A 230686-nucleotide genomic window follows, 5' to 3' on the forward strand; every position below is an offset into this window, starting at 1 on the left:
ACACTTGAGAAAATCGGATTGATCCAAAAGCAACCAGGTGTCGCGCGCAGCATCCAACTGCTCGTCCCCCCGCAAGACCTGCCAATTCTGGGCATAGAACAACCCGTCATAATCTCTGAGACGTCACACTAGGGGATCACATCGTCAGCATCAGGCGTCCACGGGAAATGGCGCTTTTTTCCATCAGCCGATGGGCTTCGGCGGCCTCAGAAAGCGGCATGGTGCGCGCGACTTGGGGCTTCAGCACGCTGGCGCCGGCGAGATCCATCACCGACTGCAGCACGGACTTGTCATCGCTCACCATAGCGCGGGTGACAGTGACGCCGAATTCGGCGCTGCGATCCTTGATCGGATCGGCGACCAGCCAGACGAGGTGACCACCCTTCTTCAGGACCTTGTAGGACTTGTCATGGACTTCACCGCCCATAAGGTCGAAGACGAGATCCTGATCTTTCAGAGCCTCGGAAAAATCTTCCAGGTCATAGGCAACGATGCGGTTTGCACCGAGGCCCAGTACGTAGTCTCGATTGGTTGATCGGCAAGTCGCGGTGACGTCCGCACCAAGATGGCGGCAGAGCTGGACAAGCAGGCCACCCACCGCACCGGCGCCGGCGTGAACGAGCACCTTGTCGGCGGATTTGACCTCCGCGGTACGCAGCGCGATCCAGGCACTGAGGCCAGCATTGGTCAGCGCCACGGCTTCGACGGTCGAGAGCTTGTCCGGGATTGCGACGGCATGTTTTTCATCGGCGGCGATCATTTCCGCATAACCACCCTGGGTGAAGACGCCGGCCATGACGGCAACTCGATCGCCAACCTTGAATTCGGTGACGCCATCACCGGCGGCGATCACAGTTCCGCCGGCATCACGGCCAGGCACGCTCGGCATGGGCAGGGTGAAATGATTCTGCAGATACCCGGTACGAAGCTTCCAATCGAAGGGTGTGACGCTGGCGGCTTCGATCTTCACGAGGATCTGACCAGGCGCGGCGACCGGATCCGGAAGGTCGATATAGTGCATCACATCGGCTGGGCCGTGCTCGCTGTATTGGATGGCCTTCATGTCTTATTCCTTGAAATTGACCGGGTATCTCGGCTTTTCGCCCCTCAACACGGCTGCGACATCCGCAAATACCTTGCTGCGGACTTCGGTGTAGCTCTGCGTCGAGTAATGGGCCGCGTGGGGTGAGACGATTACCTGATCCAGTGCGAGCAGTGGGTTGTCCGGTGCGGGGGGCTCCTTTTCGAACGTGTCTATGCCAGCGCCGGCAATGTGGCCGCTCTGAATTGCCTCCGCAAGAGCCGCTTCGTCTACGAGCCCGCCACGCGAGACATTGATCACATATGCGCCCTTCTTCATCTTATTAAGTGCTTCGGCCGAGATGATCTTGCGGGTCTCGGGCGTTGCCGGAATGTGCAACGAGATGAAATCGGCTTGAGCGAATAGTTCATCCAGGGAAACCGGTCGGGCGCCGGTGGCCGAAATTCGTTCGGCCGAGATATATGGATCGTAGGCGATGATTTCATAGCCAAAAGCCCTTGCCTTTGCTGCTGTCAGGCGACCGATCTGTCCGAAGCCGATGAGACCAAGTATCTGCTCGCTCGGTCTCGTAATGCCGGCGCCGTCGTCCATCGCGAGCCAGCGGCCCTGGCGCACGGCGCTGTCATAGACTTTGAGCTTCCGGGCTAGTGACAGGATCAGCGCCAGCGCATGGGTGCTAACCTCATCGATATTGGAATCCGGCACGTAGGTGACCTGGACGCCAGCTTGTGTGGCTGCCTCGACATCGATCGAATCCAGGCCGACGCCGAAACGACCGATAACCTTGAGGTTCTTGAGCTCCGATAAAACGCGGGCGGTGATCGGCTCACGCAGCACCATCAGCGCCTCGGCGTCCTTCGCCTCGGCGATCAATGCCTCCTCGGTCAGCAGGGTCTTTTCGATGAACTCGGCGCCGAGACCTTCGAGATAGGCGAGTTGTTCCGGTTCGACGGCGAGCATGCCATCTGTCTTGATGATCTTCATGGCCAGACCTCATGCGTTGCGGGCGGCAGCGACACCGGCAGCAAGGCTTGCACCGAGAAACATCGTGTCGCTGGCGAGCATGAAGAAGGAAATGCCGGCTTCCGCCCATTTGCCGACATCATCGGCTGAAGGGCGAAAGATACCGACCGCCTTGCCGGCCTCGCGGGCGGCGTTGGTGATGGTGGTGATCGCTGCGTTAAGCTTTTCCGCGCCTGCCGGACCCATCGCGTCGATCGAGACGGAGAGGTCCCCAGGGCCGATGAAGATTATATCGACGCCTTCGACTGCAGCGATTTCCTCGACATTCGCAAGGCCTTCCGCCGTCTCGATCTGTATCGCCAGCACGAGGCTCTCGTTGGCGGCCTTCAGGTAATCGGGAATGCGGTAGCCATAGGCGGAAGCGCGGCCAGGGCCGACCCCACGTTCGCCGATAGGCGGGTAGCGGGTCGCCATCACGGCGGCTTTGGCCTGAGCGGAGGTCGAAACGCGTGGAACCAGCACGCCCGCAGCACCGGCATCGAGCGCCGAGGCGATCCATTCCGATGCGTGGCTCGGAACCCGGACCAGCGCCGGTATGTGATGAGCATCAGAAGCCCGCACGAGATTTTCGATCAGTTCGCGGTCGATCTGCGAGTGTTCGGCATCGATGCACAGGAAGTCGAGCCCGGTCGCGGCGGTTACTTCGATCGCGACGGGATGGGGAATGGCGGCAAAGGTTCCGACCACCCGTTCATAGCTGATGCACTTCTTGCGGAAATCGCTCATGACAATCCTCTGGAAATTTATTCTCTTTATGGGCTGGCGGTGCAGGGCCTCTTGGTGGGCAAAGGAAAGTTTAAGCCTAAAATTATTGAAGCTGCAAGCCGAATAACGGAAATGGTGAAGACTAAATTCACCCGGCTGCGGTGGGTAGATCAGTATACGGAATATGGCGAAATCAATTGATGGATGAGCCATTGTAACAATAATCCTTTGAAACTTGAAATAAACCGTATACGAATAAACACGGAGATTTCGATGGTGAAACCGAGCGACAATCTGGTGGATACGGTTTATTGCGACCTGCGGTCGAAGCTGCAGAGGAGCGCGATTTCCCCATCCGTTAGATTGGTTGACACGGAGATCGCCGCGACAAATGGGATTTCCCGCATGCCGGCCCGCGAGGCGCTGCTACGCCTGGTGGCGGAGGGCTATTTGATCGGCACCACGCGTGGCTTCGCCGTCAGGGAATTGTCGCTCGAAGATATTTCCGGGCTATTCGAGGTGCGGCGCCAGCTCGAGCCTCGGGCAGCCGCGAGTGCGGCCCGCGACATGACATCGGATATCGAGGAAGAACTCACCGCAGCGATGAACCGAGTAGAACAGATGCTCAACAGCAACGATATCTCGGGATTGCTGGCGGCGAATGTGGAATTTCGCAATGCCTGGCTGAAGGCAGTGTCGAACCCGCATATGGCGGCAACCATCTCCCGTTTCATGGATTATTTCCAGTCGGTGCGGCTCGGTACATTCACCGATCCCGCGACGGCTGAGCGATATATCGACGGCCTTTCCCGGATCTATTCGGCTTTTCTCGCCCGTGACCCCCTGATGGTCCAGGACCGCATGACGCTTTTCATGTTCGCGGCGGAGGAGGCCTATCTCTCCGTTCGCCGGCGCCAGTTGCAGGAAGCCGCGGAAACACGCCCCGGCCGAAGAAGAAACACCAGGAGAGGAACAGCATGATCAAGCAGCATCCGCTGAAAGGTCCCAGCAAACTGAAACTCGGCGTGTTTTCCGCCAATGCGGATGGTGGCCTGGCAATCACTGACGTGCCGGAGCGATGGCAGGCCCGCTGGGAGGACAATCTCAATGCAATTCAGATTGCCGATCGCGGCGGGCTCGACTTCTTCTTGCCGATCGCCCGCTGGAAGGGTTTCGGTGGCAAGAACAGGGTGCGGGAATGGTCCTTCGAAACGTTCACCTGGGCGGCAGGACTTGCCTCCGTTACGGAGCGGATCGGCCTCTTCATGACTGTGCATGTGCCGCTCGTGCATCCGCTTTATGCAGCAAAGGCGCTCGCGACCGTCGACCATATCAGCAGCGGTCGCGCCGGGCTCAACATCGTCTGCGGCTGGAATCCGAAGGAATTCGGTATGTTCGGTGTGCCGCTGGTGGAAAAGGGCTATGACCAGGCAGACGAATGGCTGCAGATCATGGAGCGTGCTTATGTCTCCGATGCACCCTTCGATTATGATGGCACTTATTATCAGCTGAAGGATGTCGTCAGTCGTCCTGCTAGTCTTCAGGCGCCTCGGCCGGTCACCATGAATGCGGCCTTCGGCGGGCCGGGCCGGGATTTCGCGGCCAAGAATTGTGACTATCTCTTTACAACCTTCACGGAGATTTCCGAGGCCGGAAAACATGTGGAGGACATCAGAAGGCGAGCGGACAAGCTCGGACGGGACGTTGGCGCCTACACGGTCTGCCACGTCGTCTGCCGTGAGAGCCAACAGGAGGCGGAAGACTATTACGAACGCTACGCTGTGACACTTGCCGACCACGAGGCGGTCGATGCGCATATGGCCGGCAAGAAGGAATTCTCTCAGTCGCATGACAAGGATGCCTACGACCGCTACCGCAAGCGGTTTGCCGGCGGTGCCGGCGGTTATCCGTTGATAGGCACGCCGGAGAAGATCGCCGAGGACATGATTGCAATTTCCGAGCAGGGTTATTCAGGCATCGCCCTGTCATTCGTGAACTATACCTATGAACTACCCTTTTTCTGTGATCGAGTGATGCCATTGCTCAGGCAAGCGGGGCTGCGAGTCGAATGACGATCAATTCCATTCATGATGAGGTCGAGGCAACGCGGCTTGCCTTCCGCGATGGGATGTCGCGGTTGGCCGCAGCAGTCAATATAGTGACAACCGATGGGCCGGGTGGCCTCGCAGGTTTCACAGCGTCTGCCGTCTGCAGCGTAACAGATAGGCCGCCGACGCTCCTCGTCTGCCTTAATCGGTCGAGTTCGGTGGCCGGCATGTTCGAGAGGAATCGGGTGCTTTGCGTCAATACGCTGGCGTCCGGTCACGAAGCAATGTCGAAACTGTTCGGTGGATCGACGCCGCAGGAAGACCGATTTGCTGTCGGCGATTGGATAATGAGCACCACCGGTTCACCGCGGCTGACGGATGCAATCGTATCTTTCGACTGCGAGGTGGAGAGCGCCATCGAAAGCGGGACGCATCACGTTCTGTTCTGCCGAGTCGTTGGTATCGCGCATGGCGCGGATGACGAAGAAGCGCTCATTTATTTCCGCCGGCGCTACCATCACATCAAATGAAAGAGGTCCGGCGGAAGCGCTTCTGCCGGACCTCACGATTTTAGTTCGTGTTGGCGATAATCTCGCCAAGCACCTTGTCGAAGCGGTCGATCTCTTCCACCTTGTTGTAGTGGACCATGGAAACGCGCATGCAGCCTGTCTCCATGGCCAAGCCAAGCCGTTTCATCAGGCGTGGCGCAAACATGTGACCATCGCGGCTGCCGATATTGTTTTTACCCAGTTCTGCGGCGATGTATTGCGGCGTTAGCCCCGGAATGTTGAAGCAGATGGTTGGGACGCGCTTCTCGATCTGACTTTCATCGGAAATCCCATAAATCGCAGCACCATGCTTCTTGAGAACCGCGAGCATCTTTTTTGACAATGTCTGTTCGTAAGCTCGGATTGCGCCCATGGCGGCTGCGATTGCATCACGGCGGGAATGTTGACCTGCGCCCAAGAATTCGTGGCCGATCTCTTCGAGATAACGAACGGCGGCGTCCATGCCGGCGACGTTTTCATAGGTGAAAGTGCCGACCTCGATCTTGTAAGGGGGCACGTTCGGGATGAAATCCTCCTTGAACGTCGGCAGTTTGACGAGCGCGTCGTAGCGGCCCCAGAGGAACCCCATATGAGGGGAGAAGTTCTTGTAGCCGGAGCAGACAAGATAGTCGCAATCCCAGGCCTGCACGTCGATCAATCCATGTGGGCCGTAATGCACACAGTCGAGGAAGACCTCAGCCCCGGCCGCATGGGCAAGCTTGCCGACGGTTGCGACATCGACGATGGTGCCGATCGAATGGGCTGTGACCGTGCAGGCAACGAGGCGTGTCCTGTCGTTCAAAAGCGGGTTCAGATCATCGGTGTGCAGCATGCCGTCATCGCGCATTTTCCACCAGACGATCTTGGCGCCCTCGGCTTCGAGCGCCAGCCAGGTGGCGATGTCGGCGTCATGGTCCATGTCGGTGACGATGATCTCGTTACGCTCCTGCAGCATCTTGGCGATGCCGAGGCTGACGAGCCGGATGAAGGATGTGGCATTGAGGCCGAATGAAATCTCCTCCGGTCGGTAGGCGTTCACAAGAATGCCGACGCTGATACGGGCGTTTGCAACCGTTTGATCGACGCCCTGACTGTGCAGATAGGGCGCCATGCGCTGCACGTTACAATCCACGAGATGATTCGCGACCGCATCGACTACCGCCTGGGGTACCTGGGCGCCGCCGGCATTTTCGAAGAAGATGAAGTCCCGGTATTTCTGTAGTGCCGGAAACTTGGCTCGAATCTTGTCGACTGGAAAAGCCTTGGCGATGTTGTCGCCGGCTGAAACGCGCGTATCCATGGAATTCTCCCGGGTATCGGATTGGAGGAAGGCGGAAGGTGACAAAAACCTCTCCTCGAGTTATCTTCGTCGCCGACACATGAGCATTTGATCAAATCCTAGGTGTTTTATTGTGCCGACAGCATTTGATCAAGGAGAGAATCGCTTCGAGAAGAAGCTTGCGCACACGGGCAATTAGGCTTGAAGAGCAAGGCCTCTTATGCGAGGCCTGGTTGTGATTCGACGGATAGCAGAGGGTAAAAATGGCGGATACCGGGCTTTCGAAGGTGACGTCGCGGGTGACGGTTCAGGACACGGTCTACGAACAGTTGCGCCGTGCGCTGATGTGGGGTTCGTTTGCTCCTTCCCAGGCCATTACCATCTCTTCGCTGGCAACCGAGTTCGGCACCAGCCACATGCCTGTGCGCGAGGCGCTTCGGCGGCTTGCCGCGGAGAACGGGCTGGAGATCGGTCACAATGGCTCGGCGCGAGTGCCGGCCGTTTCACGTCAACGACTTGACGATCTGTGCCAAGCGCGAATCGCGCTTGAGGGATTGGCGACTGAACTCGCGGCGGCGCGTGTGACCAACGAGGACATGGATCGGTTGGAAGCGCTTGCCCGGGAACATGAGGAGACCGGCAAGGCCGGTGACGTCTACGGTATGTTGCGCAAAAACCAAGCCTTCCATTTCAGCATTTACGAAATGTCGGGCTCGGAGGTGCTGCCGCAACATATTGAAATGTTGTGGCTGCGTTTTGGCCCCTATATGCGGATGCTGACCAACTATGTGGAAAGGGAATTCGACAAGGGTGTCGTTCATCCCTTCTCCTCCTATCATTTCCAAATCGTCGCGGCATTGCGCGAGCGAAACGGCGTGCTCGCCCGGGAAATGATGGTGGGCGATATTCTCGCGACGCAAGTGCTGCTGCGAGATATGTGTTCGGAATAATCCCGGCGGTATCGCCGGGATCATGCTCATTCAGTCAGCAGATCACTGACCGAGACCCAGCAAGGCGAGATACTCCACCGAAGCAGGTATCTTCGACTTGTCCTTGATCTCAACGATCAGGCGCGGATTGTTGGTGAGATCGGCAAGCGCGGCGAAGACAGAACGCCAGAGGATATTGCCTTCGCCGAGCGCCCAATGGCGGTCGGCATAACCATCAGCATCCTGCAGGTGGACGTGGTGCAAGCGATCGCCGGCGGCCTTCACGTAATAATCAACCGGTGGCGCGCCTGTGGAGCCGTGGGCATAATGGGCATGGCCGGTATCGATCGAAACGGCGACGGCCGGGGAGTTGAAACTATCAGCGAGCGCAACGCGGGCGTGCTGGTCAATATCCTCGATGTTTTCGAGAACGATCACAACACCTATGTCTTCCGCCTGCTTGACGGCATCGCGCATAGTGAGATGCACGTATTCGAGCACCCGGTCGCGCTCGCCCTTGTTGTTGTCAAGATTGTTGTAGGACCAAGTGGAATAGGGGCTATGGGAAACCATCTGGGTCGCGCCGATGGCAGCGCAGACATCGAGGCCCTGCCTCATGCGTTTGGCGACGACAGCACGGATATCCGGATCCTGTGAAGCGATGGTGAAGCCCCAGAACGGACCGTGGATGCCAAGGCGGCCCTGGTAGCCGTTGAGCAGCTTCCTGGCGCGCTCGGCGAGTGCCGCCCAATCGCCGTTCAGGACGTCCGCGGTAGTGAAGTCCTGGAGCTCGAGATCGCGCTGCTTGTCAAAGAGCCAGTTGCGATGGATTTCGAGTTCGTCGAGCGTCATGGCGGCGCCGATCACGGGAGGGGGAGACATGAAAACTCCATCAAACAGAAGAGATGTCGGGAAGTGGAACTGGAAGAACGCCCGGGGTATCGGGTCCATGACAGGGTTTTGTGTCGCCAATATTACATGTGTAACACGAAACTGCGAAACTCGTATCCGATGTCAATTTCTCATCTCAAGCCGCGGTCGATAAATCGGCCGCGGCTGTTCTTTTGTCCGCTGAAGATGTGACAATGGGCCATCGACCGATTTTCGGGGAGCGGAACTTGGCTCGCAAACTCACCACTTGAGTTTTTGCAGTTGTCCCGCTAAATCTCACGCCACCAGGACCGGGCCCCTCTGGCAGTTCATATCTGAGCTGTGATGTCGGACTGGAATTGTCCAACTTAGGTGCCTGGTGTTCGTGGAGGTCATCCGACAGAAGCGGTGGCGAATTCTACGGCAGGCAGGAATGCCAGCCGTATGCACCCCGTCGAATTGTCTTCACGACATAGGCACGCCCGCGCTTTTAAGAGATTGGGTGCCAAATGATGGAATTTTTCACGCCGGAGGCGTTGTCCGCCCTCCTGCAAGTTATCATGATCGACCTCGTGCTTGCCGGCGACAACGCGATCGTCATCGGCCTTGCCGCCGCCGGCCTTCCGAAAGAACAGAGAACGAAGGCGATCCTAGTCGGCATCATCGCAGCGACCGTTCTGCGCATAGGCTTCGCGCTCGCAACCACGCAACTCCTGCAGATCGTAGGACTATTGCTGGCCGGCGGTATCCTTCTTCTCTGGGTTTGCTGGAAGATGTGGCGCGAACTGCGCACGCCTCACCACCAAGAGGAAGAAGCGAGCGAGGCGCTTGAAGAGACCGATTTCAACAAGGACGGAACGATTGCCGGAGGCGCTCCGCGCAAGACTTTCGCCCAAGCCGCATGGCAGATCGTTATTGCCGACGTTTCCATGTCGCTCGATAACGTGCTTGCGGTTGCTGGTGCCGCTCACGAACATCCCGAGGTTCTCATCTTTGGTCTGATTCTGTCCATCGCGCTGATGGGGGTTGCCGCGAGTTTCATCGCGCGCCTGCTCAACAAGTATCGCTGGATCGCGTATGTCGGTCTTGCCGTCATTCTCTACGTTGCACTTGAGATGATCTGGCGCGGCGGGATCGAGGTCTGGGGTGAGGCGCAGGCCTTCGTGCCGGGTCTCGGTACCTGATCTTTCTGGCGCGGCGGTCCTTTCGCCGCGCCTTTCCCCTGGCGCGTGTTCGTTCCCATCTTCTCCGGCGCCAACCGCTTTTCCCATCTCAACCAAAACTTATGCCGCGGCAGTAGAACCTATTCGTCAGGTCGCCGATCTGCTTCTATGTCTTCACAAAGCCGTGGCGCCTCGGGTGCCGGGCCGCGTCGAGGTGGAGGACGCGGCTGCGATTTTGGAGGAGAATACGCCTCTCCACCGGGCGCTGGTGAACGACCACCTAGGAAAAGCCATGACCGAACCCTGTTATGATGTCGCCCATCTGGGCCATGTAGAACTTTATTCAGACCGGTTTGACGAAACGCTCGATTTCTTCGTCCGGGTCTACGGACTTACCGAAAGCGGCCGTGAGGGAAACAGTGTCTATCTTCGCGCTTATGACGACTATGAATTCCACACGCTGAAGCTCACCAAGCATCATACGACCGGCGTCGGCCATATCGCCTATCGTACTTCTTCTGCGGAAGCGCTGGAGCGACGCGTCAAGGTAATCGACGAAATGGGTTGCGGCGTCGGCTGGATCGATGGCGACCTCGGCCATGGTCGGGCCTATCAGTTCAAGAGTCCGGACGGCCATCTCTTCGAGCTTTATTACGACACCAAGGAATATGTCGCGCCGCCGGAAGAAAAGCCGGCGCTCAAGAACATTGCCCAGCGCTACCACGGCCGCGGCGCATGCCCGCGCCGCCTTGACCACGTCAACTTGCTCGCCGCCGATGTAAGCCTGGTCCGCGAGTTCATGACCAAGGCTCTCGGCAGCCGCGTCACTGAAATGATCCAGCTCGACAACGGCCGTATCGGCGGCTGCTGGTTCACCATCAACAACAAGACCTATGACCTCGCCTGCTCCGAGGACCACACTGGTGCTCATGGCCGTTTCCACCATGTCACATATGCCTGCGACCAGCGCGAGGACATCCTGCGCGCCGCAGATATCTTCCTGGAAAACGGCGTGCATATCGAATCCGGCCCGCACAAGCATGCGATTCAGGGCACATTTTTCCTTTATGTCTGGGAGCCGGCTGGCAACCGAGTCGAACTCGCCAATGCCGGTGCGCGGCTTATCCTGCGTCCGGACTGGAAGCCCGTCGTCTGGACCGAGGCTGACCGCAAGAAGGGACAGGCGTGGGGCATGAAGACGATCGAGACCTTCCATACGCACGGCACCCCGCCAGTCTCCCAAAAGTAAGAGCAAGAGGCATTTCCATGGCAAAGACAGCATTGGTCATCAGCGCCCATTCGGCCGATTTCGTCTGGCGGTGCGGCGGTGCGATCGCCCTTCACGAGGAGAAGGGTTATGAAGTCACCGTCGTTTGCCTTTCCTATGGCGAACGCGGTGAAAGCGCCAAACTCTGGAAGAACCCGGGCATGACGCTGGAAAAGGTGAAGACCGAGCGCCGCAAGGAAGCGGAAAACGCCGCGAAGGCGCTCGAGGTTACCGATATCCAGTTTTTCGATCTTGGTGATTATCCGCTCGTCGTGGATCAGGAAGCCAAGTTCAAGCTAGTCGAAGTGATCCGCAAGGTTCAGCCGGAATTCATGCTCTCCCATTCCAGATGGGATCCCTACAACACCGACCACATGTATGCGACGCAGGTGGCGCTCGACGCGCGCATGATCGCCCAGGCCTGGGGCCATAATCCGGGCGAGAAAATTCTTGGCGCGCCGCAACTCTATCTTTTCGAGCCGCACCAGACCGAACAGATGGAGTGGAAGCCGGACGTCTTCCTCGACATTTCGCCCGTCTGGGAGAAAAAGTGGGCGGCTATCCAGTGCATGGAAGGCCAGGAGCACCTGTGGCATTATTACAAGAATGTCGCCGAGAACCGGGGCAACCATTTCATGCGCAATTCAGGCGGCCAGTCCGGCGGGCGCAAGTCGACCCATGCCGAAGGCTTTCAGTCGGTCTTCCCGCGTACTGTGGATGAACTCTGATGTCGGTCGTCGTCCAGAACATCGAGCGTGCGGATCAGTCGGTCATCGACCGGCTGGCCGGTTGCGGCGTCGCTACAGTGCATGAAGCGCAGGGCCGAAAGGGCCTGCTCGCCAGCTATATGCGGCCGATCTATCCGGGCGCGCGTCTTGCGGCGAGTGCCATCACGATCTCTGCGCCTCCCGGCGACAACTGGATGCTGCATGTGGCGATTGAGCAGATCAAGCCGGGCGATATCCTGCTGCTCGCCCCGACGAGCCCCTGCGAGGATGGTTATTTCGGTGATCTCCTCGCAACGTCCGCCCAGGCGCGCGGCTGCAAGGGCCTGATCATCGATGCGGGCGTCCGTGACGTGGTCGATCTCACCGCCATGAAGTTCCCAGTCTGGTCGAAGGCGGTCTATGCCCAGGGTACCGTCAAGGAGACGCTCGGTTCGGTCAACATCCCGGTTGTCTGCGCCGGCGCCTATGTGCGGCCGGGCGACGTGATCGTTGCCGATGACGACGGCGTCTGCGTGGTTGCCCGCGAGGAAGCCGAAGCGGTTGCCAAGAAGGCGGAAACCCGGGTCGCCGCCGAAGAAGACAAGCGCAAGCGGCTCGCGGCTGGCGAACTCGGCCTCGATATCTATAACATGCGCGGCAAGCTCGCCGAAAAGGGCTTGAAGTACATTTAAGCGTGCGTTTTTGCGTCATCCTCGGGCTTGTCCCGAGGATCTACTGACATCGGCCGTCATCCTCGGGTCAAGCCCGAGGATGACGGCGGAGAAGGTTGAAACCTTTTCCGCCATACGCGGCAGCGAAAGTTGCTTCTCCTTTTCCGACAGGGGAGAAGAGGAGGTTGGAGAATGACTGACACTGAAACCGGCGTCCGCTGCATGTGGATGCGTGGCGGCACCTCCAAGGGCGGATATTTCCTCGCCTCGGACCTGCCGGCCGATCGCGACGACTTCCTGCTGCGGGTCATGGGTTCGCCCGATCCCCGCCAGATCGATGGCATGGGCGGCGCCCATCCGCTGACGTCGAAGGTGGCGGTGGTCCGGAAATCCGAGCGGGAAGGGGTCGATGTCGACTATCTCTTCCTGCAGGTCTTCGTCGATCAGCCGATCGTCACCGACGCGCAGAACTGCGGCAATATTCTCGCCGGCGTCGGGCCTTTCGCCATCGAACGCGAGCTGGTGCCGGTCAAGGGCGACAAGACCGAAGTCTCGATCTTCATGGAAAACACCGGGCAGATCGCCATCGCGACGATCGAAACGCCCGGTGGCCAGGTGACCTACAAGGGCGACGCCCGGATCGACGGCGTGCCGGGCACGTCCGCGCCGGTGCCGATCGTGTTTGCGGATACGGCCGGCTCCTCCTGCGGCGCGCTGCTGCCGACCGGAAATGCGGTCGATGTAATCGATGGCGTTGCCTGCACGCTGATCGACAACGGCATGCCCTGCGTCGTCATGCGCGGCGATGTGCTCGGCATTACGGGCACGGAAAGCCCCAAGGATCTCGAAGCAAACCAGGAATTGCGGGCGAAGCTGGAAGCGATCCGCCTGAAGGCTGGGCCGATGATGAACCTCGGGGACGTCACTAAGAAATCCGTTCCGAAGATGACGATGGTCTCGGCGCCGACAGCGGGCGGGGCGATCTCGACGCGCACCTTCATTCCGCACACCTGCCACGATGCGATCGGCGTGCTCGGCGCGGTCAGCGTTGCGACGGCCTGTCTTCTGCCGGAGGGCCCGGCTTCGGAACTGGCCGTTATTCCTCAAGGTGACGAAAAGCTGCTGTCGATCGAGCATCCGACCGGCGAGATGAGCGTCATCGCCACCATGAAGGACGGCGAAGTCTATCGTGCAGCGGTGCTGCGCACCGCGCGCAAGCTTTTCGACGGTACGGTTTTCGGCGACTGAAGATAGGACACAGATATGAGGATCGCATTTCTGGGTTTTGGCGAAGCGGCACGCGCTTTTCACGACAGCCTGGCGCCGAAGCTCGGAGACGGTGAGTTCCGTGCCTATGACCTCCTGCTCGACAATGCCGACAAAGCGAGCGAAATGCAGGCGGCAATGACGACCCGTGGTGTCCGGCCGGAAGCGTCGCCTGCCGGTCTTGCCGATACCGAATGGATCTTCAGTGCGGTCACCGCCGACCAGAGCCTCAAGGCTGCCCAGTCCATCGCGCCGCATCCCGGCCAGGGCGCCCTCTTGATCGACATCAACTCGGTCTCCCCCGGCCGCAAGCGCGAGACTGCCGCGCTGATCAACGAAACGGGCGCCGACTATCTCGACATGGCCGTGATGGCGCCAGTCCATCCGAAGGGCCATGCGACCCCCGTTCTGATTGCCGGCAAGAGTGCTGCCGGGCTTCTGGAGCGCTTGCGTGATTTGGGCTTCAGCGCCGATGTCGCCGGAGAAGCCGTGGGCTCTGCGACGGCCATCAAGATGGTGCGCTCGGTATTCGTAAAGGGCCTGGAAGCGATTACCGTCGAGGCGCTGCTGGCGGCAGAGGCGTCGGGCTGTTTCGAGGAAATCCTGGCTTCGCTTTCCGGCAGCTTTCCGGGGCTCGACTGGTCTAAATTCCCGGATTACCAGTTTGAGCGCACCACCCGCCACGGTCGCCGCCGGGCTGCGGAGATGCGCGAAAGCGGCGTAACGCTCGACGCGCTGGGGCTGAACGGCGGTCTTGCCCGCGAGATCGCCGCCGTTCAGGACGAGATGGCGGCAAGCGGCGTGAAGCCGGCGGCCGATCTCAGGGACACCGTTGCGCGGGTTCTTTCAGCTCGGCGGCAAGGCAAATAAGCTCGTCTCTTCAGTGCGTTCCTTGTATACGCGCTGATCTTTTCCGCTTGAAATACCGTCCGTCATCCACAGCCTGAACCCCTGTATACATGAGGCTTGGCCAATCCATCAGATGTGGCTAAGATTTGTGATCGGCAGGCGGAAGTTGCGCGCCCTGTCCGGACAAAGGTGCGGATTTGGAAGAGACCTCGAGAACGACCCACACGATGCGCGCGCTGATGGAGCTGCGCAAGAAGATCCTGAGCGGCGATTATCCCGGCGGCACCCGACTTTTCGAGGTGTCGCTGGCCGAAACGCTGCAGATTTCCCGTACACCGGTACGCGAGGTGATGTCGCGCCTTGCTGAAGAGGGACTGCTTGACCGTCTGGCGAATGGCGGTTTCGTGGTGCGAAGCTTCACTTATGCAGACGCGGTCGACGCGATCGAACTGCGTGGCGTATTGGAAGGAACCGCGGCGCGGCTCGCTGCCGAGCGCGGTGTTTCTCAAGCCGGATTGGACCAGCTTCGGGACCTTCTGGCGCGGCTTGAGGAATGTTTCGGCCAAGCATTGGATGAGGTGGATCTGGAAGCTTATTCCGAGGCGAATGCCAAATTTCATGCAGGCCTCGTTGAACTTTCCGGAAGCACGGTGATCCAGCGCGAAGTCGACCGTGCCACGCGGCTTCCCTTCGCTTCGCCTTCGGCGTTTCTCTCCGGCCGGGCACATGTAGTCGCCTTCCGTCAATCCCTTCACATCGCGCAGGACCAGCATCGTTCGCTGGTGTCGGCGATTGCTGGCCGGGAAGGTGCGCGGGCGGAATTCATCGCTCGCGAACATGCGCGCATTGCCCGCAAGAACCTCGAATATGCCGTCTTCGAGGATCCGGAATTGATGCTGACGGTTCCGGGCCTCGTCCTCCTCAATTCCTGACCGGTTCGTCACGAGTTTTCCACTGAACGGAAGCCTTCGGTTTACCAATCCGAGGGCGACTGTCAGCCTGCCGAATATTCCCACTTGCATTTGTGCGTTGATGTCGTCATGTATACATCAGACTTCAAACCACAGGGAGGAATTCCGTGACCCAAGCCAATCTTACTCAAGTTTTGAAGGATGCCGGCAACACTGTAGAGCACCTGCGCAACTCCAAGACCGGCATCTATGTATACCCGGTTGTCGCTCCGGAGTTTTCCAACTGGCGTTCCGAACAGGCTGCATGGCGTGAAGGCGCCGTTCTCTTTGACCAGTCGCATCACATGGATGAATTGGTCGTCGAAGGTCCGGATGCCGCCAAATTCCTCGAAAGCCTGTCGATCAACAGCTTCGCCAATTTTGGCACCAATCGCGCCAAGCACTATGTTCCGGTCACGCCGGCCGGTCATGTCATCGGCGACATGATCATCTTCCGCGAAACCGAGGAGAAGTTCGTCCTCGTCGGCCGTGCTCCGACCGCGAACTGGCTGCTCTACAACGCTTCGCTCGGCAAGTATAACGTCAAGCTCACCCACGACCCGCGCTCCCCGTCGCGTCCGGATGGCAAGCTGGTTACCCGCATCCATTACCGTTTCCAGATCCAGGGTCCGGATGCGCCGAAGGTCTTCGAGAAGATGAACGGCGGCCCGATCCCGGATATCAAGTTCTTCCACGTCGACTGGATCAATGTCGGCGGCCGCAAGGTTCAGGCTCTGCGTCACGGCATGGCCGGCGCTCCAGGTCTCGAAATCTGGGGTCCTTATGCGGAGAAGGACGAAGTCCGCGCCGCCATCATCAAGGCAGCTGAAGACGCCGGCGTCGACCTGCGTCCCGTCGGTAGCCGCGCCTATGCCACCAACACGCTGGAATCCGGCTGGATCCCGTCGCCGCTTCCGGCGATCTATACCGGCGCCGAACTGCAGGCTTATCGCGATTGGCTGTCGGCGCAGAGCTACGAAGCCAGCGGTTCGATCGGCGGCAGCTACGTCTCCGACAATATCGAAGACTACTACCTGAACCCCTACGAGCTGGGTTACGGCGTCTACGTCAAGTTCGATCACGACTTCGTCGGCCGTGCAGCCGTCGAGAAGCAGAAGGAAACGCCGCAGCGCCGCAAGGTCACTTTCGAGTGGAATTCCGACGACGTCGTCAAGGTCATCGCTTCGGCTTTCCAGCCCGGCGAACAGGCCGCCAAGTGGATCGACTTCCCGCTCTCCAACTACGCCTCGTCGAGCTTCGACAAGGTTCTGAAGGACGGCAAGGTCGTCGGTCTCTCCATGTTCAACGGCTATAGCTATAACGAGCGCTCCATGCTGTCGCTCGGCGTCGTCGATGCGGACATCAAAGAGAACGACATCCTGACGTTGATCTGGGGCGAGCCGGATGGCGGTACCTCCAAGACATCGGTTGAGCAGGGCCATAAGCAGGCCGAGATCCGCGTTCGCGTCGCGGCTGTGCCCTATGCCCAGGAAGCACGTGAAAATTACGCCGAAAGCTGGCGCACAAAGAAAGCCCTCTAACTGCATGGCGTGCGAGAACGGGTTTCTCGCACGCCGCTCCGTCCATTTCGGCCGGGCGTTCATCTTGGAGCAGACGGGGGAGGATCAAGGATGGCACTTTTAAATCTATTCAAAGGAAAGCAGGAAGAGAGGTTCGTGGAGCCGGCCAGCTTCAGGGAGCTCATCGAGGGGTATTCGATCGAGGTCATGCCGCGCACGGCGGCGAAGATCGAAGACTTCAAAGCCCTGCTGCCAAAGGGTACACGGGTGTATATCGCCCATATCGACGGCACGCCGATCGAGGAGATGGTCCAGACGGCAAAACGCCTGAGCATGGACGGCTTTCCCGTGATGCCGCATTTCCCGTCGCGCATTATTCCAAGCGCTGCTATCCTTGAAGATTGGATCAAACGCTACCACAACGAAGCGGGGATCGAACAGGCACTGCTGCTCGGAGGTGGCGTCTCGACCCCGGCAGGCGACTTCGACAGCTCGATCCAGCTTATCGAGACTGGCCTTTTTGACCGATATGGCTTCAAGCGCCTGCATGTTGCCGGCCACCCGGAAGGCAACAAGGACATCGACAGGGACGGCGGCACGAAGATCGTCGACGAGGCATTGAAGTTCAAGCAGGCCTATTCAGAACGCACCGATGCTGAAATGGCAATCACCACGCAGTTCGCTTTCGATGCCAAGCCGGTCATTGCCTGGGCCGAACGCATTGCTGCTGCTGGCATCACGTTGCCGATCCATCTCGGCATCGCCGGACCAACCAAGCTGCAGACGCTCATCAAATTTGCGATCGCCTGCGGTGTCGGTCCGTCCCTCAGCGTCCTGCAGAAGCGCGCGCTCGATCTGAGCAAGCTGCTTACACCCTATGAACCGGACGAGTTGCTGAAGAATATCGCCGACTACAAAGCTGTTCATCCGGAAAGCCTGATTCAATCCATCCATGTCTTCCCGCTCGGCGGTATCCGGGCCAGCGCCGAATGGATGAACGAACAACTGGCCGGCGAGCGCAACGTCGCTATGTGATTTTCCTGGGGCGAGGCGTGTGTTGAACTCGCCTCGCATCCGCTGCCGGGAGGAGTAAGGCAGGGGAGGATATCGAGGGATGAACTATCCCAATCTGCGGCATATTCGACTGTTCTGCGCCTGCCTGCGTGCCGGCTCGCTGACGCAGGCTGCCGATATCGTCGGAGTCACTCAACCCGCTGCATCGCAAGCGATTTCCCGCCTTGAAGATCTCTTTGGCGCCCGTCTTCTGGAGCGTGGCCCTGGCCATGCCATGGCAACGCCGGAAGGTCGCGTCGTACAGGCCCGTTCCCAGCGGGCGCTGGAGCTTATTCATGCCGGCTGCAAGGAACTCCAAATCGATTCCGGATCGCGCAGTCTGAGTACCGATACACGGTTGACGATCTCTCATCTCAGGGCACTGCAGGCTTTTTCCCAGGCGGGTGGATTTCCTGGGGCGGCACGCATCCTCGAGCAGTCGGGAGCCGCGGTTCAGCGTACGGCGCGCAACGCGGAAGCGATTTTGGGAATAGGCCTTTTTGAGGCAGACGGAAGGATCACGCGGCTTACCAGCGCCGGTCATGCGGTCGCCCGATGGGCCGGCCTTTCTCTGAAAGAGCTCGGCAATGCCATGGAGCAGGTGCAGGAACTGCGCGGCAACTTCGACGGCTTGATATCGATCGGCGCGCTACCTATGGCGCGTACGACGATCGTACCCGACGCGATCGCGTTACTGGCTTCCACCTATCCGTTGGCGCGTTTCGAGATCCTGGAGGGCAGCTATGAGCAGCTTCTCAGCGACCTCGAAATGGGACATATCGATTTCCTCATCGGCGCTCTCCGCAGCCATGTAGCGCCCGTACTGGTTCAAGAACCGCTTTTCGATTTCCGGCTCGCGGTTGTCGCCGGTGCCGGCCATCCGCTTTCGGACAAGGCGGACGTGTCAATCAACGATCTTGCCGCGTACCCCTGGGTGGTGGCGCGCAAAGGTACGCCGAACCGCAGCACGTTCGACGCACTGGCGGCGACGTTCCCGGAAGGACGGCCGAAACAAGGAACTGTAGAGACAGGTTCGCTGACGGCGCTACGCGGCATTCTCATGCAATCGGATCGATTGGCATTGCTCTCCCGGCATCAGCTCAGGCATGAACTGAAGGCCGGGTTCCTGACGCTCCTGAATTACGAAGTGCCGGCGATGCCGCTTTCCATCGGGATCACCACGCGCTGTAACTGGCATCCGACCGCCCTCCAAGCGGAATATTTGTCGGCGATCCGCCGGGTCGTTGCGGGGGAGGCGACGGCAAATGCCGCAGAAGGAGCACGTCTATCCGCGCTGAGAGCAGCCGAATAGCGCCACTTGCCATTGCGCATTTCGCGTTTATCGTTATTTCCGCTTATGTTCGGCCGTCCGATGTCGCGCCGTTGAAAGAGAGCGGGAGCATCTTGATTAAAAAAGCCGTCAACAGTCTCGAACGCCTGCAGGCTGTGCTTGACGTTTTCACTGAAGACCGTCTGGAATGGACGCCGGAAGAACTGATGGAAGAGCTCGGCTACAGCCGACCGACGCTCTATCGCTATCTGAAAATTCTGAAGGACCGTGGATTCCTCACGTCGATGCCCAATACCGGATTCACGCTCGGGCCGAGAGTGGTGGAGATGGATTATCTCCTCAGGAAATCCGATAATCTTATCCTGTCGGGGGCACCGTATTTGCGGAAGCTCACCGAACGGTATGAGTGCACCGCGCTTCTGGTCCGCTGGTACGGGGAGAAGATTCTCTGTGTCGATTCCTTGAGTTCCAGCCGTGAGGCGATCAGCAGCTATCCCCGCGGCCGGCCGATGCCGCTCAGTCGCGGTGCGATCGGTCGTTCCATCATCGCATTTCTGCCGCGACGCAATCTGGTGCCGCTGATCAAGCGCACGCTTCACGAATGGCAGGCGGCAGGCGTCGGCGACAGCGTAGAGGCCGTCCTGAACGGGCTCAAGTCGGTCCGCAAGAAGGGGTATGCCGTGGCCTATGGCGAAGTGACACCGGGCGTTACCGGTTTTGCCGCGCCAATTTTCGATGCCGGCCAAAGCCCTATCGCGAGTTTTTCCGTGACGATAGCTCAGGATCAAGCCAGTGGTCCCGCCGTAGAGGAGATCGGTCTGGAAGTTCGCCTTGCAGCCGGTGAAATCAGCGCGGCACTCGCTTCTCACAGACATAAAATTCCGAGTCAATAATCTCATATTACAAGAAAATTTATTGACTTTTGGTGAGCGTCTTCGCATCTTGGCGCGACGGAGCGTGGCCGTGACGTTGGCATATCTCCGCTCGCAGATTTTTTGGAAGCGTCGGCGCACTGTACTTTTCGAACTCGCGGTGCCGCACGGAGCAAATCAGGAGGAACCATTCCATGAAGAAGATCGATATTTTCAATCACATCTGGCCGAAGCCGTTCTTCGATCGCCTGATTGGCTATATCGGCACCATGACGGACGTCACCATGCGTAGCGGAGCGGTGCCGATGATGACCGACCTCGACCGTCGTTTTCAGGTCATGGACATGTTTGGCGAAGATTATCAGCAAGTCCTGTCGCTCGCGTCGCCGCCGCTCGAAAAGCTTGCCGGCGCCGAGCGTGCGCTTGACCTCGGTCAGATCGGCAACGACTCCATGGCCGAACTTTGCCAGAAATATCCGGAACGCTTCCCAGCCTTCATCGCCACGGCGCCGATGGAAAATGAAGAATGGATGATGAAGGAAACCAGGCGTTGTATTGAGGATCTCGGTGCCTCCGCCATACAGATCTTCACCAACTACAGCGGCAAGCCGCTCGATCTGCCGCAGTTTGAGCCCTTCTTCGAATATATGGCGAAATCCGGCAAACCGGTCTTCCTGCATCCGTCGCGTGGCGCAAACTTCCCGGATTATCTCACTGAAGACCGTTCGGAATACGAGATCTTCTGGACCTTCGGCTGGCCATACGAGACCTCGGCGGCCATGGCTCGCCTCGTCTTCTCGCGTGTCTTCGACAAGTACAAAGGCTTGAAGGTCGTCACCCACCATGCCGGGGGAATGGTGCCCTTCTTCGAAGGCCGCGTCGGCGCAGGCTGGGACCAGATGGGCAAGCGCACTTCCGATCGTGACCTTTCGGTCGTGCTGAAGGCGCTGGAGCGGCCGCATTTGGAATATTTCAAGGAATTCTACGCCGATACGGCGAGCTTTGGCTCGACCAAGGCCATTGAACACGCGATCGAATTCTTCGGAGAGGACCGTGTCGTGTTCGCATCCGATGCGCCGTTCGACCCGGAAGGCGGCCCGATGTATATCCGCGAGACCATCAAGGTTCTCGACAACATGAACATCTCCGATGCCACCCGGCAGAAGATCTATGAGGGCAATGCCAAGAAGCTGCTTGGCCTGAAGTAAGCGATTACTATTTGTACCTTCCCAAACGCGCGGATCCCAGGGTCTGCGCGTTTTTCATTGTCCCGGCCCTGCAAGCCGGGCGATATAGCGTTCTGCCGACCGGGTGACGATCTCCTGGCCGTTTCTTCGAACATTCTGGTGCGAAAAGGCGCCATAGATGCGTTCGAACGGCCAGGGTGCCAGCCGCTCGGCAACATCGGCGACTTCCACGGCGCTGAGCGGCAGCATGTTGGGATAGCTCCACATGAAGGAAACATAGTCGGCTCCAGGTGTCACCTGCACGATGTCGCCGGCGAACAGCACGCCCTGGCCATCATCGCTTGCCCAATGCAGCATCGTACCGCCGGCGAAATGCCCACCACCGCGGACAAGCGTTATGGCGGAGGATAGGACAAGTGCATCGTCCTCCCACAACCGGATGTAATCCGAAGGGCGGCAGACCCACTCCTTGTCGGCGGCATGCAGATAGATTGGCGCATCGAAGGCCGCAGCCCAATCCTGCATAGTCGTGTAATAATGCGGATGCGAAATGGCGATGGCGCTCAAGCCGCCCAGAGCTTGAACGATCGCCTTTGTGGCGTCATCGAGTAACGCGATGCAATCCCAAAGCACGTTTCCCTCCGGGGTCTGGAGCAGCAATGCACGTTGGTTGATTGCAAAAGCCGGAACCGTCTGGATCGCCATCAGGCCAGACTCAAGCTGGAGCCAGGCGTTGCGATGTGTTCGTGCGAGTTTCTCCGTGGTCGTCCACGCCTGACCGGAAGCTGGAACGTACTGACGTTCATCATTGCAGATCGGGCAGGCTGCTGGCACTTCATTCGTCTCGCCAAAGGACGTGCCGCAAGCGGAGCAGAGAAAAACAGTCATCGAATCCTCCCTCGTTATTGGATCGTGCTGTCATGAAACAGATAAGAAATGATATTCGCGGCAGAAAGGAAAGTGTTGCTTGTCATATGGACAATCGGGAGGTTCACATTCGCACTGATGGATTCATCTTTTCCAAAGGCAGCCGCGGTAAGGTCCGCGCTAATTTTCTTCGCGCACTGAGGATCGGATGACGAGCCCGAAGACGTCACGGCTGCTGAACCTGGATATCCTGCGCCTCATTTCGGCGTTGATGGTGCTGACGTTCCACTACGGTTTCCGGATGGGGATTTTGGGCGAAGGCGGCGGCCTAGGCTTTCCGGAACTGGCACCTGTCGGCATGTGGTTCGATACGGGTCTGCTGATCTTCTTCGCGATTTCCGGCTATGTCATCACCATGTCGGCGGAGGGGCGTTCTGCCTATGATTTTGCCGCGGGGCGTTTCGCCCGGCTGTGGCCGACTTTCATCGTCTGTGCAAGCCTAACGGCCGTCGTGCTTACCATTTGGCCGGTGCCGACGATCGATCCCCCGACCGTCGGACAGTGGCTGGCGCATGCTGTGATCATCTCGCGCGGGTTTGGCCAGCCATTCCTCGACGGCGCCTATTGGACGATCGCCTACGAGATGATCTTTTACGGCTGGATCTTCCTGATGATCGCGACGGGTGTTTTCAACCGCGGCTGGCGCGTTGTCGTGCTGGCTTGGCTGGCAATTTCCGTCATCAACGAGATGATAATCGGCAGCGGTGCGATCCAGAAACTGCTGATCACCGAATATTCCGGATACTTTGCCTTCGGATTGGCGCTTTATAAGACGCAAAAGCAACTCTCGATGGCGAGCCTCCTCGTGTTGACTGCGGCTGCCTGCTGGGCGATCGTGACGCCGTTCCTCACCGAGCCGGATTTCGTCGAAATGTACGGACTGAACCGGAGCACTTTAGGCCTTGCTTCGATCGGGCCACTGGCGCTCGGCGTGATGACCTTGTGCGCGACAGCGCCGTCGCTGCGTATCTCGCCAGCACTGGCGATCGGCCTCGGTGGGCTAACCTACCCGCTCTATCTGCTCCACCAGAACATCGGTTACGCCGTCTTTGCGCATTTCGGCACGGAGCAGAACCGCTGGACTGTGGCCCTCATGCTGATTGCGGTCCTGCTTCTCGTCTCTTGGGGGATCGCCGGAACCGTCGAGCCAAGGGCGCGGCGGGCGATCATCCGTCTCTCCCTCCGCCTCAAGGAAGTATTCCTGCGGTTCAAGTCGCGGGATGCCTTTGAAGCCCAGCAGTCGGTCAAGAAGTAGGCCCGGTTATTGCGGCAAGTGCCCGAGAGGCAACGGGACTATTTCCTTCAGAGTACGGATTGCGAAATTGCTGCGAATATCGCTGACGCCCGGCAGGTTGAGCAGCGTGCCAATCAAAAGCTGCTCATAGGCGGCCAGATCCGGCACCACGACTTGCAACAGGAAATCCGCCTCGCCCGACACGAGATGACAAGCGATCACTTGAGACACATTCTGGATCGCGTCGCGAAATGCATCGGGTGCCGCCCCATGATGGCGCTCGACCTTGATGCCGACGAAGACCGTCAGTCCGAGCCCCAGTTCACCGCGGCTCAGGTTTGCGTGATAGCCGGCAATCACGCCCGCCTCCTCGAGAATCTTCACCCGCCGCAGACAGGGAGACGGTGACAGGCCGACCTCATCGGCAAGTTCCACATTGGTCAGCCTTGCATTGCGCTGCAGGGCGGCAAGGATTTTCCTGTCGATGGCGTCAAGCTTCAAGTTTGGCATGTGTTTGATACATTGAGCTCTGAATTAGCTTCTTATGCCAATTTTCTCTCATTTTCTGGTCATCTTCGCAAGGACATGCCTCGGCTCCCGGCACTAAAATCACAGTGGACTAAAGGAGATCGACATGACCGACCTCTGGATTTTTCTAGGTACGTTGACCGTGGCCTATTTGGTCCCCGGGGCGGATATGGTGCTGGTTCTGCAGACCGGGACGGTGCGGGGGCGATGGCATGCCCTGGCGGCTGCTATCGGGCTCGGTATCTCGCGTGGTGCTCATGTGGTGTTGGCAGCGCTTGGCCTCGCGGCATTGCTGAAGACCTCTCCGATTGCCTACGAGATCGTCAAGATCTTCGGCAGCCTCTACCTTGTGTGGCTCGGGATCAATATCCTGAGGGCGGCCTCTCTCCTGCCCGAGCCGGGAATGATGGCGGGGAAGCAGCCTGCCTCCTATCGCGGCGATATCGGCCGCGGCATGCTCACCAATTTCCTCAATCCCAAGCCGCTGCTGTTCTGCTCTGTGCTGTTGCCGCAGTTCATCCGCCCGGCGGGAGGGGACGTCGCGGCGCAGTTTCTGTTCCTGGGCATCGTTCTGGTTTTCGTGGGGTTTGCCTTCGATACGATGCTGGCCTCCGCAGGCTCGGCGCTAGGTCGCTTCCTGAGGTGCCATCCTCTGGTTCAGGCTATCCAGAAGTGGATGTTTGCATCGCTGCTGATCGGCTTTGGTATACGCTTGGCGCTGTCCGGCCGACCGCAATAGTCAGGCGAAGGCTTTGTGGTTGGTCCTGAGATAATCCATCAAGTCTGCCGCCGGCTTGGAGAGCGGCCGGCGAAGCGAGGCGATCTGGCGCACGTCGAAGGTCAGATCGTCGCCGGCGAAATCAAGTTTTGCGAGTAGGCCGCGTTCGATATCGGCCGCCACGCTTCTTTCCAGCGAGCAGGCGATGCCGACGCCGGCCGCCACGAATTCGCGCAGGAACATGTATTCCGTCGCCTGGGCCGCGACCTTCACATGTGCGACGCCGCCATTGGCAAGCAGTTTCGAGACGCCGCGTCCGAACTGTGAGGATGGCGGTGGGCCGACGAAGTCGTACCGTGCTATATCCTGCGGCCTGATTCGACTGCGGCGGGCGAGCGCGTGGTTCGGGGAGGCGATCAGCACTAGCTTCTCCCGCCCGATGATCTCGGCGTGCATGCCGCGGATATCCTCGTTGCCGAGAAAACAACCGACGTCCGCCAACCCGTCACGTACTTCGGAAAAGACATCCTCCTGCTTGCCGATGCGCAGGACGAGCTGGATATCCGGCCGAGCCAAGGCGAAATCGGTGATTTCCTTCTTCAGCACGTAATTCGCGAGGCTGCGCTGGCAGGACAAAACCACCTGCTGACCTGTCTCTCCGCGAATTTTTATCACCTCGGCCCGCAGGTCGTCGGCTTCCGCTAGCAGTTCGCGCGCATGTTGCAATACGCTTCGACCGATCTCGGTCAACAACGGCTTGCGGCCGCGCCGGCGCACGAAGACCTGGCCGCCGATTTCCTTCTCGATCGCCATGATATGCGCGCTGACGGAAGGTTGAGCGATGCCGAAACGATCCGCGGCGGCCGCGAAGCTTCCCTCCTCGACCACTGCAACCAGGACTTCCATGCGCCGAAGCGTGACATTGAACATGGTGATAACCTATAGCCTATAGGCTATCAAACCTAAAGCCCTCAAACCCGTTGCTAGTTGTCGTTCGAATGGATCAAATGCTGTTCGAGGATGAGGAATGACTTGGAACATTCTGATTTGGGAGCCTGATGGGACCACCGTCAGCCGGAGCGTTCCTGTCGCCTGAGGCCGAGGTTTCGGCCAATCCCTGAAGAGACAGCATTCCGCGCGCCGTGGCGTGCGGATAGGAGGACGCATGAATATTGTCGGAATTGATATTGGCGGTACGTTCACCGATCTTGTCGGTTATGTCGACGGAAAGATCGTGACGTCGAAGACCTCGACGGTGCCGGCCGATCCGACCCAGGGCATCGCCCGCAGCTTGGAACTCGCCGATTGCGACCCGAATGAGCTCAACGAAATCCTGCATGGCTCGACCATCGCCATCAACACCGTGCTGGAGCGCAAGGGCGCCCGCACGGCGCTGATCACGACGAGCGGTTTTCGCGATGTCTACGCGATCGGCCGCTCGAACCGCATCCAGGCCTTCAACCTGTTCTTCAAGCGCCCGCAGCCGCTCGTGCCGCGCAGCCTGACCTTCGAAATTCCGGAACGCGTCCTGGCTTCCGGCGAAGTTCTGCAGGCCCTCGACGAGAGGACGGTCGCGGGCATCATCGCGGAGATCGAGGCCGCCGGCGTCGAATCCGTCGCGGTCTGCCTGCTGCATTCCTGGGCCAATCCTGCTCATGAACGTCGCGTCGGCGATATGCTCCGCGAGGCGCTGCCGAATGTCTTCGTCACGCTGTCGCATGAAATTCTCCGCGAATACCGTGAATACGAACGTTCCTCGACCACCGCGCTCAACGCCTTCGTCGGCCCGCGCGTCGAAGGTTACCTGAAGCGGTTGGAAACCTACCTCCGGTCCGGCGCCTTCGGCGGCAAGATCCATATCATGCGCTCTAACGGCGGCGTCATGTCGATCGGCCAAGCGCAGGAACAGCCAGTATCAATGATGGAATCCGGCCCGGTTGCCGGCATGATCGGCGCGGGGCGTCTTGCGAAATTGCTCGGTCTGAAGCGCTGTATTGGTTTCGACATGGGCGGCACCACCGCCAAGTCGAGCCTGATCACCGATGGAGCGCCTGCTATCGAAACCGGTTATGTCATTGGCGAAGAGGCCGATGGCCAGCCGATGCAGCTGCCGGTCGTCAATATTGTCGAAGTCGGCGCCGGTGGCGGTTCGATCGCCTGGGTCGACAATGCCGGCGGCCTGCATGTCGGTCCGCAGAGCGTCGGCGCCGATCCGGGCCCGGCTTGCTATGGCAAGGGAGCGGATCTGCCCGTTGTGACCGATGCGGATCTGATCCTCGGCCGCATCAACCCGCAGCGCTTCCTGAACGGCGGCATGCCGCTCGACAAGTCCGCGTCCGAAAAGGCGATGATGAGCAAGGTCGGCACGTCGCTGGGGCTCAATGCGGTGGAAGCAGCACTCGGTGTCGCAAAGATTGCTGACACGTCCATGTCGCTTTCGGTGCGCGCCGTCTCGATCCACAAGGGCATTGATCCGCGCGATACGGCGATGATCGCCTTCGGCGGCGCAGGTCCGCTGCATGCGATCGCGATCGCCCGCGAAATCTACATCCCGCAGGTCATCATCCCGAAGCTGCCCGGCACCTTCTCCGCGCTCGGCATGCTGATGGCCTCCTGGCGCCAGGATTTCGTGCAGACCTTTATCGGCCGGGTCGGCGAACTGTCGGAAGACGCGGTCAACAAGGTTTATGCGGAACTTGTCGCCAGCGCCCGCGAGCAGATGAAGCGCGACGGCATTTCCGAGACGGAAGCAGATTACCGCTTCTTCGCCGACCTGCGTTATGTCGGCCAGGAACATGCGATCTCCATCCCGATCGAGAGCACAGCCCAGCTTTCCGGCGATACGAGCGAGGTCCGCAAACGCTTCGACGCCGAGCATGACCGCCGCTACAGCCAGTCGGCGCCGACCGAAGCGCTTGAAATCGTCAGCCTGCGCCTCGTGCTTACCGCCGCCCGCACCGACAACGTGGCCGAGGAATGGCTGTCGCGTCCGTGGGAGCCGGAAGCGGAGGTCGAAGTCGGCAGCCGCGACGTCGTCTTCGACGAGGCGTCGAAGCCGCTCAAGACCGCGATCTACTGGCGCCCGGCTCTGCCGGCCGGCTTCAAGCTCACCGGCCCTGCCGTCATCGAAGAACCGAATTCCACCATCCTGATCCATCCCGGCGACGAGGTTGTCGTCCATGAAGCCGGCCATCTCCTGGTGACGCTCGCCAAGCAGAGCGAGGAATAAGATTATGACTCTCAAGAAGAACGATCCGATCACCGTCGAAGTCGTCCGCAATGCCATCGTTGCCTATGCCGATGAAATGGCCGAGGCGCTCTGCAAGTCCGCGTACAACATGATGATCTATGAGGTCCGCGACTATTGCTGCGGCCTGATCGACACGACCGGCCGGATGATCTCGCAGAACCGCGGCGGCCTGCCGATCTTCCTCGCCGACCTCGGTATCGCGGTCGAGGACGGCATCAAGAAATACGGGCTCCAGGGTTTTGACCAGGGCGACGTCCTTGTCATGAACCACGGCCATATCTGCGGCCAGCACCTCAACAACGTCGTCGTCTACGCGCCCTGCTTCCATGACGGCGAACTGATCGGCTTTGCCGCCAACCGCGCGCATTGGGTGGATATCGGCGGCGGCCGCCAGGGTTTCGGCTCAAATGCGACGACCGATATTTTCTCCGAGGGCCTGCAGATGCGCTCGCTGAAGATCTATAAGGCCGGCGAGCTGAACGACACGCTCTATCAGATCATCCAAGACAATATCCGCTATCCGGATGCGAGCCTCGGCGACCTGCGTGCCCAGATCGCGTCCTGCCAGATCGGCGCGAAGCGTTTTTCCGAACTCGTCGCCCGCTATGGCCGCGATGTGGTGGAAAGTTGCGTCGAGACCATCTGGGACCACGCCGATAAGGCGGTGCGGCAAGTGATCGAGCGTATTCCGGACGGCACGTATTCGGCCGAAAGCTATCTCGACAATGACGGCCGCGATCTGGCGACCCCGCTGAAGATCGCCGTCAGGGTGATCGTGTCCGGCTCGACCATCAGCGTCGATTTCCATGGCATGCATCCGCAGGTCAACGGTCCGCTGAATTCCGGCCGCTCGGGCGGTATCGCGGCGGCCCGCGTTGCCTTCAAGGCGCTCACCTCGCCGGAACTCGACGTCAACGAAGGCTGCTTCCGGGCGCTCAATGTCGACCTGCCGGACGGCACGATCCTGTCAGCCCGTCCGCCGGCGGCGCTCGGCCAATGGAGTATCGCGCTGCCGACCGTCATTGACACCATCCTCAAGGCGCTTGCGCCGGCCGTTCCGGAGCTCATCCCGGCCGCCCACAAGGGCGACATGGGCGGCTGCTCGTTCTTCGGCTTCTACGATGACGGTTCGCGCTTCCTGCTGATGAACATCTTCGGCGGCGGCTGGGGCGGTCGCCCTCATGAGGACGGCGAGTCCGCGGCGGTTTCCGTCTGCCAAGGCGACGTGCGCAACACGCCGGTCGAATTGCAGGAGATCAAGTATCCCTTCATCATCGAAAAGCATGCGCTGAGACCGGATTCCGGCGGCGCCGGCGAACATCGCGGCGGTCTCGGCATCGAGCTGACCTACCGCTGCCTGCGCGCCTGCCGCGGCAATATCAACTTCGACCGCACCGTCACCCCGCCCTGGGGCCTGCATGGCGGCCATACCGGCGAGGTCAGCGTGGCGATCATCGATCGCGCCGACGGCACGCAGCAGCGGGTCAACAAGGCGACCGACGTGCAGTTCAAGCCGGGCGACCGCATCACCTTCCTCACCGCCGGCGGCGGCGGGTATGGCGATCCGCGCAATCGTTCCCGCAGTGATCTGGAAGAGGATATCGCCAACGGCCTCGTTTCGACTGAGGCGGCGGTTCGCGACTATGGTTACGGCGAACCGGCCATGCCGCACCGCATCGCGGTAAACGGCTGAGGAGCGTGGCGATGATCGGCGAAATCCGCAAGAAACGGTTGATCGAGGCGATGGTGGATGCGGGGCTGGATGGCCTCGTGCTCTACGGCAATGCCTGGCAGAACGACTATCTGCGTTATGCCGCCGATTTCGGCATTCTGGAGGGCGAGGGGCTGGCGGTCGTCACCCGCGACGGTGAGGTGACGCTCTATCTCGACGATGAACTTGAAGGCGAGCGTGCTGCGGTCGAATGCCCGGAGGTGAAGACCTCGATTGCCAACGATCTGATCGGCACGGTGTCGGACGTCATCGCCCGGCTGGGCAACAGCCGCATCGCCGCCGGTCCGAAGCGTCATCTGCCTTACGGACTTGCCGCCCGGCGCGGCGACCTGCGCTTCGAGGATGCGACGGCACTGCTCGACCGGCTGCTGATGGTGAAGTCCATCGACGAGCTAAATGCGGTGCGCAGCGCGGCCCGTCTGGCTGACGAGGGTTACGCGGTGTTCCGCAGTGCCGCTGCCGTCGGCAAGAAGGATTACGAGCTGATCGCGGAGATCGAATCCTTCTTTCGCAATGAAGGTGTCGACGACAATTTCATGATCATCGGCGTCGGTGGTCCGGAAGTGCGCGGCATGGCGCCGCCGCTCGGCAAGGTGCTGAAGCCCGGCGACCTGGTGACGACCGAGCTCACTCCTTGCGTCAACGGTTATTACGTGCAGATCTGCCGCACGCTGGTTGTGGGCGAGCCGAACGAAGCGCAGCGCAAGGTCTTCGGTATTTATAACGACGCGCTCGAAGCCGGGCTTGCAGCGGTAAGGCCGGGCGTCACCGCTGCCGATATCGCTCGCGCTGAAAACGACATTTTTCGCGCCCACGGTTTGGGCGAATATGTGACCAGCGAATATACCCGCGTGCGCGGTCACGGTCTCGGCCTCTTCCCGGATACCAAACCGCATATCCTCGAAGACGTGAATACAGTGATCGAAGAAGGCATGTCGTTGATCGTACACCCGAACACTTACAATCCCGAGATCGGCTATTTCGTGCATGGCGACTCGCTGATCGTCCGCGCCGATGGGCCGGAAATCCTGACGACAACGCCGCGCCAGCTGTTCTCCGTCGATGCGAAGAGGGTTGCGGCATGAGACATGGTCTGATCCTCTGGCGCGAAGACGAACTCTCGCTTTCCGACGTGAAGGCGCGGCAGGTCCGCCTGCAGCAGGCGATCATCGCAGCCGGCCTGGATGGCGTCCTGATCTACACCAACCATGTACGTTCGGCTGGCGTCACCTGGGTTTCCGGCTTCACGCCCTACTGGTCGGACGGGCTGGTTCTGGTGCTGCGCGAAGGTCTGCCGATCTTCCTGACGGCGCTTTCGAAGCGCGTCGGCGAATGGGTGAAATCCGTCGCTCCGACTTTCGAAGTGGCGCACTCGCCATTCCCGGGCAAGCTCGCCGGCGAGCGGCTGGCCAGGGTGGGCGCCAAACGCCTCGGCGTCGTCGAACTGGACCGCATGCCGGGTGGTGTTGTGGAAGAGATTGCCTCGGTCCTGCCGGTCGAGCTTTCCGATGCGACTGACCTCTTCACCAAAGTGCGTGGTCAGGTCGATGGGGCGGAACTCAATCTCGTGCGCCTGACGGATGGGATCGCCCGCGAGGCCTTCAAGGCCGGTGATGCAGCTTCGAAATTTGCCGGCGATTTCACCGGTCCCGTCGAACGGGCGGTGCGTCTAGCCGGCGCCGAGGAATGTTATGTGGCTGTTGCGCCCGATCTTTCGAAGGATCGCTGCTTCATCCGCACTGGCAAGGCGGAACTCGGCCGCACCTTCGCGGTGCGCCTTTCGGTCGCCTATAACGGCATCTGGGTCCGCCGCATAGAAACCTTCTCAGCCGTTTCCGAAATCGCGGCGCGCCTTGCCTCCGTGAGCGTGGAGATGGACCGGGCTTCTTCCGCCCATCCGGCCGACGGTTCGATATCGGCTTTCTATGTGCCTGATGGGGCCAAGCTCATCGACTGGCATCTCGAAGCGCCCTACGGCACGCGGCCGCTCAAGATCATCGCAGATGCCGAGAAGCCGCTCGCCGCACCGGTGCCGTACGGCATCCTGACGACGGCCTTTACCCTGGACGGCGAGACGATCGTTGCCGCGCGGCCGGTCGGGATTGGTGATACATGGCGACGAGAGGCGGCCGAATGAACGCACGTGATCTCGTTTCCATTCTTTCGGTGATCGATGGCGGGGGCCAGAAGCTCCGCGATCTCGTGAGCCTGCATACCGTCGACGCGCTCGCATGTCTGGCGGCCGGCGCCGGTTCGAGGGAAGGTTCCTCACTTCTCGCCTTCTATCGCGAAACCGGTGCGGGCGACGCAGTCTCCTCTGCTGCGGGCGCGTCGGCGGTTATCCGTTTCACGGAATGGGATGCGATCCATGTGCCCTCCTGTGCGACGCCCGATCCCATGGCGGTACCGGCAGCGCTGATTTTTGCGGGGGACTATGAGACCTATGTGAAGGCCGTTGCCGCCGGCCACGCGGTCGGCCTAGCCCTTTCGGAAGCCGTCGGCGGCGTGTCGGCGCTGCCGGAAACCTGGCCCGGCCTGTTCGCGGCGCCGGCTGTAGCGGCGGTCAGCGCGGCCATCGCGCTCGGCTTGCCAGATGAACAGGTCGCGCAGGCGCTGGTGCTCTCCATGGCCGGCAGTTCGGGTCGCAACGGCCGCCCGTCCGGCAATCCTTCGGCCCGCTGGCTGGTGATCGGTGAAGCGACGCTGAAGGGCATTCGTTCGGCGCTTGCCGCGAAGGCAGGCATCAAGGGGGATCTCGATCTCCTCTCATCCGGCTGGATGAAGGGACAGGCGGCTTCGGCCGGTGCGCTCGAATCCCGGCATGTCGATCCGGCCGCGATTGCGCGGGTAGCCGCCAAACCCTTCGTTTCGGCCCGTCAGGGCATCAATGCCATCCAGGCGTTTGCGAGCCTTCTGCAAAAAGGCGTCGATCCGGCTGCCATCGAGGGCGTGCATGTCTTTCTGCCGCCCGTGGCCGTGCCGGTGGTCAGCCGGCCCCTCCTTGCGGAGGATCGCCTTTCGACCATCGCTCATCTCGGCCTGCAGCTTGGCATTGCGGCATTCGAGCCGGCCCGCCAGATGGATGTGGATCGCAGCCGACCGTTCGGTGCGGAAGCACTCTCATTTGCAAAGCGTGTGACGGTTTTCGCCGATGACGGCCTGACGGGCGAAGGTTGGCCGGCGCGGGTTGTCGTCTCGGAGAGGGGACAGGCGCGCGAAGCCATCTGGCCGCAGAGTTCCAGTGAAAACCCAAAGAAGGTGCTCGACCGCAAGATCGAAAGCCTGTCGCCGGCTACGGCGCGGTCGTTGAAGCGGGTCGAAACGGCTTTCGTGGACGGTGATCCTTCGGTGGTCGCCGAAGCGCGCAAACTGATGCTGGGCCTGACCGATTTCCCGGCCTCGAAAAGCGAGGCCGCCTAAGGGCAAGAGATCAAACATAACAGATGCCGCAGAGGAGTGCCGGCATTGAACAAGGAGGAGAAAATGCTGAAATTTCTGAAAATTATAGCGACGGCGGCGGCTCTGACCGCGCTGTCTTGGAGCGGGGCAAGCGCGCAGGCGATCGAGAAAAAGGACATCACGATCGGCTTGCCGCTCAACACTTCGACATTGCTGCCGATCTACGTCGGCGATGCCAAGGGCTTCTTCACGGAAGAGGGTGTCAACGTAAAGGTCGTCGCCTTCAAGGGCGGTACGGAACTGGTGCGCGGCATGGTTGCCGGTGCGGTGGATATCGGCGTCGGCGCCTTTTCCGAAGCGCTGGTCGGCGTCGAGACTGGCCAGGGCGTGAAGGTCTTTTATGGCGGCTTCAACATGGCGGTCTTCGATTGGTATGCCGTGCCGTCGATCAAGACGCTCGAGGAAGCCAAGGGCAAGCGTTTCGGCATCTCGACCTTCGGTTCCTCCACCGACTTCCTGACCCGATATGCGCTTTCGACCAAGGGCATCAATCCGAAGACGGACGTGCAGATCGTGCAGGGGGGCGGCTCGGTTCCGCGCCTTGCCGCGATGGAAGCCGGTCAGCTCGAAGTCAATATCTTTGCGACGCCGGAAAAGTTCATGGCGGCGGATCGTGGTTTCAACCTGGTTCTGCAGCAGAAGTCGATCGCGCCGGACTTCCCTTTCCACGTCTTCTACGCGCGCGAGGACTTCATCAAGAACGATCCGAACGCCATCAAGGCCGTGCTGCGCGGCTTTGCCAAGGCGGTCCGCTGGGCCAAAGCGAATAAGGACGAGTCGGTCAAGCTTCTGGCTTCCAAGCTCGGCCTTGAAGAGAAGTATCTGAACCGCGGCTATGACGATTTCATCGATGAGATCTTCGAAGACGGCCGTATGCCGAGCGAGGCCGGCATGAAAACCTTCTGGGACATCGGCATCATGAACGGCACCTACAAGGAGCCCATGCCGGTCGAGAAATACTTGGTCGGGACATTCCACGACACCTACAACGAATGGAAGCCGTAAATCTTTTGTATGATAGTATGGCAAGAGCAGGCGAAAGCCTGCTCCAGGAGGAGGCAGGAAGTGGCGCAGATTGAAATCCGCGATCTCGGGATCGATTACCGGAAACCAAAAAGCAACGAGGTGTTTTCCGCGGTCGATGATGTAGCGCTGTCGATCGAGAAGGGCGAATTTGTCACCATCGTCGGCTCCAGTGGTTGCGGCAAGAGCACGCTCCTGATGGCGGCGGCCGGGCTTGTGAATCTGTCGCGCGGTTCGATCCGGATCGATGGCAAGGAGGTTACCGGGCCTGGTCCCGATCGTGCCGTTGTGTTTCAGGAAGCGTCACTTCTGCCCTGGCGTTCGGTCCGCGGTAATGTCAAGTTCGGGCTCGAGATGCAGCGCTGGAATGGCGGAGACCTGAACGAACGGGCCATGCAGATGATCCGCCTCGTGGGTCTCGGTCGTTTCTCCGACTATCATCCGCACCAGCTTTCGGGCGGCATGCGCCAACGCGTCAACATTGCCCGCGCGCTTGCCGTCGATCCCGAAGTTCTTCTTATGGACGAGCCGTTTGGGGCGCTCGACGCCCAGACCCGCGAGATCATGGGCACCGAACTCCTGCGCATCTGGGAGCGGGACAAGAAGACGGCGCTGTTCGTCACCCACGATATCGACGAGGCGATCTTCCTTGCCGACAAGATCGTGGTGATGGGCCGCAACCCCGGACATATCAAGGAAGTCATCAAGGTGGATCTGCCACGTCCGCGCGATGAGGCCGTGCTCGACAGCGAGGACTTCAACAATCTCCGCAGGCGGCTGCGTGCCCATCTTGCGGAGGATATGTCCAGCATGCAGCTGGTACAGGAGGTCGCATGAGATCGGCAGAAATGACCGCCGCACCGGCGGAAACCCGGCAGATTTCCCTTTCCTTCTTGCGGCCGTCACGCTCGACGGTGGTTGGCCTCGTTGCGGTTCTCCTGTTCCTCATCCTGTGGCAGATAGCGCCCTCGATGGGGTGGGTGAACGGTCGCTTCACCAGCAGGCCAACGGAAGTTTTCTTCGCGGCGCTCGATATCTTCCGGAACGATAGTTTTCTTTATCATGCCCGCATCAGCCTGACTGAGTTCGTTGCCGGTTTCGCGCTGGCGATCGTCGTCTCTATCCCGCTCGGCGTGCTTCTCGGCACGTCGAAAACCGCCCGTTATCTGATCGATCCGCCGCTGATGGCACTTTATATCGCGCCGACGCTGGTGCTGCTGCCGATCCTTGTCATCTGGCTCGGCATCGACATGGCGCCGAAGATCGCCGTGGTTTTCCTGGGCGCAGTCTTTCCGATCGTGCTGAACACCATGGCGGGCATGAGCGAAGCCGATTCGCGGCTCCTTCGTATGGCGCGTTCGTTCGGGGCGTCCAGGTTCGACATTTTCACCCGCGTTCTGGTGCCTGGTTCGTTGCCGGCGCTGCTGACGGGCATCCGGCTGGCAGTCGGTCGCGCCGTACTTGGCGTTGTCGTCGGCGAGCTTTTCGTGTCGCAGGCCGGCATCGGCTATCAGCTCAATCTCTACGGCCAGGCTATGCGCATCGACCGCCTGCTGGTCTATGCGCTGATCGTCAGCGCCTTCGGCTACACGCTGACCATCATGGTCCGTTCGGTGGAAAACAAGATTCGCGACTGGAGGTCGAAATGATCGAGCTCTTTTATCGCCGCCAGGCGTTGTTCCTCGGAACTCTGTCCATGATCGGCATCGTTGTCCTGTGGCAGATCGCTGTTGACGGAGGGTTCATCAATCCGTTCTTCATCTCGACGCCGAGCCAGGTTTGGGCGGAGTTCATCGTTCAGTTCGAGGACGGTCAGGTCGCCGCTAATGTCGGCGCAACGCTCTATTGCTTCGCGTGGTCGATGGGGCTTGCGACTGTGGCAGGCATCGTGCTCGGCATGCTGGCCGGCTGGTTCCCGGATGTAGAGGCAGCACTCGAACCCTTCATCTGGTTCAAATATTCAGCTCCCACCGTCGCCTTCTATCCGCTTTTCGTGGCTTGGCTTGGCTACGGCACGCCGACGATCATTGCGATCGCCTTTCTCTTCGCGCTGACGCCGATCTATGCCAACACCCTGTCGGGTATCAAGAATACCGACCGCGATCTTGCCAAGGCCGCCCGTTCCTTCGGGGCGAAACCGTTCGACATCTTCCTGCAGGTCGCGTTGCCGGGTTCCGTGCCGGTGATGATGGCCGGTCTTCGCCTCGGCGTCGGCCGCGCGCTGACGGGCGTTGTGGTGGCCGAGCTCTTCGGTGCCAATGCCGGGCTCGGCTACGCGATCACCTATTACGGCCAGCTCATGCAGACGACCAAGATGATGGTGTCGATCGTCATCGTCATCCTGCTCGGCGTCATCCTGACCCAGATCCTGTCGTTCCTGGAATCCAGGACCGACTCCTGGCGTATCGATACCGCCCGCTGAACATCCGAGGATAAGCCCATGAAGATCATCGATTCCCATTTCCACTGGTGGCCGCGGTCGATTTTCGAGCCGCTTCTTAAGCGCGAAGGCTATCCGAAGGCCGTCGTGAATGCGCGTGGTGGTTATACCTACCAGGGTGCCAACGGCCGGCGCGGGACGGTGGCGAGCTGGAAAGAGTGGTTCGACCTCGATGAAGAGCTCGGCTATATGGACAGCCTCGGCCACGACATTTCCGTCGTCTGCTCGATCGGCCCGCTATCGGTCTATTTTTCCGAGCTGTCGGTTGAGGAGGGGCGTGATGCTGCGCTCGCCTGGAACGAGGAAATGGCCTGGGCGCAACGGCGCTATCCGGGTCGTGTCTGGGCGTCCGCTGCCGTGCCGCTGGTCGATACCAGGGTAGCGATCGACGTGCTGGACGATGCCGTCAACCGGCTCGGACTGATGGGCGTCAACCTGCCGGGAAGCGTCGGCAAGGAAGGCATGATCGATGACGAGCGGCTGGAGCCGTTCTACAGCAGGGTCGAGGAACTCGGCCTGCCGATGTTCCTGCATCCGACCGATGCGGTCTTCGCCGATCTCCTGCAGGGGTATAACGATGCGCTGCATCTGAGCCTCGGCCGCGTGATGGAGGTGAGCGCTGCGGCCTCGCGTCTCATCCTCTCCGGCATGATGGAACGGCATCCGGGCCTCAGGATCGTCATGTCGCACACGGGCGGTGCGTTGCCCTATCAGTCAGGCCGCATGGACAAGAATTCCGGGACCGCCGGCCTGCCCAAGCCTGTCAGCCATTATCTGCACCGCATGTTCACCGATACCGTCTCGCCGCACTCGGCGGGCATGAAGTTTGCGATCGAATATTTCGGCGCGGATAACGTCATGTACGGCACCGATTATCCCTGCTGGGATCCGGCCGTCTGCCTGAAGCTGCTCGAGGAGATAGAAATGACGCCGGCGGTGAAGCAAAAAATTTTTCACGACAACGCCGTGCGTATCCTCGGACTGAAGATGCCGGCTGCGGCTGCCGCCTGATTGCATTTCTGCACATGATCTGTTCGTCATTGAACATGGACCGGATGGCGAGCTCATCGTAAGTTGCCGCAGACCGCCGGGAGGGCGGTCTGGAGGAGCATTTATGGATCGCATGAAGAATAAGGTCGTTCTCGCGTTCGGCGCCGGCTCGGCCGGTCCAGGTTTCGGGAACGGCAAGGCTGCGGCCGTCGCCTATGCCCGCGAGGGCGGCAGCGTCGTCTGCGTCGACGTCAATCTCGATGCTGCGAAGAATACGCTCGATGTCATCGAATCCGAAGGTGGAACGGGTCTGGCACTGGCCGCCGATGTCACCAAATCCGCCGACATCGCGGCTGTCGTCGAGAAGACCATGGAACGCTTCGGGCGTATCGACGTGCTGCACAACAATGTCGGCATCAATGCGCCGGGCGGTGCTGCGGAGGCCACCGAAGAGAGCTGGCGGCGGGTGATGGACGTCAATCTCACCAGCGCATTTCTCACCTGCAAGGCAGTTCTGCCGATCATGGAGCGCCAGGGAAACGGCGCGATCATCAATATTTCGTCGCTCGCTTCCATCCGGTGGACCGGTTATCCATACGTTTCATATTATGCATCGAAAGCTGCGCTCAATCATTTCACCCGCGCGGTCGCGGTCGAATATGCCGCCAAGGGCATCCGAGCCAATGCCGTCCTGCCGGGGGTTATGGATACGCCGCATATCCAGAAGCAGATCAGCGGCTACTATGGTTCGGCTGAGGAGATGAAAGCGAAACGGGATGCGCTTTCACCGATGAAGCGGCAGGGAGACGGCTGGGACATCGCTTGGGCATCGGTTTTCCTGGCTTCCGATGAAGCGAAATATATTACCGGCATCGAGCTGCCGGTTGATGGCGGGTTGCATATCACGGTTTCCGGGAGTGTAAATTCCTGAGAGTCATTGGCTATTCCACAATGTGGATCGATTCGGCAATTTTTTCATTGTTCGGGCGTTTTTGGACTTGCCTAAACTCGATGGGTTACGCAAACTCCCATAATCCGAAGAGGATTGTGATCCATAGTATGGATCAGGGCGGATGGCTGGAGGAGCCTGCCGTCGGGAGGAAAGGGGCGAATCATCGGGGAGGATGCATTCGTCTATTGCGGTAGAGACTGCGATCATTCCGGAGCTAAGTCCTTCAGCCTGCGCGATCAGCGCGCAGCAGAGGAGGATGATGCGTGACAGCAGCCCATAACACGATCGAGCCCATAGACGAGGCGTCGTTGCTCGCGGGCCTCGAAGGCGTGGCGCCTCAACAGACCGGTTCCGCCTGGATGCGGCCCGTCGAGGCGATTGCTGCGGTTTTGCTCGTCGTGATCATCGCGCTGCTTCTGGCCGGCGTTATTTCTCGTTACATTTTCTCCTTTCCCATTATCTGGATCGATGAGGTTGCGTCGATCTCCTTCCTCTGGCTTGCGATGCTGGGTGCGGCGATGGCCGTCGATCGCAGCGAACATCTGAGGCTGACGCTTTTTGTCGGCATGCTGCCGGAGAAGGTGCAGGCTTTGGCAGGGACTTTCACCATGCTGCTGGTGGCTGTTTTTCTGGGTGCCATGCTGCGACCGGCCTATGAATATGCGATCGAGGAATCCTTCATCACCTCGGCAGCGCTCAACATTCCGATGAGCTATCGCGCCGCCGCGCTGCCGGTTGGCGTGGCGCTTATGCTGGTTCTGGCGCTCGCCAGTGCGTTCAAAGGCTCCAGCATCAGGCAGATCGCCATCTCCCTCGTGGTCATTGCCGCCGTGACCGGTCTGCTCTGGCTGATCGGTCCTGGTCTCAGAGAGATCGGCAACTGGAACATCCCGATCTTCCTTGTCGGGTTGGTGGCGCTGTTCCTGGTGCTCGGCGTACCGATCGCCTTCTGCTTTGGGCTCGGGACGTTGGCCTTCCTCGCATTCACCACCTCCGTGCCGGTTTTCGTGATGATCGGTCGTATGGACGAGGGTATGTCGAGCATCATCCTGTTGTCGGTGCCGATCTTCGTGCTGCTCGGCTGCATTCTCGATGCGACGGGCATGGGCAAAGCGATCGTCGAATTCCTGGCCTCATTGCTCGGCCATGTGCGAGCCGGCATGTCCTATGTGCTGCTCGGTTCGCTCTTTCTGGTTTCCGGTATTTCCGGCTCGAAGGTATCCGACATGGCGACCGTCGCACCGGCACTCTTTCCGGAAATGAAACGCCGTGGCCACAAGCCCCCGGAAATGATAGCGCTTCTGGCGACGGGCGCTGCGATGGCGGAAACCGTGCCGCCTTCGATCGTGCTGATCGTGCTGGGGTCTGCAGCCGGCGTCTCGATTGCCGGGCTCTTCACCTCCGGTTTCGCGATCGCCATGGTGCTGTTGCTGGTGCTTGCGGTGCTGGCACGTTGGAAATCCAGACATGAAGCCATGGAAGGCGTGCGCCGGGCGCCGTTTACCATCATCAAGAAGACGCTGATGGTTGCTGCGCCGGCACTTGTCCTGCCCTTCCTGATCCGCACCGCCGTCGGCGAGGGTATCGCGACCGCGACCGAAGTTTCGACGATAGCGGTGCTCTATGCGATGATCATCGGCATGGTGCTTTACGGCGGTATCAGCCGGAAGCGGCTCTATGGAATGCTGGTGGAAACGGCGGCACTTTCCGGCGCGATCCTGATGATCCTGGGCGCTGCTTCCGCCATGGCCTGGGCTCTGACCCAGACGGGTTTTGCCGCGCAGCTGGTGGAAGCCGTTCAGGGACTTCCGGGCGGCTGGATGACATTCATGGGTGTTTCCATCCTGATCTTCATGGTGCTCGGCTGTGTGCTGGAAGGTCTTCCGGCGATTGTGCTGATGGCGCCCATCATGTTCCCGGTCGCCCGCTCGCTCGGGATCAACGATATCCATTATTCCATGGTGGTCGTGACGGCGATGAATATCGGCCTTATGACCCCGCCGATCGGCATTGGTTTCTATATCGCCTGCAAGATCGGCAATGTTTCGCCGGATGAGGCCATGAAGGCCATCTGGCCCTATATCGGCGCACTGATGATCGGCCTCCTGGTGATCGCAGCCGTGCCCACCTTCTCGACGGTTTTCCTCTGAAGGCCGTGAGACCATAAACCCGGGAACTGAAATCGGAGGAGGATTTCATGAACGTCAACCGCAGAACGCTTCTTCTAGGCGCCGCCACGACCGGCCTCGCCACGACATTTTCGATCCGCACGCGTCCGGCCAATGCAGCCGAATTCACTTATAAATTCGCCAACAACCAGGCGCTGACCCATCCGATGAATATCCGCGCCAAGGAGGCGGTCGCGAAGATCCAGGAGGAGAGCGGCGGTCGTATGGCGATCAATATCTTCCCGTCGAGCCAGCTCGGTGCGGATACGGACATGTTGAACCAGGTTCGGTCCGGCGGCGTCGAAATGTTCAGCCTTTCGCCGATCATCCTCTCTACACTCGTTCCGAATGCATCGCTCAACGGCGTCGGCTTCGCTTTCCCCAGCTACGATCAGGTCTGGCCCGCCATGGACGGAGAGCTCGGCAAGTATGTACGTGGCGAGATCGAAAAGAAGGGCCTGCTGACGCTCGAAAAAATCTGGGACAACGGCTTCCGCCAGATCACCTCATCCAAGGGGCCGATCGAAACGCCGAAGGATCTCGAAGGCTTCAAGATTCGCGTGCCGGTGAGCCCTCTCTGGACTTCGATGTTCACGGCCTTCGGCTCGGCGCCCGCGTCCATCAACTTCGCCGAAACCTATACCGCACTGCAGACCGGCATCGTCGACGGCCAGGAAAACCCGCTCGCGATTCTGACGACGGCAAAGCTCTACGAAGTGCAGAAATACGTCTCGATGACGAACCATATGTGGGACGGTTTCTGGATCCTGCTGAATCGTCGTGCATGGCAATCCTTGCCTGAAGACCTACAAGATATTGTTGCCAAACATTTCAACGCCGCCGCCGAGTTGCAGCGCAAGGATGTCATGGGCCTCAACGCCACGGTCCAGGCGGAATTGGAAGGCAAGGGCATGAAGTTCAACAAGCCGGACGGCGCTCTCTTCCAGGAAAAACTGCGCAGCGCCAACTTCTACAAGGACTGGAAGGCTAAATACGGCGATGAAGCCTGGGCAATCCTCGAAAAGGCTATCGGCAAGTCGTTGAGCTGATTGGCATTCGCCGCGATATGGGAGAGAAGCGGTCGATGGAGGAAATGATCGAAAACCTACCCGGTCTTCGGCATGAAGTCGCTTCCGGTTCCGGCGCGCAGGCGGTGGAGCGGGCATTACAGCTTCTTTCCATCGTCGGGCGCGGGGCAGAAAAGGGAGTCGCCTTAAGTGACGTCGTTGCCGACAGCGGTCTCAACAAACCAACTGCCCGGCGCCTTCTCATGGCGTTGATGCGGTCCCGCCTCCTTGAACAGGATGAGCTCAGCCGCCGTTATTATCTCGGCGGGGAACTCTATGTGCTCGGCATGCTGGCCTCACGCCGGCATGGTCTGCTGGAAATGGCAGGCGAAAGCCTGAAACGGCTTTCCGGACTGTCTGCGGATACGAGCTTTGTGTCGATGCGCCGGGACGACTATGCCGTCTGCCTGCATCGCGAAGAGGGCACGCATCCGGTACGTACCCACGCGTTGCTGACCGGCGACCAGAACCCGCTTGGGATCGGTGCCGGCTCGCTCGCCATGCTGGCGGCTCTGCCGGATTCGGAAGTGGAGGCGATCGTCGGTAGGATCGAAAGCGTTATCGCGGTCCAGTATCCGGGATACTCGCCGGAGACCATACGCGAAGACGTCGCCCGCACACGGGAAGCTGGCTATGCATTGAACCCGGGTCGGGTGATCGCCAATTCCTGGGGTATCGGCATGGCGATCCTGCTGCCGGACGGGCGGCTTGCCGGCGCGTTGTCGATTGCGGCGATCGACAGCCGCATGGGTGAGGAGCGCCAGAAGGAACTTGCCGGGTTGCTGCGGCAGGAGGTGGAACGGGTGCAGAGCAAGCTGCGGGCGCTCTTCAGTTCCCAGAAGCCCGTGACGCAAACCATACGGCAGCCGGCGCGGCCCCGAACGCCCGAACGTGTTTGAAACGAAGGAGAAGGTCATGTCAGGAGCACAGATTGTCGGTTGGGCGCATTCGAAATTCGGCAAGTCAGAGGCCGGCTCGACCCGGGAACTGATGGCCGAGGTGATCAATCCGGCTTTGGAGCATGCCGGCATCACGGCAAGCGATATCGACGGGATTTTTGTCGGCGTTTTCAACAACGGCTTTTCGAAGCAGGATTTCCAGGGCGCGCTGGTGGCGATGGCAGCCGACGGCCTCGATCACGTTCCAGCCGTACGCATGGAAAACGCCTGCGCGACGGGCTCGGCCGCGCTTTATTCGGCGCTTGATTTCATCGCTTCCGGGCGCGGCAAGATCGCGCTCGTCGTCGGCGCTGAGAAGATGACGGCGCTACCGACAAAAGAGACAGGCGATATCCTGCTTTCAGCATCCTACCGCGAGGAGGAGGCAGATGTCGAAGGCGGTTTCGCAGGGCTCTTTGGCCGCATCGCCAGCCACTATTTCCAGCGATACGGCGACCGCTCGGAAGAACTTGCAATGATTGCGGCGAAGAACCATGCCAATGGCATGAAGAATCCCTATGCCCATATGCAGAAGGACTTTGGCTTTGATTTCTGCAACACGGTTTCCGACAAAAACCCCTATGTCGCGGCTCCACTCCGCCGGACCGACTGCTCGCTTGTGTCCGACGGCGCAGCAGCATTGGTGATCGCAGCACCGGAGGTCGCCGCCGGCATGAGGCGTGCGGTGGCCTTCAAGGCACGCAACCATGTGAACGACATCCTCGCCATGTCGCGGCGCGATCCGATCGCCTTCGAGGGCGCTCGCATGGCCTGGAAAAAATCGCTCGCCGAAGCAGGCCTCTCTCTCGACGATCTCAGTTTTGTCGAGACCCATGACTGCTTTACCATTGCCGAGCTCATTGAGTACGAGGCGATGGGGCTCGCCAAACCCGGAGAGGGTTACCGCGTCATTCGCGAAGGCATCACCCGCAAGGGCGGCCGCCTGCCCGTCAATCCGTCCGGTGGGCTCAAATCGAAGGGGCATCCGATTGGAGCGACGGGTGTTTCCATGCACGTCATGGCGGCGATGCAGCTTTGCGGCGAGGCGGGCGACATGCAGATACCGGGTGCGGCGCTCGCCGGCGTCTTCAACATGGGCGGCGCTGCGGTCGCCAATTATGTTTCCATCTTGGAGCGGACGAAATGAATGCGATCGCCTCGGTTGCCGCCGGTGGTCATGCCGATCCGAGGGGTGGGCTTAGCCCGCGCTCGACGCGGGTGATGAACCTTGCCCGCTTCGTGACACAGGCCATGCGCCGCGAACCGGAAGGCGTCGCACTCGTCTGGGCGGACAAGACCTGGACCTGGGCGGAGTTGGAGTCGCGTATCGATGCAACGGCAACGGCGCTGCAGGAGCGTTTCGGGGTCGTCAAGGGCGACCGCATTCTGATCCAGTCGCAGAACTGCAACCAGATGTTCGAATCCATGTTCGCCTGCTTCCGGATCGGAGCAGTCTGGGTGCCGACCAATTTCCGACAGACACCGGAGGAAGTGGCGTACCTCGCCAGGGCAAGCGGCGCGACCGGAATGATCTGCAACGCGTCCTTTCCCGATCATGCCCGGGTGACACGCGAAACGAATGCTGAGATCGGCTTTGTCCTCAGCATCGGCGAGACCGATTTCGGCCCCTCCTACGATGCGATCGTAGAGGAGTTTTATGGGGAAAAGCCAGTCGAGGCGCGCATCGAGCGGGATGATCCCTGCTGGTTCTTCTTCACCTCCGGCACGACTGGACGGCCGAAAGCTGCGGTGCTGACTCATGGCCAGATGGCGTTCGTTATCAACAATCATCTCTGCGATCTGATGCCGGGTGTGACCTCCGCCGATGCGGCGCTGGTCGTCGCGCCGCTTTCTCATGGTGCGGGCGTGCACCAACTCACGCAGGTGGCGCATGGGGTGAAGACCATCCTGTTGCCGACGGAGAAATTCGATATCGATGCTGCCTGGGCGCTGATCGAGACGTGGCGCGTCTCGACGATGTTCACCGTGCCGACAATCCTGAAGCTCCTGGTCGAGCATCCGGCGGCTGAGAAATACGACCATTCCTCGCTGCGCTACGTCATCTATGCCGGCGCGCCCATGTATCGCGAGGACCAGAAACGGGCTTTGAGAAGCCTCGGCCCGGTCATCGTGCAATATTTCGGGCTCGGCGAGGTGACCGGCGCGATCACGGTGTTGCCTCCGGCGCTGCATTCGGCGGAAGACGGCGCGGGCGTGAAGATCGGTACATGCGGCATCGAACGCACCGGCATGCAGGTCTCGATCCAGAACGACACGGGCGAGGAGGTCGCTCCCTTCGAGACAGGCGAAATCTGCGTCATCGGCCCGGCGGTCTTTGCCGGCTACTACGACAATCCGGAAGCCAATGAAAAGGCGTTCCGCAACGGCTGGTTCCGCACCGGCGACCTCGGCCATATGGACGACCAGGGCTTTCTCTACATCACCGGGCGCGCGTCCGACATGTATATTTCCGGCGGTTCGAATGTCTATCCGCGAGAGATCGAGGAGAAGCTTCTTACGCATCCCGCGATCAGCGAAGTGGCAGTCCTCGGCGTACCGGACCCGCTCTGGGGCGAGGTCGGTTATGCGATTTGTGTTGCCAAGCCGGGCGTTTCGGCCAGCGAAGAGGAGATGTTCGCTTTCATCGACGGCAAGATGTCCCGTTACAAGATGCCAAAACGCTTCATCTTCTGGGACGCGTTGCCGAAATCCGCTTATGGCAAGATCACCAAGAAGATGATCCGCGAGGAACTGCAGGCGCGGGGTGACCTAGATCTGAAGCCGGCTAATGAGAAGCCGGCGCTGCGGCAGCTTAAGCATCCGGGACCGATCGCGCCGGTGCGGCGAGAGGCAGTGCGGACTGTGCTGCAGCCTATCGAAGGCGTGTTACGGCCCGGCGAAACCTTTATGGCCGGCGTGGCGCGTGTTTTTTCCGAGGCCGGCTGCAAAGGCGGTTTCGTCAACATCGAAGGCGGTGCCTGCGATCCGTTCCGCTATGTGCTGCCGGCTTTCTCTCCCGATAAAGAGCATGCCGCCTGGTACAGCGCGACCTTCGCGCCGGAAGCGGGTGGCAAATTCCGGGCTGCGACGGCGATCTTCGGCGAACGTGAAGGCTCGCCTTTCCTGCATTGTCACGGCATCTGGGACACGGGCGGGGGCATGCTGCGCATGGGGCATGTTCTGCCGTTCGATAGTGTGGTGAGCCGGCCGATCCCCGTCAGAGGTTATGGAAGTGCGACCGCGACCTTCGATTCCGTTTCCGACCCGGAGACGAATTTCACGCTCTTTTCAGCCAAGGGGGAAAGCGGCGCGGGGAACGGTATCCTGCTTCGGGTGCGGCCCAACGAGGACGTGGGTATGGCGATCGAGGAGGTTTGCCGGGAACACGGCATCGAGAGCGCCCATATTTACGGTATCGGCAGCATCAATGAACCGGTCTTCGAGGATGGACACCGGGTCGCTTGCATTGCCACCGAGATCGCTATCGAAAACGGCTCGCTTGAAAATACGGCGGATGGGCTTCGGGCCTCCGTCGACGCCGCAGTCGTCGATACGGAGGGCGTGATCTATCACGGCAGGCTTGCGCGAGGCGATAATCCCGTCGGCGTCACATTCGAACTGGTCATCATCGAAAAACGAGGAAGCTGAACATGCGGAGCGTCGTCGTCACGGGTGCGGGATCGGGGATCGGCCTTTCGACGACGGAGCTTCTGGTCGATGCCGGCTGGCATGTGGTTGCCGCCGATCGCGACGCTGACGCATTGGCGCGTCTCGATGAGAAGATGGGGAACCGCACTGCAATGCTCACGCCCGTCGCACTCGACGTGACCGACGAGGCGGCTGTGGCGCGGCTTGCGGATCAATGCCATTCGCTCGCCGCTCCGCTTGCCGCGCTCGTCAACAGCGCGGGAATCGCAGCCAATGTTCGTTTTGCCGACACGACCACGGACATGCTGAGGCGAATCTACGAGGTGAACGTTGTCGGAGCCTTTGCCCTCTCGCAGGCGCTGGCACCGGTCCTGCATGAAAACGGCGGCGGTTCGATCGTCCATATCGCATCGGTTTCCGGCATCAAGGGCAATCTCGGTCGTTCGGCTTATGGCGCCTCCAAAGGTGCACTGATCACGCTCACGAAAATCATGGCCGTTGAACTCGCCGATGACCTGATCCGCGTCAACGCCATCGCGCCGGGGCCAATCGAGACACCGATGGTCAAGGAAAACCATACGGCCACTACCCGCGAGGAATGGCATCGCACCGTTCCAATGCGGCGCTACGGGCGGCCGGAAGAGATTGCTTCGGCTGTCGCTTTTCTCATCGATGATCGGCAGTCTTCCTATATAACCGGACAAATTCTAGCGGTCGATGGAGGCTTCACGGCGGCGGGCCTGATGGCCTGATCCGTTCCGGCACAGATCCTCTTTTGTGACAGCATCTTCACGAAATTCGGCAGCATCAGGTGCCGAGGTTCGTTGACAAGTCCTTGCATAAATTAGAAAACTGGCTCATCCGATGGCAGCCACGGGGGGACGTATCATGTCTAGGCGCGCATTTTTCGGCTTTTCCGCTCTTCTTTTCTCCTCGCTTGCTCTGGCCTCGCCCCTGGCTGCGGCTGAGCGCCGCGTCGAGACGACGCAGGACGGCGATTATCTCGGCTTTGATCTGAGAACCGTCAAGAATGTCAGCCAGGCCCAATGCGAGGCGGCTTGTATCGGCGACAATGGCTGCAAGGCCTTCACCTACAATACCAAAGCTAAATGGTGCTTCCTGAAGTCGGATTACGGCCAGCTCAACTCTTTCCAGGGTGCCGTTGCCGGCAAGATCGTGGAGATAGCGGCAGAGCCGGATCTCGGTGCGCCACCGAAGCTCACCTTCCTTTCGCAAGACCTGCTGCAACAGGCGCGTGAACAGAAGGACGGATTGACGCTCGGCGACAACCAGCAGGGTTACGGGGTCGAGAACCTGAAGACCATCGCCCAGAGCGAACTTCTCCGCGGTAACGTCGATACCGCAATCTATAACTTCAAGGGCGCCCTTTCCCTCACACCGGATGATGGTGCGCTCTGGATTGAGCTTGCCCGCGCTGCAGGCACGGCAAAGGACAACAGCAGCGCCGATAGCGAAGGGTCGCTTGCCGCGATCAACGGTTATGAGCTCTCCCGCACGACGCAAAGCCGCGCCGATGCGCTGGCGGTTCTCGCCGCAGCGCTGGCCAAACAGCAGAACTACCGATCAGCGCTCAACGCCTATAAGGCAAGCCTTGCCCTGGTGAATGCCCGCACCGTCGAGGCCGCTTACAACGATTTGCGTGATCGCCAGGGTTTTCGCGTGACCGGCAATACGGTTGATGCCGACAGTGCAAATCCACGTGCCTGCGTACAGTTCTCGGAGCCTCTGGTGAAGACCGGCGTGGACTACGCACCGTTTGTGGTGCTTGACGGCCAGGCGCCGAAAGCGATGGAAGCCAAGGACAACCAGATCTGCGTCGAAGGCCTGACACACGGTCAGCGCTACAAGCTGTCGCTTCGTCGTGGCCTGCCTTCCTCCGTGGACGAGCCGCTCGTCGCACAGGTCGATATCGACATTTACGTCAAGGACCGCTCGCCGATGGTGCGTTTCACCGGCGACAGCTTTGTGTTGCCTTCGACCGCCCGCCGCGGCATTCCGATCATTTCGGTCAACACGGAAAAGGCGGATCTGAAACTTTACCGCATTGGTGACCGGAACATCGCATCGTTGCTCGCCAATTCGCAGTTCCTGACCCAAATGGACGGCTACAATGCCAACCAGATCGAAGAGCAGAACGGCGAACTCGTTTGGCAAGGCACGATCGACACCGGCCAGGAACTCAACAAGGACGTGGTGACGAGCCTTCCGGTCGACGAAGTGCTGCCAACCCGCAAGCCGGGCGTCTATGTGCTGACCGCCGCTGCCTCGAATGCCGTGACCCAGGAATGGGATAACAAGGCGACGCAGTGGTTCGTGGTGTCCGATATCGGTCTTACGACCTATGCCGGTACAGACGGCCTGCATGTCTTCGCCCGCTCGCTCGGCACTGCGAAACCCATTGCCGGCGTCGATCTGCAGCTCCTTGCGAAAAACAATGAAATTCTCGGCACCGCCAGGACTGATGTGGATGGCCGCGCCGTCTTCACTGCGGGTCTGATGCGTGGCACCGCGGGAATGGTGCCGGCGGTTCTGACCGCTCAGAATAGCGGCCAGGATTACGTCTTCCTAGACATGACGCGTGCCGGTTTTGACCTTTCAGACCGTGGGGTGACGGGCCGGCCGGCGCCCGGCGCAATCGACATCCTGCCCTGGACCGAACGCGGCATCTATCGACCCGGCGAGACAGTTCATGCGAGCGCGCTTGCCCGCAACATCGATGCGACGGCGATCGAAAATCTGCCGCTCACCTTCGTGTTTCTGCGTCCGGACGGCGTCGAGGATAGGCGCATGGTCAACAATGGCTCGCTCGGTGGCTATGCGCTCGACCTACCGCTGCTCGAGACCGCCATGCGTGGCACCTGGACCATGCAGATTTTCACCGATCCGAAAGGCTCGGCGATCGGCGAGAAGACTTTCCTGGTCGACGATTTCGTGCCGGACCGCGTCGAGTTCGACATGACGAGCGAGGCAAAGGAAATCGAAATCGGCCAGCCGGTATCGGTCAATGTCGATGGTCGCTTTCTCTATGGTGCACCAGCCGCCGGCCTCGATCTCGAAGGCGAAATCACACTGAAACCAACGCGTGAGAATGCCGCCTTTCCTGGTTTCCAATTCGGCCTCGCTGATGAGGAAGAAACGGAAGCCGTGCGCATTCCGCTTGATGCGCTGGAACCTACCGACGAAGATGGCAAGGCGACTTTCGATGCTGCCGTCAGCGACGTGCCCTCGACGACGCAACTTGTCAATGCGGACATCGTGGTGCGTATGCAGGAGGCCGGCGGCCGCGCCGTCGAGCGCTCGCTCGCTCTGCCGGTCAAACCGGATGGCGCGCGGATCGGCATCAAGCCGGAATTTACAGGTGACCTTGCCGAAAACTCGGTCGGCAACTTCACCGTGATCGTCGTTGATGCGGATGGCCGGAAGCAGCCGATACAGGGCTTGCCCTGGAAACTGATCAAGGTCGAGCGCGATTATCAGTGGTATCGCGATGGCTCCTCCTGGCGTTTCGAGCCGGTAACCCGCACCAGTCAGATCGCCAATGGAACCGTGAACGTAACGGCTGACGGTGGCAGGATTTCGGTTCCGGTCAACTGGGGCCGTTATCGTCTGGAAATCGAGGCCACCGAAGTCGGCGGTCCGGTTTCCAGTGTGGAGTTCGATGCCGGTTGGTTCGTGACCGCTACCTCGACCGAAACCCCCGATGCGCTGGAAATCGCGCTCGACAAGCCAAGCTACAAGGTCGGCGAAACCGCCAGGCTCAAGGTTTCGTCGCGTTATGCCGGTGAACTGATGGTCACCTCTGGTTCCGAGGACCTGATCTCGGTGCAAAATGTCAGCGTTGGTCAGAGTGGCGGCGAGGTGGAGGTTCCCGTCACGGCCGATTGGGGTGCCGGGTCTTACGTCACCGCGACACTTTATCGTCCCGGCGAGGCACAGGAGAGCCGTATGCCGATGCGTGCCATCGGCGTTACCTGGCTGAAGGTCGATCCCGAAAGCCGCGATCTGCAGGTGTCGATCGATGCGCCGGAAAAGACGTTGCCGCGCCAACCGCTCGATATTTCCGTGCAGGTGGCAGGAGCAGGTGCCAATGAGAATGCCTATGTCACGGTTGCTGCGGTGGATGTCGGCATCCTCAATCTCACACGTTATGAGCCGCCGGCGCCGGATGATTGGTATTTCGGCCAGCGTCGTCTCGGCCTTGAAATCCGCGACATCTACGGCAGACTGATCGACGGCTCGCTGGGTGCGACCGGGCGGTTGCGCACCGGCGGCGACGTCGGCAGCGTTGCGTTGCAGGGCAGTCCGCCGAAGGAAAAGCTGGTCGCCTTCTTTTCGGGACCGGCGAAGCTCGACGCTGAAGGCAAGGCCAATGTCTCCTTCGACATCCCGCAGTTCAATGGCACGGCGCGTGTCATGGTGGTCGCCTGGTCGAAGACCGGCGTTGGGCATAGCGTGAAGGATGTGGTGATCCGCGATCCGGTCGTGATCACCGCAAGTCTGCCGCGATTCCTGGCGCCCGGCGACGACAGCAATTTGAGGCTCGATCTTGCCAATGCCGATGGACCTGCCGGCATTTACGACCTCAGTGTCACGACGAGCGATGCGGTCGCCGTCGGTCAGAGCGGGATCAAGCCGGTGGAACTCGCCGCAGGAGCCAAGACCAGTGTCACACTGCCGTTGGTCGGTATCGAGCCGGGTGACGGGACTGTGTCCATCCGCCTGTCGAATGCGTCCGGCCTGTCATTAGAACAGGTGCTCAATATTCCGGTACGGCCGGCTGCGATGCCGGTGACCGAGCGACGGCTGGTCGATCTCCGGCCCGGCGCCAGTGTCACGGTCGATTCCAACCTGCTCGCCGATAGCGTACTTCAGGGCGCTTCGGTTAGCATCAATGTCAGTCGCTCGAACGCCTTCGACATTCCGGCATTGCTGATGAGCCTCAGCCGCTACCCTTACGGCTGTGCCGAGCAGACGACCAGCCGGGCGTTGCCACTTCTCTATCTCAGCGAGATGGCGGTACAGAACGGTCTGGCCGACGATGCGGAGGTCAAGAAGCGGGTGAAGGATGCGATCGATCGCGTGCTCTCCTACCAGTCCTCGGCGGGCAGTTTCGGCCTGTGGGGACCCGGCGGCGGCGACCTCTGGCTCGATTCCTATGTGACGGACTTTCTTTCCCGCGCCCGGGAGCAGGGGTATGACGTCCCGGAACAGGCGTTGGTTCAGGCTCTCGAAAGCCTGCAGAACTCGCTGGGCTACACCAACAACGTCCGCGATCAGGGCAACGAGATCGCTTATGCACTCTATGTGCTCGCCCGCAATCGCAAGGCAGCGATCAGCGACCTTCGCTATTACGCGGACACGGCATTGAACGACTTTCCGACACCGCTGGCCAAAGCGCATATCGCTGCTGCCCTCTCGCTTTATGGCGATGCCCAGCGGTCGAAGAGCATCTTTGCGGACTCCCTGCAGATGTCGGAACAGGCGCAGATTCACAAGGTGAGCCTGGTGCGCTCCGACTACGGCTCGTCGTTGCGCGACGGCGCTGCAGTGTTGGCGCTTGCCGCCGAAAGCAAGCCGGTGCCGCCGATCGTCCCGGCATTGGCGGACATTGTTGCCAGGGAGTGGAGTGCCAAGAAGTACACAAGTACCCAGGAACAGACCTGGATGCTGCTCGCCGCTCGTGCTTTGCAGAAGGGTGATGACAACCTGCGGCTCAATGTGAATGGTGCGGACCATCGGGGCACACTGATGTCGCAGATGACGGGAGATGCGCTCATCGATCATCCGGTGACGATCCGCAACGATAGCGGCGATCCGTTGTCTGCGGCGATCACAACGGTGGCTGCGCCGGCCCAGCCGCTGCCGGCCGGCGGTGACGGCTTCGAGATCACCCGCACCTACTACAATATGGCCGGTGAGGAGGTGAATGTCAGCGAGGCGCAGCAGAACGAGCGTTACGTCGTTGTTCTGAGCATCACCGAAACCAATGAATGGCCATCGCGTATCGTCGTCAGCGATCTGTTGCCGGCAGGTTTCGAAATCGACAATCCGAGCATTGTCAACAGTGCCAGCCTCACCAACTTTGATTGGATCGAGGAAGTACAGGCCGCTCATACCGAATTCCGCAATGATCGTTTCGTTGCGGCCTTCGACCGGAGCGCCGGCGACAATCGGCAGATCACGCTGGCCTATGTCGTCCGCGCCGTAACACCGGGCGTCTACGATCACCCGGCCGCGCAGGTGGAGGACATGTATCGTCCGCAATTCTCGGCGCGCACCGCGACGGGCAAGATGGAGGTCGTCGTCAAGCAATAAGCGGCGGCTCAATCAATGAAGCGCAGATGGAAATTCTCGATCGGTCTAGCCATCAGCCTTGTCGCTGCGGCGGGGCTGATCGTCGGCCTTGACGCAGCCGACAGGGCCTTTCCGCCGCCGCTTGAAAAGACGCATGTCTTCTCGGCAGAAGTGCTGGACGCTGACGGCGAGCTGTTGCGGGCCTTCGCGACGCCGGAAGGGCGCTGGCGGCTGAAGACGACGACTGAAGATGTCGATCCGCGCTTCCTGAAGATGCTGATTGCCTATGAGGACCAGCGTTTCCGCAGCCATTCGGGCATCGATCCTCTGGCGCTCGGCCGTGCAGCACTGCAACTCGTCACTAACGGCCGGGTCGTCTCCGGCGCTTCCACGCTTTCCATGCAGGTGGCGCGGCTGATCGAGCCGCGCGAGACCCGTTCCGTCTCCGCCAAGCTGCTGCAGCTTGTCCGCGCCCTTCAGATCGAGAGGCGACTGAGCAAGGAGCAAATCCTCGAGCTTTATCTCACGCATGCGCCCTATGGCGGCAATCTGGAAGGTGCGCGCGCAGCCAGCCTTGCCTATTTCGGCAAAGAGCCACGCCGCCTGTCGGTGGCAGAGGCGGCGCTTCTGGTAGCACTGCCGCAATCGCCGGAAGGCCGGCGGCCGGACCGGCATCTCAACGCCGCCAAAGTGGCGCGCGAGCGGGTGCTGATGAGATCTGCCGTCGTGGATTTGTTGGGAGATGGCGAGGCAGAACGGGCCGCGGGTGATGCGATCCCGACGCGGCGCCTGCAGTTGCCGGCCTATGCCGCGCATCTCGCCGAAGCGGCGATCCGCAGGCAGCCGAAGGCCCAGGAATACAGGACGACGCTCAAGCGCAGCATTCAGCAGGGGCTGGAACAGGTCGCCCGCGAGGCGGCGACAAAGCTCGCGCCAAAAATTTCGCTCGCGATGGTGATGGCCGATGTGACGACCGGCGCGATCGTCGGCGAAGTGGGATCGGCCGATTATTTCGATGCCAGCCGCTCCGGCTGGATCGATATGACGCGCGTCTACCGCTCGCCAGGCTCGACGCTGAAGCCTTTCATTTATGGCCTTGCCTTCGAACAGGGCCTTGTCAGCCAGGAGACGATCATCGAAGACAGGCCAGCGGATTTCTTCGGCTACAGGCCAAAGAACTTCGATATGAGTTATCAGGGCGATGTGAGTGTCCGGCAGGCATTGCAATTGTCGCTCAACGTGCCGGCGGTGCGACTGCTCGATGCGGTCGGGCCATCGCGGTTGATGATCCGCTTCCGTCGTGCCGAGGTGCGCCCGGTTCTGCCGCCCAACGAGGCGCCAGGGTTAGCAATTGGTTTGGGTGGAGTGGGCATTACGCTGAAGGATCTGGTGCAGGCCTATGCAGCGCTTGCCAATCGGGGCATTCCGGTCAGGGTCGGCAACGGAATCAAGGATCAGCCTAGCGCGATCGAAGGTGAGCCGCTGCTGGAGCCGCAGGCGGTCTGGAATGTCGCGGATATCCTCTCGGACGTCCTGCCGCCGCAAGGAAGCCGCAGGCTTGGCATCGCCTACAAGACCGGTACGAGCTACGGCTATCGCGATGCCTGGTCGGTCGGATTCGATGGGCGATATGTGCTGGGCGTGTGGGTCGGTCGACCGGACAATGGTGCGGTACCAGGCATTGCCGGTTATCAGACGGCGGCACCGATCCTCTTTGAAGCATTCTCGAAATCCGGCGTGCCGATCACGCCTTTGCCTCCAGCACCTGCGGGCGCCATACGGCTTGCGCAGTCCGACTTGCCAATCAGCCAGCGGCGTTTCTCGATGACGGCGAATGGTCTCATTTCCGCATCCGCGCGGGAACCGGCGCCACAGATCGTTTATCCGCCCGAAGGTGCGCGGGTCGACCTAGGCGCCCAAACCGGGGAAATCTCGCCACTGGTGTTGAAGCTGCAAGGCGGGCGGGCGCCTTTCCGCTGGCTCGCCAACGGCAGGCCGCTTAGCGACATTTCCCGCCGCCGTACCAACGAATGGACGCCCGACGGCGCCGGCTATTCAACGCTGACGGTGATCGACGCTGCCGGTCGGGCCGCCAGCGTCAGAGTGTTTGTGGAGTAGTCAGGCGACGGCTTTTGCCGCGTTCTTCCTGGCGATACGGGCGCGGATGGATTCGATATCCGCGCGGGGCGTCGCGGCGAAAAGCGTGCGTGTATATTCGTGCTTCGGGTCGGAGAAGACCTCGTCGCGGGTGCCATACTCCACCGCCTCGCCGAAATACATCACCATCAACTCGTCGGCGATATAGCGCACCACCGAAAGGTCGTGGCTGATGAACACGTAGGTGAGGTTGAACTCGTCCTGAAGATCGGCAAGCAGATTCAGCACCTGGGCCTGTACCGAGAGGTCGAGTGCCGAAACCGGCTCGTCCAGCACCAGCAGCTTCGGGTTCATCATCAGCGCACGGGCAATGGCGATGCGCTGGCGCTGGCCGCCCGAGAACATGTGCGGATAGCGGTTGTAGTGCTCCGGGCCGAGACCGACCTTCTTCAGCATTTCGTTGGCGCGATGCCGCCGTTCCTCCGCCGACATGCCGGTATTGATCGCCAGCGGTTCGCCGAGCACATCGCCGATCTTCTGGCGCGGGTTGAGCGAGCCATAGGGGTTCTGAAAGACGATCTGCACCTTCTGGCGCATCTCCTGAGTCAGGTGGCCGGGACGGGTATCGACCTTCTTGCCGTCGATCAGCAGATCACCGGAGGTCGGCTCGTCGATGAAAGTGATCATTCGGGCGAGTGTCGACTTGCCGCAGCCGGATTCGCCGACGATCGCAAGTGTCTTGCCGCGTTCGAGCTTGAAAGAAACGCCTTTTACCGCATGGATGATCTTCTTCGGCTTGAAGAGGCCACCCGGCAATTCGTAATCGCGCTTGATATTGCGCACATCGAGCATGGTGTTTTCAGTCATGCGCTTACTCCCGGAGCTGGTTCCGGATTGCCGTCAAAGAAGGCGGAAACGGTGGTGAGGCGGTCGCCGGTGGCATTTTCCGGCAAGGCCGCCAGCAACGCCTTCGTATAGTTGCTCTTCGGGCTCTCGAAGAGGGAAAGCACGTCGGCCTCCTCCATCTTGCGGCCCTTGTACTGCACGACGACGCGGTCGGCGGTCTCGGCTACGACGCCCATGTCATGGGTGATCATGATCAGGCCCATGCCGTTCTTGGCCTGCAGCGACATGATGAGATCGAGGATCTGCTTCTGGATCGTCACGTCGAGCGCGGTGGTCGGCTCGTCGGCGATCAGGAGCTTGGGATTGCAGGCGATCGCGATCGCGATCATCACGCGCTGGCACTGGCCGCCGGACATCTGGTGCGGAAAGTGGTTCAGCCGCTCTTCCGGATTGGGCAGGCCCACCTGCTTGAACAGTTCGATTGCACGAGCGCGGCGTTCCTTTTTGCCGAGGCCGAGATGGATGCGCAATACTTCCTCGATCTGGAAGCCGACCGTGAAGCACGGGTTCAGGCTGGCGATCGGCTCCTGAAAGATCATCGCGATATCCTTGCCGATCAGCTTGCGGCGCTCAGCCGGGCTGATCTTCTGAATGTCGCGACCTTCGAAAAGCATCCGGTCCGCTGTAATCTTCGCGGTCCAGGGGAGAAGCCCCATGACGGCAAGCATGGCGACGGATTTCCCCGAGCCGGATTCGCCGACGATGGCGAGAACTTCGCCCTTTTCGACGGACATGGAAACGCCGTCAACGGCCTTGAACCAGCCGGTTGCGGTTTCGAACTCGACGGTGAGATTGTCGATTTGCAGAAGCGCCATGTTCAGGACCTCTTCAGTTTCGGGTCGAGCGCATCGCGCAGACCGTCGCCCATCAGGTTGATGGCAAGCACGGTAACGAGGATTGCAAGGCCGGGGAAGGTGACGACCCACCAGGCGCGCAGAATGAATTCCCGTGCCTCGGCGAGCATCGTGCCCCATTCCGGGGCCGGCGGCTGAGCGCCCATTCCGAGGAAGCCGAGAGCGGCTGCATCGAGGATGGCGTTCGAGAAGGAAAGCGTCGCCTGGACGATCAGCGGCGCCGTGCAGTTCGGCAGGATGGTGCGGAACATCAGCCTGAGCGGGCCGGCACCGGCAAGGCGCGCCGCCGTCACGTAATCGCGAGTCTTCTCGGCCATGACCGCTGCACGGGTCAGGCGCACGAAATGCGGCTGGAGGGTGAGCGCAATCGCAATCATGCCGTTCGTCAGGCTGGGGCCGAGGATCGCGACGAGCACGAGTGCCAGCAGCAGCGACGGGAAGGCGAGGATGATGTCCATCAGGCGCATGATGACGGTATCCACCCAGCCGCGGTAATATCCGGCAATGAGGCCGACCAGAATGCCGCCGGTCAGCGACAGCGTCGTCACGAAGACGCCGATGAAAAGCGAATATTGCGCGCCGTAGATCAGGCGCGAGAGGATGTCGCGGCCAACCGGATCGGTGCCGAGCAGGTAGCTGGCGCGTCCGCCTTCGGTCCAGATCGGCGGCACAAGAACCGCGTCGCGATACTGTTCGAAAGGCGAATGGGGCGCGATGAGAGGCGCAAGAACAGCGACAACAACGAGCAGAAGGAAAACGAAGAGGCCAATGACGGCGCCACGATTTTCCGAGAAATAGAACCAGAATTCCTTTAGCATCTGGCGGCGCAGCGCAGCGCTGGAGACTGGTTCAGGCGCCTTGTCGACCATGATATCGGCCATGGGATTTTCTCCTTCTTAATGCCGGATACGGGGATTGATCAGGCCGTAGAGTAGATCAACGATGAGGTTGACGAGCATGATGATGCCCGCGATCAGCAGCAACCCGCCTTGGATAACCGGATAGTCCCGACGGAAGACACTGTCGACCATCCACTTGCCGATACCCGGCCACGAGAAGATCGTTTCCGTGAGAATGGCACCAGCAAGCATGACGCCAATCTGCAGGCCAATCGTGGTGATGACCGGGATCATGGCGTTGCGCAATGCATGAATGCCGACGACACGGAAGGGCGATAGGCCTTTCGCGCGGGCGGTGCGAACGTAATCTTCCGACAGGACTTCCAGCATGGCCGAACGCGTCTGGCGGGCGATGACCGCGAGAGGAATGGTCGCCAGTACGATCGAGGGAAGTGCGAGATGGCTCAGCGCAGAGGCGAAGGCGCCTTTCTGGCCGGAGAGCAGCGAGTCGATCAGCATGAAGCCGGTGACCGGCGGGAAGAAGAACATCAGTGAGATCCGGCCGGAGACCGGAAACCACTGCAGGATACCGGAGAAGAAGATGATGAGCAGGAGGCCCCACCAGAAGATCGGCATCGAATAGCCCACGAGGGCCACGCCCATCAGCGCCTGATCGAAAAACGATCCACGCTTGATCGCCGCTATCACACCTGCCGGGATACCGAGTGCGACAGCGATGATGATCGCACAGAGCGAAAGCTCGACAGTGGCGGGAAAGAGCGCGAGGAACTGGTCGAGAATCGGTTTCTTCGAAACGATGGAAGAGCCGAAGTCCCCGGTCAGAACGCCTCCGAGATAATCCAGGTATTGAATTACCATTGGCCGGTCGAGGCCGAGCTGCTGACTGATCAACGCGTGGCGCTCCGGCGACATGACGCGTTCGCCCGAGAGCAATGCGACAGGATCGCCTGGCAGCAATCGGATAAACGAAAAGGCGATAATCGAGACCCCGATGAAGGTCGGGATCAACACGGCAAGACGCCGCAACAGGAAGCCAAACATTCTAAACCTTCGATGGTTTTTCGGTCTTGGCCGATTCATGGGCTTGTCAAGCCATGGAAACGGCAATTGAGGCGTCATCGCCACATTTTTCGGCGTCTCATAAGAAAATGCCGCGGGAAACGCAACGCGTCCCGCGGCAAAAATATCGTGAGTGTCTAATTATTCGGCGATATCGACGGCTTCGAAGGTAAAGTCGCCAAGCGGGCTCTGGGTAAAGCCGGTGACACCCTTGCGCATCGGGACGACGGAAAGGGAGTGATCGAGTGTCGCCCAGGGAGCTTCCTTCTTGAAGACGGTCTGAGCCTGTTCGTAGAGTTTGGTGCGCTCGGACTGATCAGACGTGACCTTGGCCTTCTTCACCAGATCGTCGAACTCCTTGTTGCACCACTGAGCACGGTTGTTGCCGCCGACGGCATTGCAGCCCAGCAAAGTGTCGAGGAAGTTGTCCGGATCGCCGTTGTCGCCGGTCCAGCCGAGGATAACGGCACCGTCACGATCCTTGGCCTTGGAGCGATCCAGGTATTCAGCCCATTCGTAGGACACGATCTCGACCTTGACGCCGATCTTGGCAAAATCGTCCTGGATGATCTCGGCGGCGCGGCGAGCATTCAGCATGTAAGGACGCGAAACCGGCATCGCCCAGACCTTCATGGAGAGGTCCTTGACGCCGGCATCAGCCAGCATCTTCTTGGCTGCGTCGAGGTCATACGCATCATCCTGAGTGGATTCATTGTAGGACCACATGGTCGGCGGGATCGGGTTTTTAGCGGGCGTTGCCATGCCCTGGAAGACGGCGTCGACGATGGCCTTCTTGTTGATCGCCTTGTTGAGCGCCTTGCGGACTTCGACCTTGTCGAAGGGAGCCTGGGTGGTGTTGTAGGCGAAATAAGCTACGTTCAGGCCTTCCTGTTCCAGCACGGTCAGGTTGGGGTTGGACTTCATGGACTGGACGTCGGCGGCGTTCGGATACGGCATCAGGTGGCATTCGCCGGCCTGCAGCTTCTGGTACCGAACGGCTGCATCAGTCGTGATCGCGAAAACGAGATCGTCGATCTTCGGCGCCGGACCCCAATAGTCGGCGTTCTTTTTGTAGCGGATGACCGCATCCTGTTGATAACCGACGAAGATGAACGGACCAGTGCCGACCGGCATCTGGTTGAGCTGCTCCTTCTTGCCGGTCTTGTCGAGGCTGTCGGCATATTCCTTCGACATGATCGAAGCAAAGGGCATGGCAAGGTTGGCGAGGAACGGAGCTTCCGGCTTGTTCAGCGTGAACTTCACCGTGAGGTCGTCAACTTTCTCGACGGACTTGATGAGCTCCGGGAAACCCATGCCGGCAGCATATTCCCAGGCTGCGCCGGGGATATACTGATTCCACGCATTCTTCGCATCAATCTGACGACCAATGGAGAAGACGACGTCATCGGCATTCAGGGTGCGGGAGGGCGTGAAGAAGTCGGTCGTCTGGAACTTCACGTTCTGCCGCAGCTTGAAGGTGTAGACAGTGCCATCCTGCGAAATTTCCCAGCTTTCCGCGAGACCCGGCTCCGGCTGCGTCGTGCCCGGCTTGAACTCGAGCAGACGGTTGTAGATGGGATGAGCGGAAGCGTCGAAGGTCGTGCCGGCGGTGTAAAGGCCGGGATCGAAACCTTCCGGAGAACCTTCGGAGCAGTAAACGAAGGTCTTGGCGCTGGCTGCACTGGCAAAGAACGTTGCCGACAGAAGTGCTGCGGCAAGGGTGAGCTTGTATTTCATAATGGTCTCCCTGTGACCTCTGGCCGGTTGCCCGACCCGGTTGATTTGTGTCGTTAGGATGATGCGCCGCAGGGCGCTTCAAGCTTGATATTCTTGTTATTCACCTCCCGGTCGGCGAAACTTGCCGTCGCCCATTACAGTAATTTCTCCTGACGACCTGCCCCAGCTTGCGCCGCGCATCTCCACCTTGGTCGCCTTTGGCATCGATCGGGATCGCCCGTATCGAATTCCGCTTGCATTTCATTTTTTAGAAAAATTTCCACAAATTTGGCAAAATCCCCGTATGTTCTTATTATTTTAGATCCATTCCTTGGATTTTCGGCGGGCTGCGGCGCGAGAGCATAGCGATTATGATCTCGTTGTCGAGATGCTAAAATTCGCATGCCGATCACATCCGCTTTTCCAATGCCTCATCTTTCCGTAGCGTCAATTTTGCTGCGTCGCCGCATTGTCATCGAGCCAAAATGGAGTACGGTTCGGGCCTCCCAGAGGCATAGGCGTATCGAGGCAACGATTTTTATGACGACAGGCAATTCCAATCTCCCGCTCGTTTGGGATTTCATAGACCGCAAGACGGAAGTGTTCACCGATCTTGCGGACCGTGTCTGGGAGACGCCGGAAACTTGCTACATGGAGAAGCTTTCCGCCGCCGCGCACCGCGAAATGCTGGAGGCGCAAGGTTTTCGGATCACGGAAAATGTGGCCGGCATCCCGACCGCTCTCATCGGCGAAGCGGGCGAGGGCGGGCCGGTGATCGCGTTCCTCGGCGAGTACGATGCCCTGGCCGGCCTCAGTCAAAAGGCGGGTGCGGTTCACCAAGAGCCGCTGATCCCCGGCGCCAATGGTCACGGCTGCGGCCATAACCTCCTCGGCTCGGCTTCGCTGCTTGCGGCGACCGCGCTCAAGGATTGGCTGGAAATGACTGGCACGCCCGGCCGCGTGCGCTATTACGGCTGCCCGGCGGAAGAAGGCGGCGCCGCAAAGGCGTTCATGGTGCGGGCCGGCGCCTTCGAGGATGTCGACATCGCCATCAGCTGGCATCCGAGCAATTTCGCCGGCGTGCAGCGGGAGACCTCGCTTGCCAACTGCCGGATCGATTTCACTTTCACAGGTAGGGCAGCGCATGCTTCGGCCGTGCCGGAGCTTGGCCGCAGCGCGCTCGATGCCGTTGAATTGATGAATGTCGGTGTCAATTATATGCGGGAGCACATGCCTTCCGATTGCCGCATCCACTATGCGGTCCTCGATACCGGCGGCATTTCGCCGAACGTGGTGCAGGCGCATGCCAAGGTTCGTTATGTCGTCCGTGCGCCTGAACTGCCTGGCCTTCTGGCGTTGATCGAACGTGTGAAGAAGATCGCCGAGGGGGCGGCGCTGATGACCGAGACCAAGGTCGAAAGCACGATCCTTGCAGGCGTTTCCAACCTCATCGTCAACAAGCCGCTGATGGATGCGATGCAGGACATCTGGGACAGCATGGGACCGCCGCCTTTCGATGAAGCCGATGTTGCGTTCGCCGAGAAGATACGTGCGACTCTGACGCCGGAAGATATTGCCGCGAGCTGGAATCAGGAACGCCTCGAGCCAAGGGACATCCCGCTGGCGGATTTCGTCCTACCAGCTCACAACGAGGTGAGGCAAATGGGCGGGTCGACGGATGTCGGCGATGTGAGCTGGGTCGTGCCGACCGTGCAGGCCTATGGTGCGACGCTCGCCGTCGGCACCCAGCTTCATACCTGGCAGGTGGTGGCGCAGGGGCAGAGCGCGCTTGCCCACAAGGGCATGGTTTCCGCCGCCAAGGCGATGGCTGCGACCGGCCTTGCGGCAATCGAAAGCGAGCAGCTTCGTGAAGCCGCCTGGGGGGATCTCAAGAAGCGTCGCAAGGGCCAGGAATACACCAGTCCCATTCCGCCCGGAGCCGAGCCGCCCGTCGCGGCGATGACGGTCAAATGACCAAATGCGCTGATTGACGCGTCAATTATTTTGAACGGTGTTCGGCTTGAGCGCGGCGATTTGGGCTGTCCAATCTCGCCGTTTCCGCCTATGAAATTTTTATGCGTTCCGCATGTTTCACAGGAGGTCCGTCGTGACTATTCAGCCCAATTCCATCGAAGCCCGCGACAAGGCTTACCAGCTTCATTCCTACACCAATGCCCGGGCGCTGGAGCGTGACGGTTCACTGGTGATCGATCGCGGCGAGGGCGTCTATGTCTATGACAACAATGGCAAGAAGTATATCGAGGCCATGGCCGGGCTGTGGAGCGTTGCGGTCGGCTTTGGCGAGAACCGTCTCGTCGAAGCGGCCGCCAGGCAGATGGCGAAGCTCCCATACTACCACACCTTCACGGCTCGCAGTCACGGTCCCTCCGTCGAACTGGCCGAGAAGCTGATACAGATGGCACCTGTGCCGATGTCCAAGGCCTATTTCACCAATTCCGGTTCCGAGGCCAATGACACGGCGATGAAGATGGTCTGGTATCGCTCGAATGCCTTGGGCAAGCCGGAGAAGAAGAAAATCATCTCCCGTATCAAGGGCTATCATGGTGTGACGATCGCCAGTGCCAGCCTGACCGGCCTGCCGAACAACCATCGTTCCTTCGACCTGCCGCTACCGGGCATCTTCCATACGACCTGCCCGCACTACCGCGTCTTCAAGCAGGAAGGTGAAACCGAATCGGCCTTCGTCGAGCGTTGCGCGAAGGACCTTGAGGATCTGGTTCTGCGGGAAGGTCCGGAGACGGTTGCGGCCTTCATCGGCGAACCGGTCATGGGGGCCGGCGGCGTCATCGTGCCGCCCGCGGGCTATTGGGAAGCAATCCAGAAGGTACTGAAGAAATATGACATCCTCTTCATCGCCGACGAAGTGATCTGCGGCTTCGGCCGCACCGGTAAGATGTTCGCCACCGAGACTTTTTCGCTGGAACCGGACATCATCACCGTCTCCAAACAGATTTCGTCGTCCTACCAGCCGATCTCAGCGCTGCTGATCAACGAGAAGGTTTACCAGCCACTTGCCGACGAATCGGCGAATATCGGCACATTCGGCCATGGGGTGACGGCAGCCGGCCATCCGGTTGCAGCGGCCGTGGCTCTGGAGAACATCGCGATCATCGAGGAGCGCGATCTTGTCGGCAACGTGCGGGCGTTGGCACCGAAATTCCAGAGCCGGCTGAAGGCAATGGAAAGCCATCCTCTGGCGATCGAGGCCCGTGGCACCGGTCTGATCGGTGCCTTGGAACTCAAGCCGCGCGACGGGTTCGCTGCCGGCGAACTCGGCCCGAAGCTGCTTGCAGTCATGCTGGAAAAAGGGCTCATCTCGCGCGCCATCGGTGATTCACTGGCGCTTTGCCCGCCAATGATAATTAGTGAGAGCCAAGTGGATGCGGTCTTCGACCTGTTCGAAGACTCGCTCAACGCTTTCCAGAAGCAGCTTTCTGCCTGACAGTCTTTCGGAGCCGGACTTAATAAGGTCACCGTTCGGCTCCGATTGCGCAAAATGCGCGCGCGCCTATATTTCGCGTCATGCTTGAGCTCGCTGAGACCTATTGGCCGCATATCCTCTTCACCATTTCGGTCCTGGCGGGAACGGCAGCGGCGATTCATGCCGCCATGACGAAAGAGGAGGTGCGTTCTGCGGTCGGTTGGGTCGGCATCATCGTCCTTTCCCCGATTGTCGGGGCGCTACTCTATCTGATCGCCGGTATCAATCGCATACGCCGTACCGTCATCAGCGATCGTCGAGCGCTGCTCCAGGGAGATATCCGCGCTCATTTTGCTTCCTATGACGCTACCGATGATCTGGTGACCGGGCAATTCGGTTACAGGTTCCGAGCAATGAAAACACTTGGCGATCGTGTGACGCATCATCGCCTGACGACCGGCAACACGATCCTGGCGCTCGATACTGGCGACGAAGCTTATGGCGCGATGCTGGAGGCGATCGGCCAGGCGCAACGCAGCATCATCCTCGAGACCTATATCTTCGATCGCGACCGGATCGGTCAGCGATTTGTCGACGCGCTGATCGCGGCCGTAAAACGCGGTGCCGAAGTGCGCATTCTGATCGACGCCGTCGGCGCCCGGTATTCGGTGCCGAGTGTGCTCGGCATACTCCGAGATGGCGGCGTCACGGTCGATGTCTTTAACGGCAACGTCATTATGGGGCTGCGATTGCCCTATGCGAATCTCAGGACCCACCGGAAAATCCTGGTCATCGACGGCAGGGTGGCTTTTACCGGCGGCATGAATATCCGCGAGGGCTTTTCGCGCGAATTCAGCCGCGAGAAATGTTCCCTCGATACGCATTTCAAGATCACGGGGCCGGTCGTGGCCGATCTCTTTGCAATTGCCGCGGCTGATTGGCGATTTGCGACTGAGGAAATGCTGACAGGGGAACCCTGGGCGCTCGATCCGTCCGAAACGGAGCCAGGGAATCCGGTTTTCATTCGGGCGGTTTCCTCCGGTCCCGACCGGAGCGTCGAGACGAACCACAAGATGCTGATGGGTGCTTTTTCCGTGGCGCGCTCCTCAATCCGGATCGTCTCGCCCTATTTCCTGCCGGACCGGGAACTGATCACCGCACTGATTACTGCAGCACGGCGCGGTGTGGCAGTCGATATCGTCGTGCCCACCGCCAATAATCTCGTTCTGGTCGACCGTGCGATGACGGCGCAGTTTGACCAGATGCTGAAGAACTATTGCCGTATATGGCGTGCTTCGGGGCCTTTCGACCATTCCAAGCTGATGGCAATCGACGGATGTTGGGCCTATATCGGTTCCTCAAATCTCGATCCACGGTCGCTGCGGCTCAATTTCGAGGTGGATCTTGAAGTTCTCGATCGCCATTTTGCCGAAGCGCTGGAACGAAGGATCGATCTGGCGATTTCTTCGGCGACCGAAGTGACGCTTGATGGATTACAGTCCAGGCCCTTCCTCGTGCGGCTCATCGAGCGGGTGCTTTGGCTGGGTTCGCCTTATCTCTAGTGATGATGGGAAAAGCTGGATCAGCAAGCGGATTATCGTATAGTTTGTGTGTATGCGAATAGCCTTTCAGATCATGCGGGAAAAACGCCCAAATCTCTCAGCAAGCATTCTGGCATCCATCCGAGCGCACAAGACTCGGGGCGTGGGGGGCCATGAGCCCCATGATCGCAGCAAGGGCATGCTGATCGCCTCCTACAATGTCCATAAATGCGTTGGCGTCGACGGCAAGTTCGATCCTGCTCGAACCAGCCATGTGATCCGCGAGATCGGAGCCGATGTGCTCGCCCTCCAGGAAGCCGATACCCGGTTCGGCGAACGGCGGGGGTTGTTGGATCTTGCGTGGATGGAGCGGGAGACCGGGCTTTTTCCGGTCCCTGTCAATGGAGTCACCAAGGCTCATGGCTGGCATGGCAACGCGGTCTTCCTTCGCGAGGGCCTGGTCCGCGATGTGCACCAGGTGAAGTTACCCGGGCTTGAGCCGCGTGGTGCGCTTATCACGGAACTCGAACTCAAGGACGGCAGCATGTTCCGTATCATTGCGGCGCATCTCGGCCTGCTCAACCGCTCGCGGCATCAGCAGGCGCGCGTCATTCTCGATATCCTGAGTTCGCGCGAAGAGCAGCCGACCGTATTGATGGGCGATCTCAACGAATGGCGGCTGGGCGACCGGTCCTCGCTCAACACGCTTGCCTCCGTCTTCGGCTTGCCTGCAGCCGTACCGAGCTTTCCCTCTCGCTTGCCGGTTCTGGCGCTCGACCGGATCATGGCGAACCGCCCGGGGCTCATCGACGCCGTGAAGACCCATGATACGCCGCTTGCCCGGCTTGCCTCCGACCACCTGCCAATCAAGGCCGTGCTGAAGCTCGGCAAGCTGCCATTTGCCGAGGCGGTAGAGACCGGCTGATGCTGTTGCTTCAATCTTTACGGCGGCCAAAGGCATCGTTAGGGTTGCCAGCCGGCCCATCCCCTCTCCCCTCGACTGGATTTTCGCATGACTGATATCGCCATGATCGAAGCCGCCCGTGTCCGCCTCGCTGGTCACGTGCGCCGAACACCGCTGCTTTCTTCTCCATTCCTGGACGAGATCGCCGGTCGGCGCATCTTTGTAAAGCCGGAATGCCTGCAGCATACGGGCTCTTTCAAATTTCGGGGGGCCTGGTCTGCGATTTCGGCTCTACCGACAGAGGTGCGCGCCAAAGGGGTGATTGCCTTTTCCTCCGGCAACCATGCACAGGGTGTCGCGCTAGCGGCCAGAATGCACGGTATTCCGAGCGTCATTGTCATGCCGTCCGACGCTCCCCGCATCAAGATCGAGAACACTCGCGCCTATGGCGCCGAGGTTGTGCTTTACGACCGAGCCAACGAGGATCGCGATGCAATCGGCGAGAGGCTATCGCGGGAGCGCGGTCTGACGCTGATCAAGCCTTTCGATGAGCCGCTGGTTATTGCCGGTCAGGGAACGACCGGTCTTGAAATTGCAAAGCAGGCCAAGGAAGAGGGGATCGGGAAGGCGGATGTTCTCGTGCCGACAGGTGGCGGCGGTTTCATTTCCGGCGTTGCACTGGCACTCGAAGCCAAGGCACCGCAGTTCCGTGTCCATCCTTGCGAACCGCAGGACTTCGATGATGTGACGCGTTCTCTTGCATCCGGAAAGATCGAGCGGAATGCGGCGCAATCCGGTTCACTCTGCGATGCAATCATTACGCCTCAGCCGGGCGACATCACATTTCCGATCATGTCGCGGCTCTGCGGCCCAGGTCTGGTCGTTACCGAGGACGAGGCGCTTCATGCGGTGGTGCTTGCCTTCAGCCGCCTGAAGATCGTGGTCGAGCCGGGTGGTGCGGTGGCGTTGGCGGCTGCTCTTTTTCATGGTGAGACACTGGGCGACACGGTGATTGCTGTGTGCTCCGGCGGCAATATCGACGTCGATGTCTTCCGCCTGGCGCTCGACAAGTTTCCTGCCTAATTGGCGGCCGGCATGGCCGGGGTATAATAAACTGTTAACTCGTCAAAGCCGCCGTTAAGAAAAAAGGATTTTCTACCGCACGCGTATCGGGTGAAACATTATCTCTATCGAGTTAATCGTGATAAGTTAACATAGGAGTGCTCTGAAAGGGCAAACCAGAACCCGGGAGATATCCATGCAGCGAGCTCAGCATCAGACACGGTCCTTCCCAGTTCGCAACGTCGCCTTCACAAGCAAATGGCAGTGGGTTACCAATACCGCTCTGGTGATCGCAGCCTTCATCTTCCTTGGGGCAGTGACGCTCGGCCTGTTCCCTTAAGCTTCCGATCCTTTCCAGGATCGCACCATACACCTTCCGCGCTCTACCGGCTCGGGAGGTGTTGCAATTTTCAGGCTATTTCATCGGCAGATAGGCTTCGGCAAGTTCCACCCAGAAGCTCGTGCCGATCGGTAACGCGTCATCGTTGAAATCGAAGCGCGGATGATGCAGCGGCGGGTCGTTGTCACTGCGCTTGGTGCCGAGGAGAAAATAGGTCCCTGGCCGCTCTGCCAGCATATAGGCAAAATCCTCGCTGCCCATCGATGGACGCGGCAAATCGACGACCTTTTCCTCGCCGAAGACCCGCTTGGCCAGATTGCGAACGAACGCCGTTTCCGTCTGGTGGTTGATCGTCGCCTCATAGCCGCGTTTATAGTCTATCGTCACAGTCATGCCGTAGCTTGCCGCCTGACCTTCGGCGATCATGCGAATGCGATTTTCCAGTTCATTGCGGACGATCGGATCGAAGGAGCGGATCGTCAGAACCATCTCCGCCCGCTCTGGAATCACGTTGCTGGCCGTGCCGGCATGAAAGGCTCCGACGGTAACGACCGTCGGATCGAGCGGATGAACGTTTCGCGAGGCGATTGTCTGCAGCGCCATGATGATGCTTGCGCCGCAGACGATCGGATCGGCGGTGTCCTGAGGCTCGGCACCATGGCCGCCGCGGCCGTTGACGACGATGCGGCATTCGTCAACTGCCGCCATCATGGCGCCGTCCTTCACGCCGATCTGCCCGAAAGCCAGGCTTGGATCGTTATGCAGGCCGAAGACGGCGTCACAGGGAAAGCGCTCGAAAAGGCCGTCGTCGATCATCAGCTTTGCCCCGCCGAAATTTTCCTCGGCTGGTTGGAAGATCAGGTGCATCGTGCCGTCGAAATTCTTCCGCTCCGCAAGGATCCTGGCGGCTCCCAGTAGCATGGCGGTGTGGCCGTCATGACCGCAGGCATGCATCAAGCCTTTGTTCCTGCTGGCATATTCGACGCCGGTCTCCTCCTCGATCGGCAGTGCGTCGATATCGGCACGGATAGCGAGGGCGCGATTACTGACGCCATTCCTGAGTGTCGCGACGAGCCCGGTCCGGCCAAGGCCACGAGTGACTTCGTACCCGAACTCGATGAGCTGCCTGGCGATGAAATCAGCCGTGTTGAACTCCGAAAGTCCGAGCTCGGGATATTGATGAAGGTAGCGGCGGGTCGCTATCAGTTCGGCCATGTAATTGGAAAACTGGATCGTCATTTCTCAAAGTACCGGAATTTCGATTGGATTGTTTGCGGGCGAACCGAGGCCATATCTTTCCGCTCGACATATGAATAGCAGCGTGAGCCGCCGGAGGTAACCTGCCGGCGATCAAATTTCACGCCATGCAGGAGTATCAAAGAGGAGAAATGCGTACATTGCATCTGTGGGGAAATTCCGCGCATTATCCATAGCCCACTTCCGTTCAGCCTCTATTCAGGCTGCCCCGGCTAGAGGCGGAAGATGTGTCAATCCGCGAAAAGCGGGCAATAGATTTCGGTCAATCATTTGCAATATCGAGGCCGCCCTCTATTTCCCTTCTTCGCGGATTTGCGTCAGATGGTCACCATAATCAAAATGATAACTGGCGCTTCTGATGCAGGCCGAGTAAGGCGAGGCCGACAAACCCCCAAGAGTTTTCACCCAGAAGCCGTATCCATGTCCCTTCACAATACGTCGCCAGTTTCCTCACGCGAAATCGAAGCCAAGCAGATAGACCACAACGATTCCATCCGCTCGACTTACTTCAACATCGACGGTTTGAGGGAATGTGGCGAGAAACTCGGGCGGGAGGGGACGTCCGGCCTGCCCGGCTTCGCGGGATTCGATTTCTTTCAACGTCTCAAGGAGAATGAGAAGGAGATCTTCCGGGTCTATCGGGCGGCCGCTGTCGATGTGGATGCCGGCGCGACAATTACGCCGGCTGCGGAATGGCTGCTCGACAACTACTACATCGTCGAGGAAGCGATTCAGGAAGTCCGCCGCGATTTTCCGCGCAAATTCTACCGCCAGCTTCCGACGATGACGGTTGCCGGCGAGGAAATGCCGCGTGTTCTGGCGCTTGCCTGGCTGTATGTCGCCCACACGCACAGCAGCTTGTCCCATGACGGGCTCGGGGCGATGGTCGAAGGCTTCCAGCTCAACGAGCCGCTTCAGATCGGCGAGCTCTGGGCGTTGCCCTCTTTCACACGTTTTGTCCTGATCGAGAACCTTCGCCGCATCGCTACGCGCGTCGACCGCTCTCGCAACATGCGCCGTCGCGCGAATGAAGTTGCCGACGAGATTATCCGTCTCAACGACGAGACCGCGAGCGCCGGGTTGCTCAAGGGCGTTGAAGATCTGACGAACGACAACACCTTCACTACTCAGTTTCTCTATCGCTTGCGCAACGCATCTCAGACGTCCGGCTTCGCGATCGCCTGGCTGGAGCAGCGGCTGGAGCAGGCCGGCACCGATACCGAAGAAGTGATGCTCGCCGAGCAGAATCGCCTTTCGTCCGGCAACGTGACGATGGGTAACATCATCAAGAGCTTGCGCGAGATCGACGATACGGAATGGAGCGTATGGTTCGAGGAAGTCTCGCAGATCGACAGGATCTTCCGCGAGCGCACGGACTATCAAGCTCTCGATTTCGGATCGCGCAACGCTTATCGAAACCGCATCGAACAGGTCGCCCGCCGCTCTCGTAGAAGCGAAGCGGAAGTGGCGGAAGTGGCGATCCGTTTGGCTGAAGAGGCGGCTGCCCAGGAAAATGCCGATCCGCGCGAAACCAATATCGGCGCTTTCGTCGTGGGCCGCCGGCTGAAGGAACTGGAAGCGGCGGTCGGTTACAAACCGCTCTTGGTCCAGCAGATCGTGCGTCTCGTCCGTCGCCTCAACTGGTTCGCCATCGCCGGGCCTGTCATTTTCCTGACGGTATTGGCAATGGCGATCGCCGGCTGGTTCCTCGTGCAGGCGGACATGCCGCTGCCGGTCGTTTTCTTCTTCTTGCTGATGTTTGCATTGCCGGCTTCCGAAGGTGTGACGGGCCTTTTCAATACACTCGTCACTTACGTGGTAAGGCCGGCGCGGCTCGTTGGTTACGAATTCAAGGAAGGCATTCCGGAGGAGGCGAAGACGCTTGTCGTGGTGCCCTGCCTGATTTCGGACCGCGATACGGTCGACGAACTCGTTCGCAACCTTGAAGTCCACTATCTCGCCAATCCGCACGGCGAGATCTATTTCGCGCTCTTGAGCGACTGGCGCGACGGCAAGTTTGAGGAAACAGACGCTGACCTGGAAATTCTCGATTATGCCAAGCGCGAGGTCGCTGCGCTTGCCGCCAAATATGCCCGTGACGGTAAAACACGCTTCTACCTCTTGCACCGCCGCCGCCTTTTCAACCCAAACGAGGGCGCCTGGATGGGGTGGGAGCGCAAGCGCGGCAAGCTGCACGAACTGAACCTTCTGCTCCGCGGCGATCGCGATACCACCTATCTTCCGGGCGCCAACATCGTGCCGGAAGGCATCCAGTATGTCATGACGCTCGATGCCGACACGCGCCTGATGCGCGACGCGGTGACGAAACTCGTCGGCAAGATGCATCATCCAATCAATCGACCAGTGCTCGATCCGAAGTCGAACCGCGTGATCCACGGCTATGGTCTCATGCAGCCACGCGTGACGCCTTCGCTAACGACCGGCAAGGAAGCCTCGGTCTTCCAGCGTGTCTTTTCGGTCGGACGCGGTCTCGATCCTTATGTCTTCACCGTCTCCGATGTCTATCAGGACCTCACCGGCGAGGGTAGCTTCACCGGCAAGGGCCTGTACCATGTCGATGCTTTCGAGGCTTCGCTCAAGGGACGGATCGACGAGAACTCGGTGCTTTCGCACGACCTCCTCGAAGGTTCCTTTGCACGTTGCGCGCTGGTGACTGACGTGGAACTGGTCGAGGACTTCCCGATCCGTTACGAGGTCGAAGTCTCCCGCCAGCATCGCTGGGCCCGTGGCGATTGGCAGCTTCTACCGTATATTCTTGATCCGAAGCGCGGCGTCACGGCGCTTGGCCGCTGGAAGATGATCGATAACCTGCGCCGCTCGCTCACGCCAATTGCCTGGTTCTTCGCTTCCGTACTTGGTTGGTATTTCATGGATCCGCTTGGCGCGCTGATCTGGCAGATCCTGCTGATCTTCTCGCTGTTCGTCGCTCCGACCTTGTCACTGGTTACCGGCCTTCTGCCGCATTCCACAGACATCGTCCCCAGAGCGCATTTCTACTCCGTCTGGTCAGATATCCGCTCCGCCAATGCGCAGGTTGCGCTTCGCGTCGTCTTCATTGCGGATGCCGCCTGCATCATGACGGATGCGATCACCCGCTCTCTCTATCGCCTGTTCTTCAGCCGCAAGCTGATGCTGGAATGGCGAACCGCTGCTTCAATCCAGTCGAGTGCGCAAGGCAGCCCGCAGGACTACTACAAAGCGATGTGGCATGCTCCGGCGATTGCGGTCCTCAGCATCATCCTCTCGGCAATTCCCGGCGACAATGCTTTCCTCGTCGGCATCCCGTTTGCCGTACTCTGGATCTTCTCGCCGCTCGTCGCCTGGTATGTGAGCCAATCGGCGGAAACGGAAGACCGTCTCTTTGTGCCGGAACCGGTGTCGGTTGAACTGCGCAAGATCGCCCGCCGCACCTGGCGCTACTTCGAAGCGTTCGTCACGCTCGAGCAGAACTATCTGCCGCCGGACAATTTCCAGGAGAAACCGGATCCGATCATCGCCAAGCGCACGTCGCCTACCAATATCGGCGTCTATCTGCTGTCGACGATTTCGGCGCGGAATTTCGGCTGGATCAGCTTTACCGACACGATCGAGCGCATCGAGCAGACTATTTCCAGCATAGAGAGAATGGACAAGTTCCGCGGCCATCTCTTCAACTGGTATCACACCGACACGCTGAAACCGCTCGGCCCCCGCTACGTCTCGTCGGTCGACAGCGGCAACCTCGCCGGTCATCTGATTGCAATCTCGTCGGCTTGCCGTATCTGGTCTGAGGCGCCGTCTGCGCACCTTCAGGGCAATCTCGACGGTATCGGGGATGTCGCGGGCATTCTCGCCGAAACGCTGAAGGCACTGCCGGACGACCGCAAAACCGTTCGTCCGTTGCGTCGTCGCCTCGAGGAGCGCATTGCCGGCTTCGGCAATGCGCTTGCCGCCGTTAAGCGTGAACACGAATTTGCCTCGATTCGCATCATCAATCTGGCAGTGCTCGCGCGCGATATCCAGAAGCTTGCGACCAATCTCGACCATGAAGTGCGTTCGACGCAAAGCGAGGAGGTCACCCGCTGGGCTGCATCGCTCGTCAATATCTGCGAGGTGCATATCGCCGATAGTGTCTTCGACAATGCCAATATCGAATCGTTGCGCGAGCGGTTGATCGCCTTGCGGGACCGCACCCGCAATCTTGCCTTCTCGATGGACTTCAGCTTCCTGTTCCGTAAGGAACGCCGGCTGCTGTCGATCGGTTATCGTGTCGAAACCAACGAGCTGGACGAAGCCTGCTACGACTTGCTGGCATCTGAATGCCGCCTCACCAGCCTTTTTGCGATCGCCAAGGGCGACATCCCGACCGAACACTGGTATCGCCTCGGCCGCCAGGTCGTGCCGATCGGCGCACAGGGTGCGCTCGTTTCGTGGTCCGGCTCGATGTTCGAATATCTGATGCCGCCGCTCGTCATGCAGGAGCGTCAGGGCGGCATTCTGAACCAGACGAACAATCTGGTGGTCAAGGAGCAGATGAATCACGGCAAGCGTCTCGGAACGCCCTGGGGTATTTCCGAAGCGGCTTTTAATGCCCGCGACCATCAGTTCAACTACCAGTACACGAATTTCGGGGTCCCGACCCTTGGTCTCAAGCGCGGTCTTGGGCAGAATGCGGTGATCGCGCCTTACGCGTCGATCCTTGCTAGCCAATATGATCCCATCGCGGCCGCGGAAAATCTGGAAGAGCTGCGCTCGCTCGGCGCACTTGGCATGTTCGGCTTCCACGATGCGGTCGATTTCACCCCGACCCGGGTGCCGGAAGGCCAGCGTTGCGCAGTGGTCTACAACTACTATGCCCATCATCACGGCATGTCGATCGCAGCGATTGCCAACGTCGTCATGAACGGTCTGTTGCGCGAGCTCTTCCATTCCGATCCGGTGATCGAAGCGGCCGAACTGCTTCTGCAGGAAAAGGCGCCGCGTGACATACCGGTCATGAGCGCCAAGCATGAGGAGACCCCCGGAAAGGGCCAGGGCGAACTGCTGCGCCCGGAAATCCGCACCATCAACAATCCGGCCTCCAAGGAGCGTGAACTGGTGCTTCTGTCGAACGGCCATTACTCGGTCATGCTCACGGCCACCGGCTCCGGTTATTCCCGCTGGAACGGCATGTCGGTCGCCCGCTGGAAACCCGACCCGACGGAAGACCGCTGGGGGCAGTTCCTGTTCCTGCGCGATACCACGACCGGTGACTGGTGGTCCGCGACCACCGAGCCGCGACGTGCGGAAGGCGAGCAGACGAAAGTCATCTTCAGCGATGAACGCGCCGAGTTCCACAAGACGATCGGCGACCTGACGAGCATCGTCGAATGTATCGTCGCAACGGAACACGATGCGGAGGGGCGCCGCTTGACGCTGCTCAACATGGGGACCGAGGATCGTTTCATCGAGGTAACCTCCTACCTCGAGCCCGTACTGGCGGCAGAAGATGACGACAATGCTCATCCGGTCTTCTCGCGCATGTTCGTCCGCACCGAGATCGGCAAGCGTGGCGACGTGATCCGCGCCTGGCGCAACAAGCGCAACCCGAATGATCCGGATATGATCATCGCGCATCTGGCGGCCGACAATGCAGGCTCGGCGCGTCCCACCGAATTCGAAACGGATCGCCGGAAGTTCCTGGGCCGCGGTCGTACGCTTTCGGAGGCTGCCGCATTCGATGACGGTGCGACACTCTCCGGCACCGACGGTTTCACGCTCGATCCGATCCTCTCGTTGCGCCGGGTCGTTCGCGTACCAGCCGGAAAGAAGGTAAGCGTCATATTCTGGACGATCGCCGCACCGAAGCGCGACGAACTCGACCAGGCAATCGAACGTTACCGTCATCCGGATGCGTTTCAGACCGAACTCACCCAGGCCTGGACACGCACGCAGGTACAGATGCGCCATCTCGGCGTATCGTCCCAGGATGCTGCGGCCTTCCAGCATCTGGCGCGCTATCTCATCTATCCGGACATGCAGCTTCGCGCTGATCAGTCAACGATCCAGGCCGGCATGCAACCGCAGTCGTCGCTCTGGCCGTCCTCCGTCTCGGGTGATTTCCCGATCTTCACGCTACGCATCAATGACGACAACGACATGGCGGTCGCCAAGGAAGCGATGAGCGCACAGGAATACCTGCGGTCACGCGGCGTGGTCTCGGACCTCGTGATCTTCAATGAGCGTGCCGCGTCCTACGCGCAGGAAATGCAGCATGCGATCGAATATCTCTCCGAAACCGCCCGTCGGCTCGGTCAGCAGGAAGGCCAGCGTCAGCACGTCTTTTCGCTTCGACGCGACATCATGGAGGAGGAGGGATCGGAGAGCCTGATCGCCGCTTCTCGCGTAGTCCTTCATGCACGCAACGGCAAAATCAGCGACCAGCTCAATCGCGCTGCCTCTATCTTTGCGCCGCCGAAGGATCAAGAGGTCGAGATCGATCGTCGCCCGCTGTCGAAGGGCGAGATCTTCCAGGCTCCGGCAGAGATCGGGACAGCCGCCGATCTGGACTTCTGGAACGGCTACGGCGGCTTCTCGAAGGATGGCAGCGAATATGTCGTCCGCCTGTACGGTGGTCAGGCTACGCCTCAGCCGTGGATCAACGTTATCTCCAACGAGAAGTTCGGTTTCCATATCTCGGCGGAAGGAGCAGGCTTCACCTGGGCGCAGAATTCCCGCGACTACCAGTTGACGCCGTGGTCGAACGACATGGTCATCAATCGGCCCGGCGAAGCGTTCTACGTTGCCGACCGGGACAGCGGTGCCATCCTCACGCCATTTGCCGCTCTGTCGCGCAAGCCGGAAGTCAAGTTTGAGGCTCGCCATGGTCTCGGCTATTCGGTCTTCACCTCCGAGGATGACGGCCTGAGGCTGGAACTGATGCAGACGGTCGATCGCACACGTCCGGCCAAGCTGTCGTCGTTCTTCCTGCGCAATATTGGCTCCGAGACCCGTAAGCTGCGAGTTTACGGTTATGCGGAATGGCTGCTCGGCAGTAATCCGGCGCGATCGATTCCGTTCATCCTGTCGAGCCGCGACGAGGAAACAGGAGCGCTCTTCGCGACCAATCCCTACAGCATCGATTATCGCCGTTTTGCTTTCATGGCGATGAAGGAGATGCCGTCCGGCTTCACGGCCAGCCGCCGTGAATTCATCGGCAGGTTCGGTTCGGTGCAGTTGCCGGCGGCGGTTACGTCCGCTTCAGCGCTCAACGGCTCGCTTGATCTAGACGGCGATCCGTGCGCGGCGCTTTGCTGCGATATAGAGCTCGCGCCGGGCGAGGAAAAGAAGCTCACCTTCTTCCTCGGGGACGCGGATACGAAAGAGGATGCACAGGCGCTTGTCGCTGAACTGCGCAACGAAGAGTTCGATGCGGCTCTCAAGACAAATCGCGACTTCTGGAAGGGGTTCACCGGGCGTCTCAAGATATCGACGCCGGATAAGTCGCTCGACAACATGGTCAATCACTGGCTGCCCTATCAGGCATTCGGTTGCCGCATCCTGGCTCGTACGGCCTTCTATCAGGCATCTGGAGCCTTCGGTTTCCGTGATCAATTGCAGGATACGCTGGCCTTCTTGGTGCATGAGCCGTCGCTTGCCCGCCGCCAGATCGTCAATGCGGCCTCGCGGCAGTTCAAGGAAGGCGATGTGCAGCACTGGTGGCTGCCAAATTCCGGCGCCGGTGTCCGCACGATGATTTCCGACGACGTGGTCTGGCTGGCTTATGCGGCGCATCAGTATGTCGCGGCGACGGGCGACAAGTCGCTGCTGGAGGAAGAACTGGCTTATCTTGAAGGTCCGCTTCTGGAAAAGCACAAGCATGATGCTTTCTTCAAACCGGAGATTTCGTCCGAGACGGCGAGCCTCTACGAACATGCAGCGAGAGGGCTTGACCTTGCGATCGCCCGCACTGGCGACAACGGCCTGCCTCTGATCCTCGGAGGCGACTGGAACGACGGTATGAACAGAGTTGGGGTCGGCGGCCGTGGCGTGAGTGTCTGGCTTGGCTGGTTCCTTGCAAGTGCTCTGCGGAACTTCCTGCCCTACGCGCAGGAGCGGAACGACCGTCAGCGTGTCGAGCGATGGACGGCCCATCTTGGAGGCCTGAGGCAAGCTCTGGAGAAGGCCGGCTGGGACGGTAGCTATTATCGTCGCGGCTATTTCGACGATGGGTCTCCGCTCGGTTCCGGCTCCAGCGATGAATGCCGTATCGATTCACTCGCCCAGTCCTGGAGTGTCCTTTCCGGCGAGGGCGATCCGGATCGTGCCCGCCAAGCCATGAATGCGGTGCTCGACAAGCTGGTCGACGAGGAAGCGGGCATCATCCGCCTCTTCACGCCGCCGTTTCAGGATACCCGCAAGGATCCAGGCTATATCCGCGCATATCCGCCGGGCGTCCGGGAGAATGGCGGCCAGTATACCCATGCGGCAATCTGGGTTGTGCTTGCTCTGGCGGCGCAGAAGCGTGGCGACGATGCCTGGAAGTGCTTCCAGATCCTCAATCCGATCAACCATGCGCTCGACCGCTCCGCAGCAGAGACCTACCGCGTGGAGCCTTATGTGATATCGGCCGATGTCTATGGTCATGGGCCGTACACCGGGCGAGGCGGCTGGAGCTGGTACACAGGCTCGGCCGGCTGGCTCTATCGCGCGGCGGTTGAAGGTATTCTTGGCCTTCGGCGCCAAGGAGATAGGCTCTTTGTCGACCCGGTCCTGCCGACCGGCTGGAACGGCTTTACCGCCGAACTTACGATCGACGACGTGGTTCACAAGATTGAGGTCGAAAACGGCAAGGTGACTGTCGACGGCAAGGCGGTGAACGAAACGGAAGGTTTTCTCTTGGGCACATCCGCTGCCAGGAAATTGTCAGAGCCGGCTCATAGCTAATACCTGCCGGTAAGAATCAACCAAAGAAAACCCGCCGCCAAACAAATGGCGGCGGGTTTTCTCTTGGTAGTCGGGAAGATCAGATCAGGCGGGTTGCGCGACTGCTCCGGCCTCATTCCTGGTATCGTCGTCAGTCAGGATGCCGCTGGCTTTGAGCAGCGAAGCGAAACGCCCGCCACTCTGGCTGAGCTCATCGTAGCTGCCCATCTCGATGATGCGACCATTGTCGAGGAAGATCACCTTGTTGGCATCCCGGATGGTCGACAGCCTGTGGGCAATGATAAAGGTCGTCCGGTCCTTGCGCAGCCGATCGATCGCTGCCTTTACACGGGCCTCGGTTTCCACATCGAGCGCGCTGGTCGCTTCGTCAAGGACCAGGATCGGTGCGTTCTTGAGGATGGCACGTGCAATAGCGATGCGCTGACGCTCGCCACCGGAGAGACGGTTGCCGCGCTCGCCGACCGATGTGTCGTAACCGCTGAGCCGGCTTTCGATGAAGTCGGTTGCGGCTGCTGCCTCGGCCGCCTTGGCAATTTCCTCCTCGGTCGCACCCTCGCGGCCGAGACGGATATTCTCACTGATCGAACGGTTCAGGAGGCCGGCATCCTGAAAGACGGTAGCGATCGATTGACGCAGCGATTTGCGCGTCACGGTGCCGATATCCGTGCTGTCGATGAGGATCTTGCCCTCCTGAGGATCGTAGACCCGTTGCAGGAGATTGATGAGAGTCGTTTTGCCGGCGCCGGTTGGGCCGACAATCGCAACTGTTTCTCCGGCCTTGGCAATAAAGGAGATATCATGCACCCCCTGCTTCGTGTTTGAAAAGCCGAAGGAGACATTGCGGAATTCCACTTCGCCCCGCACCGCGTCGAGTTCGCGGGCATCGGCCGGCTCGGCGCGTTCTTCGACCGAATCTTCAAGGGCGAAGAAGTCTTCGAGCTTGGCACGCGCCTCGAAAATCTGGGTGGCAAACTGGCGCAGCAGATCGAGGCGACCGATCAGGAGGTTCGCAAAACCGATAAAGGCCACGACATCGCCAACCCGCAATTCGCCCCGCTGTACCAGGAGAGTCCCTATGACGAGGATAACGCCCATGGATACGGTCGAAGCCGTGCGGTTCAGCGCGCTCGCAAGCGCCCACCAATCGAGCACCGGATATTGGGCGGCGAGCAGATCCTTGGTGTAGCCTCTGAGAGCCTTGGTCTCAGCCTCGATGCGATTGTAGCTATGCAGTACCGAAACATTGCTGATCGAATCGCTCACATGCGAAAAGACTGTGTGATAATGGTTTTCGACGGAAGCTTGTCCTTCCTTGGTGCGGTTCATCACCGTCACGCCGATGATCCAGTAGAGCACGCTCAGGACCAGCAATACGATGCTGAGCCGCCAATCCATCGAGATCGCCGTAGGGACGAGGAGGATAAGTGCTACCGCCGTCGCGAGATGGGTGCGCATGAATTCGAGCCAGAGGCCGAACAGGCTCTCTGCTGCCCGAAGAAGAGTGTGTAGTGCGTTGGATGTACCGCGCTGATGATGCCAGGAAAGCGGCATGGATATGATTCGCCCGAAGGCTTCCGTCAGCAGTGACGCCCTGCGGCCATGGGCAAGCCTGTCCGCCTCCCGGGCGACCAAGACGTAGGCAACGGTGTTGAAGACGCCGAATCCCGCCCAAAGCGTGAGCACCGGCGCCACCGGACCGCCGGATGAAATGGCATCGATGATCCGGCCGAAGAGAATTGGTTCGGCAATGGTGATGACGGCAAGCACGATGTTTGCGATGACGACCGCGGTTACCCGCCACCGGTTCTTCGCCAGATATTTGAGAGCTCGTGCATAAACCTGGAACAGCGTCAAATGGCGAAACCTCTTGATATGAAGCCGCCATCGCGGCCGGCACTTGAAACTTAAAGATCGGAAAAGGCAATTCCGCGACGGAGATAATGTCCTTCTGCCAGAAATGTTTCATAAAGAGCAAGGCTTCGCGTCATCGACGGCCCCGTCGGGTTGCCGGCTTCCCTCACGAAACCGTCAAGGGCTAGATTTCGCGGTGTACCTTCAATGAATGATAACTATGCTAATCGATTATGTACGAGGGAATTTATAGAAATTTAACGTGAACCAAAAGACGCCAAGAATGGGCATATCAGGGGGCGGTTTTGAATATTCAACTGATTGTGCAACTCTTGGTACTTGTTGGGGAAGTCAAGACAGAGGCGGAATTAACGGCTGAACTCGAATCCCTGCTGAAGGCTTATGGCTTTGAATATTACAGCGTGCTCGTCCAGCCTCGACCCAATCAGGACCCTGCGCGTGTGGCGCTGGCCAGCCGCTGGCCAGCGGGCTGGCCGGAAATCTATGCTGGTCGCAAATACGTTCTCGTGGATCCGGCGATCCGAATGCTCAGCATCGCGCAGAGGTCCATCCGCTGGCGTGACGCCGTCTTCGCGCTCAGGAACGACCCCCATAAGCAGCGCATGCAGCGGATGATGCAGGAAGGGATCCGTTACGGTCTGCAGGATGGCTACATCTTTCCCGTATATGGCCGCAATGGATTGCTTGGCTATATGACGGTCGGAGGTCGGCCCGTCGATCTTTCGCCGGCCGAAATGGCACTTTTTGATGCGGCCGCCAAAAAGGTGTTCTGGCGTTTTATGGAGCTGCGCGGCCAGGCCGAAGAACTGGAAACCGTTGCAAATGTGGATACGCAGCTCACGCGACGCGAAATGGAAGTCATCGGTCTGCTTGCAGATGGCCTGACTTCCAACGAGATTGCTAGGTCGCTCGATATTTCAAGCCATACGGTAGACTGGTACATCAACGGTCTGCAGGAGAAATTGAGGGCGAAGAATCGGCAGCATGTGGTCGCTTCCGCCTTTCGTTTGGGCCTTGTCATCTGAGCGCACCAGCGCCTTGAAACCATCTGGCACAAATTTGACATCCGGCATCCGTTCAAATTGCGCTTGCCTGATTAAGGCGATATGACTTTCTTTGCAGTGCAGCATTTTTCTCGATGGCACGTGGGAGGTCCGTTTTGCCGATTTCGAAAATTCTCGTTGCCAACCGCTCTGAAATTGCCATCCGCGTCTTCCGGGCCGCTAATGAGTTGGGCATCAAAACGGTTGCGATCTGGGCGGAGGAGGACAAGCTCTCGCTGCATCGCTTCAAGGCTGATGAAAGTTACCAGGTCGGCCGCGGCCCACATCTTGACCGCGATCTGGGGCCAATCGAGAGCTACCTATCGATTCCTGAGATTATCCGCGTCGCGAAGCTTTCCGGTGCCGATGCCATTCACCCAGGTTATGGCCTGCTGTCCGAAAGCCCTGAATTCGTCGAGGCCTGCAATGCTGCGGGCATCACGTTCATAGGGCCAACCGCCGAGACGATGCGGCAGCTCGGCAACAAGGTTGCCGCCCGCAATCTTGCGATTTCCGTTGGCGTGCCGGTGGTTCCGGCAACCGAGCCGCTGCCCGACGACATGGCCGAAGTGGCGAAGATGGCCGCGCAGATCGGCTATCCGGTGATGCTGAAGGCGTCCTGGGGTGGTGGCGGGCGCGGCATGCGCGTCATCCGCTCCGAAGCGGATCTCGCCAAAGAAGTAACGGAAGCCAAGCGCGAGGCCAAGGCTGCCTTCGGCAAGGACGAGGTCTATCTCGAAAAACTCGTCGAACATGCCCGCCATGTCGAGAGCCAGATACTCGGCGATACACATGGCAATGCCGTGCATCTCTTCGAGCGTGACTGTTCGATCCAGCGCCGTAATCAGAAGGTCGTGGAGCGGGCTCCGGCGCCTTATCTCACGGATGCCCAGCGCCGGGAGCTGGCGGACTATTCACTGAAGATTGCCAGGGCGACGAATTATATCGGCGCCGGCACGGTCGAGTATCTGATGGATGCCGATACCGGCAAATTCTACTTCATCGAAGTGAATCCCCGCATCCAGGTGGAACATACGGTGACTGAGGTCGTCACCGGCATAGATATCGTCAAGGCCCAGATCCACATCCTCGAAGGGGCGGCGATCGGCACGCCTGAATCGGGTGTCCCGTCACAAGAAAACATCCGTCTCAATGGCCATGCGCTGCAATGCCGTATCACCACGGAGGATCCGGAGCACAACTTCATTCCGGATTACGGCCGCATCACCGCCTATCGCTCGGCAGCCGGCTTCGGCATTCGCCTCGATGGCGGGACGGCCTATTCCGGCGCGATCATCACCCGCTACTATGATCCGCTGCTCGTCAAGGTGACGGCATGGGGCGCTTCGCCCGGAGAGGCGATCAGCCGTATGGATCGGGCGCTGCGCGAATTCCGTATCCGCGGGGTTGCGACCAATCTGACCTTCCTCGAAGCGATCATCGGCCATCCGAAGTTCCGCGACAATTCCTATACGACACGCTTCATCGACACGACGCCGGAGCTCTTTGAGCAGGTGAGGCGGGCCGATCGCGCCACCAAACTGCTCACCTATCTTGCCGACGTCACCGTCAACGGCCACCCCGAGACCAAGGGTCGGCCCATGCCTTCTGAGCAGGCCGCAAAGCCGATCGTGCCTTACATTAACGGGCCTGTTCCCGACGGAACCAAGCAGCTTCTCGACAATCTCGGTCCAAAGAAATTCGCCGAATGGATGCGCAATGAAAAGCGCGCCCTTGTGACGGACACAACCATGCGCGACGGACACCAGTCGCTGCTTGCCACCCGCATGCGGACCTATGACATCGCGCATATTGCCGGTGTCTATGCACGCGCGCTGCCGAACCTCTTTTCGCTGGAATGCTGGGGTGGTGCGACCTTCGATGTTTCCATGCGCTTCCTGACGGAAGATCCATGGGAGCGCCTGGCGCTCATACGTGAGGGAGCGCCGAACCTGTTGCTGCAGATGCTGCTGCGTGGGGCCAACGGCGTCGGCTACAAGAACTATCCGGACAATGTCGTGAAATATTTCGTCCGGCAGGCCGCGAAGGGCGGAATCGATCTCTTCCGCGTCTTCGACTGCCTGAATTGGGTCGAGAACATGCGCGTTTCCATGGACGCGGTCCAGGAAGAGAACAAGCTGTGCGAGGCGGCGATCTGCTATACCGGGGACCTCCTGAACTCTGCACGCCCGAAATACGATCTCAAGTATTATGTCGCGTTGGCTGAGGAACTGGAGAAGGCCGGTGCCCATATCATCGCGCTCAAGGACATGGCTGGTCTCCTGAAACCCGCTGCGGCACGTGTGCTCTTCAAGGCGCTGCGCGAGGCGACTTCTCTGCCGATCCATTTCCATACGCATGACACGTCCGGCATATCGGCGGCGACGGTTCTTGCCGCAGTGGAGGCAGGCGTCGATGCGGTCGATGCGGCCATGGATGCCTTGTCCGGAAACACGTCGCAGCCCTGCCTCGGCTCGATCGTCGAGGCGCTTGCCGGGTCCGAGCGCGATCCGGGTCTTGATCCGGAATGGATCCGCCGCATCTCCTTCTATTGGGAGGCGGTGCGGGCCCAGTATGCCGCCTTCGAGAGCGACCTCAAGGGGCCGGCTTCCGAAGTCTATCTGCACGAGATGCCGGGTGGCCAGTTCACCAATCTCAAGGAACAGGCCCGTTCGCTCGGCCTCGACACCAAGTGGCACAGGGTGGCGCAGGCATACGCGGACGCCAACCGGATGTTCGGCGATATTGTCAAGGTAACACCGTCTTCCAAGGTGGTGGGCGACATGGCGCTGATGATGGTCAGCCAGGACCTCACTGTTGCAGATGTCGAGAACCCGGACAGGGACATAGCCTTCCCGGACTCGGTCGTTTCGATGCTGAAGGGTGACCTCGGTCAGCCGCCGGGCGGTTGGCCGAAGGCATTGCAGAAGAAGGCGCTCAAGGGAGAGAAGCCCTATACGGTGCGGCCGGGCTCTCTGCTGCCGGACGCCGATCTTGATGCCGAGCGCAAGACGATCGAGGATAAGCTCGGACGCGAAATTGATGATTTCGAGTTCTCATCCTATCTCATGTATCCCAAGGTCTTCACCGACTTCGCCATGGCGGTTGAGACATACGGCCCCGTCTCGGTTCTGCCGACGCCCGCCTACTTTTATGGTCTGAAGGACGGAGAGGAACTGTTCGCGGATATTGAAAGGGGCAAGACACTGGTCGTCGTCAATCAGGCAATCAGCCAGACCGACGCACAGGGCATGGTGACGGTGTTCTTCGAACTCAACGGGCAACCGCGCCGCATCAAGGTGCCGGACCGGGCGCATGGTGCTTCAGGGGCCGCGGTTCGTCGCAAGGCCGAGGTCGGCAATGCCACCCATCTCGGTGCGCCCATGCCGGGTGTACTCTCCCGCGTCTTCGTGTCGGCCGGTCAGGCTGTGAAGGCGGGCGATGTTTTGCTTTCCATCGAAGCAATGAAGATGGAAACCGCCTTGCATGCGGAAAAGGACGGCACAATCGCCGAGGTGCTGGTAAAGGCCGGCGACCAGATCGACGCCAAGGACCTCCTGATCGTCTACGGCGGCTGATCTCCAGTCGTCTCCGTGGCTTCTTAGTCAAGGCCACGAACCGCTCGCGCAATCAACCGTGGGGGGCGACGAGTTGCGGGTTTCTTTCCGATACAATTTGTGAGAGGGAAGTGGCCGCTGCAATATTGCAAGTCTAATCGATTTAAATATGGTCGCGGCAGCTGCAAGGAATGATCTCATGGATAGCCGCGCTCCCCTGACCAAGTCCGTTCACCATCGTGCCTTCATCACTCGGGAAAGAGCTGGCGTTTCGCTGCTCTTCCTGATGAATGGCTTCATGATTGGTGCGTGGGCGCCGAAGATTCCGGAGTTTGCAGGCCGGTTGGGCCTCAGCGAGAGTATGCTCGGGGTGATGATCCTGATCTTCGGCCTCGGTTCGCTGGTGATGATGCCGCTTGCCGGAAGCCAGATTGCCCGGTTCGGCTCGAGCCAGGTTGCGAAATGGACGTCGGTGCTGCTTACGCCGACGCTGCTGCTTCTCACCTGGGTTGGCAACATCTGGACCGGTGCGGTAGCGATCTTTCTGTTCGGGGGACTGATCGGTGCGATGGACGTAGCGATGAACGCCAACGCGGTCTCGGTCGAGAAACACATGCGTAGGGCCATCATGTCCTCCTGCCATGCGTTCTGGAGCCTCGGCGGCCTTATCGGTTCGTCGACTGGCGGCTTCCTCATCGAGCATATCGGCGTCTCCGCGCATGCGATCCTCGTTACCGTGCTGGCCGCGGTGATGATCGGCGCCGCCTGGCCGACCGTGCTCCACGACGCGCCGCATCCGGAAGAAGGCAGGCATGGAAGTCGCCTTCCGCTTTCGCCGCTTCCCTGGCTGATTGGCATCATGGCACTTTTCTGCATGATCCCCGAAGGGGCGATCCTCGACTGGGGGGCCCTCTATCTTCGCAACGAACTTGCGGCTTCCGTGTCGCTGTCGGGCTTCGCCTTCGCCGCCTTTTCGCTCACCATGGCGGTGATGCGATTTGCAGGAGATTTGATCCGCGACCGCTTCGGCGCGGTCACGACGTTGCGCGTCTGCGCCGTTATCTCCATCCTCGGTCTGCTGGTGATCGGCTTTGCACAAAGCACTCCGATGGCGATCGCCGGCTTTGCGCTGACTGGCATCGGGATCTCCAACATCGTGCCCATCGCCTTTTCCGCTGCCGGCAACCTGCCGGGCATGGCCGCTGGCGTTGGCCTCTCGGTCGTGACGACCATGGGGTATTCAGGAATCCTTGTGGCGCCGTCGGCGATCGGATTCATCGCCGAGCATACCGGTCTAGCCGTAATCTTCGTTGGTCTCTCTGCGTTGATCGTCGTGGTCCTCCTGCTGTCGCCGCTTGCCCGGCATGCGGACAACGCGCATCACTGAAGGCAGGATGCCGGGAGGTTGGCCAAGCCGAGCTGCACGAGATAAAGTGAGCGCTGTGCCGGTTGACAAGCCGCAAGCCATACGCCACCTGAAAGGCGCTCCAACTGCTGAAGGCGACGAGAAGCTCCATGTCCTCACCCGTCGATTATGATCCGAAGCCGCGCCGCGCCACCGTTGCCGTCGATGTCGGCGGCGTCATCGTCGGCGGCGGTGCGCCGGTCGTAGTCCAATCCATGACCAATACGGATACGGCGGATGTGGATGCGACGGTAGCGCAGGTTGCCGCGCTTTACAGAGCGGGTTCCGAAATTGTCCGCATCACCGTTGACCGTGACGAAAGCGCCGCTGCCGTGCCAAAGATCCGCGAGCGCCTGTTGCGTCTCGGGATGGATGTGCCGCTGGTCGGCGACTTCCACTATATCGGCCACAAGCTGCTTGCCGATCATCCGGCCTGCGCCGAGGCGCTTGCGAAATACCGCATCAATCCGGGCAATGTCGGCTTCAAGGATAAGAAGGACAAGCAGTTCGGCGACATTGTCGAGATGGCGATCCGCCATGACAAGCCGGTGCGGATCGGCGTCAATTGGGGTTCGCTCGATCAGGATCTCCTGACCACGCTGATGGACCGCAATGCGGCTGAAGGTTCACCGCTCTCGGCCCGCCAGGTCATGCATGAGGCGATCGTCCAATCGGCGCTGATCTCCGCCGAACTTGCCGAACAGATCGGCCTGCCGCGTAACCGGATCATCCTGTCGGCCAAGGTCAGTCAGGTGCAGGATCTGATCGCTGTCTATTCCATGCTTGCCGAGCGCTCCAATCACGCGCTTCATCTCGGCCTTACCGAAGCCGGCATGGGCTCGAAGGGCATCGTCGCATCGTCTGCTGCCATGGGTTATGTCCTGCAACAGGGGATTGGCGACACGATCCGCGTCTCGCTGACGCCGGAGCCAAACGGCGACCGCACTCGCGAAGTGCAGGTGGCGCAGGAGCTTCTGCAGGTCATGGGTTTCCGGCAGTTCGTGCCGGTCGTCGCGGCCTGTCCGGGCTGCGGCCGCACCACGTCGACGGTCTTCCAGGAACTCGCCCAGAACATCCAGAACGACATCCGCAAGAACATGCCGGTCTGGCGTGAGAAATATCCGGGTGTCGAGGCGCTCAATGTCGCTGTCATGGGATGCATCGTCAATGGTCCCGGCGAGAGCAAGCACGCGGATATCGGCATTTCGCTGCCGGGCACGGGGGAAACGCCGGCCGCGCCCGTCTTCATCGACGGAAAGAAGGCGATGACGTTGCGCGGGCCGAACATCGCGGCCGATTTCGAAAAGCTCGTCATCGACTATATCGAGAACCGTTTCGGCCAGAAGACGGCCGCTGAATAAAGCATGAGCCGGTACTGGTCTCCGATCGTCGATACACTGAAGCCCTACGTCGCCGGCGAACAGCCGCGCATCCGGAATCTCGTCAAGCTCAACACCAACGAAAACCCCTACGGCCCTTCGCCGAAGGTGCTTGCCGCCATCCGTGCGGCTGCCGACGACGGTCTGCGGCTTTATCCCGATCCCTCGGCGACGGTGCTTCGCGAGGCGATCGCCGCGCGTTTCGGCGTGCAACCGGACGAGGTTTTCGCAGGCAATGGTTCCGATGAGGTGCTGGCTCATACGTTCCAGGCGCTGCTGAAGCACGACAAGCCGCTGCTCTATCCGGATATAACCTATAGCTTCTATCCGACCTATAGCCGGCTCTACGATATCGAGGCGGTCGAGATCCCGCTCGACGAGGCCTTCCGCATCCGGCTTGCAGACTACGATCGATCCTGCGGCGCGATCATCATTCCCAACCCCAATGCGCCGACTGGGGTCGGTCTGTCGCTTGCGGAAATCGAGACGCTGGTGGCCGGGCATGCGGATGCGCCGGTGGTGATTGATGAGGCCTATATCGACTTCGGCGGCGAGACCGCAGTGGGTCTGATCTCCCGCTATCCAAATCTGCTGGTCGTTCAGACGCTGTCGAAATCCCGATCGCTGGCTGGTATGCGTGTCGGTTTCGCGCTCGGTCAGCGGCCGCTGATCGACGCTCTCGAGCGGGTGAAGGACAGTTTCAACTCCTACCCGCTCGATCGGCTTGCGCAGGTCGCCGCCACCGCGGCCGTCGAAGATGTGGATTGGTTCGAGACCTGCCGGCAGAAGATTATCGCCACGCGCGAGCGGCTGACCGGCGAACTTGAAAGGCTTGGCTTCGAGGTGCTGCCATCGCAGGCGAATTTCGTCTTTGCCAGACATCCAGACCTGCCGGGTGTGGAAGTCTATGCCGGGCTGCGTGCCGAAGGCGTGCTGGTGCGGCACTGGAACAAGCCGCGAATCGCCGACCATCTGCGCATCAGCATCGGCACGGATGCTGAATGCGAGCGGCTGATCGAAGTCCTGAAAAGCCTTCCGCCGGCTGCGAAATGATGCAGCAAAACGTCAGGCTTTTTCCCAGTCGATCATGAGCGGCGAGGACATGTGGTCTCTCCTCGCTATTGCCGCAATTCATGGTAAATCAGGTGTCTTCACAGACGACGGGGACTTCGATTTACAATGCTCAAGAAAATTGCAATCGTCGCGCTTTCCGCGACCTATCTTTCTGCCTGCACCACGACCGATCCATATACGGGTGAACAGAAGGTTTCCAACACCGCTGGCGGCGCGGCGATCGGCGCCGGCGTCGGTGCTCTCGCAGGCCTTGCCATTGGCGGCACAGGCAAGAACGGTGCCCGCAACGCGCTGATCGGCGCCGGCATCGGCGCGCTCGCAGGCGGCGGGATCGGCGCCTATATGGACAATCAGGAAGCGGAACTGCGTGCCCAGCTTCAAGGCACCGGCGTTTCGGTGACCCGCATGGGCGATCGCATCATCCTCAACATGCCGTCCAATATCACTTTCGCCACGGACCAGGATCAGGTGATTCCGCCCTTCTACCGGACGCTCGATTCAGTCGCGATCGTGTTGAACAAGTTCAACAAGACCTTCATCGACGTGAACGGCCATACGGATTCGACCGGCAGCCTGCAGCATAACCAGGGCCTGTCCGAACGCCGTGCTGCCTCCGTGGCGAATTATCTGGCAGGCCGCGGCGTCGACCAACGCCGTATGTCGACCATGGGCTTCGGCCCATCGCAGCCGGTTGCTTCCAATGCGACGCCGGACGGACGCGCGCAGAATCGGCGCGTCGAAGTGCAGATCGCGCCGATCACGCAGGGCTGACAAAAACCGTTTTCAGATGCGGCTTGTCCGAAGGTTCAAAGCCGGCAACGTATCGAACCAGCGTTGCCGGCTTTTTATTTTTCCCGACTGGCAATGAAGCGGGCCGTTTCCTGCAGGACTACAGCCTTCTCACCAAAAGGCACCAGTAGATCAATGGCTTCCTTGGTCAAAGCGCCAAGCCGGTCTTCTGCCCAGGCCATGCCATGCAGCGCCACGAGCGTGCCCTTTCCGCGTGCGGCGTCCTTACCCGTTGCCTTACCCATGGTGACGGCGTCCGAGGTCAGATCGAGCAGATCGTCAGCAAGCTGGAAAGCCAGCCCTATCTTGCGACCAAATGCACGCATTCTTTCGCGATGTCCCGGCTCCGAACCCGCGACGATAGCGCCCGCTTCGCAAGCAAAACGCAGAAGTGCGCCCGTTTTCATCGACTGGAGCGTCGTGATGCCCACCTCGTCCGGAGGAGACTTCTCTGCCGCGAGGTCGAGCGCCTGACCGCCGACCATCCCACCAAGTCCGGCGGCGCGAGCAAGCGCCAGCACAAGTTCTGTCTTCAATCGGTCGGCAAGTATAGTCTCCGGAGCGGCGATGATATCGAAAGCATAGGTAAGCAGGCTATCTCCGGCCAGGATTGCCGTTGCTTCGTCAAAGGCCTTGTGCACCGTCGGCCGGCCGCGACGCAGGTCGTCGTTATCCATGGCTGGCAGATCGTCGTGGATCAGCGAATAGCAGTGCAGGCACTCCAGCGCCACGCCTACCCGAAGCGCAGCATCCGGCGGTCCGCCGAGCAGGATCGCGCTTTCGCGGACCAGGAAGGGCCGGAGCCTTTTTCCACCATTCAGCGATCCATGCCGCATGGCTGCCATGAGATGCGGGGGGCGGACAATCTCTTCGGGAAGAGTGGCATCGGACAGCAGCGACGCAAGCAGAGCTTCCGTCTCGGCGGCGCTCTGCCGCAAGCGCTCTTCGAATACCGTCTTCGTGTCCGTCATGGCCGCTGTTTGGCATGCCGATGGCTGACTGGCAACGGCGATTTACCGGGTTATGGGAAGTTTTCGGCATCAGACTCGCCTTGGCTCCATTCAGAGTCTATGAAATCCAAAACAAGGAATGAGCGGGACATTGGACATCACGCCGGAACAGCACGTGCAGGAGGAAGAGCCCGTGAGGGATAGACGGCGCTCGTTTTTCCCTAAACTTGTCCGGCGGCTCGTACTGATCGGGATCACTCTCGTGGTGCTGCCTTATCTTCTTATCTTTGTTTATGCCCTGCCTTTCATTCATCCCGTCTCGACCCTGATGCTGTCGGAACTGGTGCTGTTGCGCGGTTACGACAGGCGCTGGGTGGATCTCGATGATATCTCGCCCAATCTCGTCCGTGCAGTCATGATGTCGGAAGACGGCCAGTTCTGTTTCCATGGTGGGGTTGACTGGACGCAGATGCGCGACGTGGTCGAGGATGCGCTGGACGGCGAGGCGACGCGTGGCGCCAGCACCATTTCCATGCAGACGGTCAAGAACCTGTTTCTCTGGAACGGCCGCTCCTTCATTCGCAAGGGGCTCGAATTGCCGCTTGCCATTGGGGCAGATTTCGTCTGGTCGAAGCGGAGGATGATGGAAATCTACCTTAACGTCGCCGAATGGGGGCCTGGCATTTATGGAGCGGAAGCCGCAGCCCGGCATCATTTCAAGATTCCGGCCTCGAAGCTCAGCTCCCGGCAGGCGGCGCTTCTCGCCGTCTCGTTACCCAACCCGATCACGCGGGTCGCCGGCAAGCCCGGTCGCGGCATGCAGCGGCTGGCCGGCATTGTTGAGCGCCGCGCGCGCAACTCCGGCGACTATATCAAATGCATTTATGATTGAGTTCTAGCGATTTCATTGGTCGCGCTCGGCTGTTGCGATTATAGGCTGAATGAACCAACCGGAGGCGTGGCCCATGGGAAAACTCACCCTTTACATCGGCAACAAGAACTATTCCTCGTGGTCCTTGCGTCCCTGGATTGCGATGACTGCGGCGGGCATTGATTTCCAGGAAGTGTTGATCCCCTTCGATTTTCCGGCCGGCAATCCGAAGTTCAAGCCTATTTCGCCGACAGGCAGGGTGCCCGTCCTGCACCACGGCAATATCCGCGTTTGGGAATCGCTGTCGATCATCGAATACGTAGCCGAGCTTTTTCCAGAGAAAGGCATTTGGCCGAAGGCGGCTGCGGACCGGGCCGTTGCCCGCTCGATCTCCATGGAAATGCTCTCCGGCTTCCGGGCGCTCAGAAATGCCTGCCCGATGAATATGCGGCGCCCGAAGCGCAAGCTCGATCTGCCGGAAGGCGTGATGGACGATGTGACGCGGATTGAGACGATCTGGCGTGAACTGCGGGCAAAGTCCGGCGGGCCGTTCCTGTTCGGCGCCTTTACCGGGGCGGACGCCATGTTTGCGCCCGTCGTCAACCGTTTCGACGTTTATGACCTCGTGACCGATGCCGGTACGCTTGCCTATATGGCGGCGATGAAATCCCATCCGGCCTGGGTCAAATGGCAGGAGGCGGCGCTTGCCGAGCCCTGGATAGTGCCGGAAGACGAAGCCTAACACGGCAATGTCGAAAAAATCCCGGCGGGGACTGGTCAAAGCCCTGCCGGACATGTATAAGCCCGGCAAATTTCCGAGATCGAGACGTGATGAGTTCGGCCTCAGTTCCGGCCGGGGATCATGTTTTGCACGAAGTGGAGTAACGAAATGGCTGTACCGAAGAGAAAAACGAGCCCGTCGAAGCGCGGTATGCGCCGCTCCGCCGACGCACTCAAGGCTCCGACCTATATCGAAGACAAGAACTCCGGCGAACTGCGCCGCCCGCATCACATCGACCTGAAGACCGGCATGTATCGCGGCCGTCAGGTTCTGACGCCGAAGGAAAACGCATAAGCGTTGCCACGGAAGTTCGCTTGAAGGGCCGGCCTTGCCGGCCTTTTTTGTTTCTGCCAAGCCTTGCGCAAAATGCAGGCCGGCATCACAGTTCGGCCCGTCCATTTCTCGTGCTCCGGAGCCGCTCATGCTCGCTGCATTGCCGCTGATGATCTTCCCGTTTGTTCTCTACAACCTTGCCATGTTCGGCATTCTGGGTGGCGGCGGAGTTGTTGCGCTTGGCAATATCGTCAGTTCTCTCCAGATGCTTTCCGGTGCCGTCTGGACGATGACGGTGGGCGACGCACTGATTGTCGTCGCACTCGTTTTTCTCTTTGTCGAAATCCTCAAGGCGAGCCGCAACGGTCGTGGCTCGCTTCTCAATCACATGCTGTCGATGCTGGTCTTCGTGGCCTACCTGGTTGAATTCCTGCTGGTCAGGGATGCCGCAACGCAGATTTTCTTCATCCTGATGACGATCACTTTCGTCGATGTCATCGGTGGTTTTGCCGTCGCAATCCGTTCGGCTGGTCGCGACGTTTCGATCGGACTCTGATCCAGGTTCTATAGATCAGAGATTATCGAGACGGTTCTGAAGATTGCGAAGCTGTTCCTTCAATTCGTCGATATCCTTCGAATCGGTCTTCTTGGCAGCCGAGGTAGGCGGCTGTGCCGTAAAAGGCGAAAACATCTGCAGAGCCTGGCGAAACATTTCCGTGTTGCGGCGCACCTGCTCTTCCATCATCTGCATGGGCGCCTGCAGGTTCTTGCTAAGCGGTGTATCGCCAAAAGCACGGGTCATCTGTTCGCGCATCTGCACCTGTTGATCGGTAAACGCCTTCATCGAATGTTCCAGGAAGGTCGGTACGACCATCTGCATCTGGTCGCCGTAATAGGAAATCAACTGCCGCAGGAAGGAAATCGGCAGCAGCGTATTGCCGGTCTTGGTTCCTGTTCAAAGATGATCTGCGTCAGCACCGAGTGGGTGATGTCCTCGCCGGTCTTGGCATCCTGGACGAGGAATTCTTCGCCTTTCTTTACCATCTTCGCAAGGTCTTCCAGCGTCACGTAAGTGCTGGTGCCTGTATTGTAGAGGCGCCGGTTGGCATATTTTTTGATTATGATTTCGCCTTCGGTCTTTGCCATGATTGCCTCCTGCTCCCGTCAATATGGTTTGGTTATATCGATTGGCTGCTTCTCCCGACAGGAATGTAAGCCTAAATGAAGCGGACTTACAATCGATTTGTGCGATGCGGCGGTTGACTTGTTGCGCAGCAAACCCGCGAAAACTGAGGAGCATTTTTAGGGAAGGATCGTCGGCCTGCAGGATGTTTGACTCTGCGGTCAAGCTTTGTCAGTCTCGGAAATAAATATCTTAATAAGAGGAGACGTCCCATGACCAATCCATCCATCGTGATCGCGTCCGCCGCCCGTACGGCGGTCGGCTCATTCAACGGTGCTTTTGCCAATGTCCCGGCCCATGAACTGGGTGCTGCGGTGATCAAGGGCGCGCTTGCGCGTGCCGGTGTCGATGCGTCCGAGGTGGATGAGGTCATCCTCGGTCAGGTTCTGCCAGCGGGCGAGGGGCAGAATCCTGCCCGGCAGGCGGCGATGAAAGCCGGAGTGCCCAAGGAGAAGACCGCCTGGGGCGTCAACCAACTCTGCGGTTCAGGCCTTCGCGCCGTCGCGCTCGGCATGCAGCAGATTGCGCTGGGCGATGCGAAGATCATCGTGGCCGGCGGCCAGGAGTCCATGTCCATGGCGCCCCATTGCGCGCATCTGCGCGGCGGCGTGAAGATGGGTGATTTCAAGATGATCGATACCATGATCAAGGACGGCCTGACGGACGCCTTCTATGGGTACCACATGGGGATCACGGCAGAGAATGTCGCTCGTCAGTGGCAACTCTCCCGCGATGAGCAGGACCAGTTCGCCGTGTCCTCCCAGAACAAGGCGGAGGCCGCGCAGCTCGCCGGCCGCTTCAAGGATGAGGTTATCCCGTATGTCATCCAGACGAGGAAGGGTGACGTGATCGTGGAAAACGACGAATTTATCCGCCCCGGCACGACGCTCGATGCGCTGGCGAAGCTTCGCCCTGCCTTCGACAAAGAAGGGTCGGTGACGGCCGGCAACGCTTCCGGTCTGAATGACGGAGCGGCGGCGGCTGTTCTGATGACGGAGGAGGAAGCTGTCCGCCGAGGTATCACGCCGATGGTTCGCATCGTTTCCTGGGCAACGGCGGGCGTCGATCCGCAGATCATGGGCACCGGCCCGATCCCTGCCTCCCGCAAGGCGCTGGAAAAGGCCGGCTGGAAAATCGGCGACCTCGACCTCGTCGAAGCCAACGAAGCCTTCGCGGCCCAGTCCTGCGCCGTCACCAAGGATCTCGGTCTCGACCCGTCGATCGTCAACGTCAACGGCGGCGCAATTGCCATCGGTCACCCGATTGGCGCTTCCGGTGCGCGCATCCTCAATACGCTCCTCTTCGAGATGAAGCGCCGCGGCGCGAAGAAGGGTCTCGCGACGCTGTGCATCGGCGGCGGCATGGGCGTCGCCATGTGCCTCGAAGCCATGTGATGGTCGTGGATGGCCCGCCAGCGTTGAAAAAATGCGTGGCGGGCTGTCGCCCTGACGAAAGCCTGTCAAAATAAGTAAGTATCCGGTCACGCAGAAGGGCAGGATCAATCCGAGAAGGGGAAGGCAAAATGGACAGAGTGGCGTTGGTTTCGGGAGGGACGCGGGGAATCGGTGCTGCGATCTCTGTGGCGTTGAAGGCTGCAGGTTATCGGGTGGCTGCCAATTTTGCCGGCAATGAGGAAAAGGCGAAAGCCTTTCATGACGAAACCGGAATTCCCGTCTTCAAATGGGATGTGTCCGATTATCATGCCTGTGTTGAAGGTATAGCCGAGATCGAGACAGCGCTTGGTCCGGTCGAGATCCTTGTCAACAATGCGGGTATCACCCGCGACGGCATGTTTCACAAGTTGACACCGGAACAATGGAACGAGGTGATCGGCACAAACCTCACCGGTCTCTTCAACATGACACATCCCGTCTGGAGCGGCATGCGGGACCGCAGTTTTGGCCGCGTCATCAACATTTCCTCCATCAATGGCCAGAAGGGCCAGATGGGGCAGGTGAACTATTCCGCAGCCAAGGCTGGTGATCTCGGCTTCACCAAGGCCCTTGCTCAGGAGGGGGCGGCGAAGAACATCACCGTCAATGCGATCTGCCCCGGTTACATTGCCACGGAAATGGTTCGGGCCGTACCGGAGAAAGTGCTGAATGAGCGGATCATTCCGCAAATCCCGGTTGGTCGCCTGGGTGAGCCGGAAGAGATAGCCCGATGTGTTGTTTTCCTCGCTTCGGATGAAGCGGGCTTCATCACTGGCTCGACGCTCACGGCAAATGGCGGCCAGTTCATGGCCGGTTGAACTTTTCGCGCGTTAACCTTTACGTGGATTCTGTCGCGGAAATGTGCGTGAAACCATCTGTGACTATGGCTAACGCGCTGTTTTTCCACCAAATGTTGCGGTGAACAAACCGGGAAAAGGACAATGTCGCCGATTCGTCAGCGTTTCGTTCCGGCTTTGGTCAGAAGTTAACATAGGGCCGGTCAGGCAAAATAAAGCCGGCGTTGATTGCAACGCCGGCTTTCGAGAAATCCAGAATATACCAGCGCTAGCGGCAGCGCGCTTCGTAGGTGCGGCCGTACCGATCCCGATAGACACAGTAGCCGCGACGCTTCTCGGATTCGCCAATTGCAGCACCGACAAGACCGCCGGCCACAGCGCCTACCGCTGCACCACCCCAGCTATTGGTGACGGCACCGCCGATGACTGCACCGGTGCCCGCGCCGATCGCGGTGCCCTTCTCCGTAGAGGTGCACGAGGCGAGCGCGCCGATCATGCAGCCCACAATCAGAATCTTTTTCATGTTTATTCCCTTCCCTTGGTGACATACGGCTGCGCCGCTCTTAAATCCTGCCCATCAGCAACAGGATAATGATAATCAGGACGACGAGGCCCAATCCGCCCGACGGACCGTAACCCCAACCTCGGCTATAGCCCCAATTCGGCAGCGCGCCAATCAGGAGCAGGATGAGGATGATGAGCAATACCGTTCCGAGCATGATTTTCCACTCCGCTAGATAATCCGGTATGGATTTGGCGAGGAAACGCGCCTTCGCAAATTTTGTTCCAGGGGATCGACGCGGTGTCCATGTCACATGTGGTTAAAGACCGTTAGTCAACGTTAACGAGGGGCATTCGTGATTCGTGTCCGAGCCCTCCGAGGGTCGTTCTTATTGAGCTTCCAATCGGCAGATACCCACAACATCTTGTACGAACGAAACGAGAATATGGAAATGTCGGCGATTCGTCGATGATTCGTTCCGCCTTTGACCTGAATCTTAACATGGGCGGTTCAAACGGCTGAAGCCTTTGAACTCGTTGAAGAAAGGTTAACCATATCAAGGGATTGACTCCGTCGTCTCTCTGTGGGTGCGCAGCTTCCGGGTGAATCTCCAGGTTGTAGACACCCAAATTGAATGCAGATTCAGGATGTCGTGGCGGGAAATGGAGTCTTGTCAACATATAGCCGTGAACAAAGGCTGAATCCCCTCGAGTCTTCGATTCGTCTCCGATTCGTTCGCATCTGTTCCCGCAAGGGTGAAATCTGAACGGCTGAATGTTGGTTTGAGCGGGCCAAACCGAGATTCTGCGGCTGCAAAACCATTCTTCAGGCTTGCGTTTGTCGGCTGGGATCGCCATGTGTGGCATGGCTTCAGGTTTTCGCAAAGGCGAAGCCGAAGCCGTAAGTGATGCGCGGAACTTGGCTTTGAATTTCCAGCCCATGATGCCCACGGGGCGCGGCGTCACCGCCGTCCTCGGCCCCACCAATACAGGCAAGACGCATTATGCCATCGAGCGCATGGTTGCGCATGGCACCGGCGTGATCGGCCTGCCGCTTCGGCTGCTGGCGCGCGAGGTCTATACGCGCCTTGTCGAAAAGGTCGGGGTTTCCTGGGTGGCGCTCATCACCGGCGAAGAAAAGATCACTCCGCCGAACGCCCGCTTTTCAGTTTGCACCGTCGAGGCCATGCCGCGGGAGACGAGAGCCTCCTTCGTCGCGATCGATGAAGTGCAGCTTGCCGGAGACCTGGAACGCGGCCATATCTTCACGGATAGAATTCTGCATCTGCGCGGCCGCGACGAGACCCTGCTTCTGGGAGCCGCCACGATGCGGCCGATCCTTGAAAAGCTGCTGCCGGGTATTACCGTTGTCGAACGTCCGCGTTTGTCCCAGCTGTTCTACGCAGGTCAAAAGAAGATCACCCGACTGCCGCAACGGTCGGCGATCGTGGCGTTTTCCGCTGATGAGGTTTATGCGATTGCGGAGCTGATCCGTCGCCAGCGGGGCGGGGCTGCGGTTGTTCTTGGTGCGCTCAGTCCGCGGACGCGCAATGCACAGGTCGGGCTCTACCAATCGGGCGACGTCGAATATCTGGTTGCTACAGATGCAATCGGCATGGGTCTTAATCTTGATGTCGATCACGTTGCTTTTGCACAGGACCGGAAGTTTGACGGTTATCAGTTCCGCAATCTCAATCCCGCCGAACTCGGCCAGATCGCCGGTCGTGCGGGCCGGCATCTGAGAGACGGGACGTTTGGTGTCACCGGACAGGTCGCGCCGTTCGATGACGAGCTGGTGGAGCGAATCGAAAGCCATCAGTTCGATCAGGTGAAAGTGCTGCAATGGCGCTCGAAGAATCTCGATTTTTCCACACTGCGTGCGCTACGCGAAAGCCTGGATGTTTCGCCGACGATTACGGGACTCACTCGGGCGCTGCCTGCGACCGATAGCCAAGCCCTTGATCATCTTTCGCGTTATCCCGAAATCCAGGATGCCGCGACGACACCGGAACGGGTCGAAAAGCTCTGGGAGGCCTGTGCGCTGCCGGATTACCGCCGGATTGCGCCTGCACAGCACGCGGACCTTATTTCGACTCTTTTTTCCGATCTTGTGCGCTACGGAACAGTAAACGAGGATTTCATGGCGGAGCAGGTCCGCCGCGCGGACCGGACGGATGGCGAGATCGACACGCTGTCTGCCCGCATCGCGCAGATCAGGACCTGGACCTACGTCTCCAACCGTCCCGGCTGGCTTGCCGATCCGACACACTGGCAAGAAAAGACACGGGAAATAGAGGATAGGTTGTCGGACGCGCTACATGAAAGGTTGACGAAACGCTTCGTTGATCGCAGGACATCTGTGCTCATGAAGCGCCTGAGAGAGAATGCGATGCTGGAAGCTGAAATCAGTGTGAATGGCGATGTCTTCGTGGAGGGACATCACGTCGGGCAATTGGCCGGATTCCGGTTCACGCCCGTCACGGGGACCGAAGGACCTGACGCCAAGGCGGTGCAGGCGGCCGCCCAAAAGGCGTTGGCGCTGGAATTCGAGGCGCGAGCGGCGAGACTTTATGCATCCGGCAACAGCGATTTTGCTGTCGGCTCCGATGGTTTCGTGCGCTGGCTCGGCGAACCTATCGCCCGTCTTTCGGCAAGCGACCATGTGATGCGTCCGCGTGTCATCCTGTTGTCCGATGAGCAGCTCACCGGCAACGCCCGCGAACACGTGCTCGCTCGCATCGAGCGCTTCGTGAACCATCATATCGCGACGGTTCTAAAGCCGCTTGACGACCTATCGCGTGCCGAGGATCTGCAGGGTCTTGCCAAGGGGCTTGCCTTTCAGCTCGTCGAAAATCTTGGCGTACTCTTCCGTCGCGACGTCGCCGAAGAGGTGAAGTCGCTCGATCAGGATGCGCGTGCCTCGATGCGGCGCTATGGTATTCGGTTCGGCGCCTATCACGTCTTCATGCCGGCGCTTCTGAAGCCGGCCCCGGCCGAACTCATCACGCTTCTCTGGGCGTTGAAGAACGACGGCCTCGACAAGCCCGGTTACGGCGATCTCATCCCGGCGCTTGCTGCTGGCCGCACCTCGGTCGTTGCGGATCCGAGCTTCGAGCGAATGTTCTACAAGCTCGCGGGCTTCCGCTTCCTCGGCAAGCGCGCAGTGCGTATCGACATTCTCGAGCGCCTGGCGGATATCATCCGTCCGCTCCTTCAGTGGAAGCCCGGCACGACGCCGCGTCCGGAAGGCGCCTATGACGGTCGTCGTTTCACGACCACGACTGCGATGCTCTCCATTCTCGGCGCGACGCCGGATGACATGGAGGAGATTCTGAAAGGGCTTGGCTATCGTGCTGATGCCGTGATGGCGGAAGAAGCGCAGGCCTTCCTTGAGACTCAGAATGTGGGCGCTGCCGGTGCTGCGACTCCCGCTGCAGCCGAAGAGGTCGCGGTGAGCGATGGTGCTGACCCAACCGACGCCTCGGGTGGCGAAGCCTCGGGGGGAGTGATTGAGGGAAGTGTTGAACTTGCCCCTGTGGAGGCTGTAGCGGAAGCCGCAACCGAACGGGCGTCTGCCGCTGTTTCGACAGATGGAGATGAAGCAAAACCTGCCGAAGCCGAGGAGCCGAAGCCGGTCCTGCTCTGGCGTCCAGGTGGTGGCCGAGACAACCAGCGGAGCGGGCGTCAGCAAAATGGAGATCGCCGGGGTCACGGCGGACAGCGGAATGCCGGCGGGGAACGGCCCCAGGGATCCCAAGGTCATCGTGATGATCGTCGTGATGCACGTCAGAACGGCGATCGAGACCGACGGGACGGCGGAAGGCCGAATCGCGACAAAAACCGGGGGGATCGCCCGAATCGTGGGGAACGCCCCGAAGGCGGCCAGCGGCCTGAGCGAAACGACCGCGGCAAAGGGCCGCAGCCGGCCCGTTTCGAAGCTAAGCCGCCACGCAAAGAGAAACCGATCGATCCGGATTCGCCCTTTGCAAAACTTGCAGCTCTCAAGGAGCAGATGAAGAAGTGAGGCCATGACGGAAAAAGAGCTACCGGACGGTTCGCGACAGCGCATCGACAAGTGGCTTTTTTTCGCCCGCATCGTGAAATCGCGTTCGCTTGCCCAATCGCTGGTCGCCGCGGGTGCAGTGACGGTGAATGGAGAGATCTGCAGTCAGTCCAGCCGTACGATAAAACCTGGAGACCGCATTGAGCTTGTCCTGGAGCGGCGGGATGTCATCCTTGTCGTTCGTGCCGACGGCCATCGCCGAGGTCCGTTTGAGGAGGCTAAGCTTCTCTATGACGACCTGACGCCGTCTCCGGACAAGCAGACGCGGCTCACGCCTTTCGAGCGGGCGCAACGTGGCCTTGGCGCGGGCAGATTCGGTGGCCCCGATCGCTGAAAGAACCGGAAACCGATAAAGGGTCATGCTGAGGAATAAAGCTTCTCCAATTTGGCCTCGGCAGGATTGTTTAACCTTGCTAAGCAAGGCCAAAGGCTTTACCTGACAGTCGAAAAGCCGGATTGCCTGCCTCCTGTCCTCTTTTGCAGTAAGGGTTTCGCCTCTCCCGGCTTTCCGGTGTGCCGGCGCTTTCCTGCCGTCGACACGACCGTTGTCCGCGATAGTCTTGGAGTGCCGCATGACGTATGTCGTGACCGACAATTGTATCCGCTGCAAGTACACCGACTGTGTTGAGGTTTGCCCGGTCGATTGTTTCTATGAAGGCGAAAATTTCCTGGTCATCCATCCGGATGAATGTATCGACTGCGGCGTCTGCGAACCGGAATGTCCCGCCGAAGCGATCAAGCCGGATACCGAGCCGGGTCTCGACAAGTGGCTGAAGCTGAATGCCGAGTTCGCCCAGGTCTGGCCGAACATCACTGTCAAGCGCGACCCCTTGCCGAATGCCAAGGAGATGGACGGCGTCGAAAACAAGTACGATCAGTTCTTCTCTACGGAACCCGGAAAAGGGGATTGAGCTTTGCCGAAATGGCATGGCTCGACAGAGGCCTCGAATCACTCTGCCTTTTTGATGGGCAGAGGGTTGGCCGTGCCCTCTGAGCACATGCGAAAGCAAATTATTGATTTCCGCACTTTTTTGTGGTACACATGGCGAACTGTTCCACAAGGTGGCACTGGCGTGCCCAAAAAACATCACGAAAGCAACAGATCATCCAAAACGCGGTATCCGTGACATTGCAACGCTCGAATGTTGTCGATCGCAATTCGCGGTGGGATCTGTTTTTCGCGCGCGTTGGTCGGACCAGTATGGAGTGACCCGACGGTATCCCCCGTCTCATCCGGGCCTGACCGACCCGGTTTCCCCGACCCGAAAAACGGGTGAGTAACAGGGAGTTTGTGAAACGAATGACGACCCAGCAGAAGAAGAATTCTCCCGCCCGCCAAGGCTTCAAGACCGGCGAATCGATTGTCTATCCTGCTCATGGTGTAGGTATGATCACTGCCATTGAAGAGCAAGAAGTCGCGGGCATGAAGCTCGAACTTTTCGTTATCGATTTCGAAAAGGACAAGATGCGCCTCAAGGTGCCGGTCGCAAAGGCCGTGAGCATCGGCATGCGCAAGCTGTCCGAAACGGATTTTGTCGAACGCGCCCTCAAAGTTGTTCAGGGCAAGGCACGTGTGAAGCGCACCATGTGGTCGCGCCGTGCCCAGGAATATGACGCCAAGATCAATTCCGGCGATCTGATCTCGATTGCTGAAGTGGTCCGCGACCTTTATCGCGCAGAGAACCAGCCGGAGCAGTCCTATTCGGAACGGCAGCTCTATGAAGCTGCCCTCGATCGCATGGCTCGTGAAATTGCTGCGGTGAACAAGATGTCCGAAACGGAGGCCGTTCGCCTCGTCGAGGTCAATCTTGCCAAGGGGCCGAAACGCGGCAAGACCATCGAAGAGGATGAGGCTCAGGAAGAGGCAGCCTGATCTTTTTCATCATCGCATTCTCTAAAAAACCCGGCCTTGGAGCCGGGTTTTTTATTGGAACTTTTTCCACTGCCACGCGTTAACCCGCCGGTACGGCGAACTGACACTGCATCGATGCAGTTTTGTTTCGCCCCCGGAATACGTATCGCGGGCGGATATTCAGGCTCTCGGGCCGATGTGAACTCCCGCGAAGCTCAAACGAGGGGAGCAAAGGCAGCAGGTCTCCAGATACGCATCACGGGTCCCGTGAATCGTGTCGGAATTCCCCCTTGCTGTTTTTGTCGGATCAGACCGTTCACGGAGAACACGATGACAGCCATGTCCGCAGACCGAACCATGATCAAGATAGCGATGTCCGCTCCCTATCTCGCCCGAGAGGAAGAGCGCGATCTGGCGGTCCGCTGGAAGGACGATCGCGATCAGGAGGCACGCAACCAGATCGCCCTTGCGCATATGCGTCTCGTGATCGCCATGGCTTCCAAGTTCCGCGGGTTCGGATTGCCGATGAGCGACCTTGTTCAGGAGGGCTATGTAGGGCTGCTGGAGGCGGCGGCAAGGTTTGAACCGGCACGGGAGTTCGTTTTTCCACTTATGCCAGCTGGTGGATCCGTGCTTCCATGCAGGATTATATTCTTCGTAACTGGTCGATCGTTCGTGGCGGCACCAGTTCTGCCCAAAAGGCGCTGTTCTTCAATCTCCGCCGGCTACGCGCCAAGCTTGCCCGCGGTGACAGCAATCTGACTGCCCGCGCCATCCATGAGGAGATCGCTGTCGCTCTTGGCGTCAGCGTAGCCGACGTCCAGACGATGGATGCACGTCTTTCCGGCAATGACGCTTCCCTGCAGGCTCCGTCGATAGCCGGCGATGCGGATAGCGGCGAGCGATTGGACCTGCTTGCGAGCGCCGAGCCACTGCCGGATGAACAGGTTTCCGGCATGATAGATGGCGAACGGCGCCTGAAATGGCTGCAAGGCGCCCTGACCAAGCTCAATGACCGGGAAAAGAAGATCATCCGTGCACGCCGCCTGACAGACGAAGGGGCGACGCTCGAAGCTCTCGGCGCTGAGCTGGGCATCTCGAAGGAGCGTGTCCGACAGATCGAGAGCCGCGCCATCGAGAAACTCAAGCTGGCATTGGTTTCCGCCAATCCGCAGATGGCTGCCGTCTGCTAAGCGAGTTTCGGCTATTCCGAAATGATCTTGACCTTCTGGCCGGGCGACACAACGGCACCGGCCGGGAGTGCATTGATCAGTTTGAAGAGATCGAGTTTTCGATCCGTGCCCATCATGCGGACGGCGAGCGAGGCGACGGTGTCACCCTGGGCGACCGTGACGATGCGTACCCGCAGCGGCTTCAAGGAGGCAATCTCTTCCCTCGTCATGCGCCGGAAGCTTGCCCGCAAGACGTCGGCCGTCGTCTGCAGGGTGGCACTTCCCTTGGGTACGGCGGTAAGGAACCGGAAAATCTTGTTGTCGACGCGGATGACCGTTACGTCGAAATCCCAGCGGTCGGCGGAAGCGCGCGCGTTTGCGCCAGGCAATCCATTCACTTCGATCTGACGTACCGTATCGGGTTGCAGGCCAGCCACCCAGCCGCTTGTCAGGTAATTGGTCAAGCTGTTGTTGTCGTCGGCGGCAACACCATCGAAACGGATGGCCGTTTCACCCGGGCCTGTTGCCAGAACAGCTTCCACCTTGTTGTCGATGCGGAAATCCCGTGGAACGTCGAAGCGGATGCCGAGCCCGCCATGGAGGAAAGTCTCGCCGCGGACATAGCCCTCCTGAGGGCTATCGCCGTAAAGCAGCCCGTCGATGCCCGCAAGATAATAGTCGCGCCCCTTGTCGCCGACTGTCCCCTCCTGGCCGAAATTGCGGGCATGGCGGCGTGCCAGATCGACGCGCTGAGTGGAATTCGGGTGGCTCGAGAGGAAGTCGAGGCTCTGGTCGCTGTCCGGATCCACAGCCGAATAACGGGCATAGGCGGCCATGGAATCGAGAAAACGGGCAGCAGCGTAAGGATCGTAGCCGGCTTCTCCGAGCATCCGCACGCCGATTACGTCGGCTTGCAGTTCCTGCTGGCGCGAGAAGGCTGCAAGTCTAAGCTTGCCGCGGGCGAGCGCCTGTTTGCCGGCGAGGTCGCTGGAAAGCACTTCCGTCACGACGCGGCTTGCAATGACCTCCGCTTCCTCCCGGCGCTGGCGTTCGATACCGTGGTTGGCGGTTACGTGGCCCATTTCATGGGAAAGGACCGCTGCAACTTCTGAGGCATCGTTGGCGAGCGCCAGCAGGCCGCGCGTTACGTAAAGATAGCCGCCCGGCAATGCGAAGGCATTGATTGCCGGCGAATTCAGAATGGTGATCCGGAAAGACTGGTTCGGGTTCTCGGAGACTGCCGTCAGCGCGCCGGCAATGCGGGCGACCAGTCGCTCCGTCTTGGCGTCGCGATATTCTCCGCCATAGCTTGCGACGATACGGGGATGCTCCCTTGCACCCATCTGCGCCCGGGGATCGTTCTTTTGTACTTCATCGACGATCTGCGGTGAATTCGAGGGCGAAACGTTTGGTGTATAGGCCTGTTCGAAGAGCGACTGGCAGCCGGCCAGCACGACGCCGCTCAGCAGGAGGGCGCCCAGAACTCGAAGGCCCGCCATGAAGCGGGCTCTCTGCAAGATAGCCGGGCCCGCCGTATCGCGCCTCATCGTCCTCGTGTTTTGCACCATCATTCCCACGGCCCGCCTTCCGGCTTCGAAAGGTTCCCTTCAACCCAAACCGGTTCATTCTCCATCTCCGCTTAGCGATTTTCGCGTCGCATGCACAGATAGTTATTGAGATATGTCTTACCGGCGCGTTTGCAAAGAAAAACCCCCGTCGCTTTGTGGCGATGCCATTGCGTCACGTCCAAATTGTGGCGAGCCGGATAACGGACGGTTCGTCACGGTTTCGAAACGTGATCCGGAAAAAGGGCGACCAGACGACCTGATCAGCCGGAGAGGAATTCAGCGAGTGCCGGGATATCACGCCTGGCAAGGAATTCCGTTGTGGGTGCCTGGAGTAAAATTTGCCCGTGATCGATGAAGATGGCATGGTCGGCAAGCCGCCCGACCTCGTCCGGATCATGAGTGACGATCAACACGGTATTGCCTACCTCGCGGTGCAGTTCGAGCAGCAGCTTCGCCATCGAAAGGCGAAGACCCGGGTCGAGCGCCGCAAAGGGCTCGTCCATCAGCAGAACAGGCTTTTTGCGCACCAGTGCCCGGGCGAAGGCGGCCCTCTGCCTCTCGCCACCCGAAAGCGTGCCCGGCATGCGCTTCTCGAAGCCATCGAGGCCAACCCGTTGCAGCGCCTTGGAGATCGCTCTTCGATCGTCTGCGGAAAGCCGCAGCGATGGGTTGATGCCGAGGCCGATATTGGTGAACAGATCGAGGTGCGTGAAAAGATTGTTGTCCTGGAAGATCAGCGAAACCGGGCGTCCGGAAGGATGCTCGTGCGTCACGTCCTCGCCGCCGACCAGTACATGGCCCCGATCCGGCGTTTCAAAGCCGGCCACAAGGTTCAGCAAAGTCGATTTGCCGGAGCCCGACGGGCCGGTCACTGCCGTCACAGCGCCGGCAGGCAGGCTACAATTGAAACGAAAGTCCTTTGTGCCAAGCCGGAGTTCGACCTTGTCCAGCACGACGCCATCAGTCATGTCTCGCCTCCTTTTGGCCGACCGTGCCGAGCATGGTCAGCAACAGGCAGATGATGCCGAGGAGGAGTGCCAGCCCGTCAGCGTCGTTGGTGCGATAGCTGGATAGCCGGCTGTAGACAAGCCAGGGAAGCGTCGTGAGATCGTTGGAGCCGAATAGTGCTACCGCGCCGAGATCGCCGAGCGACAGGGCCATCGCAAAGGAGAGGGCCGTCAAAAGGGGTCTTATCAGGACGGGCAGGTCGATTCGTTGAAGCTTTGCCAAGCCGGAAATCCCGAGACTTGCCGATAGCCTGCCCGATTGCTGACGATGGGTCTCGATTGCCGGCGCGAGCACGCGCATGACGAAGGGTAACGCCATCAGCATGTTGATCAACGCCAGCAAAGCCGGCGCAAAACGGGTCACATCGCCGATCGGGCGCAGCGTGAGGAACCAGCCGGTCCCAAGCACGACAGGCGGGACCAGGAGTACCAGGGAGGACATGCCGCCAAGCAGGGCGGAGAATCCTCCGGCGACTTTTCCAGGTCGCTTCATATCGGCCACAGACCCTCGAGCGGCAATGATTGCCAGCGATGTAAGGACGGCGAGCAAGCCGGCGGTAAGTGCGATGGCAAAACTCGTCCATGCGGCGCGAAGGAAGGCGATGCTGGTCGCAAGGTTCCAGAGATTGGCCTTCAGCCCGGCAGAGACAATCGATGCCAACGGCAGAACCAGAAAGGCGGTGGCGACCGAAATGGCGAACGCATCCCAAAGTCGCGCGGGCACGGTCCGACCGTCGAAACGACGGGTCGCCTGACCTGCTGTCATGCCCGCATCGTCCGGTATGGGAAACCGCGCCATGGCGATCAGGATCAGCGCGGTAACGCCGATCTGCAGGAGCGCGAGCACGACGGCGCGCGGCGGGTCGAAATCGAAACGCAGCGATTGATAGATCGCAACTTCGAGCGTCGTTGCCGAAGGTCCGCCGCCGAGCACGAGCACGAGCGTGAAACTGGTGGCGCAGAGCATGAAGATCAGGCCGGCAATGCCGGGAATGACGCGTTGCACAGCCGGCCACTCGATGAACCGAAAGACCGAAAATGGTCGCATGCCGAGGCTGGAGGCGAGCTGCCAGTATTCCGCCGGAAGCCGCTCCAGCGCGGCGAGCAGCAGCCGGGCGGCGAGCGGCAGGTTGAAGAAGACATGGGCCAGCAGAATGCCGGTAAGTCCGTAGATGCTGACTGGCTGGTCGAGGCCGAGTTTCAACAGCAGGCTGTTGATCACACCTTGCCGGCCCCAGATGCCGATAAGACCCAATGCGCCGATCAGCACCGGCAGGCCCATGGGAACCGCCATCAACCGGATAATCCAGACACGTCCTGGAAAACGGGGGCGGCGCGCAAGCGCCAGCGTAACGGGTATGGCAAAGGCGATGGAGAGCAGTGTCGAAAGCACAGCCTGCCATAGGGTGAAGCGCAGGATCCGCCAGGTATAGGCCGTGAAGAGCCGGGCTCCTGTGTCCCCAGCATCCCATGAAAGCAGCGCGGTGACAGCAATGCCGACGAAGAGGGTGATGCCAAGGAGGCTCAGCAGGCCCCAGGCAATCCCCCGTCGTCGTTGGGCGCGGGTCAGCAAGGCGGAGGTCTTAGTTCATGCTCATGGCGGTCAGCCATTCGTCGATCCAGGCCTGCCGGTTCTTCGCCACCTCGTCCGAGCCCATCAGGAAGGTCGTTTTCGGCTGCACGAGCTTGTCGAAGGCGTCCGGCAACGGCTCGGATGTCTTCGAAATCGGCATCATCCAGTTGGTGGTGGGGATAATGTCCTGAAAGGCTGGCGAGACCATGAACCTGAGGAACTGTTTGGCCAGATCCTTGTCGGACGCGTTTGTCAACATGCCGGCCACCTCGATCTGGATGTAGTGGCCTTCCGAGAAGGATGCGGCCTGGTAGCGTTCGGTCTTTTCCTCAACCATGTGATAGGCGGGCGAAGTGGTGTAGGAGAAGACCATCGGCACCTCGCCCTTTGTGAGAAGACCATAGGCTTCCGACCAGCCGGGGGTGACTGTCAGCACACGCTTCCTGAGTTTCGCCCAGGCTTCCGGCGCCTTGTCGCCGTAGACCGACCTCACCCAGAGCAGCAGGCCTAGTCCCGGCGTCGAGGTGCGCGGATCTTCGATCGCGATTTTCTGCGAAGGGTCGCCTTCCACCAGTTCCTTCAGGCTCTTGGGCGGATTCTTCATCACCTGCGTATCGTAGACGACGGCAAAATGACCGTAGTCATAGGGGATGAAAGTATCGTCGGTATAATTTCCGGGCACACTGACAGCGGATGTATCGAGGCCGTGCGGTTCGAAAAGGCCGGTTGCCTTGGCTTCCGAAATCAGGTTGGTGTCCAGGCCGAGCGCGATATCGGCATCCGTCTTCTCGCCTTCGAGCTTGAGGCGGGTGAGGAGCGCCACACCATCGGCAACGCCGACGAAGTTGAGCCTGCAGGTGCAGCTCTTTTCGAAGGCTTCCTTGACCTTCGGGCCGGGCCCCCAGTCGGAGACGAAGCTTTCATACGTATAGACAGTCAGTGTCTTTTCCTGCGCCTGAGCGGACAGTGAAAAGGAAAGGGCGGCTGCGGCCGCGAACATCGAAAGAACGATCTTGCGCATCAGCGCCTCCTCTTTTGATTGTGGGAATAGGCGCTGATGGGAAGCCGTCTAATCCCTCCGCCGGTCTTAACCGGATCAGGTTCCGCGGGTTGGCAAAGCCTCTCAGCCACACTGGCGTGGCACCCCGTTAGAGCGAATCAGGTGTAGCGGCGGTGGGATCGGCTGGCAAGAGGCTGCGCCGCGATCAGGCAGCGCTCATATCCATCTACATGATTTCCCAGACGTGGCCGTCCGGATCCCGGAAGCTGCAGCCGTACATGTTTTTTCCTCTTTGTCCCCATCCAACGCACATGGGCGCGTTCGCCCCAAGGATGAGTAAGAGAATGTAAAACCGACATCGCAGCCAGGGTTTTTCTCTAGTGGTGCGGGTTCCGGCGGAACACCTTGAGTTCGCGCGGAACGACTGCCATGCCGTGAAGCCGGTTGGCAATGGCATAATCGATCGTCCTTTCCATGACTTCCGGCATGACGGGCTTCGTGAGAACACCGAGAGAACCTTCCACGCCATCTTCGAGATCATCAGGGGTCGCGGTCATGAAGATGACCGTCACGCCATATCGTTCGGCAAGCCGCCGTCCAATCTCGGGACCGGTCCTTCCATCGGTCAGATTGACGTCCACGATCGCGATATCGGCGCGCGGCGCCAGTTCCAGGGCATGTTTTCGGGCATTGGCAAAGCCCGCCACCTTCAGTCCCATATTTTCGACAGTTTCGGCGATATCGAGAGCGATCAGGAACTCATCCTCCACGATCAGCACCCGTTGACTCGTCACCTCACTGGGTGGCCGACGACGCGTTACATTTGTCAGCATTGGACGTCCCCGCACGGTTTCCGGTCCTTAATTCGGATCGAGGGCGACGACCGGCGCCTCGACCATGAACGCAGGCAGAACGAGCAGGATGGTGGATTGTTCCGTTTTGCGACAGACGCCCCTGCCGAAACGGTTATTAGAGTTAATAATTCGTTAGTTCAGCTCTCCAGCTCTTCCCGCAGCATCTCGAGCTCGAGCCATTCTTCTTCCATTTTCGTCAGTCTTTCGCGCAGGCTTTCCATTTCCGCCGCAAGCTTGTGGAAGGCGGCAGGGTCTTTGGAAAAGAGGTTCGGGTCCGCCATCTTCTTCTCGCGGACTGCAATTTCTTCCTCCGCCTTGGCAATTTCCTTCGGCAGGTTTTCGAGTGCGAATTTTTGCTTATAGGAGAGCTTTCCCTTGGCCTTGGAGGCTTCAGCCACCGGCGCGGCGGCCTCTGTCTTCTGCCGTTCCGTTCGCTCTGTCTTGCGCTTCTCCTCGATCGCGCCTCTCCGTTGGGCCAGCATGTCCGTATAGCCGCCGGCATATTCGATCCAGCGTCCGTCCGGCGCCTCCGGATTGGCCGGGGCGATCGTCGAGGTCACGGTGCGGTCCAGGAAATCGCGATCGTGGCTGACGAGGATCACCGTGCCGTTGTAGCCGGCGACAATTTCCTGCAGCAGATCCAGCGTTTCGATGTCGAGGTCGTTGGTGGGTTCGTCGAGAATCAAGAGGTTCGAGGGCTTCGCCATGATGCGGGCGAGCATCAGGCGGGCACGTTCACCACCGGAAAGGCTCCTGATCGGTGTCCTGATCTGTTCCGGCTGGAACAGGAAGTCCTTCATGTAGCCTGCGACATGCCGCTGCTCGCCATTGACCAGCAACGTCTCCCCGCGGCCGTCTGTCAGGTAGTGGGAGAGCGTCTCCTCCGGATTCAGGTTCTCGCGCTTCTGGTCGAGCGTTGCGATCTCAAGATTGGTGCCGAGCTTGACGGTACCGCTATCTGGTGCGAGCTGCCCGGTCAGCATCTTGAGCAATGTCGTCTTGCCCGCGCCGTTAGGCCCTACGAGGCCGATCCGGTCGCCGCGATGAACCCGGATCGAAAAAGGTGCGACGATCTGCCGGTCATAGGCTTTGGTGATGTTCTCCGCCTCGATCACAAGCTTGCCCGATTCACGACCTTCGGTGACCTGCGCCTGGACGGTCCCTTGGGGCCCTTTGTGGCCGCGATAGGCTGCTCGCATGGATTGCAGATCGCCGAGGCGCCGCATGTTGCGCTTGCGGCGCGCGGTCACGCCATAACGCAGCCAATGCTCCTCGCGCTCGATCGCCTTGCCGAGCTTGTGCTGTTCCAGCTCCTCAGCCTCCAGCACTTCGTCACGCCATGCTTCAAAATGAGCGAACCCCTTGTCGAGACGGCGGGAGATGCCGCGGTCGAGCCAGACGGTCGCGGTCGAAACCCGTTCGAGGAAGCGCCTATCGTGGGAAATCAGTACCAGTGCGCTCCTTGTTTTCCGCAACTCGTCTTCCAGCCATTCGATGGTCGGCAGGTCGAGATGGTTGGTCGGCTCATCCAGCATCAGGATGTCCGGCTCGGGTGCCATCACACGGGCGAGCGCGGCGCGGCGGGATTCGCCGCCCGAAAGCGTCTTTGGGTCTTCCTGGCCGGTGAGGCCGAGATGTTCGAGCAGGTAGGTAACGCGATAGGGATCATCGCCCGGGCCGAGGCCCGTTTCTGCATAGGCTTGCACGGTTGCATAGTCGGCAAAATCCGGCGCCTGTTCGAGGTAGCGGATCGTCGAGGCCGGATGGCGGAAGACTTCGCCTGACTGCGGCTCGACCATGCCGGCGGCGATCTTCATCAGCGTCGACTTGCCGGAACCGTTGCGACCGACGAGGCAGATGCGGTCGCCTGGCTCCACCTGCAGGCCCGCCCCAGCGAGCAGCGGCGCGCCGCCAAAGCTCAGGAAGATATCGTCCAGTTTCAAGATGGGGGGTGCCAAAAGTCAGGCTCCTGTCATGTCGTAGGGGCGAGCAAGGATCATCGCTCTGCCGGCCTTCAGATGGAATTCCACCGGTCCTTCTGCAATGTTCGAGACCGTACGAGAAGAGCCGAAGGGAAGCCCAAAATTGTGGAGCGGATAACGCGCACCAATGATGTCCAGGCCTTCCAGTGCCGAAAAACCGATGATCGAAAAGAGCGAGCCTTTCGGCAAGTCGAGCTTTTTATCCCCCGGCAGCAGCGGCACCGCCTCCTCCTCGCCGGACGTGAGCAAAATGTCGAAGCCGCGTTCGGCAAGGCTCATGGCATGGAAGAGATGCTGGAGCGCGTGATCGCTCCGTTCCCCGCCGAGTGCACCGACGAAAATCAGCCGTGCGGCGCCGCGGTCGATCGCTTCCGTAGTGGCGATCTCACCGTCTGTCTCGGTCTTGGCGGGCGGATAGGTTTGCTGTTTCACGCCCGGCCATTGTCTTGCAAGTTCGGCATCGGTGGAATCGAAATCGCCGACCCACAGTTCGGGCTCGACGCCGAGTGTCGCTGCATGTCGCATGCCGCTGTCAGCCGCGATGAAGCGGCTGGTACTGGTCGCTTCCAGCAGTCGGTCGGTGACGGTGAGATCGCCGCCAAGCAGGATGGTAAAGGTCGAATGGCTCATGGTCACTGCCCTTAGCGTAAAGGGACCTCATTGGGAAAGCTGTTGCACCGCCGAAGCCAAGCTTTTAGTTTGCGGCTCGCTTTTCAATCGGGATATCAGGATGCAGTTTCAGGGTACAGCGGACTATATCGCGGACAAGGATCTGATGGTGGCGGTGAATGCCGCGATCCGGCTCGAGCGCCCGCTGCTGGTGAAAGGCGAGCCGGGTACCGGCAAGACTGAACTTGCCCGGCAGGTGGCAGCAGCCCTTGGTCTCGATCTCATCGAGTGGAACATCAAGTCCACCACAAAGGCACAGCAGGGCCTCTACGAATATGATGCGGTCTCGCGCCTGCGCGACAGCCAGCTCGGCGACGAGCGGGTCCACGATGTCGCGAATTATATCCGACGCGGCAAGCTTTGGCAGGCCTTTGCGGCGGACAGGAAGGTCGTCCTGCTGATCGACGAGATCGACAAGGCGGATATCGAATTCCCGAACGACCTTCTGCAGGAACTCGATCGGATGGAATTTCACGTCTACGAGACCGGCAAAACGGTCAAGGCTAGAGTCCGGCCCATCGTCATCATCACTTCGAACAATGAGAAGGAGCTTCCAGACGCTTTCCTGCGCCGCTGCTTCTTCCACTACATTCGTTTCCCGAATGTCGAGACGCTGTCACGCATCGTCGAGGTGCATTATCCGGGTATCAAGCAGACCCTCGTGCGCAACGCATTGATGCAGTTCTATGAAATCCGCGAGATGCCGGGGCTCAAGAAGAAGCCGTCGACGTCAGAGGCGCTCGACTGGATACGTCTCCTCGTTGCAGACGATGTCGACCCGGCCGATTTGCGCGGGGACGTGAAGAACGCGCTGCCGAAGCTGCATGGTGCGTTGCTCAAGAACGAGCAGGATGTCCATCTTTTCGAGCGGATCGCCTTCATGGCGCGGCGCGAGCGGTAAGCGGAAGATTTTGCTCCCATTGACGACAGGCATAGCAAGGCGTATTTGAAAGTCCGTAGTTTCGTGGTGATTTGGCCGGCCGGCTTGCAGCCACGTAAAAAAAGTCGCTAAAGGGCCGCGAGAAGATGACTTCCCCAGATCATGCTTCCCCGGGCCGGCTGCGATTTTTCGTCGCCGGTTTTTTATTTCGTGGGTTTAGACATGCCGATCAAGATTCCCGATACGCTGCCTGCCTTCAGCACCCTCGTTTCCGAGGGCGTGCGGGTGATGACCGAAACTGCGGCGGTGCGGCAGGACATTCGTCCGCTCCAGATCGGACTTCTCAATCTCATGCCCAACAAGATCAAGACAGAGCTGCAGATGGCGCGTCTCGTCGGCGCGACGCCGCTGCAGGTGGAGCTGTCGCTGGTGCGAATCGGCAACCACAGGGCCAAGAACACGCCGGAAGAGCATCTGCTGGCTTTCTACGAAACATGGGAAGAGGTGAAGCACCGCAAGTTCGATGGCTTCATCATCACCGGTGCACCGATCGAGACACTGCCTTACGAAGAGGTCACCTACTGGGACGAGATGGAGAAGATTCTCGACTGGACAACCACCAATGTCCATTCGACCATGAATGTCTGCTGGGGTGCGATGGCGGCCATCTACCATTTTCACGGCGTGCCGAAATACGAGTTGAAGGAGAAGGCCTTCGGTGTCTACCGGCACCGCAATCTTGCTTCCTCCTCCGTTTATCTCAACGGCTTCTCGGATGACTTCCAGGTGCCGGTATCGCGCTGGACGGAGGTGCGCCGCGCGGATATCGAAAAGGTACCAAGCCTTGAAATCCTGATGGAATCAGACGATATGGGCATCTGCCTCGTGCATGAGAAAAGGGGAAAGCGTCTCTACATGTTCAATCATGTGGAATACGACTCCACCTCGCTGGCGGATGAGTATTTCCGGGATGTGAATGCCGGTGTCCCCATCAAGTTGCCGCATGACTATTTCCCGCACAACGACGATACTCTGACGCCCCTGAACCGCTGGCGCAGCCATGCGCATCTTCTCTTCGGCAACTGGATCAACGAGATCTACCAGACGACGCCCTACGATCTGGAGAAAATCGGCGAGCCGGAGAAGACCGGCGCGGAATAGGTCAGCATGTTCATTCCCTTCTTCCTGCACCTAAAGGAGGCGAAGGTCCCGGTAACGCTCCGGGAATTCCTGGCGCTTCTCGAAGGCATGGAAGAGGGGCTGGCCGATTTCGACGTCGAGGCTTTCTACTTCCTCGCCCGCACGGCGTTGGTGAAGGATGAACGCCACATCGATAAATTCGACCAGGTCTTTTCCTCCTATTTTCGCGGCCTGGAGATGGTCTCCGGCAAGCCGGGCCTCGATACCCAGAACATTCCCGAAGAATGGCTGCGCAAGCTCATCGAAAAACACCTGACCGAGGAAGAGAAGAAACTCGTCCAGTCGCTCGGCGGTTTCGAAAAGCTGATGGAGACGCTGCGACAGCGGCTCGAAGAGCAGAAAGGGCGCCATCAGGGCGGGTCGAAATGGATCGGCACCGGCGGCACTTCGCCCTTCGGCGCCTATGGCTATAACCCGGAAGGCGTGCGCATCGGGCAGGACGAATCCCGCCATCGCAGTGCAGTGAAGGTCTGGGACAGGCGCGAATTCAGGGATTTCGACGACAAGGTCGAACTCGGCACGCGCAATATCAAGCTGGCACTGAAACGGCTTCGGCGCTGGGTGCGGGAGGGCGCGGCCGAGGAATTCGACCTGCCCGGCACGATCCGTTCCACCGCCGAGCACGGCTACCTCGACGTGCAGACAAGGCCGGAGCGGCATAATGCCGTGAAGCTTTTGATGTTCTTCGATGTGGGCGGGTCGATGGATGACCATATCCGCATCGTTGAGGAACTGTTTTCCGCCGCGCGGGCAGAGTTCAAGCATATGGAGCATTTCTACTTCCACAATTGCCTCTACGAAGGCGTTTGGAAGGAGAACCTCCGTCGCGCCGAGCGAATGGCAACGCTGGATCTCATCCGCAGCTATGGTTCGGACTACAAGGTGATCTTTGTCGGTGACGCTTCGATGAGCCCCTATGAGATCACCCATGCGGGCGGTTCCGTCGAGCACTGGAACCAGGAGCCCGGCGAGGCCTGGATCAGGCGTATCACCGATCATTTCCACCGCTGCGTCTGGCTCAATCCGGTGCCCGAAAATCAGTGGCGCTACACGGCCTCGATCGGGTTGATGCGGCAGTTCATGACCGAACGGATGTTTCCAATGACGCTCGGCGGGCTTGAACAGGCGACGCGCACACTCGCCCGCTGACGGATTTTGCTTCCCGTGACATTGCAGCTTGCCGCCAAATCACGCAGGTTGCCGCCAAATGTCCGGTGGAGGAAAAGGTCATGACGGATCAGAATTTCGAAGTCTTCGGCACGACGGAAAATGGCGAGCCCGTTTATCGCGTGAGAATTGCCGGCGGCGGATTGACCGCGAGTATCATTACATGGGGCGCCGTGATCCAGGATCTCAGGCTGGAGGGCCATCGGCCGCCACTCGTGCTGGGGTTCGAGGCTTTCGATCCATATCCGATCCATTCGCCGTATTTCGGGGCAACGCCCGGCCGTTGCGCAAACCGCATCTCCGCCGGCCGTTTCACGCTCGACGGAAGACAATACCAGCTTGAAATGAACCAACCGGGGATCGGCCACCTTCACGGGGGTACGGATGGTCTTGGCCGCAGCAACTGGTCGATCGTCGATCACGCGGCTGACAAGGTCGTACTTCAGATCACCGATCCCGATGGCCGCGCGGGCTATCCCGGCAATTGCACCGTGACCGCCACCTATCAGCTCAAGGACCACGGCGTGCTGTCGGTGATCTACGAATCCACGACTGACCAGCCGACACTCGCCAACATCTGCCAGCATTCCTATTTCAATCTTGACGGCCGTGAAGACGCCCTTGGTCACGACATTATGATCGCCGCCGATCAGTTGGTCGAAGTGGATGAGAAGCAGTTGCCGACCGGCAGACTGACGTCAGTCGCCGATACGCCTTTCGACCTGCGGGAGATGGGGCCGATGAAGCGGTTCGACGACGGCAAACAGGTCCTGTTCGATCACAACTTCTGTCTGTCGCCGGAAAGGACACGGAAACGTTCCGTGGCGCTGGCGCGCAGCGTTTATTCCGGCGTTTCGATGGAAGTGCGTACCACCGAGCCCGGTGTGCAATTTTATGCCGCCTTCAAGCTTCAGGAAATCCCGGTGCCGGGCCTCGAAGGTCGCCGTTACGGCCCCTTTGCCGGGTTTTGCCTGGAAACGCAGGTATGGCCGGATGCCATCAATCATCCGGATTTCCCCAACGTCGTGCTGCGGCCGGGCGAAGTGCTGCGGCAGGAGACAGACTATGTCTTTTCGAAGCAGTGAGCGGGGATAAGCTTGCGTCAACTATGTTGCAGGCGGAGCGCGAAATAGATTCGATAATGGGAAGTCGAACCGCCTCGACATAAGACTTTGTCCGTCGACAGGAAAGTCGGCGGCAAAACCCGGGTTTGCACTATATAATTCAAACAGCGACGCTTCCGGCTTCATGCACTATGATCTGGGATATATCGACTTGGAGCAGCGAACTTTGCAAACCATCGACAATCCGTTCGGCACGAGATTGTCACCCATGTCTTAGGGACGATCTGTTACCTATGTCTCCGGTATGGACAGAGAAAAACTGGAGCGGGCGAAGGGATTCGAACCCTCGACCCCAACCTTGGCAAGGTTGTGCTCTACCCCTGAGCTACACCCGCTCATCAAGCCACCGGTCCGGGGTAGATCGCTTGGACCGTGGGTCGCGGCTGTTGCCGACGACGGGCGCTATATGGCCCAGACTTTTTTCAAATGCAACAGGGAAATGACGATTGGCGGCAAGAAAAATTACGATCCGCCCAAACTCCTGACAAACCGCCGGTTCCGCACGTGAACCGGCGGCCGCTTTGTGCCTCAGGAGGCGGGACAGGCCGCGCCGGTTTTCACCCAGGCATCGATGAGCTCGCCGAATTCAGCCTGCGTGCCCGGCACCGGTTCGCGGCCGGCGCCGGGTGCCCAGCCCCAGCCGACGAGTTCGTCATGCGCCATGTGCTCGACCAGTTCGTCCATGGTCATCTCGCCATTGCGTGCCGGATCCTTGATCTGCTGACAGATCTGGCCCAGCGTCTTGCCTTCCCAGGCCATCTCGATCGGCGCAAGGTGCCAGGCAGGATTGCCCGGGATGCTCTTGATCGTGTCTGCCTGGCCCACGACCGGAATATTCTCGGCGCCGTGGCAGGTCGTGCACTGCATGCCGGGCAGACCCATCCCGCCGTCGCCGCGTAAGACCGGCGGTTGATGCGGGCGCATCGACGCGCCCTGCAGCGGCCGGTCGGTGGCAGGATGACAGTTTACGCAGCGCGGGTGCTGGATGACCTTGCCCGCTTCCTGGAAGAGCGCCACCGAGCGTTCCTGCTCGTTGGCGATCGACTGGAAGGAGGCGGCTGGCTTCAGCGTCCTGGCATCGGCCTGGGCGTCCTGCGCCACCGAGACGGGTGACAGCACCGTGCCGACACCCACGAAAAGACAGGCGGCGGCAACGCCGGTGAATGCGAGTTTCCAATTCATCGGGCGTTGATCCTCAAGCCGAAACGATATTGACGATCGGGAGCTTTCTGACAGGTGCTCCCGTGAGGCGCCGCCAGGCATTGGCAACCGCCGGGCCGACGGGCGGCACGCCGGGTTCGCCGACGCCGCTCGGCTTCTCGGTCGACTTGATGATCTCCACCTCCACGTCCGGCATCTCGTTGATCCGGATGGACCGGTAGTCGTGGAAGTTCGACTGGATAATCTTGCCGCCCTTGCCGAGGGTCACCGCATCGAAGAGGACTGCCCCGAGGCCGTAGCCGATGCCACCCTCCATCTGTGCCTTGATGACGTTCGGGTTGACGGCCACTCCGCAATCGACCGCACACCAGACCTTATGGACATGCGGAGCGCCATCGGTCCCGACCGAGACTTCGACGACCTGACCCACATAGGTGCTGAAGCTTTCGACCACCGCGACGCCGCGAGCGCGGCCTTTCGGCACTTGTCCGCCCCAGTTCGCCATCTCGGCAGCCTTCCGGAGCACACCCGCGTGGCGAGGTTCCTCTTTCAGGAGGGCAAGTCGCCCTTCGACGGGATCCCTGCCGATCTTCTCGAAGAGTTCGTCCACGAAAGTCTCGACCGCAAAGCCCGTATGCGTGTGGCCGACCGAACGCCACCAGAGCGGCGGCACGGCGAGCGGAACGTTGTGCGAGGTTACCTTCAGGTTGGGGATCGCATAGGGCAGGTTCGAAGCGCCTTCGACCGATGTCTGATCGAGATCGGCCTTGCCCATGATCGACTGACCGACGATCACCTGTTCCCAGGCCATGATCTCGCCATCGGCATTGATCGCGCCGCGCATCCTGTGAGCATACATCGGGCGATAGAAGCCGCCGCGAATGTCGTCCTCGCGGGTCCACATATGCTTCAAGGAACGACTGCGGTCGCTGGCGGCGTAAACCGACGCTGCTTCCTGCATATAGGGCGAGCCAAACTGCGCCCTGCGGCCGAAGCTGCCGCCGGCGAGCTGGGTGTTGACCCGCACTTTCGATTCGTCGAGTCCGAGAATTTGGGCGGCCGTCGCCTGGTCCATGCCCGGGAACTGCGCGCCGTTGTAGATATCCACCGAGCCGTCATCCGCCTTGATGAAGACCGCGTCCAGCGGTTCCATCGGTGCGTGCGCCAGGAAGGGGAAGACGATCTCGGCTTCCACCGTCTGCAGACCCGATGCGTTGAAGGCTTCCTCCACATTGCCTTTGCCGGCTGCTTCAAGCCCCTTCTCGCCGAAGAGCTTGACATAGTCGGCGGACAGTTCCTCCGAGGAGCGGGTCTCGGCCTTGGAGAGATCCCATTCGATGCTCAGCGCATCGCGGCCCTTCAAGGCGGCGAAGGTGTTTTCCGCATAGACAGCGACGCCTTGAGGCACCTGCTTCACGTCGACGACGCCCTGCACCTTGCGGGCTTCGGTATCGTCGAAGCTCTTCACCGTCGCACCGAAATGCTCCGGATGGGCGACCACCGCGATCAGAAGGTTGTCCGGGGTGATATCGAGCGTGAAGATCGCCGAACCATTCGTCTTGCCATGCGTGTCGAGCTTCGGCAGATCGGTGCCGATCAGCACGAAATCCTTCGGGTCCTTGAGCTTCGGCTCCGCAGGGGGAGTTTGTAGGGCCGCCTTTTCGGCGAATGCCCCGAAACCGCTCTCCCTGTTGGATGCGGCATGTCTGATGCGGCCCTTTTCGACAGTGATCTCGGAAGCGGGGACCTTCCAGTCTTCGGCCGCGGCGGCAATCAGCATGGCACGCGCGGTCGCGCCGGCTTTTCGCATCTGCTCATAGGCATTGGCGATCGAACTCGAGCCGCCGGTGCCCTGCAGGCCGAAGAGCAGGTTTGCATAGATCTTGTTGTCCGTCGGCGAGTGAACGGCGCGCATCTGGCCCCAGTCGGCGTCGAGCTCTTCGGCAACCAGCGTTGCGAGGCCGGTGAATGGGCCCTGGCCGAATTCGATATGCTTCGACAGGACCGTCACCGTGTCGTCGGTGCCGATTTTAACGAAGGCGTTCATCGGGGTCAGTGCGGAACCTCCGCCCGCCTGCACGCCGGTCGGGGCCGCGGCAAGAAACTTGGGCGCGATCGCCACGCCGATGAGAAGGCCCGAGCCGGCCAGGAAGCCGCGGCGGGTGGCAGCGATATCATGCAGTGTCATGGCTCAGCCCTCCATCGAATTGGCGGCATTGTGGATCGCCGCCCGGATGCGATGATAGGTGGCGCATCGACAGATGTTGCCGGTCATCGCCCCGTCGATATCCGCATCCGTCGGCTTCGGCACCATCTGGAGCAGGGCGACCGCCGACATGATCTGCCCGGATTGACAGTAACCGCATTGGGGCACGTCCAGGCCAGCCCAGGCGGTCTTGATGGCTTCGGCTTCTTTTCCGGAAACGCCTTCGATCGTGATGACCTCGGAGCCTTCGACCACCGAGATCGGCAAGATGCAGGAGCGATGCGGCATGCCGTCGAGATGCACGGTGCAGGCGCCGCATTGGGCTATTCCGCAGCCATACTTCGTTCCGGTGAGTTTTTCGAAATCACGAATAACCCAGAGGAGGGGCGTGTCGGGGTCGCCGTCGAACGTTCGTTCCTGTCCGTTGAGCGTGAAGGTGACCATGAGCGGACCTTTCTTGTGAGAAGCCGGCATACTGCGCCGGGCGATGGATGAAAGCGGCTGCTATCGGCCGAAAGCCGATATTCGGGACGCGGAAAACGATGCGCCGGAATCAAATGAAAAATTGAGGCTTCTTATTTTTATGATGTTTGCGGGGGGCCGCTCCAATCGGATGACCCTCCGGTTAGATTAGGTTGGTCGACCAGCTTGGCAAGATCAAGCGTCTCACGAAATCGTGTGCACTTGCTTGGCCGGCGGCAACATTGGGGTTATAGTTCGCCTGCCCACCAACAGAGCCCATCCCTCAAGAATGACCGACACTGCTCCGAAAACCGCCGAGGACCTGTTCCGTTTCCTCGGCAGCCTCAACATTCCCCATTCCACCAAGACCCACCCGCCGGTCTTTACCGTGGCGGAATCGGAAAGCCTGCGTGACGAGATTCCCGGTGGCCATACCAAGAACCTCTTCATAAAAGACAAGAAGGACCGGTATTTTGTCCTGACGGTGGAGGAGAACGCCACGGTCGATCTGAAGACGGTTCACAAGGTGATCGGCGCCGCAGGCCGCGTCTCTTTCGGCAGGCCGGAAAAGCTGATGGAATATCTCGGCGTCATTCCGGGTTCGGTGACGATATTCGGTGCCTTCAACGATACCGGACGACATGTTACCTTCGTGCTGGATGAAGATCTTATGAGGCACGACATCATCAATGGTCATCCGCTATCGAATGACGCCACGACATCGATCGGCCGCGACGATCTCATCCGCTTTCTGGAGGCAACCGGCCACACGCCGCTTGTCTTGAAAGTGACAGACTGACATACGATCTTTGTGGCCAAGATAGAACCATAAAGCGTTCCCTGGAGAGCATTCATGAGCGGCACAGACAACCCCTATGGCGGTTCCTTCGGCGCCAGCGGCTATGGCGGGCAGATGACCGCTTCGGCGAAGTACGGCGCGGAGCCTGCCGTGACCTCAGCTGGCGGTTCCCCTATCAAAGATACGACGACGGCCGGCTTCGCCAAGGATGTCATCGAGGAATCGCGCGGTCAGCCGGTCCTTGTGGATTTTTGGGCGCCCTGGTGCGGCCCCTGCAAGCAGCTCACGCCCATTCTCGAAAAGGTGGTCAATGAAGGCAAGGGTCGGGTCAAGCTCGTCAAGATGAACATCGACGACCATCCGTCGATCCCTGGCCAGCTCGGCATCCAGTCGATTCCGGCTGTCATCGCTTTTGTCGATGGCCGTCCCGTCGATGGGTTCATGGGTGCAGTTCCGGAAAGCCAGGTACGCCAGTTCATCGACCGGATTGCGGGGCCTGCCGGCGCCGATCAGGCGGCCGAGATTGACGCGGCGCTTGCCGAAGCCGAAACGATGCTCGCCGGCGGTGACGTCCAGGGGGCAGCCCAGCTCTATGGAGCGGTACTCCAGGCCGATCCGGAAAATGCAAAGGCCGCGGCGGGCATGATGCAGTGCCTGATCGCCATGGGCGATACGGCCCGCGCAAGCCAGATGCTCGCATCGCTTCCGGAGACCCTTTCCAAGGACCCGGCAATCCAGGCGGTCGCCAGGAAGCTCGAACAGATCGAGGAGGCTCGCAAGCTCGGCGATCCGGCCTCGCTGGAGCATCGGCTCTCGCTGAACCCGGACGATCACGAGGCACGTTTGATGCTTTCGAAGATCCTGAATGTTCAAGGCAAGCGCGAGGAGGCTGCCGAGCACCTGCTGATGATCATGCGCAAGGATCGCAGCTTCGATGACGACGGTGCGCGCCGCCAGCTTCTGGAGTTCTTCGAAGTCTGGGGACCGAAGGATCCGGCCACGATTTCCGCCCGCCGCCGCCTGTCTTCGATCCTCTTTTCGTAAGCGGGGATCGATTCGGCCAGGGAACGGTCTTGCGTTCTTCTGCCGGTGCCCCACATTATTTCGAGGGGCGACGGATTTGGACCTGTCGTCTGGGAGGTGTCGGTCCCATGCATGTGGGAAATGCGCGATATGTAAAGCGAGAGGATCTGCCGGGAACGGTTCCTGTTTTTCCGTTGACGGGTGCTCTGCTTTTGCCTGGCGGCCAGCTGCCCCTCAACATCTTCGAGCCGCGCTATCTTGCAATGTTCGATGCGGCGCTTGCATCCGACCGGCTGGTCGGTATTGTCCAGCCGTCACTTCTGGAGACCGGCGATCCTGCGGAAAGCCCTCGGCCCGCACTGTCGAGCGTCGGCTGCATCGGTCGCATCACGTCTTTTGCAGAGACAGGTGATGGCCGCTATATTACCTCGATCAGCGGTGTGTGCCGTTTCCGGCTGCTTGAGGAAGTGGGGGAGGGTCATCCCTATCGCACCTTCAAGATCGCGCCGTTCATGACCGATCTTTCGGCAGAAGATGATGAGAGCACCGTCGACCGCGGCGAACTTCTGCGCGTCTTCCGGGCCTATCTCGATGCCAATAAGCTGGAAGCGGACTGGGAAAGCGTCGAGCGCGCCGGCAACCGCACGCTCGTCAATTCGCTTTCCATGATGTCGCCTTTCGGTCCGGCCGAGAAGCAAGCCCTGCTCGAAGCCCCCGACCTCAAGACCCGCGCCGAAACCCTGATCGCCATCACGGAAATCTTCCTGGCGCGGGAGTTGAGCGATACCGACACGATACTCCAGTAAGGCTGTCATGGACGAGAAGCTCAGCAAGGTTGATCCCAAACTCCTCGACCTGCTCGTCTGTCCGCTGACCAAGGGGCGGCTGTCCTTCAACCGCGAAACCAATGAACTGATCTCGCAGGCGGCGCAGTTGGCCTATCCGATCCGCGACGGCATCCCGATCATGCTGGTTTCCGAGGCTCGCCGGATCGAGGACTGACGCCTGTCCTTATCCCCTAAATGCCCCTAACCTCTCCCCGCAGGCGGGAGGGGGGCTGGGGAACCGGATAAGGGGCAATGCTTTGAACGGCGCCTCAGATCGCCTGCCCGGCAAGCAACTTCGGTCCGCCCTCGCCGGTTTTACCCGCTGCCTGATCGACAAAGTAGCCCTTGAGCCTTGGCAGGCGGTCGACGATGCCGAGACCGAAGTCGCGGGCGATGCGGATCGGGGTTATATCGTTCGAGAACAGGCGGTTCAGGACGTCGGTCGTGACCCCCATGCGGAACGTGTCGAAGCGCCGCCAGGACTGGTAGCGCTCCAGCACATTCAGCGCTCCGATATCGAGGCCGAGCCGGTCGGCTTCCACGACCGTTTCGGCGAGTGCCGCGACATCCTTGAAGCCAAGATTGAGGCCCTGGCCGGAGATCGGGTGGATTCCATGTGCAGCATCGCCGGCAAGAGCGAAGCGCGGCGCGACAAAGGCGCGTGCCAGCGTCAGGCCGAGCGGGAAGGCGCGCCGTCCGCCGACCAGCCGCAATTCGCCGAGCTTATGCCCGAAGCGTCGTTGCAGTTCCTCCTCGAACACCAGGTCGTCGGAGGCAACCAGGCGTTCTGCTTCCGGCGTCCGCTCGGTCCAGACGAGAGACGAACGGTTGTCGGTGAGCGGCAGGATGGCGAAGGGGCCGGAGGGCAGGAAATGCTCTTCCGCCACGCCCTCGTGCGGCCGTTCATGGGCAACCGTCGCAACGATACCGGATTGGCCGTAGTCCCAGGTGACGGTCCTGATGCCGGCCATGTCCCGGAGTTTGGAGCGCACGCCGTCGCAGGCGACGAGCAGGCGGGTTTCAATGACGGAGCCATCCGAAAGGGAAACGGTGCAACGGGTGCTTTCCGTCACAAAGCCGGTGACGGAAAAGCCATGCCGGATGGATATGCCGAGCCTTTCTGCCACTCCGCGCAGCGCCCTGACGATCGTGACATTCGGGATCATGTGGGCGAAGGGCCGGCCTTCGTCGGCTTCTCCCTCAAATGTCAGGAAGACCGGTCTCACGGGGTCGGACGTGCGGCTGTCGGTCACGATCATCCTGTTGATCGGCTGGGCGTCGGGCGCGATTTCGTCCCAGACGCCGAATACTTCGAGCATGCGTGTCGCCGCGGCGATGATGGCGGAAGCACGCTCGTCTTTCTCCCAGGCGCCCGCCGGAGCGGCCTCGACCACTTCGACCTTCAGATGCGGGGCCGCCTGCTTGACTGCGACCGCGACCGCGAGGCCCACATAACCACCGCCTGCAACCAGCATATCCAGCATTGGCTTAAGCTCCCGTGAGACTTGAGAATATCATGCCATCCATATAGACCATCGGTCAGCCGCTTCCTATCGCCGGAGTTCGTCATAATGTCGCGTCAGGCCGAATCTTCGTCCCCCATGGAGCAGTTGATCGCGACGCTCGACCTCGAGAAGCTCGAGGAGAATCTCTATCGCGGCCTCAGCCCGGACGTCGGCTGGCAAAGGGTCTTTGGCGGCCAGGTCATCGCCCAGGCATTGATGGCCGCCCAGCGCACTGTGCAAGTTGATCGTTTCGTTCACTCACTGCATGCCTATTTCATGCGCCCGGGCGATCCTTCCGTGCCGATCCTCTATCAGGTGGAGCGCATCCGGGACGGATCAAGCTTTACGACGAGGCGGGTGGTGGCCATACAGCATGGCAAGGCGATCTTCTCCATGTCAGCGTCCTTTCAGATCGAGGAGGGAGGGTACGAGCACCAGATCGACATGCCTTCCGTCACTCAGCCGGAGGATCTGATGGGGGAGAAAGAGTTCAAGGCGCTTTTCCTCGAGCACGCTCCGGAAGCAGTTCGGCGGTATTGGAACCGGGAACGACCGATCGAAGTGCGGCCGACCTCGCTTCTCCACTATCTGACCAGGGACAAGCTCGAACCACGTCAGGACATCTGGGTGCGAACGGTCGGCGAGGTGCCGGCCGACCGCCACTATCAGGCTGCCGTGCTTGCCTACCTTTCCGATATGACGCTGCTCGATGCCTCCCTCTATCCGCACGGCACGTCGATCTTCGATCCGGCGCTTCAGGCCGCGAGCCTTGACCATGCCATGTGGTTTCATCGGCCTGTCACATTCGACGACTGGCTGCTCTATACGCAGGATAGCCCGAGTGCGTCTGGTGCCCGCGGCATGACCCGCGGCAGCCTCTACACGCGTTCCGGCGCGCTGATCGCTTCCGTGGCGCAGGAAGGATTGATTCGGAAAAAGGCAAATGAATAATAATTGTGCAAATTTTGAAATTTGCACAAGTTTTGGCCGCCTTTGCGCCATCCAGATGCCCGTTTCTTGGAACTGTTTCCAGAAATCTTTACTTTTCAATAAGTTATAGCTGCATTCGAATCTGGCACGCCCTTTGAATGTATCCTCCCAGTCGCTGTCATGATCTGCCGGCGATGAGGAGAGTCGGCCTGCATGCCGAGGACAAACAAAGGATGGGAAGCCAGATGAAAATCGTGATGGCCATAATCAAGCCGTTCAAGCTGGATGAGGTGCGCGAAGCCCTCACGGCTGTCGGTATCCAGGGCCTGACCGTCACCGAAGTCAAAGGTTACGGACGCCAGAAGGGACATACCGAAATCTATCGCGGCACCGAATATGCCGTAAGTTTTCTGCCGAAACTGAAGATCGAAATCGCCGTCCCCTCCGACCTCGTCGACAAGGCCGTGGAAGCGATCGCCTCGGCCGCCAAGACCGGCCAGATCGGTGATGGCAAGATCTTCGTTTATTCGATCGAGCAGGCCGTGCGCATCCGTACCGGCGAAACCAACACAGAAGCGCTTTGAAGCACGGGCTGACAGGGGAGTTCTCAAGCTATGCAATTTAACAAGATTTCTATGATCGGGCGCATGGGTGCGGCCGTTGGCGCTCTGTTTGCGCCGGTGGTTGCCTTCGCACAGGAAGCTGCGCCGGCGGCTGCCGAGGCTGCCGCGGCCGCTCCGGTTCCGGACAAGGGCGACACCGCCTTCATGTTCATCTCCACCCTTCTCGTGTTGTTCATGCTGATGCCGGGCATTGCGCTTTTCTACGGCGGCCTGGTGCGTGCCAAGAACATGTTGTCCGTGCTCATGCAATGCACGGTCGCCGGTTCGGCCATCATGCTGGCCTGGGTCATCTACGGCTATTCCTTCGCCTTCGGCGGCGGGACCTCCCCCTTCTGGGGCGGCACGGCCAAGATGTTCCTTTCCGGCGTGACCATGGACTCCACGGCTGCGACCTTCTCCGATGGCGTCGTCATTCCGGAGTTCATTTTCGTGATGTTCCAGATGACCTTCGCAGCGCTGACGCCTGCCCTGATCGTCGGCGCTTTCGCAGAGCGCATCAAGTTCTCCGCCTCCATTCTGTTCTGCCTGCTTTGGGTCACCTTCGTTTATTTCCCGATCGCCCATATGGTCTGGGATGCAAACGGCCTTCTGTTCGGCTGGGGCGCGCTTGACTTCGCCGGCGGCACGGTCGTCCACATCAACGCCGGTCTTGCCGGTTTGATCGGCGCGATCATGATCGGCAAGCGTACCGGTTACGGCAAGGACATGATGGCACCGCACTCCATGACGCTTACGCTTGTGGGCGCTGCAATGCTTTGGGTCGGCTGGTTCGGTTTCAATGCCGGTTCCAACCTCGAAGCTTCCGGTGGCGCTATGCTGGCAACCGTAAACACCTTCATTGCCACAGCTGCGGCCGTCATCTCCTGGTGCATCGTTGAAACCTTCACTCGCGGCAAGGCTTCCCTCCTGGGTGCTGTCTCCGGCATGATCGCCGGTCTGGTTGCCATTACCCCGGCAGCCGGCATTGCCGGTCCGATGGGGGCGATCATCATGGGTCTGATCGTATCGCCGCTTTGCTATTTCTTCGTTTCGGTCATCAAGAACAAGTTCGGTTATGACGACACGGCAGACGTGTTCGGCATCCATGGCGTGGGCGGTTTCTTTGGCGCGCTTGCCACCGGCATCTTCGCTTCGTCGTCGCTGGGCGGCATCGGTTACGCCGACGGCGTGACCATGGGCGGCCAGTTCATGACGCAGCTCTATGCCGTCATCATCACCATCGCCTGGTGCGGTGTCGGTTCGGTCATCCTTTACAAGATCACCGATGTCATCGTCGGCCTGCGCGTCACCGTGGAAGCCGAGCGCGAAGGCCTCGACCTCGCCACCCACGGCGAAGCCGCCTACCACTCCTGATCCGGAACTGGCGGTGGCGGTTATCGCCGCCGCTCTTGGTCCCGTCGCAGCTTCCCCCCGAAGCTGCATTCGCCCGGACTTCGGTCCGGGCCTTTTTATTCGTATTTTCAGGTCTTCCGCCGCTCATCTTGGTTAAAGCCGCATTAACTATCGCTGCGCTAATCTTCGACGGAACTGTGTGAATTGGCCGGCGTCTGCCGATTCGCGCGAAGGGTTGCGTTCCAAGGATAGCGGACAGACACGATGGGCAGAAGCAGTTCGGCGGCTATGGCAAACCGGTCTACCCGCTTGGCGCTCACCGCCTTCGTCTGGAGGCAGGCGCTTGCGCTCGCCGGTTTCGGCATCTTCATTGCGCTGGCGCTTGCGGTCGCGGCTTTGGCCACCTGGAATGTCGCAGATCCGAGCTTTTCCTACGCGACCGATAACGACCCCACCAATATCCTCGGCTTTCCCGGCGCTGCCTTTGCCGACCTGATGATGCAGTTCCTGGGGCTTGCCAGCCTTGTGTCGCTTTTGCCGGTGCTTGCCTTCGCGCTGGCGTTGATATCCGGCCGCACCTATCATCGCATCCCGGCCCGGCTTGCGGCGTGGGGGGGCGGCACATTGCTCGCGTCGGCCACGCTCGGATGTTTTCCCGCCCCGCCCACCTGGCCGATCCCGAATGGCATCGGCGGCGTCATCGGCGACATGATCTTGCGGTTTCCCGCGCTTTTCGTCGGTGCCTATCCGACCGGCATGGTCGCAATCGTGCTCGGCTGCATCTTCACGATTCCCTGCGTCTGGCTGATGCTCTTTGCGGCCGGCCTGGTAGGCACAGCTTTCGATGAAAACGCCGAAGACGACGATCAGCCGGTGGCAGCCGCAAAGGCCCGTTCGAAGCGCGAGGAAATGGATGATGAGGACGATGAAGAGGGCGGCTTTGCCGGTTTCCTGGCATTCGGCGCGCTCACTCATTACTGGTACATAGCCCAGGCGCGGCTCCGTCGCCTTGCCGGCATCAAGCCGCGGGCCCGCACGGGTTTCGACCAGCCCTACGATTTCAACGAGGATGAGTTCGGCACGTTGAACGAGCCGGTCCGCGCCAAGACGTCTGCCGTGGCTGGCGGACGCCGTCTGGAACCCTCTCTTGACGGTCCTGCGGAGCGGGTCGCCGGTTCGCGCCGGATCGTGGCGTCGCCGCCGATTGCCGCTCATGATGACGATGACTACGATGACGATCCGCCATTCGACATGGATGACATGCCGACGCGTCCAGCCGGCATCCTGTCGGACGACGACGATGACGCGCCATTCGTCTCCTCCCGCGCACCTCTGGCCGGTCGCGTGCAACCGCGTATAGCGCCGGCTGCCGCGCCGCCGAAGCCCAGCGCTCGCGTCGCCCGTGAAGCTCAAGCCTCGTTCATTTCCCCGGATGGCTTCCAGCTTCCTTCCGTTCATCTTCTCAATGAGCCGAAGGCCGTTGCCCGCGATGCATCACTCTCGGCAGACGCACTGGAGCAGAATGCCCGCCTGCTGGAAGGCGTGCTTGAAGATTTCGGCGTCAAGGGCGAGATCATCCACGTGCGCCCCGGTCCGGTCGTCACGCTCTACGAACTTGAACCCGCCCCGGGCATCAAATCCTCGCGCGTGATCGGTCTGGCGGATGATATCGCCCGTTCGATGAGCGCGATCGCCGCCCGCGTCGCGGTCGTTCCCGGCCGCAATGCGATCGGCATCGAATTGCCGAACCGCACCCGCGAGACGGTCTATCTCAGGGAGATGATCGGCAGCAAGGATTTCGAGGGCAGCAAGGCGAAGCTTGCCATGGCGCTCGGCAAGACGATCGGTGGCGAACCGGTCGTGGCCGATCTTGCCAAGATGCCGCATCTTCTCGTCGCCGGCACGACCGGTTCGGGTAAGTCGGTCGCCATTAACACCATGATCCTTTCGCTTCTCTACCGTTACACGCCGGAGAAGTGCCGCCTGATCATGATCGACCCGAAGATGCTCGAACTTTCCGTCTATGACGGCATTCCGCATCTGCTTTCGCCGGTTGTCACTGACCCGAAGAAGGCGGTCGTTGCGCTCAAATGGACCGTCCGCGAGATGGAAGAGCGCTACAAGAAGATGTCGAAGATCGGCGTGCGCAATATCGACGGTTTCAACAGCCGCGTCGAGCAGGCGATGGAAAAGGGCGAGATCCTGACCCGTACCGTGCAGACCGGCTTCGACCGGCAGACGGGCGAGGCGGTCTACGAGACGGAGGAATTCGATCTCGAGCCGATGCCTTATATCGTCGTGATTATCGATGAGATGGCCGACCTGATGATGGTCGCGGGCAAGGATATCGAAGGGGCCGTGCAGCGTCTGGCGCAAATGGCGCGTGCGGCCGGCATCCACGTCATCATGGCGACGCAGCGTCCCTCGGTCGACGTCATCACCGGTACGATCAAGGCGAACTTCCCGACCCGCATCTCCTTCCAGGTGACGTCAAAGATCGACAGCCGCACCATTCTCGGTGAACAGGGCGCCGAACAGCTTCTCGGCATGGGCGACATGCTCTACATGGCCGGTGGCGGCCGTATCCAGCGCGTCCATGGTCCTTTCGTTTCCGATACGGAAGTGGAGGACATCGTCGCCTACTTGAAAACCCAGGGCGCGCCCCAATATCTTGACGCGATCACGGCCGACGACGACGAGGACGAAGATGGCGGAGGCCCCGCAGGCACTTCCAACCTGTCCGATTCGGATGATCCGTACGATCAGGCGGTGGCGATCGTGCTGCGCGACGGCAAGGCTTCCACCTCTTATATCCAGCGCCGTCTCGGCATCGGCTACAATCGGGCGGCTTCGCTCATCGAGCGGATGGAGCAGGAGGGGCTTATCGGGCCGGCCAACCATGCCGGCAAGCGCGAAATCCTCGTGCCGACCGAAGGCGATATTCTCGACCGGTAAGGCTTTCGTGATAAAGGAAAGTTGGCCATCAAGCCGCCGCCTTTCGCACGGAGGAATATACGGAAGGAGACCTGAATGAAGAACGAAAAAACCATCCTTTCAAATTTCCGTTCAAATGCGATCGGCCGCAGGCAGTTTTCTCTCGGGCTTGCGGGATTGGCGGCGGCGGCATTTGCGCCGGGCCTGGGCTTTGCCCAGGGCGCTCCCGGCTCAGTTGCGGCGCAGAAGATCGCCGATCATTTCTCGTCAGTCAAAACCATGATGGGCGAATTCGTCCAGTTCGGTCCGCGCGGCGAGCAAACCGGCGGTAAGTTCTATATCGAGCGGCCGGGCAAGCTGCGCTTCAATTTTGAAGATCCCTCACCGATCCGGGTGATCGCCGATGGCAAGAACGTCGTGATCGGCAACCTCAAGCTCAAGACGTGGGACATCTACCCGCTCTCCAAGACGCCGCTGAGCCTGCTGCTTGCCAGCCGCATCGATCTCGGCAACCAGATGGTCCGCGATGTGCAAGAAGAGTCCGATCTCACCACCATCGTTCTCGGCAACAAGACAGTCTTCGGCGATTCGACCATTACCATGATGTTCGATTCGAAGACTTATGACCTGCGCCAGTGGACGATCACCGACGCGCAGAACAAGGACACATCGGTGATGATCTACAATGTCCAGAACGGCGTGAAATTCGACGATAAGGTCTTCACCATTCCCTATGCGGAAGTCAGGAAGATGTAGCGCCGAGCGCTGCTCGAAACGAAGGGCCATGTGGAAAGCGTTGCCCTTTTCGCTTCTCACGGCATGAAAAATTTCCTAAACCTCGGCAATACGTCGGGGTTCAATCATGACATTTTCCATCACCACCTGGAACATCAATTCCGTTCGGCTGCGCATGCCGATCGTCGAGCAGTTCCTCGTCCGTCATAAGCCGGATATCCTCTGCCTGCAGGAAATCAAATGCCGGGAGGCGGAATTTCCGCTGCAGCCGCTCAAGGATCTGGGCTACCGGCACATCATTATTCACGGCCAGAAGGGATATCACGGCGTCGCCATCGCCTCGAAAGTGCCGCTCCTTGAAGATCACCGGCAGGATTATTGCGGCGTCGGCGACGCCCGGCATATTTCGGCGATCTTCGAGCGCGGTTCGCGGCGAATCCGGCTCCATAATTTCTATGTGCCGGCCGGCGGCGATGAGCCCGATCGGTCGATCAACCCGAAGTTCGGCCACAAGCTCGACTTCGTCGAGGAGATGAAGGCGCTGAAGGCGGGTGCGGTGCCCGGCATTTCCTCCATCCTCGTCGGCGATCTCAACATCGCGCCGCTGGAACACGACGTCTGGTCGCACAAGCAGCTCCTGAAGATCGTCAGCCATACGCCGGTCGAAACCGAGGGTATGAAGGAGGTCATCCGGCAGGGCGGCTGGCTCGATCTCATGCGCCATCACACACCGGAACCGACAAAGATCTACACGTGGTGGAGTTATCGTGCCAAGGACTGGGAGGCGGCCGACAAGGGCCGCCGGCTCGACCACATCTGGTCATCGCCCGACCTCGGACCGTTCCTCGATCGCATCGAGGTGCTGAAGGAAGCGCGCGGCTGGAACCAGCCTTCCGACCACGTTCCGGTGACGGCGGTGTTCAAGTTCTGAAATTCAAGGTGATGCCCGCCACTTATCCGCCTGCTGGCATCTTCTCCCCGCTTGCGGGTAGAGGGTCGGGGGGAGGGGCACTCGGTTGCAGGCTCAAGCGAACCTGTGTCCCATCGCCGCCGCTGCCTTGGCGAGGCTGGCGATATTGTCGCGAATGCGGCTCTCGATCACCCTGCCGACTTCAGGATATTCTTCCAGAAGACGGTGGAACAGCGTCCGGCTGATTTTCAGCGCTTCGGACTCCGTGATCGCCAGGGCTGTGAACTTCCGCTCCACCATGGTGACGAGCGCGAGTTCTGACAATAGCGTGCCGGGACCGACCGTCGCCTCCACCTTCATCTCGCCGTTGCGGTCCGACATCAGCAGTTCGAAGCGTCCCTTTGCTACGATGAACGCTGATTCCGCCGGTGACTTCTCCCGGAAGAGTTCCTGGCCGGGCGCCACCTGCCGTCGCTCCGCACCGAATGCGACAAGGCGAAGCTGGTCGTTGTTCATGTCCTTGAACAGCGGAACCTGGGACAACAGGCGGATATCTTCGGCGAGAGACATGGTCAGGTCCTGCCTGTCAGGGGACGATCTTGTAGCCGCCGTTTTCGGTAACCAGGATTTCGGCGCTGGAGGGGTCGCGCTCGATCTTCTGGCGCAGGCGATAGACATGGGTTTCCAGCGTGTGGGTGGTGACGCCGGAATTGTAGCCCCAGACTTCCTCGAGCAGCACGTCGCGGGTCACGACCTTCTGGCCGGCGCGGTAGAGATAGCGGATGATTGCCGCTTCCTTTTCGGTGAGCCGGATCTTCTTGCCGTCCTCGGTGGTGAGCAGTTTCTGGCTCGGCTTGAAGAGATAGGGGCCGACCGTGAACGTTGCGTCCTCGCTCTGCTCGTACTGCCGAAGCTGAGCGCGGATACGCGCCAACAGGACCGCGAAGCGGAAGGGCTTGGTGACATAGTCGTTGGCGCCGGCTTCGAGCCCGAGGATCGTATCGGAATCGGTATCATGGCCGGTCAGCATAATGATCGGCGCCTTGAAACCGTTCTTGCGCAGGAGTTTTACCGCCTCGCGCCCGTCCATGTCCGGCAGGCCGACATCCATGATCAGGAGATCGATCTGGGCGCTCTTGGCCGTTTGCAGCGCCTTGGCGGCATTCGGCTCCTGAAGGATCGAGAATTCATCGTAAAACGACAGTTGCTCGACCAGGGTCTCGCGCAGATCGTCGTCGTCATCCACCAGGAGTATCGTGCGGGCTGCCATGCTTCCTGCCTTTCGTCTTGTTCGCCTCGGCGCCTGCAATTTCCGCGTGCCGAACGCGATCAGAGTCCTCGATCTAAATCCCTACAGCATCGACCTGAAAATCGAAATCGATTTTCGGAAGGCAAGATGCCTGGAGTCAAATATGTTGGAGCGTCCCTTGTGCGTCCATAAGGACGCGCGACGCTCTCATGTGCTATGAATTCAAACGAAATCATATTCAAAGCAAAAACTTGTGAGAAAAATACAGCGTTTTCGCGGCCCGGGCCGCAAGCCGAATGTGATCGCCGTCAGGACGGCGCCGCGCGATCGCCGGCGAGCGATCGTATCCTTCGGCGGTATCGCATTGCCGGCAGCGATCGGCCGCTCCGGCACGAGCGCCTTCAAGCGGGAAGGAGACGGTGCGACGCCGATTGCCGCGATGCCTCTTCTTTATGGTTTCGTGCGTGGCGAGCGGGTGCGTCTGTCGCCGACGGCCTTGCCAATCAAGCGCATTCGAAAGGACATGCTTTGGTGCGACCTGCCGTATCATCCTTCCTACAATCGCCTCGTCAAGGCGCCCTTCAGGCCGAGCCATGAAGAGATGATGCGTGCCGACGGGCTTTACGATATTTGTCTCGTGCTCGACTGGAACATCACTTCGCGACGCCGCCATCGCGGTTCGGCGATCTTCTTCCACCTGATCAAGCCCGGCTACCAGCCGACCGCCGGCTGCATTGCCGTCAGCTTCCGGGACATGCAGCGGCTCATCCGGTTCATGAGGAAGGGAACGGTCGTGCAGGTGATCGGCTGATTCCGGGGCTCCGTCGCTCACTCAAGGGAACGTGGCGTGACAAAGCGCTCCAGGCGGCCGGACCCCTTGCCGATGCTTTGCCAGTCTGCCGCGTCGAAATCGATCACGGCAAGGCCGGCGGTCGGATATTTCTCCGCCATCGCCTGTCGGGCGTCTGCGTTGCCCGTCCCGACCAGGGTGAGCGCAAGTTGCTCGATGCCGGGATTGTGCCCGATGATCAGAACGCTGCGGCAACCGGGTTCGACTTGCGCCAGGATATCCAGAATCGTCGTTGCAGGTGCGGCATAGAGTCCGGCGAAATTGCGCGCTTCCACGTCCCTGGGCAACTTCTCGCGAACCAGCGCCCACGTCTCCTCTGTCCGCCGCGCCGTGGATATGAGGGCAAGATCAGGGACGAGTCCCTCGCGGGCCATATAGTCGCCCATCAGCGAAGCCGCTTTGCTGCCGCGCGTCGCGAGAGGCCGTTCCTTGTCCGTCACGCCTTCCGGCCATGCCGATTTCGCATGCCGCAGGAAGATCAGCCTGCGGTCCGTTTCATTCGACTGTTTTTGCGGTCGCTTGGACATGGTGGCCATTATGAGGGCAAAGCGGGCGCTTGTCTGCCTTTCAGGCCAGCATCAACAAAAATGCCGCCCGCGGAACGGGCGGCATGCGTCTGACCTCATGCGGCGAATGATTACTTCCACTCGCGGATATCGACGAAGTGGCCGGCGATCGCGGCTGCGGCGGCCATGGCCGGCGAGACGAGATGGGTGCGGCCCTTGTAGCCCTGGCGGCCCTCGAAATTGCGGTTCGAGGTGGAGGCGCAGCGTTCGCCTGGCTTCAGACGGTCGTCGTTCATGGCAAGGCACATGGAGCAGCCCGGCTCACGCCATTCGAAACCGGCTTCCTTGAAGATCTTGTCGAGGCCTTCGGCTTCCGCCTGTTCCTTGACGATGCCCGAGCCCGGGACGATCATGGCATTGACCGTGGAGGCCACCTTCCTGCCTTCGACGACCTTCGCCGCGGCGCGCAGGTCCTCGATGCGGCCGTTGGTGCAGGAGCCGATGAAGACGCGATCGACCGCGATATCGGTGATCTTGGTACCGGGCTTCAGGCCCATGTAGTCGAGCGCACGCCACTTGGAGGTACGCTTCGTCTCGTCCCGGATGTCGTCCGGGTTCGGCACCACGCCTTGAACCGAGACGACGTCTTCGGGGGAGGAGCCCCAGGAGACGATTGGCGGCAGGTTGGCGGCATCGAGAACGACGACCTTGTCGAAATGCGCGCCTTCATCCGTCTTCAGCGTCTTCCAGTAGTCGAGGGCCATGTCCCAGGCCTTTCCCTTCGGGGCGCGGGGCTTGTCCTTGATATAGGCGAAGGTCGTTTCATCCGGCGCGATCAGGCCGGCACGGGCGCCGCCTTCGATCGTCATGTTGCAGACCGTCATGCGGCCTTCCATGGAGAGCGAGCGGATCGCTTCGCCGGCGAATTCGATGACGTGGCCGGTGCCGCCGGCAGTGCCGATCTCGCCGATGATGGCGAGGATGACGTCCTTGGCGGTGACGCCCGGCGGAAGCTGGCCGTCGACGCGCACCAGCATGTTCTTCGCCTTCTTCTGCACCAGCGTCTGGGTAGCGAGCACATGCTCGACTTCGGAGGTGCCGATACCGTGCGCCAGCGCGCCGAAAGCACCATGCGTCGAAGTGTGGCTGTCACCGCAGACGATCGTCATGCCGGGCAAGGTGAAACCCTGTTCAGGGCCGACGATATGGACGATGCCCTGGCGGACGTCCTTTTCGGAATAATACTCGACGCCGAAATCCTTGGCGTTCTGGGCGAGCGCCTCCACCTGGATGCGGCTTTCTTCATTCTTGATGCCTTCGTGGCGGTCCGCGGTGGTCGGCACGTTGTGGTCGACGACCGCGAGGGTCTTTTCAGGCGCGCGGACCTTGCGGCCGGCCATGCGCAGGCCTTCGAAAGCCTGCGGCGACGTCACTTCGTGCACGAGGTGACGGTCGATGTAGAGAAGACAGGTGCCGTTTTCGTCTTCGGAGACGACGTGGTCGTCCCAGATCTTGTCGTAAAGGGTGCGGGGTGCGCTCATGGCTGTGCTGTCCGTAAAGCTGAATGGAACGAGGGATGTGGGTGTGGCAGCCGCAGGCTGCCTTCAAGCTGAGAAAGATCAGCTAAGTCGGTCGCAAAGCGCCCCGGAAACGCGCGCGAAGAAGCGTGCCGGCAGGCGTTTGTGGTCCTGCAGCACGATGAACTGGTTCGCGAGGCATCCGAATTTCGATCCCATAGCGGCTTCCATATCAGTTTCCAACGAAATCGGCAACGGGATTGCGTTGCGGACGACCTGTCGCATCGCTGTCATAAAGTTTTCGCCGAAACGTGCTTGATCTGGGCTTCCAAAACAGAGGGATGCTCAATGTCCGAACCCATTCACGAACAGCTCAGCCGCATCAAGGAAGAGATTGCCGACAGCTTCGATGAAGAGCTGGAAATGCAGATGGAGGAAGATCAGCTTGATGAGCTGGTCGTCGAGGGCATGTCAGGCCCCGCCGAGCAGACGCTGGACCGCAGGATCTATTTCCGCGAGCTCTTCCGTCTCCAGCATGAGCTTGTCCGCCTGCAGGATTGGGTCCAGTACAAGAAGCTGAAGATGGTGGTGATCTTCGAGGGCCGCGATTCCGCCGGCAAGGGCGGGGCGATCAAACGCGTCACCCAGCGCCTCAATCCGCGCGTCTGCCGCGTCGTAGCGCTCCCGGCCCCGACCGAGCGCGAGCAGAACCAGTGGTATTTCCAGCGCTATGTGCCGCACCTGCCGACGGCCGGCGAAATGGTGATGTTCGACCGCTCCTGGTATAACCGCGCCGGCGTCGAGCGGGTCATGGGCTTCTGCACGCCGGACGAGCTGGAGGAATTCTTCCGCTCTGTGCCGGAATTCGAGCGCATGCTTGTCCGCTCCGGCATCATTCTCGTGAAATACTGGTTCTCGATCACCGATGAGGAGCAGGAATTCCGCTTCAAGATGCGCATCCACGATCCGCTGAAGCAGTGGAAGCTCTCCCCGATGGACCTCGAAAGCCGCGTTCACTGGGAGGAATATACCAAGGCCAAGGAGGAGATGATGGAGCGCACCCACATTCCGGAAGCGCCATGGTGGGTCGTGCAGGCCGTCGACAAGAAGAGGGCGCGGCTCAACATGATTGCCCACCTTCTTGCGCAGGTTCCTTACGAGACGGCGCCGAAAGAGACGGTCATGCTTCCCGAACGCGTCCGCCATCCGGACTATATCCGCCATCCGGTGCCGCCGGACATGTACGTTCCGGAAGTCTATTGATGTAGATCGCGCCTCGCGGCCGTTGACGCTGCGGAGCGCGGACTTTACCTTGGTCCGATCATGATGATGAACACTCGCCATATCGCTTCGGTCTTCTTCATAGCCGCCTGAGCTGCAGGCCATGAAGAACACGAGCCAAGCCGCGACCCTTCGGGCCGGCGATGGTTCATGACCGAAACGCTCCGTCCCGAGCATCGTGCGTGCCGATGAAGCGGAGCATCAGCTGAGAGTTTTTAACATGACCGATCATCATCCTGCCCAGGCGCGGGCGCTGTCTGCTGCCGAGATCACTGCCTTCATCCGTGACGGCTTCGTGCGGATCGACGATGCCTTTTCCAAAGAGATCGCTGCGGAAGCTCGCAACATCATGTGGCGCGACATTCCTTTCGATCGTGACGATCCGAAAACCTGGACGCTGCCCGTCGTCCGGCTACCCGGCTATGGCGGCGGACCGTTCGAGATCGCTGCCAGCACAGCGGTTCTCCATCAGGCTTTCGACCAGCTCGTCGGCAAGGGCCGCTGGCTGGCGCGCAAAGGGCTCGGCAGTTTCCCGGTGCGCTTTCCGCATCCGGACAGTGCCGGCGACGACGGATGGCATATCGACCTCAGCTTCCCCGGGCTCCTGTCGAACCCGAGCGAACAGCATGACTTTTCCAACTGGCGGGCGAACTATACCTCGCGCGATCGGGCGCTGCTGATGCTCTTCCTGTTCTCCGATGTCGGGGAGAACGATGCACCGACCCGCATCCGGCCGGGTTCGCACATGGACATGGCGCGGCTGCTCGAACCGGCTGGCGAAGCGGGCATGCCGCCGATGAGGCTGGAGCATGTCGGCACCGGCCGCCCGGAGGTGCTGGCGACCGGGGAGGCCGGTACCGTCTATCTTTGCCACCCCTTGCTCATCCATGCGGCGCAGAAGCATCGCGGCACGGAGCCGCGTTTCATGGCGCAACCGCCGCTCGGTCTTGCGGAGCAATATCGATTGGAGCGTGAGAATGGCGGCTACTCGCCCGTCGAAATCTCGCTGCGTTTGGCGCTCGGAAGAGCTTGAGATGGAACGTGAGGCGGCCTCCGGGCCGCCGCCTAGGCTTTGTTTGACAAACGCTGCTCCGCCCTCGACGTCATCCTCGGCCTCGTGCCGAGGATCTGCTGCACCTCACGGGATAAAATGGTTGCAGATGCTCGGGACGGGCCCGGGCATGACGGAATATAGTTTGCAGTCTTCGCGCCTTCACCGCTCTGTCCGTCTGCGCATCCGACCCTCGATGCTGCGCAGCATGAGCGACAGGCCGATCGTCAGGATGAGGTAGATATAGGTGACGATGGAATAGGTCTCGAAGAAGCGGAAGGAACCGGCCGCATAAACCTTGGCCATCTGGGTGATGTCGGCGACGCCAAGCACCGAGACGAGCGATGAATCCTTGACCATCGAGACGAAATCGTTGGAAAGCGGAGGGAAGATCACCCGCATCGCCTGCGGAAAGACAATCAAGCGGAAGCGCTGGAAGCGCGTGAGACCAAGCGCCTTGGCCGCCTCGATCTGCCCTTCATTCACCGATTGAAAGCCGGCGCGAAAAATCTCGGCAATGAAGGCGGCATAGCCGATCGTCAGGGCAATCACCGCCCGCCACAGCAGCGAAACGTCGCGCACGAGAAGCGCTTCCGCCCATCCCCGCGCGATCAGCGGCGCCAGCGCCCAGTTATAGAGCGCCACGAAACCCGGTGCGCCGACGAAGGCAATATAGAAGAGCAGGACGAGGATCGGGATGCCGCGGATCAGTTCGACATAGAAGCGAGCGATCTGCCTCAGCACGACGTTGCCGGAAAGTCCGGCTAGCGCGATCGCCAGACCCAATGCCGTCGCAAGCGCGAAGGCGGCCAGCGTCACGCCGATCGTGATGCCGATGCCTTTGACGACGACACCGAAGACCTGCGCGTAGAGATCGCTGGCGGCTATGACAATTGCGAGGCCGAGGCAGAGAGCTCCGAATGCCACCAGCCACCAGGGGAAATCCTCAGGCCCGGCTTTCCAGCGCGGAGGCGCCATGCCCTTATTCGCCCATCTTGTAGTCGAGGAACCATTTCCTGTTGAGCATATCCAGCGTGCCGTCGGCCTTCAGCGCTGCGATCGCCGCGTTGACCGGCGCGACGAGGTCGGACCCCTTGTTGAAGATGAAGCCAAAATCCTCCGTGCCGAGCGGTTCACCGATGATCTTCAAGGAGCCGCCGGAGGCCTTGACATAACCTTCGCCGGCAGTGCTGTCCGTCAGCACCAGGTCAACGTCGCCCGCCTTCAGGGCCTGTACGGTCGCGCCGAAAGTCTCGAAGAGCTTGATCCGCGGGTTTTGCTCATTACCATCCAGAATCTCATAGACCGCAGTGTAGAATGGACTCGTTCCCGGCTGCGCGCCGATCAGTCCGTTGTCCAGGGCGGCAAAGCTCTTGGCATCGGTAAACCGCTTCTCGTCGCCGCGCACCAGCATGAGCTGCTGCGAGCGCATGTAGGGATCGGAGAAATCGACCTTCTCCTTGCGGTCGTCCTTGATCGTGATGCCGGTCATGCCGATGTCGTATTGGCCGTCGGAAACCGCCTGGATCATCGCGTCCCAACTGGTGTTCTGGTACTCGACCTTGAAATTCAACCGTTTGGCGATTTCGTTCATAGCGTCATATTCCCAGCCGATCGCCTGGCCGTTCTTGGGATCCACGAACTGCAGCGGCGGATAGGCGTTTTCGGTCACGATGACGACGGTCCGACCCTTCAGGTCCGGCAATTCGGCGGCAATACTCAGGGCCGGGGCGAGAGCGAGTGCAACAAAGCCGGCGAGAACGGTGCGTCGGGCGAGCATCGAAAAACTCCTAGAAGATCAGTCGTCCGAAATTCTCACATTTCAAAAGCGGATGGCAAGGCGCGTCATTGCGTCGACTGCGCCACAAACAAAAAAGGCGGCACGCCGGCCGCCTTTTCCGAAATGATTGTCCGAAGCTTATTCGGCAGAAGCTTCCGCAGCCTTGGCTGCTTCGGCAGCTTCTGCTGCGGCCTTTGCTTCTGCGGCTTCGGCTGCTGCCTTTTCCGCGGCAAGCGCCTGGGCGGCTGCGACCTTCTCGGCCTCGATACGTGCACGCTCCTCGGCGGCTGCGGCGCGCTCTGCTTCGTTCAGCTTGCGGGCGCGGGTATTGGTGTTCTCGACGATACGGGCCGACTTGCCGCGACGATCGCGCAGGTAGTAGAGCTTGGCGCGGCGGACCTTACCGCGGCGGACCACTTCCACGCTCTCGACCATCGGCGAGCAGATCGGGAAGACGCGCTCGACGCCTTCGCCGTAGGAGATCTTGCGGACGGTGAAGCTTTCGTTGAGGCCACCGCCGGAGCGGGCGATGCAGACGCCTTCATAGGCCTGCACGCGGGTACGGTTGCCTTCCGTGACGCGCACGTTGACGCGGACGGTATCGCCGGGGGAGAATTCGGGAAGCGTGCGCTTGGCTTCGATCTTGGCGACCTGTTCGGCCTCAAGCTGCTGAATGATGTTCATCGTTTCAAACCTTTGGTTCTTCTGAAACAGCCAGAGCGCTCGATGATCCCTGGGTCAAAGCCTCGGGATTTGCCTTGTCGGCAGAGCGGGTTCGCCATTCTTTGTTGCCGGTCGATGGGACAGATCCCATTTCCGCGTGGGCCAATACACGAAACGAACCCGCTTGTCATCCCTTGCATCGCGATTTTGTGACGAATGTGCCGGCCGTTGCCGCCTGGTTCCGAAGCAGCTATGTCACGCGTAAGGGATGAGGAAACACCATGACAATCACGATGATAGCGTTGCTCGCCGCCGCGGGCTTTCTGTCCGGTGCTGTGAATGCGATCGCGGGCGGAGGCACGTTCCTGACATTCGGAGCCATGACGCTTGCGGGCGTTCCGCCGATTTCCGCCAACGCCACGTCATCAATCGTACAGTTTCCTGGTTATATCACCTCGACGATCGCCTATCGGGATGAGATCGCCCACCGCTGGCGCAGTGCCCTCCTCCTGGCCATCGTCTCGGTCGTCGGCGCGTTTGCCGGCGCTTTTCTGCTCCTGTCGCTCGACAATCCTTCCTTCCGCCAGATCGTTCCCTGGCTGCTCGCTGCCGCGACGGCTGTATTTGCCGCCGGCCCCTGGCTGAAGCCGAAATCCTCCGCCGAACGGTCGGCGAATTCGCCTGCCTGCATCATCGGCCAGTTTCTGACATCCATCTATGGCGGCTTCTTCGGCGCCGGCATGGGCATCATGATGCTCGCGGTGCTGGGCATCACCACCGGCGGGACGTATCATCATCTCAACGCGCTGAAGAACCTGCTGGCGGTGCTGATCGCGGCAGTCGCCATCGTGGTTTTCGTGGGCGGCGGGGTGATCGCCTGGGCCGAGGCCATTGTCATGATTCCGGCCGGCGCACTCGGCGGATATGCGGGTGTGTGGATGGCGCGGCGCGTGCCGCAGGCCGTCATGCGCTGGTGCGTCGTTGCCGTCGGGATCGGCCTCACGGTCTACTATTTCGTGACCGGGTGATCGGAAAGAAGGTCCGGCCTGCGTTCGGCCGTCAGCTTCCTCGCTTCTTCGAGCCGCCATTTCTCGATCGCCGCGTGGTTGCCGGAGGTAAGCACCGCCGGAATTTCCTGCCCCTCGAAGACCTGTGGCCGCGTGTATTGCGGATATTCGAGGAGGCCGTCCTCGAAGCTCTCGTGGGTGCCGGAAAGCGCATTGCCCATGACGCCCGGCAGGATGCGGATAACGGCGTCGAGCAGCGTCAGTGCAGCCGGCTCGCCGCCCGAGAGGATGTAGTCGCCGATCGACACCTCTTCGAGGTTGCGCGCATCGATCACCCGCTGGTCGATCCCTTCGAACCGGCCGCAGACGATCACCACGCCATCGCTTGCGGCGAGCTCACGCACTCGTGCCTGCGTCAGCGGTCGCCCGCGCGGGCTCATCAGCAGGCGAGGCCGGCCGTCATCTTCGGAAACACGGTCGATCGCCTTCGCCAGAATATCCGGCTTCAGCACCATGCCGGCGCCGCCGCCGGCCGGCGTATCGTCCACCGTGCGGTGCCTGTCCTCCGCGAAATCGCGGATCTGCACCGTATCGAGCGACCACTGGCCACGCTCCAGCGCCTTGCCGGCGAGCGAAAAGGCCAGATGCCCCGGGAACATTTCCGGGTAGAGCGTCAGGATTGTCGCGCGGAAGGTCATCACTTGCCTTTGCGGGGAGGGGTCGTCCGACCGTCATCCGGATTCTCGATCAGCCCCGCTGCCTGCGGGTCGATGAGGATCTTGCCGTTTTCGAGGTCGATCTCCAGCACAGCCGCTTCCGAAAAGGGGATCAGCGCCGGTCGGCGGCCGGGACCCTTGAGCTCCAGCAGGTCGCCGGCGCCGAAATCATAGACGGCACTCACGGTGCCGTAGCTCTTGCCTGCCTCGTCGACGGCTTCGAGGCCTTCGAGATCAGCATAATAGAATTCGTCTTCTTCCAATTCCTCGTCCGGGAGGTTGTCCCGTTCGATGAAGAGTTCGAGACCGTTCAGAGCTTCGGCAGCGTTGCGGTCGTTGATGCCTCGGAAGCGGACGATCGCCATATTCTTCGCCTCGCGGATTTCGAGGATCTCGAAAACCCGCCCGTCCTCGCTGTGCAGGTGACCGTAATCGCCGAGCGCCGTCGGGTCGGCCGTATAGGAACGCACGCGTACCTCGCCCCTCAGGCCCTGAGCAGCGCCGATCGTTGCCATCAAAACGGGGTTTTCAAGCTTCGCCATGCGGGTCGTTCCGGTTGTATTGCGCCTCATTTAAGCTTTGTGCAATCAAAAGCAAACAGCAAAACGGGCAGCACAAAGATGTGCCACCCGTCAAAAGCGATCCGAACGGAGAGAGAATTATTCCGCTGCGGCTTCGGTGGCTGCGGCTGCTGCGTCGGCAACCTTCTGAGCCTTCTCGGCTGCACGCTCCTGGGCCTTCTTGCCCGGCTTTGCCTTTTCCGGGTTGCTGCGGGCTTCGCGCTGGGCAACGCCGGCTTCGGCGAGGAAACGCAGGACGCGGTCGGTCGGCTGGGCGCCGTTGTCGATCCAGTGCTTGATGCGCTCGGCATTCAGTTCGATGCGCTTGGCGTCATCCTTGGCGAGCATCGGGTTCCAGGCGCCGAGCTTTTCGAGGAAACGGCCGTCGCGGGGCGAGCGGGCGTCGGCAACGACGATATGATAGTACGGACGCTTCTTGGAACCGCCGCGGGCGAGACGAATTTTCAGGGACATTGATTTACTCCTTGGGTTTTTCTTGAGGCCGCCATCAGGCGGGCTGGTCTTCGATATGTTCTAAGCGGTTTCTTTCGTGCCGCCATGTTCGGCGGCGATGGCTTCATGATGCCGGATGACTTCCTTGATGACGAAGTTCAGAAACTTCTCGGCGAAATCCGGGTCCAGATGTGCTTCCTTCGCCAGACGGCGAAGGCGTTGGATCTGGTATTCCTCGCGCGCCGGGTCAGCCGGCGGCAGATCGTACTGGGCTTTCAGGACGCCCACTTCCTTGGTGCAGCGGAAACGTTCCGCCAGCATATGCACGAGCGCCGCGTCGATGTTGTCGATCGACTGGCGGTAGCTTGAAAGTCTTGCTTTGACTTCGGGGTCAACCACGAACGTCCTCCCTCATCACTTCTTCTTGGGCAGGCCGGGAAGCCCCGGGAAGCCGCCGCCCAAACCCGGCAAACCACCGGGCAGCTTGCCAGCGCCAAGGCCGGGAAGTCCGCCCATGCCGCCGCCGGGCAGGCCCGGCATCGAGCCCGGCTTCAAGCCTGCGGCCTCGGCCTGCTTCTGCAGCGCTTCGATCTGCTTCGGGTCGAGCTTGGAAAGGTCGGGCATGCCGTCCATCCCGCCCATTCCGCCGAGACCCATCTTCGAGGCAAGGCCGCCCATCATCTGCTTCATCATGCCGCCCTTGCCCTTGCCGCCCATCATTTTCATCATGTCGGCCATCTGGCGGTGCATTTTCAGAAGCTTGTTGATGTCGGAGGCATCGGTGCCGGAACCGGCAGCGATGCGCTTCTTGCGGGAATGCTTCAGGATATCGGGATTGGCGCGCTCAGCCTTGGTCATCGACTGGATAATGGCGATCTGGCGGTCGAACATCTTGTCGTTCATGCCTGAGGCGGCGAGCTTGTCCTTCATGCCGGCCATGCCCGGCATCATGCCCATGATGCCGCCCATGCCGCCGAGCGACTTCATCTGTTTCAGCTGTTCGGCGAGGTCGTTCAGGTCGAACTTGCCCGATTGCATCTTCTTCGCCATCGCCGCGGCTTTTTCCGCATCGATGTTTTCCGCAGCCTTCTCGACCAGCGAGACGATGTCGCCCATGCCCAAGATGCGGTCGGCGATGCGGCGGGGATGGAATTCCTCCATCTCCGTCATCTTCTCGCCGGTGCCGATCAGCTTGATCGGCTTGCCGGTGACGGCGCGCATCGAAAGAGCAGCACCGCCGCGGCCGTCGCCGTCCATGCGGGTCAGGACGAGGCCTGTGATGCCGACGCGTTCATCGAAATTGCGGGCCAGGTTGACGGCATCCTGACCGGTCAGGCTATCGGCGACGAGCAGGATCTCATGCGGATTGGACTTCCGCTTGATCTCCGCCATTTCCTGCATCAACGGTTCGTCGATATGGGTGCGGCCGGCAGTGTCGAGGATGACCACGTCATGGCCGCCGAGTTTTGCCGCCTGCACGGCGCGCGCAGCGATATCGGTCGGCGACTGGCCGGCGATGATCGGCAGCGTGTCGACGCCGGTCTGGACGCCGAGCTGACGGAGCTGCTCCTGGGCTGCCGGGCGGCGCGTGTCAAGCGACGCCATCAGCACTTTCTTCTTTTCGCGATCGGTCAGCCGCTTGGCGATCTTTCCGGTCGTGGTCGTCTTGCCCGAGCCCTGAAGGCCGACCATCATGATGACGACGGGAGCCACAGCATGCAGGTCGATGCCCACACCCTCCGAGCCCAGCATCTCGACGAGCTCGTCATGGACGATCTTGACGACCATCTGGCCGGGCTTGATCGATTTGAGGACTTCCGCGCCGACGGCCTTTTCACGAACCTTGTCGGTGAAGGACCGGACGACTTCCAGCGCCACGTCCGCTTCCAGAAGCGCACGGCGAACCTCGCGCAGGGCGGCGGAAACATCCGCTTCGCTCAATGCGCCACGGCCGGTCAGTCCACTCAAGATGGAGCCAAGACGGTCCTGGAGGCTTTCGAACATCGTTTCTTCCTTCTCGCGTTTCGGGGATTTCCAGAAACGTCGGGTCTCTCCGCGACAAAAACAAGACACAAAGCCAAAAAGCACCCGAGGGCGCAACGCGCTGTCGGGTGTTGACCTCCGGGCTCAGTCTATCGGCCCCGGTCGGCGGCTCCAAGTTCTCGACTTGTCAGCAGATCGCCGGGCTTAAACAGGAAAGGGGCGGGAAAGTCAAGGCTTGCCAGTGCACGTCCCTAAACGTCCCGCCCGAAGTAAACCTCGATCGAAGCGATCCGGTCACCCTGGAAGGTCATCAGTTCGAGATTGCGGAAAGCGCCGCCGGCGACCTTTTCTCCCTTGTATCCGACGACAACCTCATCGCCACTGACGAACAGCCGTTCCACGACGATATGGCTGAAGATCGGCGGTTGCGGCCAGCAGCGCTCGAAATACATGGCCTTGTCAATATGGTCGTCGCGTGGGCTCGAAAAAGTAAAATCATCCGTCAGCAGCGGATCGGTCAGGTCTTTTCGGTTGGCCAGGTAATTGGCGAAGAGCTTCCGAACGGTTTCCGCCTTATCCATATCCGTCTCCTTATCTGATTGCATTATGCAATCAGTTTGAGGCAAAGATATGGCGGCGTTGGTTGTTTGAGGAGGTCAGTGCGCCGATCCGATCTCCCCTTGAGGGGGAGATGCCCGGCAGGGCAGAGGGGGGTATGGTGAGGTAAATCAAAGCCTTGGCAAAAATCGACAGGAAAAACGTCTCTGTTCATCCCCGCCCTCTCACCTTGTACCTACAATCTCCCCGTCCCGCATCGGATACACCGGAAGGCGTTCCGGCGAGGCGGGGCTGGCGCGGGCGGTGAGGGTAAGACGCAGAACCTCATCGTCCGGGTCCGCGGAAAATGGTCTCCCTCCGGCGACACGGGGGAAGCGAAAAGGTTGCGGACCGGCCTTTCGCTTCTGATGCCCGAACAGCGCGCCGGGCGTGGCGAGCATGTCCCGCCCGGCTTTGCCGGGCGAAAGGTACATGCTCCACTTAAAGAGCCAAAGCCGGCTATCCGCGATCTCTGATCGCGGGCGGCTTTGGGGCGGCACACATGGTGGCCCGACGGATGGTTTCGCCGGATTTCTTGTCCGTCGATCCAATCGAAAGCCCGGCGGCAGAAAACCGTCCGGAAGGGCCAAGGCAGAGGGATCGGAGTCGCGGGCATAAACCGCCGAACGGGGCGCTGAGAGGTGCTACCCAAAACTAAAACTCAAGAGGCAGCTTTCAGCGCCCCGTCCGAAACGAAGTACCGACCATCACCAAGGGGTGAGTCTATCCATCTGCGCCCACTGGTAATTTCCCCGCATTTCCGCCATATACGCCCCAAGAGACCGGCATTTTGCCCGGAATGGATTGAGCGTCATGGCAGATATGGTCGAATTCGCGAAGATGAACGGGCTTGGAAACGAGATCCTGGTCATCGACATGCGCGGCCGCACCGACAAGGTGACGCCGGAGGCCGCCATTGCTCTGAACGCCGATCCTGCCTCCCGGTTCGATCAGATCATGGCGATCCACGATCCGAAGGCGGAAGGCACCGATGCCTTTATCGACATCCTCAACTCCGACGGTTCCAAGGCGCAGGCCTGTGGCAACGGTACGCGCTGCGTCGTCCAGGCGCTTGCCGCCGAGACCGGCCGCAAGGCCTTCACCTTCCAGACGGTCGCGGGCATTTTGAACGCTCGGGAGCACGAAGACGGCACGATCTCGGTCGACATGGGCAAGCCGGTGTTCGAATGGAACCGCATTCCACTCGCGGAAGAATTCTTCGATACGAGCCGTATCGAACTGCAGATCGGGCCGATCGATCGGCCGGTGCTGCATTCGCCGTCGGTCATGTCGATGGGCAATCCGCATGCGATCTTCTGGGTCGATCGCGACCCGATGAGCTTCGATCTCGAACGTTTCGGCCCGCTCCTCGAAAACCACCCGATGTTTCCGGAAAAGGCCAATATCACGCTGGCGCAGGTCTCATCCCCCTCGTCGCTCCGCACCCGCACCTGGGAGCGCGCTGCCGGGCTGACGCTCGCCTGTGGTTCGGCGGCTTGCGCCTCTGCTGTGTCCGCCGCGCGCACCGGCCGCACGGGCCGCAAGGTGACGATCGATGTCGCTTCCAGCCCGGTCCGCCAGCCGCTCGTCATCGAATGGCGGGAAGACGACCATGTCGTGATGACCGGCCCGGCCGAATGGGAATGGTCCGGCAAGGTCGATCCGCAAACAGGCCGCTTCACGCGAGACCAGGAGCGGGAGGCCGGGGTCAATTGAGCGGCGTCGATGTCATCACCTTCGGCTGTCGGCTCAACACCTATGAATCGGAAGTGATGCGGGCCGAAGCCGAAAAGGCGGGGCTCAACAATGCGATCCTCGTCAATACCTGCGCCGTCACCGGCGAAGCCGTCCGCCAGGCCCGCCAGGCGATCCGCCGCGCCCGGCGTGAAAATCCGCATGCCCGCATCATCGTCACCGGCTGCGCCGCCCAGACGGAAAAGCAGACCTTTGCCGACATGGCGGAAGTCGATGCCGTGCTCGGCAACGAGGAGAAGCTGAAAAGCGTGTCCTACCGTGCGCTTCCGGATTTCGGCGTCTCGGCGGAAGAGAAGCTGCGCGTCAACGACATCATGAGCGTCAGGGCCACGGCGCCGCAGATGGTCAGACATATCGACGGGCATGTGCGCGCCTTCATCCAGGTGCAGAACGGCTGCGACCACCGCTGCACTTTCTGCATCATCCCCTATGGCCGCGGCAATTCCCGGTCCGTGCCGATGGGCGCCGTGGTCGATCAGGCCCGCAAACTCACCGAAAGCGGCTATCGCGAGATCGTTTTGACCGGCGTCGATGCCACCAGCTACGGCGCCGATCTTCCCGGTCAGCCGTCACTTGGCTACCTGGCGAAGACATTGCTGAAACAGGTGCCGGAGATTCTTCGCCTGCGTCTCTCCTCTATCGACAGCATCGAGGCGGACAAGCACCTCTGGGACCTGATCGCCGACGAGCCGCGTTTCATGCCGCATCTGCATCTTTCCCTGCAGCACGGCGACGACCTGATCCTGAAGCGGATGAAGCGCCGCCATTCGCGCGCCGATGCACTCGCCTTCACCGAACAGGCGCGGCGGCTCCGACCCGATATTGCTTTCGGGGCCGACATGATCGCGGGTTTCCCGACCGAAACGGAAGAAATGTTCGGGAATGCCGCGACGCTTGCGGAAGAGGCCGGTATCTCCTTCCTGCACGTCTTCCCCTACAGCCCGCGGCCCGGCACGCCGGCGGCACGCATGCCGCAGCTCGACCGGGCGCTGGTCAAGGATCGCGCAGCAAGGCTGCGTGCCCGTGGCGAGGTGCTGCATCGGGCACACCTTGATCGCATGGTCGGCACCGAGCAGTCGGTCATCATCGAGAACAATGGCATGGCCCATACTGAAAACTTTTCGCTGGTTGCGGCACCCGGCCTTGTTCCCCGCGACTTCAAGCGCGTTATCATTACCGGCCATGACGGCAGACATCTGGACATGCAGGTGATGCCTGCCCTGGCGGCATAACCGGAACGGATTGATCTCTCATGGCATTGGGCTTCATCAAACGCGTCTTCACCTTCGGCAAGCCCGCCGAAGAGCAGGCACCTGAGGCTGAAAGGCCGGAAGACGTTGCAGCCGTAGAAGCGGAGCTCGAACCGAAATCCCGCGACGAAGACCTGCCGGTTTCGCCCGTCGATCCGGTGGCGCCAACGGAGATCGAGACAGCGGGTGGACCTGCGGCGGATAGCGTCGGCGAGGATGAGGCCCGGTCGGCTGCGCCTTCCGAACCGGAAGCGGCCGACGACGAGGATGTTTCTCCGCTCCTTCCCGCTGCGGAAGCCAATACCGATATCGGCGTGGTGCCGTTGTCGCTTCTTCAAGCGGAAGCCGAGGCTGAGGAAGAAGAGGTTGCATCTGCGGAAGCACCCCCCTCTGCCCTGCCGGGCATCTCCCCTTCAAGGGGGGAGATCACGGATGAGCCGCCTCATCCGGCATTGGACGAAACTGCCGCAGATTCGAAGCCTGCTTTAGGGCAGGGAGCGAGCCGCGACTCGATCTCCCCCCTTGAGGGGGAGATGCCCGGCAGGGCAGAGGGGGGTGCTTCCTCGGAAGATGAGGCTAGAGAAGCCCCCGTCCTCCCCAAAGGTTTTTCCGCTTCCCGCCCGGAACCCCCGCCCGCGCCGGTTGCTCTTCAACCAAAACTCACCTGGTTCCAGCGCCTGCGGGCAGGTCTTGCCCGCACCTCATCGCAGCTTACCGGCCAGATCACGGCGCTGTTCACCAAGCGCAAGCTGGATGAGGACACGCTGGAGGAGCTGGAAGACCTGCTGATCCAGGCGGATCTCGGCGTCGAGACGGCCATGCGCATCACCGGTGCGCTGTCCTCGGAGCGCTATGGCAAGGACGTCACCGGCGAGGACGTCTCGCGCATCATGGCTGGCGAGATCACCAAGGTCCTGTCTCCGGTCGCCAAGCCGCTACAGCTCGATCTCAATCACAAGCCGCATGTCATTCTCGTCGTCGGCGTCAACGGCACGGGCAAGACGACGACGATCGGCAAGCTCGCAGCAAAGCTCTCCGGTGCCGGCCTCAAGGTCATGCTTGCCGCCGGCGACACCTTTCGCGCGGCCGCAATCGAGCAGTTGAAGATCTGGGCGGACCGCACCGGATCGGAATTCATCGGCACCAGGCTCGGTGCGGATGCGGCAGGGCTTGCCTATGACGCCTACGAACAGGCGCGCGCCAACAAATCGGATGTTCTCATCATCGATACGGCCGGCCGGCTGCAGAACCGCACCGAGCTGATGGCCGAACTCGAAAAGATCGTCCGGGTGCTGGGCAAGCTCGATCCGGATGCGCCGCACACGGTTCTCCAGACGCTGGACGCCACGACCGGCCAGAACGCCATGCAGCAGGTGGAGATCTTCCGCAACGTGGCGGGCGTCAGCGGTCTCATCATGACCAAGCTCGACGGCACGGCGCGTGGGGGCATCTTGGTCGCCATCGCCGCCAAGCACAAGCTGCCGGTCTATTTCATCGGCGTCGGCGAGGGCGTCGACGACCTCGAACCGTTCGAGGCGCAGGATTTTGCCAGCGCTATTGCCGGTTTGACGCATTGATGACACAGAAAGACGATTTGGCTTTGCCGGTACGAGTTAAAGTTGGAACCCATGCAGACGATTGAAAGCGACATCACGCCGACCAAGGAAGAAAAGCAGCATCCCATGCTGAAGCTGGCGCTCGAAATCGGCCCGCTTCTCGTCTTCTTTTTCGGCAACCTGCGCGGTGAATGGCTCGTCGCGAAATTCCCGGCGCTTTCGGCGATCGGCGGGCCGCTTCTCATCGCGACGGCCCTCTTCATGGTCGCGACCGTCGTTTCGCTGGTCATATCGAAGATCGTCTTCCATCATCTGCCGGTCATGCCCTTCGTTTCCGGCATCGTGGTCATGATTTTCGGCTCGCTGTCGATCTGGCTGCAGGACGAGACCTTCATCAAGATGAAGCCGACCATCGTCAATTCGCTGTTCGGGGTGACGCTGCTTGTGGGGCTGATGTTCGGCAAATCGTTGCTCGGCTATGTCTTCAACGCCGCATTCCAGCTTGACGAAACAGGCTGGAAGAAGCTGACGCTCCGCTGGGGCATCTTCTTCCTGTTCCTCGCCGTGCTGAACGAGGTGGTCTGGCGCAATTTCTCCGATGCGGTCTGGGTCAACTTCAAGGTCTGGGGCACGATGCCGATCACCATCGCCTTCACACTCGCCCAGATGCCGCTCATCATGCGGCACACAATTGCCGAGCCCGCTGTGGAAACCGAAAAGTGACGGCATTCGACCTTTCCTCCTCCGGCTCCTCGTCAAAGCGCTGGCTGCTTGCCGCGCTTGCCCTCTTCTTGGGCCAGATTGCCATTCTCTACTGGATGGGCCGTATTCCGATTTGCGAGTGCGGGTTCGTGAAGCTCTGGGAAGGCGGGGTGAACACCAGCGGCAACTCGCAGCACCTGTCCGACTGGTACACGCCGTCCCACATCATCCACGGCTTCCTTTTCTACGGTCTCGGCTGGCTGATCCTGCGCCGCGCGCCACTCACCGGGCGGCTTTCGCTGGCGATCCTGATCGAGGCGGCCTGGGAGATTGCGGAAAACTCGCCGATCATCATCGATCGCTATCGTACCGCGACCATGGCGCTCGGCTATACCGGCGACAGCATCATCAATTCGGCGATGGACACCGTCTTCATGGTGATCGGTTTCTTCGCCGCCGCGCGCCTGCCGGTCTGGCTGACGGTCGTGATCGCGATCTTCTTCGAGCTGCTGACCGGCTTCATCATCCGCGACAACCTGACCCTCAACGTGCTGATGCTCATTTGGCCGGTCGATGCGATCCGCGAATGGCAGGCGGCGCTGCCCTGATCAGCTCTTGGCGGCTGTCGCCTTTTCGATCGCCGGCATGAGTTCCTGGGTCAGGCTGCGCTCGTCGAAAGGCCCGACGCGTTTGTAGAGGATCGTGCCGTCCGGCCCCACCAGATAGCTCTCCGGAATGCCGTAGACGCCCCAGTCGATCGCCGCCTTGCCGTTCGGATCGACGCCGATTGCCTTATAAGGATTGCCGAGTTCACCGAGGAAACGCAATGCGTTGTCATTGCGGTCCTTGTAGTTGATGCCGACGATATTCAGCCGGCTGTCATCGGCCAGGGCCTTGAGGATCGGATGTTCCTGCCGGCAGGGCACGCACCACGAGGCGAAGACGTTGACGAGCGTCAGCTTGCCGGTGATCGCAGCGTCGGTCAGAGCGGCCGTGTTCGAACCTTCGAGCGGTGGGAGCGAAAGTGACGGGTTTTTTTTGCCGATCAGCGCCGAGGGGATGGCGGAAATGTCGCGGCCGTTGACGTCCTGGTCGTAGAGCATCTTGCCGGCAACGCCTGCAAAGCCGAGGAAAACAATGAGCGGGATCAGCGCCAGCGCGTAGCGTGCGAAGCCTTTGCGCTGTACCGGCTGGTTTTCGGTCTCGACGCTCATGATGCGTCACCCTTCGCCAGGTCACCCTTGGGCTGTGCTGAACGGCGGCGGATACCGGAGGCTTCGAGTTCCGCCAGTTCCTTCTGCCGGGCGCGGCCGTCAAGCCATACCCAGCCGATCAGACAGAGGGTAATCAAGGCGGTGACCGCATAGGACATGGAGATGTAGAACGTATGCGTCATCATCCTTAAGCCTCCCGTCCGGCCATGCGCGCCGCCATGCGGCGCTGGGCGGCAATGCGCCTGCGCCAGATCTCGTTGCGCATCGCCATCACATGCAGGGTGAAGAAGAGCAGCGTAAAGGCAATGGCCATGATCAGCAGGGGCCACAGAAACTCCGGATCGATGGTCGGGCCATCCATGCGGACGACGCTCGCCGGCTGGTGCAGCGTGTTCCACCAGTCGACCGAAAACTTGATGATCGGAATGTTGACGAAGCCGACGAGGATGAGAACGGCGGAGACGCGCGCGGCCCTGGAGGGATCGTCCATGGCGCGGTTCAGCGCGATCAGGCCGAGATACATGAGGAAGAGCACGAAGACGGAGGTCAGCCGCGCATCCCAGACCCACCAGGTGCCCCACATGGGCTTGCCCCAGAGCGAGCCGGTGGCGAGCGCAATCAGCGTGAAGGCGGCGCCGAGCGGGGCGGCCGCCTTGTGGCTGACGTCGGCGAGCGGATGGCGCCAGACCAGCGTGCCGATCGCCGAAGCGGCCATAACCGTGTAGCACATCATCGACAGCCAGGCGGCCGGCACGTGGATGTACATGATGCGAACCGTCTGGCCCTGCTGGTAATCGCCTTCCGTCGTGAAGCTCAGATAAAGCCCTATGGCAAAAAGGATCGCCGTGATCGACGCCATCCAGGGCAATATCCGGGCCGCAAGTGCCAGGAAGTGTGTCGGATTGGCGAGATCGCTGAACTTGGTGATGGCGAGGCTTTCTGACATGGAATCTTTCTAAACTGCCATAGCGCTGGATGTCTTGATTCTAGTCAATCGCCGGCATTCTTCAACGCCAGTGCCGCACCGAGCGGGCCGAGAACGGCAAAAAACATCGTGATCGCCACTAATATCAGGAAAGGCGGCATAAACGGGGCAGGATCCTCGACCGCCGCGTAGGAGGCGCTGACACCGAAGATCAGCACCGGAATTGCAAGCGGCAGCACGAGGATCGAGACCAGAAGGCCGCCGCGAGGCAGCGCCACCGCGACCGCCGCGCCGACCGCGCCGATGAACGTGAGTGCTGGCGTGCCGACCAGCAGCGTCAGCATGGTGGCGCCGATCGCAACCTCGTTCATGTTCATGAAGAGGCCGAGAAGCGGTGAGGCGATGACGAGCGGCAGGCCGTTGCCGAGCCAATGCGCCAGGCACTTGACGAGCACCGTCAGGACCAGCGGATGTTCCTGCATCAGCAGGAGGTCGAGAGACCCATCTTCTCGATCGGTCTGGAACATACGGTCGAGGCCTAAAAGGGCGGAAAGCAGTGCGCCGATCCAGACGATCGCCGGGCCGATGCGCGACAAGAGATTGAGGTCCGGGCCGACGCCGAAGGGGATGACGGCGACCACCGTCATGAAGAACAAGACGCCGATCAGCGCCCCTCCGCCGGCGCGCACCGAAAGTTTCAGGTCGCGGAGAAGGAGGGAGATCATGGAAAGCGCTCCGCCATTGCTCCTGGCCCTTCGCTTCGTCTCATGGCGTTCGGCGCTGCAATCGATTCACTGGATCGATTGCTCTGCACCGCAGATCGCGTCTCACTCCCCTCTGCCCTGCCGGGCATCTCCCCCTCATGGGGGGAGATCGGCAAGACGCACAGGCTTCCCAAAATGTCGATCGTATTCAACACCGCTTCGGCAGCCGAAAGCCTGTGTTTGGGCCGAGACTTCGCCGCTATTCGATCTCCCCCCTTGAGGGGGAGATGCCCGGCAGGGCAGAGGGGGGTAACGAGGATATGAAGAGGGAAGTAAAAGGCCATCACCACATCCCCTCCATCACACCCGTAAATCCCGTCATCGGCAGTTCTTTCGCATTCTCCAGCCCTAGCGGCTGGTGGGTCGCGGCGAGCACGATGCCGCCATCGGCCAGGTGCGCCTTGATCAGGTTCGTGAAGACGCTTTCGGCGTTCACATCGAGTGCCGCGGTCGGCTCGTCGAGGATCCAGACCGGCCGATGAGCGACAAGCAGCTTGGCGAAGGCCATGCGGCGCTGCTGTCCCGCCGAGAGGTAACCGAAGGGAAGATGGGTGATGTCGCCGAGGCCGACGGCTTCCGCCGCTTCACTGATGGAGACCCCCTGGCCGCCCTCGAAATCGCCGAGGAACTCCTTCCAGAAGGAGAGGTTTTCAAAGACCGAGAGTTCCGCCTTCATGGCGTTGCGATGGCCGAGATAGTGGCAGGCCTCGGCCGCGCGCATCCCTGATTCGGCTGCGTCGGAATGCCATGTCACCCGACCGGTTTCGGGATGCAGCAATCCCGCCACCACCCGCAGCAGGGTTGATTTTCCGGACCCGTTCCGCCCTGTCAGAACAAGGCTTTCACCGGTCCCCAGGTTAAAAGAGATGCCCTTGAAAATCAGGTCCTGCCCGCGTCTGGCGCTCAAATTTTCGGCCGTCAGCCGCATGTCGGAGACCTTCGTTCGGGTTTCGCTCGCCCCTATCCAAAAAATTGTTCGAGATGGGGCTTCAAGTGTCTGGAACCCTTCTTAGAAATTATCTATAAGCACTGCAACCACGCCAGCGGCCGGCGTGATTTCCATCTTGCGCCGAACCTGAAGACCCACAAATCTTCTCGTGCGGACAGCGGAAATGGTCGCACCCGCATCCTGATGTGCATGAAGTGCATAGGCGTCCGCACGCGCGTGTTGGCTCTATATCAGCGGGGTTGTTTTCCGTGACCAAATCTCTCGACAGCTTCAATTGTCGTTCCGTCCTGACCGTGGGCGGCAAGGACTACGTCTATTACAGCCTGCCCAAGGCAGAGCAGAACGGTCTTCCGGGCGTCTCGAAGCTTCCCTTCTCCATGAAGGTCCTTCTCGAGAACCTGCTCCGCTTCGAAGACGGCCAGTCCGTCACCAAGGAACAGATCCTTGCTGTTGCCGAATGGCTGAACAACAAGGGGCAGACCGAAGCCGAAATCGCATATCGCCCGGCCCGCGTGCTGATGCAGGATTTCACCGGCGTTCCGGCGGTGGTCGACCTTGCCGCGATGCGCGACGGCATCAAGGCGCTTGGCGGTGATCCGGAAAAGATCAATCCGCTCGTTCCGGTCGATCTCGTCATCGACCACTCGGTCATTGTCGATGAATTCGGCACGCCGCAGGCCTTTGCCCGCAACGTCGAGCTGGAATACCAGCGCAACGGCGAACGCTACCGCTTCCTGAAATGGGGCCAGCAGGCGTTCAAGAATTTCCGCGTCGTTCCGCCCGGCACCGGCATCTGTCACCAGGTCAACCTCGAATATCTCGGCCAGACCGTCTGGACCAAGGAAGAGGATGGCGAAACGGTCGCCTATCCTGACACCTGCGTCGGCACCGATTCGCATACCACGATGATCAACGGCCTCGGCGTTCTCGGCTGGGGTGTGGGTGGTATCGAAGCAGAAGCCGCCATGCTCGGCCAGCCGGTCTCGATGCTGCTGCCGGAAGTCATCGGCTTCAAGCTGACCGGCAAGCTGAAGGAAGGCGTCACCGCGACCGACCTCGTGCTGACCGTCGTGCAGATGCTGCGCAAGAAGGGCGTGGTTTCGAAGTTCGTCGAATTCTTCGGCCCGGGCATGGACAACATGCCGCTCGCCGACCGCGCCACGATCGGCAACATGGGTCCGGAATACGGCGCGACCTGCGGCTTCTTCCCGGTCGACGGCGAAACGATCAACTATCTCAACATGTCCGGCCGCACGAAGGAGCGCATCGCGCTCGTCGAGGCCTATTCGAAGGCGCAGGGCATGTGGCGCGAGGGCGACGGTTCCGACCTCGTCTTCACCGATACGCTGGAACTCGACCTCGGCGACGTCGTGCCGTCGATGGCCGGCCCGAAGCGCCCGGAAGGCCGCATCGCGCTCGAAAACATCGCGTCCGGCTTTGCCGGTTCGATGGACACCGACTACAAGAAGCCCGGCCAGCTCAATAACCGCTATGCGGTCGAAGGCACCGACTTCGATCTCGGGCATGGCGATGTGGCGATTGCCGCCATTACGTCCTGCACCAACACCTCCAACCCGTCGGTGCTGATCGCTGCCGGCCTTCTCGCCCGCAATGCGGTCGCCAAGGGCCTCAAGACCAAGCCCTGGGTCAAGACTTCGCTGGCGCCCGGATCCCAGGTCGTCGGCGAATATCTCGCAAAGTCCGGCCTGCAGGCTGATCTCGACAAGCTCGGTTTCAACCTCGTCGGGTTCGGCTGCACCACCTGCATCGGCAATTCCGGTCCGCTGCCGGCGCCGATCTCCAAGACGATCAACGACAAGGGCCTCATCGTTTCGGGCGTGCTCTCGGGCAACCGCAACTTCGAAGGCCGCATCTCGCCGGACGTCCAGGCGAACTACCTTGCCTCGCCGCCGCTCGTCGTCGCCTATGCGCTCGCCGGCACGGTGCAGAAGGACCTGACTTCCGAGCCGCTCGGCGAAGACCAGAACGGCAAGCCGGTCTACCTCAAGGATATCTGGCCGACCTCGAAGGAAGTGCAGGAATTCATCCTGAAATACGTCACCCGCGAACTTTACGAAACCAAGTATGCCGACGTCTTCAAGGGCGATGCAAATTGGCAGGCGGTCAACGTTCCTCCGGGGCAGACCTATGCCTGGGACGACGACTCGACCTATGTCCAGAACCCGCCCTACTTCGTCGGCATGGGCAAGAAGGGCAGCGGCATCAAGGACATCAAGGGCGCCCGCGTCCTCGGTCTCTTCGGCGACAAGATCACCACCGACCACATTTCTCCGGCCGGTTCGATCAAGGCCGCTTCGCCCGCCGGTGCCTACCTTACCGAGCACGGCGTCGCGGTTGCCGACTTCAACCAGTACGGCACACGGCGTGGCAACCATGAAGTGATGATGCGCGGCACGTTTGCCAATATCCGCATCCGCAACCACATGCTCGGCCCGAACGGCAAGGAAGGTGGCTACACCATCCACTATCCGTCGAAGGAAGAGATGTCGATCTATGACGCGGCCATGAAGTACAAGGCTGAGGGCGTTCCGCTCGTCATCTTCGCCGGCGTCGAATACGGCAACGGGTCGTCGCGCGACTGGGCGGCCAAGGGCACCAACCTGCTCGGCGTCAAAGCGGTCATCGCCCAATCCTTCGAGCGCATCCACCGTTCGAACCTGGTCGGCATGGGCGTCGTACCCTTCGTTTTCGAGGAAGGTACGACCTGGGCAAGCCTTGGTCTCAAGGGCGACGAGACGGTCACCATCGAGGGCCTGGAAGGCGACATCAAGCCGCGCGAGTGGAAGACCGCCAAGATCACCTACGGCGACGGTACGGTGAAGGAGATCAACATCCTTTGCCGCATCGATACGCTCGACGAGGTCATCTACATGAACAACGGCGGCATCCTGCAGACCGTTCTTCGCGATCTTGCCGCCTGATCTTGTCGGATGGTCACCCGCCGGCGAAGGTCGGCGGGTGAATTGCGGAAGAGTGTAGATTCCCACTCAAATCCCCTCACCTGCGATATCCAGCACTTAGCTTTCAGCTAAGATGTTGAAATCGCTTTCTCTCCCCAAGGGGAGAGATCGGGATGCCGCGCTGCCACGAGTCTACCTCTCCCTTGGTGGGAGAGGTTACAAAATCAAGAGCTTAGCGTAGCTAAGTCTTAGATTTTGTTGATGAGGGGGTAAGCCCTACCTCCAATACATGTGTCGCCTCTCATCCAGGTGAGACTCGCTAACTTAAGGTTCCGCCCTTGACCGTCGTCATCCTCATTGGAATGGCCGTCATCGTTTTCCTGACATCGCTGCTTTCGGGGATTTTCGGAATGGCGGGCGGGCTGATCCTGCTTTGGGTGCTGCTCTTCCTGTTTCCCGTCGGGACCGCAATCGCCATCCATGGCGTCATCCAGATGGTGTCCAACGGCTCGCGCGCCTGGTTCTCCCGCGCCTATATCGACTACAGGATCCTCGGTATCCTCGGCCTGGGCCTCGTCATATCGAGTATCATCCTTTTGATCGTCGACTATCAGCCGGATATCATCGTCGTATCGATCGCGATCGGCCTGATGCCGATCCTCGTCTGGCTGCCGGTCTCGAAGCTGCAACTCGATGCGTCCAAGCCTCACCACGCCCTCATCTGCGGGTTGATCGCCGGAGCATTGACCGTGGGCGTTGGCGTTTCCGGTCCGACGATCGACATCTTCTTCATCCGAACGATGATGGACCGGCGCAAGGTAATCGCCACCAAAGCCGCGGTGCAGGTCGCCTCGCATGCAACAAAGGTGGCGTTCTACTGGAACGCGGCAACCGCACTGCCGCCGACCGACTGGATCTCGATCCTGATCGCCGCGCCAATCGCCATCCTCGGCACGCGCGCTGGCAACGACATCCTGCAGAGAATGACGGATCAGAATTTCCGCGCCTGGACGCGCTGGATCGTCACCGGCATCGGAGCCGTCTATTTCACCCAAGGGCTGCTGAAACTGATCTGACTTTGCCGGGACCTGTGGAGGAAGGTGTGGCATGCCCACAATCGCCGCTGACAAAGCCGATCAATTATCCGGTCCTCACCCCTTCGTGACTTTCTCTTGAGGGGGCGGGACGGTTACCTTCCGCCATCCGATCCTCCAGGCCATTCGATTGTTCTTGATCACCAGGGGCAATCGTGGATAACAGTTGCCCTGATAAAAAGGTCTGCCACCCATGCTGTTCCGTCTCCGCTCCATTATCGTGCTTGCGGGCCTGCTTTATGCGGGCGTCGCTCCGGCGGGGGAGGTAAGGGCGCCGAAGGGCGTGGTCGAACTTTTCACGTCTCAAGGTTGTTCCTCGTGCCCTCCGGCGGACGCCACTTTAGGTGAGCTGGTGGCGCAGGGCGATATCATCGCGCTCTCCTATCACGTGGACTATTGGAACTATCTCGGCTGGACCGACACGCTGAGCTCGAAGGAAAACACCGAGCGGCAATACGGCTATGCCAAGACATTCGGCCGCAGCGGCGTTTATACGCCGCAGGCGGTCATCAACGGTCGGGATCACGTCAAGGGCAAGGATCTCTCCATCATAAACGGCAAGGTGAAGGAACTCCGCGAGACGGACAAAGGGCTCATCGTACCGGTCACGGCTGCCATGCGCGGCGACGAGATCGAGATCGAGATCGGCGGAGGCAAGGGGCAGGCCGATGTCGTCGTCGCCTATTTCACAAAACGTCAGCAGGTGGAAATCACAAAGGGCGAGAACAGCGGCAAGACCATGGACTACTGGCACAGCGTCTATGACGTGCAGTCGGTCGGGACGTGGAACGGCCAGAGCATGAAACTCACGCTGCCGGGCAAGCTGATGGGCAAGTCCAAGAAAGACGGCTGCGCAATCCTGTTACAGACGTCCGGTCCGGGTGGTGAGCCGGCGGCAATCCTCGGCGCAACGATCCTGATGGCCGGCCGCAAGAAATACTGACCGCGAAGCGGTTCGTCGGCTCACTGTGCTTTTCGGAATAAGGTGTCGGCGGCCCGGTCCAGGAACATTGGGGGGCTGGGGGTAAGGGTCAATGCACCAGACCGGGCCATATGGCGCTGAAATCGCGCCAACCAACGCGGAGCAATCTCGCTTCGAAATCGGGCACTGTTTTGTTCGAAATGGGGCAAGAATAAAAACGTATGAACGCGCATGAGGCTGGCTTCGGCCCGGGGTTGATTTTTTAAGGCTCTCGGGCACACTGTCACATCTCCGACATCTAGTGATTTGGGAGCCTTGATGACCGATCAGCCGGAATTGCCCGGGGGAGAAAGATCCCAGGATGCAGCCGTCGTCGTCAATCTCAGCGAATACCGGCAGAGCCGCGATCCAGCTCCGGTGACGTTTCACCGGCGCGAGCTTGACGCGATCTTAAAAATCTACGGCCGCATGGTCGGAGAAGGGGAGTGGAAGGATTACGCGATCGACCACCTCAAGGATCGGGCGGTCTTTTCCATCTTTAAACGGTCGGGCGAGACGCCGCTCTTCCGGATCGAGAAGAATCCCAAACTGGCCAACAAGCAGGGCGCCTACTGTGTGCTCAATACGCACGGTATGACCCTGAAGCGCGGCCACGAACTGCCGCAGGTCCTCAGGGTCTTCGACAAGATGCTGAAGCTCATCGACTGATCTATTCGGTGAAGAGCGTCCCGGGATAAACAGCCGGGTCGGGGCTGGTCGTGGTACCTTCGCCCAGTGCAATCTGCATCATTACCGTGTCCAACCATCTGCCGTGCTTGAAGCCGGTGCCCTTGAGCGTGCCGGTCAGTTCGAAGCCGAGGCTTTGATGCAGTGCTACGGAAGCCGGGCTCGCGCCACCGATGACGGCCACCATCTGCCGGAAGCCGAGAGCGGTGCAACGGGCGAGCAGTTCTCGCAGAAGCGCCTTTCCCACGCCCCGGCCACGGGCTGCCGGAGCGAGGTAGATCGAATCCTCCACCAGCCAGCGATAGGCGGGGCGGGTCCGGAAGGCCGAAGCGTAGGCATAGCCGAGAAGCGTGCCTTCCTCATCTTCGGCGGCGATATAGGGATAGGCCCTGGCCCTGATCGCCTCGTAACGGCTCGTCATCTCGGCCTGGTCGGGCGGGATGATCTCGTAACTCGCGATGCCGTTCAGCACGCTGTCGCGATAGATTTCGGTGATGGCGGGAAGATCGGCTTCTGTAGCGTCGCGGAGGCGGAAGGTCATTGGCGGGCGGGTTTGTGGAAGGTGACGATCGAACCTATGCCGAGGCGCGCGAGCGGGCAATAAAAAAGCGGCCCGCAGGCCGCTTTTTCAGTTCTTGTTCCACGCCGTTATTCTTCGCGATTGCCGAGGAACTGCAGCATGAACATGAAGAGGTTGATAAAGTCGAGGTAGAGCGTCAGGGCGCCCATGATCGCCTTGCGGCCCATGACTGCGACCTCGTCACCATCATAATACATTTCCTTGATCTTCTGCGTATCGTAGGCGGTAAGACCTGCGAAGATCAGGACGCCGATCACCGAGATGGCAAAGCCCATCGCAGAGGACTGCAGGAAGATGTTCACGATCGAGGCGATGATCAGACCGAAGAGGCCCATGATCAGGAACGAGCCGAAGCCGGACAAACTCTTCTTGGTCGTGTAGCCGTAGAGCGACAGGGCGCCGAACGAGGCCGCGGTGACGAAGAAGGTCTGGACGATGCTCTGGCCGGTGAAGACTAGGAAGATCGAGGACAGCGACAGGCCCATCAGCGCGGCATAGATCCAGAAGGTCATCTGCGCAGCCGGGACGCTCATCTTATGGACGCGGAAGCTCAGGAAGAAGACCATCGCCAGCGGAGCCAGCATGACCACCCACTTGAGCGGAGAAGCATAGAGAAGCTGGGCGAAGGCCGGATTGGAAACCGCCAGAGCGTAGGTGCCATAGGCAGCTACACCGGTGATCGCCAGACCGAGAGCCATCAGGTTATAAACCCTGAGCATGTAGGCGCGAAGGCCTTCGTCGATCATGGCACCGGATTGGGCGCGGGTCTGCGCCATTCGGTTCTGGTAGTTGTTGAAGTCAGCCATTGTTTCCTCTTTAAGCTCCGGAATTATTCACGGTGTCGGGCCCCCTTTTTCAACAGACCCAGGCGCCGCTGCGGAGCTCCAGCAAGCCTGCTGTCAATATGATGTGAGATCGATTTACATACAAGAGGCGTGAGAAGCGAAAACGCAAACCAAAGCGGCGATTTAGCAACCTATGGGACGCTTTGACAGTAATTTGATCCGAGAGTTAACGGAAAATGCTACCGATGCTTGAATCAGAGCTCCCGAAGGACCGGCGCGGCCTTTTGGCCGAGGATGCGCCAGGTGCCTGCAAGCCCGATTCCGACCGTCAGGACCAGTGAGACAACGAGCGTGACGACTGCGACATCGGGCAGGAAGGCCGACGGTATCTTCATGATGCGGCTCACGACGAACCAGGCAGAGATGCCGCCGGCGAAAAGGGCGAAGACGGCGGTCGCGGCGCCCAGGATCATGTATTCGTAGCTGAAGGCGCGCATCAGCATGTTACGGGTGCCGCCGAGGGTCTTGAGGATGACGGCATCATGGGTGCGGGCCCGGTTGCCCGCGGCGAGGGCGCCGGACAGAACCAGGACCGAGGCGATGAGCGCGACAGCCGCTGCGGCGCGGATCGCCGTCGCCAGCTGACCGACGAGCCGGTCGACAATGTCGATCGCGTCCTTCACCCTGACGCTGGTGATGGTCGGATAGGCATTGGTCACGGCCCGGAGGATAGAGGCCTCCTGCTGAGCCGTGGCGGAGGGATCGGTCAGCGTGGCGAGCCAGGCATGCGGAGCGCCACGGAAGGTATTGGGCGAGAAGACCATCACGAAGTTGATGGAGAGCGATTCCCATTCCACCTGGCGTAAATTGGCGATGCGAGCCGTGATGTTGCGGCCGAGTACATTGACAGTGACGGTGTCGCCGAGCTTCAGGCCGAGTTCGCCGGCTTCTTCCGCCGAGAAGGAGACGAGCGGCTCGCCGGAGTAATCGGCCGGCCACCACTCGCCTGCCGTCAACGTCGAATTATCGGGCAGCTTTTCCTCGTAGGTGATGCCGCGGTCACCGCGCAGCACCCAGCGCCCGGCGGGCGGCACATTCATCTGCGTCACGTCCTGACCGTTGAAGGCAAGAATGCGGCCGCGCAGCATCGGCACCTGGGTCACTTCTCCTTCAGGCATCTGCTGTTTCAGGATATTCAGGAAACCATCCCGTTCGGCCCCCTGAATATCGACGAAGAAGAAGTTCGGCGCCTGCCGGGCGATCTGGCCTGTGAGCTGCCGGCGCATGTTGCCGTCGATCAGCGCCAGCGTCACGAGGAGGGCAAGACCGAGACCCAGCGACAGGACGACGGAGGGCGTGAGAGCGCCGGGCCGATGGATATTGCCGATCGCAAGCCTCAGGGCCGGCGAGTTCACGCGCGGGCTTCTTCTCGCGAGGGTGGCAATGAGGACGGCGACGAGACGAAGCAGAATGAAAGCGCCTGCCACCGCGGCCAGGAAGACCGAGGCGATGAACCTATCCTCGGCCGAGGCGATCGAAAGCGCGGCGAGGGCAGCCAGCGCCAGACCCGCGGCGATAATATAGGGCCAGGAGGGCAGGCGTGTGTTGTCGAATGTCTGTTCGCGGAAGAGCGCTGTTGCGGGCACTTCACGCGCATGACCAAGCGGCAGTATCGCGAAGGCGAAGGTGATCAGAAGGCCGAAGAGAGCGGCGAGCGCCAGCGCCGACGGATAGAAGGTCGTCTCCTTCGGTACGGGCAGAACGCCTTCCAGGAATTGCAGCGCAACAAAAGGCGCAACTGCACCGATGACAAGCCCGATGACGATGCCGATCCCGGCAAGAGCCAGGATCTGGATGAGATAGATCAGCGTGACAACCGGAGCCGGTGCGCCCAGGCACTTGAACGTCGCGATCGTCGTGCGCTTCGCATCGAGGAAGGCCCGCACGGCATTGGCCACACCCACGCCTCCGACGATCAGGGCGGTCAGGCCGACGAGCGTCAGGAATTGCGAGAAACGGTCGACATTCTCGGTCAGCGACGGCGCCGCACGATCGCTTACACGTATCGACCAGCCAGCGCTTGGGAACTCCTGGTTGGCACGAGCCTGAAGCGTCGAACGCGTGGATGGATCGTCGAGCCGCACCTTATAGGCATGTTCGACAAGGCTGCCGGTGGTGATCAGGCCAGACGCAACGAGCGCATCGCGGCTGACGAGCAGGCGCGGCGCAAAACCGAAGCCGTCGGAAAGAGCATCGGGCTCAGCGGTGATGGTGCCGCGCAAGGTCAGCCTGGTATTGCCGAGCAGGATCTGGTCGCCGTCCTTGATGCCGAGGCGCTCCAAAAGCAAAGGAGCGGCCAGCGCGCCGAACGCGTCACCGTTCTTTGCAAGGAGATCGACAAGCGGCGCCGACGGTTCGGAACCGAAGGTGCCGTATAGCGGATAGGCGTTGTCGACAGCTTTCACCTCCACCAGAGCCTGATCCGAACCGTCCGGCTTGCGTGCCATGGAGCGCAGGCTGGTGGAAACGGAGACCTGGCCGAGGCTATCGAGGAAGGCGCGCTCCTCGCCCGTCGCTTCCCGATTGTTGAGTTCGAAGCGGACGTCTCCTGCCAAAATCTCCTGGCCCTGGCTTGCGATGGCGTCCGTAATGGCGCGCGAGACGGAATTCACCGCGGCAATCGCGCCAGTGCCAAGCGCGATGCAGGCGAGGAAGATATAGAAACCCGCCAGGCCGCCGCGCATTTCCCTGAGCGCCAGGCGGAAGGAAATGGCAATGCGGGGGAGTGTGCGTCTCATGCGGAAACCGCCTGCACCGGAACCTGAGGCACCGTATCTGCGACGATCTCGCCGGAACGGACACGGATCTGCCGCGAGCAGCGGGCCGCAAGCGCATTGTCGTGGGTGACGAGCAGCATGGTCATGCCGCGTTCGGCCTGCTTTGCAAAGAGGAGATCGGCGATCTGCCGCCCGGTCTCGGTGTCGAGATTTCCGGTCGGTTCGTCGGCGATCAATACGGCAGGCGAAGGCGCCAGCGCCCTGGCGATCGCCACGCGCTGCTGTTCGCCGCCCGAAAGCTGGCCCGGATAGTGGGTCAGCCGCTCGCCGAGGCCTACGGCGGTCAGCTCCCTTTTGGCGGTATCGAATGGGTTCTTCACATTGGCGAGTTCGAGCGGCACGGCGACATTTTCCAACGCCGTCATGTTGGCGATCAGATGAAAGGACTGGAAGACGATGCCGATATTGCGGCCACGAAAGTCGGCCAGAGCATCCTCGGACAGCCTGTGGAGAGCAACGTCGTCGATGAATATTTCACCACTGTCCAGGCGCTCCAGGCCGGCCAGAACCATCAGAAGCGTCGACTTGCCGGAGCCTGAAGGGCCGACAATTCCCACCGCTTCGCCGGCACGGATTTCAAGGTCGATCTTCTTCAATACATGCACGGAGGCTGCCGCACTACCCAATGTCAGGTCAGCCTTCTTCAGCGTGATGATTGTTTTAGTCAAAGCGAACCGTCCTATATTAGCCGTGAAGCTGAACCCGAATGCCGCGTTGCGGTAGCGTCCAATCTAGGAGACGGATCGTGAGTTTTAAAGCAAGCCTCCTTCACTTCATCGTCATGTTCACGCTCTGCTTTGCCGTAATTCCGGCGGCCGCACAGGATACTGGAGGTCGGAGCGAGCCGATCCAGCTTGTCGGCTTCGGGGACAGTCTGATGGCCGGATATCAGCTTGCTCCTCCCGAATCCTACACGGCGCAGCTCGAGGCAGCGCTGAAAGCGAAAGGCCATGATGTCGCCGTCACCAATGCCGGCGTTTCCGGCGATACGACGTCCGGCGGACTTTCCCGTATCGACTGGTCGGTGCCGGACGGGACGGATGGCGTGATCCTGGAGCTCGGCGCCAATGACGCCTTGCGCGGGATTTCCCCGGAGCAGTCGGAGAAGAATCTCGATGCGATCCTCGCGCGCCTCAAGGAGCGGAACATTCCGGTTTTCCTGGTCGGCATCCTCGCTCCACCGAACATGGGTGGTGATTATGCGGAACGCTTCAATCCGATCTACAAGCGGCTTGCCGACAAATATGAAACTCCGCTTTATCCCTTTTTCCTCGATGGTGTGACCACGGTGGAGGGCATGCAGCTTGACGATGGCATGCATCCGAACGCCAAAGGGGTTTCGGTGATGGTCGAGAAGACGATCCAACCGGTCGAAAGCTTCCTGGGGGAGATCAAGGCTAAACGAAAATAATATCTTGCACGGAACCCTGTTGCGTGATTCGCTGTTAGCATCTGCAAGAGATTCGAGGAGGTCCCCATGCCGAGACTTTTCACCGCCCTCGAAATTCCGCGCAATGTGGCCATGAGCCTCTCACTTCTGCGCGGGGGGCTTCCCGGGGCCCGATGGATCGATGTCGAGAATTACCACATCACGCTACGCTTTATCGGCGATGTCGATGGACGCACGGCCGACGAGATTGTTGACCGGCTGGATCGGATCGACAGGCCGGAATTCCAGGCGACGCTGACGGGGATCGGTTCCTTCGGTTCCAAGAAGCCGCATTCGATCTGGGCCGGCGTTGCTCCTTCGCCGGAAATGTATGCGCTCCAGGCGGAAATAGAGCGGATCTGCCAGCGGATCGGCCTGCCTCCCGATCCGCGCAAGTTCATGCCGCATGTGACGCTGGCGCGGCTCAAGAATTGCCGTCTGGACGATGTGGTGCATTACCTCTCCGGCCGCGGTAATTTTTATACGGCGCCCTTCACCGTGGGGCGTTTTGTGCTGCTCTCATCGAAAGAATCAGTCGGTGGCGGCCCCTACCTCACGGAAGAGGTTTTCCCGCTGCGGGAGGTTGGCTACAGTCACGCCTATAGTGCCGATCTGGAGCCGGTGAAAGGCCTCCTTTAATTTGAACCGGAATGGCTCAACAGCCACTCGAAGGTGGACGCGCTCCTGACCGCACACGCGGCGGGAAGCCTGCCCGATCGCGATCGCAAACTTGCCTGCGCGATGGACAATGCATCCTTCCGTCGCAATTGAACTTCACCGTCCAGCTCCCATATTGAGGCATGCGTTGAGCGAACGGAGCAGGTATGGACGACGTGAAGATCGGCGAGATCCTCTTGCCGGGCGACGAGGATACGCAGAACCGCCAGGAGCGGCAGGTGCGCGCCAAATTCTGGCCAACCCTCAAGCGGGCTGTCCGGCAAATACCGCTCAGCCGCGACCTGATTGCCGCGTACTATTGCGCGATCGATCCCCGGACACCGGTACGCGTGCGTGGCGTGCTGCTCGCCGCACTCGCCTATTTCGTTCTGCCGGTCGATTTTCTGCCCGACTTTTTCGCCGTGGTAGGATTCACCGACGACCTCGCGGTGCTGGCCGCAGCCTTCCGGATGATTCAGGGGCACATCGCCGACCGGCACTATGAGGCCGCCGATCTGGCCCTCACGGATGATCCGGATGTAACTGCCGGACCTGCGGCGGATGGTCGCAGGTAGCCTTGTATTTTCTATGACGGCTCTTCCAGCGCCCTTCGAAGGCGTTCGAAGGCGAGCCTGATTCGCGATTTCACGGTGCCGAGCGGCAGGCCGGTGGAAGATGCGATTTCCGAATGGGACTGGCCGAGGAAGAAGGCCGCTCGCACAAGTTCCATCTGCTCGTCGGGAATTTTGGAGAGTGCTGCGCGCACGCGCGCATCCCGCTCCTCCCTTTCAAAAAGGGTATCAACACCCGGCGCCTCGGTGACGAGAAACAAGGGTTCATAGGCGTCCATCCGCTGATGTCTGGCGCGGCGTTCCGTATCGATGCGGCGATTGCGTGCGATACGGAAAAGCCACGTAGACAAGGAGGATTGGGCCGGATCGTAGAGGTGGGCACGGTGCCAGAGGATGGTCATCACTTCCTGCACCAGTTCTTCCGCTTCATCCGGCTTCATCGCGCGTTTGACGAGCCAGGACTTCAGACGCGGCGCAAAGTAATCAAACAGCGCCGCGAAAGCCATCTGATCGCGCTCACAGGCCACTGCCTTTGCCAAGCTGACGAAGTGGTCTTTCTTGTCCAGGTCCATTTATTCTGCGCAAACTTTCTGATGAGATTCGCGTCATATTCGACCATTCTAATGTCATTGGAACAATTAGGAAAAGGACAAACTCTTGCCCCAATCCTTGTGTCACTGGCATCGACGAAACGCACGAAATTCCCCGCCGGGTAAGGGGTCGGGGGCCATTGCGAGGAGAGAGAAACCGCGCATGGGTAAAGGGGCGGATTGGGACATTCATCGAATTCCGACGGCGCGATTGACGGTTTGGTAACCAGAAACAAGTCAAAATGGGCCGAATCAGGATCATGCCTGGCAAGGCTTGCCCGCTCGGGCCGTTGTAAGAAGACAAAACCGGCAGGAGACCATGTCTGTAAGAATAATTGTAACCGCATTGGCACTGACGCTGGCTAGCGCCGGCATCGCTTCAGCCCAGACGCCCACCCGCATACAGCAGTTCAAGGCATGGGGTGCCTATTCCTACAAGTCGGGCAGCAGCACCGTCTGCTACGTGCTTTCGGTTCCGACCACCAAGGAACCGGCTGCGGTCGATCATGGCGATATCTTCTTCATCGTGTCGCAGCGCCCTGGCCAGAACATTTCCTACGAGCCGCAGGCGATGATGGGGTATCCGCTGCAGGCGAATTCGAAGGTCAACGTGACGATCGACGGCAAGAATTTCGTGATGTTTACCAAGGACAAGGCTGCCTGGGTCGAGAATGCGGCGGAAGAGCCGGCGCTGGTTGCGGCGATGAAGACAGGTCACAACATGAGCGTGAGTGCGGTCTCCGGCCGCGGCACCAAGACCTCCTATGCCTATTCGCTGTCGGGCATTTCCGCCGCGCTGAAGCAGATCGAATCCTGCAAGTAAGTCCGCTTCCGTGCTATTCCATGAAGGCCGGTCATCGACCGGCCTTTCGTATTTCTCAAGAATAGTGACGCGGCGGCAATTTGATGATAAAGCCCCGCCTCAAAATGGTGCGGCGCTTGAATTGCCTTCCGGACCAATCCAGATTTCACAGACAGACATGCCTTTCCTCTTCCTGCAGGAGCGCGGGACGGGGTGATGTATTCGATGGGATAACAAGATGTCGGTTTCCGAGGCCGTGATGGCCCCCCTCAAGACGCCGCTCGTGCCGCGTCCGGACCTGATGAGCGGCAAGCCCTCGCTGATCGGGCTGACGCGCGAGGCGATGGCGGACGCGTTGAAGGAAAAGGGCGTGCCGGAAAAGCAGGTGCGCATGCGGGTCAGCCAGCTCTGGCACTGGCTTTATATCCGCGGCGTATCTGACTTCGATGCGATGACCAATGTCGCGAAAGACATGCGCGAAATGCTGAAGGCACATTTCACCATCGCGCGTCCGGAAATCGTCGAGGAACAGGTCTCCAACGACGGCACCCGCAAATGGCTCCTACGTTTTCCGCCACGGGGGGCAGGCCGCCCGGTGGAGGTCGAGACCGTCTACATCCCGGAAGAAGGCCGGGGCACGCTCTGCATATCGAGCCAGGTCGGCTGTTCGCTGACCTGTTCCTTCTGCCATACCGGCACGCAGCGTCTGGTGCGCAACCTGACGGCGGAGGAAATCCTTGCCCAGCTTCTGCTCGCGCGCGACCGGCTCGGCGATTTCCCGGGTACGGATACGCCGCCTGGCGCATTCGTGCCGACCGGCGAGCGCAAGATCACCAATATCGTCATGATGGGCATGGGCGAGCCGCTCTACAATTTCGAGAACGTCAAGACGGCGCTGCTGATCGCGACGGATGGCGACGGGCTGTCGCTGTCGAAGCGGCGCGTCACGCTCTCGACCTCCGGCGTCGTGCCGGAAATCTACCGGACCGGCGAGGAGATCGGCGTGATGCTGGCGATCTCGCTGCACGCCGTGCGCGACGAACTGCGCGACATGCTGGTGCCGATCAACAAGAAGTATCCGCTGAAAGAGCTCATCGAAGCCTGCCGCAGGTATCCGAGCCTGTCGAACGCCCGCCGCATCACTTTCGAATACGTGATGCTGAAGGATGTCAACGACAGCCTGGAGGACGCCAAGCTGCTGGTGCAACTGCTCAAGGGCATTCCGGCCAAGATCAACCTCATTCCGTTCAATCCCTGGCCGGGCACGAACTATCAGTGTTCCGACTGGGCGCAGATCGAGAAATTCGCCGACTTCATCAACCAGGCGGGGTACGCCTCGCCGATCCGCACGCCGCGTGGCCGGGATATCCTCGCCGCCTGCGGCCAGTTGAAGTCGGAATCGGAACGCATGCGCAAGACCGAGAGGCTTGCCTTCGAGGCGATGATGATCGCCGGCCATGGCGAGGATGAAGAATAAGCCGGATTGACGGTTACTTGGGCCCCGTCGATTGATTTTGGCGCTTCCTTTTCCTAAAAGCGCTGAAATCTAAACGGAGGACATCCCATGCGTTCGGTTCTGCTTGCCTTTGCCGCCACTCTGGCGGTCTCTCTGCCGGTTCGGGCGGAAAATGTTACGGTTGCGGTGACGGCGATCGTGGAACATCCAGCACTTGACGCGACGCGCGATGGCGTGCGGGATGCACTGGCCGCAGCCGGCTACAAGGACGGCGAAAACCTCAAGTTCATGTATGAATCGGCGCAGGGCAATCCGGCTACGGCTGCGCAGATCGCCCGCCAGTTCGTCGGCGAAGATCCGAACGTGATCGTTCCGATCTCCACCCCCTCTGCGCAGGCGGTTGTATCCGCCACCCGCGATATCCCCGTGGTCTTCACGGCTGTTTCCGATCCGCTGGCTGCGCAGCTCGTGAAGGACATGGAAAAGCCGAGCGGCAATGTGACCGGCCTTTCGGACATGTCTCCCGTAGGAGAGCATGTCGCCCTGATCAAGGAGATCCTGCCCGAAGCGAAGACCATCGGCTATCTCTACAATTCCGGCGAGGCCAATTCGGTGGCACTTCTCGCCGTGATGAAGGTGGAAGCCGAAAAGGCGGGTCTGAAGATTGTCGAATCCGCGGCCACCAAGTCGGCCGAGGTGCAGGGTGCTGCCCGCGCTCTGGTCGGCCGCGCCGATGCGATCTACATTCCGACCGACAACACGATCATCTCCGCGCTGGAAGGCGCAGTCGCCGTTGCCCAGGAAAGCAAGCTGCCGCTTTTCACGGCGGATACGGATTCCGTCTCGCGCGGCTCGCTGGCGGCGCTCGGCTTCAACTACTACGATGTCGGCAAGCAGACCGGCGAACTGGTCGTGCGCGTCCTCAAGGGCGAAAACCCGGGCGATATCCCGGTTAAGGTCGCCAGCGGCAGTGATCTGGTCGTCAACAAAAGCGCCGCGGCAAAGATGGGCGTCACGTTGCCGGAAAGCGTTCTTAACCGGGCGAGCCGTGTGATCGAGTAAGTTCGCGCCGGAGATAGTCAGGCAGGACCGCTCCCATCCCGGTGGGAGCGGTTCGTGCAATTTTAAACGAAATTGCTGCCGCTCCGGCATGTCGGGGCGCAGAGACGCGAAACAAAGGGCTGGCAACGTGAGTCAGATCGCTTTCTGGGGAGCCGTGGAGCTGGGGCTGGTCTATGCCTTTGTCGCTATCGGCGTTTTCCTCGCCTTCCGGGTCCTGGATTTCCCCGATCTGACCGTCGACGGGTCCTTTCCCCTCGGCGCGGCCGTAACGGCGGTTTTGATCATTGCCGGCGTCAACCCCTGGCTTGCCGCGGCTGTGGCAATGGTCGCGGGGGCCATCGCCGGGATGGTCACGGCGCTTCTCAACGTCCGTTTCCGCATCCTCAACCTGCTGGCCTCGATCCTGACGATGATCGCGCTTTTTTCCGTGAACCTGCGCGTCATGGGAAAGCCGAATGTCGCGCTGATCAACGCGGATACGATGCTCAGCCCGTTTTTTGGACTGGGGCTCAGGGACTTCTATGTGCGGCCGCTTTTCGTCGGCGTGCTCGTCCTCTTCGCGGTCATTCTCGTCTGGCGTTTCCTTGAAAGCGATATGGGCCTTTCGATGCGGGCGACGGGCGCCAATTCCCGCATGGCCCGCGCTCAGGGTATCGATACGAGCCGGCAAATCTATCTTGGCATGGCGCTTTCGAATGCGCTCGTCGCACTGGGAGGCGCGCTTTTCGCTCAGACGAACGGCTTTGCGGACGTGACCTCCGGCGTGGGCACGATCGTTGTCGGTCTCGCCGCCGTCATCATCGGAGAGACGCTGCTCGGCACCCGCGGCATCCTCGTCGCGTTGATCGGATGCGTGCTCGGCTCGATCCTCTATCGCATTGCCATCCAGCTCGCGCTTTCGACCGATATGCTCGGACTGCAGGCGTCAGACCTCAATTTCGTGACGGCGGTGCTTGTCACCGTGGCGCTTGTTCTGCCGCGCCTTCGCCGTGGAGGGACTGCCTCGTGATTTCGCTCAGGGATATCAAGGTTGTTTTCGGGCGTGGCACGCCGCTGCAGAAGCAGGCGCTGAACGGTGTCAACCTTACGATCGAGGAAGGCTCCTTCGTAACGGTGATCGGCTCCAATGGTGCCGGGAAATCGACGATGCTCGGGGTTCTCGCGGGCGATGTCATCGCCACCGAAGGTCAGGTGATGATCGGCAGCAGCGACGTCACGCGGAAGGGAACCGCTGCGAGGGCCGGTCTGGTCGCACGCGTCTTCCAGGACCCTCTGGCGGGTAGCTGCGGATCGCTCTCGATCGAGGAGAATCTTGCCCTTGCCGCCCGACGCGGCGAGAGGCGCGGTCTGGCCGCCGCACTCGGTCCACGCCGCCGCGAACTTTTCCGGGAACGGGTCGCCGACCTCGGCCTCGGCCTCGAAAATCGCATGAGCGACCGGATGGACCTGCTCTCCGGCGGCCAACGCCAGGCGGTCTCGCTGGTCATGGCGACACTTGCCGGCTCGGAGGTACTGCTCCTCGATGAGCATACCGCAGCACTCGATCCCGGCATGGCGGAATTCATCATGAACCTCACCCAGAAGATCGTCTCCGAACGCAGGCTGACGACGCTGATGGTGACCCATTCCATGCGCCAGGCGCTGGATTTCGGCCATCGCACGGTCATGTTGCATGGTGGCGAGATCGTCCTCGATGTAGCGGGAGACAGCCGCAAGAACCTTCAGGTGGAGGATCTGATCGCAATGTTCCGCAAGATGCGCGGGCAAACCCTGGATGATGACGCGCTGCTGATCGGCTGATCGGCTCAGCGCGCCTGGGTAAAGAAGATCTTTGCCGCGAAGATCGAGAAAACGCCGGCGAAGGTGTAATCGATGCCGCGCAAAACCTTCGGATTGGCCTGCAGCCAGCCGGCCAGCCCGTCGGCCGCGAGCACGACGATCAGGTTCACCGGCATGCCGATCACGATGAAATAGAAGCCGAGGAAGATCAGCTTCTCGGTGACCGCCGGATCGCCGGCGGTGACGAATTGCGGCAGGAAGGTCATGAAGAAGATGATGACCTTCGGGTTGAGGATATTGACCCAGAAGCCGGTCGAAATGTTGGCAAGCGCGCTGCTCTTCGTTCGTTCCATCTTTTCTACCGAAAAGCTGGAACCGAAGCGGATTGCCTGGATGGCCAGCCAGAGAAGATAGGCCGCACCGCCGGTCTTCAGGATGAAGAAGGCGGTTGGTGATGCGGTGATCAGAGCCGAGATGCCGAAGGCGACGAGCAGCGTATGGCAGACGACGCCAAGACTTGTGCCGAGCACGACGAAAAGCGCCGGGCGGCGCCCCTGCGCAAGTGCACGGCTGATCGACAATGTCATGTCCGGTCCCGGCGTCAGCGCCAGAAGCAGGCCGGCGGCCGTGAAGGCGAGAAGGGTGGCAAGGCTTGGCAGGAAATCCATAGGCGTTCTCGAATAGCCGGTAATGAGATGCACCATTACCCGGCTTTCGAGGCCATGTGAATTCGTCCGTCAGCGTTTGGAAATGAATTCCTTCGATATTTCGGCGAAATCCGGATGCCAGCGCGACAGCGGCGGGCGGTTCTCGATGATGTCGCCGGTTGCCCAGAGCATACGGCGCTCGTCGGTTGCGCGGTCGACATCGTTGTCGGGGCAGAGGATATAGAAGTCGCCGCGTTCAAGGCTCGTCAACATGAATTCGACCGTCTGCTCCGGCGTCCACGCGCCGGCCGGTTTTTCCGCGCGGTCTCCCTTGGTGAGGCCGGTGAAGACGAAGCCGGGGATCAAGAGATGCGCCGAGACCCGGCAGTTCGGCGTGTTGCGCAGCTCATGCTGCAGGGCTTCCGTGAAGGCTTTGACGCCCGCCTTCGCGACGTTGTAGGCCGGATTGCCCGGTGGCGTGGTAATGCCCTGTTTCGAGCCCGTATTGATGATCAGCGCCGGTTCGCCATGCGCGATCATGGCCGGCCCGAATGTCTGCGTTCCGTGGATCACACCAAGCAGGTTGACGGCAAACGTGCTGTCCCAGCTTGACTGCGGTCCGAATATCGAGCTCCCCGGGCTGATGCCGGCATTGTTCATCAGCACATGTACGCGGCCGAAGCGCTGAAGCACTGCGCGTTCGAGAGCGGCAATCTCATCCGGCCTGGAGACATCGGTGCCGATCGCGACGACATCCGTTTCACCATCTTCGTGAAGGGCTGCGACTTCGCGGCACGCATCCGAAAGCCGGTCGCCTTCGAGATCGGCGAGCACGACGGACAATCCCATGCGGGCGAATTCTCGTGCTGCAGCAAGACCGATGCCGGACGCGGCACCGGTGATGACGGCGACATTTTCCTTCTTCAGAGCGGGATGAGTAACGGCCATGAAAGTCTCCTCTATGACGCTGCTGTTCAAAGGTAGGCGCGGATATGGAGCCTATAGCAGAACGCGTCAACATGACATGACGGTTACGCTTCCCCCGGTTTTTCTTGCGCGTCCCAATAAACTCGCTAAAAGTGCCGCAATTCCCCGATCCGACGGTTTTAAACCGCCGCCACCCGCAGACGGACTAAATCGACATGGCACTCCCGAAAGACGTAAAGAAGGTCGTCCTCGCCTATTCCGGCGGTCTCGACACCTCGATCATCCTGAAATGGCTGCAGACCGAACTCGGCGCCGAAGTGGTGACCTTCACCGCCGACCTCGGCCAGGGCGAAGAACTGGAGCCGGCGCGCAAGAAGGCCGAGATGCTCGGCATCAAGGAAATCTTCATCGAGGACGTGCGCGAGGAATTTGTGCGCGATTTCGTCTTCCCGATGTTCCGCGCCAATGCCGTCTATGAAGGCGTCTATCTGCTCGGCACGTCGATTGCCCGCCCCTTGATCTCCAAGCATCTGATCGAGATCGCCAGGAAGACCGGTGCCGATGCGATCGCACACGGCGCGACCGGCAAGGGCAACGACCAGGTCCGCTTCGAGCTTTCGGCCTATGCGCTGAACCCGGACATCAAGATCATCGCTCCATGGCGCGACTGGGCCTTCAAGAGCCGCACTCAGCTACTTGAATTTGCCGAACAGCACCAGATTCCGGTTGCCAAGGACAAGAAGGGGGAAGCCCCCTTCTCCGTCGACGCCAATCTTCTGCATTCGTCCTCTGAAGGCAAGGTGCTGGAGGACCCGGCACAGGAAGCGCCGGAATACGTGCATATGCGCACCATTTCGCCGGAAACGGCTCCAGACAAGGCGACCGTCATCAAGGTTGGTTTCAGAAAAGGCGACGCCGTCTCCGTCAATGGTGTGGCGATGTCGCCCGCCACGCTGCTCGCAACGCTCAATGACTATGGCCGCGATAACGGCATCGGTCGGCTCGATCTCGTCGAGAACCGGTTTGTCGGGATGAAGTCGCGCGGCGTCTACGAGACCCCCGGCGGCACTATCCTGCTTGCCGCTCATCGCGCGATCGAGAGCATCACGCTCGACCGTGGTGCAGCCCATCTCAAGGACGAGCTGATGCCGCGCTATGCAGAGCTCATCTACTACGGCTTCTGGTTCTCGCCGGAGCGCGAAATGCTGCAGGCCGCTATCGACAGGAGCCAGGAGCATGTGGAAGGCGAAGTGACGTTGAAGCTCTACAAGGGCAATGTCATGGTCATCGGCCGCGAGAGCGAAAAATCGCTTTACTCAGACAAGCTGGTCACCTTCGAGGACGACCAGGGCGCTTACGACCAGAAGGATGCAGCGGGCTTCATCAAGCTCAATGCGCTGCGCCTCAGAACGCTCGCCAAGCGCAATCTCGCGAAATAGCCGTAGAATTCGGATTGTTGATGCCCGCTTCCTCAAAAGGAGGCGGGCTTTTTCATGCCTTGCTGCTGGCGCTGCGGAAGCCGATGTAACCGAATACCGCCATGATATGCATGGCTGGAATGATGATGCCGAAGGCGGGCAGCGGCGAGCCGATCGAGGCGGCGGCGACCCCGCCGACAAAGCCCGCTCCCATCTGGATGAAGCCCATCATCGCCGAGGCGGAGCCGGCAATGTGCGGAAAGGGAATGAGGCCCGCCGCGGTGATATAGGGTACGATAAACGCGATGCCGAATGCGCAGAGCGCCACCGGGATCATGATGGATGCAAACGAAGGTGGCAGAAAGTGAACGGAAAGCGCCATGGCAATGGCGCCGGAGCCGCTGAACAAAAGGCCCACAGCCGGAGCGCGCTCAGCCGGCAGCCATCTTGAGACAATCCGCAGGCATATGGACCCTGTCAGGTAAAAGCCGGACTGCATCAGCATGCTCATGCCGAACTCAGTCGGCGTGAGCCCTACCTTCTCGATCATGATGAACGGCAGGACGGCTGCCTGAGCATACATGGAGCCGACGGCGCCTGCGAGAACGAGCGCGGTAAACAGGAAGCGGGGAAGCCTGATGATTTCCGCATAGGCCTCGATAAGGCGAAGCGGTTTCAACCGGCTGCGATCCGGCACCGTCGTTTCCCTAAGACAGACGGTGGAGAGGAAGACCAGGAGTGCGCCGAAACCGACCATCAGCAGAAACACGGACCGCCAGCCGAAGGCGGCCAGTGCGAGACCGCCGATCGTCGGTCCGAGGGACGGACCTACCGCCAGGATGATGCCCATCGTATTGATGATCCGCGCCGCGTCACCGCCATTGAACTGGTCGCGAACGATGGCGCGCGACACGGTGATGCCGACGGAGGCGCCGATCCCCTGGACAAGCCGGCCGGTGAGAACCCATTCGACCGACGGGGCGAAGGCGGCGAGCAAAGAGCCCATAAGGTAGATGATAAGGAAGCTCAGCGAGGCAGTTTTGCGGCCGAAGGCGTCCGAAACCGGTCCCGCGACCAGTTGAGCCAATGCAAATCCAGCAAAATAGAGAGACAGCGACATCTTGATCGCCGCTTCCGTCGTGGCGAAGGCGCGCACCAGTTCCGGCATGGCCGGCGTGTAGATCGCCATGGAGATCGGCCCGATCGCCGTCAGCAGGGCGCCAATGATCGTGGTGCGGCGCTCGCTCATCGGCGCGGGGATGGGCGGCATATTATCGGTTTTCATCGGATGCTGTCTGGGACCCATGGGAAGGATTGGCGGCCTGAAGATTAGCGTTGAAGACGGCGAGCGTCTCGCGCAGGATACGATTGCTTTCCTCGCTCAGACCTTCGGTCGCTTGTGCCAGAATGATGTCCAGCTCCTTGCGGATCGCTTTGATCATCTCCTCGGAAGCCGGTTTCAGCGTTATGCGTTTGGCGCGCCGGTCCACGGAACATTGCTGCCTCTCTATCAGCCCCAGTGACTGCAGCTTGTCGAGATAGGCGCAGAGCGTCATCGGCTCGACGCCCATGCGGGCCGCGATATCGAGCTGCCGACTGCCGCCGGCCGCGGCGATATTCATCAGTGCGCGCGCCTCACCCGGCGTCAGGCCAAGACCCGCCTGCGCAATGCGGCGCTCGAAGGCGGCGCGCAGAAGGCGTGCACTGTCGACGATCAGAAAACCCAATGTGTCCATTTTCCAGCCCCTCCATTCTTCGGAGGATTTCGTAAGGTTCCCTTACTATCTTTCGCGTGCAAGGCAAACGGAAAACCCAGGTTCGATCTGCATTGACACGGACAAAACCGGCGGCAAAACTGTCGCAGTCTTCCGTCGGAGCCCATCCATGTCCTCTTCCTTGCTTGCAGGCACCTTTCTTGCGGCGCTCGCCTATACGCTCATTCCCGGCCCCGCGTTTCTCGCGCTCCTTGGTATCGGGGCGGGGCAGGGGCGTCAGGCGGGCGCTTTTTTCATGGGTGGGCATCTGGCTGGAGACATTCTCTGGTCGGCGCTGGCGCTGGTGGCGATCATCGGTGCGAAGACGATCGGCACGACCTTTTTCGACGTGCTCGGCGTCATCTGCGGGCTTTATCTCGGCTGGATCGGCTGGAGCGCGCTCAATGCGAAGCCGAAGGATGGAGGCGGTGCGCTGATGGCGGTCGAAAGACCGTTGCGGCGCGGCCTGATCTTCGGGCTCACCAACCCAAAAGGTTATCCGGTGGCGCTTGCGACTTTCACGGCATTGCTTGCCGGTTCATCGGACGCGCTGGAATTTTCCGGCCTGCCCATGCTGCTTGCCGTTTCCCTGCTCGGCTTTCTCACGGCCGACATCGTGCTCATCGGGATTATCGGCGCAGGTGTCGTGCGGCGCTTCTACCGTCGGCATGAGACGGTGATCGTCAGGCTTTCCGGACTGCTGTTCATCGGCTTTGCAGTGCAGGCGCTCTGGCATTCGGCGCCCAGTCTTTTCGGATACCGCCGCGCCTGAGCGCGACTGGCCTGTCATACATCCAGGAAGGCCATCACCGAGCGCAGCACGTCGGCGCGGCGCGTATCACCGAGCGACATGGCGATTTCGAGCTGGTTGCGGTAATAATCGTGAAAATCGAAACCGGTCTCGTCGGTCACCTGCGACAGGTCGATCAACTGCCCCTGAGCATCGATGGCGTGGGTTGGGAGTTCTTCGGAGAGCGTGGCATAAGTCTCCTGGTCAATCTTGCCGGCCTGATAGTTCTGCCAGGCCAGTTCACGAAGATCCCGCGGCGTGATCGCCGAAAAATCCACCGGCGAATCGACCGTCTCGGGCACCTGAAAGGCAATCTGGCCGTGCCGGCTTTCCTGCTGCGAAGACTTTTCGATCTTGCCGTTGCGGGAATTGTCCCGTTGCAGAAAATGGGTGGACCAGCGCAAGGAACTGATTTCCATGGCCATATCCTTGATCATCGGATACCGCCCAAAAAGGTACCTGCGAATACTGCACTGCGTCAAATAGTTAATAACCGTTAATTATCAGGTATGATTTTTTGTCCGAGACTGAAAAGGAGGGCACGGATACCTATTCTCGCCGCCTTCTCCTATATGAATGATGACGCATCGTTTTTGAGGGATATTTCATGTCTTCCGATCTTCCGCTGAACCCCGCCCTTGTGGAATGGAATGGTCATCACGGACTGCCGCGTTTCGACGAAGTGAAGGACGCGGATTTCTCGCCGGGTTTCAATGCGGCGCTTGCCAGCCACGAAGCGGAGATCGATGCGATCGCCAATAACCCGGCGGAGGCGACATTTGCGAATACGGTCGTGGCACTGGAGATTGCCGGTGACGAGCTTTCGCGCATCTCGGCGCTGTTCTGGGGCAAGGCCGGGGCGCATACGAACGAGACCATCCAGGCGCTGGAACGCGAGATTGCGCCGAAATTGTCCCGCCACTATTCGAAGATCGGAATGAATGCCGCGCTCTTCGCGCGCATCGACAGGCTTTGGGAAACCCGCAAGGAACTCGGCTTGACTGTCGAGCAGGAACGGGTGCTCGAACGGCACTGGAAGGGCTTCGTCCGTGCCGGGGCGAAGCTGCCGAAGATCGAGCAGGAGCGGCTTGCGGATATCAATGAGAAGCTTGCCGGCCTCGGCGCCCGTTTCGGGCAGAATGTGCTGGGCGACGAAAAGAGCTGGTCGCTGAAGCTTTCCGACGAGGCCGAACTCGACGGCCTGCCGGGATTCCTGCGTGATGCCATGGCGGCCGCAGCTCGCGAGCGGGGCGAGCAGGACGGATATGTCGTGACGTTGTCGCGGTCGATCATCGAGCCCTTCCTGACCTTTTCCACCCGCCGCGACCTGCGGGAGCAGGCTTTCAAAGCCTGGGTTGCAAGAGGAGAAAATCCCGGAGAGACCAACAATCTCGGCATCGTGCGCGAGACGCTGGCGTTGAGAGCCGAAAAGGCGAAGCTGCTCGGATATGAGAATTTCGCGGCCTTCAAGCTCGACAACACGATGGCGAAGACACCGGAGGCGGTGAATACGCTTCTGAGCCAGGTCTGGGAGAAGGCACGCGCCAAGGCGCTGGAGGAAGAGGCAAGCCTCGGCGGCCTGATCGCCGAGGAGGGCAAGAACCATGAGGTCATGCCATGGGATTGGCGCCACTATGCGGAAAAACTCCGCCAGCGGATGTTCGATTTCTCCGAGTCGGAGCTGAAGCCCTATCTGCAGCTCGAAAAGGTGATCGAGGCCTGTTTCGACGTCGCGGAGCGGCTTTTCGGCATCAAGGCGGTCGAGGTGAAGGGTGTTGCCACCTATCACCCTGACGTGCGGGTGTTCGAAGTCTACGACAAGGATGGTTCGCTGAAGGCTCTGTTCCTTGGCGATTATTTCGCCCGTTCCTCCAAGCGTTCCGGCGCCTGGATGAGCTCGTTCCAGTCGCAGCACAAGCTGATGCTGAAGAACGGCAGGAAGGGTGAGCTGCCGATCATCTACAATGTCTGCAACTTCGCCAAGCCCGCCGAAGGCAAGCCGGCCCTGTTGTCGCTTGATGACGCCAAGACGCTGTTCCACGAATTTGGCCACGCGCTGCACGGCATGCTGTCGGACGTCACCTATCCGTCGGTTTCCGGCACCGGTGTCGCCCGCGATTTCGTCGAACTACCTTCACAGCTTTATGAGCATTGGCTGACCGTGCCGGAAATCCTCGAAAAATACGCTGTGCATTACGAGACCGGCGCGCCGATGCCGAAGGCCTTGCTGGACAAGGTGCTGGCGGCCCGCACCTTCAATGCCGGATTCGCGACCGTGGAATTCACCTCGTCCGCGCTGGTCGACATGGCTTTCCATGCGGACGGGCCGGTCGGTGATCCGATGGCGGTGCAGAAGCAAGTCCTTGATGGGATCGGCATGCCGTCCTCGATCGTCATGCGTCATGCGACGCCGCATTTCCAGCACGTGTTTTCCGGCGATGGCTATTCCGCCGGCTATTATTCCTACATGTGGTCGGAAGTGCTGGATGCCGACGCCTTCTCGGCTTTCGAGGAAACCGGCAACGCGTTCGATCCGGTGATGGCCCGCAAGCTCAAGAACAATATTTATTCCGTCGGCGGGTCGATCGATCCGGAGGAGACCTACAAGGCTTTTCGCGGCAAGCTGCCCGACCCGCAGGCCATGCTCAAGAAGAAGGGGTTGGCCATGGTCGAGGAACTTACCGGCAGCGACGCCTAGCTGAGGCTTTTCCCGGATCATTGCTCTAGCGCCGGGTGTGACAGGTTGGCGGCGCACTTTGGAGTATCTGGCTACCTGTCACATGACTGTTATGGAACCTTAATATGCAACCGGCATCGCCCTCATTGATGCCGGCCCCCCATGACGTCTCATCTCTCAGCGACCGATGCTGCCGTCTCGACGGCCGCGCTGGAATTGCATTATGGCGTGACGCCGGTGCTGAAAGGCATCGACATTTCGCTTTCCAAGGGGAAAACGCTGGCACTGCTTGGCCCTTCCGGTTGCGGCAAGACGACCTTGCTGCGGCTGGTCGCCGGATTGCTGGCACCAACCAAGGGCTCTGTCGCGATTGCCGGCCAGGTGGTCGCGGATGCCGCGACCGGCAGTTTCGCGCCGCCCGAGAAGCGCAATCTCGGCATGGTCTTCCAGGATTATGCGCTCTGGCCGCATCTGACGGTCGGCGGCAATGTCTCTTTTCCGCTCGAAATGCGTGGCATCGGCCGGGCGGAGCGACAAAGCCGGACGATGCGGGCGCTCGAACGCGTGGGCCTTGCCGCCTATGCCGACCGCCGGCCAAGCGATCTTTCGGGCGGCCAGCAGCAGCGGGTGGCGATCGCCCGCGCCATCGTCGCCGAACCGCAGCTCATTCTTTTCGATGAGCCTCTTTCAAACCTCGATCGCGAACTGCGAGAGAACATGGTCGGCGAGCTTGCCGAACTGATCGCGACTCTCGGATTGACGGCCATCTATGTCACGCATGACCACAGCGAAGCGTTGACGCTTGCAGATGACGTTGCCGTCATGCGCGGTGGCCTGATCGAGCAGCTCGCCTCTCCGGATGAACTGGTCGAGCGGCCGGCATCGCCGGAAGTGGCGGACTTCCTGCGGCTCGGCGGCATTGCCGATCTCGAATACCGGGACGGGCTCTGGTTCTTCAAAGGCAGTGATGTGGCATTGCTCCGGGATGCCGGCCGCGCCGGCGCGGCCTCTCGTGTCCTGATCCCCATTGCCTCCATCACGCCGGGAGAGATAGCGCCGGGCCGTCTGGCGGCGACCGTGTTGCGTTCGCAATTTCGCGGCGACGGACACCTCGCGACCGTTTCGCTCGCCGGGCTCGCTAAAGTCGAATTGCAGCTGTTGAGCCGTGTCAAGCTGAGGCCGGGAGACGGTATCGGCCTTTCGATCGATCCGGATCAGCTCCGCTGGTTCGGCAATAAAGTTCATTCATCCAAAGAGGAGAATTTGGAACATGCTTAAGTTATTGAAGAGCATTACTTTCGGCGTCGTCGCCGCGGCGTTGGCGGCGGGCGTCGCCCATGCCGACATCACAGTCTACACCGCGGGTCCGCAGAGCCTCATCGACAAGCTGTCGGCCGGCTTCACCAAAGAGACCGGCATCAAGGTCAACGTCTTCCAGGCCACGACCGGCAAAGTGATGGCGCGTATCGAGGCGGAAGCTTCCAACCCGGTCGTCGACGTTCTGATTTCCGCGTCCTGGGACACGGCCACCGACTTCGCCAAGCGCGGCTGGCTGCTTGCCTATACCAGCCCGAACGCCGCGAAGGTGCCAGACTTCCTGAAGACCGACACGGCCGTTGCCCAGGGCATCTCGGCGCTCGGTATCGCCTGGAACACCAAGAGCGGTACGCCGAAGCCGTCCGAATGGGCGGACCTTACCAAGTCGGAATACAAGGATCTCGTCAACATTCCGGACCCCGCTCAATCCGGTTCCGCCTTCGAACTCGACGCGGCTCTCGCAAACCAGGACGAATTCAAACTCTTCAAGGACCTGAAGGCCAATGGCGCGATTATCGCCGGCGCCAATGCTGAAGCCCTGAACCCCGTCCTGCAGGGCGCCAAAGCCGCCGTCTTCGGTGCCGTCGACTACATCACTTTTGCCGCGAAGGCCAAAGGCGAGAGCGTCGATGTGATCTTTCCGGCTTCCGGCACGGTCATCGCGCCACGTCCGGCTATGATCCTCAACTGGTCCAAGCATCAGGACGAGGCCAGGAAGTTCATCGACTACATGCTCTCCGACGAGGGGCAGAAGATGATTGCCGACACGAAGCTCATGCCGGCCCGCACCGATATTCCTGCCGACAGGCCGCTGATCAGCGACCTGAAGCTGCTGAAGTATGATACCGCCGACGTCTACGGCAAGCGCAAGGAAACGCTGGCTGAAATCACCAAGATCTACGGCGGCAAGTAAGGAACGGTCGGATGAAGGTGAACGGCGGCATCGGCGGTGCGGCTCCGGCTGCCTGGCTCGCAATCGCGGGACTGATCGTTATCGTCGCCATTCCCTTCATTGCCGTGGTGCTGCAGGGCATTTTCCCCGATCTCGGACAGGGTTCGTTCGCGGGCCCTTTCTCCTCCTTCATCGCGACGCTAGGTGATGGTGCGCTGATCGGCATGGCCGCAAATACCGTGCTGCTCGGTGGCTGCGTGGTGCTTGCTTCGGCACTGATTGCCGTTCCGCTCGGGGTTTTCCGGGCACTCTACCGCATCCCCTTGGCGCCGGTCTGGGATGTGCTGCTGCTCGTGCCCTTCATGATCCCGCCCTATATCGCGACGCTTGGCTGGATCATGACCTTGCAGCCGCGGGGATACCTGCAGCAGCTTGCAGGCTTCAATCTCGCGCCTTTCCTATTCTCGCTGTTCGGCATGACGCTGGTCATGACGTTCAACACGTTTCCGGTCGTCTATTTCGCGGTGTCGCGCACGGTCGAGGCGGTAGGAGCTCGCTATGCGGATGTTGGCCGGGTGTTCGGCGCAACGCCGGCTCGCGCCTTCTGGCGGATCACGCTGCCGCTTTCGGCGCCCGGTCTCGCCGCGAGTCTCATGCTCGTTTTCGCCGCGGCCATCGAGGAATACGGCACGCCGGCGGCGCTCGGTCGGCGCGCCGGTTTCCAGGTGCTCGTGACAGGCATCGATCTCAGGATCACCGATTGGCCGATCGATTTGCCGGGCGCGGCGCTCCTGTCGATCCTACTTGTCGCCATGTCGCTGGTGACGTTCCTGGCGCAGCGCTGGATTCTCGCGCGGCGCTCGTACCAGACGGTCGGCGGCAAGCCGACGGCGAAGGACAAGCGCCCGCTTGGGGCGCTGAAAATCCCCGTCATGATCGCATTTGCTGTCGTAGCGTTCCTGGCGACGGGCGTGCCGCTTCTCGCAATCCTGTCAACGGCGCTGTCACGGACCATTTCCGGCGGACTGGCGCTGGACAATATCAGCTTCGCCAACTTCCAATCCGTCTTCGCCAACAGCGCCGGTGCGCTGGTGGCTCTCGCCAACAGCTTCTCGCTCGGCATCGGCACGGCGCTGATCACCGGCCTTATCGGCGTGATGGCCGCCTATACTGTGGTGAAGACGAAGATTCCAGGCCGCATGACCATCGACGTGATGACCATCCTGCCGAATGCCCTGCCGGGCATCGTCGTGGCTGTGGGCCTGATCCTCGCCTGGAACATGCCCTGGCTGCCGGTGACGCCCTACAACACCGCCTTCATCCTGCTGCTTGCCTATTGCTGCATCCTACTGCCACAGCCGGTGCGCTATACGACGGCGGCATTCCAGCAGATCGGCGACAATCTGGAGGCGGCGGCGCGCGTCTTCGGCGCGAGCAGTTTTACGGCCTTCCGCCGCATCCTTCTGCCGCTCGTCTTCCCGAGCCTCGCTTCCGCAATGCTGCTCGTCTTTGCGCTCGCCTCGCGCGAACTGGTCGCCTCGGTGGTCGTCGCCCCGGTCGGCATGCAGACGATTGCGACCTTCATCTGGCGGCAATTCGAGCAGGGTTCGATCGGGCTCGGGATGGCCATGGCCTTCATTGCCATCCTGATCACCACGCTTCTGCCGCTTCTTCTGCTGACGCTCCTGAGGCGCAGCGGCCTCGTGGCGGAGTAACCGTGTTCGCCGCCCTTGATTGCAATTGTAACCGCATCCCCTTTCGCGAATGCGAAAAAAAGGATATGAGCCCGCCAACGAAATTTGGCGCGTCCTCCCGTTCATCGCGCCGCAGCCTCAGAGATCTTGAATATGGCACTTCGCAACATCGCGATCATCGCGCACGTTGACCATGGGAAAACGACCCTCGTCGACGAACTTCTGAAACAATCCGGTTCGTTCCGTGAAAACCAGCGCGTCGCCGAACGCGTCATGGATTCGAACGATCTGGAAAAGGAACGCGGCATCACCATTCTCGCCAAGGCAACTTCGGTTGAATGGAAGGGAGTTCGCATCAATATCGTCGACACGCCCGGCCACGCCGACTTCGGCGGTGAGGTCGAGCGCATCCTCTCGATGGTGGATGGAGCGATCGTGCTCGTCGATGCGTCCGAAGGCCCGATGCCGCAGACCAAGTTCGTGGTTGGCAAGGCACTGAAGGTTGGCCTTCGCCCGATCGTCGCGATCAACAAGATCGACCGTCCGGATGGCCGCCATGAAGAAGTCATCAACGAGGTCTTCGACCTGTTCGCTAATCTCGATGCGACCGACGAGCAGCTCGATTTCCCGATCCTCTACGGTTCCGGTCGCGACGGCTGGATGAACTTCAATCCGGAAGGCCCGAAGGACGAAGGTCTCGCGCCGCTGCTGGACCTCGTTCTCAGCCACGTTCCGGAGCCGACGGTCGAAGAAGGTCCGTTCCGGATGATCGGCACCATCCTCGAAGCCAATCCTTTCCTCGGCCGCATCATTACAGGCCGCATCGCTTCCGGGTCGATCAAGCCGAACCAGAGCGTCAAGGTCCTCGGCCAGGACGGCAAATTGATCGAAACCGGCCGGATTTCCAAGATTCTTGCCTTCCGCGGGATCGAACGCCAGCCGATCGAGGAGGCACAGGCAGGCGACATCGTCGCGATCGCCGGCCTCTCAAAGGGCACTGTGGCCGATACTTTCTGTGATCCCTCGGTCACAGAGGCCATGAAGGCCCAGCCGATCGATCCGCCGACCGTTACGATGTCCTTCATCGTCAATGACTCGCCGCTCGCCGGTACCGAAGGCGACAAGGTCACCTCGCGCGTCATCCGCGACCGCCTTTTCAAGGAGGCGGAAGGCAATGTCGCGCTGAAGATCGAAGAAGCCGAAGGCAAGGATTCGTTCTTCGTCTCCGGTCGTGGCGAATTGCAGCTTGCCGTCTTGATCGAGACCATGCGCCGGGAAGGGTTCGAGCTGGCCGTATCGCGTCCGCGCGTCGTCATGCACAAGGACGAGTCCGGCAACCTCATGGAGCCGATCGAGGAAGTCGTCATCGACGTGGATGAGGAGCATTCGGGCGTCGTCGTGCAGAAGATGTCCGAGCGCAAGGCCGAGATGGTCGAGCTGCGGCCTTCGGGCGGCAATCGTCTGCGCCTGCGTTTTTATGCTCCCACCCGCGGCCTGATCGGCTACCAGTCGGAATTGCTGACCGATACGCGCGGCACGGCAATCATGAACCGTTTGTTCCATGATTATCAGCCTTACAAGGGACCGATCGGCGGTCGCGTCAATGGCGTGCTTCTGTCGAACGGTTCCGGCGAAGCCGTGGCCTATGCCATGTTCAATCTGGAAGATCGCGGTCCGATGATCATCGAGCCGGGCGAAAAGGTCTACCAGGGCATGATCATCGGCATCCACAGCCGCGACAACGACCTGGAAGTGAACGTGCTGAAGGGCAAGCAGCTCACCAACATCCGCGCCGCCGGCAAGGACGAGGCAGTGAAGCTTACCCCGCCGATCCGCATGACCCTCGACCGCGCGCTCTCCTGGATCCAGGACGACGAGCTGATGGAAGTGACCCCGAACTCGATCCGTCTGCGCAAGATGTATCTCGATCCGAATGATCGCAAGCGCTACGAAAAGTCCAAGATCGCTTGATTTCATAGCTGTTTGAACCTTCCCGAGCCCCGGCAGCGATGCCGGGGTTTTTTCTGTGTCTTCGCAGCGGCGAGACTTGTGACAAAGGTTAAAAACACGTTAACGTCTTCTCGTCGTCCACATGAAAGGTCTGTGGGCAAATCCTCCTACACCCAATGGTGAAATGGCGGATTGACCACGACAGGGCTTAAAGTAGCGTTATGAAAACGTTGTCGATCGATGTCCGCCGGGCGGAACCGGAAGACGCAAGAGCCATCTCGGAGGCGCACCGTGAGGCATGGACCCAGGCTTATGCCGGGCTCATTCCTTACAAGCCGCTGACGCAGATGCTGGAGCGCCGGGGCGAAGCCTGGTGGCGCAAGGCGACACGTGGTCCCGCAACGCTGCTGGTTCTTGATGTCGCCGGTGCCATTGCCGGTTATGCGACAATCGGGCTGAACCGGGCACGCGCCCTGCCCTATGACGGTGAGGTTTACGAAATCTATCTGCGGCCTGAATTCCAGGGGATCGGGCTTGGGAGACGTCTGTTTGGCGAGAGCCGGCGGTTGCTGAGATCGCTTGGCTGCGAAGGCCTTGTCGTCTGGTGCCTCGAAGACAGCGAGCATGCGGCGAGTTTCTTCCGCCGGCATGGCGGAGCGGATGTCGCTGAAGGCATGGAGGATTTCGGCGGCACGCAGCTTCGCAAGATCGGCTTCGTCTGGCCCTGATCGGCCGTACTGCTGCCACTTTCTTAATTTTAGCGTTTTCTAATTTTATAGCTGACGCTGGGAGTTAACAATCCTCCCAAAGCCTTGTTGCTTTGCAGCATGATTCCCGCTATCGACGGATACCTTTGTCGAACCTGACCCGAGGAAAAGAATGCGTATCGATGCGATTTCCGTTGGCAAGAATCCGCCAGACGACGTCAACGTCATTGTCGAGGTGCCGGTAGGCGGCCATCCGATCAAATACGAGATGGACAAGGAAGCCGGTGCGCTGATCGTCGACCGCTTCCTCTACACGCCCATGACCTATCCGGGCAACTACGGCTTCGTGCCGCACACGCTGTCGGAAGACGGTGATCCGATCGACGTCCTCATCTGCAATACCCGCCCGCTGGTTCCGGGCTGCGTCATCAACGTCCGGCCGATCGGTGTCATGGTCATGGAAGACGATGGCGGCAAGGACGAGAAGATTCTGGCCGTGCCGGTGCCGAAGCTGACGCGCCGCTACGACAAGATCGCCAACTACTCCGACCTGCCGGAAATCACGCTGAAGCAGATCGAGCACTTTTTCGAGCACTACAAGGATCTCGAGCCCGGCAAGTGGGTGAAGATCGGCGGCTGGCAGGATGTAGGCGTCGCGAAGAAGCTGATCCTCGAGGCCGTCGATCGTTTCAATGCGCAGAAGAAGTAAGCTGGCAGGCTTATAGAAGCTTCTTGAGTTTCTCTTCCAGATCCTCCGGGTCGCCGTCGATCCGGAGGATTTTTTTACGCGCAGTTTCGCCGGAAATGATCGAAATGGAGGATTTGGGAAGCCGGAACGTGTCGGCGATCAGCAGGATCAGCGCCTTGTTGGCCTTGCCGTCTTCGGGAACCGCCGTGACGCGCGCCTTCAGGAAAGCCTCGCCGTCGGCCGCGATCTCAACGCCTTCGACAACATTGCGACCTGCATTCGGCGTCAGCCGGATTGCAAGCCTCAGGTGATCGGGATGCCTGCTGTAAGGGGTGTTGTTCACGCGACCAGCGGATAGATCGACGTCCACATCAGCGAACGGATGAAGAAGATGATCAGGAGCAGGATCACCGGGGAAATATCGATGCCGCCGAGATCGGGCATGAAGCGGCGGATCGGGCGGAGCGCCGGCTCAGTCACGTTGTAGAGGAAGCGGCCGATCGCGTCCACGAATTGGTTTCGTGAATTAATGACATTGAAGGCATAGAGCCACGAGAAGATGGCGCTGGCGATCAGCACCCAGGTGTAAAGGTTCAAGGCCAAATCGATGGTCTGAAACAGGGCGAGCATTCACGTCTCCATTTCGTTATTGACAGACATGTAGACATTGGCGAACTAACGGGCAAGTGCCGCACTTGGGCCTCATCCAAATCATGTTTAACGGGGGACGGGGACGATGCTGGTTCCGGCTCCGCTGAAAGTGCTATTAAATGTCGATTTCCGCCTCGGGCGATCGTTTCGCCGCCTTCCGGCATTCATCCTATACGCGGTTTTTCTTCGCCCGCTTTCTTTCCGCCTTTTCGATCCAGATCGTCAGCGTCGCAGTTGGATGGCAAATGTACGACGAGACGCGCAATGCGCTCTATCTCGGCCTGATCGGGCTTTTCCAGTTCCTGCCGTCTCTGCTCCTGATCCTTGTTACCGGCTCGGTGGCCGACCGCTATAACCGCCGCGCCATCGTCGCCATCTGCATGGTGGTCGGAGCGCTCTGCGCCGGCGCTTTGTTGGCGCTGACCGTCACGCACACTTTTACACCCTGGCTGGTTTTCGCAATTCTGATCGTTTTCGGTATCGAACGCGCCTTCATGGGACCGGCGGTGCAGTCGCTCGGGCCGAATCTCGTGCCGGAAGAGGATCTGCCGAATGCGGTTGCCTGGAACTCCTCTTCCTGGCAGACGGCAGCGATCCTCGGCCCCGTGGTTGGCGGCCTGCTTTACGGCGTCAGTGCAGTCGTGGCTTACACCGTTGCCTTCGCCTTCCTGGTGCTGGCAGGCCTTTTCGTTTTCCTGATACCGAAACCGGCACAGAGGCGTGCCGCCAACAAGGTGAGCTGGGAGGAGATTCTTGCCGGCTTCCGCTTCATTTCCAGCGAAAAGATCGTGCTCGGTGCGATCTCGCTCGATCTCTTTGCGGTCCTGCTCGGCGGCGCGGTGGCGCTGATGCCGATCTTCGCGCGCGATATCCTGGAGCTCGGCCCTTGGGGTCTCGGCATGCTGCGGGCAGCTCCGGGAGTTGGGGCGATTGCGGTGGCAATATACCTCGCCTTCCATCCGATCCGCCATAAGGCGGGCCTTGCCATGTTCATCGGCGTCGGGCTTTTTGGCGTCGGCACGCTGATGTTCGGCCTGTCGGTAACGCCCTGGCTTTCCATCTCGGCGCTCATGCTGATGGGGGCGTCCGACATGATCTCGGTCTATGTTCGCGAGACCCTGATCGCTCTTTGGACGCCGGACGAGGTCCGAGGCCGCGTCAACGCCGTCAACATGGTTTTCGTCGGTGCGTCGAACGAGCTCGGGGAATTCCGCGCAGGCACCATGGCCTCGATCTTCGGCGCCGTGCCGGCCGTCGTCATCGGCGGCGTCGGCACGCTCGCGGTTGCGATCATCTGGTCGCTCGGTTTCCCGAGACTCCGCAGGATCGACAGCCTGGAAGCACCGATGCGATAACGTTGCCAGCGGATTCAGCCGGTCTGCAGGGCCGGCTTGCGCACCGGCTTGCTCTTCCCCTCCGATGCAGCCGGACGATCGAAGACGATATCGAGGAAATTCCAGAGCCATTCCTTCAGCGGCGCGTCGAAGATCATCCGGCCCTCGAGATGTTCGCGGCCCTGCTGGGCGTTCGGCATGATGAAGCGATGTTCGCCATGCACGACCCAGCGCTGCATCATGGCGCGCGTCAGTTCCGCATGGAACTGCAGGCCCCAGGCGTTCTCGCCGTAGCGGATTGCCTGGTTCGGATAGGCATCGCCTTCGGCCAAAAGCTGGACGCCGTGCGGAACGTCGAAACCTTCGCGGTGGAAATGGTAGACCATTTTAGGCCAGTGCGTCAGCAGACGACCGTGCTCCGTCGGGCGCAAGGGGTACCAGCCGATCTCGGTGAGACCGTCCTTGTCCGGCCCGACGCTGCCGCCCAGATGCCGGATCATCATTTGAGCGCCGAGACAGATACCGAGATAGGGTTTGTTTTCCTTGAGCGGCACGCCGATCCAGTCGATTTCGGCTTTCACGAAGGGGTCTGGATCGTTGGCACTCATCGGCCCGCCGAAGATCACGGCACCGGAATGGCCTGCCATGGTTTCGGGCAGGAGATCGCCCAGGACGGGGCGGCGGATATCGAGCGGAAAACCCTTGTCGATCAGCATCTGGCCCACGCGGCCTGAGGAGGAGCGCTCCTGGTGCAGCACGATCAGCACGGGGAGCTTTCCGGTACGACGGGAAGGAAGCATCAGCATCTTGTATACCCTCAGTCTCCTCCCTGATCTCCTCCCGTTGCGCGCATCGCCGCCTGCTGGCGCTGCAGAACCCTGTCCCGCGCCGAGACGCCCAGAAGATCGGCGATCCTCCAGATCACGTGATCTTCGATCTCGCTTCGCTGACCGTCCGCGTAGACGATATCCCAAAGAATGCCGAGGAGCTCGACGCGATCGTTCTCGTCGACGAGATATCGTCTAAGATCGGAAGTAAAACGATAATAGTCAACCGCCTCGCTGCCGGCCTGATGACCAATCTCGATCAGCGCCTTCAATCGTTCCTCGCTGAGGTCGTAGCGCTCGCGCAGCAGGTTGCGGAACTTCTGCTGTTCCTCCTCCGAGACGTTGCCATCAGCTTCCATGACCTGGAAACAGAGCGCGACGAAAGCGACCCGAGGATCGTCCGGCGCGAATTCCTGTGAGTGGTGCGGTGATGTGAGAGTGTGGAGAAAGGCCTGAATGCGGTCCAACATCTATATTCAGGCCCTCGCTTTCTAAAAGAGCCGGAGCCTTGTCGGAGGCTGCGCGGCATCGGGATCTTTCACACCCGGATCATCTGGCGGACGGCCGAAAAAGGGAACCGGCTCCTCCTCACTTTCCGGCGATTTTCCAGTCTTTGAGGTCACATTCCCGGGAGCCGGTGTTTTTGCTGCAACAGCTATTTCTGTCTGCGGGGGCTTCGCAGGTTCCGAGGACGGGGAAACCGGTACGATGATCGGCTTGGACGGCTGTTCCACTCTTGTTTCCGGCCTGATTGCGGAAACAGGCGGCAGGCTGGCTATGGCTTCCTCGGCGGCGAGCGATCCTTCCTCGATCGGTCCTTCGAGCTGGCCGAACGGCGCCTTCCATTCGAATGCATCAAGCCGGCCTGTCACCGGCGAAAGCGGCAGCCACTTTTCCGAAACGAAGCCATCCGCAACCCAGGCGGGATCCCGCGGCGCACGCAGCGCCTGCGCCATCCAGTGGCGTACACGTCCCTGATCTCCGGTCTCCGCCTCCTCGATATCGGCCAGCAGCAGATAGGCGGCCTCGCGGGAATCCATGCGAGCGGCGGCCTCTGCCTTGGCGCGCGCCTTCCGGAATTCATGCGCGTCGAGCGCGGCCTGGGCGACGGCCAGCAGGGACTCGACGTTGTTCGGGCGGAGCGCTTCCAGCTTCTCGGCACGCTTCAGGCGATCGGTCGTGCTGTCACCGCTGCGGGCGCGGACATAGGCGCGGGCAATGTCCGGATGCGGCCCGAGCTTCCAGACGCCTTCGAGAACGGTGGCTGCCTTGCGGACATTATCCTCACGCAGCCAGGCCTTTGCGGCAATGACGGCGGCGGGCACGAGATCCTTGGCAAGCTTCAGGGCCGCCATGGCGTCGTCGCGGGCGCCTTTCGGGTCGCCCTCCAGCCGGTCGTCGGCCTTGGCGGTCAGCAGCACGGCCTTCCAGCGGTCGGCCTGGTTCTTGTCGATGACGCTTGCTGCGCGTTGCTGATCCAGCAGGCGGATCGCATCCTCCCACCGGCCGGCCTGGCTGCGGGATTCCAGCGTCGCCTGCGCCGCCCAGGGCAGGTAGGGGGCATGTTCCACGGCCTTTTCGGCATATTGCCGTGCGGCCTCGTTGGCTCCCAGCCTGCGGGCTTCCATGTAGAGGCCCCGCAAGCCCAGCTCGCGGGTCTCCGGATCCTCGGCCATCTGCTCGAATTTCTGGCGCGCTTCGTCATGCTTGCCCTCGATGAGGGCGGTCTGGGCTTCGAGGAGGTGGATCAGCGGCTCCTGGTCGGCGCGCAGAAGGCCGCGGGTGCGGACACTCATCTTGCGGGCTAGCAACGCGTTGCCCGCGCCGGCGGCGATCAATCCCGTCGAAAGCGCCTGATAGCCGCGGTCGCGCTTGCGGGCCCGGAAATAGCGGCGGACGGAATAGGGCGAGGTCCAGATCACGCCGACGATCCACCAGAGAATCATCGCGGCTGCGACAAGCGCAACGACCATGGTGGCGGCAACCATGATGCTCGTCTCGATCAGGTGGTCCTGCCAAGTGATGGAGATGAGACCCGGGCGATCGGCAAGCCAGGAGAAACCCCAGCCAAGGGCCAGCACGACAACGAGGAAAATGAGAAGTCTGATCATCTAGGGCCTCAGCCTTGAGTGCCGGCGACGGCACGCGTCAACGTTCCGCCCACGAGATTTTCCACCTGAATGCGAGCATCGAGTTTCTGCTTGAAATCGCGAGAGACCACCTTTGCCGGCTCCGGCAGCGCATCCCATTCGCGGGCGGAGGCCTGGAGGTTGCCGTTGCGCAGCCCTTCTTCCAGGCGGGCGACAATCGCCTCCGGCGTATCTCCCTGGACATCTCCGACGCGCCGCACCTTGACCACGGATATTGCCGAAGACAGAAGCCGGTCGACGATGCCCTGGTTCGGGTCCGGCTGGACGACGGCTTCCAGCATGGCATCGGCCATGCGCGGAAACTCGCGTTGCAGGTCGGCGCGGGAGGGGATCCCGCCTGCTGCAAATTTCTGGAGATCGGCAACCGCCGGATCATCGCCGGCAACGCTCGCAAAGGTCTGGAGTTCGGTCTCGAACGACCCGCCGCGATCGATGGCCGCCTTCAAAGCCGCGGCGGCAATGGCGCGGGCAATTTGTTGTTCCGGGCCACGGTCATTGAGCCGGGTTTCAATTTCCTTGACCCGGTCTTCGACAGCCAGTCCGTTGCTTGCCGTCGATTCGATCGCCGAGCGCAGTGTGTCGACATCCGTCTTCATCGCGGCAAGCGCCTGTTCGGACACGCCGCCGACTGGAGCATTTGCCGAAGCTTCAAGGGCCGCGACGCGATCGGCAAGCGCCGTATCCGCAGCCGGCGAGGCCGGCCTGTCGCGAAGTGCCGCAACTTCCTGCCGCAGTTCTGCAAGCTCCGACGAGACGGGGGTTATGTCGACGGCCGGCGCACGCGTTGCTGCGGGCAGATAGCCTGCGTATTGCATGCTGCCGGCAAGGGCGAGTGCCACGATGCCGCCGAAAACTCCGGCCGCGACGAGGGTCGATGTGGCGGGGCTGGTGCGGGGATGCGGTGCAGGCGTCGGTTCCGGTTCCGGGGTTACGGTTGCGGATTTCGGCTCTTCCGGAATTTCGTCATCCTCGACGATCGGGGAACTCTCGGTGGTGGAGGGGGGCGCGACGGGTTCGTCCGTAATGTCGCCCTTTGCTTCCTGGGGCTCCACGGATGTCTCCGAAGCTTCCGCGACCTGTTCAGCGGACGTCACCGGTTCGTCGGTATCGTTACTGCGGACCGGCTCCGCGACTACATCCGATTCCTCGGCCGTCAGATCGATCGTGACCGGTTCTTTTTCTGCCTTCGACCGGCGGGGTGGTTTTTCCGATACCATCTCGACCTCTTTTTGCATGCGCTCACAGGAAATTAGTCGGTGGGTGAGTGGAAGGAAAGGGGCGGGCGGGATTTTGCCGCGGGCCGCGACTAAAGAAGGGCAAGAAGCCCGTCTTCGTCAGGGTGTTCAGCGATCTTGATGTTTCTGTGAAATTCATATGGCACGACCCCGGCGACGTTATCGCTGAGGCAGAGCATCCGCATGGCTGCCAGAGCCGCAGCGTGCGGCACTGCGAAATCAAAGAAGAGGCGCGCATTCTCGCGGGAATAAAGAAGCACTGCGTTGGCCGGCGGATCGAGCAATGCATGCCGGATAATGTCCTCATCATAAGCTATGGGTGACATCTCGTAGATTTCCGCCGTCACAAAAGGCACCTTCTTCGCATGCAATCCCTCCTCGAATTTCGGCGAGCGCGGTTTTCCAGCCAGATAGAGGAGGGGAGCGGCGAACTCCGGCGTGCGGCTTGCAATCAGTTCGGCGAGTGCGGCTCCGGTGCCAGGCCCGACGCAGATGTTTTGGAAGCCCGCTTCTCCCGCCGCCCTGGCGGTGGCATCGCCCACGACATAGAGCGTTTCTTCGAGATAGGGTTTAAGGCGATCCGCCAGGGCCGAAAGGACCCGGACGGCTTCGGCACTGGTCACGGCAAGCGCGGCATGTGGTTTATCGAAGGCATCTTCCGCCAAGTCCGCGCGGTGCCGTGCTTTCGTCAGCGGCAGAAGAACCGGCTCATGGCCGAGGCTCCGCAGCCGTTCGGCCGACCGGCGGGCGGAGTTTTCCGGACGGGTGACGACGACCCGCACAGGCTCAACTCCAGCCTTCGAAGAAATCGGTGCCTGCGGCTACGCGCACCGCTTCGCCCGCCTTGCGGCCCAGTGTCTCGGCGTGCTCGCGGTGACCTTCCACCTCGATCGAGTGCTCCTTCCCGCCGTCCGGCGTCAGGATAAGGCCGGAGAATTTCATGTGATCTCCCTCGCAGACCGCGTAACCGGCAATCGGCGTGCGACAGGATCCGTCCAGAGCTGCAAGGAATGCGCGTTCGCAGGAGACCGCGTCGTAGGTCGCCCGGTCGTTGATCGCCTCCAGCAGAGTATCGATGCGGGCATCGCCGATGCGGTTTTCGACGCAGATCGCGCCTTGCGCCGGGGCAGGGGGAAAGTCGGCCGGGTCCAGCAGTTCGGTGACGACGTCTTCCTTGGCAAGGCGTTTCAGGCCGGCATAGGCGAGAAGGGTTGCATCGACCTCCCCCTCGCTCAGCTTACGCAAGCGCGTGTCGACGAGGCCGCGGAAGGTGATGACGTCGATGTCCGGCCGGATGCGACGGATCAGCGCCTGGCGGCGGAGGGATGATGATCCCACCGTGGCGCCGTCGGGCAATGCAGTCAAAGTTGGTGCGGTGCGGCCGATGAAGGCGTCGCGGAAATCCTCTCGCGGCAGATAGGCGGCGAGCCGCAGACCGTCAGGCAGTTTGGTGGGCATGTCCTTGGAGGAGTGCACCGCGAAATCGAGATCGCCGGAAAGAAGTTGCTCCTCCAGTTCCTGGGTGAAGAGGCCTTTGCCGCCGAGCTCCGTCAGCGGCCGGTCGTTGATCCGATCGCCGGTCGTTGACAGCACGACGATCTCGAACATCTCTTCCGGCAGGCCATGCGCGGCCATGAGCCGGGCGCGTGTTTCGGAGGCCTGGGCGAGCGCCAGCGGGCTGCCTCGCGTACCGATCCGAAAAGGTTTTGTTTGCATCCGCGTCATTCCGTTGTTACCGGAAGCTCTCGTAAACCTCTTTCTTCCAGCTCGCAATCAACGATGGGCAGTCAACGATAGGGCATGGCGACCTTTCTTCGCATCCTGGGCATCGAAACTAGCTGCGACGAGACCGCCGCAGCGGTGGTCGCGCGTCATGAGGACGGCCGCGGCGAAATCCTTTCCGATGTCGTGCTATCCCAACTCGACGAGCACAGCGTCTATGGCGGAGTGGTGCCGGAGATCGCGGCACGTGCCCATGTGGAGGCGTTGGACGGACTGGTCGAGGAGGCTCTTCACCGCGCCGATGTATCGCTCGACGAGATCGATGCGGTTGCCGCGACCTCCGGGCCGGGCCTGATCGGCGGACTGATCGTCGGGCTGATGACGGCCAAGGCGATTGCACGCGCCGCCGGCAAGCCATTGCTCGCCATCAATCATCTCGAAGGCCATGCGCTGACGGCGCGGCTGACGGATGGCCTTTCGTTCCCCTACCTCATGCTGCTGGTATCCGGCGGTCATACGCAGCTCGTGCTGGTGCGCGGCGTCGGCGAATACGAGCGCTGGGGCACGACGATCGATGACGCGCTCGGAGAAGCCTTCGACAAGACGGCAAAGCTGCTCGGTCTGCCCTATCCCGGCGGGCCGGCCGTGGAAAAAGCCGCACAGAGCGGCGATCCGGACCGTTTCTCCCTTCCACGTCCGTTGGTCGGCGAGGCGCGGCTCGATTTTTCCTTCTCCGGCCTTAAGACTGCCGTGCGGCAGGCGGCGACCGAAATCGCTCCGCTTTCCGAACAGGATGTCGCCGATATCTGCGCCTCATTTCAGAAGGCGGTTTCCCGCACGCTGCGCGACCGTATCGGCCGCGGGCTGGCGCGTTTCAAGGAAGAGTTCGCCAATCTCGACGTCGATCCGGCTCTTGTAGTGGCTGGAGGCGTCGCGGCCAATCAGGAAATCCGCCGCACGCTGCAGGCGCTCTGCCTGGAGCATGGCTTCCGCTTCATCGCCCCGCCGCTTCGGCTTTGCACGGACAATGCGGCGATGATCGCCTGGGCGGGCCTCGAGCGGCTGGCGGAGGATTTTCCGGCTGATCCGCTCGATGTCGCGCCGCGCTCGCGCTGGCCGCTGGACAGCCAAGCCCAGACCCTGCTCGGCTCCGGCAAGCGGGGTGCCAAGGCATGAAGGGCCAGGAACGTGTCGTCGTCATCGGCGCGGGAGCTTTCGGGACTGCGCTTGCCGCCGTGATCTCGCTGGAGGGCCGATATCCGGTGACGTTGATCGGCCGCGACCCTGAGCTGATGAGCGACCTGCGTGAGGATCGCGTGCATGACGCAGCGCTTCCCGGTGTGCCGCTGCCGGATGCGCTGGAGTTTTCCGTCGAGCCGGATGCGATCAGCGAGGCGAGCCTTGTACTTTTCGCCATGCCTTCCCAGGCGCAGGCGGATGCGGCACGGCATTACGGTCCCTATCTCGCCAGGGATGCGGTGGTGGTCATCTGCGCCAAGGGAATAGACAAGTCTTCGGGCAAGCTGCTGACGGAGGTGCTGGAGGCGGAATTGCCGCATCATCCGATCGCCGTTTTGTCCGGCCCCGGTTTCGCTGCCGATATCGCGCGCGGCCTGCCGACCGCCATGGTGATTGCTGCGGAGGACAAGGCTCTCTCGGAACGACTTGCAAACATGCTCTCGGGCCGCACGTTCCGGCTCTACGCCTCGACCGACCGGATCGGGGTGCAGCTCGGCGGTGCGCTCAAGAACGTGCTGGCGATCGCCTGTGGCATCATCGAAGGCGCGGGCCTCGGGGATTCGGCGCGTGCTGCGCTGATCTCGCGCGGGCTTGCGGAGATGTCGCGGCTCGTCCAGGCGATGGGCGGCAGGGCGGATACGGTTCGTGGGCTTTCGGGGCTCGGCGATCTGGTGCTGACCGGCACGAGCCATCAATCCCGCAACCTTCGCTTCGGCATCGCGCTCGGCAAGGGCGAGCCCGCGGAGACTGCCGGCGGTCCGCTGGTCGAGGGCTTTCATGCGGCTTCGGTCGCGGCCCGGCTGGGGGAAAAGTTCTCGGTCGAGCTTCCGGTGACCGAGGCGGTGGCGGCGATCATCGACGGGAAGCTCGATATCATGTCGGCCATGGAGCAACTCATGACACGGCCGATCAAAACCGAATAACAATTCTTTCGTGACCGCGCATATTGCCCGAAAACCGCTTCCAACTTTTCGGGATGCGCTCTTAGGAGAAGACCCGATGCTGTTTGCCTTTCTCTGCACCGACAAGCCCGGCCATCTGAACGTCCGGATGGAGACCCGTCCCGCTCATCTCGAACATCTGAACAAGCTCAATGCGGAAGGTACGCTGAAGATGGCAGGCCCCTTCCTCGATGACGAAGGCAAGCCGAACGGCAGCCTGGTGATTGTCGAGGCCGCCGACATGGAGGCTGCCCGGACGATCGCGGAAGCCGATCCCTATTATCTCGCCGGTCTCTTCGAGAAGGTCGAAGTCAAACCGTACAACTGGGTCTTCAACAAGCCGGCGGAGTGAAGCGAGAGATGGCGTACTGGCTTTATAAATCCGAACCTTCTTCCTGGTCCTGGGAACAGCAGAAGGCCGCTGGCGCCAAGGGTACCGAATGGACCGGGGTGCGCAATTACCAGGCACGCAACAACATGCGTGCGATGAAGATCGGCGACAAGGGCTTCTTCTATCATTCCAATGAGGGGCTTGAGATCGTCGGCATCGTCGAGGTCTCAGCGCTGTCGCACCCCGATTCGACCGCCAAGGACGATCCCCGCTGGGACTGCGTCGATGTCCGCGCGGTCACGGATATGCCGAAGCCGGTGACGCTGAAGGACATCAAGGCGAACCCGAAGTTCGAGAAGATGTCGCTCGTCACCTCCATGCGGCTTTCCGTGCAGCCGGTGACGGAAGAGGAATATTTCGAAATCTGCAGGCTCGGCGGTCTCGACAATCCGCCGCGCTCGCCGGACTGAGCGATTTGAAGACCGATCCCAGGACCTTCATCCTCGAAAACACCGATCTCATGCCGCCGCCGCATGTGCCGGAAATCCGGCTGCATCTTGCGACCGAAGCGCATGAGCTCTGGCTGAAGACAGAAGAGGATCTGGACAAGATCGGCCTGCCGCCGCCCTTCTGGGCCTTCGCTTGGGCGGGCGGGCAGGGGCTGGCGCGCTTCATTCTCGACCATCCGGAAACGGTAGCCGGCAAAAGAGTTCTGGATTTCGCCAGCGGTTCTGGGCTGGTGGCGATTGCCGCGAAGCTTGCCGGCGCCCTTGATGTGCTGGCGGCGGATATCGATCCCTGGACGGAAACTGCAGTCAGCCTGAATGCGGCGGAGAACGGGGTCGAACTTCGGTTCACGCGCGAGGACCAGGTTGGCAAGGCGGTCGATGCGGACGTGATCCTTGCCGGTGACGTCTTCTACGACAGAGATTTCGCCGGGGCGCTGATCCCCTGGTTTACGCGGCTTGCAGGCGGGGGGAGGCTGGTTCTGGTGGGCGATCCGGGGCGGAGTTATTGTCCCAAGGACCGCCTGGAGCAGCTCGCGGTGTATGACGTGCCGGTGACGCGGGTGCTGGAAGACAGCGAGGTAAAGCGGACGACGGTCTGGCGATTCCGGTAGGCACACCAGGACCATTCCCGCGCAGTCTCCTGCCGTGGTTTTCAAAGAACAGTCCGGAGAAGCGCACGCGAATGCGGAACCTCGGATTATAGTAATAAAAGTGGCTCCACATTCGCGTGGCCTTCGGCGTTCTTTCGGGGCTTCCGGCCCCTACAGGTGATCCTCTCGCCTCGCTGCGTGGCTTCATTCGCGGTCTCCTTTCGGGAAACCTTGCCACTTGCACGGCTATACCGAACCGGACATGGCTGTCCGGGGGAGGCTTGATAGGAGCAACCGCCTTTCGGCACGCGCTCCATGGTTTTCACCTCTTCCACCTTTCCCGCACGTTACGGTTCCGATGGAAGCGCCGGCTCCCGCCTGCCCGCGAACGTCTCGCGAAACACTCCGGCAACGGAAGCGGGGCAATTCTAGGCATGACGCAAGAGGGCGGGGATGAAAGGGAGTGATTTTTTCTGCCGATTTCTCCCAAGGCCTTGATTTGCCTCACCGCACCCCCCTCTGCCCTGCCGGGCATCTCCCCCTCAAGGGGGAGATCGGATGGGCGCACCGGCTTCCCCTTGCGTGGAGGGCTGACACGGCACGCCGGCCAGTAGAACGTGCCCGGTCAGCTCGTCCGTAACTGAAGGATCACGCCAGTCCTTCCTCGGCGAATGCCTGGATGACCGAGGATCGTACCCTCATACGGTCGAAGCAGGCCTGCAGGTTTTCCGGCAGTTCGACCCCGCTTTTCGGTGCGACCATCAGCACCCAGAACAGGTAGCAGTCGGCGATCGTCATCTCGTCGGCGATCAGGAATTGCTTTTGGCCCATCTGGTCGGCGAGGATGGCGAAGGCCTTCTTGAGTTTTTCGCGGGCGCGGACTTTTTCGGGCTCCGGAAAATCCCTGAAGAAGGGGGCATAGTTCGTGTGAATCTCGGACGACATGAAGGCGAGAGCTTCCAGCGTCCGCCACCGTGCGATGCCTCCCTCGGGAAGAAGCTTGCCGCTCCGTTCGGCGATATAGTTCAGGATGATCTGGTTTTCCGTCAGGATCGTACCGTCCTCGAGTTCGAGGGCGGGAATGTAGCCTTTCGGGTTGATCGACAGGAAGTCGCGGCCGTCTTCGGTTTTCTTTTCGCGATCGATGCCGGATAGCCCGTAGGGAAGGCCGGTCTCGATGAGGGCGATATGATCGGCCAGGCTGCAGGCTGCCGGGTAATAAAAGAGCTTCACGGTGGTCTCCTTGCGATAGACCCGCCTGAGGGCTTCTTCCCGTCGGGATGGTCCATATTGTTGACCACAGCCATTTATGTGACCTAAAAATGCCCGTCAAAAGCATATTTTTAGGAGCAGGTCAGATGGATGTGACCGCCAAACCGGCACATGCTGGCTGCAAGGCCGTCAGCGAGATCCTGAGCCGCGTGGGCGACAAATGGACGATACAGGTCGTTGTGGCCTTGAGCCTGGGTTCGCGGCGTTTCAACGGGATCAAGCGGCATGTCGGCGGTATCTCGCAGCAGATGCTGACACGCACGCTGAAGACACTGGAACGTGACGGTATGGTCGAGCGAATCGTTCACCACAGCTCTCCGCCACAGGTCGAATATTCGCTGACGCCGCTCGGCTATTCCCTGGCCGAGACTGCGCATCAGCTTGCCCAATGGGCGGCCGCCCATCAGTTGGAGATAGAGGGCAATCGCCTTCAATACGACGCGCGTTCACCGTGAGACGGGCTGCGGCCGCTCATATTGCGATAGCGGTATTCAGCTTGCCTTCCGGTCTCAATTCCCGCCGCGGATGACGCAGGCACCGGCCTCGTAGATGCAGGCGTTGACGGGCGCGAAAGCATCCTCCGTTTCGCCGGCGACATCGATGATCTTCACGGAAGGCGAAACCGAGCCGCTCCCTGTCATTGATATAACGGGGCTCGTGAAGGGCGTGTCCCGATAGCTCCGCAGGATATAGACGCTACGGCTTGCGGTGCGGGCTATGTCGAACGTGCCGCTGAAAATGCCGGGCTTGCTGACAAAGGCGGCGAGGTCGCTATTGGAGACAAATGCACCGGCGGGCGCGGATAGATAGTGCCAGTGGCCGTAGTCGCGGTCGCCCGCCTGCGATGGGGACGACAATGTCGCTGCCAGCACCAGGCCGGCAACGAAAACAGGCTTCATGCGATTCGCGATCATGGCGAACTCCGGCAAAATCGTTAACGAAACGTTAACATGAAACGGCCTCGCTCGTCGCGCCGGCAATGAGTTCTTTGCAAATCGTGGTTAATGTGAGCGCCGGGTTCGAGCCGATGTCGCCTTGAGAAAGACACAATCGATTAAATTTGAAATCCGTTTGAATTGTTCTTGTCGTCCGTGATTTCGAAGATTAAACCACGCCGATGATGCAATGCACATTTCTTCGGCATCGTGCATTGTTGGGCGCCCGCCCTTAAATACCGCATACGACGCCGCGAGGTTCTGATGGCGAATGTGACAAATAACCGGCCTCTGTCGCCGCATCTGCAAATCTATAAATTCATTCCCACCATGGCGATGTCGATCGTCCACCGCATTACCGGCGGAGCGCTCTACTTCGGCACGCTGCTTGTTGCCGCCTGGCTGATCTCGGCCGCTTCCGGCGAGGAATATTTCAACTGGGTCAACTGGCTGTTCGGCTCGCTCATCGGACAGCTCGTGCTTTTCGGCTATACCTGGGCCCTCATCCACCATCTGCTCGGTGGTCTGCGCCACATCATGTGGGATCTCGGCTATGGCTTCGAGAAGGAATTCTCGACCATGCTCGCCAAGGCCAATCTTGTCGCTTCCATCGTCCTGACTATCCTGGTCTGGGCGGTCGTGCTTATCGTTCGCTGAGGAGACAGGATCATGGATATGCGCACTCCTCTCGGAAAAGTCCGCGGCCTTGGTTCGGCCAAGAGCGGTACGGAGCATTTCTGGCGCGTCAGGACCACGTCCGTCGCGCTCGTTCCGCTCCTCGTTTTCTACATCGTCTTCCTGATCATCTATGCCGGCAGGCCCTATGCCGAAGTGGTCGGCGCACTCGCCAATCCCTTCGTTGCCACGATCAATGCGCTGACCATCGTCGCCAGTATCGTGCATATGCGTCTCGGCATGGAAGAAATCATCCAGGATTACATCCATTCCGAAGGCATGAAGATCGCTCTTCTCATCCTCAATGCCTTCTTTTCCTTCCTGATCGGCGGCCTCTGTCTTCTCGCCGTCCTGAAAATCGCGTTTGCAGGATAATCCCGTTATGGCATCGATCACACCCATCGCCCAGACCGGCAAGGCCTATATCTATGTCGACCATTCCTATGACGTGATCGTCGTGGGCGCCGGTGGCGCTGGCCTGCGCGCCACGCTCGGAATGGCCGAGCAGGGCTTCAAGACCGCCTGCATCACCAAGGTTTTCCCGACCCGCTCGCATACCGTCGCGGCACAGGGCGGCATCGCCGCCTCGCTGCAGAACATGACGCCGGACAGCTGGCAGTGGCACCTCTACGACACCGTCAAGGGCTCCGACTGGCTCGGTGACGTCGATGCCATGCAGTACATGGTCATGGAAGCGCCGAAGGCCGTCTATGAACTCGAGCATTACGGCGTGCCCTTCTCGCGCAATGAGGAAGGCAAGATCTATCAGCGTCCGTTCGGCGGCCATATGCAGAACTATGGCGAAGGCCCGCCGGTGCAGCGCACCTGCGCTGCCGCCGACCGCACCGGTCACGCGATCCTGCACACGCTTTATGGCCAGTCGCTCAGGAACAATGCGGAATTCTTCGTCGAATATTTCGCGCTCGACCTGATCATGTCGGACGACGGCCGCTGCACCGGCGTTGTCGCCTGGTGCCTGGACGACGGCACGATCCATCGCTTCGCTGCCAAGATGGTGGTGCTGGCGACCGGCGGTTACGGCCGCGCCTATTTCTCGGCAACGTCCGCCCATACCTGCACCGGCGACGGCGGCGGTATGATCGCCCGCGCCGGCCTGCCCCTGCAGGACATGGAGTTCGTGCAGTTCCATCCGACCGGCATCTATGGTTCGGGCTGTCTCATCACCGAAGGCGCACGCGGCGAAGGCGGCTACCTCGTCAATTCCGAGGGCGAGCGCTTCATGGAACGCTATGCGCCTTCGGCCAAAGACCTCGCCTCCCGCGACGTTGTTTCCCGTTGCATGACGCTGGAAATCCGCGAAGGCCGCGGCGTCGGCAAAAACAAGGACCACATCTTTCTGCATCTCGACCATCTCGATCCGGCCGTCCTGCACGAGCGTCTGCCAGGCATTTCCGAGAGCGCCAAGATCTTCGCGGGCGTCGACGTGACCCGTGAGCCCATTCCGGTCCTGCCGACCGTGCATTACAACATGGGCGGCATCCCGACCAATTTCTGGGGCGAAGTCCTGAATGCCAATGCTTCCAACCCGGAACGGATCGCACCCGGACTGATGGCTGTCGGCGAAGCGGGCTGCGCCTCGGTGCACGGCGCGAACCGTCTCGGTTCCAACTCGCTGATCGACCTCGTGGTTTTCGGCCGCGCCGCTGCGATCCGCGCCGGCCAGGTCATCGACAGGGCCGCGCCGGTGCCGGCCCTCAACAAGGCCGCCTGCGACAGGATCATGGAGCGTTTCGACGGCCTGCGCCATGCCAGCGGCTCCACGCCGACCGCCGTGCTGCGCGACAAGATGCAGCGCGCCATGCAGGAAGACGCGGCCGTGTTCCGCACCCAGGAATCGCTCGAATCCGGCTGCCGCCGGCTTTCGGAAATCTGGGGCGAGCTCAAGGACATCAAGGTCACCGACCGTTCGATGATCTGGAACTCCGACCTCGTCGAGACGCTCGAACTGCAGAATCTGATGGCAAATGCGATCACCACGGTCTACGGCGCGGAAGCGCGCAAGGAAAGCCGCGGCTCTCACGCCCGCGAGGATTATGCCTCCGGCCCGTTTGCCGGTCGCGACGACGTAAACTGGCGCAAGCATACGCTCGCCTGGGTGAGCGAGGCCGGCGAGGTGAAGCTCGACTACCGCCCGGTCCATACCGAACTCATCGCAGAAGGTATCGATCCGCACAAGATCGAGCCCAAGGCACGCGTGTACTGAGGCCATGACAGCCATGCCGTCCATCGCGAATTCTGCCGAGAAAGTGCCCTTCGGGCGTCTTCTCGGCATATTCGCGATCAATCTCGATCGCTCGCCTGACCGGTGGGCCGAGATCGAACGGCATTTCGGCCATCTCGAATGGCCGCTTGAGAGGATTGCGGCCGTCGATGCACGGAACAATCCTCAAGCCGTTCTGTCCGTTCGCGGGCAGTCGCTGCGGTTTCCACCGGACGGCGTGGCCTGGAACGGCCACCGCAACCGGCTCTTCATGCTGACGGAAGAAGCCTGTCTCGCCGGTCATGTGCTGACTTGGCGGCGGTTTCTTGCCTCCGATTTCACCTATGCACTCGTGCTGGAGGACGACGCAGAGCCGCAGCCCGGTTTCGCCGAGGCGGTTTCCGAATTGCTCAGTTCGGATCTCGGCGTCGATATCGTCAAGCTTGAGGGCGTTTTCCGCCCGGGTGGCCGCAAGGTGATAACGATACGTCAACTTGGTGAACACAGGCTGGTTCGTTCGCTGCGCCCTGCATCGGGTTCGGCCGCGTATCTGGTGACGCGCCGAGGTGCGGAGCACCTGCTTGCGGGTGTCGACCAGAACTGCGTGCCGGCCGACGACTTCCTCTGGAGCGGTGCCTACCACGATTGCGACGTGGCGCATCTTGCCCCCTGGGTCATCATGCAGTCGGGCTCGGCGAGCGTGATCGCCACCGACAAGACGTCGAAACGGGCGCATGTCCGCGCGCCGTTCGGCCGGGCCGCACGGATGCCGCTGCTCCGGGCGCTGGAGCGGCTGAAGCTTGTCTGGGCGGCGATCAAAGGCCGGCCCCTGAAACTTTTGAACACGACGGTCGCCCCGTGGGCGCCAAATGGTTATAACCTGAAAGACAGTATGGCGCTTGCCGCCAAGGATCGGAAGTCTAGCAATGGTTGAACTCGCTCTCCCCAAGAACTCCCAGATGACCGAAGGCAAGGTCTGGCCGAAGCCGGAAGGCGCCAAGAACGTTCGCGAGTACCGCGTGTATCGCTGGAATCCGGACGACGGCCAGAACCCGCGTATCGACACCTATTATATCGATGTCGATGATTGCGGGCCGATGGTTCTCGACGGTCTGCTCTATATCAAGAACAATATCGACCCGACCCTGACGCTGCGCCGCTCCTGCCGCGAAGGCATCTGCGGTTCCTGCGCGATGAATATCGACGGTACCAACACGCTCGCCTGCACCAAGGGCATGGACGACATCAAGGGCACCGTGAAGGTCTATCCGCTGCCCCACATGCCGGTGGTGAAGGACCTTGTTCCGGACCTCACCAATTTCTATGCCCAGCACCGTTCGATCGAGCCCTGGCTGAAGACGGTTTCGCCGCCGCCGGCCAAGGAGTGGAAGCAGAGCCACGAGGATCGCCTGAAGCTCGACGGTCTCTACGAATGCATCCTCTGCGCCTGCTGCTCGACCTCCTGTCCGAGCTACTGGTGGAACGGCGACCGCTATCTCGGGCCGGCCGTCCTGTTGCAGGCCTATCGCTGGCTGATCGATAGCCGCGACGAAGCCAAGGGAGAGCGCCTCGACAATCTCGAGGATCCTTTCCGGCTCTATCGCTGCCACACGATCATGAACTGCGCCCAGACCTGCCCCAAGGGTCTGAACCCGGCCAAGGCGATCGCCGAAATCAAGAAGATGATGGTCGAGCGCCGCGTCTGAGGCGCTCGGGCGTCTGTTCTTCCTTGCGGCCCGCTCCCGTATTTCGGGGGCGGGCCGATTTCTTCCTCGCCGGCGAATGATCGTCCAAAACAGCGCCGGCGCCCTGTTGCTTGCCGAAACCGATCGAAGCGTTCTGCAGGCCCGAACTCGCAACAGGCGGTCAAATTGTTCCAGTCACACTTGATTAACCAAGGGGCTTTACGGTAATTCGGTCTCAATTCAGTGGCATTAGCGGCGGATACCGACTGAAAGCGGGAGTTAGATGATGCAGTTCAGATATGTGGCGACGGGCCTTGTTCTTGCGATAGCACTTGCCGGTTGCCAGCGTACTTCATACAGTCCCTACAGCGACTTGCCTTCTCAACCCGCTCCTCTTCAGGCCCAGCCCGTTCCGTCGGTGCAGGGCGGGCAGCTTCCGCCTCCGGGCGGCGCATCGCAGTTCCCCACCGCTCCGGCTGCCAACCCGAACATGGCTGCGGTTGACCCGAATGCGGCGGCGCCGGCGAGTGCTCTCGACGTCAAGAAGGAAGCCATGGTCGGCAACTGGCGTGTCTCGAATGCCGGCGCCTCCTGCGACATGTTCCTGACGCTCACCAATCTCGGGGGCGGTTCGCGCGGCGGAACCCGCGGTTGTGTCGGGGAACTGACGACGATGGGATCCTGGGACGTGTCGGGCAAGATGGTCCAGTTCAAGAACCGGGCCGGCGACGTCATCGGACGGGTCTACAAGAGTGCCGACAACCGTTTCGACGGTACGATGAATTCCGGACAGCCGGTCAGCCTGAGCCGCTGAGCGGCTCCACACATTTGAGAGCGTCCGGTTGGAACCCATCCCCGAATACACGGCGAGCGTCGGCGAAGAGCTGAAGGCGCTGACGTTGTCGGGTGCGTTGACGGCCGATGCCGCCCAGCTCGATGTGGCGGCGAGGCTCGACCATGTCCTGACGTGCCTTAGGGAAACGAAGCCGGCGAAGAAGAAGAGCGCACTCGGCTGGCTATTCGCCAGGGGCGGCGGGCGGCCGCGGGAAATCCGCGGTCTTTACGTCCATGGCAGCGTCGGGCGCGGCAAGACCATGCTGATGGACATGTTCTTCAAGAAGGCGCCGACGGAGAAGAAGCGCCGCGCGCATTTCCACGAGTTCATGGCGGATGTGCACAACCGCATCCATGAGCATCGGATGAGGGTGAAGCGCGGTGAGACGCGGCAGGCCGATCCGGTGCCGCCGGTCGCCGCAGCGCTTTATGCGGAGGCTGAGCTTCTCTGCTTCGATGAATTCTCCGTGACCGACATTACGGATGCAATGATCCTGGCGCGCCTTTTCACCGAGCTTTTCAATCTCGGTTGCGTATTGATCGCGACCTCCAATGTGGCACCGGAAAACCTCTACAAGGACGGGCTCAACCGCGGGCTCTTCCTGCCGTTCATCGCGCTGCTCAACAAGTATGTCGACGTGGTGACGCTCGACTCGCCCAACGATTATCGCATGCAGAAGCTTGCGAGCCTGCCGGTCTATGTGACGCCGCTCGATGGGCGCGCCGACGCGGCGATGGAGGCCGCCTGGCATCAGGTGACGGAAGGCAAGAGGGCCGAACCGGCCGAGATCCCGAGGAAAGGCCGCAGTATTCACGTTCCCGCCGCCGCCGGACGCGCCGCGCGCTTCGATTTTTCGGATATCTGCGGCAAGCCGCTGGGTGCTTCCGATTATCTGGCCATCGCCGGTCGTTTTGATACCGTTTTCGTCGAACATATTCCGCAGCTCGGACCGGACAGGCGGAACGAGGCAAAGCGGCTGATCAACCTGGTCGATGCGTTTTATGACCATGCGGTCAGACTCTACGTTTCCGCAGCGACGCCGCCGGAGGATATTCTCCTGGAGCGGAAGGGGACGGAAGGCTTCGAATTCGACCGAACCGTCTCGCGCCTCTTCGAGATGCGCAGCCCCGACTATCTTGCACTGCATCAGGAAAAACGCCGCCGAGTTTGAAGTTTCGGTGACATTATATCTTACGTTTACGTAAGAATTTTATTATCTAACCGATTGAAAAATATACTCACAAAATAATCGATTGCCATTTTTCCCGTATGGCTGTATGCGATCGTCCACATTGGCGGATCTGCCCTGGTCTGCTGTGGATTCAGATCTCGAAAGGAAGCTTTTCGATGGCGCGCAAGAAGATCGCACTTATTGGTTCTGGCATGATCGGTGGCACGCTGGCGCATCTCGCCAGCCTGAAAGAGCTGGGCGACGTCGTCCTCTTCGACATCGCCGACGGTATTCCGCAGGGCAAGGGCCTCGACATCGCCCAGTCCGGTCCGGTCGAAGGTTTCAATGCGAAGCTCTCCGGCGCCAGCGATTATTCGGCCATCGAAGGCGCCGACGTCTGCATCGTCACCGCCGGTGTTGCCCGCAAGCCGGGCATGAGCCGCGACGACCTGCTCGGCATCAACCTCAAGGTCATGGAGCAGGTCGGCGCCGGCATCAAGAAATATGCCCCGAACGCCTTCGTGATCTGCATCACCAATCCGCTCGACGCGATGGTCTGGGCGCTCCAGAAATTCTCGGGCCTGCCGAAGAACATGGTCGTCGGCATGGCCGGCGTGCTCGACTCGGCCCGTTTCCGCCTCTTCATCTCCGAAGAATTCAACGTTTCCGTTCAGGACGTCACCGCATTCGTTCTTGGCGGCCATGGCGATACGATGGTGCCGCTGGCACGCTATTCCACCGTTGGCGGCATTCCGTTGACCGACCTTGTGAAGATGGGCTGGACCACCAAGGAGCGCCTCGAAGAGATCATCCAGCGCACCCGTGACGGCGGCGCCGAAATCGTTGGTCTGCTCAAGACCGGTTCGGCTTACTACGCTCCGGCCGCATCCGCGATCGAGATGGCCGAATCCTACCTCAAGGACAAGAAGCGCGTGCTGCCTTGCGCAGCCTACCTTTCCGGTCAGTACGGCGTGAAGGACATGTATGTCGGCGTTCCGGTGGTTCTCGGCGCCGGTGGTGTCGAGCGCGTCATCGAAGTCGAATTCAACAAGGATGAAGAGGCGGCTTTCCAGAAATCCGTCGGCGCAGTCGCCGGTCTTTGCGAGGCCTGCATCAACATCGCCCCCGCTCTGAAGTAATGGGCGCGCTGAAATAATCGAAACAGGGATTGACCCATGAATATCCATGAATATCAGGCCAAGGCTCTGCTGAAGAGCTACGGTGCGCCGGTGGCCCAGGGCGTGGCCATCCTGAAGGTCGAAGAGGCGGAGGCGGCTGCGAAGTCGCTTCCCGGCCCGCTCTACGTCGTGAAGAGCCAGATCCATGCCGGCGGCCGCGGCAAGGGCAAGTTCAAGGAACTGCCTCCGGAAGCCAAGGGCGGCGTTCGCCTCGCCAAGTCGATCGAAGAGGTCGTCGCCAACGTCAAGGACATGCTCGGCAACACGCTGGTGACCGCGCAGACCGGCGAAGCCGGCAAGCAAGTCAACCGCCTCTATATCGAAGACGGCGCCGATATCTCCCGTGAGCTCTATTGCTCGCTGCTGGTCGATCGCTCGGTCGGCCGCGTGGCCTTCGTCGTCTCGACCGAAGGCGGCATGGACATCGAGGCCGTCGCCCACGATACGCCCGAGAAGATCCACACGATCGCCATCGATCCGGAAGCCGGGGTGACGGCTGCCGACGTCGCTGCGATCTCCAAGGCTCTCGAGCTTACCGGTGCTGCCGCAGAGGACGCCAAGTCGCTCTTCCCGATTCTCTACAAGGCCTTCGACGAGAAGGACATGTCGCTTCTCGAAATCAACCCGCTGATCGTCATGCAGAACGGCCACCTGCGCGTCCTCGACGCCAAGGTTTCGTTCGATGGCAATGCGCTGTTCCGTCACGATGACATCAAGGCGCTGCGCGACGAGACCGAGGAAGACAGCAAGGAAATCGAGGCCTCCAAGTGGGACCTCGCCTATGTAGCGCTCGACGGTAATATCGGCTGCATGGTCAATGGCGCCGGCCTCGCCATGGCGACGATGGACATCATCAAGCTTTACGGCAAGGAGCCGGCGAACTTCTGCGACGTCGGCGGCGGCGCCGGCAAGGAGAAGGTCGCTGCAGCCTTCAAGATCATCACCGCGGACCCCAAGGTCGAAGGCATTCTCGTCAATATCTTCGGCGGCATCATGCGCTGCGACGTTATCGCCGAGGGCGTTGTCGCAGCCGTGCAGGAAGTCGGCCTGAAGGTTCCGCTCGTCGTGCGCCTGGAAGGCACCAATGTCGAGCTCGGCAAGAAAATCCTGAATGAGTCCGGTCTCGCGATCACTGCGGCTGACGACCTTGACGACGCGGCGAAGAAGATCGTCGCGGCGATCGAAGCCTAACCTGGAAGGACCGCAACCAATGTCTATTCTCGTCAACAAAGACACGAAGGTCATCGTCCAGGGCCTGACCGGCAAGACCGGCACCTTCCATACGGAACAGGCGCTCGCCTATTACGGCACCAAGATGGTGGGCGGTGTTCATCCCAAAAAGGGCGGCGAAGCGTGGTCATCGGGCGTCGACGGCACGTCGCTGCCGATCTTCACGTCCGTTGCTGAAGCCAAGGAAAAGACCGGCGCCGACGCGTCCGTCATCTATGTCCCGCCGGCGGGCGCCGCCGACGCGATCATCGAGGCGATCGAAGCCGAGATCCCGTTCATCACCTGCATCACCGAAGGTATCCCGGTGATGGACATGGTTCGCGTCAAGGCTCGCCTCGACCGATCCAAGTCCCGCCTGCTCGGCCCGAACTGCCCTGGCATCCTGACGCCGGAAGAGTGCAAGATCGGCATCATGCCGGGCTCCATCTTCCGCAAGGGTTCGGTCGGTATTGTTTCGCGTTCCGGCACGCTGACCTACGAAGCGGTCTTCCAGACCTCGAACGAAGGCCTCGGCCAGACCACGGCCGTTGGCATCGGTGGCGACCCGGTCAAGGGCACCGAGTTCATCGATGTGCTGGAAATGTTCCTGGCCGATGACGCTACGCAGTCGATCATCATGATCGGCGAAATCGGCGGCTCGGCGGAAGAAGATGCGGCGCAGTTCCTCAAGGACGAAGCCAAGAAGGGCCGCAAGAAGCCGATGGCTGGCTTTATCGCCGGCCGCACGGCTCCGAAGGGCCGCACGATGGGCCATGCCGGCGCTGTCGTTTCCGGTGGCAAGGGCGATGCGGAATCGAAAATCGCGGCCATGGAATCGGCGGGTATCAAGGTGTCGCCGTCTCCGGCCCGCCTGGGTAAGACGCTGGTTGAAGTCCTCAAGGGCTGACGCCACATAAGAGCAAGCTTCGGGCAGGCGAAAAGGAACATGGTTCGCCTGCCCGTATTTCGCGTAAAGCGCGCGTGACATTCCGCATCTGCGGTCTATGTCACACCATGAATGAAAGCGGCGGCCGACGCTCTTCGGCCTCAATTACGGCAGGAGGCGGGCGCGGCGCCCGCAAGAAACCATGGCACGGCAAGAAGCCAACGAGCAATTTCTCATCACCTCTTTCCTGGACGGTCAGAATGCAACCTATATCGAGCAGCTCCATGCCCGGTATGAGGACGATCCGAATTCGGTTGCACCGGAATGGCAGGCTTTCTTCAAGGCGCTAGCCGACAATCCGGACGATGTGAAGAAAGCGGCAAACGGAGCTTCCTGGCAGCGCAAGAACTGGCCGATCGCCGCCAATGGTGAATTGGTCTCAGCGCTCGACGGCAACTGGCCCGTTGTCGAAAAGGCGATCGAAAAGAAGGTCCAGGCGAAGGCCGAAGCCTCTGCCGCTGCCTCCGGCAAGCCGATCGATCCCGCCGCTGTCCTGCAGGCAACCCGCGACAGCGTGCGTGCCATCATGATGATCCGCGCCTACCGCATGCGTGGCCACCTGCATGCCAAGCTCGATCCGCTCGGTCTTGCAGCTCCGGTCGAGGATTATAACGAGCTTTCGCCGACGGCCTACGGCTTCACGGAAGCCGATTACGACCGCAAGATCTTCATCGACAACGTGCTCGGCCTCGAATACGCGAGCATTCGCGAGATGATCGAGATTCTGGAGCGCACCTATTGCTCGACGATCGGCGTGGAGTTCATGCACATCTCCAACCCGGAGGAGAAGCAGTGGATCCAGGAGCGCATCGAGGGCCCGGACAAGGGCGTTGAATTTACTCAAAACGGCAAGAAGGCGATCCTGCAGAAGCTGGTCGAGGCGGAAGGCTACGAGCAGTTCCTCGACGTCAGGTTCAAGGGTACGAAGCGTTTCGGTCTCGATGGCGGTGAATCGCTCATCCCGGCGCTGGAGCAGATCATCAAGCGCGGTGGCCAGGAAGGACTCGAGGAAGTCGTTCTCGGCATGGCGCATCGCGGCCGCCTCAACGTGCTGACCAATGTCATGGGCAAGCCGCACCGCGCCGTCTTCCACGAGTTCAAGGGCGGTTCCTTCAAGCCGGACGAAGTCGAAGGCTCGGGCGACGTGAAGTACCACCTCGGCGCATCCTCGGACCGTGAGTTCGACGGCAACAAGGTGCACCTGTCGCTGACGGCCAATCCGTCGCATCTCGAAATCGTCAACCCGGTCGTCATGGGCAAGGCCCGCGCCAAGCAGGACATGCTCGCCAAGGTCTGGGAAGGCGATATCATCCCGCTGCGCGAGCGCGCCAAGGTGCTGCCGCTGCTGTTGCACGGCGATGCGGCCTTTGCCGGCCAGGGCGTGGTTGCCGAAGTGCTCGGCCTTTCCGGCCTGCGCGGTCATCGCGTCGCCGGCACGATGCATTTCATCATCAACAACCAGATCGGCTTCACCACCAATCCGGCCTTCTCGCGCTCGTCGCCCTATCCGTCCGATGTTGCCAAGATGATCGAGGCGCCGATCTTCCACGTCAACGGCGACGATCCGGAGGCGGTCGTCTATGCAGCAAAGATCGCGACCGAATTCCGGATGAAGTTCCACAAGCCGGTTGTTATCGACATGTTCTGCTACCGCCGCTTCGGCCATAACGAAGGCGACGAGCCGGCGTTCACGCAGCCGAAGATGTACAAGGTCATTCGCGGCCACAAGACGGTGTCCCAGCTTTATGCCGACCGCCTGATTGCCGAAGGCCTCGTGACCGAGGGCGAATTCGAGAAGATGAAGGCTGATTGGCGCGCGCATCTGGAGGCCGAGTTCGAGGCCGGCCAGAGCTACAAGCCGAACAAGGCCGACTGGCTGGATGGCCAATGGTCCGGCCTGCGCTCGGCCGACAATGCCGACGAGCAGCGTCGCGGCAAGACGGCCGTGCCGATGAAGCAGTTGAAGGAGATCGGCCGCAAGCTTTCGACGATCCCGGAAGGCTTCAGCGCGCATCGCACCATCCGCCGCTTCATGGAAAACCGTGCGCAGATGGTCGAAACCGGTGAAGGGATCGACTGGGCGATGGCCGAGGCTTTGGCGTTCGGTTCGCTTGCAACGGAAGGTACGAAGATCCGCCTCTCCGGCCAGGATTGCGAACGCGGCACGTTCTCGCAGCGCCATTCGGTCCTCTACGATCAGGATACCGAAGACCGCTATATTCCGCTTGCCAACCTGTCGCCCACACAGGCCCGTTACGAAGTCATCAACTCCATGCTCTCGGAAGAGGCAGTGCTGGGCTTCGAATACGGTTATTCGCTGGCCCGTCCGAACGCATTGACGCTCTGGGAAGCCCAGTTCGGCGACTTCGCCAATGGTGCGCAGGTCGTGTTCGACCAGTTCATCTCGTCGGGCGAACGCAAGTGGCTGCGCATGTCCGGTCTCGTTTGCCTGCTGCCGCACGGTTACGAAGGCCAGGGGCCTGAACACTCGTCGGCCCGCCTCGAACGCTGGCTGCAGATGTGCGCGGAAGACAACATGCAGGTCGCCAACTGCACCACGCCGGCCAACTACTTCCATATCCTGCGCCGGCAGGTGAAGCGCGACTTCCGCAAGCCGTTGATCCTGATGACGCCGAAGTCTCTCCTGCGGCACAAGCGGGCGACCTCGGCGCTTGCCGAAATGGCGGGTGAATCCTCCTTCCATCGCCTGCTTTGGGATGATGCGGAGGTCATCAAGGACGGTCCGATCAAGCTGCAGAAGGATTCGAAGATCCGTCGCGTCGTTCTCTGCACCGGCAAGGTCTATTATGATCTTCTGGAAGAGCGCGAAAAGCGCGGCATCGACGACATCTACCTGCTGCGCATCGAACAGCTCTATCCATTCCCGGCCAAGGCGCTCATCAACGAGCTTTCCCGCTTCCGCAATGCGGAAATGGTCTGGTGCCAGGAAGAGCCGAAGAACATGGGCGCCTGGGCCTTCATCGATCCCTACCTGGAATGGGTGCTCGCCCATATCGATGCGAAGTATCAGCGGGTCCGCTATACCGGCCGGCCGGCTGCGGCTTCGCCCGCGACAGGCCAGATGTCCAAGCATCTGGCGCAGCTCGAGGCCTTCCTCGAAGACGCGCTCGGCGGCTGAGACATCAGCCGCCTTCCCATCCTTTCAAAAACACATCTGACAAACACGGAAACAGATCATGGCCACCGAAATCCGCGTCCCCACCCTCGGCGAATCCGTCAGCGAGGCGACCGTCGGCACCTGGTTCAAGAAAGTCGGCGATACGGTCAAGGCCGATGAACCGCTCCTTGAGCTCGAAACGGACAAGGTGACCGTAGAAGTGCCGTCGCCGGCAGCCGGCGTGCTCTCCGAGATCGTTGCCAACAATGGCGAGACCGTCGGTCTCGGCGCGCTGCTCGGCCAGATTGCCGAAGGTGGTGCAGGCGTTGCGGCTGCCGCACCGGCCGCCAAGCCCACTGAGGCCGCTCCGGCCAAGGTTGCCGAGGCTGCTGCGGCTGCTCCCGCAGCAGCCTCGGCACCGGCTGCCGCCGCGTCCTCCATGCCGCCGGCTCCGGCTGCCGCCAAGATCGCCGCGGACAACAACATTTCCACCGCCGATATCGAAGGCTCGGGCAAGCGTGGCCAGGTGTTGAAGGGTGATGTGATCGCTGCCGTCGCCAAGGGCATTTCCGCACCGGCGCAGGCGCCTGCCGCACCGGCTGCGCCGCGTCCGGTTTCCTCGGCCGATGATGCTGCCCGCGAAGAGCGCGTGAAGATGACGCGCCTGCGCCAGACGATCGCCCGCCGCCTCAAGGACGCGCAGAACACCGCCGCCATGCTGACCACCTATAACGAGGTGGACATGAAGGCCGTCATGGATCTGCGCAACAAGTACAAGGACATCTTCGAGAAGAAGCACGGCGTGAAGCTCGGCTTCATGGGTTTCTTCACCAAGGCGGTCACCCATGCGCTGAAGGAACTGCCGGCCGTCAACGCCGAGATCGACGGGACCGACATCATCTACAAGAACTACTGCCATATCGGCGTCGCCGTCGGCACCGACAAGGGCCTCGTCGTTCCGGTCGTGCGCGATGCCGACCAGATGTCGATCGCCGAGATCGAAAAGGATATCGGCCGCCTCGGCAAGCTTGCCCGTGACGGCGCGTTGTCCATGGCCGACATGCAGGGCGGCACGTTCACGATCTCCAACGGCGGTGTCTACGGCTCGCTGATGTCCTCGCCGATCCTCAATGCGCCTCAGTCCGGCATCCTCGGCATGCACAAGATCCAGGAGCGTCCGGTCGTCATCGGCGGCCAGATCGTCATCCGTCCGATGATGTATCTGGCGCTTTCCTACGATCACCGCATGGTAGATGGCAAGGAAGCCGTGACCTTCCTGGTCCGTGTGAAGGAGAGCCTGGAAGATCCGGAACGCCTGGTTCTCGATCTCTAAGACGGGATTGCAATGATGGAAGCGCTCGGGGTTACCGCAACGCCTTACATGACGCTGCTGGCCCTGAGCGTGATCCTGCTCGTTGTCCACATCTCGGTTCAGGCCGTGCTATCGACCCGCGAACTCGGCCGCGACTGGAACGCAGGGCCGCGGGATGAAGGACTGGAGCCGAAAGGCAAGTTGGTTGGCCGCGCCGCGCGGGCGTCGAAGAATTTTCAGGAGACCTATCCGGCCTTTATCGGGCTTCTGCTCGGAGTCGCCTTTGCGGGTGACGATGCCTCGGGTTTGGGACTGATCGGTGGCTGGATCTGGTTCATCGCCCGCCTCATCTATCTGCCGCTCTATCTGGCAGGCATCCCGTATTTCCGGTCGTTCGTCTGGCTGATCGGTCTCGCCGGGCTTGGCGCCATGATGATCGCACTATTCCGGTGAATGCGATGAAAGCACCCTTCAAGACATGGCTTGTTTCGCTCTGCCTGCTGCCGGGAATGGCGGAGGCCCAAGAACGATGCGCACTCGAGAAGGCGGTGTTCACCGAGGCGGAAGCCGGGACGACACTTTCGTTCAGGCCGGTGGGCTCGGATGCGGCGGTCGTCAGCCATCTGTTCACGATCATCGGGGGCAAGCTGAAACTCGACGGCCACATCATGTATGACGAGGAAACGCGCCGCCCGGGCGGCATGGTGATGAACAACTGCCCTGAGGGCGATGCGACGGGAGCGGAGCTCAGGGCTTGTACGATCTGGACAGGCGTCCCCTATATCCTCGATGTGGCAACCGGCCATATCGACATATTGGGACCGGAAGGAAGCGAGGCTCCGGACGCGATCCTGATGCCGGGGTTCGGCCCTGCGATCCGCCATTCGGCGCTCTGGGACAAGAGCGGTCTCAGGCAGGTTCCCTGGGATCTTTATGAATTCAAGGAATGCAAGGCGGCGTGAGCTCAGCTCCTCCGCAGGTTATCAAGAGAAGGATTTGTCATGGCTTATGATCTCGTCGTAATCGGAAGCGGCCCGGGCGGTTATGTTTGCGCCATAAAGGCAGCCCAGCTCGGCCTCAAGGTCGCGGTGGTGGAAAAGCGCGCCACTTACGGCGGGACATGCCTCAACATTGGCTGCATTCCTTCCAAGGCGCTGCTGCACGCTTCCGAGATGTTCCATCATGCAGTCCATGGCATGGATGCGCTCGGCGTTGAGGTTTCTGCTCCCAAGCTGAACCTTGAGAAGATGATGGCGCACAAGGATGCGACGGTGAAGTCGAATGTCGACGGCGTTGCTTTCCTCTTCAAGAAGAACAAGATCGACGGCTTCCAGGGTACCGGCAAGATCGTCTCAGCGGGCAAGGTTTCGGTGACCGGCGAGGATGGCAAGGTTCAGGAGATCCAAACAAAGAACATCGTCATCGCCACCGGCTCCGACGTTGCCGGCATTCCGGGCGTCAATGTCGAGATCGATGAAAAGGTGATCATCTCCTCGACCGGCGGCATCGCGCTTGAAAAGGTGCCGGAGCAGCTGATCGTCGTCGGCGGCGGCGTCATCGGGATGGAACTCGGTTCGGTCTGGTCGCGCCTTGGTGCCAAGGTCACTGTCGTGGAATATCTCGACAAGCTGCTCGGCGGCATGGACGGCGAAGCGGCAAAGCAGTTCCAGCGCATGATGGTCAAACAGGGCATGGATATCCGCACCGAGGCCAAGGTTACCGGTGTCGAAAAGACCGCCAAAGGTGCCAAGGTCACCTACGAGCCGGTCAAGGGCGGCGAAGCCCAGACGCTTGAGGCGGACGTCGTGCTGATCGCTACCGGCCGCAAGCCTTATACCGAGGGCCTTGGCCTGGAAGCCGCCGGAGTCAAGCTCGACAACCGCGGCCGCGTCGAGATCGACGGTCATTTCAAGACCAATGTCGACGGCATCTATGCCATTGGTGACGTCGTTCGCGGCCCGATGCTGGCCCACAAGGCGGAAGACGAGGGCGTGGCGCTTGCCGAAATCCTTGCCGGCCAGCACGGCCATGTGAACTACGACGTCATTCCGGGCGTCGTCTATACCCAGCCGGAAGTGGCTTCCGTCGGCAAGACGGAAGAGGAATTGAAGGCGGCGGGCATCGCCTACAAGGTCGGCAAGTTCCCGTTCACGGCGAACGGCCGCGCCCGCGCCATGCTGGCAACCGATGGTTTCGTGAAGATCCTGGCCGAGAAGGAGACCGATCGGGTCCTCGGCGGTCATATCGTCGGCTTCGGCGCCGGCGAGATGATCCACGAAATCGCCGTGCTGATGGAATTCGGCGGGTCGTCGGAAGATCTCGGCCGCACCTGCCACGCACACCCGACCATGTCGGAAGCGGTCAAGGAAGCGGCGCTCGCCACCTTCTTCAAGCCGATCCACATGTAGAAAATGCCAGAGATAGAACGTTGAGAAGCCGCGGGATGGAAGCATCCCGCGGCTTCTGCTTTTTGGCTTGGCTTGCTTGTGCATATTGCCGCAGGGCCTGCTCACCTCATCCTGATCTGCATCAAAGAGTTAGCAGGATTTTAGCCGAAAACGGCTCACGCTTTCAGACATCCCACTCTGGTTTCATCGATGCTGGCCGATATGGGAAACCGGCTGTCTTGCTCCGGCATTCGTTCGTAGAGACCGGCCTTTTTGCGGAACAGCAAATCCAGGATTAAATCTCTGTCATCTTGCGGATCGTTGCTTGTGGACAGAGCTGCGGCTTCTATAGTTTCCATCGATAAGATATTGAAAAGGTAGAAAAAATGGAAAGCGTTACTCCAGTTTCCTTCTCGCTTCCGCAGCGTGCGGTGCATTGGGCCACCGCATTGCTCGTCTTCTTCAACCTCTTGTTCACGGAAGGCATGGAAGAATGGAATCGCGCCGTTCGTCGCACCGGCAGTGCGACAGCGGAACAGGTCGCCAGCGCCAACATCCATGCTTATGTCGGTATTGCGATCCTCATTCTTCTCGCTCTCCGTATCATCCTCCGTTTCACGTCCGGGGCACCGGCGGCACCGCCGGAAGAACCCGCTCTCTTCAGGTTCGGGGCCAAGCTGGTGCATGCAGCGCTCTACGTCTTGTTGATCGCGATACCATTGACAGGCATCGGCGCCTATTATCTCGGCAACAGCCAGGCGGGCGAAGTGCATGCGGAGGTTCTGAAGACCCTGCTCTGGATCGTCATCGCCGCCCATGTCCTGGGCGCACTGATGCATCAGTTCTACTGGAAGACCAATGTCCTGCGGCGCATGACGGTTGGCTGAGGCTCAATCGGCCCGCGTGACCGCGAATCCCTGCCGGCGCAGGAGTTTCACGAGCCCTTCCTCGCCCGGCAGGTGAAGGGCGCCGACGGCGATGAATGCTCCGCCTTCCGCGAGAATGGGGGCGGCACGATCTGCCATCACGTGGTTGCGCTTGGTCACGACCAGTTTCTCGAATTCGGCGTAACCCGCATCGTCGTCGCCTTCGGGAGCGATGGTCTTGAGCAATGGCATGATGAGGCCGATGTCGCCGGAGAGATAGAGTTCGGTCATGGTCTCGAAGACATCGTCCATCTTCGGGCCAAGCCTGACAGTTTCGACCAGCGATTTCAGGTGGAACTCGACCGGGATGGCGGCCATGGCCGAGAGCTGCTCGACAAATGTCTCAAGGCCCTTCACCGGCTTGCCGGCGGCAACGGCATCGAGAGCGATCCGCTTGTCCAGAAAATCGGGGTTTGCAGCCTTCCGTGCCATCTCGCATGCGGGAAGCGATACGAATGCCATCAGCATCCAGGGCTTCATGCGCGAGACGGCAGCAAGCGGAATGCCGCGCTGCTTCAAGCCCGCTTCGAGCAGGGCGACGTCCTCCTTCGGCAGCAGCTTTTCGATGGAGCTGCCGTCCGTGAACATGGTGAGTTCGGGCTTCGCCAAAATGCCCGCCATCGCCTTCTTCTCGTCGAGGATCTCGTCGGATTCGATGACGATCGTGCTGCTCTTCGCCTGGGCATCCGCCGCTCCGGGCGGCATTTTCAGGACCCGCGGATCGGAGACATGCATGGTTCCGAGAAGATACGAGGTAGCGACGCCCTCTTTTCCGATCTTCCAGAAGATGCCCCTGCCGTTCGGCACCTTGTCAGTCTCCGTCACGAGTTGCTGATAGGCGGTGGGATTTTCAATCTTCATTTCGTCAAGGAGATTTACGCCGTGACATACGGGCGTTTGCGCTTGCGCAGGCGACAGCGAGCCAAGGACGAGAAGAAGGGAAGCAAGCGCAATCAGATGCGCAGCCGCAATCAGCCACAGGGTGAGACTTTGAGCGCGCCTGAAAAAGGCGCCAGCGGGAGAGGCGAAGGCGGGAGTCGTCATGTCATCCGTCCGGAAAGGCTGCCGGCATATTAGCCATAGGCTCTAGATAAGCACTTAATGCAGGTAGTTAATGAGATATTTACGCTCGCGGGTGGGCGCGGTCGTAGACTTCCAGCAGCCGGGACGAATCGACGCCGGTATAGACCTGGGTCGTCGAAAGGCTGGCATGGCCCAGGAGTTCCTGGATGGTGCGCAGATCGCCGCCACCGGCCAGAAGATGCGTGGCGAAGGAATGGCGCAGCGCATGCGGCGTTGCCGTTTCCGGCAGGCCGAGGGCGCTCCTGAGCTTCTGCATCTCGCGCTGGATGATCGCCGGCTGCAGCGGCCCGCCGCGCGCGCCGCGGAAAAGCGGCTCGTCCGCGGCGATATGGAACGGACAAAGCTTCCTGTAGGTCGCCACCGCATCGAACACGATCGGCAGCAATGGCACGATGCGCGTTTTGCCACCCTTGCCGGTGATACGCAGCGTTGTCGAACCGGGGGCGAGGTCGGCGGGCTTGAGGCCTAGCGCTTCCGAGATGCGCAGTCCGCAGCCATAGAGCAGGGTGAGCACCGCGGCATCGCGCGCGGCGATCCAGGGTTCCTCCTGCAATTGGGCGTCCGTAGTGACGAGGTTCAGCGCCTGGCGATCGGTGAGCGGCTTCGGCAGGGATTTCGGCTGCTTCGGCGCGCGGATTGCGCCGGCGGCTGCGGCGTTCACCAGGCCCTTGCGCTCCAGATAGCGCAAGAAGGAGCGAAGTCCTGCCAGATGGCGGCCTAGCGAACGTGCGCCGGACCCTTCCCGACGGCGCGCGGCCAGGAAGGCGCGCAGATCCGCGGGACGCAGGGTATGGATATCGGCAAGCCTGGCCGGACCTCCCAGGTGAGCGGTCAGGAATGTCAGGAATTGCCGCGTGTCGCGCTCATAGGCATCCAGGGTGTTGTCGGAAAGGCGACGTTCGTTCGCCAGGCTCTGAAGCCATTCGCGGCGTTTTGCGACCAGATCGGGTGCGGCAATAATCAGCAGTTCGTTCATTCCCGGACCCGGTTGAATTCTGAGAAAAGCCGCCCCAGATTGCTACCGACGGCGTTACGAAATTCCTAAGCCCTATTTTAGTCCATGTAACAATGTCATCGTTCGATCATACAGGCTGCGATATAATGGCGGCCTGCCAGCGGGAGTTTCTATGGCGCGCCGTGATTCCACCACCACGTTCGGACAGTTCGCGGAGACAATCGCTCTCGTTTCTCAAGGCAAGCCCGGCCATATCGTTGACACGCTGATCGCCGAGCGCGGCGAGCGCATCGTGAAGAATCCGCTTTGGCCAGTGATGCGACCGTTTCTCTATGCGCTGCTGCGCTACGGCAAGGCAATCGAATTCGCGGACGATGTTGCCAGCATGCCCGGCTTTCAGTCCTTCGAATATCTGAGCAATGTGCTGCAGCTGGATATTGCGATCGCCAATGCCGAGCGCATTCCTGCCGCGGGCGGTTTCATCCTTGTCAGCAATCATCCGACCGGTATTGCCGATGGCGTCGCTATCTTCGACCTGCTGAAAGAGCGCAGGCCTGACATGATGATCTTCGCCAATCGCGATGCGATTCGCGTAAACCCGCGCTTTGCCGAAATGATCATTCCGGTCGAATGGCGGGAAGAATACAAGAGCAAGCTGAAGGCCCGCGAAACTTTGGTTCTGACCAACAAGACGGTAGAGGACGGCAAGGTGATGGTGCTCTTCCCGTCGGGCCGCATCGCCTATTGGGCGGACGGGAAGCTCAATGAACGCCCCTGGAAGACGTCGGCCGTGGGGCTGGCGCGCAAATACAACATGCCCATACTGCCGATCCATATGCGGGCACGCAATTCCGGCCTGTTCTACTGGTTCGCCAAGTGGTCGACCGAACTGCGCGACATGACGGTATTCTACGAACTTTTGAACAAGAAGGGCGACCGTTTCGATTTCACCATCGGCCAGATGATCCAGCCGGATCAGCTTGAAGGTGATGCGGCCGAGGTCACCAAGGCACTGGAGCATCATACCGTCTTCGAACTTGCCGCCAATGGTGATGCGAAGTTCATGCCTCGCTTCTAACTTGCGCGGGATCGTGTAGAAGTCGGACATGCTGCTTCGCTCGATGTTCGCCCAGAACTACCGCTCGCTCCGGTCAATTCGCATGGATCTTTCCGGTGTCAACCTGTTCATCGGCGAGAACGGCGTCGGAAAGTCCAACCTCTACCGCGCTCTTCAACTCGTTCAGGCGGCTGTGCGGGGCAATCTGGCTTACGAGATCGCGGCCGAAGGCGGCATGGCGTCTGCGCTCTGGTCCGGCCCGAGGCGGGAGGAGAAGAATTTTCGGATCAAGTTCGAGGCGGAGGTGCTGGACGAGGAGCGGGCCATCACCTTTCGCTATCGGGTCGAGGCGGGGCTTCGCCCGCCCATCGACGCAGCGGGCTTTGTCTTCGAGCCGCAGGTGAAAGCGGAAGAGCTGTCGGTCGAGACGGGTTCGCGGCCGGTGACGATGATGAAGCGCGCCGGGCCGGGCATCATGGTGCGGGGAACAAGCGGGCGGATGGAGGAATATCCCGAACAGGCGATGACGTCCGAGACGGCGATCGCGCTGCTTGGCGATGCCGGGCACTACCCGGAAGTCGGCGCCTTTCGCCGCCTGGTCGATGGATGGCGGTTCTTTCACGGGTTTCGCACGGACCGGGACTCACCTTTGCGGCAGCCCTGTCTCGCTGTGACCTCTCCTCTCCTGGATCAGGACGGCAGCAACATGGCCGCGGTCTTTGCGACGCTGGTGCACACGCGCGGGGATACGGTGGAGCTCGACCGGGCGGTTGCGGCCGCTTTCGGCGGGGCGAAGCTCTCTGTGCCGGAGCCCGGCGAACATGCGGAATTCGGTCTCGTCTTTCCGGATTTTCCGCGGCGGGTGTTTCAACCGCGCGAGCTTTCCGACGGTCAGATCCGTTTTCTGGGACTCGCGGCCGCGCTGATGTCCTATCGCCAGCCGCCACTGATTGCGCTCAACGAACCGGAAACCAGCCTGCACCCGGACATGCTGCCGCCGCTTGCCGACATGATTGCGGAAGCCTCCCGCTCCAGCCAGATCTGGATTGTCACGCATTCGGAAGTGCTGGCTGCGGCGGTCGAGGCGCGTTGCGGCAGCCGGCCACGCAGAGTGATCAGACAAGGGGGCGCCACCTGGATCGAAGGCATGAGGCTGACGGGGGTCATCGACACACAGGATGAGTAGCCCTCTTCAGGGTTCACTTTTGTTCCGCGTCGGGGCATGTTCGCCGCCCATGGGCAAAGATTCGTCCGATCTCTTCGGTTCGCTGTTTAAAACACCGCCATTGGTTAAAGTGGTGCCGGTCCTGGTGCCGCTGCCGGTGCCGGGCGCCTATAGCTATGCGGTTCCGGAAGGCTTGGCAGTGGAGCCCGGCTCGGTCGTGCAGGTACCAGTCGGGCCGCGGCAATTGATCGGCGTCGTCTGGGACGGCGAGAACGACGACAGGCTCGATCCGAAGAAGCTCCGACCGATAACGCTCGCCTTCGATTGCCCGCCGCTTTCAAAAGAAATGCGCGATTTCATCGACTGGGTTGCGAACTATACGCTCTCGCCGCCCGGGTTGGTGGCACGCATGGCTATCCGGGCGCCGGCGGCCCTCGAACCAGAGCCGATGGTGGAGGGCCTGCGTTACCTCGGCGGCCGGCCGGAGCGTCTGACGCCTGCGCGGACCCGGGTGCTCGATCTGGCCAATCAGGAAGACATCCCCTGGACCCGCAGCGGGCTGGCGCATGCGGCCGGCGTCTCATTAAGCGTCATCGACGGGCTCACCGCACAGGGCATATTCGAAACGGTCTTCCTGGCCCCCCCTCCCGTCGTCGCCAGGCCCGATCCGGACTATATCGCGCCGCGCATCGAGGGACCGCAGAAGGAGGCCGCCGCGGAGATCGTCGACTCGATCCGGACCGGCGGCTTTTCCACGTCGCTGATCGACGGCGTTACCGGCTCCGGCAAGACGGAAGTGTATTTCGAGGCAATCGCGGAGACCTTGCGGCGCGGCAAGCAGGTCCTGATCCTGCTGCCGGAAATTGCGCTGACGGCGAGCTTTCTCGAACGTTTCCAGGACCGGTTCGGCGCCAAGCCGGGCGAATGGCATTCCGATCTTTCGCCGCGCATGCGTGAAAAGGTCTGGCGCGGTGTTGTGACGGGCGAGGTGCAGGTCGTGGCCGGCGCCCGCTCCGCGCTCTTTCTGCCTTTCGAGAACCTCGGGCTCATTATCGTCGATGAAGAGCACGATCCCGCCTACAAGCAGGAAGACCGCGTTTTCTATAATGCCCGCGACATGGCCGTGGTTCGCGCCCGGATCGGTGATTTTCCGATCGTGCTCGTCTCGGCGACGCCATCGGTCGAAAGCCAGGTCAACGGGCTTTCCGGTCGTTACAACACCGTGCATCTGCCGACCCGTTTCGGCGATGCGGCGATGCCAGACCTGCATCTCATCGACATGCGACGCCACCCGCCGGAGCGCGGCGGCTTTTTGTCGCCCCTGCTGATCCGGGCAATTGCCAAGACGATCGGGCGTGGTGAGCAGGCGCTGCTCTTCCTCAACCGCCGGGGCTACGCGCCGCTGACGCTCTGCCGCGTCTGCGGCCATCGTTTCCAGTGCCCGCAATGTTCGAGCTGGCTCGTGGAACACCGTTTCAAGAACCAGATCCAATGCCATCAATGCGGTTACTCCGAGCCGACGCCCGAAGCCTGCCCGGAATGCGGGACGCTCGATCATCTCGTCGCCTGCGGGCCGGGCGTGGAGCGGATTGCCGAGGAAGTGGAGAAACATTTCCCCGATGCGCGGACGATCGTCATGTCCTCAGACCTGCTCGGCGGCGTCAAGCGCATGCGGCTGGAGCTGGAGGCGATCGCCAAGGGCGATGCCGATATCGTCATCGGCACGCAGCTCGTCGCCAAGGGGCACAATTTCCCGCTGATGACGCTGGTCGGCATCGTCGACTCCGACCTTGGACTGTCGAACGGCGATCCGCGGGCGGCGGAGCGCACCTTTCAGCTCCTTTCCCAGGTGACCGGCCGAGCGGGCCGGACGGGTCGCAAGAGCCACGGCCTGCTACAGACCTTCCAGCCGCAGCATCCGGTCATGCAGGCGATCGTTTCGGGCGACGCCAGCGCTTTCTACGAGCGCGAGATTGCCGAGAGAGAAAAGGCGATACTCCCTCCCTTCGGTCGACTCGCCTCGCTGATCGTATCGGCCGATACGCGGGCGGATGCGGAAAGCCATGCCCGCGGGCTCAGAGCTGCTGCGCCTAAGGTTAGCGGCATTTCCGTGCTCGGACCGGCGGAAGCGCCGCTTGCGCTGGTGCGGGGCCGGCACCGTTTTCGGCTGCTCGTACATGGGCGGCGCAATTCCGACATGCAGGCCTTCCTCCGGGCGATGCTGGCAAACGGGCCGAAGCAGCGTGGGTCGGTGCAGATCCAGCTCGATATCGACCCGCAGAGCTTTCTCTAAGTCGCCACTCTTAGCGAGTTGTTTACCGCTTGCGCTAAAATCAGACGATTCGAATAAGGGCGAGAACCGGATGGAACTCTATTTTCCCACTGAACTCGGCGAACAACTCGCTTTCGTGTGCGCCGCGGCAACTGCTGTTCTCGGCCTCGTCGCTTTCCTGTTCCCGGCTTTCGTCCTGCGCCTGACGGCATTCCAGATCGGCGAAGTGCGGCCGGAGGGGTACGCTTCCGTTCGCGCCGCGGGAGCGCATCATCTTGGGCTGGGGCTGACGGCCATCATGCTGGCCCAGGACTGGATCTATATGGTGCTCGGTATCGCACTCGGATTCGCAGCCACCGGACGTCTCGTCTCCTGCGCCTTCGACCGGGCCTTCACCCTTCGAAATATCGCATTTTTCTTACTTCAGGTTGTGCTGGCGGCCGGGCCGCTCGCCTATGTCTTCGGGACGATTTGACGCCTCAATTTGAGGCCGCGGACCACAATTGCCTGAAAATCCCTCCGCTTGCGGGATAAAATGCGGTTCAAGCCCTTGCATCCAAGGCTTTTTCCTCTATCAGGCGTGTTGCGGTGGCCTACATCCTATGCTAGACGAACCGCGAAAGTCGGAAAGGGTAGGGCGCCCGCCCTGCAGGTTCTGAGAAATAATCAAACGATTTCAAGGTCTTGCTGCACCTTTTACGGAAGGTTTGGCGCTTGGATGGCAATACAGGGAAACTGTGCCCGTGGCAGACACGTCCCAGCTTATTTCCGGTGTAGCGGAGCGTTACGCTTCCTCGCTTTTCGAACTGGCTCTGGAGGCTGGTTCGGTCGACAAGGTCGGTGCCGATCTTGATCGTTTTCAGGTGCTGTTGGACGAAAGCGAAGACCTGCGACGCCTGGTCGCAAGCCCGGTTTTTTCCGCCGAGGAGCAGCAGAAAGCCATCGTCGCCGTTGCCGACAAGGTTGGCATCACGGGCCTCGTCGGCAATTTTTTGAAGGTCGTTGCCGGCAATCGCCGCCTCTTCGCGCTCCCCGGCATGATCCGCGCCTATCGCGAGATCGCTGCGGCGCATCGCGGAGAAATCACCGCCGAGGTCACTTCGGCATATGCGCTTTCCACGGCGCAGGAAACTGAGCTCAAGTCGGCGCTGAAGGGCGTTACCGGCAAGGATGTGGCAATCGCCGTGACGGTCGATCCGTCGCTTCTCGGCGGTCTCATCGTCAAGGTCGGCTCTCGTCAGATCGACACCTCCCTTCGCACCAAACTTTCCACCCTTAAGCTTGCACTGAAAGAGGTTGGCTGATGGATATCCGCGCCGCGGAAATTTCCGCAATTCTGAAAGATCAAATCAAAAACTTCGGCCAGGAGGCTGAGGTTTCCGAAGTCGGCCAGGTTCTTTCCGTTGGCGATGGTATCGCCCGCGTTTATGGTCTGGACAATGTCCAGGCCGGTGAAATGGTCGAGTTCCCGGGCGGCATCCGCGGCATGGCGCTGAACCTCGAAGCCGACAACGTCGGCGTGGTTATCTTCGGCTCCGACCGTGCCATCAAGGAAGGCGACACCGTCAAGCGGACCGGCGCCATCGTTGACGTTCCGGTTGGTCCGGAACTGCTCGGCCGCGTCGTCGACGCGCTTGGCAATCCGATCGACGGCAAAGGCCCGATCAATGCAACCCGCCGTTCGCGCGTCGACGTGAAGGCTCCGGGCATTATTCCGCGCAAGTCGGTTCATGAGCCGATGTCGACCGGTCTCAAGGCCATCGACGCCCTCATCCCGGTCGGCCGTGGCCAGCGCGAACTCGTCATCGGCGACCGCCAGACCGGCAAGACCGCCATCATTCTCGATACGATCCTGAACCAGAAGGCCATTCACGACAACGGCCCTGATTCGGAAAAGCTGTACTGCGTCTACGTCGCCATCGGCCAGAAGCGTTCGACCGTTGCCCAGTTCGTCAAGGTTCTCGAAGAGCGCGGCGCCCTGCAGTATTCGATCATCGTTGCCGCTACGGCTTCCGACCCGGCCCCGATGCAGTATCTGGCGCCGTTTGCCGGTTGCGCCATGGGCGAATACTTCCGTGACAACGGCCAGCACGCCCTGATCGGTTACGACGACCTTTCCAAGCAGGCCGTCGCCTATCGTCAGATGTCGTTGCTGTTGCGCCGTCCGCCAGGCCGTGAAGCCTACCCGGGTGACGTCTTCTACCTGCATTCCCGCCTTCTGGAGCGCGCCGCAAAGCTCAACGACGACCGCGGTGCCGGTTCGCTGACTGCTCTGCCGGTCATTGAAACCCAGGGCAACGACGTTTCGGCCTTCATTCCGACCAACGTGATCTCGATCACCGACGGCCAGATCTTCCTCGAAACTGACCTCTTCTACCAGGGTATCCGCCCGGCCGTTAACGTCGGTCTGTCGGTTTCCCGTGTCGGTTCTGCCGCACAGATCAAGGCGATGAAGCAGGTTGCCGGTTCGATCAAGGGTGAACTCGCCCAGTATCGCGAAATGGCTGCCTTCGCCCAGTTCGGTTCGGATCTCGATGCCGCGACACAGCGCCTTCTGAACCGCGGTGCCCGCCTGACCGAGCTCCTGAAGCAGCCGCAGTTCTCGCCGCTCAAGACGGAAGAGCAGGTTGTGGTGATCTTCGCCGGCGTCAACGGCTATCTCGACAAGATTTCCGTCGCGGAGGTCGGCAAGTTCGAGCAGGGCCTGCTGTCCTACCTGCGTACCGAAGGCAAGGCTATCCTCGATACGATCCGTAGCGAGAAGCAGATTTCGGACGACACGCGCGCGAAACTCAAGGCGGCTCTCGACAGCTTTGCCAAGTCTTTCGCCTGAGAACGGATCAAGCCCAACTAACCCCCAGGGGACCGATAACGGATGCCTTCACTTAAGGATCTGAAAAACCGGATCGCCTCCGTCAAGGCGACGCAGAAGATCACCAAGGCGATGAAGATGGTCGCCGCGGCGAAGCTGCGCCGTGCCCAGGAGGCGGCCGAGGCCGCCCGTCCTTATGCGGAGCGGATGAACAAGGTGCTGGCCGGCCTTTCGGCCGCCAACGCCGGCAATGCCGAAGCGCCGTTGCTGCTGTCGGGAACGGGCAAGGATCAGGTTCATCTCCTGATCGTCGCGACCGGCGAACGCGGTCTGGCCGGGGGCTTCAACTCCTCGATCATCCGTCTTGCCCGCGATCATGCGCAGAAATTGCTCTCCCAGGGCAAGACGGTGAAGATCTTGACCGTCGGCCGCAAGGGCAACGACGTCCTGCGCCGCAGCTTCAAGGAAAATATCGTCCACTACATCACCTTCCGCGAAGTCAAGCAGCTTGGTTTCGTGCAGGCGGATGAAGTGGCGCACAAGGTATTGGACCTATTCAATGCCGGCGAGTTCGACGTTGCGACTTTGTTCTTCGCGCGCTTTCAGTCGGTGATTTCGCAGGTGGCAACTGCTCAGCAGATCATTCCGGCAAAGTTCGAAGCGAGCGAGGCAGCGAATAACGGGTCTTCGGCGCTCTACGAATATGAGCCCGGCGAACAGGAAATTCTCGAAGACCTGCTGCCGAAAAACATCGCGGTGCAGATTTTCCGGGCGCTGCTTGAAAACAACGCTTCCTTCTATGGCGCGCAGATGTCCGCGATGGACAGCGCGACGCGCAATGCCGGTGAGATGATCAACAAGCTGACGCTTTCCTACAACCGCCAGCGTCAGGCGCAGATCACCAAGGAACTCATTGAAATCATTTCGGGCGCGGAAGCGCTCTGAGGTAAAGAAAGAGGGTAAGAATCATGGCTACCGCAACGGGCTCGTCCCTCGGCAAAGTGACCCAGGTTATCGGCGCTGTCGTTGACGTCGCTTTCGACGGCGACCTTCCGGCGATCCTGAACGCGCTTGAGACCGACAACAACGGCAACCGCCTCGTTCTCGAAGTCGCGCAGCACCTCGGTGAAAACTCTGTTCGCACGATCGCGATGGACTCGACGGAAGGTCTTGTCCGCGGTCAGCAGGTCACTGATACCGGCGCTCCGATCTCGGTTCCGGTCGGCCCGGAAACGCTTGGCCGCATCATGAACGTCATCGGCGAGCCGGTCGACGAAGCTGGCCCGCTCAACACCGAGCACAAGCGCGCCATCCACCAGGATGCTCCGGCCTACGTAGAACAGTCCACGGAAGCCCAGATCCTCGTCACGGGCATCAAGGTCGTCGACCTTCTCGCCCCTTACGCGAAGGGCGGCAAGATCGGCCTCTTCGGCGGCGCAGGCGTCGGCAAGACGGTTCTCATCATGGAACTGATCAACAACGTCGCGAAGGCGCACGGCGGCTACTCCGTTTTCGCCGGCGTCGGCGAGCGGACCCGTGAAGGCAACGATCTCTATCACGAAATGATCGAGTCGGGCGTCAACAAGCATGGCGGCGGCGAGGGTTCCAAGGCAGCCCTGGTTTACGGCCAGATGAACGAGCCGCCGGGCGCCCGCGCTCGCGTCGCTCTGACTGGCCTGACGGTCGCCGAAGATTTCCGCGACAGGGGCCAGGACGTTCTGTTCTTCGTCGACAACATCTTCCGCTTCACCCAGGCAGGTTCGGAAGTGTCGGCTCTGCTCGGCCGTATTCCTTCGGCCGTCGGTTATCAGCCGACGCTTGCAACCGACATGGGCCAGATGCAGGAGCGCATCACCACCACGACCAAAGGCTCGATCACCTCGG

203 protein-coding genes, 1 tRNA gene, 5 pseudogenes and 2 riboswitches (1 of these 211 cut by a window edge) are annotated in these 230686 nt (G+C 60.5%); of the genes and pseudogenes, 137 read left to right on the top strand and 72 right to left on the bottom strand.

Going from position 1 to position 230686, the window contains the following annotated elements:
* Positions 1 to 136: 136 nt before the first annotated feature.
* The 3 genes from ABK249_RS06205 to ABK249_RS06215 are packed head-to-tail and all read right to left on the bottom strand — an operon-like array spanning position 137 to position 2791.
* Entirely contained in the window at positions 137 to 1063 is a 927-nt protein-coding gene (locus ABK249_RS06205) for an NADP-dependent oxidoreductase (protein ID WP_348862453.1), read from the bottom strand.
* 3 nt (positions 1064 to 1066) lie between these two features.
* Complete coding sequence (locus ABK249_RS06210) at positions 1067 to 2026, bottom strand: C-terminal binding protein (RefSeq protein ID WP_227704471.1); 960 nt, start codon at positions 2024 to 2026, stop codon at positions 1067 to 1069.
* A 9-nt stretch (positions 2027 to 2035) separates the two neighbouring features.
* Positions 2036 to 2791: an HpcH/HpaI aldolase family protein gene (locus ABK249_RS06215; protein ID WP_348862455.1), complete on the bottom strand. Its 756-nt coding sequence runs from the start codon at positions 2789 to 2791 to the stop codon at positions 2036 to 2038.
* A gap of 252 nt (positions 2792 to 3043) precedes the next feature.
* On the opposite strand from ABK249_RS06215, the gene ABK249_RS06220 reads away from it, so the two are divergent.
* Genes ABK249_RS06220 through ABK249_RS06230 form a run of 3 tightly spaced genes read left to right on the top strand, consistent with a single transcriptional unit; the run spans position 3044 to position 5348 of the window.
* Positions 3044 to 3751 (top strand): GntR family transcriptional regulator, encoded by a 708-nt coding sequence (locus ABK249_RS06220; protein WP_052183080.1) that lies wholly within the window; start codon positions 3044 to 3046, stop codon positions 3749 to 3751.
* The gene (locus tag ABK249_RS06225) at positions 3748 to 4842 is read left to right on the top strand and encodes an LLM class flavin-dependent oxidoreductase (RefSeq protein ID WP_037156467.1); all 1095 of its coding nucleotides are present in this window, start codon (positions 3748 to 3750) and stop codon (positions 4840 to 4842) included. Before ABK249_RS06220 ends, ABK249_RS06225 begins: the two co-directional genes overlap by 4 nt.
* Positions 4839 to 5348, top strand: a complete 510-nt coding sequence (locus ABK249_RS06230; RefSeq protein ID WP_052183081.1) for a flavin reductase — start codon at positions 4839 to 4841, stop codon at positions 5346 to 5348. Before ABK249_RS06225 ends, ABK249_RS06230 begins: the two co-directional genes overlap by 4 nt.
* A 40-nt stretch (positions 5349 to 5388) precedes the next feature.
* Here ABK249_RS06230 and ABK249_RS06235 read toward each other — a convergent pair whose 3' ends face one another.
* On the bottom strand, positions 5389 to 6666 hold the full coding sequence (locus ABK249_RS06235) for a cysteine desulfurase-like protein (protein ID WP_348862457.1): 1278 nt from the start codon (positions 6664 to 6666) through the stop codon (positions 5389 to 5391).
* 242 nt (positions 6667 to 6908) lie between these two features.
* Between ABK249_RS06235 and ABK249_RS06240 the strand changes: the two genes are divergently transcribed.
* Complete coding sequence (locus ABK249_RS06240) at positions 6909 to 7595, top strand: GntR family transcriptional regulator (protein WP_227704468.1); 687 nt, start codon at positions 6909 to 6911, stop codon at positions 7593 to 7595.
* 42 nt (positions 7596 to 7637) lie between these two features.
* On the opposite strand, the gene ABK249_RS06245 is transcribed toward ABK249_RS06240, so the two are convergent.
* Positions 7638 to 8456, bottom strand: a complete 819-nt coding sequence (locus ABK249_RS06245; protein WP_227704467.1) for a sugar phosphate isomerase/epimerase family protein — start codon at positions 8454 to 8456, stop codon at positions 7638 to 7640.
* Positions 8457 to 8953: 497 nt separating this feature from the next.
* On the opposite strand from ABK249_RS06245, the gene ABK249_RS06250 reads away from it, so the two are divergent.
* The 12 genes from ABK249_RS06250 to ABK249_RS06305 all read left to right on the top strand — a co-directional run bounded on the left by ABK249_RS06250 (position 8954) and on the right by ABK249_RS06305 (position 21261).
* Positions 8954 to 9628, top strand: a complete 675-nt coding sequence (locus ABK249_RS06250) for a TerC family protein (RefSeq protein ID WP_227704466.1) — start codon at positions 8954 to 8956, stop codon at positions 9626 to 9628.
* A 271-nt stretch (positions 9629 to 9899) separates the two neighbouring features.
* A complete protein-coding gene (locus ABK249_RS06255) occupies positions 9900 to 10856 on the top strand; it encodes a VOC family protein (protein ID WP_227704465.1) in 957 nt (318 codons plus the stop codon).
* A 17-nt stretch (positions 10857 to 10873) separates the two neighbouring features.
* Positions 10874 to 11602: a PIG-L deacetylase family protein gene (locus ABK249_RS06260; RefSeq protein ID WP_037156479.1), complete on the top strand. Its 729-nt coding sequence runs from the start codon at positions 10874 to 10876 to the stop codon at positions 11600 to 11602.
* Complete coding sequence (locus tag ABK249_RS06265; RefSeq protein ID WP_227704463.1) at positions 11602 to 12273, top strand: 4-carboxy-4-hydroxy-2-oxoadipate aldolase/oxaloacetate decarboxylase; 672 nt, start codon at positions 11602 to 11604, stop codon at positions 12271 to 12273. Before ABK249_RS06260 ends, ABK249_RS06265 begins: the two co-directional genes overlap by 1 nt.
* 171 nt (positions 12274 to 12444) lie before the next feature.
* Positions 12445 to 13500 carry a 4-oxalomesaconate tautomerase gene (locus ABK249_RS06270; protein ID WP_227704462.1) on the top strand — a complete coding sequence of 352 codons (1056 nt, stop codon included), beginning with the start codon at positions 12445 to 12447 and terminating at the stop codon, positions 13498 to 13500.
* A 15-nt stretch (positions 13501 to 13515) separates the two neighbouring features.
* A complete protein-coding gene (locus tag ABK249_RS06275) occupies positions 13516 to 14388 on the top strand; it encodes an NAD(P)-dependent oxidoreductase (RefSeq protein WP_348862458.1) in 873 nt (290 codons plus the stop codon).
* Positions 14389 to 14564: 176 nt separating this feature from the next.
* Positions 14565 to 15299: a GntR family transcriptional regulator gene (locus tag ABK249_RS06280; protein WP_407721752.1), complete on the top strand. Its 735-nt coding sequence runs from the start codon at positions 14565 to 14567 to the stop codon at positions 15297 to 15299.
* A gap of 146 nt (positions 15300 to 15445) precedes the next feature.
* A complete protein-coding gene (ligM, locus tag ABK249_RS06285) occupies positions 15446 to 16858 on the top strand; it encodes a vanillate/3-O-methylgallate O-demethylase (RefSeq protein ID WP_227704460.1) in 1413 nt (470 codons plus the stop codon).
* Between the two features lie 90 nt (positions 16859 to 16948).
* The gene (locus ABK249_RS06290) at positions 16949 to 17872 is read left to right on the top strand and encodes a methylenetetrahydrofolate reductase (RefSeq protein WP_348862459.1); all 924 of its coding nucleotides are present in this window, start codon (positions 16949 to 16951) and stop codon (positions 17870 to 17872) included.
* A gap of 79 nt (positions 17873 to 17951) precedes the next feature.
* Positions 17952 to 19202 carry a LysR substrate-binding domain-containing protein gene (locus tag ABK249_RS06295; protein WP_227704458.1) on the top strand — a complete coding sequence of 417 codons (1251 nt, stop codon included), beginning with the start codon at positions 17952 to 17954 and terminating at the stop codon, positions 19200 to 19202.
* Positions 19203 to 19294: 92 nt separating this feature from the next.
* Positions 19295 to 20074: an IclR family transcriptional regulator gene (locus ABK249_RS06300; RefSeq protein WP_227704457.1), complete on the top strand. Its 780-nt coding sequence runs from the start codon at positions 19295 to 19297 to the stop codon at positions 20072 to 20074.
* Positions 20075 to 20247: 173 nt separating this feature from the next.
* Complete coding sequence (locus ABK249_RS06305) at positions 20248 to 21261, top strand: amidohydrolase family protein (RefSeq protein ID WP_227704456.1); 1014 nt, start codon at positions 20248 to 20250, stop codon at positions 21259 to 21261.
* Between the two features lie 54 nt (positions 21262 to 21315).
* On the opposite strand, the gene ABK249_RS06310 is transcribed toward ABK249_RS06305, so the two are convergent.
* Positions 21316 to 22128, bottom strand: a complete 813-nt coding sequence (locus ABK249_RS06310; protein WP_227704455.1) for an MBL fold metallo-hydrolase — start codon at positions 22126 to 22128, stop codon at positions 21316 to 21318.
* Positions 22129 to 22315: 187 nt separating this feature from the next.
* On the opposite strand from ABK249_RS06310, the gene ABK249_RS06315 reads away from it, so the two are divergent.
* On the top strand, positions 22316 to 23422 hold the full coding sequence (locus ABK249_RS06315; protein ID WP_227704453.1) for an acyltransferase family protein: 1107 nt from the start codon (positions 22316 to 22318) through the stop codon (positions 23420 to 23422).
* A 6-nt stretch (positions 23423 to 23428) separates the two neighbouring features.
* On the opposite strand, the gene ABK249_RS06320 is transcribed toward ABK249_RS06315, so the two are convergent.
* A complete protein-coding gene (locus tag ABK249_RS06320) occupies positions 23429 to 23911 on the bottom strand; it encodes an Lrp/AsnC family transcriptional regulator (protein ID WP_227704452.1) in 483 nt (160 codons plus the stop codon).
* 124 nt (positions 23912 to 24035) lie between these two features.
* Here ABK249_RS06320 and ABK249_RS06325 point away from each other — a divergent pair, with 124 nt between their 5' ends.
* The gene (locus ABK249_RS06325) at positions 24036 to 24668 is read left to right on the top strand and encodes a LysE family translocator (protein ID WP_227704451.1); all 633 of its coding nucleotides are present in this window, start codon (positions 24036 to 24038) and stop codon (positions 24666 to 24668) included.
* Here ABK249_RS06325 and ABK249_RS06330 read toward each other — a convergent pair whose 3' ends face one another.
* On the bottom strand, positions 24669 to 25577 hold the full coding sequence (locus ABK249_RS06330) for a LysR family transcriptional regulator (RefSeq protein ID WP_348862460.1): 909 nt from the start codon (positions 25575 to 25577) through the stop codon (positions 24669 to 24671). It lies immediately after the preceding gene.
* A gap of 235 nt (positions 25578 to 25812) precedes the next feature.
* Between ABK249_RS06330 and ABK249_RS06335 the strand changes: the two genes are divergently transcribed.
* The 20 genes and pseudogenes from ABK249_RS06335 to pbpC all read left to right on the top strand — a co-directional run bounded on the left by ABK249_RS06335 (position 25813) and on the right by pbpC (position 54747).
* The gene (locus tag ABK249_RS06335) at positions 25813 to 27876 is read left to right on the top strand and encodes a hydantoinase/oxoprolinase family protein (protein ID WP_348862461.1); all 2064 of its coding nucleotides are present in this window, start codon (positions 25813 to 25815) and stop codon (positions 27874 to 27876) included.
* Between the two features lie 4 nt (positions 27877 to 27880).
* Positions 27881 to 29590: a hydantoinase B/oxoprolinase family protein gene (locus ABK249_RS06340; protein WP_227704448.1), complete on the top strand. Its 1710-nt coding sequence runs from the start codon at positions 27881 to 27883 to the stop codon at positions 29588 to 29590.
* Positions 29591 to 29601: 11 nt separating this feature from the next.
* A complete protein-coding gene (locus tag ABK249_RS06345; protein ID WP_227704446.1) occupies positions 29602 to 30714 on the top strand; it encodes a M24 family metallopeptidase in 1113 nt (370 codons plus the stop codon).
* Entirely contained in the window at positions 30711 to 31766 is a 1056-nt protein-coding gene (locus ABK249_RS06350; RefSeq protein ID WP_227704445.1) for an aminopeptidase P family N-terminal domain-containing protein, read from the top strand. The genes ABK249_RS06345 and ABK249_RS06350 overlap by 4 nt, the downstream gene beginning before the upstream one ends.
* Positions 31763 to 33049 (top strand): MmgE/PrpD family protein, encoded by a 1287-nt coding sequence (locus tag ABK249_RS06355; RefSeq protein WP_348862463.1) that lies wholly within the window; start codon positions 31763 to 31765, stop codon positions 33047 to 33049. The genes ABK249_RS06350 and ABK249_RS06355 overlap by 4 nt, the downstream gene beginning before the upstream one ends.
* Before the next feature lie 63 nt (positions 33050 to 33112).
* The gene (locus tag ABK249_RS06360; RefSeq protein WP_348862465.1) at positions 33113 to 34093 is read left to right on the top strand and encodes an ABC transporter substrate-binding protein; all 981 of its coding nucleotides are present in this window, start codon (positions 33113 to 33115) and stop codon (positions 34091 to 34093) included.
* A 60-nt stretch (positions 34094 to 34153) separates the two neighbouring features.
* Entirely contained in the window at positions 34154 to 34948 is a 795-nt protein-coding gene (locus ABK249_RS06365) for an ABC transporter ATP-binding protein (RefSeq protein ID WP_037156518.1), read from the top strand.
* A complete protein-coding gene (locus ABK249_RS06370; protein ID WP_037156520.1) occupies positions 34945 to 35760 on the top strand; it encodes an ABC transporter permease in 816 nt (271 codons plus the stop codon). Before ABK249_RS06365 ends, ABK249_RS06370 begins: the two co-directional genes overlap by 4 nt.
* Positions 35757 to 36533, top strand: a complete 777-nt coding sequence (locus tag ABK249_RS06375; RefSeq protein ID WP_037156522.1) for an ABC transporter permease — start codon at positions 35757 to 35759, stop codon at positions 36531 to 36533. Before ABK249_RS06370 ends, ABK249_RS06375 begins: the two co-directional genes overlap by 4 nt.
* A gap of 18 nt (positions 36534 to 36551) precedes the next feature.
* On the top strand, positions 36552 to 37562 hold the full coding sequence (locus ABK249_RS06380; protein ID WP_348862466.1) for an amidohydrolase family protein: 1011 nt from the start codon (positions 36552 to 36554) through the stop codon (positions 37560 to 37562).
* 103 nt (positions 37563 to 37665) lie between these two features.
* A complete protein-coding gene (locus ABK249_RS06385) occupies positions 37666 to 38472 on the top strand; it encodes an SDR family NAD(P)-dependent oxidoreductase (protein ID WP_037156527.1) in 807 nt (268 codons plus the stop codon).
* A 305-nt stretch (positions 38473 to 38777) separates the two neighbouring features.
* Positions 38778 to 40643, top strand: coding sequence for a TRAP transporter large permease subunit (locus ABK249_RS06390; protein WP_415926428.1), 1866 nt, complete (start codon positions 38778 to 38780; stop codon positions 40641 to 40643).
* 47 nt (positions 40644 to 40690) lie between these two features.
* Entirely contained in the window at positions 40691 to 41710 is a 1020-nt protein-coding gene (locus ABK249_RS06395) for a TRAP transporter substrate-binding protein (RefSeq protein WP_037156530.1), read from the top strand.
* Positions 41711 to 41745: 35 nt separating this feature from the next.
* Positions 41746 to 42627 carry an IclR family transcriptional regulator gene (locus ABK249_RS06400; protein WP_348862467.1) on the top strand — a complete coding sequence of 294 codons (882 nt, stop codon included), beginning with the start codon at positions 41746 to 41748 and terminating at the stop codon, positions 42625 to 42627.
* 16 nt (positions 42628 to 42643) lie between these two features.
* Positions 42644 to 43813: an acetyl-CoA acetyltransferase gene (locus ABK249_RS06405; protein ID WP_348862468.1), complete on the top strand. Its 1170-nt coding sequence runs from the start codon at positions 42644 to 42646 to the stop codon at positions 43811 to 43813.
* Positions 43810 to 45441, top strand: a pseudogene (locus tag ABK249_RS06410) (acyl-CoA synthetase); the annotation flags it as partial. The gene ABK249_RS06405 and the pseudogene ABK249_RS06410, both read left to right, overlap by 4 nt.
* Positions 45442 to 45834: 393 nt before the next feature.
* Positions 45835 to 46314, top strand: a complete 480-nt coding sequence (locus ABK249_RS06415) for a PCC domain-containing protein (protein ID WP_348862555.1) — start codon at positions 45835 to 45837, stop codon at positions 46312 to 46314.
* A 2-nt stretch (positions 46315 to 46316) separates the two neighbouring features.
* A complete protein-coding gene (locus ABK249_RS06420) occupies positions 46317 to 47066 on the top strand; it encodes an SDR family NAD(P)-dependent oxidoreductase (RefSeq protein ID WP_227704435.1) in 750 nt (249 codons plus the stop codon).
* A 136-nt stretch (positions 47067 to 47202) separates the two neighbouring features.
* Positions 47203 to 52650, top strand: a complete 5448-nt coding sequence (locus ABK249_RS06425; RefSeq protein WP_348862469.1) for an alpha-2-macroglobulin family protein — start codon at positions 47203 to 47205, stop codon at positions 52648 to 52650.
* A gap of 15 nt (positions 52651 to 52665) precedes the next feature.
* Positions 52666 to 54747, top strand: a complete 2082-nt coding sequence (pbpC, locus tag ABK249_RS06430) for a penicillin-binding protein 1C (RefSeq protein WP_348862470.1) — start codon at positions 52666 to 52668, stop codon at positions 54745 to 54747.
* Here the strand turns inward: pbpC and ABK249_RS06435 are convergent, their stop codons facing one another.
* The 5 genes from ABK249_RS06435 to ABK249_RS06455 form a co-directional block, all read right to left on the bottom strand.
* Positions 54748 to 55593 carry a dipeptide ABC transporter ATP-binding protein gene (locus tag ABK249_RS06435; protein WP_348862471.1) on the bottom strand — a complete coding sequence of 282 codons (846 nt, stop codon included), beginning with the start codon at positions 55591 to 55593 and terminating at the stop codon, positions 54748 to 54750. It lies immediately after the preceding gene.
* Positions 55590 to 56447, bottom strand: coding sequence for an ABC transporter ATP-binding protein (locus ABK249_RS06440; RefSeq protein ID WP_052183085.1), 858 nt, complete (start codon positions 56445 to 56447; stop codon positions 55590 to 55592). Before ABK249_RS06440 ends, ABK249_RS06435 begins: the two co-directional genes overlap by 4 nt.
* 2 nt (positions 56448 to 56449) lie before the next feature.
* Positions 56450 to 57355: an ABC transporter permease subunit gene (locus ABK249_RS06445; RefSeq protein ID WP_152601265.1), complete on the bottom strand. Its 906-nt coding sequence runs from the start codon at positions 57353 to 57355 to the stop codon at positions 56450 to 56452.
* Positions 57356 to 57382: 27 nt separating this feature from the next.
* On the bottom strand, positions 57383 to 58387 hold the full coding sequence (locus tag ABK249_RS06450) for an ABC transporter permease subunit (protein WP_037156546.1): 1005 nt from the start codon (positions 58385 to 58387) through the stop codon (positions 57383 to 57385).
* 159 nt (positions 58388 to 58546) lie between these two features.
* Complete coding sequence (locus tag ABK249_RS06455) at positions 58547 to 60142, bottom strand: ABC transporter substrate-binding protein (protein WP_227704431.1); 1596 nt, start codon at positions 60140 to 60142, stop codon at positions 58547 to 58549.
* A gap of 519 nt (positions 60143 to 60661) precedes the next feature.
* Here ABK249_RS06455 and ABK249_RS06460 point away from each other — a divergent pair.
* From ABK249_RS06460 to ABK249_RS06485, 6 genes are all read left to right on the top strand, one after another.
* Positions 60662 to 62095, top strand: coding sequence for a M20 family metallopeptidase (locus tag ABK249_RS06460; protein WP_152601249.1), 1434 nt, complete (start codon positions 60662 to 60664; stop codon positions 62093 to 62095).
* Between the two features lie 133 nt (positions 62096 to 62228).
* Positions 62229 to 63584 (top strand): aspartate aminotransferase family protein, encoded by a 1356-nt coding sequence (locus tag ABK249_RS06465; protein WP_037156550.1) that lies wholly within the window; start codon positions 62229 to 62231, stop codon positions 63582 to 63584.
* Between the two features lie 80 nt (positions 63585 to 63664).
* Entirely contained in the window at positions 63665 to 65125 is a 1461-nt protein-coding gene (locus ABK249_RS06470) for a phospholipase D-like domain-containing protein (protein WP_348862472.1), read from the top strand.
* 73 nt (positions 65126 to 65198) lie between these two features.
* Positions 65199 to 66029: an endonuclease/exonuclease/phosphatase family protein gene (locus ABK249_RS06475; RefSeq protein ID WP_227704428.1), complete on the top strand. Its 831-nt coding sequence runs from the start codon at positions 65199 to 65201 to the stop codon at positions 66027 to 66029.
* 87 nt (positions 66030 to 66116) lie between these two features.
* Positions 66117 to 67091 carry a threonine ammonia-lyase gene (locus ABK249_RS06480; RefSeq protein WP_348862473.1) on the top strand — a complete coding sequence of 325 codons (975 nt, stop codon included), beginning with the start codon at positions 66117 to 66119 and terminating at the stop codon, positions 67089 to 67091.
* A gap of 175 nt (positions 67092 to 67266) precedes the next feature.
* On the top strand, positions 67267 to 67410 hold the full coding sequence (locus ABK249_RS06485) for a hypothetical protein (RefSeq protein ID WP_161784797.1): 144 nt from the start codon (positions 67267 to 67269) through the stop codon (positions 67408 to 67410).
* A 75-nt stretch (positions 67411 to 67485) separates the two neighbouring features.
* Here ABK249_RS06485 and ABK249_RS06490 read toward each other — a convergent pair whose 3' ends face one another.
* A complete protein-coding gene (locus ABK249_RS06490) occupies positions 67486 to 68649 on the bottom strand; it encodes a M20 aminoacylase family protein (protein WP_348862474.1) in 1164 nt (387 codons plus the stop codon).
* A gap of 1557 nt (positions 68650 to 70206) precedes the next feature.
* Between ABK249_RS06490 and ABK249_RS06495 the strand changes: the two are divergent.
* Positions 70207 to 77592: pseudogene (locus tag ABK249_RS06495) on the top strand (GH36-type glycosyl hydrolase domain-containing protein); the annotation flags it as partial.
* 84 nt (positions 77593 to 77676) lie between these two features.
* On the opposite strand, the gene ABK249_RS06500 reads toward ABK249_RS06495, so the two are convergent.
* Positions 77677 to 79446 carry a glucan ABC transporter ATP-binding protein/ permease gene (locus tag ABK249_RS06500; protein ID WP_037156559.1) on the bottom strand — a complete coding sequence of 590 codons (1770 nt, stop codon included), beginning with the start codon at positions 79444 to 79446 and terminating at the stop codon, positions 77677 to 77679.
* Positions 79447 to 79748: 302 nt separating this feature from the next.
* Here ABK249_RS06500 and ABK249_RS06505 point away from each other — a divergent pair, with 302 nt between their 5' ends.
* From ABK249_RS06505 to ABK249_RS06530, 6 genes are all read left to right on the top strand, one after another.
* Positions 79749 to 80489: a LuxR family transcriptional regulator gene (locus tag ABK249_RS06505; protein ID WP_037156561.1), complete on the top strand. Its 741-nt coding sequence runs from the start codon at positions 79749 to 79751 to the stop codon at positions 80487 to 80489.
* A 134-nt stretch (positions 80490 to 80623) separates the two neighbouring features.
* On the top strand, positions 80624 to 84085 hold the full coding sequence (gene pyc, locus ABK249_RS06510; protein ID WP_348862476.1) for a pyruvate carboxylase: 3462 nt from the start codon (positions 80624 to 80626) through the stop codon (positions 84083 to 84085).
* 178 nt (positions 84086 to 84263) lie between these two features.
* On the top strand, positions 84264 to 85451 hold the full coding sequence (locus tag ABK249_RS06515) for an MFS transporter (RefSeq protein ID WP_037156565.1): 1188 nt from the start codon (positions 84264 to 84266) through the stop codon (positions 85449 to 85451).
* Between the two features lie 128 nt (positions 85452 to 85579).
* Positions 85580 to 86830: a flavodoxin-dependent (E)-4-hydroxy-3-methylbut-2-enyl-diphosphate synthase gene (ispG, locus tag ABK249_RS06520; RefSeq protein ID WP_210056190.1), complete on the top strand. Its 1251-nt coding sequence runs from the start codon at positions 85580 to 85582 to the stop codon at positions 86828 to 86830.
* Positions 86831 to 86833: 3 nt separating this feature from the next.
* Complete coding sequence (gene hisC, locus ABK249_RS06525) at positions 86834 to 87901, top strand: histidinol-phosphate transaminase (protein WP_348862477.1); 1068 nt, start codon at positions 86834 to 86836, stop codon at positions 87899 to 87901.
* A gap of 126 nt (positions 87902 to 88027) precedes the next feature.
* Positions 88028 to 88693: a YiaD family glycine zipper/OmpA-like lipoprotein gene (locus tag ABK249_RS06530; protein WP_037156571.1), complete on the top strand. Its 666-nt coding sequence runs from the start codon at positions 88028 to 88030 to the stop codon at positions 88691 to 88693.
* A 74-nt stretch (positions 88694 to 88767) separates the two neighbouring features.
* Here the strand turns inward: ABK249_RS06530 and ABK249_RS06535 are convergent, their stop codons facing one another.
* Positions 88768 to 89682, bottom strand: a complete 915-nt coding sequence (locus tag ABK249_RS06535; protein WP_348862478.1) for a polyprenyl synthetase family protein — start codon at positions 89680 to 89682, stop codon at positions 88768 to 88770.
* Positions 89683 to 89812: 130 nt separating this feature from the next.
* On the opposite strand from ABK249_RS06535, the gene mtgA reads away from it, so the two are divergent.
* The 4 genes from mtgA to ABK249_RS06555 all read left to right on the top strand — a co-directional run bounded on the left by mtgA (position 89813) and on the right by ABK249_RS06555 (position 92142).
* Positions 89813 to 90553, top strand: coding sequence for a monofunctional biosynthetic peptidoglycan transglycosylase (gene mtgA / locus ABK249_RS06540; RefSeq protein ID WP_037157252.1), 741 nt, complete (start codon positions 89813 to 89815; stop codon positions 90551 to 90553).
* A gap of 73 nt (positions 90554 to 90626) precedes the next feature.
* A complete protein-coding gene (locus ABK249_RS06545) occupies positions 90627 to 91274 on the top strand; it encodes a glutathione S-transferase family protein (RefSeq protein ID WP_348862479.1) in 648 nt (215 codons plus the stop codon).
* 147 nt (positions 91275 to 91421) lie between these two features.
* Positions 91422 to 91607 carry a 50S ribosomal protein L32 gene (gene rpmF / locus ABK249_RS06550; RefSeq protein WP_003535764.1) on the top strand — a complete coding sequence of 62 codons (186 nt, stop codon included), beginning with the start codon at positions 91422 to 91424 and terminating at the stop codon, positions 91605 to 91607.
* 127 nt (positions 91608 to 91734) lie between these two features.
* Entirely contained in the window at positions 91735 to 92142 is a 408-nt protein-coding gene (locus tag ABK249_RS06555) for a hypothetical protein (protein WP_037156579.1), read from the top strand.
* Between the two features lie 15 nt (positions 92143 to 92157).
* Here ABK249_RS06555 and phaR read toward each other — a convergent pair.
* A pseudogene (phaR, locus tag ABK249_RS06560) lies at positions 92158 to 92732 on the bottom strand (polyhydroxyalkanoate synthesis repressor PhaR).
* A 249-nt stretch (positions 92733 to 92981) separates the two neighbouring features.
* Between phaR and ABK249_RS06565 the strand changes: the two are divergent.
* Entirely contained in the window at positions 92982 to 94163 is a 1182-nt protein-coding gene (locus tag ABK249_RS06565; protein ID WP_348862482.1) for an acetyl-CoA C-acetyltransferase, read from the top strand.
* Positions 94164 to 94291: 128 nt separating this feature from the next.
* Positions 94292 to 95020, top strand: coding sequence for a beta-ketoacyl-ACP reductase (gene phbB, locus ABK249_RS06570; protein ID WP_037156585.1), 729 nt, complete (start codon positions 94292 to 94294; stop codon positions 95018 to 95020).
* A 247-nt stretch (positions 95021 to 95267) separates the two neighbouring features.
* Here phbB and ABK249_RS06575 read toward each other — a convergent pair whose 3' ends face one another.
* Both ABK249_RS06575 and ABK249_RS06580 read right to left on the bottom strand, forming a co-directional pair.
* Positions 95268 to 95522, bottom strand: coding sequence for a YMGG-like glycine zipper-containing protein (locus ABK249_RS06575; protein ID WP_037156587.1), 255 nt, complete (start codon positions 95520 to 95522; stop codon positions 95268 to 95270).
* A 40-nt stretch (positions 95523 to 95562) separates the two neighbouring features.
* Positions 95563 to 95718 (bottom strand): DUF3309 family protein, encoded by a 156-nt coding sequence (locus ABK249_RS06580; protein ID WP_081952972.1) that lies wholly within the window; start codon positions 95716 to 95718, stop codon positions 95563 to 95565.
* 701 nt (positions 95719 to 96419) lie between these two features.
* On the opposite strand from ABK249_RS06580, the gene ABK249_RS06585 reads away from it, so the two are divergent.
* The 5 genes and pseudogenes from ABK249_RS06585 to ABK249_RS06605 all read left to right on the top strand — a co-directional run bounded on the left by ABK249_RS06585 (position 96420) and on the right by ABK249_RS06605 (position 102608).
* Positions 96420 to 99524, top strand: a complete 3105-nt coding sequence (locus ABK249_RS06585; RefSeq protein WP_348862484.1) for a helicase-related protein — start codon at positions 96420 to 96422, stop codon at positions 99522 to 99524.
* 4 nt (positions 99525 to 99528) lie between these two features.
* A complete protein-coding gene (locus ABK249_RS06590) occupies positions 99529 to 99897 on the top strand; it encodes an RNA-binding S4 domain-containing protein (protein ID WP_227704410.1) in 369 nt (122 codons plus the stop codon).
* 238 nt (positions 99898 to 100135) lie between these two features.
* On the top strand, positions 100136 to 100474 hold the full coding sequence (gene fdxA / locus ABK249_RS06595; RefSeq protein ID WP_227704409.1) for a ferredoxin FdxA: 339 nt from the start codon (positions 100136 to 100138) through the stop codon (positions 100472 to 100474).
* Between the two features lie 389 nt (positions 100475 to 100863).
* Complete coding sequence (locus ABK249_RS06600; protein WP_037156593.1) at positions 100864 to 101436, top strand: CarD family transcriptional regulator; 573 nt, start codon at positions 100864 to 100866, stop codon at positions 101434 to 101436.
* A 309-nt stretch (positions 101437 to 101745) separates the two neighbouring features.
* Positions 101746 to 102608, top strand: a pseudogene (locus tag ABK249_RS06605) (RNA polymerase factor sigma-32).
* A gap of 11 nt (positions 102609 to 102619) precedes the next feature.
* Here ABK249_RS06605 and ABK249_RS06610 read toward each other — a convergent pair.
* The 7 genes from ABK249_RS06610 to ABK249_RS06640 form a co-directional block, all read right to left on the bottom strand.
* The gene (locus tag ABK249_RS06610) at positions 102620 to 104086 is read right to left on the bottom strand and encodes a M48 family metalloprotease (protein ID WP_052183109.1); all 1467 of its coding nucleotides are present in this window, start codon (positions 104084 to 104086) and stop codon (positions 102620 to 102622) included.
* A gap of 329 nt (positions 104087 to 104415) precedes the next feature.
* The gene (locus ABK249_RS06615) at positions 104416 to 105123 is read right to left on the bottom strand and encodes a thiamine ABC transporter ATP-binding protein (RefSeq protein WP_037156597.1); all 708 of its coding nucleotides are present in this window, start codon (positions 105121 to 105123) and stop codon (positions 104416 to 104418) included.
* A complete protein-coding gene (gene thiP, locus ABK249_RS06620) occupies positions 105116 to 106735 on the bottom strand; it encodes a thiamine/thiamine pyrophosphate ABC transporter permease ThiP (protein WP_227704407.1) in 1620 nt (539 codons plus the stop codon). The genes ABK249_RS06615 and thiP overlap by 8 nt, the downstream gene beginning before the upstream one ends.
* Before the next feature lie 10 nt (positions 106736 to 106745).
* Complete coding sequence (gene thiB, locus ABK249_RS06625; RefSeq protein ID WP_227705233.1) at positions 106746 to 107735, bottom strand: thiamine ABC transporter substrate binding subunit; 990 nt, start codon at positions 107733 to 107735, stop codon at positions 106746 to 106748.
* A 56-nt stretch (positions 107736 to 107791) separates the two neighbouring features.
* Positions 107792 to 107893: riboswitch (TPP riboswitch) on the bottom strand.
* 219 nt (positions 107894 to 108112) lie between these two features.
* Complete coding sequence (locus ABK249_RS06630) at positions 108113 to 108568, bottom strand: response regulator (RefSeq protein WP_348862485.1); 456 nt, start codon at positions 108566 to 108568, stop codon at positions 108113 to 108115.
* A gap of 158 nt (positions 108569 to 108726) precedes the next feature.
* Positions 108727 to 110547, bottom strand: a complete 1821-nt coding sequence (locus ABK249_RS06635; RefSeq protein WP_348862486.1) for an ABC-F family ATP-binding cassette domain-containing protein — start codon at positions 110545 to 110547, stop codon at positions 108727 to 108729.
* 3 nt (positions 110548 to 110550) lie between these two features.
* A complete protein-coding gene (locus ABK249_RS06640; RefSeq protein WP_348862487.1) occupies positions 110551 to 111201 on the bottom strand; it encodes a thiamine diphosphokinase in 651 nt (216 codons plus the stop codon).
* 100 nt (positions 111202 to 111301) lie between these two features.
* Between ABK249_RS06640 and ABK249_RS06645 the strand changes: the two genes are divergently transcribed.
* The 4 genes from ABK249_RS06645 to ABK249_RS06660 all read left to right on the top strand — a co-directional run bounded on the left by ABK249_RS06645 (position 111302) and on the right by ABK249_RS06660 (position 115572).
* The gene (locus ABK249_RS06645) at positions 111302 to 112141 is read left to right on the top strand and encodes an AAA family ATPase (protein ID WP_037156607.1); all 840 of its coding nucleotides are present in this window, start codon (positions 111302 to 111304) and stop codon (positions 112139 to 112141) included.
* 53 nt (positions 112142 to 112194) lie between these two features.
* Positions 112195 to 112272: riboswitch (SAM riboswitch) on the top strand.
* 70 nt (positions 112273 to 112342) lie between these two features.
* A complete protein-coding gene (gene metA, locus ABK249_RS06650; protein WP_037157261.1) occupies positions 112343 to 113281 on the top strand; it encodes a homoserine O-acetyltransferase MetA in 939 nt (312 codons plus the stop codon).
* A gap of 6 nt (positions 113282 to 113287) precedes the next feature.
* On the top strand, positions 113288 to 114469 hold the full coding sequence (locus ABK249_RS06655; RefSeq protein WP_227704401.1) for a vWA domain-containing protein: 1182 nt from the start codon (positions 113288 to 113290) through the stop codon (positions 114467 to 114469).
* Between the two features lie 80 nt (positions 114470 to 114549).
* Complete coding sequence (locus tag ABK249_RS06660; RefSeq protein WP_348862489.1) at positions 114550 to 115572, top strand: aldose epimerase family protein; 1023 nt, start codon at positions 114550 to 114552, stop codon at positions 115570 to 115572.
* 299 nt (positions 115573 to 115871) lie between these two features.
* On the opposite strand, the gene ABK249_RS06665 is transcribed toward ABK249_RS06660, so the two are convergent.
* The 4 genes from ABK249_RS06665 to ABK249_RS06680 form a co-directional block, all read right to left on the bottom strand.
* Positions 115872 to 115946: transfer RNA gene (locus ABK249_RS06665), tRNA-Gly, on the bottom strand.
* Between the two features lie 193 nt (positions 115947 to 116139).
* The gene (locus tag ABK249_RS06670; protein ID WP_227704400.1) at positions 116140 to 116793 is read right to left on the bottom strand and encodes a cytochrome c family protein; all 654 of its coding nucleotides are present in this window, start codon (positions 116791 to 116793) and stop codon (positions 116140 to 116142) included.
* Positions 116794 to 116806: 13 nt separating this feature from the next.
* Positions 116807 to 118960 carry a xanthine dehydrogenase family protein molybdopterin-binding subunit gene (locus ABK249_RS06675; RefSeq protein ID WP_227704399.1) on the bottom strand — a complete coding sequence of 718 codons (2154 nt, stop codon included), beginning with the start codon at positions 118958 to 118960 and terminating at the stop codon, positions 116807 to 116809.
* A gap of 3 nt (positions 118961 to 118963) precedes the next feature.
* Positions 118964 to 119422 carry a (2Fe-2S)-binding protein gene (locus ABK249_RS06680; protein ID WP_037157263.1) on the bottom strand — a complete coding sequence of 153 codons (459 nt, stop codon included), beginning with the start codon at positions 119420 to 119422 and terminating at the stop codon, positions 118964 to 118966.
* Positions 119423 to 119729: 307 nt separating this feature from the next.
* On the opposite strand from ABK249_RS06680, the gene ABK249_RS06685 reads away from it, so the two are divergent.
* The 4 genes from ABK249_RS06685 (at position 119730) to ABK249_RS06700 (ending at position 122264) form a co-directional block, all read left to right on the top strand.
* Positions 119730 to 120239, top strand: a complete 510-nt coding sequence (locus ABK249_RS06685) for a prolyl-tRNA synthetase associated domain-containing protein (protein WP_348862490.1) — start codon at positions 119730 to 119732, stop codon at positions 120237 to 120239.
* Positions 120240 to 120293: 54 nt separating this feature from the next.
* Entirely contained in the window at positions 120294 to 121283 is a 990-nt protein-coding gene (trxA, locus tag ABK249_RS06690) for a thioredoxin (protein ID WP_348862491.1), read from the top strand.
* Between the two features lie 107 nt (positions 121284 to 121390).
* Positions 121391 to 122068, top strand: a complete 678-nt coding sequence (locus ABK249_RS06695) for an LON peptidase substrate-binding domain-containing protein (protein WP_037156623.1) — start codon at positions 121391 to 121393, stop codon at positions 122066 to 122068.
* 7 nt (positions 122069 to 122075) lie between these two features.
* A complete protein-coding gene (locus ABK249_RS06700) occupies positions 122076 to 122264 on the top strand; it encodes a Trm112 family protein (RefSeq protein ID WP_037156625.1) in 189 nt (62 codons plus the stop codon).
* Positions 122265 to 122358: 94 nt separating this feature from the next.
* Here the strand turns inward: ABK249_RS06700 and ABK249_RS06705 are convergent.
* Positions 122359 to 123576: pseudogene (locus ABK249_RS06705) on the bottom strand (ubiquinone biosynthesis hydroxylase); the annotation flags it as partial.
* An 84-nt stretch (positions 123577 to 123660) separates the two neighbouring features.
* Between ABK249_RS06705 and tesB the strand changes: the two are divergent.
* From tesB to ABK249_RS06735, 6 genes are all read left to right on the top strand, one after another.
* Positions 123661 to 124545, top strand: coding sequence for an acyl-CoA thioesterase II (gene tesB / locus ABK249_RS06710; protein ID WP_348862492.1), 885 nt, complete (start codon positions 123661 to 123663; stop codon positions 124543 to 124545).
* Positions 124546 to 124757: 212 nt separating this feature from the next.
* Positions 124758 to 125108 carry a P-II family nitrogen regulator gene (locus ABK249_RS06715; RefSeq protein ID WP_037156631.1) on the top strand — a complete coding sequence of 117 codons (351 nt, stop codon included), beginning with the start codon at positions 124758 to 124760 and terminating at the stop codon, positions 125106 to 125108.
* 30 nt (positions 125109 to 125138) lie between these two features.
* Entirely contained in the window at positions 125139 to 126500 is a 1362-nt protein-coding gene (locus ABK249_RS06720) for an ammonium transporter (protein ID WP_348862493.1), read from the top strand.
* 243 nt (positions 126501 to 126743) lie between these two features.
* Positions 126744 to 129434, top strand: coding sequence for an FtsK/SpoIIIE family DNA translocase (locus ABK249_RS06725; RefSeq protein ID WP_348862494.1), 2691 nt, complete (start codon positions 126744 to 126746; stop codon positions 129432 to 129434).
* 75 nt (positions 129435 to 129509) lie between these two features.
* Positions 129510 to 130169 (top strand): outer membrane lipoprotein carrier protein LolA, encoded by a 660-nt coding sequence (locus ABK249_RS06730; RefSeq protein WP_037156637.1) that lies wholly within the window; start codon positions 129510 to 129512, stop codon positions 130167 to 130169.
* 106 nt (positions 130170 to 130275) lie between these two features.
* Entirely contained in the window at positions 130276 to 131079 is an 804-nt protein-coding gene (locus ABK249_RS06735; protein ID WP_227704393.1) for an exodeoxyribonuclease III, read from the top strand.
* A gap of 93 nt (positions 131080 to 131172) precedes the next feature.
* Here ABK249_RS06735 and ABK249_RS06740 read toward each other — a convergent pair whose 3' ends face one another.
* Positions 131173 to 131628 (bottom strand): cyclic nucleotide-binding domain-containing protein, encoded by a 456-nt coding sequence (locus ABK249_RS06740; protein WP_037156640.1) that lies wholly within the window; start codon positions 131626 to 131628, stop codon positions 131173 to 131175.
* Between the two features lie 16 nt (positions 131629 to 131644).
* Entirely contained in the window at positions 131645 to 132328 is a 684-nt protein-coding gene (locus ABK249_RS06745) for a response regulator transcription factor (RefSeq protein WP_037156642.1), read from the bottom strand.
* 241 nt (positions 132329 to 132569) lie between these two features.
* On the opposite strand from ABK249_RS06745, the gene ABK249_RS06750 reads away from it, so the two are divergent.
* Positions 132570 to 133118, top strand: coding sequence for a L,D-transpeptidase family protein (locus ABK249_RS06750; RefSeq protein ID WP_227705232.1), 549 nt, complete (start codon positions 132570 to 132572; stop codon positions 133116 to 133118).
* Between the two features lie 17 nt (positions 133119 to 133135).
* On the opposite strand, the gene ABK249_RS06755 is transcribed toward ABK249_RS06750, so the two are convergent.
* The 3 genes from ABK249_RS06755 to ABK249_RS06765 all read right to left on the bottom strand — a co-directional run bounded on the left by ABK249_RS06755 (position 133136) and on the right by ABK249_RS06765 (position 135411).
* Positions 133136 to 133684 (bottom strand): SixA phosphatase family protein, encoded by a 549-nt coding sequence (locus ABK249_RS06755; protein ID WP_348862495.1) that lies wholly within the window; start codon positions 133682 to 133684, stop codon positions 133136 to 133138.
* Between the two features lie 110 nt (positions 133685 to 133794).
* Positions 133795 to 135204 carry a 3-isopropylmalate dehydratase large subunit gene (leuC, locus tag ABK249_RS06760; RefSeq protein WP_227704391.1) on the bottom strand — a complete coding sequence of 470 codons (1410 nt, stop codon included), beginning with the start codon at positions 135202 to 135204 and terminating at the stop codon, positions 133795 to 133797.
* 78 nt (positions 135205 to 135282) lie between these two features.
* A complete protein-coding gene (locus ABK249_RS06765; protein WP_152601252.1) occupies positions 135283 to 135411 on the bottom strand; it encodes a hypothetical protein in 129 nt (42 codons plus the stop codon).
* Between the two features lie 117 nt (positions 135412 to 135528).
* On the opposite strand from ABK249_RS06765, the gene ppk2 reads away from it, so the two are divergent.
* Positions 135529 to 136443 (top strand): polyphosphate kinase 2, encoded by a 915-nt coding sequence (gene ppk2, locus ABK249_RS06770; RefSeq protein WP_227704390.1) that lies wholly within the window; start codon positions 135529 to 135531, stop codon positions 136441 to 136443.
* Between the two features lie 238 nt (positions 136444 to 136681).
* A complete protein-coding gene (locus ABK249_RS06775; protein ID WP_227704389.1) occupies positions 136682 to 137494 on the top strand; it encodes a phytanoyl-CoA dioxygenase family protein in 813 nt (270 codons plus the stop codon).
* A 180-nt stretch (positions 137495 to 137674) separates the two neighbouring features.
* On the opposite strand, the gene ABK249_RS06780 is transcribed toward ABK249_RS06775, so the two are convergent.
* The 3 genes from ABK249_RS06780 to rplS all read right to left on the bottom strand — a co-directional run bounded on the left by ABK249_RS06780 (position 137675) and on the right by rplS (position 139976).
* On the bottom strand, positions 137675 to 138490 hold the full coding sequence (locus ABK249_RS06780; protein ID WP_227704388.1) for an amino acid ABC transporter permease: 816 nt from the start codon (positions 138488 to 138490) through the stop codon (positions 137675 to 137677).
* A 4-nt stretch (positions 138491 to 138494) separates the two neighbouring features.
* Positions 138495 to 139292 (bottom strand): basic amino acid ABC transporter substrate-binding protein, encoded by a 798-nt coding sequence (locus tag ABK249_RS06785; RefSeq protein ID WP_227704387.1) that lies wholly within the window; start codon positions 139290 to 139292, stop codon positions 138495 to 138497.
* 138 nt (positions 139293 to 139430) lie between these two features.
* Positions 139431 to 139976, bottom strand: coding sequence for a 50S ribosomal protein L19 (gene rplS / locus ABK249_RS06790; protein WP_037156656.1), 546 nt, complete (start codon positions 139974 to 139976; stop codon positions 139431 to 139433).
* A 260-nt stretch (positions 139977 to 140236) separates the two neighbouring features.
* Here rplS and ABK249_RS06795 point away from each other — a divergent pair, with 260 nt between their 5' ends.
* The gene (locus ABK249_RS06795) at positions 140237 to 140983 is read left to right on the top strand and encodes a sulfite exporter TauE/SafE family protein (protein WP_210053482.1); all 747 of its coding nucleotides are present in this window, start codon (positions 140237 to 140239) and stop codon (positions 140981 to 140983) included.
* Here the strand turns inward: ABK249_RS06795 and trmD are convergent.
* The 6 genes from trmD to ABK249_RS06825 form a co-directional block, all read right to left on the bottom strand.
* Positions 140965 to 141660, bottom strand: coding sequence for a tRNA (guanosine(37)-N1)-methyltransferase TrmD (gene trmD / locus ABK249_RS06800; RefSeq protein ID WP_227704386.1), 696 nt, complete (start codon positions 141658 to 141660; stop codon positions 140965 to 140967). The two genes, ABK249_RS06795 and trmD, sit on opposite strands and share 19 nt — an antisense overlap.
* Positions 141660 to 142220 carry a ribosome maturation factor RimM gene (gene rimM, locus ABK249_RS06805; protein WP_227704385.1) on the bottom strand — a complete coding sequence of 187 codons (561 nt, stop codon included), beginning with the start codon at positions 142218 to 142220 and terminating at the stop codon, positions 141660 to 141662. Before rimM ends, trmD begins: the two co-directional genes overlap by 1 nt.
* A 117-nt stretch (positions 142221 to 142337) precedes the next feature.
* Positions 142338 to 142712: a 30S ribosomal protein S16 gene (gene rpsP / locus ABK249_RS06810; RefSeq protein WP_037156665.1), complete on the bottom strand. Its 375-nt coding sequence runs from the start codon at positions 142710 to 142712 to the stop codon at positions 142338 to 142340.
* 60 nt (positions 142713 to 142772) lie between these two features.
* The gene (locus tag ABK249_RS06815) at positions 142773 to 143090 is read right to left on the bottom strand and encodes a chorismate mutase (protein WP_210053491.1); all 318 of its coding nucleotides are present in this window, start codon (positions 143088 to 143090) and stop codon (positions 142773 to 142775) included.
* Between the two features lie 15 nt (positions 143091 to 143105).
* Positions 143106 to 144695 (bottom strand): signal recognition particle protein, encoded by a 1590-nt coding sequence (gene ffh / locus ABK249_RS06820; RefSeq protein WP_348862497.1) that lies wholly within the window; start codon positions 144693 to 144695, stop codon positions 143106 to 143108.
* Positions 144696 to 144925: 230 nt separating this feature from the next.
* Complete coding sequence (locus ABK249_RS06825; protein ID WP_037156674.1) at positions 144926 to 145255, bottom strand: nuclear transport factor 2-like protein; 330 nt, start codon at positions 145253 to 145255, stop codon at positions 144926 to 144928.
* 829 nt (positions 145256 to 146084) lie between these two features.
* Here ABK249_RS06825 and dapF point away from each other — a divergent pair.
* The 5 genes from dapF to ABK249_RS06850 are packed head-to-tail and all read left to right on the top strand — an operon-like array spanning position 146085 to position 151142.
* A complete protein-coding gene (gene dapF / locus ABK249_RS06830; RefSeq protein ID WP_348862498.1) occupies positions 146085 to 146987 on the top strand; it encodes a diaminopimelate epimerase in 903 nt (300 codons plus the stop codon).
* Positions 146984 to 148258 (top strand): tRNA (N(6)-L-threonylcarbamoyladenosine(37)-C(2))-methylthiotransferase MtaB, encoded by a 1275-nt coding sequence (gene mtaB / locus ABK249_RS06835; protein WP_037156680.1) that lies wholly within the window; start codon positions 146984 to 146986, stop codon positions 148256 to 148258. The genes dapF and mtaB overlap by 4 nt, the downstream gene beginning before the upstream one ends.
* 20 nt (positions 148259 to 148278) lie before the next feature.
* Positions 148279 to 149853: a signal recognition particle-docking protein FtsY gene (gene ftsY, locus ABK249_RS06840; protein ID WP_037156681.1), complete on the top strand. Its 1575-nt coding sequence runs from the start codon at positions 148279 to 148281 to the stop codon at positions 149851 to 149853.
* A 51-nt stretch (positions 149854 to 149904) separates the two neighbouring features.
* Entirely contained in the window at positions 149905 to 150555 is a 651-nt protein-coding gene (locus ABK249_RS06845; RefSeq protein ID WP_037156682.1) for a septation protein A, read from the top strand.
* Positions 150552 to 151142, top strand: coding sequence for a DUF2585 domain-containing protein (locus tag ABK249_RS06850; protein WP_348862499.1), 591 nt, complete (start codon positions 150552 to 150554; stop codon positions 151140 to 151142). Before ABK249_RS06845 ends, ABK249_RS06850 begins: the two co-directional genes overlap by 4 nt.
* On the opposite strand, the gene ABK249_RS06855 is transcribed toward ABK249_RS06850, so the two are convergent.
* The 5 genes from ABK249_RS06855 to ccmA all read right to left on the bottom strand — a co-directional run bounded on the left by ABK249_RS06855 (position 151143) and on the right by ccmA (position 154365).
* Positions 151143 to 151748 (bottom strand): DsbE family thiol:disulfide interchange protein, encoded by a 606-nt coding sequence (locus tag ABK249_RS06855; RefSeq protein WP_348862500.1) that lies wholly within the window; start codon positions 151746 to 151748, stop codon positions 151143 to 151145.
* Positions 151745 to 151930 carry a heme exporter protein CcmD gene (ccmD, locus tag ABK249_RS06860; protein ID WP_037157268.1) on the bottom strand — a complete coding sequence of 62 codons (186 nt, stop codon included), beginning with the start codon at positions 151928 to 151930 and terminating at the stop codon, positions 151745 to 151747. The genes ABK249_RS06855 and ccmD overlap by 4 nt, the downstream gene beginning before the upstream one ends.
* Before the next feature lie 5 nt (positions 151931 to 151935).
* Entirely contained in the window at positions 151936 to 152694 is a 759-nt protein-coding gene (locus ABK249_RS06865) for a heme ABC transporter permease (protein WP_037156688.1), read from the bottom strand.
* A gap of 44 nt (positions 152695 to 152738) precedes the next feature.
* Complete coding sequence (gene ccmB, locus ABK249_RS06870) at positions 152739 to 153398, bottom strand: heme exporter protein CcmB (protein WP_037156690.1); 660 nt, start codon at positions 153396 to 153398, stop codon at positions 152739 to 152741.
* Positions 153399 to 153720: 322 nt separating this feature from the next.
* Entirely contained in the window at positions 153721 to 154365 is a 645-nt protein-coding gene (gene ccmA / locus ABK249_RS06875) for a heme ABC exporter ATP-binding protein CcmA (protein WP_037156692.1), read from the bottom strand.
* A 269-nt stretch (positions 154366 to 154634) separates the two neighbouring features.
* Between ccmA and acnA the strand changes: the two genes are divergently transcribed.
* The 4 genes from acnA to ABK249_RS06895 all read left to right on the top strand — a co-directional run bounded on the left by acnA (position 154635) and on the right by ABK249_RS06895 (position 160031).
* Positions 154635 to 157328: an aconitate hydratase AcnA gene (acnA, locus tag ABK249_RS06880; RefSeq protein WP_037157272.1), complete on the top strand. Its 2694-nt coding sequence runs from the start codon at positions 154635 to 154637 to the stop codon at positions 157326 to 157328.
* A 317-nt stretch (positions 157329 to 157645) separates the two neighbouring features.
* Positions 157646 to 158383 carry a sulfite exporter TauE/SafE family protein gene (locus tag ABK249_RS06885; protein ID WP_200884000.1) on the top strand — a complete coding sequence of 246 codons (738 nt, stop codon included), beginning with the start codon at positions 157646 to 157648 and terminating at the stop codon, positions 158381 to 158383.
* Between the two features lie 211 nt (positions 158384 to 158594).
* Positions 158595 to 159344 carry a DUF1223 domain-containing protein gene (locus ABK249_RS06890; protein WP_037156694.1) on the top strand — a complete coding sequence of 250 codons (750 nt, stop codon included), beginning with the start codon at positions 158595 to 158597 and terminating at the stop codon, positions 159342 to 159344.
* Positions 159345 to 159641: 297 nt separating this feature from the next.
* Positions 159642 to 160031, top strand: coding sequence for a DUF2794 domain-containing protein (locus tag ABK249_RS06895; protein ID WP_348862502.1), 390 nt, complete (start codon positions 159642 to 159644; stop codon positions 160029 to 160031).
* A 1-nt stretch (position 160032) separates the two neighbouring features.
* Here ABK249_RS06895 and ABK249_RS06900 read toward each other — a convergent pair whose 3' ends face one another.
* The 4 genes from ABK249_RS06900 to ABK249_RS06915 all read right to left on the bottom strand — a co-directional run bounded on the left by ABK249_RS06900 (position 160033) and on the right by ABK249_RS06915 (position 164919).
* On the bottom strand, positions 160033 to 160590 hold the full coding sequence (locus ABK249_RS06900; RefSeq protein WP_227704377.1) for a GNAT family N-acetyltransferase: 558 nt from the start codon (positions 160588 to 160590) through the stop codon (positions 160033 to 160035).
* Between the two features lie 107 nt (positions 160591 to 160697).
* Positions 160698 to 161435, bottom strand: a complete 738-nt coding sequence (locus ABK249_RS06905) for a Bax inhibitor-1/YccA family protein (RefSeq protein WP_037156701.1) — start codon at positions 161433 to 161435, stop codon at positions 160698 to 160700.
* 233 nt (positions 161436 to 161668) lie between these two features.
* Positions 161669 to 164212, bottom strand: coding sequence for an ABC transporter permease (locus tag ABK249_RS06910; RefSeq protein WP_227704376.1), 2544 nt, complete (start codon positions 164210 to 164212; stop codon positions 161669 to 161671).
* Positions 164209 to 164919 (bottom strand): ABC transporter ATP-binding protein, encoded by a 711-nt coding sequence (locus ABK249_RS06915; RefSeq protein ID WP_037156705.1) that lies wholly within the window; start codon positions 164917 to 164919, stop codon positions 164209 to 164211. Before ABK249_RS06915 ends, ABK249_RS06910 begins: the two co-directional genes overlap by 4 nt.
* Positions 164920 to 164996: 77 nt before the next feature.
* Here ABK249_RS06915 and ABK249_RS06920 point away from each other — a divergent pair, with 77 nt between their 5' ends.
* From ABK249_RS06920 to ABK249_RS06930, 3 genes are all read left to right on the top strand, one after another.
* A complete protein-coding gene (locus ABK249_RS06920; protein ID WP_348862504.1) occupies positions 164997 to 165662 on the top strand; it encodes an arylesterase in 666 nt (221 codons plus the stop codon).
* 66 nt (positions 165663 to 165728) lie between these two features.
* Positions 165729 to 166319: an RNA 2',3'-cyclic phosphodiesterase gene (gene thpR / locus ABK249_RS06925; protein ID WP_037156708.1), complete on the top strand. Its 591-nt coding sequence runs from the start codon at positions 165729 to 165731 to the stop codon at positions 166317 to 166319.
* 185 nt (positions 166320 to 166504) lie between these two features.
* Positions 166505 to 166912, top strand: a complete 408-nt coding sequence (locus ABK249_RS06930) for a YkvA family protein (RefSeq protein WP_037156710.1) — start codon at positions 166505 to 166507, stop codon at positions 166910 to 166912.
* Positions 166913 to 166923: 11 nt separating this feature from the next.
* Here ABK249_RS06930 and ABK249_RS06935 read toward each other — a convergent pair whose 3' ends face one another.
* The gene (locus ABK249_RS06935; protein ID WP_037156713.1) at positions 166924 to 167481 is read right to left on the bottom strand and encodes a sigma-70 family RNA polymerase sigma factor; all 558 of its coding nucleotides are present in this window, start codon (positions 167479 to 167481) and stop codon (positions 166924 to 166926) included.
* A gap of 337 nt (positions 167482 to 167818) precedes the next feature.
* On the opposite strand from ABK249_RS06935, the gene ABK249_RS06940 reads away from it, so the two are divergent.
* The 5 genes from ABK249_RS06940 (at position 167819) to ABK249_RS06960 (ending at position 172619) form a co-directional block, all read left to right on the top strand.
* Complete coding sequence (locus ABK249_RS06940) at positions 167819 to 168322, top strand: invasion associated locus B family protein (RefSeq protein ID WP_227704375.1); 504 nt, start codon at positions 167819 to 167821, stop codon at positions 168320 to 168322.
* A gap of 217 nt (positions 168323 to 168539) precedes the next feature.
* Complete coding sequence (gene rlmN / locus ABK249_RS06945) at positions 168540 to 169778, top strand: dual-specificity RNA methyltransferase RlmN (RefSeq protein WP_463139868.1); 1239 nt, start codon at positions 168540 to 168542, stop codon at positions 169776 to 169778.
* A gap of 87 nt (positions 169779 to 169865) precedes the next feature.
* Positions 169866 to 170819, top strand: coding sequence for an ABC transporter substrate-binding protein (locus tag ABK249_RS06950; protein WP_227704374.1), 954 nt, complete (start codon positions 169866 to 169868; stop codon positions 170817 to 170819).
* Between the two features lie 127 nt (positions 170820 to 170946).
* Positions 170947 to 171828 (top strand): ABC transporter permease, encoded by an 882-nt coding sequence (locus ABK249_RS06955; protein ID WP_037157277.1) that lies wholly within the window; start codon positions 170947 to 170949, stop codon positions 171826 to 171828.
* Positions 171825 to 172619 (top strand): ABC transporter ATP-binding protein, encoded by a 795-nt coding sequence (locus tag ABK249_RS06960; RefSeq protein ID WP_037156721.1) that lies wholly within the window; start codon positions 171825 to 171827, stop codon positions 172617 to 172619. The genes ABK249_RS06955 and ABK249_RS06960 overlap by 4 nt, the downstream gene beginning before the upstream one ends.
* Before the next feature lie 5 nt (positions 172620 to 172624).
* On the opposite strand, the gene ABK249_RS06965 is transcribed toward ABK249_RS06960, so the two are convergent.
* Both ABK249_RS06965 and ABK249_RS06970 read right to left on the bottom strand, forming a co-directional pair.
* Complete coding sequence (locus ABK249_RS06965; RefSeq protein ID WP_037156723.1) at positions 172625 to 173266, bottom strand: LysE family translocator; 642 nt, start codon at positions 173264 to 173266, stop codon at positions 172625 to 172627.
* Positions 173267 to 173335: 69 nt separating this feature from the next.
* Positions 173336 to 174193, bottom strand: a complete 858-nt coding sequence (locus ABK249_RS06970; RefSeq protein WP_037156725.1) for an SDR family NAD(P)-dependent oxidoreductase — start codon at positions 174191 to 174193, stop codon at positions 173336 to 173338.
* A 194-nt stretch (positions 174194 to 174387) separates the two neighbouring features.
* On the opposite strand from ABK249_RS06970, the gene ABK249_RS06975 reads away from it, so the two are divergent.
* On the top strand, positions 174388 to 175611 hold the full coding sequence (locus ABK249_RS06975) for an argininosuccinate synthase (RefSeq protein ID WP_227704373.1): 1224 nt from the start codon (positions 174388 to 174390) through the stop codon (positions 175609 to 175611).
* A gap of 52 nt (positions 175612 to 175663) precedes the next feature.
* Here ABK249_RS06975 and ABK249_RS06980 read toward each other — a convergent pair whose 3' ends face one another.
* Positions 175664 to 176839: a multidrug effflux MFS transporter gene (locus ABK249_RS06980; protein WP_037157279.1), complete on the bottom strand. Its 1176-nt coding sequence runs from the start codon at positions 176837 to 176839 to the stop codon at positions 175664 to 175666.
* Positions 176840 to 176861: 22 nt separating this feature from the next.
* Positions 176862 to 177326: a MarR family winged helix-turn-helix transcriptional regulator gene (locus tag ABK249_RS06985; protein WP_037156729.1), complete on the bottom strand. Its 465-nt coding sequence runs from the start codon at positions 177324 to 177326 to the stop codon at positions 176862 to 176864.
* Positions 177327 to 177474: 148 nt separating this feature from the next.
* On the opposite strand from ABK249_RS06985, the gene ABK249_RS06990 reads away from it, so the two are divergent.
* On the top strand, positions 177475 to 178116 hold the full coding sequence (locus ABK249_RS06990; protein ID WP_227704372.1) for a LysE family translocator: 642 nt from the start codon (positions 177475 to 177477) through the stop codon (positions 178114 to 178116).
* A 14-nt stretch (positions 178117 to 178130) separates the two neighbouring features.
* Here the strand turns inward: ABK249_RS06990 and ABK249_RS06995 are convergent, their stop codons facing one another.
* Positions 178131 to 178553, bottom strand: coding sequence for a hypothetical protein (locus ABK249_RS06995; RefSeq protein ID WP_227704371.1), 423 nt, complete (start codon positions 178551 to 178553; stop codon positions 178131 to 178133).
* A 188-nt stretch (positions 178554 to 178741) separates the two neighbouring features.
* Here ABK249_RS06995 and ABK249_RS07000 point away from each other — a divergent pair, with 188 nt between their 5' ends.
* From ABK249_RS07000 to ppa, 7 genes are all read left to right on the top strand, one after another.
* Complete coding sequence (locus ABK249_RS07000; RefSeq protein ID WP_227704370.1) at positions 178742 to 180832, top strand: M3 family metallopeptidase; 2091 nt, start codon at positions 178742 to 178744, stop codon at positions 180830 to 180832.
* A gap of 141 nt (positions 180833 to 180973) precedes the next feature.
* Complete coding sequence (locus tag ABK249_RS07005) at positions 180974 to 182089, top strand: ABC transporter ATP-binding protein (protein WP_227704369.1); 1116 nt, start codon at positions 180974 to 180976, stop codon at positions 182087 to 182089.
* Positions 182082 to 183041 carry an ABC transporter substrate-binding protein gene (locus ABK249_RS07010; RefSeq protein WP_227704368.1) on the top strand — a complete coding sequence of 320 codons (960 nt, stop codon included), beginning with the start codon at positions 182082 to 182084 and terminating at the stop codon, positions 183039 to 183041. Before ABK249_RS07005 ends, ABK249_RS07010 begins: the two co-directional genes overlap by 8 nt.
* A gap of 11 nt (positions 183042 to 183052) precedes the next feature.
* Positions 183053 to 184735, top strand: coding sequence for an ABC transporter permease (locus ABK249_RS07015; RefSeq protein ID WP_227704367.1), 1683 nt, complete (start codon positions 183053 to 183055; stop codon positions 184733 to 184735).
* A 132-nt stretch (positions 184736 to 184867) separates the two neighbouring features.
* Positions 184868 to 186685 (top strand): translational GTPase TypA, encoded by a 1818-nt coding sequence (gene typA / locus ABK249_RS07020; protein ID WP_348862505.1) that lies wholly within the window; start codon positions 184868 to 184870, stop codon positions 186683 to 186685.
* Positions 186686 to 186885: 200 nt separating this feature from the next.
* Positions 186886 to 187392, top strand: coding sequence for a GNAT family N-acetyltransferase (locus tag ABK249_RS07025; RefSeq protein ID WP_037156744.1), 507 nt, complete (start codon positions 186886 to 186888; stop codon positions 187390 to 187392).
* Positions 187393 to 187543: 151 nt separating this feature from the next.
* On the top strand, positions 187544 to 188080 hold the full coding sequence (gene ppa / locus ABK249_RS07030; protein WP_037156746.1) for an inorganic diphosphatase: 537 nt from the start codon (positions 187544 to 187546) through the stop codon (positions 188078 to 188080).
* A gap of 10 nt (positions 188081 to 188090) precedes the next feature.
* Here ppa and ABK249_RS07035 read toward each other — a convergent pair whose 3' ends face one another.
* Positions 188091 to 188402 carry a DUF167 domain-containing protein gene (locus tag ABK249_RS07035; RefSeq protein WP_227704366.1) on the bottom strand — a complete coding sequence of 104 codons (312 nt, stop codon included), beginning with the start codon at positions 188400 to 188402 and terminating at the stop codon, positions 188091 to 188093.
* Positions 188399 to 188689 (bottom strand): YggT family protein, encoded by a 291-nt coding sequence (locus ABK249_RS07040; protein ID WP_037156750.1) that lies wholly within the window; start codon positions 188687 to 188689, stop codon positions 188399 to 188401. The genes ABK249_RS07035 and ABK249_RS07040 overlap by 4 nt, the downstream gene beginning before the upstream one ends.
* A gap of 140 nt (positions 188690 to 188829) precedes the next feature.
* On the opposite strand from ABK249_RS07040, the gene ABK249_RS07045 reads away from it, so the two are divergent.
* Positions 188830 to 190065 (top strand): MFS transporter, encoded by a 1236-nt coding sequence (locus tag ABK249_RS07045; protein ID WP_227704365.1) that lies wholly within the window; start codon positions 188830 to 188832, stop codon positions 190063 to 190065.
* A 14-nt stretch (positions 190066 to 190079) separates the two neighbouring features.
* On the opposite strand, the gene ABK249_RS07050 is transcribed toward ABK249_RS07045, so the two are convergent.
* From ABK249_RS07050 to hemC, 6 genes are all read right to left on the bottom strand, one after another.
* Positions 190080 to 190844, bottom strand: coding sequence for a glutamine amidotransferase (locus ABK249_RS07050; protein ID WP_407722151.1), 765 nt, complete (start codon positions 190842 to 190844; stop codon positions 190080 to 190082).
* A 17-nt stretch (positions 190845 to 190861) separates the two neighbouring features.
* Positions 190862 to 191341, bottom strand: coding sequence for a tellurite resistance TerB family protein (locus ABK249_RS07055; RefSeq protein WP_037156756.1), 480 nt, complete (start codon positions 191339 to 191341; stop codon positions 190862 to 190864).
* Between the two features lie 21 nt (positions 191342 to 191362).
* Positions 191363 to 192982, bottom strand: coding sequence for a heme biosynthesis protein HemY (locus ABK249_RS07060; RefSeq protein WP_227704363.1), 1620 nt, complete (start codon positions 192980 to 192982; stop codon positions 191363 to 191365).
* Positions 192983 to 192990: 8 nt separating this feature from the next.
* Positions 192991 to 194238 (bottom strand): COG4223 family protein, encoded by a 1248-nt coding sequence (locus ABK249_RS07065; protein WP_348862506.1) that lies wholly within the window; start codon positions 194236 to 194238, stop codon positions 192991 to 192993.
* Between the two features lie 89 nt (positions 194239 to 194327).
* Positions 194328 to 195038, bottom strand: a complete 711-nt coding sequence (locus ABK249_RS07070; protein ID WP_227704361.1) for a uroporphyrinogen-III synthase — start codon at positions 195036 to 195038, stop codon at positions 194328 to 194330.
* Positions 195039 to 195042: 4 nt separating this feature from the next.
* A complete protein-coding gene (gene hemC, locus ABK249_RS07075; RefSeq protein ID WP_227704360.1) occupies positions 195043 to 195972 on the bottom strand; it encodes a hydroxymethylbilane synthase in 930 nt (309 codons plus the stop codon).
* 84 nt (positions 195973 to 196056) lie between these two features.
* On the opposite strand from hemC, the gene tsaD reads away from it, so the two are divergent.
* The 5 genes from tsaD to ABK249_RS07100 all read left to right on the top strand — a co-directional run bounded on the left by tsaD (position 196057) and on the right by ABK249_RS07100 (position 199609).
* Positions 196057 to 197154 (top strand): tRNA (adenosine(37)-N6)-threonylcarbamoyltransferase complex transferase subunit TsaD, encoded by a 1098-nt coding sequence (gene tsaD, locus ABK249_RS07080; protein WP_227704359.1) that lies wholly within the window; start codon positions 196057 to 196059, stop codon positions 197152 to 197154.
* Complete coding sequence (locus tag ABK249_RS07085) at positions 197151 to 198140, top strand: NAD(P)H-dependent glycerol-3-phosphate dehydrogenase (protein ID WP_227704358.1); 990 nt, start codon at positions 197151 to 197153, stop codon at positions 198138 to 198140. Before tsaD ends, ABK249_RS07085 begins: the two co-directional genes overlap by 4 nt.
* Positions 198141 to 198216: 76 nt before the next feature.
* Complete coding sequence (locus ABK249_RS07090) at positions 198217 to 198510, top strand: YciI-like protein (protein WP_037156768.1); 294 nt, start codon at positions 198217 to 198219, stop codon at positions 198508 to 198510.
* Between the two features lie 8 nt (positions 198511 to 198518).
* Positions 198519 to 198959, top strand: a complete 441-nt coding sequence (locus tag ABK249_RS07095) for an EVE domain-containing protein (protein WP_227704357.1) — start codon at positions 198519 to 198521, stop codon at positions 198957 to 198959.
* Positions 198960 to 198964: 5 nt separating this feature from the next.
* Positions 198965 to 199609, top strand: coding sequence for a class I SAM-dependent methyltransferase (locus ABK249_RS07100; RefSeq protein ID WP_227704356.1), 645 nt, complete (start codon positions 198965 to 198967; stop codon positions 199607 to 199609).
* A 627-nt stretch (positions 199610 to 200236) separates the two neighbouring features.
* Here ABK249_RS07100 and ABK249_RS07105 read toward each other — a convergent pair.
* Positions 200237 to 200821: a glutathione binding-like protein gene (locus tag ABK249_RS07105; protein WP_227704355.1), complete on the bottom strand. Its 585-nt coding sequence runs from the start codon at positions 200819 to 200821 to the stop codon at positions 200237 to 200239.
* A gap of 125 nt (positions 200822 to 200946) precedes the next feature.
* Here ABK249_RS07105 and ABK249_RS07110 point away from each other — a divergent pair, with 125 nt between their 5' ends.
* A complete protein-coding gene (locus tag ABK249_RS07110; RefSeq protein ID WP_227704354.1) occupies positions 200947 to 201315 on the top strand; it encodes a winged helix-turn-helix transcriptional regulator in 369 nt (122 codons plus the stop codon).
* A gap of 54 nt (positions 201316 to 201369) precedes the next feature.
* Here the strand turns inward: ABK249_RS07110 and ABK249_RS07115 are convergent, their stop codons facing one another.
* Positions 201370 to 201774 (bottom strand): hypothetical protein, encoded by a 405-nt coding sequence (locus ABK249_RS07115; RefSeq protein WP_227704353.1) that lies wholly within the window; start codon positions 201772 to 201774, stop codon positions 201370 to 201372.
* A gap of 285 nt (positions 201775 to 202059) precedes the next feature.
* On the opposite strand from ABK249_RS07115, the gene sdhC reads away from it, so the two are divergent.
* The 16 genes from sdhC to ABK249_RS07195 all read left to right on the top strand — a co-directional run bounded on the left by sdhC (position 202060) and on the right by ABK249_RS07195 (position 219419).
* Positions 202060 to 202452, top strand: coding sequence for a succinate dehydrogenase, cytochrome b556 subunit (gene sdhC / locus ABK249_RS07120; RefSeq protein WP_227704352.1), 393 nt, complete (start codon positions 202060 to 202062; stop codon positions 202450 to 202452).
* A gap of 12 nt (positions 202453 to 202464) precedes the next feature.
* Complete coding sequence (sdhD, locus tag ABK249_RS07125; protein WP_037156781.1) at positions 202465 to 202845, top strand: succinate dehydrogenase, hydrophobic membrane anchor protein; 381 nt, start codon at positions 202465 to 202467, stop codon at positions 202843 to 202845.
* A gap of 7 nt (positions 202846 to 202852) precedes the next feature.
* On the top strand, positions 202853 to 204694 hold the full coding sequence (sdhA, locus tag ABK249_RS07130; protein ID WP_227704351.1) for a succinate dehydrogenase flavoprotein subunit: 1842 nt from the start codon (positions 202853 to 202855) through the stop codon (positions 204692 to 204694).
* 13 nt (positions 204695 to 204707) lie between these two features.
* The gene (locus ABK249_RS07135; RefSeq protein ID WP_227704350.1) at positions 204708 to 205625 is read left to right on the top strand and encodes a glycosyltransferase family 25 protein; all 918 of its coding nucleotides are present in this window, start codon (positions 204708 to 204710) and stop codon (positions 205623 to 205625) included.
* Complete coding sequence (locus tag ABK249_RS07140) at positions 205618 to 206397, top strand: succinate dehydrogenase iron-sulfur subunit (RefSeq protein WP_227704349.1); 780 nt, start codon at positions 205618 to 205620, stop codon at positions 206395 to 206397. The genes ABK249_RS07135 and ABK249_RS07140 overlap by 8 nt, the downstream gene beginning before the upstream one ends.
* Before the next feature lie 265 nt (positions 206398 to 206662).
* Positions 206663 to 207190 carry a protease inhibitor Inh/omp19 family protein gene (locus ABK249_RS07145; protein WP_037157288.1) on the top strand — a complete coding sequence of 176 codons (528 nt, stop codon included), beginning with the start codon at positions 206663 to 206665 and terminating at the stop codon, positions 207188 to 207190.
* A gap of 28 nt (positions 207191 to 207218) precedes the next feature.
* Entirely contained in the window at positions 207219 to 208382 is a 1164-nt protein-coding gene (gene zapE, locus ABK249_RS07150) for a cell division protein ZapE (protein WP_037156790.1), read from the top strand.
* A gap of 176 nt (positions 208383 to 208558) precedes the next feature.
* A complete protein-coding gene (mdh, locus tag ABK249_RS07155) occupies positions 208559 to 209521 on the top strand; it encodes a malate dehydrogenase (RefSeq protein ID WP_037156792.1) in 963 nt (320 codons plus the stop codon).
* Between the two features lie 36 nt (positions 209522 to 209557).
* On the top strand, positions 209558 to 210751 hold the full coding sequence (gene sucC, locus ABK249_RS07160) for an ADP-forming succinate--CoA ligase subunit beta (protein WP_037156794.1): 1194 nt from the start codon (positions 209558 to 209560) through the stop codon (positions 210749 to 210751).
* Positions 210752 to 210770: 19 nt separating this feature from the next.
* Complete coding sequence (gene sucD / locus ABK249_RS07165; protein ID WP_037156796.1) at positions 210771 to 211676, top strand: succinate--CoA ligase subunit alpha; 906 nt, start codon at positions 210771 to 210773, stop codon at positions 211674 to 211676.
* 181 nt (positions 211677 to 211857) lie between these two features.
* Entirely contained in the window at positions 211858 to 214854 is a 2997-nt protein-coding gene (locus tag ABK249_RS07170) for a 2-oxoglutarate dehydrogenase E1 component (RefSeq protein ID WP_227704348.1), read from the top strand.
* A 58-nt stretch (positions 214855 to 214912) separates the two neighbouring features.
* Positions 214913 to 216166: a 2-oxoglutarate dehydrogenase complex dihydrolipoyllysine-residue succinyltransferase gene (odhB, locus tag ABK249_RS07175; RefSeq protein ID WP_227704347.1), complete on the top strand. Its 1254-nt coding sequence runs from the start codon at positions 214913 to 214915 to the stop codon at positions 216164 to 216166.
* A 15-nt stretch (positions 216167 to 216181) separates the two neighbouring features.
* Positions 216182 to 216598, top strand: coding sequence for an MAPEG family protein (locus ABK249_RS07180; protein WP_227704346.1), 417 nt, complete (start codon positions 216182 to 216184; stop codon positions 216596 to 216598).
* A gap of 5 nt (positions 216599 to 216603) precedes the next feature.
* Positions 216604 to 217107, top strand: a complete 504-nt coding sequence (locus ABK249_RS07185; RefSeq protein WP_227704345.1) for a hypothetical protein — start codon at positions 216604 to 216606, stop codon at positions 217105 to 217107.
* Between the two features lie 39 nt (positions 217108 to 217146).
* Complete coding sequence (lpdA, locus tag ABK249_RS07190; RefSeq protein ID WP_227704344.1) at positions 217147 to 218553, top strand: dihydrolipoyl dehydrogenase; 1407 nt, start codon at positions 217147 to 217149, stop codon at positions 218551 to 218553.
* 365 nt (positions 218554 to 218918) lie between these two features.
* Complete coding sequence (locus ABK249_RS07195) at positions 218919 to 219419, top strand: cytochrome b (protein ID WP_227704343.1); 501 nt, start codon at positions 218919 to 218921, stop codon at positions 219417 to 219419.
* A gap of 3 nt (positions 219420 to 219422) precedes the next feature.
* Here the strand turns inward: ABK249_RS07195 and ABK249_RS07200 are convergent, their stop codons facing one another.
* Both ABK249_RS07200 and ABK249_RS07205 read right to left on the bottom strand, forming a co-directional pair.
* Positions 219423 to 220502 (bottom strand): TraB/GumN family protein, encoded by a 1080-nt coding sequence (locus tag ABK249_RS07200; protein WP_227704342.1) that lies wholly within the window; start codon positions 220500 to 220502, stop codon positions 219423 to 219425.
* Between the two features lie 79 nt (positions 220503 to 220581).
* On the bottom strand, positions 220582 to 221517 hold the full coding sequence (locus tag ABK249_RS07205; RefSeq protein ID WP_227704341.1) for a tyrosine recombinase XerC: 936 nt from the start codon (positions 221515 to 221517) through the stop codon (positions 220582 to 220584).
* A gap of 151 nt (positions 221518 to 221668) precedes the next feature.
* On the opposite strand from ABK249_RS07205, the gene ABK249_RS07210 reads away from it, so the two are divergent.
* The 8 genes from ABK249_RS07210 to atpD all read left to right on the top strand — a co-directional run.
* The gene (locus ABK249_RS07210) at positions 221669 to 222574 is read left to right on the top strand and encodes a GNAT family N-acetyltransferase (RefSeq protein ID WP_227704340.1); all 906 of its coding nucleotides are present in this window, start codon (positions 221669 to 221671) and stop codon (positions 222572 to 222574) included.
* A 28-nt stretch (positions 222575 to 222602) separates the two neighbouring features.
* Positions 222603 to 223739: an AAA family ATPase gene (locus tag ABK249_RS07215; protein WP_227704339.1), complete on the top strand. Its 1137-nt coding sequence runs from the start codon at positions 222603 to 222605 to the stop codon at positions 223737 to 223739.
* A 49-nt stretch (positions 223740 to 223788) separates the two neighbouring features.
* Positions 223789 to 226011 carry a primosomal protein N' gene (locus tag ABK249_RS07220; protein WP_227704338.1) on the top strand — a complete coding sequence of 741 codons (2223 nt, stop codon included), beginning with the start codon at positions 223789 to 223791 and terminating at the stop codon, positions 226009 to 226011.
* A 70-nt stretch (positions 226012 to 226081) separates the two neighbouring features.
* A complete protein-coding gene (locus ABK249_RS07225) occupies positions 226082 to 226465 on the top strand; it encodes an AGROH133_08824 family phage infection protein (protein ID WP_037156820.1) in 384 nt (127 codons plus the stop codon).
* 262 nt (positions 226466 to 226727) lie between these two features.
* Entirely contained in the window at positions 226728 to 227294 is a 567-nt protein-coding gene (locus ABK249_RS07230) for a F0F1 ATP synthase subunit delta (protein WP_152601253.1), read from the top strand.
* On the top strand, positions 227294 to 228823 hold the full coding sequence (atpA, locus tag ABK249_RS07235; RefSeq protein WP_037156825.1) for a F0F1 ATP synthase subunit alpha: 1530 nt from the start codon (positions 227294 to 227296) through the stop codon (positions 228821 to 228823). Before ABK249_RS07230 ends, atpA begins: the two co-directional genes overlap by 1 nt.
* 42 nt (positions 228824 to 228865) lie before the next feature.
* Positions 228866 to 229747 (top strand): F0F1 ATP synthase subunit gamma, encoded by an 882-nt coding sequence (locus ABK249_RS07240; RefSeq protein ID WP_227704336.1) that lies wholly within the window; start codon positions 228866 to 228868, stop codon positions 229745 to 229747.
* A gap of 23 nt (positions 229748 to 229770) precedes the next feature.
* On the top strand, positions 229771 to 230686 hold the 5' portion of the coding sequence (gene atpD / locus ABK249_RS07245) for a F0F1 ATP synthase subunit beta (protein WP_037156829.1). It continues 515 nt past the right edge of the window; the window shows 916 of its 1431 coding nt (coding positions 1-916); the start codon lies at positions 229771 to 229773; its stop codon lies beyond the right edge, outside the window.

This window comes from Neorhizobium phenanthreniclasticum, assembly GCF_040066075.1.
GTDB classification, from domain to species: Bacteria; Pseudomonadota; Alphaproteobacteria; order Rhizobiales; family Rhizobiaceae; genus Neorhizobium; species Neorhizobium petrolearium.

Bases quoted from the DNA above. Each gene is read 5' to 3' on its own strand.
- ABK249_RS06935 (WP_037156713.1), bottom strand. From the start codon at position 167,481: ATGGACCTGGACAAGAAAGACCACTTCGTCAGCTTGGCAAAGGCAGTG.
- hemC (WP_227704360.1), bottom strand. From the start codon at position 195,972: ATGCAAACAAAACCTTTTCGGATCGGTACGCGAGGCAGCCCGCTGGCG.
- ABK249_RS06580 (WP_081952972.1), bottom strand. From the start codon at position 95,718: ATGCTCGGAACGGTATTGCTCATCATCCTCATCCTGCTCCTGATTGGC.
- ABK249_RS06250 (WP_227704466.1), top strand. From the start codon at position 8,954: ATGATGGAATTTTTCACGCCGGAGGCGTTGTCCGCCCTCCTGCAAGTT.
- ABK249_RS06225 (WP_037156467.1), top strand. From the start codon at position 3,748: ATGATCAAGCAGCATCCGCTGAAAGGTCCCAGCAAACTGAAACTCGGC.
- ABK249_RS06675 (WP_227704399.1), bottom strand. From the start codon at position 118,960: ATGACACTGCATGATATCGCTGCCACCCGCCGCGGCTTCCTGGCCGGC.
- ABK249_RS06340 (WP_227704448.1), top strand. From the start codon at position 27,881: ATGACTCTCAAGAAGAACGATCCGATCACCGTCGAAGTCGTCCGCAAT.
- ABK249_RS06470 (WP_348862472.1), top strand. From the start codon at position 63,665: ATGCTTGAGCTCGCTGAGACCTATTGGCCGCATATCCTCTTCACCATT.
- ABK249_RS07060 (WP_227704363.1), bottom strand. From the start codon at position 192,982: ATGATCAGACTTCTCATTTTCCTCGTTGTCGTGCTGGCCCTTGGCTGG.
- ABK249_RS07000 (WP_227704370.1), top strand. From the start codon at position 178,742: ATGTCTTCCGATCTTCCGCTGAACCCCGCCCTTGTGGAATGGAATGGT.
- rimM (WP_227704385.1), bottom strand. From the start codon at position 142,220: ATGGCGAAGCTTGAAAACCCCGTTTTGATGGCAACGATCGGCGCTGCT.
- ABK249_RS06245 (WP_227704467.1), bottom strand. From the start codon at position 8,456: ATGTCTCCCCCTCCCGTGATCGGCGCCGCCATGACGCTCGACGAACTC.
- ABK249_RS07145 (WP_037157288.1), top strand. From the start codon at position 206,663: ATGCAGTTCAGATATGTGGCGACGGGCCTTGTTCTTGCGATAGCACTT.
- lpdA (WP_227704344.1), top strand. From the start codon at position 217,147: ATGGCTTATGATCTCGTCGTAATCGGAAGCGGCCCGGGCGGTTATGTT.
- ABK249_RS06780 (WP_227704388.1), bottom strand. From the start codon at position 138,490: ATGGCGCCTCCGCGCTGGAAAGCCGGGCCTGAGGATTTCCCCTGGTGG.
- atpA (WP_037156825.1), top strand. From the start codon at position 227,294: ATGGATATCCGCGCCGCGGAAATTTCCGCAATTCTGAAAGATCAAATC.
- ABK249_RS06660 (WP_348862489.1), top strand. From the start codon at position 114,550: ATGACGGATCAGAATTTCGAAGTCTTCGGCACGACGGAAAATGGCGAG.
- ABK249_RS06785 (WP_227704387.1), bottom strand. From the start codon at position 139,292: ATGCTCGCCCGACGCACCGTTCTCGCCGGCTTTGTTGCACTCGCTCTC.
- ABK249_RS06370 (WP_037156520.1), top strand. From the start codon at position 34,945: ATGAGATCGGCAGAAATGACCGCCGCACCGGCGGAAACCCGGCAGATT.
- sdhD (WP_037156781.1), top strand. From the start codon at position 202,465: ATGGATATGCGCACTCCTCTCGGAAAAGTCCGCGGCCTTGGTTCGGCC.
- ABK249_RS07065 (WP_348862506.1), bottom strand. From the start codon at position 194,238: ATGGTATCGGAAAAACCACCCCGCCGGTCGAAGGCAGAAAAAGAACCG.
- ABK249_RS07210 (WP_227704340.1), top strand. From the start codon at position 221,669: ATGGCGCGCCGTGATTCCACCACCACGTTCGGACAGTTCGCGGAGACA.
- ABK249_RS06700 (WP_037156625.1), top strand. From the start codon at position 122,076: ATGGACGAGAAGCTCAGCAAGGTTGATCCCAAACTCCTCGACCTGCTC.
- ABK249_RS06415 (WP_348862555.1), top strand. From the start codon at position 45,835: ATGGGGCATGTTCTGCCGTTCGATAGTGTGGTGAGCCGGCCGATCCCC.
- ABK249_RS06535 (WP_348862478.1), bottom strand. From the start codon at position 89,682: ATGACGGACACGAAGACGGTATTCGAAGAGCGCTTGCGGCAGAGCGCC.
- ABK249_RS06645 (WP_037156607.1), top strand. From the start codon at position 111,302: ATGCAGTTTCAGGGTACAGCGGACTATATCGCGGACAAGGATCTGATG.
- ABK249_RS06565 (WP_348862482.1), top strand. From the start codon at position 92,982: ATGACCAATCCATCCATCGTGATCGCGTCCGCCGCCCGTACGGCGGTC.
- trxA (WP_348862491.1), top strand. From the start codon at position 120,294: ATGAGCGGCACAGACAACCCCTATGGCGGTTCCTTCGGCGCCAGCGGC.
- ABK249_RS06575 (WP_037156587.1), bottom strand. From the start codon at position 95,522: ATGAAAAAGATTCTGATTGTGGGCTGCATGATCGGCGCGCTCGCCTCG.
- ABK249_RS06630 (WP_348862485.1), bottom strand. From the start codon at position 108,568: ATGCTGACAAATGTAACGCGTCGTCGGCCACCCAGTGAGGTGACGAGT.
- ABK249_RS06295 (WP_227704458.1), top strand. From the start codon at position 17,952: ATGAACTATCCCAATCTGCGGCATATTCGACTGTTCTGCGCCTGCCTG.
- ABK249_RS07095 (WP_227704357.1), top strand. From the start codon at position 198,519: ATGGCGTACTGGCTTTATAAATCCGAACCTTCTTCCTGGTCCTGGGAA.
- ABK249_RS07045 (WP_227704365.1), top strand. From the start codon at position 188,830: ATGTCGATTTCCGCCTCGGGCGATCGTTTCGCCGCCTTCCGGCATTCA.
- ABK249_RS07110 (WP_227704354.1), top strand. From the start codon at position 200,947: ATGGATGTGACCGCCAAACCGGCACATGCTGGCTGCAAGGCCGTCAGC.
- odhB (WP_227704347.1), top strand. From the start codon at position 214,913: ATGGCCACCGAAATCCGCGTCCCCACCCTCGGCGAATCCGTCAGCGAG.
- ABK249_RS06555 (WP_037156579.1), top strand. From the start codon at position 91,735: ATGCTCGCTGCATTGCCGCTGATGATCTTCCCGTTTGTTCTCTACAAC.
- ABK249_RS06205 (WP_348862453.1), bottom strand. From the start codon at position 1,063: ATGAAGGCCATCCAATACAGCGAGCACGGCCCAGCCGATGTGATGCAC.
- ABK249_RS06965 (WP_037156723.1), bottom strand. From the start codon at position 173,266: ATGGATTTCCTGCCAAGCCTTGCCACCCTTCTCGCCTTCACGGCCGCC.
- ABK249_RS06445 (WP_152601265.1), bottom strand. From the start codon at position 57,355: ATGGTCGACAAGGCGCCTGAACCAGTCTCCAGCGCTGCGCTGCGCCGC.
- ABK249_RS06865 (WP_037156688.1), bottom strand. From the start codon at position 152,694: ATGTCAGAAAGCCTCGCCATCACCAAGTTCAGCGATCTCGCCAATCCG.
- ABK249_RS06420 (WP_227704435.1), top strand. From the start codon at position 46,317: ATGCGGAGCGTCGTCGTCACGGGTGCGGGATCGGGGATCGGCCTTTCG.
- ABK249_RS06460 (WP_152601249.1), top strand. From the start codon at position 60,662: ATGACGACAGGCAATTCCAATCTCCCGCTCGTTTGGGATTTCATAGAC.
- ABK249_RS06425 (WP_348862469.1), top strand. From the start codon at position 47,203: ATGTCTAGGCGCGCATTTTTCGGCTTTTCCGCTCTTCTTTTCTCCTCG.
- ABK249_RS06725 (WP_348862494.1), top strand. From the start codon at position 126,744: ATGGGCAGAAGCAGTTCGGCGGCTATGGCAAACCGGTCTACCCGCTTG.
- ccmA (WP_037156692.1), bottom strand. From the start codon at position 154,365: ATGCGGCTGACGGCCGAAAATTTGAGCGCCAGACGCGGGCAGGACCTG.
- tsaD (WP_227704359.1), top strand. From the start codon at position 196,057: ATGGCGACCTTTCTTCGCATCCTGGGCATCGAAACTAGCTGCGACGAG.
- ABK249_RS06795 (WP_210053482.1), top strand. From the start codon at position 140,237: ATGACAATCACGATGATAGCGTTGCTCGCCGCCGCGGGCTTTCTGTCC.
- ABK249_RS07140 (WP_227704349.1), top strand. From the start codon at position 205,618: ATGGTTGAACTCGCTCTCCCCAAGAACTCCCAGATGACCGAAGGCAAG.
- pbpC (WP_348862470.1), top strand. From the start codon at position 52,666: ATGAAGCGCAGATGGAAATTCTCGATCGGTCTAGCCATCAGCCTTGTC.
- ABK249_RS06670 (WP_227704400.1), bottom strand. From the start codon at position 116,793: ATGAATTGGAAACTCGCATTCACCGGCGTTGCCGCCGCCTGTCTTTTC.
- ABK249_RS07040 (WP_037156750.1), bottom strand. From the start codon at position 188,689: ATGCTCGCCCTGTTTCAGACCATCGATTTGGCCTTGAACCTTTACACC.
- ABK249_RS06210 (WP_227704471.1), bottom strand. From the start codon at position 2,026: ATGAAGATCATCAAGACAGATGGCATGCTCGCCGTCGAACCGGAACAA.
- ABK249_RS06220 (WP_052183080.1), top strand. From the start codon at position 3,044: ATGGTGAAACCGAGCGACAATCTGGTGGATACGGTTTATTGCGACCTG.
- ABK249_RS07220 (WP_227704338.1), top strand. From the start codon at position 223,789: ATGGGCAAAGATTCGTCCGATCTCTTCGGTTCGCTGTTTAAAACACCG.
- ABK249_RS07195 (WP_227704343.1), top strand. From the start codon at position 218,919: ATGGAAAGCGTTACTCCAGTTTCCTTCTCGCTTCCGCAGCGTGCGGTG.
- ccmD (WP_037157268.1), bottom strand. From the start codon at position 151,930: ATGACGCATACGTTCTACATCTCCATGTCCTATGCGGTCACCGCCTTG.
- ABK249_RS06855 (WP_348862500.1), bottom strand. From the start codon at position 151,748: ATGAGCGTCGAGACCGAAAACCAGCCGGTACAGCGCAAAGGCTTCGCA.
- rlmN (WP_463139868.1), top strand. From the start codon at position 168,540: ATGTCGGTTTCCGAGGCCGTGATGGCCCCCCTCAAGACGCCGCTCGTG.
- ABK249_RS06680 (WP_037157263.1), bottom strand. From the start codon at position 119,422: ATGGTCACCTTCACGCTCAACGGACAGGAACGAACGTTCGACGGCGAC.
- trmD (WP_227704386.1), bottom strand. From the start codon at position 141,660: ATGACCTTCCGCGCGACAATCCTGACGCTCTACCCGGAAATGTTCCCG.
- ABK249_RS06490 (WP_348862474.1), bottom strand. From the start codon at position 68,649: ATGACGATCCAGTTTTCCAATTACATGGCCGAACTGATAGCGACCCGC.
- ABK249_RS06530 (WP_037156571.1), top strand. From the start codon at position 88,028: ATGCTCAAGAAAATTGCAATCGTCGCGCTTTCCGCGACCTATCTTTCT.
- ABK249_RS06335 (WP_348862461.1), top strand. From the start codon at position 25,813: ATGAATATTGTCGGAATTGATATTGGCGGTACGTTCACCGATCTTGTC.
- ABK249_RS07090 (WP_037156768.1), top strand. From the start codon at position 198,217: ATGCTGTTTGCCTTTCTCTGCACCGACAAGCCCGGCCATCTGAACGTC.
- ABK249_RS06405 (WP_348862468.1), top strand. From the start codon at position 42,644: ATGTCAGGAGCACAGATTGTCGGTTGGGCGCATTCGAAATTCGGCAAG.
- ABK249_RS06825 (WP_037156674.1), bottom strand. From the start codon at position 145,255: ATGGATAAGGCGGAAACCGTTCGGAAGCTCTTCGCCAATTACCTGGCC.
- ABK249_RS06315 (WP_227704453.1), top strand. From the start codon at position 22,316: ATGACGAGCCCGAAGACGTCACGGCTGCTGAACCTGGATATCCTGCGC.
- ABK249_RS06265 (WP_227704463.1), top strand. From the start codon at position 11,602: ATGTCGGTCGTCGTCCAGAACATCGAGCGTGCGGATCAGTCGGTCATC.
- ABK249_RS06260 (WP_037156479.1), top strand. From the start codon at position 10,874: ATGGCAAAGACAGCATTGGTCATCAGCGCCCATTCGGCCGATTTCGTC.
- sucD (WP_037156796.1), top strand. From the start codon at position 210,771: ATGTCTATTCTCGTCAACAAAGACACGAAGGTCATCGTCCAGGGCCTG.
- ABK249_RS06325 (WP_227704451.1), top strand. From the start codon at position 24,036: ATGACCGACCTCTGGATTTTTCTAGGTACGTTGACCGTGGCCTATTTG.
- ABK249_RS06215 (WP_348862455.1), bottom strand. From the start codon at position 2,791: ATGAGCGATTTCCGCAAGAAGTGCATCAGCTATGAACGGGTGGTCGGA.
- ABK249_RS07135 (WP_227704350.1), top strand. From the start codon at position 204,708: ATGCCGTCCATCGCGAATTCTGCCGAGAAAGTGCCCTTCGGGCGTCTT.
- ABK249_RS06845 (WP_037156682.1), top strand. From the start codon at position 149,905: ATGCAGACGATTGAAAGCGACATCACGCCGACCAAGGAAGAAAAGCAG.
- ABK249_RS06600 (WP_037156593.1), top strand. From the start codon at position 100,864: ATGACGACCCAGCAGAAGAAGAATTCTCCCGCCCGCCAAGGCTTCAAG.
- ABK249_RS06940 (WP_227704375.1), top strand. From the start codon at position 167,819: ATGTCTGTAAGAATAATTGTAACCGCATTGGCACTGACGCTGGCTAGC.
- ABK249_RS06765 (WP_152601252.1), bottom strand. From the start codon at position 135,411: ATGGAAGCCGCTATGGGATCGAAATTCGGATGCCTCGCGAACCAGTTC.
- leuC (WP_227704391.1), bottom strand. From the start codon at position 135,204: ATGAGCGCACCCCGCACCCTTTACGACAAGATCTGGGACGACCACGTC.
- ABK249_RS06730 (WP_037156637.1), top strand. From the start codon at position 129,510: ATGAAGAACGAAAAAACCATCCTTTCAAATTTCCGTTCAAATGCGATC.
- mdh (WP_037156792.1), top strand. From the start codon at position 208,559: ATGGCGCGCAAGAAGATCGCACTTATTGGTTCTGGCATGATCGGTGGC.
- thpR (WP_037156708.1), top strand. From the start codon at position 165,729: ATGCCGAGACTTTTCACCGCCCTCGAAATTCCGCGCAATGTGGCCATG.
- ccmB (WP_037156690.1), bottom strand. From the start codon at position 153,398: ATGATCTCCCTCCTTCTCCGCGACCTGAAACTTTCGGTGCGCGCCGGC.
- ABK249_RS07010 (WP_227704368.1), top strand. From the start codon at position 182,082: ATGCTTAAGTTATTGAAGAGCATTACTTTCGGCGTCGTCGCCGCGGCG.
- ABK249_RS06720 (WP_348862493.1), top strand. From the start codon at position 125,139: ATGCAATTTAACAAGATTTCTATGATCGGGCGCATGGGTGCGGCCGTT.
- ABK249_RS06475 (WP_227704428.1), top strand. From the start codon at position 65,199: ATGCGGGAAAAACGCCCAAATCTCTCAGCAAGCATTCTGGCATCCATC.
- ABK249_RS06715 (WP_037156631.1), top strand. From the start codon at position 124,758: ATGGGAAGCCAGATGAAAATCGTGATGGCCATAATCAAGCCGTTCAAG.
- ABK249_RS06385 (WP_037156527.1), top strand. From the start codon at position 37,666: ATGGATCGCATGAAGAATAAGGTCGTTCTCGCGTTCGGCGCCGGCTCG.
- rplS (WP_037156656.1), bottom strand. From the start codon at position 139,976: ATGAACATCATTCAGCAGCTTGAGGCCGAACAGGTCGCCAAGATCGAA.
- ABK249_RS07115 (WP_227704353.1), bottom strand. From the start codon at position 201,774: ATGATCGCGAATCGCATGAAGCCTGTTTTCGTTGCCGGCCTGGTGCTG.
- ABK249_RS06230 (WP_052183081.1), top strand. From the start codon at position 4,839: ATGACGATCAATTCCATTCATGATGAGGTCGAGGCAACGCGGCTTGCC.
- ppk2 (WP_227704390.1), top strand. From the start codon at position 135,529: ATGTCCGAACCCATTCACGAACAGCTCAGCCGCATCAAGGAAGAGATT.
- ABK249_RS06610 (WP_052183109.1), bottom strand. From the start codon at position 104,086: ATGGCGGGCCTTCGAGTTCTGGGCGCCCTCCTGCTGAGCGGCGTCGTG.
- ABK249_RS06330 (WP_348862460.1), bottom strand. From the start codon at position 25,577: ATGTTCAATGTCACGCTTCGGCGCATGGAAGTCCTGGTTGCAGTGGTC.
- ppa (WP_037156746.1), top strand. From the start codon at position 187,544: ATGCGTATCGATGCGATTTCCGTTGGCAAGAATCCGCCAGACGACGTC.
- ABK249_RS06350 (WP_227704445.1), top strand. From the start codon at position 30,711: ATGAGACATGGTCTGATCCTCTGGCGCGAAGACGAACTCTCGCTTTCC.
- ABK249_RS06980 (WP_037157279.1), bottom strand. From the start codon at position 176,839: ATGAGCGAGCGCCGCACCACGATCATTGGCGCCCTGCTGACGGCGATC.
- ABK249_RS07185 (WP_227704345.1), top strand. From the start codon at position 216,604: ATGAAAGCACCCTTCAAGACATGGCTTGTTTCGCTCTGCCTGCTGCCG.
- phbB (WP_037156585.1), top strand. From the start codon at position 94,292: ATGGACAGAGTGGCGTTGGTTTCGGGAGGGACGCGGGGAATCGGTGCT.
- ABK249_RS07050 (WP_407722151.1), bottom strand. From the start codon at position 190,844: ATGCTTCCTTCCCGTCGTACCGGAAAGCTCCCCGTGCTGATCGTGCTG.
- sucC (WP_037156794.1), top strand. From the start codon at position 209,558: ATGAATATCCATGAATATCAGGCCAAGGCTCTGCTGAAGAGCTACGGT.
- ABK249_RS06450 (WP_037156546.1), bottom strand. From the start codon at position 58,387: ATGTTTGGCTTCCTGTTGCGGCGTCTTGCCGTGTTGATCCCGACCTTC.
- ABK249_RS07180 (WP_227704346.1), top strand. From the start codon at position 216,182: ATGGAAGCGCTCGGGGTTACCGCAACGCCTTACATGACGCTGCTGGCC.
- thiB (WP_227705233.1), bottom strand. From the start codon at position 107,735: ATGTTCGCGGCCGCAGCCGCCCTTTCCTTTTCACTGTCCGCTCAGGCG.
- ABK249_RS06480 (WP_348862473.1), top strand. From the start codon at position 66,117: ATGACTGATATCGCCATGATCGAAGCCGCCCGTGTCCGCCTCGCTGGT.
- ABK249_RS06375 (WP_037156522.1), top strand. From the start codon at position 35,757: ATGATCGAGCTCTTTTATCGCCGCCAGGCGTTGTTCCTCGGAACTCTG.
- ftsY (WP_037156681.1), top strand. From the start codon at position 148,279: ATGGCATTGGGCTTCATCAAACGCGTCTTCACCTTCGGCAAGCCCGCC.
- ABK249_RS06615 (WP_037156597.1), bottom strand. From the start codon at position 105,123: ATGACTGATGGCGTCGTGCTGGACAAGGTCGAACTCCGGCTTGGCACA.
- ABK249_RS06745 (WP_037156642.1), bottom strand. From the start codon at position 132,328: ATGGCAGCCCGCACGATACTCCTGGTGGATGACGACGACGATCTGCGC.
- hisC (WP_348862477.1), top strand. From the start codon at position 86,834: ATGAGCCGGTACTGGTCTCCGATCGTCGATACACTGAAGCCCTACGTC.
- ABK249_RS06930 (WP_037156710.1), top strand. From the start codon at position 166,505: ATGGACGACGTGAAGATCGGCGAGATCCTCTTGCCGGGCGACGAGGAT.
- ABK249_RS07015 (WP_227704367.1), top strand. From the start codon at position 183,053: ATGAAGGTGAACGGCGGCATCGGCGGTGCGGCTCCGGCTGCCTGGCTC.
- ABK249_RS07170 (WP_227704348.1), top strand. From the start codon at position 211,858: ATGGCACGGCAAGAAGCCAACGAGCAATTTCTCATCACCTCTTTCCTG.
- typA (WP_348862505.1), top strand. From the start codon at position 184,868: ATGGCACTTCGCAACATCGCGATCATCGCGCACGTTGACCATGGGAAA.
- ABK249_RS06755 (WP_348862495.1), bottom strand. From the start codon at position 133,684: ATGTCCAAGCGACCGCAAAAACAGTCGAATGAAACGGACCGCAGGCTG.
- ABK249_RS06455 (WP_227704431.1), bottom strand. From the start codon at position 60,142: ATGAAATACAAGCTCACCCTTGCCGCAGCACTTCTGTCGGCAACGTTC.
- ABK249_RS06275 (WP_348862458.1), top strand. From the start codon at position 13,516: ATGAGGATCGCATTTCTGGGTTTTGGCGAAGCGGCACGCGCTTTTCAC.
- ABK249_RS06400 (WP_348862467.1), top strand. From the start codon at position 41,746: ATGGAGGAAATGATCGAAAACCTACCCGGTCTTCGGCATGAAGTCGCT.
- ABK249_RS06990 (WP_227704372.1), top strand. From the start codon at position 177,475: ATGTCCTCTTCCTTGCTTGCAGGCACCTTTCTTGCGGCGCTCGCCTAT.
- ABK249_RS06380 (WP_348862466.1), top strand. From the start codon at position 36,552: ATGAAGATCATCGATTCCCATTTCCACTGGTGGCCGCGGTCGATTTTC.
- ABK249_RS06320 (WP_227704452.1), bottom strand. From the start codon at position 23,911: ATGCCAAACTTGAAGCTTGACGCCATCGACAGGAAAATCCTTGCCGCC.
- ABK249_RS06890 (WP_037156694.1), top strand. From the start codon at position 158,595: ATGCTGTTCCGTCTCCGCTCCATTATCGTGCTTGCGGGCCTGCTTTAT.
- sdhA (WP_227704351.1), top strand. From the start codon at position 202,853: ATGGCATCGATCACACCCATCGCCCAGACCGGCAAGGCCTATATCTAT.
- ABK249_RS06515 (WP_037156565.1), top strand. From the start codon at position 84,264: ATGGATAGCCGCGCTCCCCTGACCAAGTCCGTTCACCATCGTGCCTTC.
- ABK249_RS06290 (WP_348862459.1), top strand. From the start codon at position 16,949: ATGGCACTTTTAAATCTATTCAAAGGAAAGCAGGAAGAGAGGTTCGTG.
- fdxA (WP_227704409.1), top strand. From the start codon at position 100,136: ATGACGTATGTCGTGACCGACAATTGTATCCGCTGCAAGTACACCGAC.
- ABK249_RS06235 (WP_348862457.1), bottom strand. From the start codon at position 6,666: ATGGATACGCGCGTTTCAGCCGGCGACAACATCGCCAAGGCTTTTCCA.
- ABK249_RS07225 (WP_037156820.1), top strand. From the start codon at position 226,082: ATGGAACTCTATTTTCCCACTGAACTCGGCGAACAACTCGCTTTCGTG.
- ABK249_RS06995 (WP_227704371.1), bottom strand. From the start codon at position 178,553: ATGGAAATCAGTTCCTTGCGCTGGTCCACCCATTTTCTGCAACGGGAC.
- ABK249_RS06345 (WP_227704446.1), top strand. From the start codon at position 29,602: ATGATCGGCGAAATCCGCAAGAAACGGTTGATCGAGGCGATGGTGGAT.
- ABK249_RS06640 (WP_348862487.1), bottom strand. From the start codon at position 111,201: ATGAGCCATTCGACCTTTACCATCCTGCTTGGCGGCGATCTCACCGTC.
- ABK249_RS06485 (WP_161784797.1), top strand. From the start codon at position 67,267: ATGCAGCGAGCTCAGCATCAGACACGGTCCTTCCCAGTTCGCAACGTC.
- ABK249_RS06305 (WP_227704456.1), top strand. From the start codon at position 20,248: ATGAAGAAGATCGATATTTTCAATCACATCTGGCCGAAGCCGTTCTTC.
- ABK249_RS06255 (WP_227704465.1), top strand. From the start codon at position 9,900: ATGACCGAACCCTGTTATGATGTCGCCCATCTGGGCCATGTAGAACTT.
- ABK249_RS06310 (WP_227704455.1), bottom strand. From the start codon at position 22,128: ATGACTGTTTTTCTCTGCTCCGCTTGCGGCACGTCCTTTGGCGAGACG.
- tesB (WP_348862492.1), top strand. From the start codon at position 123,661: ATGTCGCGTCAGGCCGAATCTTCGTCCCCCATGGAGCAGTTGATCGCG.
- ABK249_RS06360 (WP_348862465.1), top strand. From the start codon at position 33,113: ATGCTGAAATTTCTGAAAATTATAGCGACGGCGGCGGCTCTGACCGCG.
- ABK249_RS07215 (WP_227704339.1), top strand. From the start codon at position 222,603: ATGCTGCTTCGCTCGATGTTCGCCCAGAACTACCGCTCGCTCCGGTCA.
- ABK249_RS07025 (WP_037156744.1), top strand. From the start codon at position 186,886: ATGAAAACGTTGTCGATCGATGTCCGCCGGGCGGAACCGGAAGACGCA.
- dapF (WP_348862498.1), top strand. From the start codon at position 146,085: ATGGCAGATATGGTCGAATTCGCGAAGATGAACGGGCTTGGAAACGAG.
- ABK249_RS06545 (WP_348862479.1), top strand. From the start codon at position 90,627: ATGGGAAAACTCACCCTTTACATCGGCAACAAGAACTATTCCTCGTGG.
- rpsP (WP_037156665.1), bottom strand. From the start codon at position 142,712: ATGTCCCTGAAAATTCGTCTCGCCCGCGGCGGTTCCAAGAAGCGTCCG.
- ABK249_RS06740 (WP_037156640.1), bottom strand. From the start codon at position 131,628: ATGTCTCTCGCCGAAGATATCCGCCTGTTGTCCCAGGTTCCGCTGTTC.
- ABK249_RS06655 (WP_227704401.1), top strand. From the start codon at position 113,288: ATGTTCATTCCCTTCTTCCTGCACCTAAAGGAGGCGAAGGTCCCGGTA.
- ABK249_RS06590 (WP_227704410.1), top strand. From the start codon at position 99,529: ATGACGGAAAAAGAGCTACCGGACGGTTCGCGACAGCGCATCGACAAG.
- ABK249_RS06395 (WP_037156530.1), top strand. From the start codon at position 40,691: ATGAACGTCAACCGCAGAACGCTTCTTCTAGGCGCCGCCACGACCGGC.
- ABK249_RS06435 (WP_348862471.1), bottom strand. From the start codon at position 55,593: ATGACTGAAAACACCATGCTCGATGTGCGCAATATCAAGCGCGATTAC.
- ABK249_RS06950 (WP_227704374.1), top strand. From the start codon at position 169,866: ATGCGTTCGGTTCTGCTTGCCTTTGCCGCCACTCTGGCGGTCTCTCTG.
- ABK249_RS07005 (WP_227704369.1), top strand. From the start codon at position 180,974: ATGACGTCTCATCTCTCAGCGACCGATGCTGCCGTCTCGACGGCCGCG.
- ABK249_RS06905 (WP_037156701.1), bottom strand. From the start codon at position 161,435: ATGGCTGACTTCAACAACTACCAGAACCGAATGGCGCAGACCCGCGCC.
- ispG (WP_210056190.1), top strand. From the start codon at position 85,580: ATGTCCTCACCCGTCGATTATGATCCGAAGCCGCGCCGCGCCACCGTT.
- ABK249_RS06985 (WP_037156729.1), bottom strand. From the start codon at position 177,326: ATGGACACATTGGGTTTTCTGATCGTCGACAGTGCACGCCTTCTGCGC.
- rpmF (WP_003535764.1), top strand. From the start codon at position 91,422: ATGGCTGTACCGAAGAGAAAAACGAGCCCGTCGAAGCGCGGTATGCGC.
- ABK249_RS07055 (WP_037156756.1), bottom strand. From the start codon at position 191,341: ATGTTGGACCGCATTCAGGCCTTTCTCCACACTCTCACATCACCGCAC.
- ABK249_RS06685 (WP_348862490.1), top strand. From the start codon at position 119,730: ATGACCGACACTGCTCCGAAAACCGCCGAGGACCTGTTCCGTTTCCTC.
- ABK249_RS06900 (WP_227704377.1), bottom strand. From the start codon at position 160,590: ATGACCTTCCGCCTCCGCGACGCTACAGAAGCCGATCTTCCCGCCATC.
- ABK249_RS06270 (WP_227704462.1), top strand. From the start codon at position 12,445: ATGACTGACACTGAAACCGGCGTCCGCTGCATGTGGATGCGTGGCGGC.
- ABK249_RS07085 (WP_227704358.1), top strand. From the start codon at position 197,151: ATGAAGGGCCAGGAACGTGTCGTCGTCATCGGCGCGGGAGCTTTCGGG.
- ABK249_RS06895 (WP_348862502.1), top strand. From the start codon at position 159,642: ATGACCGATCAGCCGGAATTGCCCGGGGGAGAAAGATCCCAGGATGCA.
- ABK249_RS06975 (WP_227704373.1), top strand. From the start codon at position 174,388: ATGGCACTCCCGAAAGACGTAAAGAAGGTCGTCCTCGCCTATTCCGGC.
- ABK249_RS07240 (WP_227704336.1), top strand. From the start codon at position 228,866: ATGCCTTCACTTAAGGATCTGAAAAACCGGATCGCCTCCGTCAAGGCG.
- ffh (WP_348862497.1), bottom strand. From the start codon at position 144,695: ATGTTCGAAAGCCTCCAGGACCGTCTTGGCTCCATCTTGAGTGGACTG.
- ABK249_RS06970 (WP_037156725.1), bottom strand. From the start codon at position 174,193: ATGGCCGTTACTCATCCCGCTCTGAAGAAGGAAAATGTCGCCGTCATC.
- metA (WP_037157261.1), top strand. From the start codon at position 112,343: ATGCCGATCAAGATTCCCGATACGCTGCCTGCCTTCAGCACCCTCGTT.
- ABK249_RS06695 (WP_037156623.1), top strand. From the start codon at position 121,391: ATGCATGTGGGAAATGCGCGATATGTAAAGCGAGAGGATCTGCCGGGA.
- ABK249_RS06910 (WP_227704376.1), bottom strand. From the start codon at position 164,212: ATGAGACGCACACTCCCCCGCATTGCCATTTCCTTCCGCCTGGCGCTC.
- ABK249_RS07200 (WP_227704342.1), bottom strand. From the start codon at position 220,502: ATGACGACTCCCGCCTTCGCCTCTCCCGCTGGCGCCTTTTTCAGGCGC.
- ABK249_RS06355 (WP_348862463.1), top strand. From the start codon at position 31,763: ATGAACGCACGTGATCTCGTTTCCATTCTTTCGGTGATCGATGGCGGG.
- ABK249_RS06775 (WP_227704389.1), top strand. From the start codon at position 136,682: ATGACCGATCATCATCCTGCCCAGGCGCGGGCGCTGTCTGCTGCCGAG.
- ABK249_RS06440 (WP_052183085.1), bottom strand. From the start codon at position 56,447: ATGGCGCTTCTGCAAATCGACAATCTCACCGTCGAGTTCGAAACCGCA.
- sdhC (WP_227704352.1), top strand. From the start codon at position 202,060: ATGGCGAATGTGACAAATAACCGGCCTCTGTCGCCGCATCTGCAAATC.
- ABK249_RS07205 (WP_227704341.1), bottom strand. From the start codon at position 221,517: ATGAACGAACTGCTGATTATTGCCGCACCCGATCTGGTCGCAAAACGC.
- ABK249_RS06735 (WP_227704393.1), top strand. From the start codon at position 130,276: ATGACATTTTCCATCACCACCTGGAACATCAATTCCGTTCGGCTGCGC.
- ABK249_RS06240 (WP_227704468.1), top strand. From the start codon at position 6,909: ATGGCGGATACCGGGCTTTCGAAGGTGACGTCGCGGGTGACGGTTCAG.